This is a genomic window from Chryseobacterium sp. MYb264 (genome assembly GCF_035974275.1).
Taxonomy (GTDB): Bacteria; Bacteroidota; Bacteroidia; order Flavobacteriales; family Weeksellaceae; genus Chryseobacterium.
Map to the genome: position 1 here is coordinate 1 of NZ_CP142422.1, position 230,686 is coordinate 230,686.

Consider the following 230,686-nt stretch of genomic DNA (forward strand, 5'->3'; position numbering starts at 1 on the left):
ATGGATGAAAATTTAATGTTGATATGGCAGAAGTGTCTGCAGTTTATGCGTGATAATTTAAACGCGGCTGAGGATAATTCTGATTTAAAAAAGCTTGAAAAATCTTTCGACCTTCTGTTTGATAAAGTTCAGCCAATTTCTTTGGTTCAGAACAATCTTACCTTGATGGTTCCGAGCGATTTTTACAAGGAATATATTGAGGATAATTATCTATCCTTACTTTCAGCTGCCCTGAAGAAAAATATTGGAAAAGGAGTAAAATTATGGTATTCTGTAATGGAAAACAAGCCTAGCGGTTTGGAAAAACCAGTTACAATGAATATGAAGGGGAAAACAGTTCCTCCTCCAAAAATGCAGGAAACGATGCCTCAAGGGTTTTCGTCGAACATCGTTAATCCGTTTGTGGTTCCGGGAATCAGAAAAGTAAATATTGATTCCAACTTAAAGCCAGATTTCTCTTTTGATAATTATATAGAAGGAGAAAGCAACAAATTTGCTGCTACGGTAGCAAGATCTATCGCTAAAAGACCGGGGGCAACCGCTTTTAACCCATTATTTTTATATGGAGGTTATGGAGTTGGTAAAACGCACTTAGGACAGGCTGTAGGTTTAGAAGTGAAAAGTCAGTTTCCGGATAAAGTAGTTTTGTATTTGTCTTCTGAGAAATTCATCCAGCAGTTTATTTCAGCTGCAAAAGCTCATAAGCAGACAGAATTTGCGAATTTCTATCAGATGGTTGATGTTTTGATTATCGATGATATTCAGTTCCTTTCAGGGAAATCGGCAACTCAGGATAGCTTCTTCCACATTTTTGATTATTTACATCAGAATGGAAAACAGATCATCTTGACATCGGATAAAGCTCCGGCGGATATTATGGATATTCAGGACAGGATTGTTTCCCGTTTCAAGTGGGGACTTTCTGCGGAAATTAAATCACCGGATTTGCCGACACGTAGGCAAATTATCGTTGACAGATTAAGCCGTGACGGAATCGTTCTTCCGGATGACGTGCTTGATTTCTTGGCTACCGAAACAAAGACAAATGTAAGAGAACTTATTGGGGTAATTAACTCAGTAATTGCTTATTCTACCATATATAAGAAAGATCTGAGCCTTGAATTATTGAAAGATACGATCAATAAAATTGCTGCGAATCAGAAGAAGATTGTTAATATTCCTTATATTCAGGAGGTTGTTTGCGATTATTTCGGAATCAAAAAAGAGCAGCTTTTATCTAAAACAAGAAAAAGAGAAATTGCACTTCCAAGACAATTGGCGATGTATTTTTCAAAAGAATATACCAACTCCACATTCAGCAAAATTGGTGAAGAAATGGGAGGAAAAGATCACTCTACAGTAATGTATGCCTGCGATACGATCAAAGATGTTTCTAAAATTGATAAAGAGATCAAGAAGTACGTGAAAGACTTAACTGAGAAGATCAAACAATAGAAATAATTTAATTAAAAATATATAAAATGGAGAATAGAATTTATTCTTCATTTTTTGTTTAATACAATAATTTTTTAATCATTAAATCTTTTAATTTTTAAATAAAGTAGTATGAAAATAGTAATGGTTTGTCTGGGAAATATTTACAGAAGTCCTTTAGCGGAAGGGATTATGAAAGCAAAAGTTCCTTCTCATTTTATGATTGATTCTGCGGGAACGATTTCCATGCATGAAGGTAAACATCCTGATAAAAGATCGATAAAAACAGCGGCAAATCATCAGATTGATATTTCAAAACAAAGATCAAGACCCATTAACAATGCAGATTTTGATATATTTGATAAAATTTACTGCATGGATATTGATGTGATGGCAGATGTGATCTCAAAGGCTAAAAATGAAGAGCAAAGACAAAAAGTTTCTTTATTTTTGGAGTCTTTAGGAGATCATGAAAATGCAGAAGTTCCCGATCCTTACTGGGGAGATATGAAGGAATTTGAAGAGGTATTTCAGCTTATTAATCGAGGATGTGATGCCATTGTACAACAACTTAACAGTAACAACTAAAACGAAATTATGCTTTTTTTATTACCTGCTTACCTTTCCGAAAATACTTCTATCACTCATTTTTCACCTGTGATTAAAGAGTATATTATGCAAACGGATTACTTCTTTGTTGAAAATGAAAAAACGGCCAGAAAGGTGGTGAAATTCTTCGCTCCTGAGAAAAAACAGGCAGATTTAAAGCTTTTCTTGCTGGATAAATATACCGAAAATGCTGACATTAAAGAAGCCCAGGACAGAATGCTGAATGGTCAGGATTTCGGACTGCTTTCCGAAGCCGGACTTCCGTGTATCGCTGATCCCGGAAATTTAATGGTAAAATGGTGCCACGAAAAAAATATTCAAGTAGTGCCTATCTCAGGGCCTTCATCCATTATTTTAGCCTTGATCTCAAGCGGTTTTAACGGTCAGGAATTTACTTTTAACGGCTATCTTCCGATTGATAAAAGTGAGAAGAAAAAACAGATTTTGCAGTTAGAAAGTCTGGTTCAGAAAACGGGCTATTCTCAGATTTTCATGGAAACACCGTATAGAAATAATGCGCTTTTTGAAGATCTTACTAAATTTTTATCACCCAATACCAAGCTCTGTATCGCTGCCAATATCAACGATCCTGAACTGGAATTCATTAAAACAAAAACGATAAAAGAATGGCAGAAACAAAAACCGGAATTGCATAAAATTCCAGCTGTTTTTGTGTTGGGAAAATAGCCATTGTGAGGAATGAGATAATATTTTTATAATTTCTCGCAGATATAGCAGAATACGCAGATTATAATTTATACAGTTTATAAAAAAGATTTGTGTAATCTGCTATATCTGCGAGGGAAATAATTAACATTACTTTCTCTTCCTGTTTCTCCACTTTTTCCAAAGATAAACAATAGCAGGAATCAGCAGAAAGAAAGGCCATAGCGAAGTTAATCCGAGAAAGAAAGCAATAAAACTATTCCAGCCCTCTGTGAAAGAATCTCCAAAGCGGCTTCCAAAACCGATTTTTGAAGTCGTTGAACTTCTTACTTTTTCTTTGTGTAGAGTTAGATTTAATGTACTGTAATTCACGCGGTCATCGATAAACCGAAGCCTGCCTTCCGAGACATCAATTTCATCTTCTAATTCTCGGATATTTTCCTGAATTTCCAGCATATCTTTCGTAGTAGCCGCACTTTTCAGCATATCGCGATATTTTTCAAGATAGATTTTCTTGTTCGCGAGTTTGATGGTAACATCAGTGTATTCTTCCGTAACGTCGTTTGATGAAATGTTTTTAGATAAAACAGAACCCATTCCGTCTGAAAACGAATTGATTAACGAGTCAAAATTCTTGTGCGGAACTCTTATTATTAAGTTAAGATTTTCATCGGTATCTGTATTTCGAAACTCTTCTTTCTGAATGTAGCCATTACTCTTTTTTACGATTTCATTCACTTGATTCTGAGCTTTTTTAGTGTCGCCAACCTGAATCGTCATTTCACCATTTTTAATGATTTTTTTAGAAATTGTATCATTTGTATTCAAATACTGATTTTTATTTAGTCATTCCTTAAAAACCAAGTAATATTTTGATTATCAGTTTTATGCACTTATATTTCGTAAAAAATCGTTGTAAAAAATTGCAATAAATTGTATTTTTAGGATATAAAAAGTGGCAAAATGTTAGGCAAAATAAGAGAGGATTTACAGCAGAATTTATTCAAGACCAGGCTTACGGAGCTTATTAATATGGAGCATCCGGTGGTAAAATTAGCTGGGGAGATTTCCTGGGATAAAATGGAGTCAGAGTTTGAGAAATTATTTTCAGAAAACGGAAGACCTTCTATTGCTATCCGTAAAATAGCAGGAATGCTTTTGCTCAAGGAAATGTTTAAAGAAAGTGATGAAAGTGTAATAGAGAGATGGATTGAGAATGCGTATTGGCAATATTTTACCGGAGAAACCTTTTTCCAGACAGAGCAGCCTTTCGATCCGAGCAATTTTGTACACTTCAGAAAAAGAATTGGAGATAAGGGTTTGGAATTTCTTTTGGGACAAAGCGTTTCTCTCCATCCCAAAGCCAAAACAGAAGATGAAGTTCAGGTAGATACGACGGTTCAGGAGAAGAACATTACCTTTCCTACCGATGCCAAATTAGCAAAAAAAGTAATCGACAATTGTAGAAAAATAGCAGAAAAAGAGAGCGTTGTACAAAGACAAAGCTACAGAAGAGTGAGCAAACAATTATTGCGGGACGCTTTTTTTGGACATCATCCCAGAAGACAGAAGAAGGCAAAAATGGCGAGGAAAAAGCTCAGGACGATTGGTAAAAGAGTTCTTCGGGAATTGGAAAGAAAACTTCCTAAAGATGTTTTGAAAGGCTACGAAGACGTTTTTAAAATTTACCTTAAAGCACTCACCCAAGAACGTACCACGAAAGATAAAATTTACAGTCTTCACGAGCCACAAGTTGCGTGTATTGCGAAAGGAAAATCGGGAAAAGCATACGAGTTTGGGACAAAAGTAGCAGTAGTAAGAGGTCGGAAAACAGGGATCATCAGCTCGGTAAAGAGATTTTCTGGCAATCCTCACGATAGTAAAACTCTTGAAGAATCATTGGCACAGAGTGAGAGGGTAAGAAAATCCGTTGGCGGAACAAGACCTACGAAAGCCACTACAGACAGAGGATTTAAAGGAATCAAAGAAGTGGAAGGAACAGCAATTTTGCTTCCCGCAAAAAAAGAAAAAACAAAATATGGGCAACAAGTAGCCAGATTAAGATTCCGGGCAAGAGCAGCCATAGAACCTTGTATCTCTCATTTAAAAAGAAACCACTCCTTAGGATTAAACTTCCTGAAAGGAGTGGCTGGAGATATTAATAATGCATTATTAGCAGGGATTGGATACAATTTGAAGATGAGATTGAATCAAATCAAACAACAAATTCTTCTTTGGCTCGAACTTGTTCTCCGAATCTTTTTAGGCAAATATAATTTTCAAAGTCAAAAAACAGCTTTTTAAGGAGCGACTATTTACACTGGCTGATTTTTCTGAAATGGCAGCAGGTGAATAATTTGCTACTTTATCTTCCTGAACAACATCCACTAAACTGGCATGTAAAGCCTGTGTTTCATTCTTTTTGCAATGGATAAGTAGAATACAAAATGAAAGTGATACTAATGATTTTTTCATAATTTATTTCTTTTGGGTACTTTCAAAAGTAGGGGTAAAAACTGAAAAAGATTAAATTTTTAAAGAACATTTGAATTTTAGGGGAATGAATTTATAAATCTATTCTTTAAATTGATCTAACCATGGGATACTTGAATTTATTTTATATTTTTATTGAATGAAAAAGAGTCTTTTAGCCATCCTATTTTTACCGTTTTCGATGTTTGCTCAGGAAGTTCCGAAACTGACGGATGAAATGGCAATCAAATTATCCGAAAAACCACTTCACTGCATCAATCAGGAATATCCGAACAAAACGGCGCATATTATTAATAATGCGGATGAAGTTCCGTTAACACCGAAAGATCTACATCCCAGTTTTTATGGCTGTTTCGATTGGCATAGCTCTGTTCATGGACATTGGATGTTGGTTCGTTTACTAAAAACAAAGCCGAACTTGTCGATTGCAAGAGACATAGAAAATATTCTGGATAATTCATTTAAAAAAGAAAATCTTCAGACAGAAGCAGATTATTTTACCAAATATCAACTGACAGGAACTTTTGAAAGAACCTACGGCTGGGCTTGGCTATTGAAACTGGATGAAGAATTAGCAACTTGGGACCATCCAAAAGCGAAAGTTTGGCATCAGAATCTGAAACCTTTGACGGATAAAATTTTAGCTTCCTGGAAGAGTTTTTTACCAAAACAAACGTATCCAAACAGAACGGGAGTGCATCCTAATACAGCCTTCGCAATGGTTTTTGCATTAGATTGGGCAAGAGCGACAGGTGATAAAGCGTTTGAGAATCAATTGATTGAAAAGGCTAAATATTTTTATTTAAATAATACAAAAACGCCTGCTTATCTTGAGCCGGACGGTTCAGATTTCTTTTCGCCGAGTTTAGAAATTGCAGATTTAATGAGAAGAGTTTTACCTCAAAAAGAATTTGTTTCCTGGTTAAATAATTTCTACGAAAAACGAAGTCTGGAGAATATCGAGAAAATTCCTGTTGTGAGTGATTTGTCTGATTATCAAACTGTTCATTTGGTTGGTTTATCCTTCACAAAAGCTTGGTGTATGAAAGGAATTGCAAAATCTCTTCCCAATGATCATCCATTAAAAAAAGAATTCCAGAAAACGGCAACTGTATTTTTAAACAACGGACTTCCCTTATTATTCCAAGGGAATTACGGTGGTGATCACTGGTTGGCGAGTTTTGCAGTGTACGCTTTAGAAGATTAATTGGGCTGGAAACTTGAAGCTGGAAGAGGGAAGTTGATGAGTTGTATAGAGCAACTTCCAGCCTCCATCTTCCAACTTCCTAACCTAATATTTAATTCCCAATTTTTTAAGAATAAAACTTAATAGCCAGATCGGTCCTACTAAAAGAAACTGTACATCTTTTAGGAAAGATGGTTTTTTGCCTTCAATTTTATGTCCTACGAATTGTAAAATCCATGTGATGATGAAAACAGCGAGGTAAACAATCCAGGAATTTTCTTTGAATCGAATATTGATTCCGTAAGCGAAACTTTCCATTAAAGTCATCACAATAATCATGAGTAAACCTACCAAAAAGGAAAGCCGCATATAAAAAATAGTGACCAAAGCCATTGCGACGAGGCTTATATAACTAATTTCACCAATATAAATAAAACCAATTGATTTGGACGGAATGAGTGAAATAAATCCTAAAATCGTCCAGAAAATCAAGGGAACACAGAGCCAGTGAATCAGTTTGTTGGTCGAATTTCTGTGACTTTCACCGTATTCAGCAAATAGTAAATCAATCTTTCTCATAATAGGAATTTGGAAAATACTAAAATAATAAATTTTTGTAATCGCTCAAGAGATTGCTTACATTTGTGTTATGTCTGCCTTAGAAAAATTTGGGGTTGAGATCTTTACTCAACATAATATTTTCCAGAGAATCGCTGTCGATAAGCCTTTTCGACCGGATAATCCTGCATTTATATTCATTAAAAGCGGGACCATAAAGCTTAAACAACACTTCCGCGATCTCGAACTTTCTGCCAATATGTTTATGGTAACCGATCCGCAGACGATCTATGAAATGGTGTCCGTAAGTGACGATTTTCAGTCGAGAATGGTTTCTTATAAACGTGAATTTATTTCAACGTTGTCACTGAAATTCAATAGGTTAATTACGTATCGTTACTTTAGGCAACAGATGAATATCGGCGTTCCTTTTCATCAGGATGAAATGGATGTGGTTTGGAAAAGTGTGAATTTTCTTAAATATATTTTAGATTCAGAAACGGAAATGACCTATAAAAAAGAGATCGTTGAGCATCTTTTTTCTGTTTTTTGTTATCAGATGGCAGGGATTATTGCTCAGGAAGACAGCAATTCTATGAGCCAGATGTCGAGACAGGAGGAAATTGTTTTTGTTTTTCTGAACGACCTTGCCGAACATCATCTTACCGAGCGTGGAGTAGAGTTCTATGCCGAGCGGCAGTCAATTACAACCAGACATCTTTCTTCTGTTATTAAAGAGATTACCGGCAAGTCGGCAAGTCAAATCATTGCTTTAATAGTAATCAATGAGGCTAAAGTGCTATTAAATGCTTCCAGTAAACCTATATCAGAGATTTCATCAATTCTTGGATTTAGCGATCAATACTCATTTTCACATTTTTTTAAGAAACATTTAGGCGAAAGTCCATCACAATACAGAAATCAGTTCGAAAATTAAAATCCTACGTTTGAACATCTTTTTCCAATTCTCAAACATTTGTTTGAGTTTGTATTCACCCTAACTTTGTACTCGTAAAACAAGGTAAAATGGTAAAGAATATAAAAACAGCACTATCATTAATGATAGCGGTCTTTCCTGCGCTGTTTTTTTCACAGGAAATAAAACAGATGACAGCGAATGAGGTGGCCGAACTCGCCGTACAAAATCATCAGCAGTTGAAGGTTTCGGCGCAGAATATCGACATCGCAAAACAAAATACGAGCGTTACTAAACTTCAAAAATTGCCGACAATTACGGCTTCTACCAGTCAATTCTATTTAGGAAACGTATTAGCAATTGATAAGGATTTTTCAAATTCTACGGCTATCCCGATGCCTCATTACGGAAGTTCTTACGCGGTTCAGGCGACTCAACTCATCTTCAAAGGAGGATTGGTCAATAAGTCGATTGAATTGGCAGGGCTTCGTGAGCAACTTTCAGAATTAGATTTAGAAAAGAATAAGCAGGATGTGAAATTTTTGGTTATTTCCAATTATTTGGATATTTATAAAATCATTAATCAACAGGAAGTTTTTCAAAATAACAAAAAACTGGCTCAGGAGAGGCTGAAAAATATTCAGAAGTTTTATCAGCAGGGAATGGTGACGAGAAATGAGGTGATTCGTGGTGAGCTGGCCATCAAAAACTTAGATCAGGGAATTTTAACATTAGTGAATAATAAAAAGATTCTTAATTATAATTTAAGCATCGCTTTGGGTTTGCCTTCTGATACTGAGATTGTTCCTGTTGAAAATGTTGAGAGCAAAGATGCCGGAATTGGTATGGATTATTACGTAAATCTTGCCCACGACAGCAATCCTTTAATGAAATCTGCTAAAACAAATATTGATGTTGCAGATAAAAATATTGAGATTATAAAAACTGATAAAATGCCTACCATTGCAGGTTTCGGTGGATATACCTTACAAAGACCGATCACGACGAGAAATCCTGTGTTGGATATGTATTCGGGAGGTTGGCAAACAGGTGTTTCATTAAGCTATAATATTGATAATCTGTATAAAACGAAGGAAAGAGTGAAGTTGGGTGAGATTCAGAAAAATCAGGCGAATGATGCGATGACGTTGACTCAGCAAAATATTGATATGGCGGTGAATGCGGCTTATGTTAAATATCAGGAGTCGATTCAACAGGCTGATATTCTGAATGATGCTAAAAGTTTAGCGGAAGAAAATTATAAGATTACAGAAGCTAAGTATCTGAATCAGTTGGCGGTACAGGCAGAAATGATTGATGCACAAAATCAAAAACTGCAATCAGAATTAGATTATGCCAATGCAGAAATCAATGTGTTGTATCAATATTACAATCTTTTGAAATCTACGGGAACGCTGTAAATAAATTCTCTGAGGTCTTTTTTAAGTGAAACGCCTTTGAGAGCTTAAAAACATTTAGTAGTCAAAAAATCTTAGCGCCCTTTGCGTTTAAAATAAATAACACAAGGAAAAAAATTTAAAACTGAAAATCAAAACAATGGAAAACAAGGAACAAAATACTCAAAATACCGCGCCGGCACCCGTACAATCTAGTGCTGTGGCGAAAAAGAAAGAAAATAAAAAGAATAAAATCAGAGCCATTATCTCTAACATTATCGTGTTTTTGGTGATTGGCTTCGGGTTATTCTGGCTGGTACGTGAATATTTTCACGTGGGCGACAAAACATATACGGAAGCGGCTCAGGTTGAGGAGTTTATTAATCCGATCAATACGAGAGTTTCAGCATATATCAAAGAAATTAAGTTCATTGAACATCAGCAGGTTAAAAAAGGAGATACATTAGTGATCCTTGACGACCGCGAGATTTTAACACAATTAGGTCAGGCAGAAGCGGCTTATCAGAATGCTTTAGCTCAGAAAACAGCAACAAGTTCATCGGTAAATACCGTTTCCAACAACGTTAGCGTAATGGAATCCAATATTGCGGGAGCAAAAGCCAGACTTTGGAACGCGGAACAAAATTTAACCAGATATAAAAATCTGTTGGCTTCAGAAGCAGTAACAAGACAGCAGTACGATCAGGTAAAAACCGAATATGATGCACAGAAAGCGGCGTATGAAACATTGGTAAATCAAAAGCAATCTGCGAATCTATCGACAACGGAGGTAAGAAGCAAATTAGGGATTAAAGATGCCGAAATTAAAAGAACAAAGTCAGCATTGGATATGGCAAAAATTAATCTGTCTTACACCGTGATCACCGCGCCTTATGACGGAGTAATGGGAAGAAGAACGATTTCTGAAGGACAATTGATTCAACCCGGACAACAAGTGGCAACAATCGTTCTAAATGGACAAAAATGGGTAACCGCCAATTTCCTGGAAAGTCAGATGCCAAATATCAAAATTGGTGAAAAAATGATGATGACAGCCGATGCGTTAGGCGGACAAAAATTTGAAGGAATTGTAACGGCCATTTCAGCGGCAACGGGTTCAAGATATTCAAGTGTTCCGACGGATAACTCTACCGGAAACTTCATCAAAGTTCAGCAGAGAATTCCTGTGAGAATAGAGTTTACAGCTTCTAATAAAAAAGAAGATCTGGCTAAACTGAGTGCGGGAATGAACGTGAATGTGAACATTAATTCAAAAGATTAATACATATAAGATGTCAGATTACAGACCTTGAAGAGGAATTAATGCAGAAAGCTGTAAGTCAGATGTCTATTATCTGAAATCTTATTATCTAACAAAAAATCATGTACAATAAAGGATTATACAACGACTGGGTTCCGAAACCCGTGCAGCTTTTGCTGATCGTATTGCTTCTTGCGGTGGTGATGCCATTGGGAGGCGTGTATACGGGAAACATCAGCTATGTGGTGAGCGGAACCGGGGCGATGACAGAATATTTCATGTGGGCGAATTATGCGACTACCATTGGGATGGGCGCATGTATGCCGATTGTGATGAGAATGAAAATGAGATACAAAGTTCGTGATAAAATGACACTTTTATTGGTACTTTTAGGTTTGCTGAGTTATTTGAATTCAACGACTTTTGAGCCGATGATCTTTGTATTTTCCGCTTTACTGATCGGGTTTTTAAAAATGATGGTAACAATTGAATTATTCTTACCGTTAATGGCCATGATCGGGAACAGAGGAATGTTCTACGGCGGATTTTATACCTTCGTTTTAGCCATGAATCAGGTTTCTGCTTATTATGCGGTGGAAGTTTCTATTCAATACAACTGGCAGCATTTTTATGTGATTATGGCAGTAGGATGCTTCATTTTGGCTTTGCTGCATTGGGTTTTTATGCACGATAAATATTTTGCATTAAAAGTTCCGTTGCATTATATCGATTGGTTGAGTATTCTACTTTTCGTTTCCACGTTTATGTTTTCGGCGTATGTTTTTTCGTTTGGAAAACAGCAGGATTGGCTCAATTCAAGAAATATTATCAATGCGAGTATCGCAGCTTTTGTGAGTTTTGCTTTGTTGGCGATTCGTCAGTTTACGTTGAAAAGACCTTATATATCATTTAAAATCTTCACTAAAAACAATGTTCAGCACGGGTTATTTATGCTTTTCATGCTCGGAATGTTTTTAGGAACAACCTCTATTCAGAACACTTTTGCAGTCGGCGTTTTGGGATATGACCAATTAACCAATGCAAGATTGAATTTATTAATGATTCCCGGACTGGTTTTAGCCGGAGTTGTTGCTATTATTTGGTTTAAAAAAGAAATTCCATTGAAGATGTTTATTTTTTCAGGATTTTCAGCAATGGTGGGCTATGCTATGGTGATGTACTTTTCTATGGTGCTCGAATTCAGTTATGACAATTGGTATTTACCGATGTTCTTAAAAGGTTACGGAATGGGCGCCTTATTCATTTCGGTTTGGTTTTATACGCTTGATAAGCTGGAATTGGATGAAATGCTCGCAGCTATCGGATTGGTATTAGTTTGGAGAACGTTTTTATCGGTTGGAGTTTTCTCTGCAATTTACGCTTGGTTTCAATATCATTTTCAGGTTGTTGCGATTGGAGATCTCGCTGTTTATATGGATGGAATGACGATAACTCCACAAAGTGTATCTGCCAATATGAAGACTATTCAGTTGAATGCCATTATTATAGCTAATAAAAAAATATTCGGATATATTATTTTGATGGGCTTGGGAGTGTTGGTTTATGTTTTCACGCATCACTTCGGAAAAGAACGTTTCGAATACGCTAGATTTGTTAAAATATTAAACGGAAAATCTGCATTGGCGAGAAAAAGACTTCGCGAAAGAAAAAGATTAGTGAACGAAATAAAAGACGCAGCAGGTCCTGCTATATAAAGATACCTTGTTTTTCATTTGCAAAACTCCATTTTCATTGTCAAGTGGGGTTTTGCTTTTTTTAGGAGCTGTTTCCCGCTTTCCACTGTATCTTTTTTGTTACGGGCTCCGCTTCGCTGCGCCCGCAACAAAAAAGGATGCCGTTTCAATCGGGGCTAAAAAAGTTTGTAGGCTCAGAAAAAGCTTTCTGAGCCAATAAGGTTAAGTTTAAAAATGGGCAAACCTCACAGGTTTCGAAAACCTGTGAGGTTTAGAATAATCGCGCAATTTGGAAATGTTTTAAAGTTTAAAGCAAAAAAAACGCGGATCTAAAATCCGCGTTATCATTTTATGGTATATTTATTTTTTAATTCCTAAAAAGCTGTCTCACATCTGCAGAATCAAAAGTAAAAGTAGCCTGATTTTCAGACTTGTCTAACTTTTTGCTAATCGTTAATGCCCATAAAACCAATTCTTTGCAGAAGTTTTTGTCTTCTGGGCTAAATTCAGCTGCATTTTCTTCTACTAAGGTATTAAGAGGTTCTACCGCACTTAGTTTTTTGTAAAACTCTTCGTCTGTATCAGCATAATTTAATTCCAGCTGATTTTTATTGAACCATTGAATTAAATCAGTGTATGGCGTTTTGATGCCTTCTTTTTCCAGTTTTGAAACTCTTGGGAAAATACTTTCGAACTGTAACATCACGGCCTTATCGATCAATATTTTAGCCACATAATCTGCACCTTCCTGTTCGCCTTCATACACCAATTCAATTTTTCCGGTAATGGAAGGAATAATCGACATAAAATCAAGCAAACGAACCGTTGTTTTTTCAGCACCAGTTTCTATTAAACGCAACTTTGCGGCTGCAAAAAGATTTTCCATAGCGCTGATCGTTAATCTTGCACTTACCCCGCTTTTCGCATCTACATATTCACTGTCCCGCGCTTCGAAAGCCACTTCTTCCAACAAATCTTTCGCAAGTCCCGGAATTTGTATCTGAGATCTGTCTTCGCTTGAGATCGCTGCTTCCTGTTCGGTAATTTGTCTTGCCAACGCAATGGTTGTAGGATAATGCGTAAAGATCTGCGAACCGATTCTGTCTTTCAACGGGGTTACAATACTTCCTCTGTTGGTGTAATCTTCCGGATTGGCCGTAAACACAAACTGAATATCCAAAGGCATTCTCAATTGAAATCCACGGATCTGAATATCACCTTCCTGTAAAATATTAAACAATGAAACCTGAATTCTCGCCTGTAAATCGGGCAATTCATTCAATACAAATATCGAACGGTTAGCACGCGGAATCATTCCGTAATGTAGAACACGCTCGTCGGAATACGGAAGTTTCAAAGTAGCTGCTTTAATGGGATCAATGTCACCAATTAAATCGGCAACATTCACATCCGGTGTTGCCAGTTTTTCAAAGAAACGATCGGACCGGTGAACCCACGAGATCGGAGTTTCATCACCTAGCTCTTCAAGAAGGTCTTTCGCAAATTTTGAAATCGGCTGAAACGGACTGTCATTAATCTCAGAACCTTTTACAATCGGCATATATTCATCCAAAAGATTGACCATGCTTCGGGCAATTCTCGTTTTTGCCTGTCCGCGCAATCCCAAAAGGTTGATGTGATGTCCTGCCAGAATTGCCTTTTTTAATTGAGGAACTACCGTGTCTTCATATCCCCAAAGTCCTTCAAAAACCGGCTCTTTTGCTTTAATTTTTGCAATTAAATTAGCCTGAATTTCCTGATTGATGGTTTTATCTGTATATCCTGAATTTTTTAATTCCTTAAATGTAATATCGTTTTTCATTTGTTGTAATAATCTGATTATTTTTTTATTGAATTCGATTTGAAATATTTTTAACGTAAAATTACTTTTGCCCTTTTACTTTTAACTTTTTCCTTGCCCCTTTTAAATCCTTTTAATCCTATTTTTCTCGTAATCTTCAAAAATCATCTGTCCTAATCCGGAAAGACCTGTTAAGAAAGCTTTTCCTTTATTCTGAGCTGTAAATTCCTTCACAAACTGTCGCAAATAAGGATCTTGTGCGATCATAAAAGTCGTGATTGGGATTTTCAGTTTTCTGGCTTGTGCTGCTTTGTTGAGACATTGTGAAACAATCATTTCATCCAGACCGACGCTGTTTTTGTAAAATTCACCGTTGGGAAGTCGAAGACAGCTTGGTTTTCCATCGGTAATCATAAAGATCTGTTTATTGGTATTTCTTTTTCGGCGGAGAATATCCATCGCCAGTTCCAGTCCGGCAACCGTATTCGTGTGGAAAGGTCCGACCTGTAAATAAGGGAGATCTTTCACTTTAATCGGCCAGGCTTCATTTCCAAAAACGATAATATCGATCGAGTCTTTCGGATATTTTCTCTTGATTAATTCAACCAAAGCCATCGCCACTTTTTTGGCCGGAGTGATTCGGTCTTCTCCATATAAAATCATGGAATGGCTGATGTCGATCATTAAAACCGTGCTCATCTGCGCTTTATGTTTCGTTTCCTCCACAATCAGGTCGTCTTCCGTCATGCGAAGGTCTGAAATTCCATTATTGATCTGGGCATTTTTCAGACTTTCAGTCATATTAACTAATGAAAGATCATCACCATATTGAAACGAACGGTTCTCACCATCTTTTTCATCGCCAACGCCTGTTTTAGTCGTTCTGTGATTACCGATTCCTGTTTTTTTAAGCTTACCAAAAATCTGGTCCAAAGCAAATTCGCGCAAGGCAGCTTCCAGTTTTGGAGTCAGGATATTTTTACCTTTTCCTGTTCCCGAATTTCCGTCTTCAGGATCTTCTTCTTTTATATAACCTCTCTTTTTAAGGTCTTCTTCAAAGTCTTCCAAAGAATATTCATCATTAAAAATATCATATTCCTTGTCCAGCATATCCAGCCACTCGAAGGCTTCTTCAATATCCCCGGAAGTGTGCGTCAAAAGGTCTTTGAAAACATCAAAAACCCTGTCAAAATGCGAAATTTCCTCCGGAATATGTTTGCTGAAAGTGAAGCCTTTATGAAAATTAAATTCTTTATTTGTCATAAAATAATGATGCTATATTTTCTTTTCTTCGATTTTTAAATTAGACAAGTTAGGAAATAATTGCAAGAATAAAGCCGATTAAAAAATAGAAAATGTTAATCGTGATGATGGTAATATTATTTGGATGAAAAATTTAATGCTTAATTTCTTCATCAGGTACCCTCGGAATATTATCTTTGTGAACAATAAAAAATTAGATGATGAAAAAAGTAATCTTGTTGGCTTCGACTGTTTTGGTATTAAATTCCTGTGTAGTTTCTACAGCTGCAAAAGTGGTAAAAGGTGCAGTGAACGTAAGCTATAAGGCGGTGAAAGGAACGGTAAACGGCATCAGCTGGGCAGTTCGGAAGGCTAATGGAAAAATAGATGAAGACCGTTTAGACGGAACCTGGAAAATCGTTGGCGTGTATCGCGGTTCTTTTGAAGATTTTACGAAAGATCAAAATCCTGAAAGTTCTTTTACTTCGGAATGTGGAGATAGCTTTGAGCAGATTATTTTTAAGGCTAAAAGATCAAAATTTCAGCCGGTACACTGCAGTTCGGAAAAAGAAGACTGGGTGAAATATTCTCTGGAATTCGGTAAAAATCCTGTAACGAAAGAAAAGGAAAATTATATTGAATACAATTCCAATAATTATATTTCGGTGATTGATGTCAATAATAAAACAATGGTTCTGGAAGGAAATGTGATGCCCAAATTAGCTTTTTCAGGGGCAAAACTTTATCTTTTAGAAAAAGTAAAATAGTGCGTATTCAATATGAAAAAAAATAGCTTTTTATCTGCAAAGGGAGTTTTATTTGCAGCGGTTCTGTCTTTTAATACGGTAGTTTATGCTCAAAAAACAGCCGATATTTCCACGATTTCTGAGAAAACATTAAGTACTATTCTCGAAAAAAACAGAGCGTATTATTCACAAGGTAAAGTGGCCGATTATATTCCTGAATTAGGGAAAATGGACGCGAAATCGATTGCCTTTTCGGTGGTAGGAAAAGATGGCAAAGTGTTGAATACCGGAGATGTGAAGCAGAAATTTACGATGCAGAGCATTTCGAAAATTATTTCGTTGATGGTAGCGGTGACTGAAAGGGGAGAAGCCAATGTTTTTGATAAGATGGGCTATTTTGGATCTGATAAACCGTTTAATCATTTTTCGAATCTTGAAACTACAGGAAAACCTCTTAATCCGATGATGAATGCAGGGGCGATTTTAACCACTTCTCTGATTTCGGGTGATGGTGAAAAGCCGTTCCTGAAAATTTTGGATATGGTAAGATATATTACCAAAAATCCTTCGATTGAGTACAGCAAATCGGTATATGAATCTGAAAAATCAACCGGACACCGTAACCGCGGAATGTTTTATCTGATGAAAAATAACGGATTGATTTCCGGAAATGAAGATCAGCTGGATAATTATTTTAAGCAATGTTCTATTGAATTAACGACAGAAGATCTTGCCAAAATAGGTTATTTCTTCGCCAATGAATGTGTTCGTTTTGATGGAGATTCTAAATACAAAAATAAAGACATCGCCAGATTGGTAGAATCTCAGATGCTGACGGCGGGAATGTATGAATTCAGCGGTGAATATTCCAGAACGGTTGGTTTACCGAGTAAATCGGGAGTTGGAGGCGGAATTACGGTAAGTGTTCCGGGGAAAATAGGAATTGGGGTTTTCAGTCCGGCATTGGACGGGCATGGAAATTCTTTAGCGGGTTATCACATGATTTTAGACTTGGTAAAACAATATGATTTAAGTGTATTCTAAATTTTTTGAAGTTTGTTCTCTTGTGGAGATTTAGGATCAGAAATCTTTTATATTGAGTGTTGATTATAGTTTTAAGGGATGACAAACTAAGTATATATTTTAGTCTTTGAATTAAAGACTGAATTCCTAGCCGCGATTGAGCGGTATGTTTGAGCTCTTTTCTAGACTTGGCTCGGCGGCGAAGCCGCCGAGCCAAGTCTAGAAAAAGCGAGTAGCGAAAGCGGGAAATAGCTCCTAGAAAAAATAATTACAGGAAGTCAAAAAATAAAAAAGCTCGTTTATTTTCAATATCCAAAACCTTATCTTTGCGGCTTTAAAATAAGATATGAAAGATTTAATGGGCAAAGCGATTTGGGATTTCTATCATGATGAAAATCCTGAAGATCTGCAGACTGAAACTTCAATTTCTGAGCTGGATGAGCTTCCGGTGGATTATCTTTTCCGCGATTTTGAAGATATGAATGATATTGAACAAAAAGCTTTGGAACTATCTCAAGGAAAAACACTGGATATCGGAGCGGGAGCGGGTTCACATTCTTTGTATCTCCAAAATGAAAGGAATTTGGATGTTACTGCATTGGATATTTCACCAAAATCAATTGAAGTTTGTCAACTGCGCGGAATCAAACAAGCTGTTTCTCAAAATATGCTTGAATTTTCAGGAGAAACTTTCGACACCATTTTATTATTAATGAACGGAACCGGAATTTTCGAAAGTCTTGGAAGTATTGATATCTATCTTGAAAAGCTTCATTCTTTATTAAATAAAAACGGACAAATCCTTATTGACAGCACAGATATTCTGTATATGTTTGATAAAGATTACGATGGTGGAGTGTATATTCCCGCTGGCGGATATTATGGTGAATTAGATTATATTGTGCATTACAAAGGTGAATCGGAAGAGCCGATCAAATGGCTATATCTTGACTTTTATACATTGAAAAATGCTGCGGAAAATAATGGTTTCAATATTGAAAAAGTTTTGCAGGATGAGGATTCTTATTTGGCAAGATTGACTAAGAAATAATTGGTTTAGAAATGCTTCGACAGGTTCAGCATGACATTTCTAATACTAACTGTTTTTATTAGCGATTCATTTTTAGCGTTGTCATGCTGAGCGGAGTCGAAGCATTTGTTAAAGTATAAAAAAATCCACATGAAGCTCATGTGGATTTTTTGTTTTATAGTGTAAGGAATTTCTTAATTAGTCGCTCCTTAAAAAGCTGTTTTTTGACTTTGAAAATTATATTTGCCTAAAAAGATTCGGAGAACAAGTTCGAGCCAAAGAAGAATTTGTTGTTTGATTTGATTCAATCTCATCTTCAAATTGTATCCAATCCCTGCTAATAATGCATTATTAATATCTCCAGCCACTCCTTTCAGGAAGTTTAATCCTAAGGAGTGGTTTCTTTTTAAATGAGAGATACAAGGTTCTATGGCTGCTCTTGCCCGGAATCTTAATCTGGCTACTTGTTGCCCATATTTTGTTTTTTCTTTTTTTGCGGGAAGCAAAATTGCTGTTCCTTCCACTTCTTTGATTCCTTTAAATCCTCTGTCTGTAGTGGCTTTCGTAGGTCTTGTTCCGCCAACGGATTTTCTTACCCTCTCACTCTGTGCCAATGATTCTTCAAGAGTTTTACTATCGTGAGGATTGCCAGAAAATCTCTTTACCGAGCTGATGATCCCTGTTTTCCGACCTTTACTACTACTGCTACTTTTGTCCCAAACTCGTATGCTTTTCCCGATTTTCCTTTCGCAATACACGCAACTTGTGGCTCGTGAAGACTGTAAATTTTATCTTTCGTGGTACGTTCTTGGGTGAGTGCTTTAAGGTAAATTTTAAAAACGTCTTCGTAGCCTTTCAAAACATCTTTAGGAAGTTTTCTTTCCAATTCCCGAAGAACTCTTTTACCAATCGTCCTGAGCTTTTTCCTCGCCATTTTTGCCTTCTTCTGTCTTCTGGGATGATGTCCAAAAAAAGCGTCCCGCAATAATTGTTTGCTCACTCTTCTGTAGCTTTGTCTTTGTACAACGCTCTCTTTTTCTGCTATTTTTCTACAATTGTCGATTACTTTTTTTGCTATTTGGCATCGGTAGGAAAGGTAATGTTCTTCTCCTGAACCGTCGTATCTACCTGAACTTCATCTTCTGTTTTGGCTTTGGGATGGAGAGAAACGCTTTGTCCCAAAAGAAAATTCCAAACCCTTATCTCCAATTCTTTTTCTGAAGTGTACAAAATTGCTCGGATCGAAAGGCTGCTCTGTCTGGAAAAAGGTTTCTCCGGTAAAATATTGCCAATACGCATTCTCAATCCATCTCTCTATTACACTTTCATCACTTTCTTTAAACATTTCCTTGAGCAAAAGCATTCCTGCTATTTTACGGATAGCAATAGAAGGTCTTCCGTTTTCTGAAAATAATTTCTCAAACTCTGACTCCATTTTATCCCAGGAAATCTCCCCAGCTAATTTTACCACCGGATGCTCCATATTAATAAGCTCCGTAAGCCTGGTCTTGAATAAATTCTGCTGTAAATCCTCTCTTATTTTGCCTAACATTTTGCCACTTTTTATATCCTAAAAATACAATTTATTGCAATTTTTCACAACGATTTTTTACGAAATATAAGTACATAAAACTGATAATCAAAATATTACTTGGTTTTTAAGGAATGACTAATTAACTAAAATTATCTTTATTATACTAAAAGTCCTTGGAATCAGATAATTTGAAAAAAGCCCTTGTTCATCAAAATACATTAAAGCAAGCATAACCATGGCTAAAATGATAGGAAAGATAAATGAGGCTGATTTATAAATGAGTTTTTTTGGTAAAACGGCTACAGAAATAATCATCAGACTAATGCTTCCCAAACCAATTATCAAAATTCTTGGATCATATCTTGAACGGTCTTGAGGAAGGTCAAGAGCGGATATTACATAATTTTGAATGAAAAAATATAAAATTCCAAAGGCTAAAGTAAGAATAGCCGGAATATATTTTTTTATTTTGATGAAATTTAAAAAAAGCAATATACTTCCGGGAATTGTTCCAAATAAAAAACTAATCACTAAAATTGTACTTCTCGAATAAAGAGCAACAGCAGCCGGATCATCTGTCAAGTGTTCCTGCCAAAGTTCCTGTTCTTCTTGTAATTTTGTTTGTTCAACGTTCTTTCTGTTTTGAATAATTTCCGCAATATCTTTCTTTTCCTGTTGGGAAAAAATATTTCCTCTCTCCTGAAGAATTTCGAAGGCTATTTGAATGGCTTCCGGAGTAAATTGACTGTCTTTTTGTATATATTTTTGTAATTCCCTGTCGGAAAGTTTATCTAAAACACTTTTCTTAACCATAATTCAGAAAAAAAGAGCATTGAAAAATGCTCTTTTCGTATTGTTATTGATTTCAAAAATTACCCAATCTCAATACCATTCTCAACATTACTGTCGTCTGGTGTTACGAAAGATAATTTTCCGTCTGGTTTTGTTGTTAATAATAACATTCCCTGAGATTCAATTCCTCTGATTTTTCTTGGTGCAAGATTTAATAAAATCATTACTTGTTTTCCAATAACTTCTTCAGGAGTGAAGCTTTCAGCGATCCCTGAAACTACAGTTCTCACATCAACTCCTGTATCGACAGTCAGTTTTAGTAATTTATCTGCTTTTTCAACTTTTTCAGCTTCTGTAATAGTCGCTGTTCTTAAGTCAATTTTCGTAAAATCATCAAAAGTGATTTCGTCTTTCATAGGGTTTGCGTTAGGGTTTGTTTTTTTATTGTTTTGTTTCGTGTCTTCCAGCTTTTGGATTTGAGCTTCGATGACGTCGTCCGCGATTTGAGAGAATAATAAAGGAGCAACATTTATTTTATGCCCACCTTTAATTAAAACTTTTGAAGTTTCAACATCTTCCCAATTCATCTGTTCAACATTGAAAATATCGTAAATCTTCTGTGCTGTAAAAGGTAAGAATGGCTCTGCTAAATTCCCTAATGCAACAGCAATTTGAGATCCAATAAACAAAATTTCTTTTGTCTTTTCTAAATCTGTTTTAACTGTTTTCCAAGGTTCTTCATCAGCTAAATATTTATTTCCAAATCTTGCTAAATTCATGAAAGCTGTTAATGCATTTCTGAACTCATATTTTTCAAGATAGTTTCTAATTTCTTTTGCTTTTTCTCCAATTTCAGCAAGTTCTGGAGCATCAATATTACCTTCAGGAATAATTCCGTCAAAGTTCTTATTAATTAAAACAGCAACTCTATTGATAAAGTTTCCGAAAATTCCAACTAATTCAGAATTATTTTTCGTCTGAAAATCCTTCCAGGTAAAATTATTATCTTTTGTTTCCGGAGCTGATGACAGAAGAGCGTATCTCAATACATCTTCCTGTCCAGGGAAATCTTCAACATATTCATGTGCCCAAACTGCCCAGTTTCTTGAGGTTGAAATTTTATCGTTTTCAAGATTCAGGAATTCAAAAGCAGGAACATTGGTCGGCATAATATAATCGCCATGAGCCTTCATCATCGAAGGGAAGATAATACAGTGGAATACAATATTATCTTTTCCGATAAAGTGAACTAAATCAGAATCTTCGCTTTGCCAATAATCTTTCCAGTCTTTTCCGTTTTTCTCTGCCCATTCTTTGGTGAAAGAAATATATCCGATCGGCGCATCAAACCATACATACAATACTTTTCCTTCTGCACCCGGAAGTGGAACAGGAACACCCCAGTTCAAATCTCTGGTCATCGCACGAGGTTTCAACCCGTCATTTAACCAAGATTTAACCTGTCCGTAAACGTTAGGTTTCCAGTCGTCTTTATGACCTTCAATAATCCATTCGTTAAGGAAATCTTCGTATTCATTTAATGGTAAATACCAGTTTTTTGTTTCTTTTAAAATAGGAACATTTCCGCTTAACATTGATTTTGGGTTAATCAACTCAGATGGTGAAAGGGTAGAACCACATTTTTCACACTGATCTCCGTAAGCATTTTCGTTTCCACAATTCGGACAAGTTCCAACGATGTATCTATCAGCTAAAAATTCTCCGGCTTGTTCGTCGAAGTACTGCTCAGACATTTCTTCCGTGAATTTCCCTTTTTCATACAAAACCTTAAAGAAATCCTGACTGGTTTCGTAATGGTTTTTAGAAGTTGTTCTCGAATATTCATCAAATGAAATCCCTAAATCTGAAAAAGATTTTTTAATGATCTCATGGTATTTGTCGACGATATCCTGAGGGGTTACTCCTTCTTTTTTAGCTCTGATGGTGATAGGAATCCCATGCTCATCTGAACCACAGATAAACGCTACATCTTTTCCTAATCTTCGCTGAAATCTTGCGTAAACATCCGCAGGAATATACACACCTGCCAAATGTCCTATATGAACCGGTCCGTTTGCATAAGGCAAAGCTGCCGTAATCATCTTTCTGTTTGACATTTATAGTTAAATTTTGATTGCAAAGATACGCATTCTCTGTGAAAATTGTAGGAATTACCCTTTTTAAAAGCTTTTATCAGGATATGGCAGGGTGAAATGTTACATTTAGTTAAACAAATGTTTAACTTTTTGTTAAAATTAAATTAATATTATGTTTTGCATATTTCAATGTAAATGAATGAAAAACAGATTTTTAGCTTAAAAACATGCTATAATCTACATGATTTTAACCAAAATTTTAATAAAATTAACATAATTATATTTTTTTTTTAAATTGCGAGACTGAGATTCAGTCTTTATTCTTAAAAAAAAACGAAACTATATAAAAATAATATTGTGAGAAATTTTACAACGGTATTAAAAATAGCGCCCGCATTTCTATTGGCAAGTTCAATGATGCATGCGCAAACCAAAGACTCCATCACCAAGGAGAAAAAAATCGAGGAGGTGGTATTGATTGGGTATGGAGCGAAGAAAAAGTCGGATCTTACGGGATCTGTGACTGCTATTTCTGCAAAAGATTTCAATGAAGGGAGTATCAATTCACCCGAACAATTAATTCAAGGTAAAGCTTCGGGAATCCAGATTACCAATAATGGTGGTGCTCCGGGTGCGGGATCTACAATAAGAATTCGGGGAGGTGCTTCTCTGAATGCCAGCAATGATCCTTTGATTGTTATCGATGGGGTTCCTGTAGACGCTGTGGGTATTAATGGTGCTGCAAACCCTCTTGCATTAATCAATCCTAATGATATTGAAAGTTTTAATATTCTGAAAGATGCATCTGCAACAGCTATTTATGGTAGTAGAGCGTCTAATGGGGTTATTATTATTACAACAAAAAAAGGAACTTCGGGTAAATTAAAGTTGAATTATACCACAACTACTTCTGTTTATGAGAAAATGGGAAACATTAAAATGTTATCTACTAATCAATTCAGAGATGTAGTAATGAACAATGCAGAACCTGCATTTCAACAATTATTAGGAAATTCCAGTACCAATTGGCAAAATGAAATTTATCAGACTGCATTAGGATTTGATAATTCAGTATCTCTTGCAGGAGGAATCAAAAACCTTCCTTATCGTTTGTCATTAGGATATTTAAACCAAGATGGTATTATCAAGACAAATAATATTGAAAGAACTACAGTTTCATTAAATCTAAATCCTAAGTTTTTTGATAAACATCTTGAAATTAATTTTAATGTAAAGGGAACTTATGCTGAAAATAGATTTAAAGATGATGGCTCAATAGGTGCTGCTGTAGTGTTTGACCCTACAAAACCAGTTTATGATCCTAGTTTTACAAAGTATGGCGGATATTGGGAGTGGCTTCAGGCGAACGGTGATCCTAATACAAATGCTACAAAAAATCCAGTTTCAATGTTGGAGCAAAGATGGGATCTTTCTTATGTAAGGAGAGTATTAGGAAATGTTCAGTTTGATTATAAGTTTCATTTTTTGCCTGAACTAAGAGCTAACTTGAATTTAGGGTATGATTATAGTGATTCTAATGGAAGTCAGAGGGTTCTTCCATCTGCTGCCATGAATTATTATGAGAAAGGCACTTATAGAAGATATACGCAGGAGAAGAAAAATAAACTTCTGGATTTTTATTTGAATTATCTTAAAACAGTGGAATCTATTAAGTCTACTTTTGATTTAACATTGGGGTATTCTTATCAGGATTGGCAGAGATCAGAACCTTTTGCACCAACCATCTACGGAACGGGATTAAGTAATCCAAAAAGCGGAAGGGATCTTTTTACTCAAAATACACTTCTTTCTTACTTTGGACGTTTTAATTATACTTTCAATAATAAATATCTTTTAACTGCAACTTTGAGAAGAGATGCTTCTTCCAGATTTAGTGAGGATAACAGAGTGGGATATTTCCCATCGGTAGCTTTGGCATGGAAAATAGATCAGGAAAATTTTCTTAAAGATTCTAAAGTTCTCTCCAGTTTAAAACTGAGATTGGGTTGGGGACAAACAGGGCAGCAAGATATTCAAAATAATGATTATCCATACCTAGCCAGATATATTATTTCAGATGCAGGAGCAGCTTATCAAATTGGTGATGATTTTTATAATACCTTAAGAGCACAGGGTTATGATAAAAATATTAAGTGGGAAACAACAACGACTAAAAATATAGGATTAGATTTTGGATTCTTAAAAGACAGAATTAATGGTTCTATCGAGGTTTATGAAAAAGAATCTAAAGACCTGTTAAGTATTGTACCTGTTCCTGCTGGAGCCAATCTTACCAACTTACTTCTTACTAATATTGGTGATATGAGAAACAGGGGGATTGAGGCAAATGTTAATGTAAGAGCTATTGAAAAAGATAATTTTAGTTGGGAATTTAATGTAAATGCTACACACTACAAATCTGAAATTACGAATCTTGCTTCAACAGAGGTTCTTACAGGTGGAATAAGTGGTGGTACAGGTACCATGATTCAGGTGCATTCTCAAGGATATCAACCCAATGCTTTTTATGTTTATCAGCAAATCTATGATACTGCCGGAAAACCTATTGAAGGTGCCTATGTAGACAGGAATGGAGACGGAGTGATCAATAATTCTGATTTATATAAATACAAATCTCCAGCACCGGATGTTTTAATAGGTTTTTCTACAAAGTTTACCTATAAGAACTTGGATGTAGGATTTACCATGAGAGCTAGTATTGGAAATTATGTATACAACAATGTGGCTTCCCAATATGGAAATTTACAGGGAATAAAGAATAACGGATACCTTCAAAATATTCATACCAGCTACTTTGATACAGGTTTTAACAGAGCTGAATATCAGTCAGATTACTATGTGGAAAACGCATCATTTATCAGAATGGATAATATCAATTTAGGGTATAATTTCCCTAGTTTTATTAGTAATAGTTCTAAAATAAGAGTTTTTGGATCTGTTCAAAATGCATTTGTTATCACTAAATACAGTGGTTTAGATCCGGAAGTTTTTAATGGTATTGATAATAATTTATACCAAAGACCAAGAATTTATTCTCTAGGACTTAATTTTCAATTTTAATTAGAATATCATGACATTTAGATATATTAATAAAACAATATTTACTGCAGGAATTGCTGCAGTTTTATTCCTTACTTCTTGTGAAAGTGATTTGAACAGAATGCCTGAATCAGAAGTAACATCAGCATCTGTATACGCAGATTTTGCAAATTATAAATTGGTTTTAGCTAAAATATATGCCGGTTTGGCTGTCAGCGGACAAAATGGTGGCGATGGCGAACCTGATATTGGTGGTATTGATGGTGGAACTTCCAATTATCTTAGACAATATTTTCAGTTGCAGGAGCTTCCAACGGATGAAGCAGTTGTAGCATGGAATGATCCTTCTTTACCAGATCTTCATAATATGAATTGGTCTGCCAGTAATGACTTTATTCGTGCTTTATATTACAGAATCTATTATCAGATTGCTGTTTCAAATGAATTTATAAGAGAAACCTCAGATGATAAATTAGCTTCAAGAAATATTACGGGAGTAAATGCAGAAGAATCAAAATTATTCAGAAACGAAGCAAGATTTATGAGGGCTCTGAGTTATTTTCATGCAATAGACTTGTTTGGAAATGGACCTTTTGTGACAGAAGCTACGGAAGTAGGAATTGCACCACCACCAAGAATTGAGAGAGCAGCTCTTTTTACTTATATAGAAACTGAATTGAAAGATTTAGAAAATCTTTTAAAAGACCCAAGAACAAACGAATATGGTCGTGCTGATAAGGCTGCAGTTTGGATGCTTTTATCAAAACTATATCTTAATGCTGAAGTGTATACAGGTCAGGCAAGATATTCTGATGCGCGAGTATATGCTGAAAAAGTGATTAATGCAGGTTATTCTTTAAAAACCAATTATGACGAGTTATTCTTAGCAGATAATAATGTTGCTAATAATGAAGTTATCTTCTCGGTAAATTTTGATGGAATAAATACACGAACATATGGAGGAACAACATATATTATTCATGCTGGTGTTGGTGGAAGTATGCCTCCTGAGCAGTTTGGCATTAATAGTGGATGGGGTGGACTGCGTTCAACGAAAAATATTGTCAATCTTTTTCCAGATACTAATGGCTCTCTTGATAAAAGAGGAAGATTTTATACAGACGGACAAAATCTTGAAATTAACAGCCAGGTAGTGTTTACGGATGGTTATCCTTTAATTAAATTTAAAAATTTAAAGAAAGATGGAACTAAAGGTTCTGATGATACCGGATTATATGTAGATACAGATTTTCCACTTTTCAGGCTTGGGGAAGCTTATTTAATTTATGCTGAAGCTGTTTTAAGAGGCGGAGGCGGCTCCAATGCGACTGCAGTGCAATATATAAACTTATTAAGACAGCGTGCATATGGAAATAATGCAGGAAATGTAACGTCTATTAATTTAGATTTTATTTTAGATGAAAGAGCCCGAGAGCTTACCTGGGAAGCAACAAGAAGAACAGATTTGATTAGATTTGATAAGTTTACTTCAGGATCTTATTTATGGCCATTCAAAGGAGGAGTTAAAGACGGAAAAGCGGTTGAAGATTTCAGAAAACTTTATCCGATTCCAAATACAGATTTGACAGCAAATCCTAATTTACAGCAAAATCCTGGTTATTAATTCTAAAAGTATTCAAAATGAAACAAATTTTAAACATATTTGCTTTTGCACTTTTATCTTTCATGATTATTTCGTGTGAAAAAGATGAAGATCAGGCAGTTATTCATGAAACAACTCAAGGGAAGATTTCTTCAGATAAGACATCAATCGTTCTTGATAAAGATAATCCTGGAGATCAGGCTTTAAGCTTAGCTTGGACAAAATCGACATTTGATCTTTCTGTAGTTTACACTCAACAAGTACAATTTGCCATCAAAGGAAAATCATTCGAAGGGGCAACGAGTATAGATGCAGTGAGTTCTCCAATCAATTATACCAATAAAGAACTAAATGCAATTGCGTTAGGTCTAGGAGCTGCGCCGGATGTGGCTGTGGAAATTGAAGTAAGATTAAAAACATTAGTAGGACAGGGGGCTTTTTACTCAAATGTACTAACTCTGAATGTGAAACCTTATTTCTTAGGACCAGTATACAATTTTACAGATTTATATTTAATTGGTAATGCAACAGCTGCAGGATGGACGAATGAGGTTACAAATACTAAATTTCTTCCTTTACAAAAGTCAGCTACAGCTGGTGTGTACAGTTATTCAGGATATTTTGCTGAAGGTGAATTTAAAATAATTAAAACTCCAGGAAGCTGGGATGTTCAATATGGTTTAGGGGCTTCTGCTGGAACTTTAAGTACAGATGGTGGATCAGGAAATATTAATGTGGCTACAGCAGGATATTATAAACTGACCATCAATACAACTGCTTTAACGTATTCTTTAGTTCCTATAACGCCTCCTACAAGTGCTTTTACATCTGTTTCTATGATAGGATCTGCATCTGGAGATTGGACTACTGATGTTGATTTACAAAAAAACACATTTGATGCGCACATTTGGGTGAAGAAAAATGTAGAGCTTAAAGCTGGAGAGTTTAAGTTTAGAGCCAACCACGATTGGGGAACCAACTGGGGAACGGCTCAGGAGTTTTTCGGAGTAGGTGATATTGGAGGAGGAAATATTCCTGTAAGTACACAATTCAATTATGATGTCTATTTTAATGATATCACAGGAGAATTCTCCTTTATTCCTTTATTCTAAATCTCTGAAAAAATTAACCTTAATTTAATCTGAACAACATAGCAAAGTGCTGCTTTACAACAGCACTTTCTTTATTTTTAAAGTTTATATAAATAGTCATTATGAAGAAAATTACAGTTGGAGCGTTTTTGCTCTCAATGATGTTTGCGGGTGTTAATGCACAGTCTTTAAAATCGCCGGACGGAAAATTCGAAATGGATTTCCAGTTGAAAGCAGGCGTTCCTTACTACAACCTTAAATACAACGGTAAAACAGTTGTTGAGGATTCTAAATTGGGATTGAGATTATTTAAAGATACTTCTATAAAATTTGCGTCAGAAATCGCGAAGCCGGAAGATGCGAAATTCGATCTGAACAGCGGTTTCACTAAAACAGACGAAAAAAGAGATTCTAAAAATGAAACCTGGCAGCCGGTTTTAGGTGAAAAGAAAAACTATATCAACAATTACAACGAATTGGCAGTTACGCTGAATCAGGCAACTACTGAAAGAAGTATTGTTGTAAAATTCAGATTGTTCAATGATGGTTTAGGTTTCAGATATGAATTTCCTCAACAGAAAAATCTGAACTATTTCGTGATCAGAGAAGAAGATTCTGAATTCGATTTCCCTACAGATATGAAATCTTGGTGGATTGTGGCAGATTACGATTCTCAGGAGTACCAATATCAGGAAACAAAAGTTTCTGAAATTCCTGCAAGATGGCCAAAAGCAGCAGATGCTAATGCATCTCAAACATTGATCAAAAATGCAGTTCAGTCTCCTTTAATGCTTAAAAAAGAAGGAAAAGAGCCTTTATATATCAATGTTGCGGAAGCGGCTGTTTTAGATTACCCGGCCTCTCATCTTGAAGTAGATGCTACGAATTTTAAGCTTAAAACTCACCTTACTGCCGACAGACAGGGAGCAAAAGGATATATCCAGACACCTTCTGTGACACCTTGGAGAACGATTATCGTTGCACCAAAAGCAGAAGATGTAATGGATTCTAAGATGATCTTCAACCTCAACGAGCCTACGAAATATACAGATACTTCTTATATTCACCCAACAAAATACATGGGCGTTTGGTGGGAAATGATTATCGGAAAATCTCAGTGGGCATACGGTCAGCCGGAATCTAATGTGCGTCTTGGCGTAACCGATTTCTCTAAATTAACACCTAACGGAAAACACGCTGCCAACAATACAAAAGTTAAGGAATATATCGATTTCGCATCTGAAAACGGTTTCCAGGGATTATTGATTGAAGGTTGGAATGTGGGTTGGGAAGACTGGTTCGGTCACTCAAAAGAATATGTATTCGATTTTATCACGCCATATCCAGATTTCGACATTAAAATGTTAAATGAATATGCGCATTCAAAAGGAATTAAATTAATCATGCACCACGAAACTTCAGGTTCGGCTACGAATTATGAAAGATGGTCTGATAAAGCATTCCAGTTGATGAATAAATACGGCTATGATGCCGTGAAAACGGGTTATGTTGGAGACATCATTCCACGAGGAGAGCACCATTATTCTCAATGGACGATCAACCATTTCTACCGAATTGCTGAGAAAGCCAATGAGTATAAAATTATGGTAAATTCTCACGAATCGGTACGTCCGACAGGAGAAAGCCGTACGTATCCAAACTACATCTCTGCTGAAGCAGCTCGTGGAACGGAATACGAAGCTTTCGGAGGTAACAATCCGGATCACCAGACTATTCTTCCTTTTACAAGATGGATGGGAGGTTCTATGGACTATACACCGGGAATTTTCCAGACCAAATTAGATTATTATTTCCCTGGAGACACCCGTTTCGTGAAAACAACGTTGGCTAAGCAGTTGGCTCTTTATGTAACGATGTATATGCCACTTCAGATGGCAGCCGATCTTCCTGAAAACTACAAAAAGCATATGGATGCTTTCCAGTTTATTAAAGATGTGGCAGCAGATTGGGATGATACGAAGATTTTATCTGCAGAACCGGGAGATTATGTGGTAACAGCTAGAAAAGCAAAAGGTACCGATAACTGGTTTGTAGGAGGAATTACTGATGAAAATAAACGTGAGTACACGGTAGATTTCTCTTTCCTGGATAAAGGGCAGAAGTATGAAGCAACAATCTATGAAGATGGAAAAGATGCAGATTACATCAACAATCCTCAAAGCTATAATATCTATAAAAAGCAGATTACGAGCAAATCTAAGATCAACTTTAAAATGGTAAGAAGTGGAGGGTTTGCGATAACGATTAAGAAAATTAATAAGTAAATTTTTAATTAAGAATGTTTTTTCTTGTGAATTTATTTATCTATATTTGGTGAGATAAGTAGATTGATAACCCATTTAACTCATCTTTATGAAAAAGAAATTCAAAATCACAAGCAATCTTGAGCAAAAAGAAATTCTTAAGAAATCAATTCAAAATTCTGAAAATGAAAATGTAGATCTTTACAAGTCTATTTTCGGGGGAATCAATAATTTAGGCATTACTCCAGGAATAGGTGGTGGTGGCGGAGTTATCATTGCGCCTCCGGGAGATAGTTGCGATGTAGTATCTATTTCAGGTGCATCTGCTGCATATGATAGACATGAAACATTTTTAAGAGCTTAATTTGCTGATTTTTTAAAACTTTAGTTCTTCGCTAGTTAAATAGCGAAGAACTTTATTTATTGATAGAGATATGGTTACTTCATTTGTTCTGAAGGTTGCAAGCAGATGCAACCTCAACTGTTCGTATTGTTACATGTATAATTTAGGGGATAAGACTTATCTGAAACAGCCTAAATTCATGTCAATGGATACAATGACAATATTCGCAGAAAAACTATCACGTTACAGTGATGAACATGGCCTGAAATCCTTCCAGATTGTTTTTCACGGTGGTGAGCCCTTATTATATCCAAAAGAATTTTACAGGGAAAGCATAAAAATATTCAGAAAAAAACTCAATGATTCTTATTTTGACTTTGTTCTTCAAACTAACGGCGTAGGCCTGGATGAAGATTGGTACAGTCTTTTTAATGAATTAAATATTCGAGTGGGAGTGAGCATAGACGGCCCCAAAGAATACCACGATAAATACCGCGTTTTTCATAACGGGAAGGGATCTTATGATGAAGTCCGGACTGCCATACAGCTCGGCTTGGATAAAGGAATGCATGGTGTACTATCCGTTGCCAACCTTAATATCAGCCCGCAGGAACTCTATCAGGAATTTAAAGATCTCAACGTTCTAAGTTTTAATCTTCTACTGCCTGACGGACATTTCGACAAATTGCCCGATGGTATTATCAAGGAAAAAGTTAATACCAATGATTATACACCGTATGCCGATTGGCTGATCGAACTCTTTGCCATCTGGAAAAATGATCCAGACCGCCCAAATATGAGATTCTTTAAAACATTGATCCAGCTTATCGCAGGTGAAGAGGTCGGAGATCAAGCGCTCGGACTCAGAAAAAACGGGGTAGCTATCCTGGAGACCAACGGAAATCTGGAAGTGGCAGATTCTATAAGAGCATGCTACGAAGGAATCACCAGAAATGATATTAACATCCATACCCACGAAATAGATTCTGTACTGGAAGATCCCTTATTTGACATCTACCTCAATTCTCACCAGATGGTTAACGAAAAATGCCTTAACTGCCCAATCTACGAAATATGTGGCGGTGGCTTCCTTCTCAACAGGTATTCGAACGAAAATGGATTTGATAATCCTACAATCTATTGTCACGATATGATAAAACTGGTAAGTTATATCCAGAATGATTTGATAAACAGTCTGTCTGATGAAGTTTGTAAAGAAATGGATCTTACAAGAGTTTCATATCATGAAATTGTTGAAGAACTCGAAAATAAAGGAGCTGTTTCTATTCAGAAAGACATTAAAGATAAACTATTAGCCTACAGTTTAGCATGAGTTTAAGAAAAGGAATTAAAGTATATCATCGCGATATTCAGGACATCAAAGATCAGATCAGTATCAATTCGGGAGTAAGTTCTGTTAAAAATACAAATGCTGAAATCGAATATTACAACAATGCTTATCTGCCTAATATGGATTGGCGCAGTCTTACAGATTCTGAATATAGGAAGATTTCTACAGCTGATGTCGACAGTAAAATATTTAATACGCTAGGTGTTGGTGTCATTCCGGAAGAGTTACAGGATTTATTTAAAAAATTAGATCTCAATGAGTGTGAATCTCTTTTTGATGTTCCGAAGAAATTTCAGGAAAATGAAACACTCACTAAACAGATTAATGAGTTAACAAATGTTTTTCTGGATGAGAAATCTTTACAAAGAAATTATAAGTTTCACCGGATTGCCAGGTCTCTTCCCGATATGCAGAGCACAACCTTCCATCATTTGGGTCATAATACCTTTAAGTATACAGGTCTGCACATTGATAAAAGCAGTTTTTTTACCCCTCATACTGCCTATAAGTCTGGAAACAGGATTTCGATCAATATCAGTAAAGAATCCAGATATCTGTATTTCGTTAACTTAACGCTTAGGCAGATTTATGGTGAGGTGCAGAAAAAATATTCTGAGAAAATAACGTCTGACAATATTGTTGAACAGTTTTTTAATCACTATCCCGGATACCCCGTTCTGAGACTGGAAATAAAACCTTACCAATACTATATTGCTCCTACAGATAATTTTATCCATGATGGTACCACGCTCGGAAATAAAGACTTTGATGTCACCATGGTCTACGTAGGAATATTTGACAAATACTGAATCTCATGAAAAAACTAAAATCCGGAATTAAAATATATTCAGATCATAATGGCGGAACTCTTCAGATCAATTCAGGAGTTATTCATCATACCCAACAGATGCCCAACGAATTTATTTTCAGAGGTGAAAAGTTTTTACAGCAGTACGAGCCTGAAGCCCATCTGCCAAAACGAGACTGGCGTACACTCAATCCGCAGGAATATAAAATCATCAACGGAGATCATAAAAACAAGAAAGATTACAATTCTGTATTTACAGGGGAACTGCCTGAAAATATCCGTCGCCTTTTTAATGAGCTGGATCTTGGAACAGCAACTTCTGAAGAAGAAGTGTTTGATAAATTCAGGCAGAATAAGGAAATGGTAGACGAGATTAATATCAGTGTCAATGAGTTTTTACAGCATATTTCACTCGCTCCATTCAGGTTTATGAGTCTTGCTACCAACTTTGCCAATAGCGAAATCGTATCCTTGGACAGAAGAAAATTGTCTGAAGGACAATCTATTGCCGATCTTCAATTTATAGGAGTTCATAAAGATAGTTCAAAAGATATGACCCTGCACACCGCCCATAGATTTGGGAACAGAATAACATTTAATTTAGGAAAAGAATCACGTTATTTACTGGTCATGAATCTTTCGATGCGGCAAGCCTATAATATGATAAGAAAAGAAATAGATCTGAAAGAAAATGAGGTGACTAACAAAAACATAACCTCATATTTCCTGAAGCTTTTTCCGGATTATCCTATGCTGAAGATAGAGCATAAACCTCATCATTTTTATATTGCGCCAACCGATAACTGCTTCCATGACGGATCAACTCTTGGAAGCCGATCCCTGGATATTGTCATGATTTATCTCGGTAAGTTTCTCATTTAATATTATTTTCCTATGAAATACACTTTCACGTTTTTATTTTTAACTATATGCTACCTCCAGATTATGGCTCAACAAAAGCTGCCTGTGGTAAAGGCTAATTCGTCTAAAGCAATCTTTCTTGAAGAAGATAATGGTCTGAAAACAGACTGGAATATTGATCCGTCTATAAAACCGGATATTTATACAGTTTCCAAAATAAGTAAAGGGTCTAAAACGGTAAAGATAAAAACAGATATTGATTCCATTAGAATTACCGTGAAAAAAGGAGAGAAAAAAGATTTTATTATTCTTCTCAAGGATAAAGATTCATGTCTAACAAGAATCGAAAGTGCTGTCCCTAAAGATTTCAGTACTGTACGTCCTGCTTTTCATGACAGTATTCGTCTAGCGATCAATGAGCAGAATACCATGTTTGTAAAAACACTCCTAAATAAAACAGATTCTCTTGTTCTTAATTTTGATACTGGAAGCAACAATCTCTCCCTGACAACGGAAACACTGAAGGATAAAATTAAAGAACAACTGAAAGGAAGAGTGAATGTTTTATCCATAGGAAACAGAAAATATGATGGCTTCAGAATTTATCAGGTTGAGCTATCCGGACACGGAACTGACGGAAGATTCGGCTGGGACCTGTTTGACGGAATGGTAGTAGAGTTGAACTATGACCAAGGAATAATGGTCGTGCACTCAGAATTACCAGCGTCTGTAAAAAAAGATAAGGCCTATCAACCATTGAATATCATCTATTTTGACAAACTTTTTTTCGTTGAAACGACTATAAAACAGGGAACAAAAACTCTGAAAGATTGGTTTTTGTTTGATACCGGATATCAGAGAACTGTCATGCTGGATGGTCCTCTGCTGAAGGAACAGCAATTTCCGACCGATCAGATGAAAATAATAAAAAAAGTCATTATGAAAGGTGGTCAGGGAAATGAAATTCCGGTTATTACTGCCAATCTGGAATCTCTTAGTCTGGGGAAGTATCAGCTTAAAAATATTCCTTCTCAGCTTCTTTCCGAGAGCAGACCAATCATTGATAAAAAGATGAATATTTTAGGTAATGAAATTTTGAAAAGATTTAATGTCTTTCTGGATTTTCAGAATAATATAGTCTATATAAAACCTAATAAACTCTTCAATGATGAGTATGTTGAAAAAAAGTAAGACTGACTGTAAAATAAATATTTCTTAACTTTAGAATCCTTAAAGACAGAAACTTTAAGGATTTTTTATTTTTAAAACAATTTTACTTTACCTAATGGCGTTGACGGCTAAAATTTTTAACAAGCAGAACCTATTTCTTCTCCTGTTAATCGTAATGGTCTTTATGGCAAAACTGATCCCTTTTAAGGCATCTTATAATGAATTTTTCAATCTTTCGGCTTTTATAGATTGGGGAATTGCGGGGATCTTCCTTTTTTACGGATTAAAACTTAATTTAAAAGAAGTAGTAAAAGATATTTCCAATTGGAAGCTGCATTTAATCATCCAGTCCGGAACTTTCATTCTTTTTCCGCTGCTGGTTTTACTGTTTTACCCATGGGTAAAAAGCTCAGAATTTGAAAACATCTGGCTTTCTATATTTTTTCTCGCCTGTTTGCCTTCAACGGTTTCATCATCTGTGGTCATGGTTTCCATTGCCAAAGGAAATGTGACTTCCGCGATATTCAACGCGTCTATGTCAGGGTTAATCGGAATTATCATGACGCCGTTATTGATGAGCTTTTTTCTTGAGCCCGCTTCCGGTTCCGAAAATCATGGCGAAGTTATTCAGCAGCTATTAATTAAAGTTTTATTACCCATTATTTTAGGAATTTTACTAAATCCTGTGTTCAAAAAATGGATAACCAAATATTCAACGATCATCGCAGAATTCGACAGGCTGATTATTTTATTAATTGTGTATGAAAGTTTCTCCACTGCATTTATTGAAAATATTTTCGGCTCAGTCCCTCCAATTGTATTTTTAATTCTGGCATTCAGTGTGTTTTTTTTATTTTTTATGGTTTACCATATTTTACAATTCATTGCCAAAAAGATGAAGTTCAATGCTCAGGATATCATTACAGTGTCGTTTTGTGGATCAAAGAAATCTTTGGTACACGGAAGTCTCTTTCTTTTGGTATTGGGGGTTACTGATGATCAGAAGGTTTTATTTCTGCTTCCGGTGATGGTTTATCATAGTTTTCAGCTGTTCTATGTGAGTTGGCTGGCGAGTAAAATAGCACAAAGAAAATCAGTCGTTTAAAAATTATTTGATTATCTTTAATTCTATGAAAATTATGAAGAAAGCGACATTGTTATCATTAGCAATAATGAGTTCATGGGGTAATGCACAAAAGATTAGTCAAATCCTCGAACAAAAAGGTTCATTTAGAAAAGATACCGTTTTTAGTATTAAAAGTGAGGCAAAAGAAACTTATCTTCCCGTTTCTATTATTAAAGGGAAGGGAAAAGGACCGGTTTTCAGCATCGTGGCAGGAATTCACGGGTATGAATATCCGCCGATTGTTGCCGTTCAGGAAATATTGAAGGAAATAGATCCCAATCAGATCAAAGGAACGATTATTATTGTTCCGATTGCTAATGTTGAATCTTTTCAAAAAAGAACGCCTTTCATCAATCCTTTAGATCAAAAAAATTTAAACAATGCTTTTCCGGGTTCTGCAAATGGAACGCCGACAGATCAAATTGCAAATATTATCACCAAAGAAATTATTTCAAATTCTACAATATTTCTAGATATTCACGGAGGTGATGCCAACGAAGATTTGCTACCATTTGTATGCTATTACAACAGAAAAGATACTCCCGAAAATACAAAGTTTGCTCACGATTTATCAGTTCAGTCGCAAATTGATCACATTGTTTCATATCCATATAATCTAACATCAACAGAACCCGCAAAATACGCTTTCAAACAAGCAACCCAACAAGGAATTACTGCGTTAAGTATCGAAGCTGGAAAATTAGGAACTGTTCAGAAAGAAAATGTTGACCTGATTAAAACGGCGGTGTATAATATGCTTGAATATTCCGGAAATTATGTAAGAAGAAAATCGAAATTCATCAACAAAAAAACAGCAACTCTGTTCAACCAGCAAGACTACATCAAAGTTCCCGAAAACGGAATTTTCTACAGCGATTTGAAAAGCGGAGATCAGGTAAAAAAGAACCAAATTTTAGGCTATATCGCCGATGAATTCGGAAATAAAAAACAGGATATTCTTTCCAATTCTGAAGGAATTATTTTATACAAAGTCGGAACGCCACCTGTCAACAAAGGCGAAACCTTATTTTGCATCGGCTATACCGAAAAAGATAAAATTTAAAACAATATCAAAAACACAGTTATCATTCGCTGAGTGAAACGCCTTTGCGAACGAAAAAAGTATAATAGTCAAAAAAACTTAGCGTCCTTTGCGTTAAAAAAATAGTTTAAAATATTAAAAATGAAAAAAATATACACCATCATTGCTTTATCAACAGCAGTCATTGCTTTTTCACAAAAACCATTAGACAAAGTAGAACCAGCATTTTGGTGGAAAGGAATGAAAAATCCCGAACTTCAGATCATGGTCTACGGAAAAGACATTGCTAATAGCGAAATTGAGCTGTCAAATGGTGTTCAGGCAAAAGATATTCAGAAAACTGAAAATCCAAACTATGTTTTCATAACGGTAAATACCAATGAGATCAATGTCCCTAAGTTTAACATCAATATTAAAAAAGGTAAAAAAAATATAGGGTCTTATCCGTATGAGTTAAAGGAAAGGAAGCCAAATTCAGCAGAAAGAGAATCATTTACCTCAAAAGATGTAATGTATCTTATTATGCCGGATCGTTTTGCCAACGGTGATGAAAAAAATGATTCTCAACCATACTTAACCGAAAGAGCAAACAGAAGTCTTCCCAACGGACGTCATGGTGGAGATTTGCGGGGAATCATCAATAATTTAGATTATATTCAAAATCTGGGTGCCACGGCGGTTTGGCTAACTCCTGTGAATGAAGACAACGAAAAAGTATATTCGTATCACGGCTACGCACAGACTGATTTATACAAAATCGACGGTCGCTACGGAACCAATGAAGAATACAAAGAACTTTCCCAAAAATTAAACAAAAGGAAAATGATGCTGGTGATGGATTATGTCACCAATCATTGGGGAATTTCGCATTGGATGATCAAAGATTTACCTACCAAAGATTGGATCCACTGGTTCAATGATGGCGAAAATGGTTTCAAACGTTCAAATTACAAAACGACAACTCAGTTTGATACAAACGCTTCTGAAGTTGATAAAAAGCTGGCGTTAGACGGCTGGTTTGATACTACAATGCCGGATATTAATCAGAAAAATCCTTTGGTTTTAAAATATTTAACGCAAAATGCAATTTGGTGGATAGAATACGCTGAATTAGGTGGTTTTCGTGTAGATACCTATCCTTACAATGATAAGGAAGCAATGGCGAAATGGGCAAAAGCGATTACCGATGAATATCCGAAATTCAATATTGTCGGAGAAACCTGGCTGAATACGGCTGGTCATATTTCTGCGTGGCAAAAGGATTCTAAAACGGGAGAGGCAGCGAATTATAATTCTAATCTTCCATCTGTGATGGATTTTATGCTGTACGGAGATTTGCCGAAAGCGTTGAAGGAAAAAGAAGGCTGGGAAAGCGGAATGAACCGTATTTACAACAGTTTGTCGAGTGATTTCCTGTATCCGGATATCAATAATGTAATGGTGTTCTTCGAAAATCACGATACCGAAAGATGGAATGAGATTTTTAATGATGATCCGAAAGCATATAAATTAGGATTGACTTTAATTTCAACCGTTCGTGGAATTCCGCAGATTTATTATGGCTCCGAAGTTGGAATGCGTGGCGACAAAAACAAGGGCGGTGATGCCGATATCCGGAGAGATTTTCCGGGTGGCTGGAAATCGGATAAGGTGAATGCTTTCCATCCATCAAATCAAACACCTGATCAGAAGGGATTTTACCAGTTTACACAGAAATTACTGAACTGGAGAAAAGGAAAAGAAGTGATCCACACCGGAAAAACTAAAAATTTCGTTCCTCAGAATAATGTTTTTGTGTATTTTAGATATAACGAAAAAGAAAGTGTCATGGTCGTTTTGAATAACAATGAAAAAGACGAAGCTTTGGATCTGAAACATTTTGCAGAATCTTTAAACGGATTTACAAAAGGGAAAGACATCCTTTCCGACAAAGAAGTTTCATTACAAAACAACTTAACAATACCTGCGAAAACTTCGATGGTTATTGAATTGAATTAAATACGAATAGCACTAATAATAGCAGAAATCTCACAATTAAAATCCTTTTGATCTTAGTTAAGTGAAATGCCTTTGCAAACTTAGAAGCAGTTAGTAGTTATAAGAAAAACTTTGTAACCTTCGTCAAAAATAGGGTTAAAAAAACAGAAAATAATCTCAAACCTCACAGGTTTTAAAAACCTGTGAGGTTTATTGAAAAAAATATTTAGAAAATATATATATTAAACATGAAAAAAATAACAATATTCTTCACATTCATCCTGTTTGTATTGAGTTTTACAACCCTTTCAGCTCAGTCAAAATTTGATAAAGACAAAAAAGAAATCGGGATTATGCTCGATGACTTTAACCTAGCCGCTGCAAAAGCTGATTTCATAACCTATTTCAATTATTTTGCCGCCGAATCGACATTTATAGGAACCGACGCCACCGAAGTCTGGGATAAAAAAGCATTCATGGTGTGGGCAAAACCCTATTTCGACAAAAAGACAACCTGGAATTTCACTTCCTTGAAAAGAAATATTTATTTCAGCAAAGATGGAAAACTGGCTTGGTTTGACGAATTGCTGAATACTCAAATGAAAATCTGCCGTGGTTCAGGAGTGGTCGAAAAAATCAACGGACAGTGGAAAGTGAAGCAGTATGTACTTTCTGTGACAGTTCCAAACGAGATTGTCGATAAAATAGTGGCAGAAAAAGCACCGATTGAGGATGTTTTAATTCAACAGTTAAAAACGAAATAAGTCGATGGCAAAAAAAATAAAACCGAATTTATCCATGCTCCAAATCATCAATATGAGCATGGGATTTTTGGGAATTCAGATGGCCTTTGGCTTACAAAACGGAAATGCAAGTAGAATTTTGGCCAACTTTGGGGCAGATGTTCATGAATTGTCCTGGTTTTGGCTGGTTGCACCGGTTACAGGATTAATTGTACAGCCGATTATCGGGCACATGGGAGACAATACCTGGAGTCCTTTGGGAAGAAGAAAGCCTTACTTTTTAATTGGAGCGATTCTTTGTGCAATCGGCTTGGTCATGCTTCCAAATGCAGCATCAGCAACGCAAATGATGGCGGCAAATGTTTTGTTATTGGCTGTTATTTTCTTAGCAATGATGGATGCTTCCATCAACGTGGCGATGGAACCTTTCCGAGCGTTGGTAGGAGATATGTTGCCAAAACATCAGGGAACGGTAGGGTTTTCTGTTCAGACAATTTTAATTGGAATTGGCGCTGTGATTGGGTCTTACTTACCCGACTGGCTTACAAAATTAGGCGTGTCAAATGTCGCAGAGGCAGGATTTGTAGCGAATAACGTAATTTATTCCTTTTATGTAGGTGCAGGATTTTTGATACTAACAATTTTATATACTATTATTACCACCAAAGAATATTCGCCGCAGGAATTTGCTGAGTTTGACGGTGGCAAGGAAGTGATTGAAGAGCCTTCAAAATTTACAGATATTTTCAAAGATTTCTCAAATATTCCTTCGCAGATGAAAAGACTGGGAATTGTTCAGTTCTTCTCTTGGTTTGCTCTGTTTACGATGTGGGTTTTTACAACAAGTGCATTGGCGACCCATCATTTCGGACTTTCGCCTGATGATACGCATTCTAAAGCATTCAACGATGCCGGAGATTTAACAGGAAAATTATTCGGAATGTACAACCTTTGGGCGATTCCGTTCGCGTTTTTATTAACTCCAATTGCAAAATGGATTGGCAAGAAACAAACCCACGCATTAGCCTTAGCTTTTGGCGGAGTAGGTTTAATTTTAATGTATTTCATCAAAGATGTTAATCTTCTTTGGATCTCAATGGTCGGTTTAGGATTTGCTTGGGCGAGTATTTTAGCCATGCCATATGCGATGTTAATTGAGGTGATTCCACAAAAGAAAATGGGCGTTTACATGGGGATTTTCAACTTTTTTATTGTTATTCCGCAAATTATTAATGGGATTTTCGGAGGTCCGATTGTAAGTGGTGTTTTCGGAAAGCAAGCCATTGATTATGTTATCGTTGGCGGCGTTTGTATGTTGTTGGGAGCAGTTTTAACCTTGTTTTTCATTAAATCAGAAGATGAAACGCCAAAAGAAATTGAAGAAGAAATTCAACAGGTACATTTTTAAAATAAAATTTTAATAATGATAAAACGGACTTCGGTTCGTTTTTATATTTTTAAGTTTGTTTAAACTAATTTTAAATTTAACCGCAAAAGAAGCAAAAGATCTTATTGGATTTATTTAAAGTATTTCAAAAGTCTGCAAAAAGAAAAAATCTTTGATTTTTTAACTTATGTGATCTTTTTTTTATTTAGGTGTTAAACTTAAAATAACTAAAGTGTTAAAATCTTTTGTTTCTTTTGTGGTAAAAAAGTTTAAACAAATTTTTATTTAAAAGTTAAGCATCAAAATAACCAAAATACACTTTATTTATGAGCATGATAGGAAATTTACTTCGGGTAACTAAAACGGAACTTGAAGAATATCTAAATGACAGTTCTTTATTGGAGGCCAGATTGTACGATGAGAATGAAGAGCCTGATTATCTGAACCCTGATGATATTGATAAGGCCTGGGAAGGAATTTTGTTTTTATTGACGGGAAATGGTATTTCTGCAATGGATCATCCACTGACAAAAGTGTTGTTCAGCGGGCAGCTGATTGATGAAAATCAGGATTTGGGATATGGCCCGGCTCATTATTTAACACCGGAAGAGGTTGTTGATTTGAATAATCAGATTGCTGAAATTACAATTACTGATCTTAAAGCGAAATTCAATCCTGAAAAAATGACTGAATTAGGAATTTATCCCGAAATCTGGGCAGAAGGCGACGATGCTTTTGATTATCTGGCGGATAATTTTTTGGCCATTCAAAAAATGTACACTGAAGCAGTGAGAAATGGAGAAGGAATGATCACTTATTTAAATTGATGATTCAAAAAAAAGGATATTAATGACTGGATGCTATTTTGATTAAATAAGGTTGAATCTTTTATTGAAACATAATTAACATTAGACTTATAAGTTCAATATAAAAACAAGAACTTACACTACATCATACAACAGTAATCCATCTATAAACATACCTTGATTATTGGAAAATTATGCCAATAAAGTCGAATGCTGTACTGTATAACCAACAGAACTTCCAACCTCCATCATCCTGCTTCCAACCTAAAAACCCTTTCTTACCTTACATCAACATTTTCCCGATTTGCACGCCGTACATTTGTACCATAAATAGTCATTCCTTAAAAACCAAGTAATATTTTGATTATCAGTTTTTATGCACTTATATTTCGTAAAAAATCGTTGTAAAAAATTGCAATAAATTGTATTTTTAGGATATAAAAAGTGGCAAAATGTTAGGCAAAATAAGAGAGGATTTACAGCAGAATTTATTCAAGACCAGGCTTACGGAGCTTATTAATATGGAGCATCCGGTGGTAAAATTAGCTGGGGAGATTTCCTGGGATAAAATGGAGTCAGAGTTTGAGAAATTATTTTCAGAAAACGGAAGACCTTCTATTGCTATCCGTAAAATAGCAGGAATGCTTTTGCTCAAGGAAATGTTTAAAGAAAGTGATGAAAGTGTAATAGAGAGATGGATTGAGAATGCGTATTGGCAATATTTTACCGGAGAAACCTTTTTCCAGACAGAGCAGCCTTTCGATCCGAGCAATTTTGTACACTTCAGAAAAAGAATTGGAGATAAGGGTTTGGAATTTCTTTTGGGACAAAGCGTTTCTCTCCATCCCAAAGCCAAAACAGAAGATGAAGTTCAGGTAGATACGACGGTTCAGGAGAAGAACATTACCTTTCCTACCGATGCCAAATTAGCAAAAAAAGTAATCGACAATTGTAGAAAAATAGCAGAAAAAGAGAGCGTTGTACAAAGACAAAGCTACAGAAGAGTGAGCAAACAATTATTGCGGGACGCTTTTTTTGGACATCATCCCAGAAGACAGAAGAAGGCAAAAATGGCGAGGAAAAAGCTCAGGACGATTGGTAAAAGAGTTCTTCGGGAATTGGAAAGAAAACTTCCTAAAGATGTTTTGAAAGGCTACGAAGACGTTTTTAAAATTTACCTTAAAGCACTCACCCAAGAACGTACCACGAAAGATAAAATTTACAGTCTTCACGAGCCACAAGTTGCGTGTATTGCGAAAGGAAAATCGGGAAAAGCATACGAGTTTGGGACAAAAGTAGCAGTAGTAAGAGGTCGGAAAACAGGGATCATCAGCTCGGTAAAGAGATTTTCTGGCAATCCTCACGATAGTAAAACTCTTGAAGAATCATTGGCACAGAGTGAGAGGGTAAGAAAATCCGTTGGCGGAACAAGACCTACGAAAGCCACTACAGACAGAGGATTTAAAGGAATCAAAGAAGTGGAAGGAACAGCAATTTTGCTTCCCGCAAAAAAAGAAAAAACAAAATATGGGCAACAAGTAGCCAGATTAAGATTCCGGGCAAGAGCAGCCATAGAACCTTGTATCTCTCATTTAAAAAGAAACCACTCCTTAGGATTAAACTTCCTGAAAGGAGTGGCTGGAGATATTAATAATGCATTATTAGCAGGGATTGGATACAATTTGAAGATGAGATTGAATCAAATCAAACAACAAATTCTTCTTTGGCTCGAACTTGTTCTCCGAATCTTTTTAGGCAAATATAATTTTCAAAGTCAAAAAACAGCTTTTTAAGGAGCGACTAAATAATCACAATATGAAGACAGTATATCATAAAGCAGATTCAAGAGGCCACGCCAATCATGGTTGGTTAAATTCTTATCATACATTCAGTTTTGCCAATTATCAAAACAACGACAGAACACATTTCGGAGTTTTGAGAGTGTTAAATGATGACACCGTTTCAGAAGGAATGGGCTTCGGAACGCATCCGCACAGAAACATGGAAATCATTTCGATCCCTTTGGAAGGCGATTTGGAACATAAAGATTCGATGGGAACAACAGCAGTGATCAAAAAAGGAGAAATTCAGGTGATGAGTGCCGGAACAGGAGTTCAGCACAGCGAATACAACAAAAATAAAGATGAAGCGGTAAAATTTCTTCAGATTTGGGTTTTCCCCAGAGAAGAGGATGTTGAACCAAGATATGATCAAAAAAGTATTAAAGAAGGCGAAAAAATCAATGGTTTTCAACAGATTTTATCACCGAATAAAAATGATGACGGAGTTTGGATTCATCAGGATGCATGGTTTAATTTAGCTAATTTCACAAAAGGAAACGGCAAAAATTATATGTTAAATAAAAAAGGAAACGGCGTTTATGCTTTTGTATTGAAAGGAAGTGCAAAAGTAGGCGACAGAATTCTGAACGAAAGAGACGGTTTAGGAATCTGGGATACTCAAAGTTTCAACATCGAAGCCGAAGAAGACACAGAAATCCTATTAATGGAAGTTCCAATGGAATTACCATCATATTTAAAATAATTAAAACAAGATATTTTCGCATAGTAAAAATTCCCCTCCTTTGGAGGGGTGGCGAAAATTCAAAGAATTTTTGACGGGGTGGTTTTAAAACACGACCTTTGCGTCACAATAAAAAAATAACTTTACTTTAAAACAGATAAAAATATAATGAAAATTTTAGCAATAGCTGGAAGTAATTCCGAGACGTCAATCAATAAATTATTAGTTTCTTACGCAACTTCATTAGTTGGAAATGCAGAAGTGGAAATTGTAGATATGAACGATTTTGAAATGCCAATCTACAAACACCAAAGAGAAGTAGAAAGCGGAGTTCCACAACAGGCGGTAGATTTTGCTGCAAAAATAGATGCTGCGGATTTACTTTTGGTTTCTTTGTCTGAGCATAACGGAACATACTCAACAGCATTCAAAAATGTGTTCGACTGGACTTCAAGAATTAAAAACAGAGCGGTTTGGAATGAAGTTCCAATGTTGCTAATGGCTACAGCTCCTGGTGGAAGAGGTGGTTTAGGTGTTTTAGAGGCGGCAGCAAAACGTTTTCCATTACACGGAGGAAATGTTGTAGATACGTTCACGCTTCCTTTCTTTAATGATAATTTTGATAAAGAAGCGAATAAGATTTCTAACGAAGAGAAAGACAGTGAGTTAAAAGAGAAAATTCAGAAAATTTCGGCTATTGAATCTATCCTTGAAAAATAGATTTGAAAATTAATATAAAATTAATATCTTTGCAAAAAGAAAAAGTAATGAAAATTCAGACCACTTTTAAAGAATATTCCTCCAAGAAAGGGAATATTGTGGGCTCTGAAATTCTCAGATAAAATAACGGCCGATAATCTACTAAGATTGTCGGCTTTTTTATTTAGCTTATGAGTATGAAATTTAACTATAATTTAAATCTTGATGATTATTTGAATTACCAGTTGTTTAATGCATCACAAACTAAAAGTATTATTAAGAAAAGGAAGAGAAATCGGTTTATTCCAGCAATTTTTTTTGTTGTTTTAGGAATCGTACCAAGATTTGACTTTACGGAAACTTTTACTCTTATTTATATCTTTATAGGTATTTTATGGATATTTGTTTATCCAATTTGGGATAAAAGATGGTATTTTAATTATTATAAAAAGTATATTAAAGAAAATTACGTATATAATTTTGATAAAGATACTGAAGTCATCATAACAATGGATGAAATTTTGATGAAGAATGAAAATTCAGAATCAAGAATTAGTTTGGCTGAATTGAAAGAAATTAATGAAATTCCGCTAGCTTTTTATCTTAAATTAAAATCTTCACAATCAATTATTTTACCTAAAAATAAAATGAGTGATTTAAAAGAATTTAGAGAAATTTTAGATACAATAAAAAATAAATATTCAATTAATTATAATGAATTTCCTCAATGGAAATGGCAATAATTTAAATTAAAAATAAAAAGTGTTTTAGTTATTTAAATAATCAAATTATTGCTGGATTGTTAAACTGATACACTGTTACATTAAATACTATGAGCAACACGTACAAATCTGCAGGAGTAGACAAAGAGGAGGGATACAAAACCGTTGATAAAATTAAAAAAGCGGTGGGCGAAACTCACAATTCCAATGTATTGAATCATTTGGGAAGTTTTGGAGCTTTCTACGAAATCGGAGGCTACAAAAATCCTGTATTGGTTTCAGGAACTGATGGGGTCGGAACGAAGCTTAAAGTAGCTTTAGACTCCAAAAAATACGATTCTATCGGGGTAGACTGTTTTGCCATGTGTGCCAATGATATCCTTTGTCACGGTGCAAAACCGCTATTTTTCCTTGATTATTTAGCGTGCGGAAAACTGGATTCAGAAATCGCTGCTGAAATCGTTTTAGGAATGGTAGAAGCTTGTAAAGATAACAACTGTGCATTAATTGGTGGTGAAACTGCTGAAATGCCGGGAATGTATCAGCCTGGAGATTATGATGTTGCAGGATTCTGCGTAGGAATCGTGGAGAAAGACCAGATTATTGACGGATCTAAAATCAAAACAGGTGATAAAATCATTGCTCTTCCAAGTTCAGGTTTCCATTCAAACGGATTCTCTTTGGTAAGAAAAGTGTTCCCTGATTTCAACGAAGAATTTGAAGGGAAACCTTTGTACGAGACCCTTTTGGTTCCTACAAGATTATATTATAAAGATATTCACAAAGTTATTGCTGATGTTGAAGTGGCAGGTATTGCTCACATCACGGGTGGTGGTTTATACGAAAACATCCCGAGAATTATCGGTGACGGATTGTGTGCTTCTATCGATGCTTCAAAAATTCAGATTCCAAGCATTATGCTGGAGCTTGAAAAAAGAGGGGGCGTAGCTCGTGAAGAAATGTTCGGAACATTCAATATGGGAGTTGGGATGATCATCGTGGTAGATGCTGAAAAAGCTGAAAAAGTTCTAAGTCTTCTTGATGATGCATACGAAATCGGAGAGATTACTGAAGAAAACGAGAAAATTAATTTATCATTTTAATGTACCAATATAACAATGTAAAAGTGTACCAGTTTTAGGCATTGCTACATTGATAAACTGATACATTGTTACATTAATTTATGAAAAATATTGTCATTTTAGTTTCAGGTTCGGGAACCAATCTTCAGAGAATCATTGATACCATTGATAGTGGAGAAATCCGCAATGCAAAAGTATCTTTAGTGATTGCCGATAGAGAATGCTACGGACTGGAAAGAGCTAAAAATCATAACATAGAAAACGTTCTGATTCCGAGAGGAAAAAACTTCAGCAGCGAATTGAGTAAAGTCATTCCTGAAAATACAGACTTAATCGTATTGGCAGGATTCTTATCCATTCTAAAACCTGAGTTTTGTGAGAATTGGGTGGGAAAAATTATCAATATTCATCCGGCATTGCTTCCGAAATTCGGAGGGAAAGGAATGTGGGGACATCACGTTCATAACGCGGTGATTGAAGCAAAAGAAAAGGAAAGCGGGGCAACCGTTCATTTTGTAACTCCGGGAATTGACGAAGGAGAAGCTATTCTTCAGAAATCATTCGAAGTCACAGAAAACGATACTCCAGAAACGGTTGCAGAAAAAGTTCATTTAATTGAATATGAAATTTTTCCAATCGCAATTGATAAAGTATTGAATAATAATTAAACACTAATTATTAACAATACAGAAAATTCCCCTTCCTCGGAGGGGTGTCAAAAATTCTTTGAATTTTTGACGGGGTGGTTAAAGACGCTCAATCTTTACTGAATCACACGCCTTTACGGCCGGAAAATATTCAGCAAAAGATTAGATAAAGAAGAATCTAAGTAAAAGTAAATAATACAGGAGGTGAAAGAACCTGTATGACAGTTTGAAATAGCTGTAAAAAGTAAAAATTGAAAGTAAGAAGTCCCGAAGGGACGATTTGAACAAGCATAGGATAAAATCCTATGGAAAAAATCGAAAGTAAAATGAGCAAAAAAAGAGTTTTAATCAGTGTTTCTGACAAGAGCGGATTGATCGAATTCGCACAGTTTTTGGAAGCCCAAAATTATGAATTGATTTCTACAGGAGGGACGTTCAAACATTTGAAAGACGCTGGTTTAAATCCAATTCAGATTGATGAGGTTACCAATTTCCCTGAGATGTTGGACGGAAGAGTGAAAACATTACACCCGAAAGTTCATGGTGGATTGTTGGCGGTTCGTTCAAACGAAGAGCACATGAAAACAGTTCAGGAGCACGGAATTGACCTGATTGACATGGTGATCGTAAATCTTTACCCTTTCTTCGAAAATGTAAACAAAGACATTTCTCTTCACGAAAAGGTAGAATTCATCGATATCGGAGGACCTTCAATGCTTCGTTCTGCTGCCAAAAACTTTGATTCTGTAACGGTAATTACGGATGTTGAAGATTATTCAACCGTAAAAATCGAAATGGAGCAAAACGGAGATACATATATTGAAACTCGTAAAAAGTTAGCAGGAAAAGTATTCAACCTGACTTCTGCTTATGATGCAGCGATTTCAAGAATGCTTTTAGATGAAGAATATCCTACATATTTAAGTGCTTCTTACAAAAAAGTAGCGGATCTTAGATATGGTGAAAACCCTCATCAGACAGCAGCTTATTACGCTTCAACTTTCGAAAACGGAGCGATGAAAGATTTCGAACAATTGGGAGGTAAGGAATTGTCTTTCAATAATCTTCGTGATATGGATCTTTGCTGGAAAGTGGTTACTGAATTCAAGGAAGAAATGGCTTGTTGTGCGGTAAAACACTCTACCCCTTGTGGAGTTGCAATCGGAACTTCTGCTTTGGAGACTTATGCAAAAACTTTCGAGTGTGATCCTGTTTCTATCTTTGGTGGAATTGTTGCAATGAACTACAAAATCGACGCGGCAACAGCGGAAGAATTAAACAAAACATTCCTTGAAATTGTAATGGCTCCTGAATTTGATGTGGAAGCTTTAGAAATTTTAAGAAAGAAAAAGAATTTAAGAATTATAAAAATCGTAAACCCTGTTTCTGATAAACAGACTTGGGTGAAGGTTGATGGCGGAATATTAGTTCAGGACAACGACAGTATCTTCTCGGATGATATCAAAGTAGTAACTGAAACTCAGCCTACAGAAGAGCAGAAAAAAGCATTATTATTCTCTCAAAGAGTAGTAAAATATGTAAAATCTAATGCAATTGTAGTTTCTAACGGAATTCAGGCTTTCGGAATCGGAGGTGGACAGGTGAACAGAATCTGGGCAACTCAACAGGCGATCGAAAGAGCAAAAGAAAAATTTACAGGAGATTTAGTATTGGCTTCTGACGCATTTTTCCCTTTCCGAGATGTGGTAGATTTCTGCGCTCAGGAAGGTATCACAGCGATTATTCAGCCTGGAGGAAGTGTAAAAGACCAGGACAGCATCGAGGCGGCAAATGAGCATGGCATTCCGATGATGTTCACTGGCGTTAGACATTTTTTCCATTAATTAAAATAGAATTAAATTATATATTGTGATTGTATTTATACCATCCAAAATTATATATTTGTAATATTATAGACGAGTAATTAAATAAAGTATGAGAATATTAATCATAGGTGAAGGTGGAAGAGAATCTGCTTTAGCATCAAAACTACAGAATGACCCAAGAATTTCTAAGATGTTCTTTGCTAACGGAAATGCGACTACCGATGTTATTGGAAAAAATGTTCATTTATCAGAGATTAAAGAACTTAGAGATTTTGCTATTAAAGAAAAAGTAGATCTTACGATCGTAGGTCCGGAAGCACCGCTTGTGGCTGGTTTGAAGGATGAATTTAAAAAGCATGATCTTAAAGTTTTTGGTCCTAATCAAAAAGTAGCAAGCTTAGAAGGAAGTAAGGCTTTCTCTAAAAAGTTTATGCAGACCTATGATATCAAAACGGCAAAAGCAGTAGTTTTTGATGCTTATAATGATGCAAAAGAATACATCCAGACTCAGGAATATCCTTTAGTGATTAAAGCTAGCGGACTTGCTGGTGGAAAAGGGGTGGTTATTTGCGAAACATTAGAAGAGGCAGAAGCGACGGTTCACGATTTTATGATCAGAAGAATCTTTGGTGATGCAGGAATCCGTATCGTAGTAGAGGAATATTTAGAAGGTTTTGAAGCTTCAATTATTGCTTTCTCAAACGGTGAAAAATTATTCCCATGTATTGCAGCTAAGGATTATAAAAAAGCTGGAAACGGAGATACTGGTCCCAACACAGGTGGTATGGGTACGGTAGCACCAAGTCCTGAATTTACTGCTGAACATTATGCTGATTTTGAAAAAAATATTCTTGAAACTACTTTAAAAGGTCTTAAAGCAGAAGGTTTCAGCTTTAAAGGAATTATTTTCTTCGGATTAATGATTACTAAAAAAGGAACTTACCTTCTTGAATATAACATGAGATTCGGAGATCCTGAAACTCAGGTACTAATGGCGTTAATGGAGAATAATCTTCTTGACGTTATTCAGGACTGTATGGATGGAAAAGAGATCGAATTGAAGTTTAAAGACGAAAAAGCAGTTTGTCTGGTAATGTGTTCAGGAGGATATCCAAGAAACATCGAAACTGGTTTTGAGATCACTGGTGAAGATAAAGTTCAGCACAGTAGCCTTTTCTATGCAGGAGCAATCAGACAGGCAGACAAAGTGGTTTCCAACGGTGGTAGAGTTCTAAACATCGTAGCTACGGGAGCAACGTATGACGATGCCCGCAAGAAAGTTTACGAAGACGCAAGTCATGTACATTTCGATTATGGTTTCTACAGAGACGACATCGGAAAGTTTTAAAATAAAATCATGAAAAAAGATTTGGAGCAATCCAGGTCTTTTTTTGTAAAGAAGTTGAAATTTAGATTTCAGATATAAGATTTCAGATATGAGGCTAAAAGTCTGATGTCTGATATCTAGAATCTGATGTCATTCAAAACAAATTAATTATAAAAATGAATAACGGTATTATCATATTAGATTTCGGATCACAGTACAACCAGCTTATCGGAAGAAGAATCCGTGAGATGGGTGTATATTCTGAAATTTTGCCTTTCAATACACCATTAGAAACTATTTTAGAAAAACAGCCGAGAGGGATTATCCTTTCCGGAGGACCAAGTTCTGTAAACGCAGAAAATGCGCATTTAGTTCAGAAAGAACTTTATGAGCAGGGAATTCCTGTTTTAGGAATTTGCTACGGAATGCAGTTAACGGCACACCTTTTAGGCGGAAAAGTTCATAAAGGAGTAAAAGGTGAATACGGAAAAGCACATTTGGAAATCGTAAAAGAATCTTCTTTATTGAAAGGGGTTACCAACAATTCTGTTGTTTGGATGAGCCACTTTGATGAAGTTGGAGATTTACCTGCAGGTTTTGAATTAAATGCAAAATCCGGTGTTATTGCTTCAATTTCAAATGAAGAGAAGAAAATTTTCTGTGTACAGTTCCACCCGGAAGTTTCTCACACTGAGGAAGGAGGGAAAATGTTAGAAAATTTCGTTTTTGCAATCTGTGATGCAGAGAAAAACTGGAAACTGACCAATTATATCGATAAAACAGTAGAAGAAATTCGTGAAAGAGTAGGTGATCAGAAAGTGATCCTTGGACTTTCAGGAGGTGTAGATTCTTCTGTTGCAGCAGTTTTGATCCATAAAGCAATCGGTGATCAATTGACTTGTATCTTCGTAGATACAGGATTATTGAGAAAAGACGAAGGCAAAAAAGTAATGGATAACTATGGTGAGCATTTCCACATGAATATCAAATTGGTAGATGCTAAAGAAAGATTCCTTTCAAAGCTTGCCGGAGTTGATGATCCAGAAGCGAAAAGAAAAATCATCGGAAACGAATTTATTCATGTTTTTGATGAAGAATCTCATAAAATTGAAGGTGCTAAATTCTTAGCTCAAGGAACAATTTATCCAGATGTGATTGAAAGTCAGTCGGTAAATGGTCCTTCGGCGGTTATCAAGTCTCACCACAATGTTGGTGGACTTCCTGAAGATATGGAGTTTGAATTGCTGGAGCCTTTGAGAGAATTATTCAAGGATGAAGTAAGAAAAGTGGGTGAAGAATTGGGAATTCCTCATCATTTGGTTCACAGACATCCTTTCCCTGGTCCTGGTTTGGGAATCAGAATTTTAGGTGCTGTTGACGAAGAAAAAGTAAGAATTTTACAAGAAGCTGATGATATTTTCATAGAAGAATTGTATAAAAACGATTTGTATGAGAAAGTTTCTCAGGCTTTCGTGGTACTTCTTCCGGTAAAATCTGTTGGAGTTATGGGTGATGAAAGAACGTATGAATACACTGCTGTAGTTCGTTCTGCAAATACCATCGACTTTATGACGGCAACGTGGAGCAGACTTCCTTACGAGTTCTTAGATACTGTTTCAAGCAGAATTATCAACGAAGTAAGAGGAATCAACAGAGTAGCTTATGATATTTCAAGCAAACCACCTGCAACCATCGAGTGGGAATAATTTTTGACTTGAATTTTACATATAAATCCTGCCTTTGGGCGGGATTTTTTTGTTTGTAAATTAATTTTTTTGAAGCTGTTTCCTGCTTTCCGCTGTATCTTTTTGGTTACGGTTTCCGCTTCGCTCCAACCGCAACCAAAAAGGATGTCGCTTCAATCAGGGCTATGGTTTTTGTCGTAGTTCAATATTTGAAAAATATTTGCAACGTTTGTCATTCCGTAGGAATCTAAACTCTCATTTATTATTCTTAGATTGATGAATTTCTTCCAAAAATAGTAATGCTTCTTTTCCTAATTCGGTTCTTTCCAAGCAAGAACGATGAACTGCCTCATCATTAAATATATAAAACTTATTATTTTCATCTGAAGTAAAGGCAGGAAATAAAACAAACTTTTGTCCTTCGTTTAAAGTTTTTTTACAAACAGTACATTCACTTTGATTCAGAAATAGTATTGCCATTTCTAAATGATATTTTGGTTAATGTTTTGTATAGTAATTGTCTATTAAAACAAATTTTCACTAAATTTAAGTAAAAATACATCAAATGCAAATAGAAACAAGACCGCTCTCCGTTCAGGATTATGATGAATTGGTAATCACAATGAAACGCGCTTATCCTCAAATGTCGGAGTCGATATGGTCAAAAAGAAGCATAGAAAAACTCACCAAAATGTTCCCGAAAGGGCAAATTTGTATCACGGTTGACGGTAAATTGGCGGCTGTAGCCCTTTCCATTATCGTGAATTATGAAGAATTTGGTGATGATCATACCTACAGCGATATCACGGGGAATTATACTTTCAACACGCATTCAGACACAGGAAACGTTCTTTACGGAATCGAGGTTTTTGTAGATCCCGAATTCCGCGAACTTCGTTTGGGAAGAAGGTTGTATGATGCCAGAAAAGAACTTTGTGAATTGTTAAATTTAAAATCTATTGTCTTAGGCGGAAGAATTCCCAACTACCATAAACATAGCGATGAACTCTCTCCAAGAGAGTATATCAGAAGGGTGAGAGATAAGGAAATCTATGATCCTGTGCTGTCTTTTCAGCTTTCCAATAATTTTCTGCCGATTAGGGTTATGAAAAAATATCTGCCTGAGGATGAATCTTCCAAAGAAAATGCCGTGCTTCTTCAATGGAATAACATCTATTACAGCAAAAAACCAAACACGATGCAGGACAGCATTATCCGCTTGGGATTGGTGCAGTGGCAGATGAGGCATTTTAAAGATATTCATGCTTTTTATGAGCAGGTAGAATTTTTCGTGAACGTAATGGGAGATTATAAATCTGATTTTGTTCTGTTCCCGGAATTGTTCAATACGCCATTATTAGCGCCTTTCAACAAGCTTTCTGAACGCGATAGTATGATTGAACTCGCTAAACTAACAGAAGAAATCAAAGATAAGATTTCAAGTCTGGCGATCAGTTATAACGTCAATATTATTTCCGGAAGTATGCCTGTTTTTGAAAATAACGAACTGTATAATGTAAGTTATCTTCTTCATCGTGACGGTAGGATTGATGAATACCGAAAAATTCACATCACTCCAAATGAAAGAAAATACTACGGAATGAAAGGCGGAAACGAGATCAGAGTTTTTGATACCGATTGCGGAAAAATCGGATTGGTGATCTGTTACGATGTCGAATTCCCTGAACTGCCAAGGATTTTAGCCGATCAGGGCATGAAAATTTTATTCGTTCCTTATTTAACGGATACTCAAAATGCTTATATGAGGGTTCGCCATTGCGCCGCTGCAAGAGCTATTGAAAACGAATGTTATGTTGCGATTGCCGGTTGTGTAGGAAATCTTCCGGGAGTTAATAATATGGATATCCAGTTTGGTCAGGCTGCGGTTTTCACTCCATCAGATTTTGCGTTTCCATCCAATGCAGTGAAAGGGGAGGCCACTCCAAATACGGAAATGACACTTATTGTAGATGTCGATTTGAATTTACTGAAAGATCTTCATTACAATGGCTCGGTTCAGGTAATGAAAGACCGAAGAAAGGACCTTTACGAAACCTATCTCAGATAAAACAAAAACCGGAATCAACTTGTATTCCGGTTTTTTTATTTTATTTCAGTTTGAATTAAACTTGCGGACAAAGAACATCCAGACAATAAATTCCCGGACAGGTTGGTTTGCCGTCATCAGGGCAACAAAAGTTAGAACAGTTAGGCACGATTACACTTCCTGTTATTTTTTTAAGATCTTCTCTTGAAATTGATTTTTTGTTTGAGTTTTTCATGGTTTAGTTAATTTGTTGGTTAAAGGTAATTGTTTTTCACGAAAATTTGAATTAAATTTCGTTTTTAGATTTTTCCTAATTTTTTGAAGCTATTTCCCGCTTTTCGTTACAATTCCTCATTACGCGGCTCCACTTCGTTCCGCCGCTTCACTGCGGGATTTTCACTGCAATAGGGGCTAGGATTTCGGTTATAAATTTAAATATTGGTAAAGAATCTTCCACTTTTGTCATGCCGTAGGAATGTAAGTTCTAATATTTCTATTAAAGTGTTAAATATTATGTTTAGATTCCTACGGAATGACAAATTAAACGGAAAAAATATCGAAAATATAGCTTTTCAAAATATAAAATTAAAATCTTCAAAAGGAATAATTTTTGGAGTAATTTGCATTCACATTTATAGAGTATGTTTGATAAGCAACAAAGAAAGCTGAAAAGGTCTGCCAGATTGATTTCCGTATTGAGCAAATATGGTTTTAAAGATATGCTGGCGAGAATGAACGGCGGAAATAAGCAGGAACAGATGGTTTCCGAAAATTCTGATGAAATTGTTTCTAAAGGAACGGTTTATGAACGCATCAGATTGGTTTTGGAAGAACTCGGACCTACTTTTGTAAAGCTCGGTCAGACATTTAGCAACAGGGAAGATTTACTTCCTGCAGAGCTTATTCAGGAGTTACAAAAACTTCAGGATAAGGTAGAAACCGTTGATATGAATGTAGAAGAAATTCTCGAAAATGAATTAAACATTTCGGTGAAAGAACATTTTGCAGAAATTCAGGCAAAACCTTTGGCAACTGCTTCTATCGCTCAGGTTTATAAAGGAACTTTGCTTGATGGAAGCGAAGTGATTCTGAAATTAAAAAAACCTGATGTTCAGTCAGTCATTGAAGATGATTTGTTGCTGATCAAGGATTTGGAAAAGCTGGTTTCTTCCTATTCCGAAATAGGCGAAAAGCTGAACCTGAAACAGGCCATTTCTACTTTTGAAAGATCTTTGTTGGAAGAAGTTTCATTAATTAATGAAAAGGAAAATATTCTTCAGTTTAAACGAAATTTTAAAAATAATAAAGAAACGTACGTTCCGAAAGTATACGAAGAATTTTCTAACAATAATGTTCTTTGTATGGAATTTATTGATGGAATAAAAGTAACGGATAAATCGGTTCTTTTAGCCAATAATATTGATCCTGTGAAAGTTTCTGAAGTTGGATTACGACTTTTTGTAACCCAAATCATGGATTTTGGTTTCTTTCATGCCGATCCTCACGCCGGAAATATTTTAGTTAAAAAAGATGGGAAGGTTGTTTTTATAGATTTTGGTGCGGTAGGAAAAATTCCGCCAAATGATAAGGATGTGCTGGAAAATCTTATAGTAAGTTTCGTAGCTAAAAATCCGCATAAAATTGTTCGGTATTTGAAAAAAATGTCCATAAGCTATGAAATTCCGGACGAAAGAAGGTTTGAAAATGATGTGGAAGATATTCTGAATTTCGTTCACAGTACGTCTTTAAAAGAGATCAATGCCCAGGAGATCATTAATAAAATGAAAGATGTTCTTACGGATAACCGACTTCAGATGCCTGATTATTTCTATCTTTTATTTAAAGGAATTACTTTAATAGAGGGAGTTGGACGAAATATAAATCCGGATTTGGATGTGGTAAAAAGTTTAAGTCCGTTCACTAAAAAAATCTTTGCACGAAAGATCAGTCCGCAGAATCTTTTTAAAACGGGAGTCGACAGGGTAATGAATTTTACAGATAATGTAGATGAAATTCCCAGAGAGCTCCGTTCTGTTCTGCAGAAATTAGACGAAAATAAATTCACCGTTTCCAGCGAAATAAAGAATATTGAAAAAACGAATCAATTGATAAAATCAAGTATTGTTAATTTGATTTTAGCGATGATTTTAGGAGCTAATATTATTGCGACAGCCATCGTTTTTGTTTCAGAAACGGGGCCGAGAATCGGAGAGATGTCGCTTGTGGCAGTTCTTGGTTTTGTTTTTTCAGTTTTGTTGGTGATAATTATTTTATTAAGAATTACGAGGAAATAGATTTACAAAAATAACCTTATGAAAGTACTTATTTTATCCATATTTGCATTTTGTTCTTCCTTATTATCTGCTCAGTCTGAAAAATCAGATGGCCTCTCGGGAGACTTCAATGGCGACGGAAAAAAAGAATTTGCTTACGTAAAAGTGAGTGATTGTAATGATGATTGCGACGGAGTTTGCGAAACAACGATTTATTTCAGTGATAAAAGTATTCCGTCATTCAAAATTTCGCCTGCCAACAGCGGAACTTTATACGCTGTGGGAGACTTAAATAATGACGGCAAAGACGAAATTGCTTTTTATCCCGGCTGGTGCACAAGCTGCTGGCATCCGTTGTATGTGTATACCTATAAAAAGAATGCATGGGAACCTTTAGTTTCACCAATTTCCACGCATTGTTCTCAATGGGAAGAAGATAAATTTCCGATTAAAAAAGATCCTAAGAAGAAAGGATACGTAATTATAACGTCAAGTGTGTGGAAAGATGATGATATTAAAATTATTAGCAAAAGTGTGAAAATTAATTAAAAATATTTGAAATGCTTTCATTCGTCAAGCTCAAGATAAACTCTAGCCTCAGCATGACAACGCTAGTACTAATCGCTATTTTATATTGTATGATTTACATTAATTTGTATATATAAATAATATGAAATATACTCTGCTGAAGGTTGTCGAAGCATTTTATTTTCAAACATAAAAGCTTCCATTATCCATCTTCAAAATTCCTGTTAAAGTTTAAAAAATTAATTACCTATCTTTGCAAAATGGAAAAACTCACTTTTGCAGATTTTGACCTTCCGGTTAAAATTCTTGATGTTTTAGCGGATCTTAATTTGTTTGAACCAACACCCATTCAGGAAAAAAGTATCAAACCGATACTTTCAGGAAGAGATGTGATGGGAATTGCACAAACAGGAACCGGAAAAACATTAGCTTATCTTTTACCTGTTTTAAAGACGTGGAAATATAATAAAACCGGAAATCCAACGGTTTTGGTATTGGTTCCTACGAGAGAATTGGTAGTGCAGGTAACGGAAATTGTTGAGAAATTAACTGAAAATATTACTGCAAGAGTTATCGGAATTTATGGTGGAAAAAATATCAATACACAGAAATTGTTATTTAACGATGGCTGTGATATTTTGGTAGGAACACCAGGAAGGGTGATGGATTTGGCGATTGATAATGCGATCTCTTTAAAAGAAGTTCAGAAATTGATTATTGATGAGTTTGATGAAATGCTGAACTTAGGTTTCAGACCGCAATTAACGCACATCTTCGAAATGATGAAGGAGAAGAGACAAAATATTTTGTTCTCTGCAACCATGACGGAAGCGGTAGATGATATGCTGGATGAATATTTCGCGGCTCCGGTGGAAATTTCTTTGGCAAAATCTGGAACTCCACTTGAAAAGATTGAGCAAACCGCTTATAAAGTAGAAAATTTTAATACTAAAATTAATTTACTTGAAAATTTATTGAAGAACAATGAGGATATGTCCAAAGTATTGATCTTCAATAATAATAAAAAGCATGCTGATCTTTTGTTTACCAAAATTGATGAGCTTTTTCCTGAACAGTTTGATGTAATCCACTCGAATAAATCTCAAAACTACAGATTAAAAGCAATGAAAAGCTTTGAAAATGAAGAACTAAGAGGTTTAATTACAACCGATGTAATGGCGAGAGGTTTGGATATTTCTAATATTACGCACGTAATCAACTTTGAAACTCCTGATATTCCTGAGCAATATATCCACAGAATCGGTAGAACGGGTAGAGCAGATAAAGATGGAAAGGCGATTACTTTTGTAACCAAAAAAGAAGAACCTTTGGTTCTTGATATTGAGGTATTGATGGATAAAGATTTAAAATTCATCGATTTCCCTGAAGAAGTGAAAATTAATCCTAAAAAGATTGCCTCTGAAGAAGATCAGGTGGTGATGAAAAATCCTGCACAGGTGAAGTTGAATGATGGTGGAGGTGCTTTCCACGAAAAGAAAGCAAAGAACACCAAAGAAAACTGGGGTGGACCGTCAAAAAGAAAAGCTCCGAAAAAGTTTGGAGCCAACAGAGCGCAACAAAAAGCAATTTCGAAATCGAAAAAAAAGAAATAAAAAAATCCCTCAATTTGAGGGATTTTTTGCTATAGGTCAGTATTATTCTTCATTTTCTTCTTCATCCAGAAAATTCAGTTCATCATCCCGCTGAACATAATCCGGTGCTATTCCGGGAGGATTAAATAGTCATTCCTTAAAAACCAAGTAATATTTTGATTATCAGTTTTTATGCACTTATATTTCGTAAAAAATCGTTGTAAAAAATTGCAATAAATTGTATTTTTAGGATATAAAAAGTGGCAAAATGTTAGGCAAAATAAGAGAGGATTTACAGCAGAATTTATTCAAGACCAGGCTTACGGAGCTTATTAATATGGAGCATCCGGTGGTAAAATTAGCTGGGGAGATTTCCTGGGATAAAATGGAGTCAGAGTTTGAGAAATTATTTTCAGAAAACGGAAGACCTTCTATTGCTATCCGTAAAATAGCAGGAATGCTTTTGCTCAAGGAAATGTTTAAAGAAAGTGATGAAAGTGTAATAGAGAGATGGATTGAGAATGCGTATTGGCAATATTTTACCGGAGAAACCTTTTTCCAGACAGAGCAGCCTTTCGATCCGAGCAATTTTGTACACTTCAGAAAAAGAATTGGAGATAAGGGTTTGGAATTTCTTTTGGGACAAAGCGTTTCTCTCCATCCCAAAGCCAAAACAGAAGATGAAGTTCAGGTAGATACGACGGTTCAGGAGAAGAACATTACCTTTCCTACCGATGCCAAATTAGCAAAAAAAGTAATCGACAATTGTAGAAAAATAGCAGAAAAAGAGAGCGTTGTACAAAGACAAAGCTACAGAAGAGTGAGCAAACAATTATTGCGGGACGCTTTTTTTGGACATCATCCCAGAAGACAGAAGAAGGCAAAAATGGCGAGGAAAAAGCTCAGGACGATTGGTAAAAGAGTTCTTCGGGAATTGGAAAGAAAACTTCCTAAAGATGTTTTGAAAGGCTACGAAGACGTTTTTAAAATTTACCTTAAAGCACTCACCCAAGAACGTACCACGAAAGATAAAATTTACAGTCTTCACGAGCCACAAGTTGCGTGTATTGCGAAAGGAAAATCGGGAAAAGCATACGAGTTTGGGACAAAAGTAGCAGTAGTAAGAGGTCGGAAAACAGGGATCATCAGCTCGGTAAAGAGATTTTCTGGCAATCCTCACGATAGTAAAACTCTTGAAGAATCATTGGCACAGAGTGAGAGGGTAAGAAAATCCGTTGGCGGAACAAGACCTACGAAAGCCACTACAGACAGAGGATTTAAAGGAATCAAAGAAGTGGAAGGAACAGCAATTTTGCTTCCCGCAAAAAAAGAAAAAACAAAATATGGGCAACAAGTAGCCAGATTAAGATTCCGGGCAAGAGCAGCCATAGAACCTTGTATCTCTCATTTAAAAAGAAACCACTCCTTAGGATTAAACTTCCTGAAAGGAGTGGCTGGAGATATTAATAATGCATTATTAGCAGGGATTGGATACAATTTGAAGATGAGATTGAATCAAATCAAACAACAAATTCTTCTTTGGCTCGAACTTGTTCTCCGAATCTTTTTAGGCAAATATAATTTTCAAAGTCAAAAAACAGCTTTTTAAGGAGCGACTAAATAATCCCCAATTATCCGTAATAAAATGTCTCGGATTAAAGGCAGCGACCCATTTTATGAATAAAAGACGGAAATCTTCGATCTGATTTCTGATGAGTTTGTAATATGCGGCATCAGAAAAGCCAAACATCTCAAGAACATTTCCCCCCACCATAATGTCGCGGGCAGCTTTTCGGATAATTGCTGCATTTTCCATCTTAATGTCATACAGTTTTACCGCTTCTGCACCTGAAATCTTGGACTGAATAACCATGATATCTTCCAGAAGATGGCGTTTTATGCTTTGCAGATATTCGTTATCTTCCGGAAAAAGATCAGTGATGGTTCTTAAAGTATTATCAATTTCTTCAGCTTTCTGAAAAAGTGGGAGGTCTTCAGCAAATCGTCTCATATTCTATTATTTAATCTGGTTTAATCTAATAAGTAAGAGCCTGTCTAAAATTTAAATATTTCAATAAAATTTTAAACAGACTCTACGTCTTTTTTTTAACTTATTTTAAATGTAAACGCAAAAAAGAGATATTAACTTTATTGGATGTATTTACGGGAGTGTAAAGTCCGCTAAAATTAAAAATTCTCGATTTTTTTTACCTTTCTGCTCTTTTTTGCATTAAAAAGGTGACTTCCCGCTTTTCATAAATCTTGTTATTTCATATAAGGCTTCATAGCATTAGCCCAAATTTCATATCCTGCCGGAGTCATATGAAGCATATCTTCCACAAAAAGATCCTTTCTCACATTTCCGTTAGCATCTTCCATTCCTTTAGTGATATCAATATATCCAGATTTTGGTTGCTTTTTCATGAAGGCGGCGATTTGCTTATTTGCTTCTTTCATTTGAGGCCAAAGCTTTTCGCGGCTCGGAGAAAATTTGATAGAGATATAATCTACTTCAATATTCGGGAATTTTGTACGGATTTTTTTATAAAATGTTTTGAAACGGTCTACTACTACTTTTGCTTTTAATTTTTCATTGTCTGCAAAATCGTTGTCACCACAATAAATAATGATTTGTTTTGGCTGATAATTTAAAAGATCATCTGCATAATAATTAAGATCAATTAATCTTGATCCTCCAAAACCTCTGTTAATAATCGTCTTGTCGGGAAAATAACTGGCTACATCTGTCCATTTGGTAAAAGATGAGCTTCCTATTAAAAGGATGGCATCTTTTGGTGGTACCGTTTCCTGATCTAATTTTTTAAACTCCTGAATGTCTTGCCAGTACATCGGTTTTTTTTCCTGTGAAAAGAAAAGGGCAAAAGTCAGCAGTAAAAATGCTGAAAGAATCTTCTTCATTGTTAATATATTAAATTAATACGTTCTCATAAAAAACTCCCGAAAGCTTCGGGAGTTTTATTTGTTATCTTATATAATCTACATAGATATAATCGGGAGTTCCGTCTCCATCATAATCTTGCATATCGTCTTTATCTTGCAATTCCATCATTCTTAGCTCTTTGCTTGTAAGAACGGTAACTCTGTATTTGTCATCTCCTTCATTCTTGAATTTCAATGTCAAATCTTTTGTTTCTTCATTATAAGTATATGTACCTTCGCTGGTTGCATTTACCTGGCAATCTGCTCCGGTTCCTGTGTAGGCAGTATATTTTGTATAAAAATCTGTTCTGAAAGTAATAAAACTTTTAGCCTCACATCCTGTAGGTACATCTGTATTAATTACTGTTTTATTGTCTTTTCCTGAAACATACTCTATTTTGCTTACCTTCCAGTCGCCTTTCATGATGTCTAGTTCATAAGCTTTAGTATCATCATCTTCACAAGAAGTAAGCGCTAGCGCTGAAAAGGCAAATAAAAGTAGTTGTTTTTTCATTTTTACAAATTTAAGAATATGCTAAAATATAAATAAATTTGAAATATCTATAATGAAATTCAGGTTTTTTAAACGAATGTTTGTAAAAAATATAATCTGGGTAGCAGGTTTTAGGATTTAGGTTTTAAAAAAATCTCTAAAGCAGCATGATTTCTCATTTATTCGAAAAATATAACAGTCTATTTTTTTTAACTAAATCCTAAGTCCTAATATCTACTACCTGAATATTAATAACTCATTTCCACAATCTTATAAGCATCTTGTGGCGTAAGGTTTTTATGTTCTCCTAGACCTAACCAGTTTCTTTCTGTAAATGCTTTTTCCACTCGTTCAGCTGTTCCGTTGAAGTCTTCAGTATATTCTGAAAGTTTGGTCTGGATATGCAGGCTGTGGAAAAATTCTTCTAATTTTTGAATTCCCAATTCTGCTTTTTCTTCCACTGAACCTTCTTTAATACCCCAAACTCTTTCCGCGTATTGCGCTAATTTTCCTTTTTTAGCTTCAAAATTATAACGGTAATGAGAAGGGGCAATGATTGCCAATGTTCTTGCGTGATCGATTCCGAAATAAGCCGTCAATTCGTGTCCCATTGCGTGAACTGCCCAGTCGGTAATCACACCTTTCTGAATCAGTCCGTTCAGAGCCATTGTGCAGCACCACATAAAGTTTCCTGCCGCATCATAATTAAAATCATCTGCCAATACTTTGGGAGCAGTTTCCTGTAAGCTGATCAAAATGCTTTCAGCAATTCTCTCCTGAAGATCTGCCGAAGAAGGAGCTGTCATGTACTGTTCCAAAACGTGAGTATACGCATCTGTAAGTCCGTTTACCACTTGGTTTTTAGGAATAGTTCTTACCACTTCAGGATCTAACACAGAAAATTCAGGGAAAAGTCCCGGACCACCCGAAGATAGTTTTTCATTAGTTTCTCTTCTTGAAATTACATATCCCGAATTCATTTCAGAACCCGTTGCTGGCAATGTTAAAATACTTCCGAAAGGCATTCCTTCACCTTCAAAAGTACGTACGGGTTTTGTAAGGATTTCCCAAGGTTCACCATTGTAATTGGCAGCTGCAGAAAGAAATTTCGTTCCGTCGATCACAGAACCGCCACCTACAGCCAGAAGATAGGTAATATTATTTTCTTTAATGAAGTTTAAAGCATTAATCAATACTTCATATTCAGGATTGGCAGGAACTCCGCCGAATTCATATAGAGTGTGATCTTTCAAAGCTTCTTTTACCTGATCGTAAACACCATTATTTTTGATACTTCCGCCACCGTAGATCATTAAAATTCTTGCATCTTGAGGGATTTCTTTTGAAATTTTAGCAATTTCACCTTTCCCGAAAAGTATTTTTGTTGGATTTTTAAATTCGAAATTAAGCATTGTTCTTAAATTTATAATAATTCAAATTTACGGAAAGCATCGTGAAATTTAAGTTAAGAAAGTTTTAAAATTAAAGTTACTATGATCGACTTTAAGAATGAAAGACGTGAAAGTATTTTAGATTAAATTTTGTATAAAAAATAACCACAAAAGAGAGACAAAATATCACTTCTTTTGTGGTTATTGAATTATAAAATGAGCTCTTATTTTTTTGGAAGTAAATATTGAACAGCTTCAGGACCTTTGATATAAGCATAAATACTGAGTCCGATTACTATAAGAATAAGCATGATGAAATAAGCAACGACGATCAACCCAAAAATTCCAATTACCCTTAGAATAATTGTTTTCCATGATCGCTCACTGTAAAATCCTTTATAGAACCAGATGAGCATAAAGAAACTGCCGACAAAAAGGACGAGCGTCGTGAAAATGGCAAAAAGCTGAATGTCATCCCGGATAAAATAGAGGATAGGATATACAAAAATAATATTGAGAATATTATAATAAGAAAGGACGAAAGCATTCATTACCACATGTTCATAGTAATTCTGCCCCCATTTCATAAATACTGTTTTCGATAATAAGGCAAAAAACGGAACCAACAAAAGCATAAAAATAGAATTGTAGCTGTTCATTGTCGCCATCAAGTCTGTTAATATCGATGAATTGGGAGTATATTTTTCGTAAAATAGCTTAAGAACCTTTTCAAAATGAATGACTTTGTAAGAAAGAAAAGCGGAAATACCACTTAACAAAAACGCAAGCAGAATAGGTTTATAATGATTGACCCTGTTGCCGTCAATAAAATCTTTCGCTGTTTTGCCAGGGTTTTTAAGAATTTTTTTTACCGAATACAGGAAACCTTTATTGGTGTGAAGAAAAGTATACTGAACTTCATCAATCACATATTTTCTGTTGATTCTTTTGTATTTTTTCTGCCCGCAGTTTCCGCAGAAATTAGCCGTAATTATTTCATTACAGTTGAGACAAATGTTTTCCATCGTTAATTGTTTTTTTGTGAAATTATTTTGAATCTCTGCTTTTTATTTCGTCTTTTATCTGCTTTAAAACAGCAAGACTCGGTAATAACGATCCGAAGCATGCAACGGAAATAGCCGCCAATGCAGGTTTTTTAGAGGTAATGGAAACATACAGAAGAATGCAGCAGGTGAGAACCATAAAACTTCCCAAAACAATAACGATTATTTGACTGTTTTTCTCTTTTGCTTTAAGTTCATCTAAACTCAGTTCGTTTAATTTTTTAGTTTTCATAGTTTTCGAAGGTTATTGAAAACGAAACTACAAAAAAATCCTTAAAGTATAAACTTATATGATCTGATTGGATAATTTGTAACTCTAAATTCATAAATTGTAGTATAATTTACCTTTTTACGATGAATTTTTCATTTTTGCAATCCAGGATCAGGGTTGAATGAAGAAAAATTTTATTTCCAAGCATTCCTTTCATTCCCGAACTTTTCATCAGGAAGTTTTGCATTTTCGATGTTCCTTCAATATGAGTGACCTCGGATAGTGGCAAAAAGGAATTCGCAATCTTCAGTTTTTGACGGGCAAAAGATGTTTTTATGGTTAATGAATTTCCCCACGAATTTCCTTTTTCATATTTTGTTTTACTGTTGGGGGAACCTGTATTTTGCATACTGCTCAGCATGGGTAATCAATTCATATCCGCTGGTTCCGGAATCATACATCAGTTTTAAATGCTCATTTCCGATGGTAGCCGGAATTAAAATTTTTCGCTTTTTAAATTCAAAATTGCAAAATCCTTTTTCATCAATTGTTTTAATGAACGAACAAAGATGATGCTTAAAATTTAAGACAATAATTCTCTTCTCAAGCAAATCGCTTCCAATAGTTCCAATGATAGAAATAGCTTTTGGATTGTTAAAATTAATTTCATTTCCATAGGGAATGAATGAGAAATAGGGAGAAGAAACTTGCATTTGATCTATATTAAAACTTAAAATCAACTCTTTAAAATTTCCTTTGGGAAGAAACTTTTTTTGAATAGACTTTAAAGGGTTTTGATAAAATGTAGTGGTTGGGGACCCGGTATCAAGCTGCATATAAAATGTCTGATTGATATTTTTTAATCTGACGGGAAGCAAAAGGGCAGAATGAAGATTGTCTCCGTCTGCGATCCATGTTATCTTACTATTTTCCGAAATGCCAGAGATGATAAGCCGATTAGGCGGTGGCGTAAATTTTTGGTTAAAATAAATATAGCCTACAATCAATAACAGGCTGAAAATAATAAATGTACCTACTGCAATTTTCTTGAAAGTTTTCATTTTCGTTTTTTCTGCAAGATTCGCATTTCTAAAATCAAATTCCTGCAAAAATGATATGACAATTTTACGACAATTGAATGACTGTTTTTATAAGAAGTTGATTTTTAGATTTCTATATAAATCGTTTTTCTTGTTTAAACTTAATCCATTCATAATGATAATGATCAGTTTTAAAACTAAAAATAAAAGTAAAGGGATGAGAAAGACGGGAAATCTCAGCGAAAATAGTTTTTGAATAAACGGAGTGACAATCATTACAACAGAAGTAATAAGCGCCAAAATAATCTGAATACTTACTATATTTTTACCCAATTCTTTGTTATCATGATCTTTCGTTTTGTAAGTCAAAATCATTGGAAAAATAATACCCCCAAAGGGAATAATGAGTCCGGCTAATGCGGAGAGATTAATCAGTTTTGCTCTGGAAAGATCAATAATTTTTTCTTTCACAGAAAGATTTTCAGAATCTGTATTCAAAGCGTTGGCTAAAGCCTTTAAAGTATATCCTTTTGGGATGTTTCCGGCTTCAATCCTTTGAACGGTTCTTAAAGAAATTTCTGCTTTTTCCGCAAGCTCAGTTTGAGTTAAGTTTTTACTTTCTCTCAATAATTGAACTTGGTTTTTCATGGCAAAAATTATCAGTGGTTAAAAGACAAAAATAGTGAATGAAGTGGAAATTTTCAGGTCTAATCTAAATCTTCAATTTAAATTTTTTTGGAGCTTCCATAATCAAACGTCAGCTCGAGTGATTTTTCGTAACAAAGTGAAGAAAAATTGTATCGAGAGCTTTTAGTAATTTATGGATTTAAACAATCTTCACTTTTAAAATAAACCCCATTGCTTTTACTTTCAAGTTTGCCTGTTTTTCTGTTGATTTTAATGAAAAAAGATTCTTTAGTCTGAGGACAGTTTTTGGTCTTTGACAAATACAGAGAAATATTTTGATTGTCCATTTTATAAGAACCTCCCGTTTTATCACCGGAATCAAAAGTAAAACCATACGTTTTCGCAATCAGAAGTGCTTCCGGAAGATTATCAATCGAGCCAATAAATGTTCTCAGCTGTTGTTCATCAGAAAAATATCTTGACTGGCTGTTTTCACAGGCAATGATATAGGAAAAACATCTGTTGCCCACGCATTCCTGAAAGAAACCTTTTTCAGGTGCCGGATCATTGATCGTCATCAGCATAGGCATCTGACTTTCATAAATGATAGATTTATCGGGATCCGGATCGCTGTCGTTACGAAGAACCGACCAATAATCGAATTTTTTGTCAGGCACAATAAAAGGGTAGAGCAGATCTGTATTGTCGAGAATTTCCGGAATTTTTTTGAAATCAGAAGGAACCGTTTTCTGGCTGAAAACGAAACCGGATAATAACAAGGCCATCGGAAAAAATAATTTCATTCTGTAGTTTTTGCAAATTTAGGAATGTCAAATCTTATTCCAATATAATTTTATAATGTCCTTTTTCGTCTTTTACATCAATGCCTACGCCGGTAAATGTTAATTTATCAATTTGATAGCCGTCACAACCGCCTTTAAATTCAGAAGATTGGATGGAAAATTTAAAAACTTTCAAAGAAGAATAAAAAGTATAATTTTTTGTTCCGTTATAAGCACCCACATTTTCTAAAACAACTTTATCATCGGATGTTGTCGTTAATGGTACACTCACATTATTCTCGTCCTGAATAGAATAAGGTTTCAATGTTCCATTCGTGATCAGATTTTCATTATTGGAATCCACGAATTCAAAAACAATTGGGAAAGGTGCATTGTAGCAAGTTTCGCCACAAGCGGTGAAGAGGAATGTGAGAGTAAAAAGTAGGAATATTTTTTTCATGGAATTGTAGATTAATTAAATAAAATTAATCATTAAACCTTAGGTAAGCAAAATTATAATATATTTGAATTATAACGAGTTCTGAATATTTTTAAAGCCTGAGCAAGTTGACGATCTGTAATATCAAAATCATCTATATTGAGCTCTATTTTATCTTTATCGTGAAAGAAGTACAGATAATTAGTCATTCCTTAAAAACCAAGTAATATTTTGATTATCAGTTTTATGCACTTATATTTCGTAAAAAATCGTTGTAAAAAATTGCAATAAATTGTATTTTTAGGATATAAAAAGTGGCAAAATGTTAGGCAAAATAAGAGAGGATTTACAGCAGAATTTATTCAAGACCAGGCTTACGGAGCTTATTAATATGGAGCATCCGGTGGTAAAATTAGCTGGGGAGATTTCCTGGGATAAAATGGAGTCAGAGTTTGAGAAATTATTTTCAGAAAACGGAAGACCTTCTATTGCTATCCGTAAAATAGCAGGAATGCTTTTGCTCAAGGAAATGTTTAAAGAAAGTGATGAAAGTGTAATAGAGAGATGGATTGAGAATGCGTATTGGCAATATTTTACCGGAGAAACCTTTTTCCAGACAGAGCAGCCTTTCGATCCGAGCAATTTTGTACACTTCAGAAAAAGAATTGGAGATAAGGGTTTGGAATTTCTTTTGGGACAAAGCGTTTCTCTCCATCCCAAAGCCAAAACAGAAGATGAAGTTCAGGTAGATACGACGGTTCAGGAGAAGAACATTACCTTTCCTACCGATGCCAAATTAGCAAAAAAAGTAATCGACAATTGTAGAAAAATAGCAGAAAAAGAGAGCGTTGTACAAAGACAAAGCTACAGAAGAGTGAGCAAACAATTATTGCGGGACGCTTTTTTTGGACATCATCCCAGAAGACAGAAGAAGGCAAAAATGGCGAGGAAAAAGCTCAGGACGATTGGTAAAAGAGTTCTTCGGGAATTGGAAAGAAAACTTCCTAAAGATGTTTTGAAAGGCTACGAAGACGTTTTTAAAATTTACCTTAAAGCACTCACCCAAGAACGTACCACGAAAGATAAAATTTACAGTCTTCACGAGCCACAAGTTGCGTGTATTGCGAAAGGAAAATCGGGAAAAGCATACGAGTTTGGGACAAAAGTAGCAGTAGTAAGAGGTCGGAAAACAGGGATCATCAGCTCGGTAAAGAGATTTTCTGGCAATCCTCACGATAGTAAAACTCTTGAAGAATCATTGGCACAGAGTGAGAGGGTAAGAAAATCCGTTGGCGGAACAAGACCTACGAAAGCCACTACAGACAGAGGATTTAAAGGAATCAAAGAAGTGGAAGGAACAGCAATTTTGCTTCCCGCAAAAAAAGAAAAAACAAAATATGGGCAACAAGTAGCCAGATTAAGATTCCGGGCAAGAGCAGCCATAGAACCTTGTATCTCTCATTTAAAAAGAAACCACTCCTTAGGATTAAACTTCCTGAAAGGAGTGGCTGGAGATATTAATAATGCATTATTAGCAGGGATTGGATACAATTTGAAGATGAGATTGAATCAAATCAAACAACAAATTCTTCTTTGGCTCGAACTTGTTCTCCGAATCTTTTTAGGCAAATATAATTTTCAAAGTCAAAAAACAGCTTTTTAAGGAGCGACTAATTAATTTCCGGTCGGTAATCATTTTTTGACTCTCGACTCACAAGATGCTTTACAATAATTTTTTCCAGTTGTATTTCATTCCATAAATATTTTGGTCGATTTTCTATTTGAATTCCTTTGCCATCAATGGAAATCATGATTTTGGATATTTTTTTAATCTCCAAAATGATTTTAAAAACAAAATAACCAATAAATCCGGTTAGTACAAGTAATATAAATATCACAGTACCATTAAATTGGAATTTAAAAACTGAAAGAAAAAATAATCCTAAAATAACGAAAATACTATAAGCCGCAATTGCGATGATTCGTCCTGATTGAGAATACTTAACGATCACTTCATCAGGAATAGTTTTTTCATCATATTCAATAGCATCTTTTTTATGAATATTATATTCTTTATGAATAAAAACTCCATTAATAAAGGCTCCTATAAAAAAGATTATTGAAAGAATGAAAAAATATTGAAGTAAATAAATACCTGTGAAGAGTGCTAAAAGCCCTAATACAGCATAAAAAATAATTCCGAATTTCATGGATTGTTAATGTTTTTTACTAAGATACAGCTTTCACTTAACTCGCATTGATTTTAAGAGAATATTTTTTACGTTTAATTGATTATATCCTGCAAAAATATTGATAAATTTTCATTATTTTTAAACTTAAGTTCATTTGAATTCAAAATAAAATCTCCTACATTTGTTATATGATACACGACCAACGCGCAGAAAAATTCAGGCAGATTGTGGAAAATAAGTTCCAAATCTACAATTCATTATTTATGAGCCTGCCTTATGATAAAATGACGAATATAGGGATGCTTCTCCCGTTTCTTTGTGAGGAAAGTAAACTCGGTTACGATGCTGGAAAAACGCCCGAAGAAATCGTAGAAGAATTCTTTAAAAACCATACCGATTTGCAGACTGAAGAGCAGAAACTCGAACTGCTTTTTAAAATTATACAATATATTGAAAGACAGGTTGTTTTGTTCGATAGTATTGAAGATGCTGCATTTCCAAACCTTCATTCTGAAAGTGATAACGGAACGGTGACCAATCTTTTCGAGCGCTCACAGCAGGATCATAAGATTGAAAAAGTTCGTGAAAAGCTGAAAGATTTTGCCATCAAGATTGTTTTCACGGCGCACCCGACTCAGTTTTATCCGAATTCTGTACAGAGAATTCTTCATGATCTGAGAAATGCGATTACCACAGATTCCATCACAAATATTGATACGCTGTTGCAGCAATTGGGAAAAACACCGTTTGTGAACAAAGAAAAACCGACTCCGATTGATGAAGCGTTGAGCATCATTTATTATTTGAGATATGTGTATTATGATACGATTGGCGAATTGTTTACCAAAATAAAAACAACGTTTGGAAACGACCATTTTCATTTGCATGAAGATGTCATCCAGCTGGGCTTCTGGCCGGGAGGTGACCGCGACGGGAATCCTTTTGTAACGGCAGATGTTACGAAAAGGGTTGCCGAAGAACTGCATTCTGCGATTTTAAAAGCCTATTACAACAATCTGAAAACGGTAAGAAGAAGATTGAGTTTCAGAGGGGTTTCTGATGTTTTGAAAAAGCTCAGCGACGAATTGTATGGCGCTATTTTCAGAAGTGAAAGAATTACGGCGGAAGAGATCATTAAAAGAATTGATGAAGCAGAAAAAATTCTTGTGGAAGAGCACAATTCTTTGTTCATCGATACATTGGTCAATTTCAGAGATCGTGTGAAGATCTTCGGAACCCATTTTGCGACATTGGATGTTCGTCAGGACAGCAGAATTCATCAGAAAGTGATTGATGATGTTTTTGCTAAAGTTTATGGAAATATTGAAGCTACTAACGAAGAAAAGTTTAATCAATTAATTCAAATCTCAGAAAAAGTAAATGCTGATGATTTTGAAGATATTGTAAAAGATACTTTATTAACGGTTTCTCAAATCACCGAAATCCAGCAATTGAACGGATTAAGAGGTATGAACCGTTATATTATTTCCAATTCGGATGCCGTAAAAGATGTGATGAATGTGTATGCTTTTTTCAAAGTTTGTGGCTATCAGGATGAAGAAATTAATATGGATATTGTTCCGCTTTTCGAGACGATGGAAGGTCTTGCCAACGCCGAAAATGTGATGAATGAACTGTATCAGAACCCTATTTACAAAAAACATCTGGAGAAAAGAGGAAATCAGCAGACGATCATGCTTGGTTTCTCGGACGGAACCAAAGACGGAGGTTACCTGAAAGCCAACTGGGAAATTTATAAAGCAAAAGAAGTATTAACTCAACTTTCAGAGCAAAACGGAATTAAAGTCGTATTCTTCGACGGAAGAGGCGGACCTCCAGCAAGAGGAGGCGGTAAAACCCACGATTTCTACGCTTCTCAGGGGAAAACAATTGCCAATAATAAGATTGAATTAACGATTCAGGGGCAAACGATCACCAGTATTTTCGGAAATAAAGAACAGGCAAAACATAACTTTGAACAGTTGTTGACCGCAGGAGTGGAGAATGATGTGTTCAAAAATGCCAAAAAAGATTTAACGGAAAAAGAAAGAGCTTTAATTATTGAACTGGCAGAAATCAGTTATCAGAAATATTCAGATTTAAAGGCGCATCCAATGTTTGTTCCTTACCTTCAGGAAATGAGCACGCTGGAATATTATGGAAAAACAAATATCGGAAGCCGGCCATCAAAAAGAGGAGGCGACAGCGAATTGAAATTTGAAGATCTGAGAGCCATTCCGTTTGTGGGTTCCTGGGCGCAGCTGAAGCAGAACGTTCCCGGATTTTTTGGCTTCGGATATGCGATGGAACAGCTGAAAGCTCAGGGAAGATTTGAGGAAGTGAGAGAATTATACAAAGGTTCAGATTTCTTCAAAACTTTGGTGTTGAACTCTATGATGAGTATGAATAAAACATATTTCCCTTTAACTTATTACATTAAAAATAACCCTAAATTCGGCGAATTCTGGAATGTTTTGTTCGATGAATATACACTTTCAAAGAATATTATGCTTGAACTGACAGGCTTTAAAATGCTTCAGGAAGAAGATGCACTTTCCCGAAAATCGGTGAAAATTCGTGAAAAGATTGTATTGCCACTGTTGAGTATTCAGCAATATGCTTTAATGAAAATTCAGAAAGGGGAAGGCGATCTGGAGGCGTATGGAAAATTGGTGACACGTTCGCTGTTTGGAAATATTAATGCGAGTAGGAATTCGGCATAAAATAAATTGTAAAGATGAAAAATTTATCATTAATTATAACATTAATTTTACGTTTTCAATAAACGCACAAAAATTAAAGCTAAAAAACTTTATTCTTACTGATTATGAAATAGAACAAAATGATAATATTTATATTAAATCATTTTCTATTATAGATCAAAAAGGTAATTTAAAAGTATATTCTGATAGTTATGATGGGAAAAATTATTTTGAATATAAATTGTCAACTGCTGAAATTGAAGAAATAAACTTATTAGCAAAACAAAGTTTAGAAAGCTGGATTAAACAAAAGCAACTAAAGAAAAATCAATTTTTTGCAGGGAGCAGAAGAATGATTCGATTCGAAAACAACAGAAAATTAGAATCTTTATGTTTTATTGAGCCTTTTATGAGTGAAGAGTTCATGAATATTTTAAAAATATTAAATGATAAAATTTACAAGCATGATTCATTAGCTAAAATTGAAAGCTTTACAGTTGATTTTGAAAAAATAAAAAAAGAAATCTTGAAAAGAAATAAAATTGATAGCTATCTTCCAGATAAAGCAGTTATTACACAAGTTAGATAAAAAAAACCTCTCGGCTCGAGAGGTTTTTTTCATTTATTCTTTGATAAATTTTTCATAATAAACTTTATCCTTAGTCTGAACTTTTAGATAATACACTCCATTTTGGAAATAGTCAACTTTAATCGATTTTTCGTTTTTACTTTTCTTAACTAATCTTCCCAAGTTATCGTAAATTTCAAGAGAAATGATATCACCTTCTGAAGCAATATTTAGCATATTTTTAACAGGATTCGGGAATAGAGTTAATTTATCCTTTTTAACCAATTCAGAAGTATTTAAAACGGCATTGTAAAAATTACCGAAATTGAGGATTCCGTATCCCATCTGATCGGTATGATTAGGGTAAAGCGATGAGGTCTCATGGAGTCTGTTTCTCATCTGGTCTCTGTTCATCGAAGAAAAAGCCTGAATCAGGCAGGCAACGCCACCAGTGGCAATAGGTGAAGCGATGGAAGTTCCGCTTACTGATGCCTGACTGTTATTATTGACGGTAGCTGCCGCAGAACCTCTCACACTTCCGTCAGGTTTTATCACACCCAAGGAATTAGGTCCGAAAGAGGAAAAGTTAGAAGAATTCCCGCTTGAATCTACAGAACCGATTGAAAAAACTTTCATATTATCGGCAGGCGTATTGATATAATGCCAAGGCTGAGCGCCTGAGTTTCCGGCAGCAACTAGGACGAAAATTCCTTTATTAACCGCAATTTCGGCAGCTCTGGCGATGAAAGATTTTGTACCATTCATATCCGAATAGGTATAATCATATCTCGAATCGTCGAAAGTAGTGTAGCCTAAAGAAGTATTGATCACATCAACTCCTTTTCTATCAGCTTCTTCTGCCGCTTCAATCCAGTATAATTCCTCTTCAGGGATTTCAACCGCGGCATTTTCGCTTCGGTAAAGGTAAAAATCAGCATCTGGTGCAGAGCCCACAAAGGAATTTTCAATATATCCGCCAATGGCTCCTAAGACCACGGTTCCGTGATCAAGTAACGAAGGATTATAAATATCTGTTGATTTCGCAACAAAATCATAGCCTCCTTTTATCTGATTGTTATTTCTGATCCTTGCAAATGCGGAACCTGTATTTACGGTAGGAAAACCCGCATCAATCACTGCAATGGAAACACCTGTTCCTGTGTAACCCGCCAGATGGAGTGGTCGCAAATTGATCTGATCGATCTGTGCAGAGCCGTTTCCGTAATCAAAAAGAGTTTGTGTTTTATTTGTATTTGAGGTCTCCTGCCATTTATTGTGATGTGCAATTTTAGTTCCGGTATTGGAGTTTTTAGCAAAACTTTCAACACTCTGAACGTAAGGCTGAGACTGAAGCGTTATTATTTGATTAGGATTTGCATTGACAGCAACTCCGTTTAGCCATTTAGAATAATCGGTTACGGTAAATCCCAGATTCTGAATGTTCTGAATGTAGGATTGTTCGATAGGAGCGTCCTGATCATTCAGTGAAATTCCCAATGCAGAACGTCTGTTGAGAGATTTTTGAGACAGTTCGGAAAGCGGGTTGGCATAGAACGCAGCCTTGTTGGGTTTATCATTAAAATAAACGAAAACCAGCTGTGTCTGTGCAAAAGAAGTGGAATAACCTGCTAAAAGACAAAAGAGTAAAAGTTTTTTCATATTTTTCTTTTGTATAAAGATAAAACAAAATCAATAAAATTTTTAAAAGGATTTTAAATTCCCTATTTTTACACAAATATTTATTTATGAAAAAAATTCAGATGGTTGACTTACAAAGTCAGTATTACAAAATAAAGAATGATGTAGATAATGCAGTTTTAAATGTAATGGATTCAGCGGCTTTTATCAACGGCCCTGAAGTAAAGTCTTTCCAGAATGAATTGGAGTCTTATTTAGACGTAAAGCACGTTATTCCTTGCGCGAACGGTACAGATGCGCTTCAAATTGCCTTGATGGCATTGGATCTGCAGGAAGGTGATGAGGTAATTACCGCAGATTTTACTTTTGCTGCAACAGTAGAAGTTATTCATTTACTGAAGCTTAAATCCGTTTTGGTGGATGTAGATTATGATACCTTTACAATTTCCACAGAGGCTATTAAAAAAGCAATTACTCCAAAAACAAAGGCAATTATTCCTGTTCATATCTTCGGACAATGTGCGAATATGGAGGAAATATTAAAAATTGCTGAAGAAAATAATCTGTATGTAATTGAAGATAACGCACAGGCCATTGGGGCTGATTATACTTTCGCAGACGGAACAGTGAAAAAATCTGGAACAATGTCTACGGTAGGAACTACGTCGTTCTTTCCTTCTAAAAACTTAGGTTGTTACGGAGATGGTGGTGCGATTTTTACAAATAATGATGAGCTTGCTCACCGTTTGAGAGGAATTGTAAATCACGGAATGTATGAAAGATATTATCATGATGAAGTGGGGGTCAATTCTCGTTTGGACAGTGTTCAGGCGGCGGTTTTAAGAAAGAAACTTCCACATTTGGATACCTATAACGAATCGAGAGGAAAGGCTGCTGATTTTTATGATGAAGCTTTTGCTAATCATCCGGATATTTTAACACCAAAAAGAGATGAAAATTCATCGCACGTTTTTCACCAGTACACCTTGAGAATTGTGAATGGAAAACGCAATGAGTTACAAAAGTTCTTAGCTGAAAAAGATATTCCTGCAATGATTTACTATCCGGTGGCATTGAGAAAGCAAAAAGCCTATTATCAGGAAAGCAATGATGCCGATTTTGTGAATACAGATAAGCTTTTAGGAGAGGTAATTTCTCTTCCGATGCATACTGAGCTTGATGAAGAGCAGTTGAAGTATATTACGGATGCTGTATTGGAGTTTATGGGGTAAACCCGAATACTTTGTCAAAGTTGAAAATCTTTGACAAAGTTTATATATAAAAAAACACACATGAAGATAAGAGAAAGTAATTTAGAGGTAGATCAGTTTTACCATATTTTCAATCGGGGAGTTAATTCCAAATTGGTTTTTTTGAATAATGAAAATTATAAATATTTTCTTCAGAAAATCAAATTGTTCATGATCCCTTATTTTGATATATATATGCTTATTGCTTAATGCCGAATCACTTTCATTTTCTTCTTAAAACTAAACCGAAAGTTGAGAGCTCTTCACATTTTAAAAAGGAAGGATTGCATTCCAAAGATTGTTTTTTTTAGTAAAGCAATTGCAAAATTGATGAGTAGCTACACTCAGTCTTTTAATAAGGTATATCAGCGAAGCGGACCTCTTTTCGAATCACCTTTTAAAAGAATACTGGTTGAATCGGATGATTATTTGAAAAATTTGATCATCTATATACATCAGAATCCTGAGGGCTTTCAGAACTATCGGTTTTCATCTTATTCGGCAGTCATTTCCGGAGCAGAAACAAATGTGAGGCGTGATTTTGTGCTGGATTTATTTGATGGTCGTGAAAATTTTATTAAATCACATCAAAAAGAAGTGAATATCAACTTTGTCAAAGACTTAAAGCTTTGACAAAGTCCTAAAAAAACATAAAAATGGCAATATTAGTCACAGGAGGACTTGGATATATTGGTTCTCACACAGTTGTAGAACTTTTGAATAACAATTTTGAAGTTGTTATTGTAGATGATTTATCGAATTCAGAAAAATTCATCTTAAAAAATGTTGAGGAAGTTACAGGAAAAAAACCAGCTTTTTATCCTTTTGATTTAAAGAGAAGAGATTTACTGACTCAGGTTTTTGATGCTTATGAAATTGAAGGTTGTATTAATTTTGCGGCTTCAAAAGCAGTGGGAGAGAGCCAGATAAAGCCGGTAGATTATTATGAGAATAATTTATTTTCACTGATTAATATTCTTCAGGAATTTAAAGAAAGAAATATTTCTAACTTTATTTTCAGTTCATCTTGTACGGTTTACGGGCAGGCAGATACAATGCCTATCGACGAAAATACACCGCTGAAAATGCCGGAAAGTGTTTATGGTAAAACAAAACAGATGGGCGAAGAGATTTTAATTGATTTTGCTAAAGCGTATCAACGTAAAATTTCGTTATTAAGATATTTTAATCCTATTGGTGCGCATCCTTCTGCAAAATTAGGGGAATTACCGATCGGAATTCCAAATAATTTAGTACCTTACGTTATGCAAACTGCGGCGGGCATCAGAGAAAAGCTAAGTATTTGGGGTGATGATTACCCGACTGTGGATGGAACTGCAGTTCGTGATTATATTTATGTGGTTGATTTGGCTAAAGCGCACGTTGCCGCTTTAAAAAGATTAATGGACGATAGATCTGAAGAAGAAACCATTGATATTTACAACTTGGGAACAGGAAAAGGTTCTTCTGTTTTGGAAGTTGTAAAAGCTTTTGAAGTAGCGAATAATGTTGATGTTCCTTATCAGATTTGTCCGAGAAGAGAAGGTGATATTACAGTAGCTTACGCCAATGCAGACAAGGCGGCAAAAGAACTGAACTGGAAATCTGAAACGAGCTTAGAAAATGCTTTAAAGACTACTTGGGAGTGGCAAAAGTATTTGGAATCGAGAAATGCTTAAATTATTAAAGCTTCGGATAAGATTAGCTTCAGAAAAACTAGAATTGTTACACTAAGATTTTTGAAGTGATAACAGAAAAAATTAATACATTTATAAAAACAAATTAAAAATATTTTTCCCCTAATCGCTGTTTTATTAGATTGAAATAATATTAATATCGGCGAAATTTTAAAAATACTTATATGAAAACAGAAAGAATAGGCATTACGTTTTCCTCGTTCGATTTATTACACGCAGGGCACATTAAGATGTTGGAAGAAGCAAAAACGATATGTGATTATCTGATTGTAGGTCTTCAGATAGATCCTTCTCATGACCGCCCGACAAAAAATAAACCGACTCAGACTATTGTTGAGAGATATATTCAGTTGAAAGCGGTAAATGCGGTAGACGAGATTATTCCTTATTATACGGAAGAGGATTTAGAGGATATTTTGAAGTCTTTTGTGATTGATGTAAGAATCATTGGAGATGATTATTTAGACAGAGATTTTACAGGTAAAAAATACTGTGAAGAGAAAGGTATCGAGATCTATTATAACAAAAGAGATCATAGGTTTTCTTCAAGCGACCTGAGAAAAAGAATTTTTGAAGCAGAAAGCAGAAAATTATCTCAGGAGTCTGTAAAGTAAGCTTTAAAGCATAAAAAAAATCCCGAAACACATATTTCGGGATTTTTTGTTTTATTACATTGGGCCTCCTTGCTGATCGTCTCCTGTAGCATTGGAGTTGATGTCTTTCTTTCTTTTTGGCTGATCAATCTTTTCTCCCTGCTTAAATCGATAAGTAAGAGAAACCGAAAACTGTCTTGGTTGCCATTGCATATAAGAGTCTCTCACACTGTTTTCAGTGTACGTTGTAGATCTCATAGCTCTTGTATTAAATATATCCTGAACATTGAAAGCAATGGTTCCGTCTCCTTTCCAGATTGTTTTAGATGCTCCGAAGTTCACCGCATACATATCTTTTCTTTCCTGATATGCTGTTTTCTGACCTCCTCTATAGAATCCCTGAAGCTGGAAACTAAATGTTTTGTCTACTTTAATGGTAGAAGAAAGTCTGGCTCTCGTAGAGAAACCTTTACCATTGAAGTTGGCTGTAGCTTGGATAGGGTTTTTGTCTTTATCAAATGTATCATACAAAGTACTTCCTTTTGTGTTATATCCGAATAAATCTACATTTCCTAAGAATTTTAACCAGCTTGTTGCGTCCCAGTTAAAGTTTAAATCTAAACCAAAACGGTCATCTGTTCCTAAATTAATAGGTTTTGTGTGAGATTCAATACGTTTAGGATCTACAAAGGTACCATCAGTATTGGTTGCTAATTTATTATAAACCAGCATTTTTGTATCATCAGTTTGATGTCTGTAATACAATGTCGGGTTGATCGTAAATTTCTTTTTAGCAATACTGTAACCGAATTCATATGAATCAACATAAGAAGGGTTAAGGTTAATGTTTCCGTCAAAGATATTCTGGTTATCATTATAATTCGGATTAGGAATCATAAAGAACGATCTTGGGCGGTCTATTCTTCTGGTATAATTTACCAATAGCTGATTGTCTTTGGCAAACTCATAGCTTAAATAAACACTAGGGAATAGATTGTTATAATTTTTGGTTGTTATAAGTTTATCTACATTAGGATTCAGACTTTGATAATTGATATCTACATTGGACAATTCATCCCTTACACCTACTTGGTATCCTAACTTTCCTATTTTACTTTTAAACTGTAAATAAAAAGCATTGAACGTTTCTTTATAAGTTGCGTCATAAGTGTAGGGTGTAAGAAAATCTAAAACAGGCTTTGTAGAAGTACTTTCTTTAACATCATTGCTGTAGTCATTAGAGTTTATGTCAACTCTGTATCCTGCTTCTAATTTTGAATTTTCACCGATTGGCAATTCATAATCAATTTTACCGATTACAGATTTGTTGATGGTATTTTGATTAATAACATTTTTTAAATCATCAATAGTATCATCAATATTCGTGTCATTGTAAGATCGGCTTCTTTGTAAGCTTAATGATAATGATAAATTTTGCCCTTTATCGTCAAACTTATGATCTAACCCAAAGTCACCCTGAAAAGCAAGATTATTATTGCTACCTAGCGTACGTCTGTTCGATGTATAAAAAGGATCTGTTAAAGGAGTATAATTATAAGCGATATTGCCAATATTTTCACTGTCAAAAGTTCTTACAGTACCCGATGCATTTACCGATGTTTTTTCATTAATGTCGTATACTATTCCAGCAGAAGCATTATAGTTATTATTTTTATTTTTAGTTTCAGAATTAGTATTTCTTTGAACTAAATCGTCCGGTAATGAAGCATTGTTAAAATAGTCATTATTCCTATTGGTGTTTTTAGATTCTCTGTAGCCACCGCCACCATTTAAAAACCAAGTGAAATTTCCTTTTCTCCAGTTCAGGTTTGCATTTAAATTAGTCTGAGGAAGATATCCTAAAGTACCAATAACACTGCCGTTAAAACCTGTTTTCTTGCTTTTCTTTAAAATAATATTTAAAATACCCGCAGTTCCCGAAGCTTCAAATTTTGAAGAAGGATTGGTAATTACTTCAATCCTCTCAATCTGATCAGCAGGAATACTTTGTAACGCATTCGCACCATCATCAATTCCCAATAAAGCAGAAGGTTTTCCGTTGATTAAAAATCTTACATTGCTGCTTCCTCTCATCGAAACAGTACCATCTGTATCCACAGAAACCGATGGAACGTTTGTTAAAACATCCTGAAGATTTCCTCCTTTACTTACAATATCTTGAGACGGATCGTATGTTTTTTTATCGAGCTCTACTTTATAAGGCTTCGTTGCCTGAACCGTAATGGTAACTCCCTGGATGTCCTGAGTTTTTACATTAGTGGCACCGCTTGCCTCAGGTTCAATAGATAGAGCACCGATGTTTCCTGCAGCCGTAATTTGTTTGTTGATGAGGCTTTTCTTGTAATCGATTGCTTCTACTGTAATATCATAATTGCCTGGTGCAAGATCCAGTTTATATTGTCCCTTTTCGTCGGTTAGCGTAGCATCACTGAAAAGCTTGTTTTCTTTATTGCTGAATGTCACAGATGCGTAAGGCACAGGCTGGTTGCTCTTATTGACAACCGATCCCGATACACCCACTTTCTCCTGACCAAAAGCAAATGCCGCCGCCGATAGAACAAAGGTAAGCCCGAGAGTTTTCTTTGTAAAAAGGTTAATAATTTCCGTCTGATTCATAGATTTGTTTTTGTGTAAAATCGTGAAAGTAATATTCCTAGTATTGTGAATTTAATAAATGCTTAAATTTTAAAATACTAGGGTAGTTTATGTATTTGTAATGTATATGTCGTCTTTTAGGACTAAATGTTAATTATTATATTGTTAAATTAAAGTTAATTTTTTCTTCTATTTAATATTTTTTGAATTCAGCCAGTCCTGATACGCTTTTGCATTAATAGCATGCTGTTCGGCACTTGCCGTAAATTTGTGATAACCGAATCTCGCTGGATCAGCACACATAAAAATGTAATCGTTGCTTTCTGCATTCAAAACAGCATCTACAGAGTTTTTATCAACGATGCAGATTGGCCCCGGGGGAATTCCTTTATTAGCATACGTATTATAAGGCGACGGAGTAGACAGATGCTTATAAAAAACTCTTTTTATCGATTCTTTAAAATTCGTTTGCTGGTTGATTGCATAAATTACCGTTGGGTCAGACTGAAGTTTCATGCCTTTTCTGTAACGGTTTAAATATAATCCCGCAATAGTTCTCATTTCATCCTTCTTTCCTCCCGATTCTTTATAAACGATGGATGCCAAAGCATAAACCTGATCTCTCGTTAAACCTGATTGTTGCTCTTTCGCTTTTCTTTCGCTGTTCCAAAAATCATTGTACTGATCTTCGAATTTTTTGAAAAACTCTTTCGGAGTAACCGTCCAGAAAAAATTATAGGTATCGATGAAGAAATATTTTTTCAGATCTTCAGCATTTTTATAGCCTTTTTCGGTGGCGATACTGTTCAGATTATCTACAAATTTTAAAGAATCCAGCTCTGTTTTTTTGGTTACTTTACCCACCATCTGGTAGATGTCTCCAAAATCACCAATTCTAAAACTGTTCTCGCTTTGGTTTCCGGCTTTGATCATATTCACCAAATTGGTATTCCCCAATCCTTTCTGAAAATGATAACGTCCCGGTTTGAAACTTTGTTCCAGCCCTTTCATTTTAGCAACGGTTTCGAAAGATTCTTTGTCTTTTACATATTTTCCGACCGAGTCTAATATTTGTTTAAAGCTCGCCTGATGCGGAATCAAAACATAACCGTCATTTTCTACATTGTTGCCGTAATATTTATTATAAAATCTCAAACCAAAAAATCCACCTACTACCACAACAAGTAGGATAATGATGAAAATTGCTTTTTTCATAAATGTTGATTAAAAGTTGACTGAATTTTTATAAAAGGTCTACCTTTCCTTTAAAAACCTGCTTTGCCGGGCCTTCAAGCCAAATATTCTGGAAATAATCTCCGTTTTTTTCGGCATATACTTTAAGATTTCCGCCCAGCGTTTTAACTTTTACAGAAATTAGATTGTTATTTTGCAGAAAAGTTAAAGCCGAAGCCGTAACTCCCGTTCCGCAACTGAAGGTTTCGTCCTCAACGCCTCGTTCATAGGTTCTTACAAAAATCTCTTCTTCAGAAATTTTTTCAACAAAGTTCACGTTAATCCCTTTTTCTTTATAATTTTCAGAATTTCTGATTCCGTTCCCATGGGCAAAGACGTTGTAATTCACAATATCTTCAACATATTTTACATAATGGGGCGATCCGGTGTCCATCACTGTATCGTCACCGTCATTTGAAATCAGATCCACATCTTTCATTTTAAGTTTAATAATTCCGTTATGAATTTCCGCATCATGCTCACCATCGATGGCGATAAACTTACATTTACCTTCAAAAATATCTAAGAAAAAAGCAAACGCCACCGAACAACGCGCTCCGTTTCCACAGAAACTTTTAGAACCGTCAGAATTATAGTAATCCACTTCGAAATCATAGCCTTCCGCATGATTTATTTTGATAAGTCCGTCCGCGCCAATTCCGAAACGGCGGTCGCAGAGTTTCTGGATATTTTCTATTGATAAATCATTCCACTCTCCGGAACGATTATCAAGCATTACAAAATCGTTGCCTGTCCCCTGATATTTATAAAATTCCATATTTTTTCTCTTATTTGTCTAAAGAATTAACTTACAAAATTACTAAATATTTAAAACAAAAACGAACAGTGTTAGCTGCTCGTTTTCTTATTTAGAATGATTATATTATCTTCTGAAACCTCCTGATCCTGATGAGGAAGAAGAGCTGTTCTGCTGTGTAGTTGGCGAACTGTTTCTAAATCCTCCTGAATTTGAATTATTCTGCTGCTGTTGCGGCTGAGGAGTTGTATTTCTGAAACCGCCACTGTTGTTATTCTGTTGTGGCTGTGTATTATACTGCTGCTGATTCCTGAAACCGCTGTTGTTCTGTCTCTGGCTGTTGTTTTGCTGCTGGTTTCTGAATCCTCCCTGATTACTGTTCGAGTTTGAATTTCTGAAACCCCCACTGTTGTTATTCCCCTGAGAATTAGAATTTCTGAATCCTCCTGAATTATTTCTTCCGCTGTTATTGTTAGAGTTGGAGTTTCCGAAACTTCCCTGATACGTATTCTGTCCCTGACCGCTGGATCTTCTTTCTACATATACTTTTCTTCTTGAATTATTATAATTGTAGTAATAGTAAGGAGCGCCGTTATCATAGTAATAATTAACATCATTTCTGTAATAATATCCATCGTTACCCCAATATCCTCCGTTTCCATAATATCCTGAAGGTGCATAGTAATACCCATTATTGTAATAAGGATCACCATATCCTCCTGTACTCGCATAGCCGTCTGAATAGGCGATACAAGATGATAAGCTGGCTATAGCGAAAATACTTAATGTTATTTTTAATAAATTTTTCATGACTTTACTGTACTTTTTTTGCTTTAAAACTTTTTTCCCAATTGACGTATCCTGAGATCGCCATTATAGTAAATACCAAATATTGCACCGAAGTGATGCCGAGACCTTTATAAATCATCATAGGAATGCAAATGATATCTCCGATGATCCAGAAAATCCAACTGTCTATGCGTCTTTTCGCCATCAGCCACATGCCGAGTAAAAAGGTGGAAGTGGTGACTACATCCAGCCAGTTGGCCCAATCCAGATGGTAAAGACCAAGATTTACCTTTTCCATTGAAAATTGATTGTCGATATAGGGTTTAAAATAATATACTATAGTTACTAAGATTAAACTTATAATGAAAAGTAAAATCCCATATATCCATTCTTTTTTTTCTGCCCATTTTACATCTACATGAATATTATCCTCTGAATTTTTAGACCATAAGATCCAGCCATAGATGCTGATGGCGGTATAATATACATTAATCATGCAATCACCAAGCAACCCGAAATTGAAAAGAATGTAAACGTAAATCAGGGTAGAAATGATTCCCGTGGGATAAACCCAGATATTTTTTTTAATTGAAAAATATACGCTTAGAATTCCGAAAAAAGCAGCTGAGCCTTCAAGGAATATATCTAAATAACTGTAGGCTTTGTAAGGGCTTACGAAAAGATCGTATAAATTCATGTGTTCAAAAATACGCAAAAAACAGCAGGTTTTAAAATAATTTAAATAATATGCAATTTTAGTTTTTAACCATTTGTATCTAAATTAATTAATGAAAGTTTATCAATAAACCTTATGATTTCCAAAATTTTTATATTTTCGTAAATCTTTAATAAATAAAAAATATGTCTAAAATTTGGATTAAGAAGCCGCTAAGTGCCTATGAGGCAGATATGCAAAAGAGCGAGCTGAAAAAAGTCCTTGGTAAATGGAGTTTAACCGCAATTGGAGTAGGAGCGATTATTGGTGGAGGAATTTTTGTACTTACCGGTACAGGTGCTTATTATCACGCGGGGCCGGCATTGGCAATCTCTTTCATCGTTGCTGGTATTGCCTGTGTTTTTGCTGCTTTATGTTATGCTGAATTTGCGTCCATTATTCCGGTAGAGGGGTCGGCTTATGCATACGCTTACGGTACAGTAGGTGAAATTTTTGCCTGGGCAATGGGCTGGTGTCTCATTTTAGAATACGCAATGGCCAGTATGGCGGTATCGGTGAGCTGGTCCGGATATTTTACGAAATTTCTCAAGATCTTTGGTGTTCATCTCCCGTCTTATCTGACTTCCGATCCGGCAAGTTATACCGGAGAAGGATTTTCAATGAATTTACCGGCTTTTATTTTGGTGCTTTTGATTACCGGACTGTTGGTAAAAGGGACAAAGGAAGCTGCAGGAGCCAATAATTTAATTGTACTGCTAAAAACAACAGCAGTGGTGTTTGTGGTGATTGCAGGAGCCTCTATCATATTTTCAAGCCCGGAAATGTATACCGCAGCGGAAGGTGTGAAAAATTGGAATCCTTTTATTCCGGATCAGACTTTGATTAAAAATTCTGAAGGTGAAATGGTTTCAGCGTATGGTATCAAAGGAATTATTTCAGGAGCAGCGGCAATTTTCTTTGCCTATATCGGTTTTGATGCGGTGTCCACGCAGGCTGGAGAAGCGATTAATCCTAAGAAGGACGTTCCTTTCGCGATCATCACTTCATTATTGATCTGTACTGCTTTATATATTTGTGTATCTCTTGTTTTAACAGGAATGATGCACTATACAGACTTTAATCCTGAAGGTAAATTTCCTGATGCGATTAAGGCGCCTGTGGCTTATGCTTTCGAAATTGCAGGGAAACACTGGGCAAGTAATATTGTAACGATTGCAGCTACCGTAGGTTTAATTTCTGTGGTAATGGTCATGATGATGGGACAGTCCAGAATTTTCATCGGAATGGCGAAAGACGGCTTGATTCCTAAATTCTTCGGGGAACTTCACCCAAAAACAAGAACGCCTTACAAAGGAATTATCCTGTTGGGAGTTGTAGTTGCATTTATCGCAGCATTTACTCCAATTTCCACATTGGCTGATATGACGAGTTTCGGAACCCTGTTTGCATTTACACTGGTATGTGTCGCGGTTTGGGTCATGAGAAAAAGACAGCCAGATCTTGTAAGACCTTTCAAAGTGCCTGCTTACAAAATAGTGGTAGCATTAGGAGTAATCATCAATGTATATTTGATTTTCAACCTAAGTGCTCATGCATTGGAGCTTTCTGCATGTTGGTTATTCCTTGGAGGTTTGGTATACTTCCTGTACGGAAAATCGCACAGTAAGCTAAACAATCCGGAAAAATATAAGAATATTGACTAATATACTCACCCGCTTCGGCGGGTTTTTTTATTTTTGTTATCTATGAAAAAATTACTTTTAGTTTTATTTGCCTTTGTGGGAATATTTGCCTTTTCTCAACAAGTTGAAAGTTTTATCACTATTTTTAATGATAAAATAAGCATCCGTGCCATTGAGTTATATGACAATAAAGTCTGGTACAGCGGAACAGATTCTAAATTTGGCTTTGTAGACTTAAAAAATCCGAACAATCAAAAACAGATTCAGCTTTCAAAAAAGAATCTTCAATTCAGAACGTTGGCTCAGGATAAAAAATACTTTTACACCATTAATGTAGAAAGTCCTGCAGAGTTTTTTAAAATCGAAAAAAAAAGCTTAAAATCCGAAGTGATATTTAAGGATACCGCGAAAGCTGCTTTTTATGATGCATTAATCTCTCATAAACGAAAATTCTACACCTATAGTGATCCTGATAAGAATCTTAAACTTAAATTTATTAAATTTGATTACAATAAAAAACAATTTAGTTCTGAATTGTATGATAAACTTCTCTTAAGAAAAGGGGAAGGTGCTTTTGCGGGAAGTAATACCAATATTAGTGCTTTTGAAAATTGGATTTGGATTGCTACCTCATGGAAAATTTTAAAATTAAATACAAAAGACAATACAATTGAGCAGTTTTACACGGGTATGGAAACCGGATTTTCAACCGGCATTTTTTCAATTGATTTTTCAGATGAAAACTTTGGTGTTGCTGTAGGCGGAAATTATATGGCTCCTGAAGATAACGAAAACAACATTGCCACAACCAATAACGGTGGTAAAGATTGGAAAATACAAGCTTCCGGTAAGAATGGAGGTTATAAATCTTGCGTAAAAATTAGACCTCACAGTAATGGAAAAGATATGATTACGATTGGATCGAAAAATATTGAATTTTCCAGCGACTACGGCAAGACTTGGACAAAAATATCCGAAGAAAAGAGTCTTTTTACATGCGAATGGGTTGATGAGAGTACAGTCGTTGTAGCAGGAAAAGATAGAATTTCTATTTTGAAATTAAAGTTTTAATTCTTTATTTGAATTTAAAGATGCGCTCCGTCAGTTCGAGTGTTTTTCGCAGCAAAGCGAAGAAAAATGTATCGAGAACTTTATTTTAAGATTAAATAAAAAGCATTTCATCAAACAGTTCTCGATATGCTGCGCTACTCGAACTGACGGAATTCTCGTTTAATAGTCAAGAAATAAAGATTCTTCTTAAATTAATTTTCACTAAATTTTCCCCATGAAAAACTTAAAAATATTCTTTCTTTTATTAATTCCTACTTTATATTATTCTCAAAAAGTTAGGGTTTTTATTTTGGCGGGTCAATCGAATATGAACGGTTTTGGCTATAATAAAGACCTTCCGAATGATTTAAAAACCTTTAAAGATGTTTATATTTTTCAGGGAAATTCCGTTCCGGATGGTGAAACGAATGGCGGAGTCGGAAAATGGGATGTTCTCAAGCCCGGACACGGAACGGGTTTTAAGTCCGATGGAAAAACAAATTCGCTTTCAGACCGATTCGGGCTGGAATTGTCTTTCGCTAAAAAAATGAAAGAACTTTTCCCCAATGATAAAATTGCCCTGATAAAATATGCCAGAGAAGGCACTTCTATTGATAGTTTGGCTGCCGCGGGTTTTGGTTGCTGGGATGCCGATTTTAACGGAAAAAACGGAATCAATCAATATGATAACTTTTTAAAAACCGTAAAAAATGCTTTAGCTGAAACGGATATTGACGGAAATGGCAAAAAAGACGAGATTATTCCTTCCGGTATTCTGTGGATGCAGGGAGAAGGGGATGCGAGCTATAATGAAGAAATAGCCAATCGTTATTATGAACATGTAAAAGTGTTGATGAATCAGATGAGAGCTACTTTATTGGCTGATGATTTGCCGGTGGTGATTGGGAAAATTTCAGATTCAGGGAAAAATGAAGCCGGAAAAGTATGGCCGATGGGAGAACTGGTGCAATACGCTCAGGAAAAGTTTGTTAAAAATGATAAAAAAGCAGCGATCGTCCGTTCAACAAAGAAATACAATTACGGAAACGATCCCTGGCATTATGATAGCGCAGGATATATCGATTTGGGTAAAAATTTTGCGGAAGAGGTATTTAGATTGATTATAAAATAAACATGATAGATAAAGCCTAATATATTTCATGATTTAAAATTGGGAAGTTATAGTTAATTTTGCATGGTGAAATTCACTTTAGGATTTCCCTGAAAATTTAAAATTGTAATGAATTCTTTAATCGATAAATATAATATTCCGGGACCTCGTTACACGTCTTATCCTACCGTTCCTTACTGGGACGAAAGTAGTTTTTCTCCTGAAAGATGGAAAGAAAGCGTGATCAGGTCTTTTAATGAAAGTAATGCAGAAGAAGGAATTTCTATTTATATTCACTTACCTTTCTGTGAGGCATTGTGTACATTTTGTGCCTGCCACAAGCGTATTACAAAACAGCATAGCGTTGAAATACCTTATCTGGAGAGCGTTTTGAAAGAATGGCAATTGTATCTTCAGCTTTTTGAGGAAAAACCAAAGTTGAAAGAACTGCATTTAGGAGGCGGAACACCCACGTTTTTCTCTCCTGAAAATCTTAAAAAAATGCTGTCGGGTATTTTTGAAACGGTTGAGATTGCCGAACATCCGGAATTTTCTTTTGAAGGTCACCCGAATAATACAACAAGAGAGCATCTTGAGACTTTGTATGATCTTGGTTTCAGAAGAGTGAGCTTTGGTGTTCAGGATTATGACCCGAAAGTTCAGAAAGCCATCAACAGAATTCAGCCTTTTGAAAATGTACAAAGAGTGACGGAATGGGCGAAAGAGATTGGTTACAGAGGAATCAGCCATGATCTTGTTTTCGGGCTTCCGCATCAGACTTGGGAAGCAATGGAATATACCATTCGTAAAACAATGGAATTGAAACCGGACAGATTAGCCTTTTATTCTTACGCTCACGTACCTTGGGTAAAAGGGGTTGGGCAAAGAGGTTTTGATGAAAATGACCTTCCGAGTGGTGAAGAGAAACGGCGTCTGTATGAAGATGGTAAAAAATTACTGGAAGATTTAGGATATATTGAAGTTGGAATGGATCATTTTTCTCTGGAACATGATGATCTGTATCAATCTTTAATTCAAAAAAAACTCCACCGAAATTTCATGGGGTATACTTCAAGCAATACTCAGTTGATGGTTGGTTTGGGAATGTCAGCAATTTCAGATTCTTGGTATGCTTTTGCGCAAAACGTAAAAACGGTAGAAGAATATCAGAAAATGGTAGAAGAAGGTGAAATTCCGGTGGTGAAAGGTCATATTCTGAATAATGAAGATTTAACGGTGAGAAGACATATCTTAAATTTAATGTGTCAGCTTGAAACCTCTTTTGAGGTAGAAAATTCTTTCCCTGAGCTTGAAAATGCATTTGAAATGCTTCAGGAAATGGAAAAAGATGAATTGGTAGAAATAAACGGTCACCAAATAAAAATTACAGAAAAAGGAAGAGCGTTTACGAGAAACGTAGCCATGGTTTTTGATTTGAGAATGTTGAGAAATAAGCCTGAAACAAGGATTTTCTCCATGACGATATAAAAGAAAAGCGATTCAATGTTGAATCGCTTTTTATTTAACGTAAATTCCATGAACAAAACAGCCTCTCTCTTCCAGCCTAAAATGTATTACTTAACAATCAACTTTTGGCTATAAGAATTCATTTCACCTGATTTCAGATTGATATAGTAAACACCCGCAGGGACATCCGTAATATCCACACTCTGCCCATCTTTTACCTTATCATTTTCCCAAACTTTCCTGCCTTCAGTAGTGTAAATTTCTGCGGTTACTTTTTTATTTGGAATTCCATCAATAAAAATTTCCTCAGAAGCAGGATTCGGATAAATTCTGATATTCCCCAAATTATTAACGTCCTGAGTTCCCAACGTACTTGTCGTGATTTTGTAAATTTTTCCATTATTCACGGCAGCAACATATAATTCTTTCTGAAAATCCTGTCCAAAGGTTGAAAAATTATTTCCGGAATAGGCAGGTGTCCATACCACAGAATTGTCAGTACTCATGATTCCTATTTGGGTAGAACAGTAATCGGCAAAGAAATATTTTCCGACTAAATCCGGATTTTGCGTCCCCCTATAAACATAACCTCCTGTTACGGAGCATTTCCCTCCCGAATGATCATAGACTGCGACAGGAAAAGTCATCGTAGACTGAGCCGCGCAATCCGTTGTATTATAATCGCTGTTTCCTTCGTAGCATCGCCATCCGTAATTAATTCCGCCTTGGGTAAGCGGCATTCTGTTGATTTCTTCAATTTGCCCTTGTCCAACATCGGCAATCATCGCATTGCCTGTTGTTAGGTCAAACGACCATTTCCAGGCATTTCGAAGTCCATATGCCCAAACTTCATCTGCGCCGTCGGTTCCTACAAAAGGATTGCCTGTAGGAATATTATAAGGTGCAGTTTCTGTATTCACATCAATTCTCAACATTTTTCCGAGCAGAGAATTTTTGTTTTGAGCATTGTTATTCGGATCTCCGCCGCTTCCACCATCACCGGTAACTATCCAGAGATTGCCGTCCGGAGCAAAATGAATGCTTCCGCCGTTGTGATTGTCAAAAGGTTTGGGAATGTTCAGCAAGATCTTTTCAGAATTGGGATCCGCCACATTCGGATCGGTTCCGCTTACCGTGTATCTTGCCACAATAATATTTCCTGCGGTATTGTTATAATACACAAAAAAATACCCATTGGTAGAGTATTGCGGATGAAACGTCAGTCCTAAAAGTCCTCTTTCACCTCCATAGGTGATTTTAGAACTGATATTTAAAAAATTAGCGGAATTAATCGATCCGTCGGGCTGAATAATTTTGATCATTCCATTCTGTTGTACAACAAACAATCGGCTGTCGTTGGCGTTCGTGATTTCAACGGGTGCGGTAAGCCCGGTAGCAAATTCTTCCAAATTAATGCTTTGTGCATTAACGATAAAAGAAGAAAAAATACCTACGCAAAAAAGTAGTTTTTTCATAATATTTTGATAGTTAGTGGGTTGAATTTACTAATGAAAATTTTATACCAATCCCTATTGAATTATTAATTAAAATTTATAACAATCGTTAGTAAATGTTTAATGTAAATGAGAGAGCCGATATATCTGAAAATAAACGATTTCTGTTGTTAATAATTCATAAAATTCAATAAAATGATTATATTTGCCGACTTAATTTAACGTAGTTATAACAAAATGCAAGGAAAAGGACTTATTACAATTGTTGCTATTGTACTAGGGTTAATTTGCTTAAATGAGCTATTACCAACATGGTACGCCAGCAAAATTGAAAAGCAGGCGACTGCTATTGCAGGAGACAATCCGGAGAAGTACCAGAAAGAAATCTTAAAGCTTTCTAAGGATACTTTGAATTTAGGATTTACTAAACTTTATTACTCTAAAGCCAAAGACAAGGAAATGAAACTTGGTTTGGACTTGAAAGGGGGAATCAACGTTCTTTTGGAGATCAACCAGAGAGACTTGGTGAATGATTTAACAAATTATTCTACCAACCCGATCTTGATCGAAGCTTTGAACAAGACCGATGAAGTTCAGAAAAATTCTACAAAATCTTACATCGATAATTTCTTTGATCAATTCGATGCGATCAACAAAGCGAAAGGTACCAACCTGAAACTTGCTGATCCTGAGCTTTTCGGAAACACAAATCTTTCAGAGATCAAGTATAATACTTCAGACGAGCAGGTAAAAAGCATCGTAAAAAGAAGAATTGATCTTTCTGTAGGTACAGCTTTCGAGGTGATCAGAACGAGAATCGATAAAATGGGGGCGGTGCAGCCAAACGTTCAGAGAGTACCGGGTACTGCAAGAATTTCTGTGGAAATGCCGGGTATGAAAGATATCGATAAAGTGAAAAAAATGCTTCAGACTTCCGCAAAACTTCAGTTCTGGGAAGTACAGCAGGTTCCTGAAATCGCTCCTTATTTCCAGTCATTAACTACAATGGTTTCTGCAAAAGGTGATTCTATGGGAGTTGCGAAGAATACAAACTTCATGAATCTTCTACACCTTGACAAATTAAGAACAAGCGGTGTTGCCAACGTAAAATTATCTGATACAGCTGCTGTTAACAAAATCTTGAACAGCAAAATTGCTCAGTCTTTGCGTCCTGCAAACATTAAATATACCCAGTTTATGTGGGGTTACAAGCCTGAGTCTACAGATACTGAAAGTTTGGTATTGTACGCAATCAGAGGTAACATTAACCAAAAAGCTCCTGTAGATGGTTCTGTAGAAACTGCAAACATCAGCTATGATGAGTTGAGCAGAGTAGTGGTAGACATGCAGATGGACTCTAAAGGTGCTAAAGAGTGGAAAACATTAACGGAGAAAAACGTTGGAAAACCAGTGGCTGTAACACTTGATAACAGAGTGTACACAGCACCAAACGTTGTGGGGGCCATCCCTAACGGTAGAACTCAGATCTCTGGTAACTTCTCTCAGGAAGAAGCTAAAGAATTAGTAGACGTTTTAGGAGCTGGTAAATTACCTGCAGGTGCAAAAGTAGTTCAGGCTACGCAGGTAGGTCCGTCATTAGGACAGGAATCTATTGATGCGGGTATGCTTTCATTCGGCATTGCATTCTTAATTATTATTGTTTATATCATTTTCTATTACGGTGGTGCAGGGGTGTACGCTGTAATTGCAATGATCATCAACTTATTCTATATTTTCGGAATCATGGATTCCGGAGACTTTACATTGACACTTCCAGGTATCGCTGGTATCGTTCTTACAATGGCTATGGCGGTCGATACAAACGTAATTATCTACGAGAGAACCAAGGAAGAGCTATTTGCAGGAAAGAGTATTTTAGAGGCCTATAAAGATGGTTTCAAACATGCATTGAGTGCAATTGTTGACGGTCACTTAACAACATTATTAACATCCGGTGTACTTTTCCTATTCGGAACAGGTCCTATCAAAGGATTCGCTTTGACTTTAGGAATCGGTATCCTGATGACATTCTTTACTTCGGTATTGCTTTCAAGAGTAATGATCTTCCACAGACTTGGAAAAGGAAAAGGGCTTTCTGTTTGGACGGCTCCAACAAAAAACCTATTCAGAAATACGTGGATCGATTTTATCGGGAAAAGAAAATATGCATATATCATTTCTGCAGTTCTTACAGTGGTATGTATTGCGTCAATTGCTATTCATGGATTCAAATATGGGATCGATTTTACAGGAGGTAGAAACTACGTAGTAAGATTTGATAAACCGGTAAATGCTGAAGACGTTGAAACTAATTTGGTTAAAATGTTCCAGACTGCTGATGGTAAAAACTCATCTGTTGAAGCCAAAACTTTCGGAAACGACCAGCAGCTGAAGATCTCTACGGATTACCTTATTGATGATGAATCTTTAAAAGCGGATCAAACTGTTGAACAAAAACTATTTGATGGTTTAAAATCTCATTTACCGGCAGGCATCACAATGCATGATTTCAAATCTGCAGATAAAGAGCATGCAGGAATTATCTCTTCTGAAAAAGTAGGTCCTACCGTTGCTGATGACATCCAATTGCACGGTACCTTGGCAGTAGTTGCTGCCTTGGCAGGTATCTTTATCTATATTTTGGTGAGATTTAGAAAATGGCAGTTCTCTCTTGGTGCGGTTGCGGCATTGTTCCACGATGCGGTAATCATTTTGGGAGCATATTCACTGCTTCACAAGTATATGCCATTCAATATGGAGATCAACCAAGATTTCATCGCGGCAATCCTTACCGTATTAGGATATTCAATCAACGATACGGTAATTATCTTCGACAGAATTAGAGAATATTTGAGAGAGAAAAAATCATTAACATTAGCTGGTTTATTCGATGACTCTATTTCAAGTACACTAGGTAGAACATTCAACACTTCATTTACTACGATTTTAGTAATTTTGGCGATCTTCATTTTTGGTGGAGATAACCTGAGAGGATTTATGTTTGCTCTATTGGTAGGTATCGGTTTCGGTACATATTCATCCATCTTCATTGCATCGGCAATTGCCTATGACTTCCTGAAGACCGGAAAAGAGGACGAAGTTCACGGTAAAACAACTTCAAACAAAGAAGTACTTGCTTCAAAATAATTTATACTACAATAAATAAGAAAAAGCCTTTCAATTTGAAAGGCTTTTTTCGTGCGTAAAAGTTGTTAACTTCTGGTTTGATAGTTGATAAAGTTTATGGTAATAGAAAGATATGTTTTTAGAAGCTATTTCCAGCTTTCCGCTCATACTCCTCACCCCGAAGCTTGCCAACGCTCTCCACCCCTAAAACCCTCCTTCTCTAAAACGCTCCACTCAGTTCCGGGGTAACCGCTGCAATCTGGGCTAGGGGAGTTGTCATTCATTTAAAAAATTGAAAAAAAAATAGTTTCAACCTAATACCGTTTTCTTTTTGAATTAACCTTAATAAACCCCGAAAGGGGTAAATATCAGTAGCGTCGGATGAAATCCGATGAACTAGTATTTAATGATGGTATAACCCCGCAGGGGTTGAATAATGTACAGGAAATTTCAAAGATAAAATGGTAAAACAAAAATCCTTCGACTGCTTCGCGCTCAGGATGACAGTGTCTAAAAATAAAAGTCTGAATTAAAGAAATTTTATACACATCAATCAATCTATAAACTAAAAACAAGAAACCATCAACCATCAACTAAAAACTAAAACTAATTTAGAATCATTATTTTTCCCGATTTGATTATTTTTGCAGCATTATGGAAAACTCGAAGAAGAAAGCTGCGATGAGCTTCATTTTTATTACGTTACTGATTGACATTACGGGATGGGGAATCATCATTCCGGTGGTTCCGAAACTTATTGAGGAATTGATTCATGCGGACATAAGTGAAGCTGCAAAATATGGCGGCTGGCTGGGATTTGCCTATGCATTTACACAGTTTATCTTCTCTCCTGTAGTTGGGAACCTGAGCGATAAATACGGACGAAGACCCATTATTCTGATCTCACTGTTCGGTTTTGCCATTGATTATATTTTGCTTGCACTGGCGCCCACTATTCTTTGGCTGTTTCTAGGGAGAGTTATTGCCGGAATTACAGGGGCAAGTGTTACCACAGCGAGTGCTTATATTGCTGATATTTCCACGGATGAAGATCGTGCAAAGAATTTTGGTCTTATCGGAGCAGCGTTCGGGTTGGGATTTATAATAGGCCCTGTTTTAGGTGGCATTTTAGGACACTACGGCGCGCGGGTACCTTTTTATGCGGCAGCAGTTTTATGCTTATTAAATTTCCTGTACGGATATTTTATCCTGCCTGAAAGTTTAGATAAAGATAAAAGAAGAGAATTCAACTGGAAAAGAGCCAATCCCATCGGTTCTTTTAAGTTTTTAGGAAAGCACCCTGAAATTTCAGGCCTTATCGTTTCATTAATATTAATCTACATTGCGGGACACGCCGTTCAAAGCAACTGGAGCTTTTTTACCATGTACGAGTTCAAATGGGATGAAAGAATGGTCGGAATTTCACTAGGAGTGGTAGGTTTACTCGTCGGTCTGGTGCAAGGTGGATTAATTCGTTGGACAACTCCGAAATTCGGGGAAGAAAAAAGTATTTATTACGGGTTGACCTTATACGCCATCGGGATGTTATTATTCGCTTTTGCGACCCAGGGCTGGATGATGTTTGCTTTCCTTATTCCTTACTGCCTGGGGGGAATTTGTGGTCCCGCACTTCAGTCGGTGATCACGAAAAGTGTACCTTCGAATGAACAGGGAGAGCTACAGGGGGCATTAACGAGTTTAATGAGTGCTACCTCCATTATCGGGCCTCCGATGATGACAAATTTATTTTACTTTTTCACCCATGATGAAGCACCGTTCAAATTCTCTGGAGCACCGTTCTTCCTTGCATTTATCTTGATGGCAGTAAGTGTTGTGATTACTTACCTGGCTTTTCAGAAAAAAGCAATTAAAAAGCAGCAGAAAAATTAATGAGTCTGCTGGGGTTGACATATTAATAACCTGATTTCGATTAAAATTAATAATTTAAAATATTAATTTTCTAAAGATTCTTAGAGTAAGTCTAGACATATTCTCCTGATGGTCATATACTGAAAATGGGAGTGCTTCATCCATGAAATTGGTGAGTCTTCTTTTTTCTCTTAGAAAACACACTTTTAGGATACATCCTGATAGGGATTCGCGAGACACCGCATATACACAGAAATTGGAATAAAGTTCCTGAAAAATAGCTGGCCAACAGCAATCAACCAATAACAAGAAACCGGCTCCCTCTCTTCACATATCTTAAAATTTGTTTAAAATATCCCCGTTGTGTAATATATATGTATAATGTTTCGTAATTTTACGGCATGGAATTAAGTATTGGAGAAATGGCACTGATTGCTGTGGCAATTGTTGTATTATTCGGACCGGATAAGCTTCCGCAGATTGCACGTGACCTAGGAGCAGGTGTGAGAAAAATGCGTGGTGCCGTAGAAGATATTAAAACGGAAATTATGAAGGAAACGGATAATCCTGTTTCTGAGATAAAACGTGAAATCGAGAAGGTTAAAGATGCTGCAAAAGATTTCAATCCGATGAAAGATATCCAAAAAGATATTCTTACAGAGCCACAACAGACTTCTAATGAACCTCCGAAACCAAAACCTGAAGACGATGATTCGTATGAAGGCCCTGTAAGCAGATAAGATGGAGGAAATTATTCAGGAAGATAAAAAGGTCTTTTTGTTTCTCAACAATTTGGGGGACTCTTCATTCGACCAGTTTTGGATGCTTATTTCAAGTACCTGGATCTGGGTTCCGTTATACATTATCTTCTGTTATTTTTTATTTAAAAATTATAAACTAAGATCACTGGTATTTATCCTGATCTTCATAGGAATTGGTGTTGCTGTTTCGGATCAGCTTTCTGGTGTTTTCAAATACGGAGTGGCAAGATTAAGGCCCTGCCATGATCCCACATTGGAACATCGGATGAGGATTGTAAAATGTGGCGGCCAATACGGTTTTTATTCTGCACATGCATCCAATACATTTTTACTCGCAACCTATTTAACTATTTTATTGAGAAAAAAGCTCAGATGGTTTCCTTATGCTGTATTTGCCTGGGCTACGATGGTGGCGTACAGCCGCATCTATTTAGGGGTTCATTTTCCAATTGATATTTTGGTAGGAGCGTTTGCAGGAATTTTGATCGGACTGATCTTTGGAGCACTTGCCAAGAAAGTCATCCGGAAGCAGGAAGAGAAAAATCCTCAGAATACAATCAATTAGAAAAAATAAGATGCTGAATATTGTTTTGGTAGAACCCGAAATTCCCAATAATACTGGAAATATCGGCAGACTCTGTGTCGGAACAGAAAGTAAATTACATCTGGTTCATCCTTTTGGTTTTGTCATTAATGATAAAAATTTAAAACGTTCAGGACTCGATTACTGGGTGCATCTTGACGTGACGGAATATGCTAATGTTGAGGAATGGATTCACCAGATTCCTGATCTCTCCAGGGTTTTTCTAATGAGTTCGCATGCGGAAAAATCTTACCTCGAAACAGAATTCAGAGATGGTGACTGGCTTGTGTTCGGAAAAGAAAGCATGGGATTGAGTAAAGAGGTTTTAGATCGATTCGAGAATCATTTAACCATTCCGATGTCAAAATTAATACGGAGTTTTAATATTGCCAATTCTGTTGCTTTTGTGGTGGGCGAGGCGAAAAGACAGATTGGGCTGAGCGCCGGAAAACTGTAAACAAGCTCCTGAAGTCATTCAATAAAAAAATAAACCAATGTTAGGACTAAATCTGCGGATTTCATTGCATCCGCTTTTAGTCGTTATGGTATGGTTTTCCCTGTAAAATCTGGTCAGCACGATACAATTGCTCAACAATAAACAACCGAATCATCTGATGGGTAAAAGTCATTTTAGACAGCGACATTTTTTCATTAGCCCTGAGATAAATTTCTTCTGAAAATCCATAAGCGCCACCAATCAGGATATGAATTTTTTTTACTGAGGAATTCATCCACGTATCTATTTTCTGTGAAAATTCTCGGCTGGTGAATTGCTTACCTTTTTCATCCAAAATAACAACCCAGTCGTTTTTATCAATATGGTTGGAAAATAATTTGGCCTCCTCTTTCTTGAGCAGCTCTGCGGTATAGTTCTTCGCATTTTTTACATCAGGAATTTCCACGATATCAAAATTCCAGTGCTTGGGAAGTCTTTTCAAATAGTAACCGATTAACGATGTGATTTCCTTATCATCCGTTTTACCGATACAAAGCAAGTTAATCTGCATATTGATGCTTTAAAATAAATTCGGACCCAAAGGTATTCATAAAGTGATAAACTCGATCATATATTCGGTAAAATTTTATAGCAAGCTCTATTTATCTGATAATTTAAAAAAAATACCGAAATTTAAAAATTTCAGTACTTTTGTAGTCAGCACCAATCGGATGAATACAAAATTACTTTCCATCATATTTATAATTTTTTCAATATGGTCTTACAGTCAGGACATTGTTCGCGATTCGGTGACCGTTAAGAAATACGTGGAAGATGATAAAAATAAAATTTCCTTGATCGCAGGACTAAGCTATATTGATGATTCATTTGGGCTTTTGTATGAGGATAAAGTATTTCGGCTGAGGCCTAATGATGCCTTCTATACAGAGTTTTTTTTGCGCTATCGCTGGATTGATATTACCTTTTCCTTTGCTCCGAAGCTGACCAAAATTAACAGAGACGATGCTGAAAAAGGGAAAACCAAATATTTTAATCTCGGATTTTCTTTTTTTGTGGCTCCAAAAGTGAGACAATTTCTTTATTACAGTGAAGTCAGAGGATTGTACTTTCAGGATACCCAGGATTTCATGAGGCTTCTCAACGGACCTGATTATAGCGGAGAAGGGTATCTGCAGTTTCCAGACGCCAAATACCGTTCCTATAGAGGAGAGACAAGCTATCTTTGGCTGGGAAATAAAGTGGACTACAGAAGTTTCACCAATATGACCTATAAACCACTGAAAGATGTATTTGTGTTAAGTACTGGATTGTTTTATCAGTATAATATACTCAGTGATACCAACCGAACGATTTATCAGGGAGAAGATTTTACCGATTCAGAAGATATTGACTCTAAGCTTAAAGACTTTCGGATAGCGGTGAGGACGGGTGGTGGTGTCCAGAAAACGTTTAAAGACAAATGGTACATTATTGCAGAGGCTTATCCCGAAGTGTATTACTCAAAACTCGTGGATGAGGATAATCTTCATGAGTTTAATATCGGTTTTTATTCTAATGCAAGGATAGGCTATGATAACGGAAACTGGTTTTTTGGCGGGGGCGCTCAGCTCAATTGGGTAAACAGTACCAATGATAACTTCTATTCAAGTAAACAATGGCTTTTTAGAATTGGGTTGGGTTTCCGATGGGGTGCTCCCAAATTTGTGAACAAAAATTTTAATAAATTAGATAAAGCTTTAAATTTTTAAAAGAATAAGTATGCGCATAAAAATACCGGGTTTTGTCAGAAAAATTCAGCAATTCTTTGATGATATTCATATTCCGGTTCTGGGAATATCACTTTGGCAAATGTTTCAGATCTATGTCTCCGGAATTTTCAAAGGAAAAATAGGACGAAAAGCGGGGAGTATCTCGTGGAGCTTCACGCTGAGCTTATTTCCCTTCTTACTGTTTTTGCTTTCTGTGTTGCCCTATATGCCGCATTATGATAAACTTCAGTTCTATATTTTTGAAGTTCTCATCCACAATGTTTTTCCTGCTAATATGGAAACCGAAGTCAGGGGATATATTCAGAATAATATTATTCCTAATATGAAGGGAATCAGTAATCTGACTATTCTTATTGCCCTCGTATTTGCTACTAACGGAACATTTTCTTTAATCAATGGGTTTAATGAAAACTCTGAAGAGAAATTAAGTGATGTTAAAGAATTTATTCTTTCTTTTTTTATTACCATCGGATTTATTACCATTGTTTTTTTAGCCCTTTTCGGAGTCTATTATTCGGAAGTCGTACTAAAGCTTTTTACACCGAATTATAATATTACCTGGCTGGTAAATAACCTTTCAAAAATTATTGGATTTGTCTCTTTCCCACTGTTTTATTTTATACTTTTAACCCTCTTTTACTGGCTTGGAACCGTAAAGATCATAAGATTCAGACAAGCAATTCCGGGGGCTATTCTTACTACCGTATTATTTGTGGTCACAACATACGGCTTTGCTATTTATGTGAAAAATATTGCCAGATACAACGTATTATACGGTTCTATAGGAAGTATGATCCTGCTTATGGTCTGGGTGAATGTAAATGTATATCTGCTTCTCTTTGGAAATGAGCTGAACATGGCGATCAGGAAACTAAGAATCGAAAAGCTCTTATCTGACGAGATTGAAAAAGCAGAGTCGGAGGAGAGCTCAGATCCTGTTGTTGATCACTAAAAATTAACGGATCATGAGAAAGGTTGGTAAACTATCGACTCCAAGCTCAGCATATTCTTAATCCAGATCGAACTCCTGAAACCTCAAACCTTCAACTTATTTTATATTTTTACTGACGAATATTGGGAATGGTGGCCACCTTACTTATCCGCAATAAGAGATTTCCGGTTCAGACTATCCAACGGGGCTAATCGCTATTAACGTCATTTTTTACAATATCTGATTTTTTAGTGCTTATCCGAAGGATGAAATAACCTGATAGCGCAGCAATGAAAGATGCAATTAAGATCGCAAATTTTGCTTCATCCTGTATTTCATGCCGACCTTTAAAAGAAAGTAAAGCGATGAAAATAGACATCGTAAAACCTATACCGGCAAGTAAACCTACCCCGATCATTTGAAACCAGGAGCTGTTTTGAGGCAGTGAACTGATTTTTAATCGTATCGCGATCAACGAAAACAGATTAATCCCTACCAGCTTGCCAACAACAAGACCCAGGATTATCCCTAGACCTAATGTACTCGTAAGCCCTTCAGCCATAGAGCTGTTAAAGGTAATATTGGTATTGGCCAGAGCAAAAATTGGCATTATCAGAAAGCTCACCGGGAAATGAAGACTATGCTCAAGCTTCTCCAGTGGTGATATTTCTACGGTCGAGGCATTGGTTGGTATAGAGAGGGCAAGTAATACCCCCGCAATGGTTGCGTGAATTCCGGAATGATGAAGAAAATACCACAGAAAAAGGCCGGGAATTATATAAAAAACAAGACTTGTCACCTTGAGGACATTCAATAAAAATAAAAATAGAGTAATTCCCAAAGCGAGAAGCAAATACATCCAGTGAATCTGTTCTGTATAAAAAATTGCAATGACTAAAATCGCTCCAAGGTCGTCTACAATGGCCAGGGCAGCGAGAAAAATCTTGACAGAACTCGGAACTTTTGATCCCACCATGGCGATGATTGCTAAAGAAAAAGCAATATCGGTGGCCATTGGGATACCCCAGCCGTGACTATACTCAGTACCCGAGTTAAAAACAGTGAAAACAGCGGCCGGAACAAGCATTCCTCCCACAGCTGCAAAGATGGGAAGCGAGGCATTTTTAAATGAAGAAAGCTCTCCTTCTAATAGTTCTCTTTTGATCTCAAGTCCCACCAACAGAAAGAAAATAGCCATTAACCCGTCATTGATCCATATACTTACAGGGTAATTAAGCCCAAAAAGGCGGGTGCCGACCTCCCGATCCAGCAGGCTCTGGTACGATTCCCCAACCGAAGAGTTGGCGACTAAAAGTGAAATGAGAACGCAAATTATTAAAATAACCCCCGATGATTGGCTGTTATTAAAAAAATTCTTAAAATAAATCGTTAATTTCATATTGTGCTTTCTTTTACTATACTCGCCTTACTCTTGATACGCCGTTTATTTCTTTTAATTTTTTAAATGTCTGCTCAAGCTGACTTTTATTTTTTACCTCCAAATTGATATTTCCGGTAAAAACTCCGTTATTGGACTCGATGGACATACTTTTCATATCCATTCCCATAGCTCCACTGATAACGGTGGTGATATCATTAATCATTCCCATTCTGTCAAGCCCTTCAATCTCTATTTTCACACGGTTTTTAAAGCTTTCAGCATTTACCCATTTTGCGGGAATCACACGGTAGTCATATTGTGCACGAAGATTAATCGCATTCGGACAGTTATCACTGTGGACTTTAATACCTTCAGAAATGGTGATAAATCCAAAAATTTTGTCTCCCGGAATTACATTACAGCATTTCGCGAAAGTATAATTGAGTTTTTCTTCATCTTTACCGAAAACAATCATGTCTAAATTCTGATGTTTTGGTTCATCAAAAACACCAGTGCTGTTTTTTGACGGAGATTTTCGGAATCTGGAAAGTAAATTATTGAAAACGTTTTTACTTTCAATATATTTTCTCAGGCTACTTGCATCCAGTTCGTTAGTTTGGAATTTTAAGAAGAGTTCCTGAGAGGTTTTCAGATTAAAGAACTTCTGAAGCTTGTTGACTTCATCTTCGCTGAATGTAATTTTAGCATGGCGAAGTTTTCGCTGAAGGATTTCTTTTCCTTCTTCAACAATCTGATTTTTTTGTGAGTTTAGGTAGCTCTTAATCTTCGATTTGGCTTTTGAGGTAACCACAAATTCCAGCCAGTCGGATTTCGGCTTTTGATTTTGGGAAGAGAGAATATCAACCTGATCTCCGTTTTGGAGAACATAAGAAATAGGAACCAGTTTACCGTTGATCTTGGCACCCAGGCATTTCATGCCTAAGTCAGAGTGAACGGAAAATGCAAAATCTAAAGCAGTAGCATTCGTTGGCAAAATTTTAATCTCTCCCTTTGGTGTAAATACAAAAACTTCTTTCGAATAAAGATTAAGTTTAATATTATCCAAAAGTTCAGAGGTAGATAAATTCTGTTGCTGCTCTAACACTTCACGGATTTCTGTCACCCATCTTTCAAAATTTCGGTCATCGGAGCTCTGTTTATAACCTTCTTTATATTTATAATGGGCAGCAACCCCTTTTTCGGCGATTTCGTCCATTCTCTCAGAGCGAATCTGAACTTCGATCCATTTTTTATCAGGACCAAGAACTGTTAAGTGTAAACTTTCATACCCCGTAGAACGTGGCTGAGTAATCCAGTCCCGCATTCGGGAAGGATTGCTGTGGTACACATCAGTGACAATAGAATAGATCTTCCAGGCGAGAAATTTTTCGTTTTTAGCATCCGATTTATAAATAATTCTGATGGCGTAATTATCAAATACTTCTTCAAAAGAAACGCCTTGTTTCAGCATTTTTCTGTAAATAGAAGAAATAGCCTTCGCCCGACCTTTTATCGTGAAATTTAGACCTTCTTCTTTAATTCTCTCTGAAACTTCATTTTTAAACTCCTCTATATAACGCTCCCTGCTTTCTTTCTCCAACTCCAGCTTCTCGGTAATCTCCGTATAAACTTCTGGATTATTGTATTTTAAAGAAAGGTCTTCCAACTCAGATTTAATATTGTATAAACCTAAGCGGTGCGCCAATGGAGCATAAATATAAACTGTTTCCGAAGCAATTTTTTTCTGCTTATCCGGCGTCATGCTTTCCAGTGTCCGCATATTATGGAGACGGTCCGCAATTTTTATTAAAATAACCCTAAAATCTTCAGATAGCGTAAGCAGTAACTTTCTGTAGTTTTCAGACTGAACTGAAATATTCTGATGATTCATGATCGAAATCTTTGTCAAGCCATTGACAATGTTGGCGATTTTTTCCCCGAAGATCTTTTTAAGATCCTCGTAGGTATAATCAGAATCTTCAATTACATCGTGTAAAAGGGCACAGGCAATAGAAGTCGCACCCAAACCGATTTCTGTCGCTACAATTTTTGCAACGGCAATGGGATGGTAGATGTAGGGTTCGCCCGTTTTTCTTCTCTGGTCTTTATGGGCATCCAGCGCAATATCGAAAGCCTTTCGGATAAGTTTATTATTTTCCTCATCCAATGTTCTGTAGGTATTCGAAATCAGATCCTTATATCTTGCAAGGATCTCCTTGTTCTCTAGTTCTAAGTCGTAACTCATTTGTGTAAAAAGCCTATATTGAACGAAAATACGAATTTTTTTCCGTTTTTCAAATACAAAAAATCCGCAGAAGGGTACTCTGCGGATTTCCGGTTATTAATTTTGTAGCTTTAAAATTTTACTTCAGAATCCATCCCATTCGTTGAACCTTTAATTCTTACGTCTGGTGAATTATGAATGTCTGCTCTGTTTCTGGCGTCAATTAATTTTTTGATGTTTTGATAATCAGCCTGATCGATACTGATATTGTCAAAAGAATAGGTTTTAAGTACCTTATTCTGACTGAAAACACCATGAGCTCTATCACCCTGATCGCTGTCTTTTACAGCAACACTTGCGAGATATTTGGAACTGCTGTGGGAATCGTCAATGTAGATAATATACTCTGAGTCTGCAAAACCGCTATTTTCGAGATCTGCTTCAAGCTTTTTGTAATCGTTATTGGAATCAAATAGTCCGGCTAATATTTTTGACATGATACTGTGTTTTAAAATTATACACTAAAGATAGTAAATAATTCAAAACAGATTGTTAATTATTTAATTAAGTTTGTTATTAGTTATTTTATCTATAAAAATAATGGGTGTTTAATGCGTGTATCTATTGAACGGGTGTTTAATTATTGTCAATAAAAAAGCGGGACTATTTAAGCCCCGCTTCCCTGATTACTCAGTCTTCATATAGTTTAATTAATTCGTTCATTTTTAATTTCCTCCACTATTTCAGGATTTAATAAAGTAGAAATATCACCAAAATTACTGAAATCACCTTCTGCAATTTTTCTCAGAATTCTACGCATAATTTTCCCTGAACGCGTTTTCGGAAGTCCGGAAACAAACTGAATTTTATCCAGCTTAGCAATAGGGCCTATCTGATCTGAAATTAACTGATTAATCTCTTTTACAAGATTTTCCTGCTTTCTGTCCGCTCCCGTATCTTTTAAAATAACGAAACCGTAGAGAGCACTGCCTTTAATGTCGTGAGGGAAACCTACGATCGCAGATTCTGCTACTGCAGGATGCTCATTAATACTGTCCTCTATAGGGGCAGTACCCAGGTTGTGACCCGAAACAATAACGACATCATCCACGCGGCCCGTAATTCGATAATAGCCGACTTCATCCCGCAGTGCGCCGTCCCCTGTGAAATATTTGCCCGGAAAAGCTGAAAAATAGGTCTCTTTATATCGTTGATGATCGCCCCATATCGTTCTTGCAATGCCTGGCCATGGAAAACGGATACATAGGTTCCCTGTCACCTGGTTTCCCGAAATTTCATTCCTTTTATCATCCATCAGAACAGGCTGAATTCCAGGTAACGGAAGAGTAGCATATGTTGGTTTCGTTGGGGTTACGAATGGAAGTGGTGAGATCATAATTCCTCCTGTTTCCGTCTGCCACCATGTATCAACAATCGGGCATTTTTTCTTTCCGACATGATCATTGAACCAGTGCCATGCTTCATCATTGATCGGCTCACCAACCGAACCAATTACTTTTAATGAACTTAAATCATGCTTATCTACCCATTCGGTACTTTCTTTAGCCAAAGAACGAATCGCGGTCGGAGCGGTATAGAATTGCGTTACTTTATGTTTTTCAATAACTTCCCAGAATCTGTCCGGTTCAGGATACGTCGGAACACCTTCAAAAATTACGGTAGTTGCTCCATTTAAAAGCGGTCCGTAAAGAATATATGAATGTCCGGTAATCCATCCAATATCGGCGGTACACCAATATATATCGTTTTCTTTATAATTGAATACGTTTTTGAAGGTATAAGCCGTATACACCATATACCCGGCGGACGTGTGAAGCATTCCTTTAGGTTTTCCTGTAGATCCGGAAGTGTACAAAATGAAAAGCGGATCTTCTGCATCCATAATAATAGTTACAAAGTCAGCGGATGCTTTTTCATACAGATCAGCCATCCAGTGATCTCTTCCATCTTTCATTTTGATCTGGTTGTGCGTTCTTTTCACGACCAAAACAGATTCTACGGTCGGTGTTTTCTCTAAAGCCTCATCAACGATACTTTTCAGATCTAAAACTTTACTTCCGCGATAACTTCCGTCTGAGGTAATCACCATTTTAGCACCACAGTCATTCACTCTGGAAGAAACGGCAGAAGCGGAGAATCCTGCGAAAATAACGGAATGAACAGCCCCTAATTTAGCACAGGCCAACATGGTAACCGCCAGTTCAGGGATCATCGGAAGATAGATGCAGACTCTATCGCCTTTTTCGATGCCCATATCTTTTAAAACATTCGCTGTCTTGTTCACCCTCGTATATAGTTCGTGATAAGAAATATGCTGTGCCTCCTCTTTCGGATCGTTCGGTTCCCAAATGATTGCCGTTTTATCTCCTCTTATAGAAAGGTGCCTGTCTAAACAGTTTTTTGTGATATTAAGTTTGGCATTTTTAAACCATGTGATCTTCGCCTCATTCATATCATATTTTACAACCTTGCTCCATCTTTGATACCATACAAAGTTCTGATCGGCAATCTTATCCCAGAATTTTTTAGGGTTTTTAATTGATTTTTTATACTCTTCAAAATAATGTGGTAAATCTTCTATCAGGTAATTTCTCATATCCCTTTCTTTTTTTGAAATTTGAATTTTTGTTATTTAAATTTATGTTTAATTTCTCGGTTAAGCTCTATATTCCACGATTTTTTCCTGAATTTCTTCAATGATTTTTTCATCATCAATCGTTGATGGAATCTGAAATTCTTTTCCGTCTAATAAAGTTCGTATTAATTTTCTTAAAATTTTTCCTGAACGTGTTTTTGGTAATCGTTTAACGATCATCACATTTTTAAGACAGGCAACGGCTCCTATTTTTTCACGAACAGTTTTTACAATTTCTTTTTCAACATTTTCTTCAGAGATTGTTGAACCATTTTTTAAAACAACAGAAGCAAAGGGAATCTGACCTTTGAGCTCATCATCGATTCCCACAACGGCACATTCTGCAACGTCTGGATGCGACGAGACAACTTCCTCCATTTCCGAAGTCGAAAGTCGGTGTCCGGCAACATTGATGACATCATCAACTCTTCCTGTAATGAAAATATAGCCGTCCTCATCTCTTATTGCGCCGTCTCCGGAGAAATAATAGTCTTTGTATTGTGATAAATAACTGTCTTGAAAACGATCGTTGTCATTCCAAATTCCCAGTAAAGCACCTGGCGGAAGCGGAAGTTTGATAATTAAATATCCTTCCTGATGCGCATCCAGTTCATAACCATTTTCATCAAAAATTTTAATATCATAACCGGGGATTGGTTTTCCGGCAGAAGCTCTTTTAATTTTATATTGATCATTAAAAGTCATTAATCCCAACATTGGCCATCCGGACTCCGTTTGCCACCAATGGTCGATCGCAGGAACTCCGATGTGCTCTGCAAACCAGTCTAACGTCGACACATCGCATCTTTCACCAGCCAGAAATTGTTTTTTGAAGTGGCTTAAATCATACTTTTTCACCAAATCCCCATTCGGATCTTCTTTTTTAATCGCCCGAATCGCTGTGGGAGCGGTAAACATCACCGAAACTTTATATTCAGAAATAATTCTCCAAAATGTACCTGCATCGGGGGTCATAATGGGTTTTCCTTCAAAAATTATCGTTGTGTTTCTGTTGATTAAAGGTCCGTAAACTGAAAAGCTATGACCAACCGCCCAGCCAAAATCGGAAGCCGCCCAATAGGTTTCCTCCTGTTCAACGCCATAAATGTATTTCATTGAAAATTTTAAAGCAGTCGCATAACCACCTGTATCACGCGTGATACCTTTGGGTTTTCCGGTCGTTCCTGAAGTGTACAATAAATAGAGTGGGTGAGTGGATTTCACCGAAATGCAGTCCGCAGGCTCTGATTTTTGAACCAGTTCTTGATAATCAATCAATCCCTCAAACATTTCATGTTGATTATTTACTAATTTTCTATTGTAAACAATAATGTTTTCCACTTTATCCTGCGCCAATTCAATTGCTTTTTCAACCAGAGGTAAATACGGAATTCTCTTGGCTATTTCCACTCCCGCTGTGGCCGTAATTAATGCTTTGGGTTTGCAGTCATCAATTCTCACGACTAATTCATTTGGGGCAAAACCTCCAAAAACAACGTTATGAATTACCCCGATTCTCGCACATGCCAACATCGCAAATAAAGTCTGCGGAATCATCGGCATATAAATAACGGCTGTATCTCCTTTTTTTAATCCCAGAGAAACCAAACCGCCCGCCAGTTTTGAAATTTCCTCCTTCGCCTGGCTGTAAGTATATTTCCTCTTTTGATTTGTAACCGGAGAATCGTAAACTATCGCTATCTGCTCTCCAAAACCATCCTCAATATGCTTGTCGATACACAAATAGCACATATTAAGCTCTCCATCGGAAAACCATTGGGCATATTCATTTTCGTCTTTTGAAAGAATCTTGTTTGGAAATTCAAACCAGTCGATTTCCTGGGCCCTTTCTTTCCAGAAATTCTCTTTGTCTTCAATGCTTTGTTTAAATAAATCGTCTGTGTTCATATTAATTTTTGTGTGTTGAGCCATTGCGAGGAGCGAAGCTTTAAAGCGATCTTTTTTTATTATGCTTGAGATTGTTTCACTTCGTTCAAAATGACGGTGCGTAAAAGTCTATTGTCTTTTCTCTATTATCTCAAAGTCTATAAAAACATTTCTTCAATCTGCTGCATCAGTTTTTTAATCGAATAAGGTTTTGTTACGTACGCATCAGCTCCCATTTCTAACCCTTTTTCAATATCTTTCGAGTTGTTTTTCGCGCTCAGAAAAATGACCTTGGTGTCTTTTAATTTTTCGTCTTGCTTAATGATTTCCAATGTGCTGTAACCGTCCAGATTCGGCATCATAATATCCAACAAAATCACATCTGGAACCATTGTTTTTAAAAATTCCAACACTTCAGTTCCGTCTCTGGCTATAAAAACATCATATCCGTTTTTCTTGAAACTGTATTCTAATGACATTAATATTTTGTGTTCGTCATCGGCGATAATTATTTTTTTCATTGTGTATTTTTTGCTGTGTTCAACTTCATTGTTTTTAGTTATTTTTAGAGAATCCGTAGGATTCAATTTTAATAGCCGTAGGTGAAACCTATGGACATAATGATTATTCGCATCAAGCCAACCCGTAAGGGTTGAATTTAATTAAATTAATTTTTATTCCGGTTCGATTCCGTGTTCTGCTAAAAGCCTTTTAAATTCATCTTCAAATGTCTCCTTTTTATGATGTTCTTTTTGATTTTTTATATAATTTATTATTCTTTCCTTCTCTTTTATTGAATTGGTGAATGCTCCATAACCTTCCTGCCATTCTGAAAATTCAGGAAATAATCCTGATTCTTTCATCCATAAATTTGTTGCAATTTTAATATCTTTTACCAAATTACTGAGATTTATGTTTGGATGCAGATCACAAAAAATATGAATGTGATCAGGCATTCCGCTAATTCTATGTAGTTTACATTTTTTATTTTTTTAAATACCCCAGATGTATTTGTATAACTCTGCTTCGTTCTTTTCATTTATCGTGGGTTTTCGATATTTTGTTCCGAAGATAATATGATAAAATATTTGTCTGTAGGTTCCCATTTTTCATTTGTGTTTTATTGAACCCTATCGGGTTCGGGGGTTGTGTTTATCTTCTGCTTTCCATAGGTTTCACCTACGGTTACTGTTGTTGGACCCTATCGGGTTCGGATTGGTCTTTGTATTTTTTTTCATAGGTTTCACTTTTGGTCACTTTCTGCTGAACCTTGTCGGTTTCTTTATATTTTGTGTTTTGCATTAGTAATAACTATTTTTTCATTGTTTATTTCTTTGTCACTCAACAGTATTTTTTTTATAGGTATTTAAAATCCGTAGGATTCAATTTTAATAGCCGTAGGTGAAACCTATGGACATAATGATTATTCGCATCAAGCCAACCCGTAAGGGTTGAATTCAACCAATATAAATTTTATTGAGCCCTATCGGGTTCGGATCGTTTTTTTTTCATAGGTTTCACCTACGATTGCTGTTATTGATCCCTGTCGGGTTACCCATCATTAATAATATGTGCTCTTGGTAGCATAATCGTAAAAGTCACGCCCAGTCCGCTATTTTCTGCTTTTATGATCCCGCCTTGCGCCTGAACGATTTTTTTGCAGATCGCCAGTCCAAGTCCGCTTCCGGTCGGTTTTAAAATATTCTGATTTTTCGACTGATAAAATTTATCGAAAATCATTTCAAGATCTTCTTCAGGGATTGTTTTTCCGGTATTGAAAATTTTAATGACCAATTGATCGTCCTTTTCAGATAATTTAGCCTGAATAGTTCCTTGCTCATCGGTAAATTTTAAAGCATTTCCTAAAATATTCTGAAATAATTGAATCATTCTCGCTTCATCATAATCAAACAAAAATTGATTCAGAAGATTTACTTCACTTAAATGAATATTTTTCTGCTGAATTAAGTGTAGAAGCGGATTTAATGCTTTTTTATAGGTTTCAATAATATTGTTTTCCTGAATATTTAAAACAATTTCACCGTGTTGAAGTTTATCGAGATACAGAATATCATTGATGATTTCGCTTAATCGGTCTGATTCTGTGATAATATTATTTAAAAATTCTCTTTTGATATCTAAAGGGATATCGTCGTCATCCGCTAAAATCTCTCCCGCCGAACGAATCGCGGTAATCGGAGTTCTTAATTCGTGGGCAACTGAATCTAGAAAGTCATCTTTCTGATGGTCTTTGATGATTAAACTTTCATTGGCTTTTCGTAGATCATCGGACAGTTTTTGAAGCTCTTCAGATTGTTCCGTCAGTTTTTTATTGAGTGTAATATTTTCTTTAGATTCTTCTAAAATGTTTAAAACTTCCTTTAAGGATATTTTATCTTCTTTGGTGACGCCTTCAATTAAAATCTTTGCAGAAGCTGTTCCAATTCGCCCTGCTAGAAGATTTTCTGAAAATTTGATGAATCTGGAATCGGCAGTTTCGGTTTGAGAATCAATATTATATTTTAAATTGAAGATTCTTAAAGCCTGTTCTGTTTTATTTTTACCTAAAAATCTTTCCAAAATATTCTTAATATCCGAAACATAAGCTGTTCCTCGCCAGATAAAGGCATTTTCGTGATTTTGAATGTATTTGTCAATGTCGACATACAGTTCAGCGAAATTTCTTTCGCGGTAATTTCCTTTTACACTTACGGAAATGATGCTGAAAAAAGCTGTGTTTACCAAAATCGACCAAAAGAAAATCTGCGGAATTCTGCCTAAAAAAGATATTTTAAAGAAATCAAAAGCATTGTACATATCTCTCAAGGCTCCTTTAAGTTCTTGATTGTAGGAAAAATAGTATTGAGGAATTATTAATCCGAAATAGCAAATCGCTAATCCCGCTAACAGGCCAATGACAGCGCCTTTATAAGTTCCTCTTCGCCAGAAAATAGCTCCGAAAAAGGCCGGAGCCAATTGGGCAATGACAACAAACGAAATCAAACCAACCGAATCGAGCGATGTTTTTAGAATAAAATATTTATAAAAGGCAAATGCCATGATGATCAGAGCGAAAATGCTGAATTTTCTGATGTTGGTAATGCTTCTTGTGTTCTGAATTTCGTTTTCAGATTTAAATTTTCCCAACAAACCATACGGGATAATTAAGTTGTTGGAAAGCATGATGGATAAGGTGATCGCCGAGATAATAATCATCGAAATACATGAACTTAGCCCTCCCAGAAAAACAAAAACTGTAATTAAGGTATTGTCAAAATGCTGGGGAATCAAAATAGAGTAGAACTCAGGATTTACGTTTTGTCCTTGGAAAATCAGTCTTCCGGCCCAAGCAATCGGGAATATAAATACCGTGAAAATCAATAAATAAAGCGGGAAAAACCAAATGGCTGTTTTGATGTGTTTTTCCTGTCGATTTTCTACGATAGCCGTGTGAAACTGTCTCGGAAGAATGCAGATCGCAGTTCCTGAAATTAGACAGAGAACCATCCAGTTCATTGCACCTTCAACACCATTAAATGTATTTTTTGCCTTAAAATCTTTAAACTGACTCGCCTTCTGGTAGATGTCTGAAAATCCGTCAAATACAAAATAAATAACAAAAAATCCTAAAATAATGATGAAGAATAATTTAAGAAAACTTTCCAACGCAATTGCTGAAATAATTCCCAGACGTTTTTCTGAGGCGTCCACATATTTGGTTCCGTAATAAGATGAAAACAAGGCAATTAAAATCACCACAAATGTTGCGTTATCTGTTAAAATATTTTTCGACATCGGCGTTTCTGTCACCAGATGAAAAGTTTCAGAAATCGCTTTTATCTGTAATCCGATATAGGGGACAATTGCCAAAAGACAGACAATTGTAATGATGGCACTAAAACTTCTGCTGTTTCCGTACCTTAATGAAATAAAATCTGCTAAACTGCTGATTTTATTGACTCTTGAAATCCTTACTATTCGGGTGTTAATGTAGATCCATGCCGGAATGACCATAATGGGGCCAATATAAATGGGAAGGTAATTGAGTCCGCTTGTTGCCGCAACTCCGATGCTTCCGTAATACGTCCAAGCCGTGCAGTACACTGCCAGAGAAAGCGCGTAGATATAAGGATTGTTGATCCAAAGCTTACTCTTTTTCTTCTCCGCCAAATGGGCGACTAAGAACAAAAGCGCCAGATAAAACAAAACCACGGTAAACAACGCGAAACTACTCATCATACTTTTTTACGATTACAAAAGAAATAATGATGGAAACCATCCAGACAGCGAAAATATAAATCAACATCATTGGATACCCAAAAACTTCACTATCACTGTTGAATAACAATGAAACAGGAATGCTGAAGGCAATCAGAAGTCCGATGCTCAGGATGATTAGCTTTTGTTCGTGTCTTTTTTTCATACATAATAATTGATAAAAGATAATTGATGAATAGATGCAGAATCATTCATCAATTATCATTCATCGTTTATAAATTAAACTTTATCGTCAGAGTATTCTCCTGTCAGCGAATAGTATCCGAAAATCGCCATTCCGCCTGATATAATTGGCATTAAAACAAAGAGAATAATGATTCCGAAAACCAGATCTTCCTGTTTTCCTGATGATATTTTAGGGATTCCCATTACGGTAATTCCGAAATATCCCACCACCAGCGCGATGGCTATCCAAAGTATACCTAATATTTTTTTTAGTCCGTTCATTTTCGTAGTTTTAAAATTAATAAAAAATTAAGTGATTTCGTGCTTAATCATGAATATTATTGTTCTTATTTTTAAGATAAAATAATCCGATCAATAAGCAGACGGCGGCAACTCCAATCGGGTACCAAAGTCCTTCCAGATACCATGTTGCGTGTCCTGCTTCTTTTCCCGTTGTTACCAAATAAGTAGCAACTGCCGGAAGTAATCCTCCAAATACCCCATTTCCAATATGATAAGGTAGAGACATGGAGGTATAACGAATTCTCACCGGGAACATTTCCACTAAAAATGCCGCTATCGGGCCGTAAACCATTGTCACAAAAATCACCTGAATGAAGACTAAAAATACGAGATACCATTTTGTATCGTCCGCTAATTTTACTGTTTGAGAAACTTTTGCTTCTTCAGCTTTTCCGTCTTTCATTATTGGACCTGCTGCAGACCAATGAATAATACTGTCTTTTTTAATCAAAGTTCCGTCGGTGAAAAGGGTTTCTTTATGGAATGTTACCAAGCTGTCGGTTGCAATGTCTTTATGGATTTTGGCTGTTCTTTTTTCTGTAATTCCGTTGGCGGCAACGGTTTTGGTTTCGAGGTTGACACTTTTAAACATGGCATCATAAATCGGTCGGTACGCTAAAATTGCCACCAGCATTCCGGTCATCATGATGGCTTTTCGCCCGATTTTATCAGAAAGCCATCCGAAAAATACGAAGAATGGAGTTCCTAGAAGTAAAGCCGTTGCCATTAATGAGTCAACTTGTGCGGATTCTACATTCATTACTTTTTGAAGGAAGCTCATCGCGTAGAATTGCCCTGTATACCAGATAACTCCTTGTCCCATCGCGGCTCCGAATAATGCCAATAAGACAAATTTGAAATTGAATTTATTTCCGAAACTTTCTTTTAAAGGATTTTTGGATGTTTTTCCTTCGCTTTTAGCCTTGGCAAAAAGCGGTGATTCTTTCATGTTTTTTCTAATGACATAAGAAACTCCCACCATTAAAATCGAGATCCAAAACGGAACTCTCCATCCCCAACCGTCAAATTCTTCGGCAGAAAGTGTGTTTTTTGTAATTAAGATCACAATTAATGAAATGAAAAGCCCAGCGGTTGCTGTTGTCTGAATCCATGATGTCCAGTAACCTCTTCTGTGTGGCTGTGCGTATTCGGCAACATAGGTCGCAGCCCCTCCGTATTCACCTCCTAAAGCCAATCCTTGTAGTAGTCTTAAAATTAAAACTAAAACCGGCGCCATAAATCCTATGGTTTCATAACTTGGAATACATCCGATCAGGAATGTTGAGAATCCCATGATTAATAAAGTAACCAAAAAGGTATATTTTCTTCCGATGATATCTCCCAATCTTCCGAAAAATAAGGCTCCGAAAGGTCTTACCACAAATCCTGCTGCAAAAGTAGCAAGCGTAGATAAAAATGCTGCGGTCGGGTTATCTGCCGGGAAAAATTTCGTTGCTAAAACAATAGCCAAACTTCCGAAAATGTAGAAGTCATACCATTCTATCAATGTGCCGAGTGATGATGCAGTAATAACGCTCCATATCGTGCGGTTTTTCTGCTTATCGGTCATATTTTCGTAGGCGTCGTGATGATTTTCGCTCATATTGTTGGATTTAATGTTAGTTTAAATTGATATTGAGTTTTTTTGAATATTATAAAAAATAATTTTGTTGTTGGTTCTCGCAAAGGCGCAAGAGAGGTTTTATCTGATTTAATTTATAAGGCGCAAAGATTTTATCTTCGATAAAATTTGAACGTTATATTTTTTTTATATTCTCCTTTCACACTGAGCTTGTCGAAGTGTTTTTAAATTTGAAAATTTTTACGTGTAAAAAAATGTCTTGTTATTATGAAAATTTAGTTGAATAATGTTTTTATAAATAAATATGGAACTGCACAATAAATTCTCCTTTAGATTTCGGACTTTCCGTCGGGCTTGTATAAACCGGTCTTGTGGAATATTGTGTTGTAATTTTTGCGTGATGTCCATCTATGAGCCAGTTAGCGCCAACGTCAAATTGTGATGAAGATTTATCAAACGCTTCAAAGCTTTTATGCGTATACGCTGCAAATGGCTGAATTCTGATTTTCGGTTTCTCAGATTGACTTGGTAACAGTAAACCCGCCTGTGCATAGATAATATTACCTGTTCCTATCATAGGTTGTAGGTTTCCGGGGCCTGCAATAGCTTTATCGCCAATAAAATTAGGATCTGAAGAGGCAATATTCATGGTGCCTAGATTTCTCATATAATTCGGACCGAATTGATAGTTGTAATAACCTGCATACGCCGAAACCGCCATTTTGTTTTTAGCATTTCCCAAAGGAATATCTGCAAAAGCATCCACTGCAACGAGTGTAATGTCGTGTTTTTCAATATTAGAGTTTACAGAGGTTCTCGTTCCATCTTTTTGATGATAAAAACCTGCACCAACATTGAAAACTTTTTTCGTTCCTAAATAAGAACCTACTTTGAAAGGCAATAGATTAGATTCTTCATCCAAAAATTGATATTCAATATATCCTGCTTTTGAAAAATTGGGATTTCCGTTATTATCAACGGCTACGGCTTTCGATGGATCGGTAACGTTTGCAGGCGTTAAATCTGTTGCAAATGGTTTGTTTAAGCTAAAACGATATTCAAATTTACCATATTTTCCTTTCGCGAACATTCCTAATTGTCTTGCGAACTGATCGGAATTGTCAATCAAAGGCCATGAAAAAATAGGAGAATCAAGAGTCAGGAAATTCAGTGTTGAAGCCATGGTCATTCGGGAAAGTCCCATGTAGTAATGCAATCCGGCTCCTAAGGTTAAACTGAATTTGCCAGCTTCTCCGGGCATAATAACCGCATATTCATTCCAGGCATCGTGAAAAAACAGTTGTGTTTTTTTACCGTTTCCGTTTCCTCCTGTTCCGGTAGTTCCTGGTGCGCCGCCATTGATAAAGGTTTGATTATTGATCCCGAAATGTCCCAAAATCATATATCTTTTGGTGATTTGGGCGTAGGCTAAAAGACGTAATCTGCGGTTTCCTAAGCTCCATGAATTGTCAGTTGCTTCACCGCCAACCATACTTCCGGGGTTCATTTGGGTGTTTCTCAACCAAAACTGATCCCATAAAATAAATCTGACGTATTTATCGCCCTCTTGGTTGAGGTTAATTTTTAAGCCGCTACCATAATCAGGAGAACCTTGAGCATATAAAGAATTACTGATTAAAGCTAATCCAATAAAAGTGAGTAGTTTCTTCATAAATTATCAATTTTTGGCGTTGTTTTTTATGAAAGCCAAATTGTAATTAATAATTTAGTTACAGAAATTTAATATATATTAATGGTAATAGTATACGTAGTTTTGGATTTAATATTTTTTTGTTCAATATTTACAGTTTTGAGATTTTATTTAAAAATTATACAATATGCTTATTTGTAGGTGTTTGTGTTAATTATTTTTTAAATCGTTCCCATTTTATCAACATATATTTATCAGCAAATTGGGTGATAATTAATCCTGAATTTTTAATATTTTCCTCCTTGCTCATGTATTCGATGAGTTCGTTTTGCTTTAAAATTTTATATACCGGATGAAACTCAGAATGGGGTGGTCTTGTGATATTGTATTTCTTAATCCATGAGCTGATAGTAACGTGAGAAACGCCGATAATTCTTTCAATTTCCCGAAAGCTTAAGCCTTCAAGATATAGCTGTAAAGCCTTTGTTACGTAATAATCATCAATTTGCTTTCCTAATTTTTTAACGGTAAAATAGTACTTGCAGTCTTTGCAAAGGAAGCGTTGTTTTTCATTAACGATTCCGCTTTTTACCACTTTGGTACTGTTGCATTTCGGACATTGATTTTCCATATCTATACCTTTTTAGCAAATATATAATAATTTAGCAAAATATTAAATTAACTTAAAGATAATTTTACCTGTGTATTTATTTTAAACAAAAATATTATCTTTTTTATTTGGTTATTAAAGTTATTATGTTTTAAATTTGCCAAAAAATTCAGATAAATAAATGGAAATAGAAATTTCCTCATCCATACATCTAATGTATGTGAGTGAAATACAGCAGGAAATGTACGATTCTGCACAGCGTAGAGGAACGGGTATAGCCAAACGTTCTATAGAATATTTAAGTAAAAAGATTTCAGATGGGAATGCTGTGGTTGCTACTGAAAATGGAGAGTGGGTAGGTTTCTGTTATATAGAAACCTGGTCGCATGGTCAGTTTGTGGCTAACTCGGGGTTGATTGTTTCGCCAAAATATAGGGAAAGAGGAGCAGCAACTTTAATTAAGCATAAAGTTTTCCAATTATCTAGAGATAAATATCCGAATGCGAAGGTTTTCGGACTTACCACGGGACTTGCCGTGATGAAGATTAACAGTGATTTAGGCTATAAGCCAGTTATTTATTCTGAACTGACTCAGGATGAAGAATTTTGGAACGGCTGTAAGAACTGTGTGAACTACGAAATTTTAATGAAAAAAGAACGTAAAAACTGCCTTTGTACGGCTATGCTTTTCGTTCCTGAAAATATAACAAAAAACGGAGCTGCCCATACGCAGCCGGAAATTAAATATAGCAATGAAATGAGCCAAACCGATATTGAGTATTCTGTACAAAATTCTCTTGGCGAATTCCAGATGACCATTAAAAACAATAAAAAGAGTCCAGATGAAAAAGAAAGTCATCTTAGCGTTTAGCGGAGGTTTGGATACCTCTTACTGTGCTAAATATCTTAGTGAAACATTAGGATATGATGTATATGCAGTTACTGTAAATACCGGAGGTTTTTCTAAAGAAGAAGAAAAAGAGCTGGAGAAAAAAGCCTTCAATCTTGGGGTAAAAGAGTACAGGTGCGTAGATGCTCAGGAAGATTATTACAATTCTTGCGTGAAGTATTTGATTTTTGGAAATGTACTGAAAAACAATACCTATCCATTATCTGTAAGTGCGGAACGTACGATTCAGGCTCAGGAAATTGCAAAATTTGCGATTGAAGTTGGAGCTGATGCGATCGCTCACGGAAGTACGGGAGCTGGGAATGATCAAGTTCGTTTTGATTTGATTTTTCAGGTGATGTGCCCGAATGTAGAAATCATTACGCCGATTCGAGATATGGCTTTGTCCCGTGAAGAAGAAATCGAGTTTTTGAAAAGTCATGGTTACGAAATGGAATTCCATAAAGCACAATATTCTGTAAATAAAGGACTTTGGGGAACTTCAGTGGGTGGGAAAGAAACTTTGACTTCAAGAAATTATCTTCCCGAAGAAGCTTTTCCTTCCCAAATTAAAGAAACTCAGCCTTCCGAACTGGAAATTGAGTTTAAAAATGGAGAAGTTGTAGCGGTAAATGGTGAAAATTTTGAACATTCCGTTTATGCGATTCAAAAAATTGAAGAATTAGCTTCTGCTTATGGAATCGGTAGAGATATTCACGTTGGAGATACGATTGTTGGGATTAAGGGAAGAGTTGGTTTTGAAGCGGCGGCGGCATCTGTGATTATCAAAGCGCACCATTTATTGGAAAAACATACGCTTTCAAAATATCAGCAGATGATGAAGTCTCAATTGTCAGATTGGTATGGAAACTGGCTTCATGAAGCGCTTTTCTTAGATCCTGTGATGAGAAATATCGAGTCTTTCTTGGTTGATTCTCAAAAAACGGTCAGCGGAAAAGTTTTTGTAACCCTACATCCTTACCGATTTATTTTGAATGGAATTGAATCTCAACATGATTTAATGTCTGATAAATTCGGAAGCTACGGCGAAGCTAATAGAGCATGGACTGGTGATGACGTGAAAGGTTACACGAAAATTGTAAGTAATTCTTTAAATATATATCATCAGATTAATCAAAATATAAACTAAAATGAAGTCCTGATGGGACGACTTAATTCAGGATAGGATGAAAATCCTATTAAATTCAGAAATAATAAAAATGATTAATCAACAAGAAATAAAAACAGCAGGAATTATCGGAGCCAACGGTTATACGGGAAGCGAACTGGTTCGTCTGCTGGCTTTTCATCCTCATGTGTCTTTGAGTTTTTTATATAGTCGTTCGAATTCGGGTATAAAAAATTCAGATTTATACCCGGATTTAGCGACAGTTTGTGAGATGGTTTTAACGGATCAGCCTGAAGAAGTCGATATTTTATTTTTATGTCTTCCTCACAAAGAAAGCCAGAATTGGCTGACTCAAAATCCTGTAAAAGATTCAACGCTGGTCATTGATTTAGGAAATGATTTTCGTTTAGACGGCAATTTAGGAGAAAGAAATTTCATCTACGGTTTGCCTGAAATCAACAAAAAACAACTTTCAGGAGCAAAAAGTATTGCTAATCCGGGATGTTTTGCAACAGCAATTCAACTGGCTTTGCTTCCTTTAGCTCAAAAAGGTTTGTTGAATGAAGTGTATACAACGGGAATTACGGGATCAACAGGTGCTGGACAGTCTTTACAAGCGACAACGCATTTTACCTGGAGGAATGATAATATTTCGGCGTATAAAACTTTGACACATCAGCATGTGGATGAGATTTTACAGCAATTAATTTCTTTTAATCATAATGAAATCAGTCTCAATTTTGTTCCATGGAGAGGGGATTTTGCGAGAGGAATTTTTACGAGTTCCACGGTGAAAACAGATGTAGGAATTTCAGATATTGAGCAATTGTTTAAGGATTTTTATGCAGGTGAGCCTTTTGTAAAGGTAAGCGACAAAGCAATTGATATGAAGCAGGTTGTCAACACGAATCGCTGCGTGATTCATATAGAAAAGAGTGGAAATGTTGCGGTTATTCACTCAGCGATTGACAATTTGTTGAAAGGAGCTTCCGGACAGGCGGTTCAAAATATGAATATCGCCATGAACTGGGAAGAAAATTCAGGATTAAACTTAAAACCGATCGCTTTTTAAACGTGAATGGCCAATAAGTTAATAGTAAATTTTTAATGGGAGTTTCCAAGTCTTGAACTTTTGTTTCTTTTGTTTGACTGCTTCGAATCTTCGATTTCAAGACACAAAGAAATTAATAAAAGATAGTTATTAGAAAAACCAACAACTATCAACCAAAAACAATCAACTAAGATGAATTTATTCAACGTATATCCATTATTCAACATAAATCCGGTAAAAGCTCAGGGGTCATTTCTTTGGGACAATAAAGGAGAAAAATATCTTGATTTTTACGGAGGTCACGCTGTGATTTCTATTGGGCACAACCATCCGCATTATCAGACTCAATTAAAAAACCAGTTAGATAAAATATCTTTCTATTCCAACTCGGTTCAGAATGAATTGCAAACTGAATTGGCTGAGAAATTAGGAAAACTTTCAGGATTGGAAGATTATAATCTGTTTTTATGTAATTCAGGAGCTGAAGCGAACGAAAATGCTTTAAAACTGGCTTCTTTCCATAACGGAAAAAATAAAGTGCTGTATTTTTCAGGTTCATTCCACGGAAGAACTTCAGCGGCAGTTTCGGTGACGGATAATCCTAAAATTGTAGCTCCGGTAAATTATGATGAAAGATTTATTAAATCTGAATGGAATAATATCGAACAGCTTGAAGAAGTTTTTGAAAAACAAGGAAGTGAAATTTCATCCGTTATTATTGAAGGGATTCAGGGCGTTGGCGGAATTATGATTCCGACCATTGAATTTTTAACTAAAATCAAAGAATTGTGTGAAAAACATGATGTCGTTTTGATTTTGGATGAAGTTCAGTCAGGCTACGGAAGAAGCGGTTATTTCTTTGCTCATCAGGAATTCGGAATTGAAGCTGATATCATCACAACGGCAAAAGGAATGGGAAATGGCTTCCCGATTGGTGGCGTTTTGATTCATCCGAAATTTCAGGCAAGTAACGGTTTGTTAGGAACAACTTTTGGCGGAAATCACTTAGCTTGTGTTGCGGCGATTGCGGTGCTGGACGTGATGAAAGATGAAAATCTCATCGAAAATGCTCAGGAAATGGGAGCTTATATTGAAAATGAATTGAAAGATTTTCCACATATTAAAACGATCCGAAGGAAAGGATTGATGATTGGGATCGAACTCGACAGGGATTGCTCAGAAGTGAGGAACAGCCTGTTGTACAATCATCATATTTTCACGGGAAATTCTAATGATAAGGCTGTGTTGAGGATTCTTCCGGCGCTTAACATTAAAAAAGAAGAAACTGATTTGTTCATCAGTGCTTTAAAAACTGTTTTAGAAAATCTTTAAAATCAATTCAAAATGAAAAAATTCACCTCTGTAAGTGATGTTGAAAACTTACAGGATATTATAAAGAAAGCGTTACAAATTAAAGAAAATCCTCTTTCGGAAACCGAGAAAGGAAAAGGAAAAACGATCGGACTTGTATTTTTAAATTCAAGTTTGAGAACCCGTTTAAGCAGTCAGATTGCAGCGCAAAATTTAGGCTTAAATGTTTTAACATTAAATGCCGCTCAGGAAGCATGGAATTTAGAATTTGCAGACGGTGCGGTGATGAACGGCGATACAGTTGAGCATATCAAAGATGCGATTGAGGTATTAAATCAATATTGTGACATCATTGCGGTTCGTTGTTTTGCAGGAATGAAAAGTAAGGAAGATGATGTGAACGAAAGCATTTTAAGCCAGTTCGAGCAACATGCAAAAGTTCCGGTTATTTCCTTGGAATCTGCAACGCGCCACCCTTTACAGAGTTTGGCAGATTGCATTACGATCACTGAAAATTGGAAAGAAGAACGTAAACCTAAAGTGGTTTTAACCTGGGCGCCTCACATCAAACCAATCGCTCATGCGGTTGGAAATTCTTTTGCAGAATGGATGCAGGAAATGGATGTTGAGTTGGTAATTACTAATCCTGAAGGTTATGATTTGGATAAAAACTTTACAAAAGACGTACAAGTAATCCATGATCAGGATGAAGCGTTAAAAGATGCCGATTTTATCTATGTTAAAAACTGGTCGTCTTTTGATGATTATGCAGCGATGCCAGAAGTAAAAGAAAGCTGGATGTTGACGAATGAAAAACTGGAAAATACCAATCAGGCAAAGGTAATGCACTGTCTTCCGGTTCGTCGAAATGTAGAATTGAGCGATGAGGTGATGGATGGTGAAAATTCGATCATTTATCAGCAGGCAAAAAACCGAATTTTCTCCGCACAAGCTGTTTTCTCTGAAATCTTGGACGAATTGAATTCTTAACAATTAAAGATCACGCAAACCTTGTCAAGGTTTTAAACCTTGACAAGGTTCTCACAAAATTGAAGATTCTCAAAAAAGGTTTGTATGAAAGAAAAATTATACATCATAAAAATTGGCGGAGCATTAATTGATGACGAAGAGTTATTAGAGCAATTCTTAGAGCAGTTTGCAGAAATTCAGGACAAGAAAATTCTTGTTCATGGTGGTGGAAAATTGGCGACAACTTTAGCAGATAAACTAGGGGTTGAACAGAAAATGATCAATGGACGAAGAATCACCGATAAAGAGACTCTGGATATTGTGGCGATGGTGTATGCAGGAGGGATTAATAAAAATATTGTCGCGAAGCTTCAGTATAAAAAATGCAAGGCAATGGGTTTTTCCGGAGCAGATGCGAATTTAATTAAAGCTAAAAAAAGAGAACACGCAGAAATCGATTTCGGATTTGTGGGAGATATTACTGAAAAAAGCGTCAATAAAAAGCTGATTTCAAAATTGTTAAAACTGGAACTGGTTCCCGTATTTTCAGCAATTACCCACGATAAAAAAGGACATCTTTTTAATACAAACGCAGATACGATTGCGTCGGTTATCGCTCAGTCTTTGTCGGAGAAGTATGATGTTGAATTGTTGTATTGTTTCGATAAAGAAGGCGTTTTGGAAGATGTAAACGATCCTGAATCTGTTATAAAAAATATTTCCGAAGAAGAATTTTCAACCTTAAAAGAGGAAGGGAAACTTCATAAAGGAATTCTTCCCAAGTTAGAAAACGCTTTGGGGGCAGTGAAAAATAATGTAAATAAGGTATTCTTAATTAAAGAAACCGAACTAAAAAACCATATAGAGTATCATCATGCAGGAACTGAAATCTGTTTATAGTAAAGAAGAATTACTGAATAATGCAGTAGAATTGTTGAAAAAACTGATTGAAATTCCGTCATTCAGCAAAGATGAATTTAATACGTCCGTGGAGATTGAAAATTTTTTCAAAAAACATCAGATTCCGACAAAACGTTTTAAAAATAACATCTGGGCAGTGAATAAAAATTTTGATGTTTTCAAACCATCGATTTTACTGAACACCCATCACGACACTGTAAAACCGAATAAGGCTTACACGTTGGATCCGTTTTTACCTATTGAGAAAGATGGTAAATTATTCGGATTGGGAAGTAACGATGCTGGCGCTTCTTTGGTTTCGATGGCGCAGGTTTTTTTACATTTTTTTGATAAAGAAGATTTAAAATATAATTTAGTTATTGCTTTGACGGCCGAGGAGGAGATTTCAGGGTTTGACGGGATCGAAGCTTTATTTCCGCAGCTTCCGAATGTGGAGCTCGCCATTGTAGGAGAACCCACGCAGATGAATCTGGCGATTGCGGAAAAGGGACTTTTGGTCATTGACGGGGAAATGAAAGGTACTCCTTCTCACGCCGCTCATCCGAATAACGATAACTCGATTATCAAATGTATGGAAGATCTTCAGAATATTCTGAACTTCAAATTTCCTAAAATTTCAGATTATTTGGGTGAAGTTAAAGTTACGCTATCAGGAATTCATGCCGGAGTTCAGCATAATGTGGTTCCGGAATCTTGTGCTTTTACTTTAGATGTAAGAGTTACGGACGAATATTCTAATAAAGAAGCTTTCGAAATCATCCAATCTCAGATGAAATCAACTTTGACGGCAAGATCGTTCAGATTAAATTCTTCAAAAATTGAAATGGATCACCCTTTTGTTCAGGCCGGTCTGGAAATCGGAAGGTCAACTTATGGTTCACCAACATCCTCAGATCAGGCGATTATTCCTTGTACTTCTGTAAAGCTTGGACCTGGCGATAGTAGGCGCTCTCACACAGCGGATGAATTTATTGTCATCGAGGAAATTGCGGAAGGAATTGAGATTTACATCAAGATTTTAGAGAAAGTTTTATAGGCTGGAAGCGGGGAGATGGATGATGGAAGTCTATGAAGTGTAAAGGTATTGACCTAGGAAAATGGAGCGTTAAGAAAAATAATTTTATAAGCGTTAATAAAATCCCACTTTTTGAGTGCGACATAAATTTAGAATCGAAGAACCAGTATTCAATTCGCACGAGTTTTGGGATTTTTAGAGAATAAAAATATTTTTTAGTGGAAGTTTCCAGTCTTGAAATAACATTCGCCGACTTTACGGAGGCAATTTTTGTTTCTTTTGTTTGACTACGTCGAATCTTCGATTTTAAGACAAAAGAAATTTATAAAAAAATAATTAATTTTTTACTGTTTTGACCGTACTCAGCAGGCGATGAAGTTGGGCTGTTTTTAATAGGGATTTATGCAAAAATTAAAATTAAAAATGAAAGGCTTTACCATGTGGAAATGTTTATTGCTTGTACAAAATAATAAGGGAGTTCTGCTGAGTTGTCAAAACAAACAAAATTTTTAAAGAAAAAAATATGAAAAAGATATGGCAGAAAGATGATAATGCCACCAATATATTAGTTAATAAGTTCACGGTCGGAAAGGATCTTGATTTTGATGAGCGTTTGGCAAAATACGATGTCAAAGGTTCCATGGCGCACTGTAAAATGTTGGCAGAAGTTGGAATTATTACCCACGAAGAATCAAAGCAGATGTTATCTGTTTTAGCAGAAATTTTAGAAGATATCGAAAACGGAACGTTTGAGATTGATAAAAATGCGGAAGATATTCATTCGCAGGTTGAATCTATTTTAATTGAAAAATTAGGAGATACCGGAAAGAAAATTCATACGGCGCGTTCAAGAAATGATCAGGTTTTACTGGATATCAAATTATATTTGGTTGATGAAATTCGTGAAATTACCGCTTTAACAGACGAATTCTTTCAAATATTAATCCAATTGGCAGAGCAGCATAAAAACGTGTTGCTTCCAGGATATACGCATTTGCAGATTGCGATGCCTTCGTCCTTCGGATTATGGTTTGGAGCGTACGCAGAAGCTTTGTTGGATGATGTTGAAATGTTATTTTCAGTGAAAAATATCATTAATAAAAATCCGCTAGGTTCGGCGGCGGGCTATGGTTCGTCTTTCCCGATTGATCGTGAGAGTACGACCTATAATTTAGGCTTTCAGTCGATGAATTATAATTCTGTTTATGCTCAAATGACGCGTGGAAAATCGGAGAAAATGTTATCGATGGCAATGGCGACTTTGGCAGGAACTTTAGGTAAGTTTTCTTATGATGTTTGCCTGTATTTAAGTCAGAATTTTGATTTTATCAGTTTCCCTAAAGAGTTTACGACGGGAAGCAGTATCATGCCACATAAAAAAAATCCGGATATTTTCGAATTGGTTCGGGCGCGTTGCAACAGAATTCAATCGTTGCCAAATGAGTTTATTTTGTTGACGAATAATCTTCCTTCGGGTTATCACAGAGATATGCAGCTGACGAAAGAAATCCTTTTCCCTGCAATAGATTCATTAAAAGAATGTCTGGAAATTTTAAATTATACATTACCAAATATTCAGGTGAAAGATGGGATTCTGGAAGATGAAAAGTATAAATATCTTTTCAGCGTTGAGAAAATCAATGAAGAAGTAAAAAATGGAAGTTCATTCCGGGATGCGTATGTAAAAGTAGGGCAGGAAATTGAAAATAATGAGTTTGATTTTGAAATCGGAAATCTAAACCATACCCATCAGGGAAGCATCGGAAATCTTTGTCTCGATAAGATAGAATATCAGTTTAATAAGCTGAAAAATAAATTATTGGGTTGATCGTTTTAAACGAAAAACTTTAGGTGCTCCGGCACGCTCAGCATGACATCTCTAATACAAACTGCTTTATTAGCGATTTATTTGAAGCGTTGTCATGATGAGCGAAGTCGAAGCATCTTTAATTTATTAAGAAGATGATTGGATACAATTTAAATTTTAATCCAGATCAATTTTAAATTTAGTTGATTTTTTAACCTCGTGAAGTACAATAGAACTGTGATATTGTCCTATGTTAGGAATGTTTGAAATGATATTCACGGCAAATTCATTATAAGAGTTAATATCTTTTGCAATGATTTTCAACATATAATCATATTCTCCGGAAAGACTGATGATTTCCTGAACTTCATCGTGTTTTCCAATGTTTTTCTCGAATGTTTCCAAAACTTTTTGGGATTGTTCTTTCAGACGAACATTACAGTAGACAACAATATTCAGACCGAGTTTTTCACGATTCAAAAGACCTACATATTTCTCAATAATTCCGTTTTTTTCCAGTTGTTTGATACGTTCATAGGTGGGAGTAAAGGTAAGTCCTATTTTTTCAGAAATTTCTTTCACCGAATAGGTTGAGTCTTCCTGAATTATACTGAGAATCATTCTGTCTTTTAAATCCATATCATAAGGTTGAGTGGTAACAAAAATAATATTTATAAATGAAAATAACGAGAGATTAAGTTTTTTTAATCCAAATCAAAATTTGATTTTGGTGGTTTGTGAAATTTTTGTATCTTTGCACCTAATGAATAACACAGTATTTATATCATTAGAATTACCGGGCGTAGACGCCCTTTACGATATTTATTTATAGTAAGCGAAGATATTTTCTTCGCTTTTTTTTTGTAAAAAATTTAAGATATTATGTTTACAATTACAGAACTAAGCACCGAGAGAATCAATAGTATAGTAGAAGAAGCACTGGCTTTTGCCAATGGGAAAACCGCTAAAATAGAAGGAGAAGTTTTTTGTTCCAATCTTTTCTTTGAAGACAGTACGAGAACGAAAACAAGTTTTGATATTGCCGAAAGAAAATTAGGATTACAGGTGGTTCCCTTTGATGCCTCTCACAGTTCGGTAAACAAAGGTGAAAGTCTATATGACACGGTAAAAACAATTGAGAGTGTTGGGGTCAACCTTGTTGTAATCAGAGATAAGAAAGACCGATATTTTGAAGAATTAAAAAATATAAAGATTCCTGTGATCAACGGAGGAGACGGAACGGGGAACCACCCATCTCAATGTATGCTGGATCTAATGACGATCTATCAGGAATTCGGAAAGTTTGAAGGTTTAAAAATAGGAATCGTTGGAGATGTAAAACACAGCCGAGTTGCCAATTCAAATGCTGAAGCTTTAAGAAGATTAGGAGCTAAAGTATACTTCTCAGGACCGGAACAATGGTTTGATGAAGGCGCTTTAATCAACGGAACATATTTAAGTGTTGATGAGTTAATCGCTGAAGTGGATGTTTTAATGTTATTAAGAATCCAACATGAAAGGCACGATTCACAAATGAGTTTCTCGGCTTCAGATTACCACAGAAAATATGGGTTGACGAAAGAAAGAGAAAAAGCAATGAAAAAGGAAGCGATCATCATGCATCCAGCTCCAATCAACAGAGGAGTAGAAATTGATACAGATTTGGTAGAATGCGAACGTTCAAGAGTTTTCAAACAAATGCAGAACGGTGTTTTCGCAAGAATGGCGATTTTAAAAGAAGCCTTAGAAAAAGAAGGATATACTTTTAAGTAAGAATCAAGGAAAAAGTAAAACACTCACAATTCCCCTCCTCTGGAGGGGTGTCAAAAATTCAAAGAATTTTTGACGGGGTGGTTAAAAGAAAAATAGAAAGTAAAAAAGAAAATCTAAATAAAGAAAATGAAGAAAAAGTTAATACTGGAGTCCGGTGAAGTGTTTCATGGAGAAGGTTTCGGAGCAGAATTGGAAACTGCAGGAGAAGTGGTTTTCAATACCGGAATGACAGGGTATCAGGAACTGATTTCTGACCCATCTTATTGCGGTCAGATTGTGTGTATGACCTATCCATTAATCGGAAACTATGGGATTAATAGAGATGATTATGAGAGTATAGAACCGGCAATTAAAGGTCTTATCGTAAAAGAACTTTGTGATTTACCATCGAATTTCCGTACTCAGATTACTTTAGATGAATTATTTAAAAAGAAAAACCTTTCAGGAATTTCAGGAATCGACACCAGAAGACTGACAAGAATTCTTCGTAACTACGGAGTGGTAAAAGGGAAGATTGTAAACGCTGATGCTGATGAAAATACAGTCGTTTCAGAATTAAAATCAACAAACTTTCCAACCAACCAAGTGGAAATGGTTTCTACAAAAACGCCTTACGCAAATCCGGGAAGAGGTTTGAAAGTAGTATTGGTAGATTTTGGTTCTAAATTAGGGATTATCAGAGAATTATCTCAAAGAAACTGCGATATCACAGTGGTTTCTCAGGATGTAACCGCAGAAGAAATTTTGTTGATGAATCCGGACGGAGTAATGTTGTCAAACGGTCCTGGAGATCCTGAAGATAACCAGCAAGCTCTTGAAATGATTAACGGAATCTTAGGAAAAGTTCCAATTTTCGGAATCTGTTTAGGTCACCAATTGATCGGTTTGGCTTGTGGCGCAAAAACTTTCAAATTAAAATTCGGACACAGAGGAGGAAATCACCCGGTGTTGGATTTAGAGAAAAATACGGTAGCGATCACTTCTCAAAACCACGGTTATGCCGTCGATCAGGAAAGTTTGAAAAATACAGATTTAATTGAAACACACATCGCATTGAACGACAGAACAAACGAAGGTCTGAAACACAAAATTCACCCTTGTTTCTCAGTTCAGTATCACCCGGAAGCAAGTCCAGGTCCAGAAGATGCGAACTACTTATTTGATGAGTTCATTGAATTAATGGAAAACTTCAAAAAGTAATACGGTAAGTTTGTCATTCTGAACGAAATGAAAGCGAAGTGAAGAATCTTTACAAATAAAGTTTAGATTCCTACGGAATGACAATGTGTGAAAAAATTAAGTCAAATCAAAAACGCTGGAAAGTCTGAAATCTGACATCTGGCATCTCATATCTAAAATAAAAAATGGCAAAACGTACAGATATAAAAACAATTTTAGTAATCGGTTCAGGCCCAATCATCATCGGTCAGGCGGCGGAATTTGATTACGCAGGAACGCAGGCTTGTCTGTCTTTGAAGGAAGAAGGCTACAAGGTAATTTTGATCAACTCAAACCCTGCAACGATTATGACGGATGTTGAAATCGCAGATAAAGTATACATCGAGCCGATTTCACTACAGTTTGTAAGTCATATCATCAGAAAAGAGCGTCCAGATGCGCTTTTACCAACTTTGGGAGGACAAACAGGTCTTAACATGGCGGTAGAATTAGAAAAATCAGGAATTCTTGAAGAATGTAAAGTTGAGGTTTTAGGAACAAAACTTTCAGCGATCAACAGAGCGGAAGACAGAGATTTGTTCCGTGAATTGATGAGAGAATTGAACGAGCCTGTTCCAGAATCAGACATCGTAAATACGGTAGAAGGAGCATTAAATTTTGCTGATAATATCGGGTATCCTGTAATTGTTCGTCCAGCCTTCACCATGGGTGGAACAGGAGGTGGTATCGCTTCCAACGAGGTTGAATTGAAAGAAATCGCTGAATTAGGATTGAAACATAGCCCGGTAACTCAGTGTCTGATTGAAAAATCAATCGCAGGTTTCAAAGAAATTGAATATGAAGTAATGCGTGATGCAAACGACAACGCGATTGTGGTTTGTAACATGGAAAATATAGATCCTGTTGGAGTTCACACAGGAGATTCAATCGTTGTGGCGCCTTCTCAGACACTTTCAGACAGAGAGTATCAGTTGTTGAGAAACGCTTCACTAAAAATCATCAGAGCTTTAGGAATAGAAGGAGGATGTAACGTACAGTTGGCGTTAGACCCACATTCATTCGACTATTATATCATCGAAGTTAACCCAAGAGTTTCCCGTTCATCAGCTTTAGCATCAAAAGCAACAGGGTACCCGATTGCTAAGATCGCTGCCAAAATCGCAGTAGGATTAACTTTAGATGAAATCATGAATCCGGTTACAGGTAAGACTTATGCTTGTTTCGAACCGGCTTTGGATTATGTGGTAACTAAATTCCCAAGATTCCCATTCGATAAGTTTGAAACTGCGGACAGAAGACTTTCTACCCAAATGAAAGCTACAGGAGAAGTAATGGCTATCGGAAGAAACCTTGAAGAATCTTTACAGAAAGCCATCCGTTCATTAGAAACAGGGATCAAGCATTTAGGATTAAAAACTAAACAGGCTGCAGCTTTAACAGCAGAAGAAATCGAAAGAAGAATCAGAGTTTGTGATGACGAAAGATTGTTCATCATCGGTGATGCTTTAAGAAGAGGTTACGATTGGGAACAAATTGTAGAATGGAGCAAAATAGATAAATTTTTCATTTGGAAATTAAAGAAATTAGTTGATTTCGAGAAAGTTATCGCTGAAAATAAATTTGACAAAGAAACTTTAATTGAAGCTAAAAGATTAGGTTTTGCAGATGTAAATATCGCTGTTCTTTGGGATGTAACAGAGCGTGAAGTTTTCAATTTCAGAAAAGAAAACGGAGTAATGCCGGTTTACAAAATGGTAGATACTTGCGCCGCAGAATTCGAGTCTGAAACGCCATATTTCTATGGAACTTACGAAGAAGAAAACGAAAGCGTTGTTTCGGATAAAGAAAAAATCATCGTTTTAGGTTCAGGACCCATCAGAATCGGACAGGGAGTTGAGTTTGATTACGCAACCGTTCACTCGGTTTGGGCGATCAAAGAAATGGGTTACGAAGCGATTATCATCAACAATAACCCTGAAACGGTTTCTACAGACTTCTCGATTTCAGATAAATTATACTTCGAGCCTTTAACGGAAGAAGATGTAATGAACATCATCGAACTGGAAAAACCAAAAGGTGTTGTAGTACAATTCGGAGGTCAGACAGCGATCAACTTAGCTGATAAATTGGCTTCTCATGGAGTTCAAATTTTAGGAACTTCTCTGGAAGACTTAGACAGAGCTGAAAACAGAGATAAATTCGAAAAAGCCCTTCAGGAAATGGGAATTCCGCAACCCTTAGGAAAAACTTCAACTTCGAAAGAGGAAGCGATAAAAATTGCCAACGAAATCGGTTATCCGGTATTGGTTCGTCCAAGTTATGTTTTGGGAGGTAGAGCAATGGAAATTGTGTACACAGAATCAGAATTAGCTCACTATATGGAATTTGCGGTAGAAGCAAGCCCGGATCAGCCAATCTTGGTTGATAAATATATGGTCGGAAAAGAAGTGGAAGTGGATGCAATTTGCGATGGCGAAACGGTGGTAATTCCTGGAATTATGGAGCATATCGAAAGAGCGGGAGTTCACTCCGGAGACTCAATTGCGGTGTATCCTCCACAAAATATTTCACAAAGTGAGATCGATACTTTGGTTGATTATACCAAAAGATTGGCAAAAGGATTAAACGTAATCGGATTAATGAACATCCAATACGTTCTTTTCGATGGAAATGTATATGTAATCGAGGTAAATCCACGTTCATCGAGAACGGTTCCTTTCTTGTCAAAAATCACGGAAGTGCCGATGGCAAATTTGGCTACAAAAGCAATTTTAGGTAAGAAACTGAAAGATCTAGGCTACGAAAGCGGATTGGTTCCGAATAAAGAAGGTGTTTATGTAAAAGTTCCTGTGTTCTCTTTCTCAAAACTTACGAAAGTTGACATCTCTTTAGGCCCAGAAATGAAGTCTACAGGAGAGGTTATGGGGAAAGATACAACGCTGGAAAAAGCGCTTTACAAAGGTTTGGTTGCTGCAGGAATGAAACTTCCTACTCACGGTTCGATCTTGTTTACAGTTGCAGATAAGCACAAGCAGGAAGCAGCTGATTTGGCAGCAAGATTCCATGAAGTTGGTTTCAGAATCTGGGCAACGGAAGGAACTGCTAAATTCTTCGAAGAAAAAGGAATTCCTTGTAAAATCGGATATAAAATTGATGAGGATAACGTAAATCTTATCGATTTGATTCAGAAAGGAAAAGTTCAATACGTTGTAAACACGACTACGAAAGGGAAGCAAGCCGAAAGAGATGGTTTCCAGATCAGAAGAATGAGTGTTGAAAACGGTGTTCCATGTTTAACATCAATGGATACAGTTGAAGCAATTCTTAAAGTTCTTGAAAGCATGAGCTTTAAAATGGAAACGATGTAGTTTTCAGTTTAAGATAAAATAAAAGCGGGAGATTTTTTCTTCCGCTTTTTTTATAGATATTTATCAGGATTTTGTGAGGTATGAAAAACACGGTAAATTCTGATAATATTTTCTTCTTTTTCCACTTTGTAAATGATGAGATAAGGAAAAATTTTAAGTGGTAACCGATGAAAATCGGTGTGCGTTTTCTGGAAATATGGTGTTTTTACTAAAATTTTTTCTGCATTGATCAGATTTTTATAAAAAGACTTTGCAATTTTACGGGATGCAATCTCATGATAATAGTCGATCGCATTGATGATATCGTTTTCAGCTTGAGAAGTGTATTCAATCTTAAAAACCATATTTTTCTTCTATTTTTCTATGAAGTTCTTCCAACGGCATAAAATCATCATCCGTTAAATTCTCCATCGCATCCAGTTCACGTTTTTGTTGTTCTGTTAACTGGTAATTCATATTATGCTCATACCAGTCTTTTTCAGGATTTTTTTCAAGAATTCCATCTAAATAACCCAAAACCTGTTTAAGGATTTCTTCGGGTTTATCTTTTAATTTTTGGTTGATGATATGTAATGTATTAGAATTCATTGCCTTTATTTTTATCAAAGTTAGTAAATTTAAACATTAGATAAAGTTTAAAATCTTCAAATTAGTCATCAGTGATAATTCCAAATAGTAAATATTTGTTGCATAAATGAGAAAAATTCTTCCCAAACTTCTGATCAATGCACATAAAGCCGCGCCGTATTAATAAGTTGTTCTATTTTAGTGAAAATTTTACTTTTTACGTTAATGCATTCTTTTTCGAAAGTTTCGAAATAAATATATGATCTTTTGTAATTTTAAGGATGTTTTTCAGGATTTTGTGAAGTATGAAACCCCCTTACAATAACAATTATCATCGCATTTTTATCTACAGTATAAAATAGTAAAAATGGGAGTTTTTTTCATAAGTTTTCCATGAAAATCTTCAAACCAAATTTTAAAATATGGATTTCTGGAAATTTTTCCTAAAGTGAATCTGAAATCTTTGAAAAATTGATCGGCGACTTTTTTATTGACTTTAGTTTTGTAATAAAGATAAGAATGCTCAATATCTGCTTTTACTTCATCAGAAATGATAATTTTAAATACCGTACTTGGAATTCATTTCATTAAGAAAAGTATCAATTTCAGTATGTTGCTCGTAAGATCTTTCTTTTATTTTTTGAAGACTTTCTTTTTGCTCTTCCGAAAGTTTAAAATTGGTGCTTTCGTCTTCTAAAATACCTTCAATATAGCCCAAAACTCTTTCCAAAATAACTTCTTCTCGAGCATCTTTTAGGATATTGTTGATGTTTTTTAAAGTAGCAGATTCCATCTTTTTGTTTTAGACAAATTTATAAATTTATTTTAACTTAATAAAATCCAGCTTATTACCCCAAACTCCTGTCCAAATGTACATATCCACCATCTACATGAATCAACTGTCCCGTGGTATGCGATGATTTTTCAGATAACAGAAACGCTGCCATATTCGCAATTTCTTCCGAGGTTGTCATTCTGTTTTCCAAAGGAATTTTTGAGGTAATACTTTTCAATTTTTCTTCTGGATTTTCAAACGTAGAAATCCAGGATTGGTAAAGTGGGGTCCAGGCTTCGGCAACAATAATGGCATTTACACGGATGCTGTAGGGTAAAAGTTCAACTGCCCATTCTCTTGTCAGCGCATTTCTGGCTCCGTTCGCAGCGGCATAACCAGAAGTTCCGCCTTGTCCGGTTTCTGCGGTTTTACTTCCGATATTTAGAATTGAACCTTTGCTTTCCTTGAGATAGGGAAGTGCATGATGTACCAAAAGATAATAATGCACCACATTTTTATGATAAGATTCTAAGAATTTTTCATAGGAACCGTTTTCTAAACCAACGCCATCATTTACCCCAGCATTATTGACGATACCATCAATCTTTCCATATTTTTTTACGACTTCATCAATGGCTTTTTTACATTCTTCAGGTTGAGAAAGTTCGGCCGTCACAAAGTCGGCTTTTCCACCGTTATCTATGATTTCCTGAACGGCTTTTTTATTATCATTTTCGTTTCTCCCAATGATGATGGGGAATGCTTTTTCTTCAGCTAAGGTTTTTGCAATGGCATTTCCGATGCCTTTGGCACCGCCACTGATAATGATTATTTTATGATCTAAATTTAAATTCATGATTGATTATTTTATTTTTAACGCAAGGCACGCAAAGTTTTTTTATTTTGCTCTGCATATTTTCTGTTCGCAAAACGAAGTTTCGCTGATTCTAATGAGTTAACTATTAAATTATTGAAGCAAAGGCGTTTGATTTCTTCGAATCTTCGATTTCACTCAGCAAAGGTTAGTTTTTTAGATTAATCATATTTCCACAATAAAAATCTTTGATTTTTAAAACTTACATGCTCTCAATATTCTCAAAGCATTCTACTAAAATCTTTTGTGACTTTTGTGGTTAAAATTTTAGTTATAATCTGTAATACTTCACAGCATTTCCGCAGAAAAAAAGTTCCTGCTCTTCTTTTGAAAACTGACTGACATATTTTGAAATTAATTTCAACCACAAAGCATAATTTCCTCCCAATAACATTACCGGCCAATCACTTCCAAAAACCACACGCTTGATTCCGAAATTTAGGAAGATAAAATCCAAAATTTCAAAAATTGATTTTTCATCAATGGAATTCCAATCTCCTTGGGTTAAAAGCCCGGAAACTTTACAATAAATATTCGGATTTTTGGCAAGTTCTTCAATGTTTGATTTCCAGTCTTTTACATTATTTGTTTTTAAATCCGGCTTTCCGCAATGATCTAAAATAAAACGTTGATTTGGCAACTTCTCTGAAAGTTTTACCGCATCCGAAAGTTGATGCTGTCTTAATAAAATATCAAAAGTATAATTGTATTGATGAAGTTTAGAGATTCCGTTCCATACATTTTCTTTAAGTAAAAATCCCATTTTTTCGCCTTCTGCAATGTGCCGAAAACCTTTAATTAATTTTTCTGATCGATAATTTTGAAGTTTTTCATCAAGCTTTTCAGAAGTCAGATCAATCCAGCCGACAATGCCTTTGATGAATGAATTTTCTGTAGCCAGATCAACCAAAAAAGCAGTTTCTTCATCACTTTGATCGGCCTGAACGGCAATGCAACCATTAACTTGATTTTTATTTAGATATAATGAAAAATCCTCCGGAAGAAAATCTCTCCGGATGGCCATCATATTTTCCGTAATCCAAGCATCCCGAACCGGATCAAATTTCCAAAAATGGACGTGAGAATCTATAATCATCTGATTAATTTTTGCTGAATATATTGACCGCAAAAGAACCAAAAGATTTCTGATGTTTTAGAAAGTTAAAAGTTGAGAAACAACTGATAAATAATTTGTTACATTTTGTTAGCTTTTGAACTTCTATCTTCTCAACTATGATCTTTTCAATCTTTTGCGGTTTAAAAAATAAATTACAATGAAAATACCTTATCCATCAACTGCCACTTTTCTCCGGGTTTAGAATGGGGCAGCTGCTGTTGGAATTTCCACATCAACTCTTCCCATTCACGAACCTTCGGGTTGTTTTTATCGGCTTTATTTTTAGCGTCAAAAGAAAAACTTTCCTCAGCTTCAATCATCATAAAAAGCCGATTTTGAACCCGATAAATTTCCATGCTCTTAATTCCTGAATCTAAAATGCTTTGCTTGATTTCAGGCCAGATATTTTCATGATACTTTTCGTATTCAGCAATCAATTCAGATTCGTCAATCAAGTCAAGCGCGAGGCAGAATTTTTTCATGCTCCGTAAGCTTTTACATGTTGCTTGCTGCTTCCCAAACCATCGATTCCCAATTCAACCACATCGCCCGGTTTCAGATACCACGGCTCCGGTTTTTGTCCCAAACCAACGCCGGCAGGCGTTCCCGTACTGATAATATCTCCCGGAAGCAGGGTCATGAACTGACTGATATAGCTTATCATAAAAGGAACATCAAAAATCAGATTAGAAGTGCTCCCATCCTGCAATATTTCTCCATTTACTTTCAGCCATAAACGAAGGTTATGAACGTCTTCAATTTCGTCAGGCGTTGCAATAAAAGGTCCAATTGGGGCAAATGTATCGCAACTTTTTCCTTTTACCCATTGCCCGTTTCTTTCCAGCTGAAATTCTCTTTCGCTGTAATCGTTATGCAAAACGTAACCCGCAACATGGTCGAGCGCATTTTCTTCGGAAACATAGCTCGCTTTTTTACCGATCACAATCGCTAATTCTACTTCCCAGTCCGTTTTTACGCTATTTTTCGGGATTGTCAGATCATCATTCGGACCAACAATTGCGGTCGTTGCTTTAAAAAACAGAATAGGCTCCGTAGGAATTGGCGCATTGGTTTCTGCTGCGTGATCTTTATAATTTAATCCGACACAGATAATTTTAGATGGTCTCGCCAAAGGAGATCCTAATCTTTCATCCTGAGAAATTTCGGGAAGATTGTGGGTATTTATTTCAGATTTTAATCTCTCTATAGCATCGCCGGAAAAGAAGTTTTCATCATAATCTTTTACCAGATGAGAGACGTCGTATCTTTTATCATTAATGATAATCCCCGGTTTTTCCTGTCCCGGTTTTCCGAATTTTATTAATTTCATTTTTAATTTTTATTATTTTAATTTTTTTTAGGAGCTTAATCCCGCTATCCACTCTATCTTTTGGGTTACGGCTTCCGCTTTGCTCCAGCCGCAACCCAAAAGGATGCCGCTTCTATCGGGGCTAGGGGAGTCGTAATCTAATCAGAAGGGATGATTTATTTACAAAATTTTAATTATTTAAAGTCGTGAAACCACCATCAATAGGATAATCTACTCCCGTTATGAATGAAGCTTCGTCGCTGCATAAATAAAGCGCCAAAGAAGCCACTTCCTGAGGTTGTGCCATTCTTCCTATCGGCTGGGTTTTCGATAATTTATCAAACATTTCATCGATATTATCAGGATAATTTTTCTGTAAAAATCCATCAACGAAAGGCGTATGAACACGCGCCGGAGAAATAGAATTACATCTGATATTTTCATTGATATAATCCTTCGCAACGCTCATCGTCATTGCTTTTACGGCTCCTTTTGCAGTACTGTACGCAAAACGATCAGGAATTCCGACCAAAGCGGCAATTGAAGCCATATTAATAATCACACCGCCCCCTGATTTTCTGATTTGAGGAATTCCGGCAAACAAACAGTTGTAAACGCCTTTAATATTCACGTTGTAAATCTTGTCAAAATCTTCCTCCGAAGTCGTGTCTGCTTTGCCGATGTGAGCGATTCCGGCATTATTGACGAGGATATTAATCGCTCCAATCTGCTCAAAAACAGCCACCACATCTTTCTGTTTTGAAACATCGCAGGCATAAACCTTCCCATTTCCGCCAGAAAACTGTATTTTTTCAAGTGTTTCCTGTCCGTTTTGTTCGGTAATTTCAAGGATATGAACTTCTGCGCCATTGGTGGCAAGCTGAACAGCAATGGCTTGTCCGATTCCGCTTCCTCCGCCTGTTATAACAGCTTTTTTATTTTTTAATGAAAACATTTTATATTTAATTAAAAGATTAAAAGATTAAAAGATTAAAAGATTAAAAGATTAAAAGATTAAAAGATTAACTTTTTAAAGACTTACACCTCTTTTCCAAGGGATAAAATCATCCTGATTCAATGCGACTGCTTTTGGAATAATATTTCCACTGGCTACTTCGATGCAGAAATCCAAAATATCTTCGCCCATTTCCTGAATGGTTTTTTCACCACGAACAATCGCACCTGTATCAATATCAATAATATCAGACATTTTTGTTGCTAAAGCCGTATTGGTTGCTACTTTTATGACCGGACAAACCGGATTTCCAGTCGGTGTTCCCAAACCTGTTGTGAACAAAATTAAAGTGGCTCCGGAAGCGGCTTTTCCCGTGGTAGCTTCCACATCATTTCCCGGAGTACAAACTAAGCTTAAACCTGGTTTTGTGGCTGGTTCTGTATAATCTAATACATCAACGACTGGAGAAGAACCTCCTTTCTTCGCGGCTCCGGCAGATTTTATTGCATCGGTGATTAGTCCGTCCTTAATATTTCCTGGAGATGGATTCATAAAGAAACCTGAACCGACGGCATGCGCCAATTCATCATATTCTGTCATGAGTTTAATGAACTTTTCAGCAGTTTCTTTATTGATAGATCGGTCGATTAATTCCTGCTCAGCTCCGCATAATTCGGGAAATTCAGCAAGCAAAACTTTCGCACCTAGAACTGAAAGGATGTCCGCGAGATGTCCTACTGACGGATTAGCCGAAATTCCGCTGAAACCGTCGCTTCCGCCACATTTTACGCCTACACAGAGTTTGCTTAAAGGGGCCTCTTCACGTTCTATTTTATTGATTTCCAAAAGTCCTTTCAAGGTTTCAAATAGGGCTTTTTTAATCATAATTTCTTCACTTTCCGCTTTTTGCTGTTCAAAAACGAGTAAGGGTTTATTGAAATCAGGGTTTCGGTTATAGAGATCTTTTTTGAAATTGTCGATTTGAAGATGTTGGCAACCTAAACTTAACAAAGTAACTCCCGCAACATTGGGATGATCTGCATAAGAAGCCAACAGTTTGCTGAGTGTATCGGCATCCTGTCTCGTTCCGCCGCAACCACCGGTATGATTCAGAAATTTGATTCCATCAACATTTTTAAAAACTCTTTCTTTATTAGGAATATTGGAAGGCGAAAAATCAATATCATCCAGATTTTTTCCTTTGGAAATGGCTTCTACCAATTGATGGGTGTAATTTTTATACTTTGCATCAACGGCATATCCCAATTCATTGTAAAGCGATTCTTTAATAATATCCAGATTACGGTTTTCACAAAAAACGGTCGGGATAAAAAGCCAGTAATTAGCCGTTCCCACATCGCCATTGGAGCGATGATATCCTTTAAATGTTTTATGTAAAAATTTTGAGACATCAGGTTTTGTCCATTGATAATCAACTTCGCGGTAATAATAGGGATCTGCAGCGTGTTTTGTATTTTCTGTCGTCATTCTCGTTCCTGAAGCCAGATCGTACTGAACTTTCCCTACCAAAACTCCGTACATGAAGATCTCGTCGCCCTGCTTCATGTCGTTCATGAAGAATTTATGTTTGGCAGGAATTGCTTCTAAAGATGTATAAGTTACTCCTTCAAAAATAATTTCAGTTTCTGCAGGAATGTCTTGCAAAGCGACTAAAACATTGTCTTTTTGATTTATTTTTAAAATTAAATTGCTCATTTTTACTTTTTTGGTTCTTTTTTGAACACAAAGGGCATTAAGATTTTTTTACTACTGATTGTTTTTAAGTTCGCAAAGGCGTTTGACTACGTCGAAATATTATTCATCGACTGAAAGGAGATAGTCTTCGATTTCACTTGACAAAGACTAAAAACCTTTTATTTATAGTAATTCAATTACGTCGAGAGTTTTTTATTTCTAAATCTTAATGAAAATAAAAATACAACGATGAAACATATTAAAGGAACAATGTATGAAAAATGGATATTTCCTGAAATATCTGTGATTTTACTAGCAATCGGTGGAATTATTGCACCTCCTACAATTGACATAATCAATAAGCTTGAAGCCGATTTTGTTTCGGAACCGGCTCCTTCAATTCCCAAAGCGAAAATCGTCGGAAACATGATGGACATGAAAAATGTTAGGACAACAAGTGCATATAACGTTGAAATCCCAGATCCGACGATCACCCAAATACTAAGAATGACACTGATAATACTGTAGATTCTCAACAGTTTTTGTGGAGAAACAAATCTCATGAAAAAAGTTCCTGCGAATCGTCCGATCATAAATAAAAATCCAGCTAAACCTGCGTAATATTTTGCTTCTTGTCCAGCCATATTAATTGCATCTTCTGCAAAAACCAATAGAAAACTGAAAATGTAAATTTGTGCTCCGATGTAAAAGAACTGTGCTAATACGCCCCAACCCACATTTTTCACGCTTAAAACCTGTAGAAAATTTTTGGTTGATTTTTCTTTGCTTTCAGTTACTTCAGGTAATTTTATAAATAAAAATAAGATCATAACCAAAAGCAAAATCAATCCTAAAACGATATAAGGTCCTTTTACCAAAGAGGTTTCGGCTTGAATGTAAGCTAATTTTGCGGCTTCACTTAAAGTCGCAAGTTCTTCCTGAGATTTCGGTTCTTCTCCTAAAATGAAAATTCCACCAATGATTGGAGCAATGGAAGCCGCTAACCCGTTGAAAGACTGTGCGAAATTTAATCGTTGCGTTGCTTTTTCCGGATCACCTAAAATCGTGATATAAGGATTTGCTGCGGTTTCCAAAATGGCAAGACCACATGACAAAACAAAAAGAGCCGCAAGAAAAAAGGGATAGCTAACCGTATTCGCAGCCGGTACAAAGAGGAAACAGCCCGCCGCGAAAAAAAATAAACCCGCCAGAATTCCAGTTTTATATCCGTATTTCTGAATAATCATTCCTGCCGGGATGGCCAATAAAAAATAGGCTGCAAAAACCGCGGAATCCACCAGTGAGGCCTGAAAATGATTCAGCTGAAAAGCACTTCTTAAATGTTTAATCAAAATGGGATCCAGATTATGGATAAATCCCCAAAAGAAAAACAAACTCGTGATAAGAATCAGAGGAAGTCCGTAATTTCTCTTTTTTGATGTAGAAGAAATCGAACTTTCGGAATACGCATTATTCATGGATCTGGTTGATATTATAAATTACTATCTGTTCTTTAATTAAATTGAAAAGATAAACCCGATTACTTCATGAATATTTTTAGATCAATCTGCTTCTGATTTTCCTTTAAAACTTAGCTATTTCTGATTTTTTAAATGTATAAAAAAATTATAAAATAAAAATTGATAGAGCAGGATAGTACAAGATAGTTTAATTATTATTAAATTTTTGTGAGAATTTATTATTGTATTTTTCTATTTTTAAGAATGCTCACAAATTGATTTTAAGAATATTTGAAAAATTTTCTAATTCATTTTATAGTAAGGAGCATTAAAATACATGCTTTTCTGATATACACTTTCCTTCGGTCTGCATCAAAGATCCAATTGAATCTCCGCATCACATCTGCAGCAATATAATTGGTTTTCTGATTTTTGATTTCTCCTGTGAAAAATGCTGCGGTTACATCTTTTAAAACAAAATTTCCAATTTTGAAAAAAGGCAGAATTCCCTGTTTGGTATATAAAACTTTCCCAGAAGAATTGGTCACTTTTTTCTCACCGATAATTTTTAAATTTTCATTTAAATGATGATCTTCCGCAAATTGATCGCTGTACAATAAACCTCCGGAATATCCCGACTGTAATAGGAAATACGCTTCCTGTTGCTTGTCTTTAATGATATTGTCGGCGCCCACAAAAAACTGTCCGTTCTCGAATAGAAGGTCTATTTCTTCATAATCTTTGAGATCAGGCTTTTGATTATAAACAACAAACTGGCTGTTATCATAATCGATCTTGAAATACTGATCTTTAAAAATCCCTGTTCCTATTTTTCCGTCAGATTCATGTCCTGTAAATTCGTTGTCGAAAAATCTGATATTTTTATATTCTTTGGTTCCAATTTTTACTGTATTCCCATCGCTTATTTCATTTTTAAAAACAATATGATCGGTTTTTCTGGTTCTTTCGGGTGAAACGGAACATTCTTCCATAGCAATCTGGAACATAAGATGCAATGAATCTTTCTGATTAACCAGCGTTTTTACAATGATGTTATTATGTTTGGTCAGGCGAAACGGGATGGTTTCCTGCGCCTTTAAAACGGTAGATAAAAGGAGTAGAAATGATAAAAGGATGAATTTCTTGAACATTTTATAGTGGCGTATTAGTTTATGAAATTTAAATATAAAAAATTATCATCTATTTTTTAATTAATTTTAACGATCCATGATCAGAAATATGATTGAAATATTATTGAATAGCGGTATTTTTTCCGAAGAAAGAAAACTGAAGAGGAATGAATATCTGAAAATTTCAGGAAGCATTGATACCCAAATCTATTTTATAAAAAATGGAAGTGTCAGGATTTTTATTACAGATCAAAATGAAGAACGCATTATCAGATTCGGATATAGCGGAAATATTGTTGTTTCTCTCGATTCTTTTTTGTCGGGTAAACCATCAGAGTTTTTTATTCAAGCAATAAAGAAGACAGATGTTTTGGTGGCTTCAAAAAAAGATTTTTACCGATTTATTAAGTCAAATGATGAGAATTTAAAGTTATGGACTCTTATTTTAGAAGATTTGGTATTGCAACAAATTGAGAGAGAAAAAGATTTATTGATGAATTCACCAAAAGAGCGTTTGGAGAGGGTTTTGAAAAGAAGTCCGGGGCTATTTCAGGAAATCCCCAGTAAATATATCGCCAATTACCTGAGAATGTCACCGGAAACTTTATCCAGATTGCAAAAATCTTGAGTTGAATCAATGTTTGGTAAAAATCAGATAAGGACATTTGCAAAAAAACAGTAATGAAAATTTCTTCTTCTCAACTTTTATCGGAATTAAAAAGTATCACATCAGATAATATTGTATTTGTCGAAGAGCTCTTACCCAGATCTGAAGGTGATTTAAATTATAGAATATCTGATGATAGTTGGAGTATTATGGAATGTATTGAGCATCTCAATAGGTATGGAAATTTCTATATCCCTGAAATTAATCAAAGGATTTTATTGTCTCGTAGCATTTCAGATTCTGTTTTTATTTCTGGTCTATTGGGTAATTATTTTGCAAAGAGTATGTATCCGAAAATAAAAGTGAATAAGATGAAGACTTTTAAAAATATGAATCCCATTCACAGCCGTCTTAATAAAGATGTTTTGACGGAATTCATTAAACAACAAAATCATCTCTTCAAATTATTAGATCATGCTCAAAATGTAAGTTTAAATAAAATAAAAACCAGCATTAGCATTTCAACACTTATAAAATTACGCTTGGGGGATACTTTTCGGTTTGTCATTTACCATAATTTGAGGCATATTGAACAGGCAAAAAGAGTTTTAAATAGCATTAATGGAATTTAAAACCTAAGCATATTTCGGGCTAAAGTTTTAATAATCAAACATGAATTGTTCTGAAAAATACTTGTCCATTTTTCGGTTGTATAAAGAGACCTTATCAACTAGTTTTGTCAAAAAAGAAATATGACAAATGTTCAGGCTTTCAGAGAGCTTCATCAAAATGACGAGCCATTGGTATTGGGAAATGTGTGGAATCCGCAAAGTGCTAAAGTGTATGAGAAATTAGGCTATGAAGCGTTGGCTACCTCGAGTTCGGCAGTGGCGCATAGTTTAGGATACGAAGACGGTGAAAATATGACCTTTAGTGAGTATCTTTATATTGTTGATCGAATTTTAAAAACCATATCAATTCCGTTAACGGTAGATTTGGAAGGCGGTTACGGAAAAAATACGGATGAAATAGTTTTAAATATTTCAAAACTCGCTGAGATCGGAGTGGTAGGAATTAATATTGAAGACAGCTTTGTAGTTGATGGAATCAGACAAATTGAAGATAAGGAAGTTTTTACCGAAAAGCTAAAATCAATTATTTTAGAATTAAGAGAAAAGGATATTGATATTTTCATCAATCTTAGAACAGATCCATTTTTATTAGGTTTGGAAAATCCTGTGGAAGAGACGTTAGAAAGAATTAAATTATTTGAAGAAACTGGAATCGACGGTATTTTCGTACCATGTATCACCGCTGAAAATGATATTGAAATCATCGTAAAATCAACGAAACTTCCGGTGAATGTTATGGCGATGCCAGAACTTCCAGATTTCAATATTTTGAGAAATTTAGACGTAAAAAGAATTTCTTCAGGTAACTTTGCCAATGGATATATTTATCAGAAATTAGAAGAAAAAGGTAAAGAAATTATCAATAGTAAAAGTTTTTCAACCCTATTTGTATCGTAATGAAACTGACAGAGGACAGAATGTATCAGGCATCGCTCGACAAAGATTCTTCGTTTGAAGGCATCTATTGGATGGCGGTAAAAACGACAGGGATTTTTTGTCGGCCAACCTGTACTGCCCGAAAGCCTAAAAAAGAAAATGTAGAATTTTTTTTAAGCACTGAAGAAGCCATGGAGAATGGATACCGTGCGTGTAAAGTATGTCGGCCTCTGAAAAAATTAAATGAAACGCCTCAATATATTCAGGAATTATTGAGTGAATTAGCACAAAATGTGTCATTAAAAATAAAGGATGCAGAGCTGTTGGAAAGAAAGATTGATCCTGTGACGCTTCGCCGTTGGTTTTTAAAAAATCATGGGATGACGTTTCAGGCTTTTCAGAGAGCATTTCGGATGAATATAGCTTTTAAGAAAATCAAAAATGGTGAAAGCATTATGGAAACAGCTTTAGATGCAGGCTACGAAAGTCTGAGCGGATTTAATGAAAGCTTTAAAAATATTCTCGGAATTTTACCCAAAAATAGTAGAATACAAATGATTATTGATCTTAAAAGAATTGAAACTCCGCTGGGAACCATGTACGCCTGTGCCATTGATGAGGGAGTTTGTCTGCTTGAATTTACAGATCGTAAAAATATAGAGAAACAATTCACTTCATTATCCAAAGCGTTGAATGCAGAAATTGTACAGGGTGAAAACAAGCATTTCCAACAGCTGGAAGATGAGTTAAAAGAATACTTTGACGGAAGCAGAACAACGTTTGATGTTCCTTTATATATTATCGGCACAGAATTCCAGAAGAGTGTTTGGCAGTTATTAAGAGAGATTCCAATCGGAGAGGTGAGAACGTATAAGCAACAATCTGAATTTTTAGGAAATCCAAAAGCAATCCGTGCTGTCGGAACCGCCAACGGAATCAATAAAATAGCGATTTTAATTCCCTGCCACCGCGTGATTGGCTCAAACGGAGAACTGGTGGGCTACGCCGGAGGAATCTGGAGGAAACAAAAATTATTGGAATTGGAGAAGGCTATTTTGTTTTGATTTCGTAATTTTAGGCAAAAATTTACACGTGAAAAAGTTACTATTTGCAGTTTGCCTATCAGCTTCAGTTTTCAGTTTTGCTCAGGATTATTCGGTGCCGGCAGCGAGTCCGCGTCAAAAAGTTGAGCAGCAGTTTTCAATGTCTAAAGTCTCCGTCGACTACGGAAGACCTGGCGTAAAAGGGCGTAAGATCTTCGGAGAACTGGTTCCTTACGGACAGGTTTGGAGAGCAGGAGCGAACTCATCTACAAAAATCACTTTCGGACAGTCTGTTAATTTCGGTGGAAAAGTGGTTCCTGCAGGAACTTACGGTTTATTCATCGTTCCGACAGAGAAAGAATGGAAGGTGATCTTAAATAAAGATTTCCAGCAGTGGGGAGCGTATACTTATGATCCAAAGCAGGATGTAGTAGACGTTACTGTGCCTGTGAATACATTAGCAGATAAGCAGGAGTGGTTTGAAATCACATTGAACCCAACTGGTGAAAATACAGGAAATTTAGTGATCAAATGGGATATGGCTCAGGCTGAGGTGGCTTTAAAACCATCAAGCCCGGATGCTGTAACCAAAATTGCAGATAAATTGAAGGAAATCAAGAAAATTGAGTCCGACGCTGCAAAATCAAAAGGCTAAGCAATGAATTTTTCTATTCAAACGATTTTAGAAAATCAGGAATATCAATTAATCCCCTTACAGCAAGGGGATTTTGAGTCTTTGTATGAAGTGGCTTCCGATCCTAAAGTCTGGGAACAGCACCCGAATAAAGACCGCTATCAGCGAGAGGTTTTTGAAAACTTTTTTAAAGGCGCTATTGAAAGCCAAGGTGCTTTTAAAATTGTTGACAAAGCGACCGGTGATATTTTAGGAAGCACCCGTTTTTATGATTTTGATGAAAATAAAAACAGTATTTTCATAGGATATACGTTTTACGGAACAAAATCCTGGGGAAAAGGAATTAATCCTCAGGTTAAAAAAATAATGCTTGACTATATTTTCCAATTTGTAGATACGGTTCATTTCCATATTGGAAAAGAGAATTTCCGTTCTCAAACCGCTTTGGAAAGATTAGGCGGAAAAAAAATTGCGGAAGAAGAGGTTGCTTATTTCGGTGAGCCTTCGAGAACGAATTTTGTCTACGAAATCAAGAAGGAAGATCATTGAAAATATCTCGCAGATTATTCTGATTTTGCAGATTTAAAAATTAATTCATCATAATTAAAAAACTTGAGAGCTTTTATAAGTGAAACGTCTTTGTGAAACTAAAGGGAGTTAACAGTTAAAAAAATTCCGTGAACTTTGTGTTCAAAAAAATCATTAATATGAAAAAATATAAAATCCAGACCTCTCCATTCGTAGTTCCAACAACAGATGGGAAATTAATCGAAGAGCATTGGGGAAACTCAACCGGAAATTCTAATGTCTCAATTGCGCACATGATAGCTCCGCCAGATTGGAGCGAACCACACCAGACCCCCGAATTTGATGAATTTACATTAATAATTTCGGGAAAAAAGCAGTTTGAGATTGATGGGGAAATAGTGACTTTAGAGCAAGGTCAGAGTATTTTAATAGAAAAAGGAGCGAGGGTTCGTTACAGCAATCCGTTTTCGGAAGCATGCCGCTATGTGGCGATCTGTCTTCCTGCGTTTTCTATGGAATTGGTGAATAGAGAAGAATAAATAATTTAAATATGGCGTTACAAATTTGCCCCAAGTGCAAAGACAGTTCATTTACCTGGTTTATGAACGGGAAATCTCCTTTAACAAGCTGGAGTTGTTTTAATTGTGATTATGAAGCTAAGGAAAATGAAAATGACAGATCTACCTGTGAAAGCTGTGAGGAAAGTACAAAGACCAAGTTGAAAGATAAAGAAGGAGAATATTGGTGGTGTTCTAACTGTAATGAGAGCAATCCGATCGAAATGTAATTTATAAGTGTTGGGAGACGGATAGAGGATAGACAGATAGATAATAGACAGATAGATAATAGACGGATAGAAAATAGACGGGAAGAAGATAAAAATCCATCGTATCTCCATCTATTATCTGTTAGTCTATCCTCTATTCGTCTATCCTCTATCTGTCTTTCTTCCTATAACCCAATAGTCTATCCTCTATCCATCTATTATCTTTTCATCTCTTACCGCCCTAAACAGGTATTTCCTAAGTTTCCAAATCGGCAGATACGTAAAGAGTACAGAAAGCAATCCGGCCAATACGCCTACCAAGATAGCCATTGCCGTGGCATCCAGTTTATAATATTTAGATAAGTTAAATTGCCCTAAGATCAGCATAGAAAAGACAAGTAGTCCTGTAACGACGCCATGAAGAATACTCAGCTTGGTCATTAATTTTTTTATATTCAGTTGGTCATCCACTTTAAATTCAATGGCTTCCTGACCAGCGGCATCAGCGACTCTTTTGATGATATCAATGGTGAGAACAACGGGTAAAAATATAGCCATTGGTAAGGTTAGGCGTGCTAAACTTTGGGTACAGGCAAAGAAATGGGTGTATCCTAATTCACTGAAACTCGCATAGGCAATAATGAAATTGAAAATTATATTCGGAAGCGCATAAATGATCATCCGTTTTCTCAGAAAGCGGCTCAGGGTTGTTTTTTTCAGCAGTTTCGGTTGAGCTTTTTTTATTTTAAATTTCATGAAATCAACAGCTCAATAGCTTTATCTTTTATTTTTTTTGCCTCTTCTTTCGGAAGAAAATTTTCATTAGACATGAAGGTAAAATCCATTTGTTGGTTGTATGTGGTGGTGAGCAGGGTGTTTGAATTTAACCATGGAAATGCAACGGTAGGACTGAAAATAGTTTCCAGCTTAAAGTTTTTATACTCAGCCGGAATATCAATTTTCCCCATATTCGACAGGGTAATGTCGTGGCTTCCTTTACTGAGTTTTAATAATGAAATCATTCGGTCTACCACAGGATGCATATTTTCACCCATCCAAAGCAACTCTCTGGCTTTTGTTTTTTCTATTTTTTCAAGGAGATCTTTTTTTATATGTTTCGCATTTTCTAATAAATTCAGGTCTTTTTTTATTGATAATTCAACAGTGGGGGCAAATGCAAAAATATGATCCTGCTTAATTTCCGGGATAAAATGACGAACATCCACCGGGCTGATTACCTTACCTCTGGCTTTTTTACCCTGCGTTTCCCGGAAAGCTTGCATGAATGCCGAACAGAGTAAAGCATGAACGGAGATTCCGTGGGTCTTACATGTAGTCACTATCTTTTTTGAAATATCCGCGTCGAGTTTGCGATGAAGGGCGTAGTTGTTGCCAAGGTTTCTGTTTTTACTTTTGAGCTGGGTAAAAAAGAAAAGTTTAGCCATGACTAAGTAAAGGCGGGCTTTCCTTTTCTGCTTTTTAAGATTGAAATCATCAGGTAGAAACTCATCAACGGATCTAAATGCATCATAGGTATCCATTTCCAGCAAAGGATTATCCAGCAAAGTAATGAGTTCACGAATCAAAGTAATGCCTGTTGTTCCGTCACATAGGCAATGGGGCATTACCCAAAGGATTTCAGACACCGTTTCGCCTTTTACCCAGACAAGCTGGGCCATTGGTTTTTTTTGGTCTTCAAAAATTCTGTACCATTCATTTTCAGATTCAGCCAACCAGTCATCATCAGTTCTTCTTTCAACAACACGCAAAGGAATCTGTGAGATTTCTTTTTCTTCTGTAAAAAAGGGAAATTTTGCACTTTTATGATCGATGGAGACCCTCAATAAAGGGTGCTTACGCTGAATTTTATCTAACGCAATTCTCAGATGATCTTCGGAAATAGTACCGTTTATTCTTGCGGTATAAATAACATTTAAAGGGGTTTGAGAATCAACATACATGATTCTTTCCACCATCATTAGTTTTCGTTTAATCATCATACTGCCAGAGATTTCAGTTGTTGTGTTACAATGTTTACCATTTCGTCACGGATAGCCAAAGCTTCGGATTGTTTTAAATAGCCTTCGCTGCCCATAAATGCAAAATCCATTTCTCCTCGGAAAGTAGAGGTTACCATCGTTGTTGTATTTCCTAAAGGTCCGATTACAGACGGACTGAAAACATTTTCTAAAGTAAATTCTTTATATTCAGAAGCTATGGGAATACGTCCAAGATTCGAAAACATGCAGTCATTGGATGATTTTCCGTTTTTCAATAATTTAGTGAAATTCGTCAAGGCATCATGCGCAGATTCCATCACCATCATTGTGATATAGGGATTCAGTTTGGATGTTTTTTTCTCAACGGCGGCTTGCATTAGTTTTAAATTTTCTTCAAAACCGAATTTTTTATTCAGCGAAACCACGATCATTAATCCAAAAGCAAAAATATGATCTGTCTTAATCTGATGGGCAAAACGTCTGATATCCACCGGGCACGAAACTTTGTTGAAGGCTTTTTCTTTTCTGATCTTTTGAAAGGCTTCTAAAAGCGCAGCACAAAGTAGAGTATTTACGGTTACCTTTTGAGATTTACAATAGGAGATCAGTTCCTTACTCGTTTCTTTGTCGAACCTCCAATTGATCAAATAATCGCTTTGTCGGTCTGTATTTTTTTTATTGACAGGAATATATTTAATCGCTGTTGCTGCCAGCCTTCCGATCATTTTAGCCTTGAATTTCTGGCCACGGCTGTTAAGAATTTCTCCCGGAACAACGTCGTGAATTCCCCGGATCGGGTTTTCGGTTCCGATATCACTTTTCGGATTATCCAATAATTTTAAAAACTCCTCCAAAACCGCCATGGCAGAACCTCCGTCACATAGGCAATGATGAAATACAAACATCATTTCCGAAGTTTCTTCACCTTTTATCCAGACAAAACGCATCAAAGGCTGCTCTTTATAATTGAATAATTTATACCATTCTTTTTTCGATTCTTCCAGCCAGTCATTTTCTCCTTTTTGGGCTAAAATTCGGATTGGGATTTTTGCTTTTTCCGAAACTTCAAACCACGGAACATTTTTTTCATCGTATTTGATGACAGCCTTTAACCATGGATGTTTTTCCTGAAGTTTTTCAAAAGCATACTGAATATCCTTCAATATAAATGTTCCCTTTAATCTAAAAGGAATGACCGTATTGAAAGGCTCTGTACCGTCTCCCAACAGCATTCTTTCGCCAAATAATAATCTTCTTTTCATCAGTAATTGTTTATTTTTTTTTAAAGGTCAGATGGAATCGCCTTTCATTATTAGTCATTATTTGTATAATAATCGATTGCGATTTCATCGGCTAAATCTCAACCAATGATTCCTGTTGAACAAAATTTTCAAGCAATTCTACAGCGCGATCGTTTCCGCCAGCGTTCAATAAACTTGACTGAACTTCTTTGGCTGCATTTCTGTATGTTGGATTTTCAAGCAATTCAAAAACTGTCTGTCGAAGCGCATCAACACGTAATCTTTTATATCTGATACTGATTCCGCAACCTGCCTTTTCGATAAGTTTAGCTATATGAAAATGATCGTAAGCAATTGGCGTAATCAACATAGGTAAGCCGTTAGTAAACGTATCGTTTACCGTATTAAAACCACCATGACAAATCACTGCATCCATGTGAGGCATCAAAGCCGATTGAGGAACGAAGCTGCTCACAATAAAATTGGACGGCCATTCTTCAAAAATTTCGGGTGGAGTAGCCGCAATAACTGTTACAGGCTGATCTGCAAATGCCGCAATTACTTTTTCAAAAAATGCTTTTCGGATATCCACTAAAAGCGTTCCCAGTGAAACAAAAATCTTCGGTGTTGTCGAAGCGTCTAATTTGTCCCAATTAAAAGGTGCAGGATTCGGTCGACCTTTTACAGGACCAACAAATTCCATGTGAGAAGGAACGGTTTCAAAATCAGCGAATTTTTGAGAAGTAAATACCAAATTCAAATCATGAGAATGAATGAAAATTCCATCTTCCTCGATGCCGACTTCTTTTTGAAGGTCTTTAATTAAATTTTGCTGCCATTCAAAAATTTTCGGTGCGCTGTTGGCGGTATCACCCATTACATCGGGGGGAACAGGTGTTGTCGTTACGCAAGGGATATTATTTTTGTGAGCAAAAAGGGCTCCACCGAAAGTAATACAATCATTTACGATAACATCAGGTTGCCATTCTTTGGTCAATGTTTCCAAACCTGGCATCATCATTTTAGCGAAAGGAACATAGGTTTCTTCCAATGCGAGCTTCATCACTTCAGGACCAGAACAAGCGGGGCCATCATCCTGTCTTTTTAAAATTCTTGCAATTTCATCCTGATATGGAATTAAATCCTGTTCAGGATAAAAATAACTTCCTCCTTCCGGAATATGTTTTTGATCTAAAGGCGTAATTCCAAACCATTTTACTTCATGACCACGGGCAATTAAGCTCGCACCAACGCTCAAAGTCGGACTGATATGTCCGAAAAACGGAGGAATAACGAATAGAAATTTAGATTTTGGATTTTCCATATTTGAAATGGGATTTATAGCATTTTCCAACAAATTGGCTGCGGTTGAACTTCCACCAGCTTTAGCAAAAGATTGCTGAACAACTTCTGCAGCATCACGATAACTTGGATGGGTTAAAATTGTTTTTACGGCTTCATTTAAATGGATGGCTTTGAATCGATTAAAATTCAAACGTTCACCTGCTCCGGTACGCACAACGCGACCAGCAACGTGCGATTGATCATACGCAATCGGAATCACCACCAAAGGCAATCCGTTGGAAAGCGCTTCTGAAACCGTATTGTGACCGCCATGAGAAACAACGCCATCGAGATGTGGCAGTAAATCCAACTGTGGAACCTGCTGATACACCATGAAATTCTCCGGCCATTCCTCAAAAAGCTGAGGATCTGAAACCACAACAACCGTCAAATCTTCCTCTTTAAAAGCATCAATCACTTTTTGGAAGAATGCTTTTTTATGATCGTGATCGAAGGTTGTTCCGATGCTGACCAGAATTTTTTTCTTTGAACTTTGATGAAATTTTTCCCAATCAAATTCGCAGGAAATACGACGCTCGGTGAGAACAGGACCCGTAAACTTGAAATGGGTCGGAAGATCCATTTCGCCAAAAAAATATCTTGAAGTAAGGACCAAAGTCAGTAAATCTGAGCAATCTAATGCTTTATCGCCATCAACACCTAATTCTTTTTGAAGAGCGACGATTTGTTTTTCTTCCCATTCGTGAACTTTTGGCAATTCATCCATAATTTTAATGGCAGCCGGAGCCGTCACTGTTGTAGAATAGGGAAGTCCCAGATTTTTTGCAGCGACAGCCGCAGCAAACAACTGATGATCACCGATCACCATATCGGGTTGGTAAAGCTCAAGTAATTTTACAATACCGTTATAGCAATGTCTGTTGAGAGGAATCAAGACTTCTTCGTAAAGAAATTTGATGCTGTCGATTCCGTAGACTACTTTTTTAGAAATAATATCGAGATAGTTTTCGCTTTCTCTTTTTTCCTCGTCGGTTTGATCGTATTCAATCAACAATAATTCTCCTCCGACAGGAAGTTTTGCACTTAAATTTTTGTCAAGGCTGATCCAGGCTACTTCATGCCCTCTTTCCAGAAGAGTAGCACCGATGCTTAACGTGGGATTGACGTGACCCGTCAAAGGTGGAACAACAAATACAAATTTAGCCATGGTTTTGTGTCAAATTTTCTGTTAAGGTTTTAGATAAAAAATCAACAATCGTTTCTGCGATCAAAGCTGGTTCCTGAATCGGGATGTTATGATCCCCTGAAATTAATTCCAATTGAGAATCAGGAATTTGATCATTCAACGATTCTCCTGTTGGTCTGCAATTGGAATCTGAACCGTACAATAATAAAGTTGGGATATTTAATTCAGACAAATTAACCTCACTCAGAAAATCTTTTTCCCTGATCATATCCGCTTTGATGCTGGTTTTATTGAAAAGAAACTCATACATACGATGGTTTTTTTCCATCTGTCTTTTGCCCATCTGTACTTTCGTGGTGTCCGTAAAATTAGCCACATAATGCTCCAGAAATTCCTTACTGTACTGCTCGATAATTCCTCTGGCTTTTTCGTCCTGCGGATCGGGAGCTTCCATCACAACTAGTTGATTGATGCGGTTTTGATAGTCTAAAGCTGTTTTTAAAGCAATTAACCCCCCGAAACTGTAGCCTACAAGATGTACTTTTTCAAGCTGTAATCCATTCATCAAAGCGATGAGATCGGAAGACATATTTCCCAAATCATAACCGTCTTCAAAACGTTCGCTCATGCCGTGGCTTTTCAGATCGTACATCACGACATGGAATTTTTTTGCTAAAACCGGAGCAATATTAAAATAATAAATGGACAGGTTGCTGAACATTCCGTGGATCAAAACCACGGTTTGTTCAGCACCTTTATTGAGTTCCTGAATATGAACTTTTTTATGATTGATTTCGATTATTGGCATTCGTAGATATAATTGATGATCATACTTAAATCAAGGTTGATCAGTTCGTCAAGATCCATTGAAGACAACCATCCCGTAAAATCGATCTGGTCACCAAAATACGCCTTGATTTTCTCTGAAAAAGACACAATTTCGATACTGTCCATTTCAAGATCTTTTGTGAATGAACTTTCAGGGCTAATATCCATTTCTTCCGCGAATTCTTCACCGATAACTTCAGTGATAAATCCTTTTAAAAGCGTGAATAATTCTTCGTGATTTAATTTTTCTGTTGTATTTAAAGTGTCCATCCTATGATATAATTTTTATGTTTAATGGTTTTGATTTCTGTTTGATTGATCCATAAAGAATCCTCTGTTATTTTCTCGACTTCGAACCGTTTCGGGTTTCCTTTCAGTCCGGTTCCCAAAAACTTTCCGTAGGCTTCTTTGGCTACCCAGAATTTGGTCGTCCATTCTGCCTGATCTTTGTCTTTTAATAAGGTTAATTCGTGATCTGTAAAGACTAAATCGTAAAATCCGGAGCTTCGTTCTTCAATAATTTCCATATCGATTCCGACCTGCTTTCCGTTTTTTGCAATTCCGACGGCATCTTTTCCTTTATGAGCTAAAGAAATATGAATATTTTCCGTGGAGTCACCAATCAGATAAGGTTTTCCGACGTCATCTTTCCCTATTTCAAAAGTAATCGGATAACAAGGGTGATTTTTTTCCTTTTTAAGAAGATTTCGAACGGCATCTTTCACCGCAACGCGGCTTACCATCCAGCTTTTTCTCTTGTTGGGTAAAAGTGTTTGGTGATGCTTTTTTTCGGTTTGATTAAAATATCTTTTCAGGATAAAATCCCAAGACGCAACTCTCGAATAGGCCTGATGGAAGAAAAATACTTCGGGCGCAATTTCTTCTGAAAGACGGTTGTGCAAAGGCGACATCGAAACGTTCCACAACGCGGCATCGATTTCCAGACGGCGGTTTTGCCATCCTGAGATCATGCACCATACTTTTCCGTCTTTTTTAAGAACAATATCTCCAATCGCAAATTCATCGTTCATTTCAGTCAGGCTGCAGGTACATTCAAAAATGCCATCCTGATCTTGAAGATCTCCGAAGAATTCAATGTCTTTGATTTTTACAGGAAATGCGATTCTGTCTTTCGTTAAAGTTAATTGAAGCCAAAGTCCGAACAATTGTCCTGCGTTATCCAGCAAAGAGCCTTTTCCACCGTTTCCTTTGATTTTTCCGACAATTCCTTTCGTTCCAACCTTTGAAACTTCCGTAATTCCCTGATATTTTTCTCCGTGAAACATATGCATTTCGTAGATTTCTTCAGGCGTCCTTTCAATCGGCAATACATCTCCAACTGAAAGATTGATGTTTGGAATCTGGCGATCCGTTGAGGTTAATAAAACTTCTGCATTCACGAAATTTTCAATATCTAAATAGGCGTGATTCGTTGATCTCCATTCGCCTTTTACGGTTTTTTCGAAAGGTTTTGCCACATTCATCCATTGGAAAACACTTACATTCATTATTTTATGAACTTTACTTCCAGCGATTTCTGCCTGAGCAATTTCCGCCAGTTGTTCAAAGATCATCGTCATCGGAATTACCGGTTCCATATCAGCCACTGTCGACCAACCTTTTGGCTGTCTCAATAAACTGTGATCGATTAAGTAAGGATGATTTTCCAGGTCAACATACAACGTTTTTGAAAAATCTTTACTTCTCGGAACTGTTATTTGAGGAACAATTGGCGTAGCTTTGGAAGCTTTAATTTCCGGACGGTTCTGGAATAATGTTAATACTTCTTCCTGCATGCTGATCATTTCAGCCATATTTTCCTGAAACGCCTGAACAAGCGGATGCCCCGTTTTTGCCACCGAAATATTTTTCTGCTTCGGAACTTCAACGCTTTTAGCTAAATTTTTAATTGCTGCAAAATCACGGATAATTGGCGAACCTAATTCTAGTTTAATACCTTTTCCTGATGCTGTTTTTGAAGAACTTTGAATATCTAAAAAGTCTAAAGCAATTGTTTTTCCTTCCACGAATAAAGCAGCAACCACACGTTGTAACTGCGCCAATGCAGATCGAACGGGCGTGCTTGAAGCAATCGTGCTGAATGCTTTTCCTTTCAATGTATCATCAATAAATCCGATCAATCCTCCGGTTCCGACCTGAATAAAAAATCTTGCGCCTTCTTCGTACAGTTTATCTGTTAATTCACGGAAACGTACAGGTTCTACAAGATGTTCCGCACTCAGTTTTCGGATAGATTCCTGATCTGCAGGATACGGCTCTAAAGTCGTTGCCGACCATAATGGAATTTTCGTCTTTTGAAACTGTGCTTTTTCCATTCCGGCTAAGATCACATCTAATTTATCAGCGATAAAAGGCGAGTGAAATCCTGATTGAAACGGTAGAATCTGATGAAAAATCTGTTTTGATTTTAAGATCGGAACCAATTCATCCAAAGCAGCGTTACTTCCACAAAGAATCACCTGATTTGGGCAATTGTCATTGGAAATATACACGTTCGGAATTTCTTCAATAATTGGTTTTATCGTTTCAATTCCGGATCCGATTGCGATGAATTTTGAATCTTTTAATTCAAAAGTTTCAGGATTTAAAACATCAATTAATGCTTTTACGGAATTTACTTCCGCTAATTCTGAAGAGTACCCTGCAAGCCATTCTCCCAAGCTGTGTCCCGCATTCATATCGGGAATAATTCCTAGTTTTTTAAGGGAATTATCTAAGATGCTGCAGTTGTTGAAAATATTCAACGCATCATTTAATAAACCTTCACCCTCAGTTTCTATCGGAGCGGTGAGGTTAAAATAACGGCTTACACTTTCAATTTCGCCTTTCGCCAACCCGTCTAATCCGGGAAATACGAAGGCTACTTTTTCTCCGTTTTGAAGCAAAGGCGTATTGGTATACCAAATATCCTGTTTGTTTCGCCACGGATTATTTTTAGCAACAATTTTCGTCGCTTTTTCTATTCTTTCTTTGGTGGGTTCAAAAACCGCAACACGGAAATTTCCTTCACCAATCGTTGTTTCATTATTTTGTAAAGCCGAAAGCAATTCTTCATGCGTAGATCTTGCCAGAATTAAAACTTTGTCTTTTTTAGGCATATCGTATCCTTCCAAAACCACATGCGCATTAATTCCTCCAAATCCGAAAGCATTCACTGCAGCTACTTTTGGCAATCCTGTTTTTGACCAGCTTTTCGCTTCCTGAACGGGTTCGAATCTGGTATTCTGCATATCCGAAGTCGGGGTTTCACAATATAAAGTCGGTGGCAAAATATCGTGATGCAAAGCCAGACACGTTTTAATCAGCCCTGCAATTCCCGCAGCGGGCATCGCATGACCTATATTTGATTTCACAGAACCGATTCCTGCCATTTTAGCATCTTCTTCTTTTCCGAAAAACTGAGCTAAGGTTTGCAATTCGGTTTTATCTCCAAGCGGAGTTCCTGTTCCGTGAGCTTCGATATAACCAATTTGTTTTTCATCCAAATCTGCGTTTGTCCAGGCTTGTTGTAACGCTTTCAACTGACCTTTTACAGACGGACTCATCACGCTCGTTCCGTTTCCGTCACTGCTGATTCCGACGCCTTTAATCACGGCATAGATTTTATCCTGATCTTTAACAGCGTCTTCCAATCTTTTCAACACGACAAATCCGCAACCTTCACCAATCAATAATCCATCGGCATCATTGCTGAAAGGTTTGATCTGCTGTTGTTTTGAAAGAGCTCCCAATTGAGAGAAAATACTCCAGAACGCAGCGTTTTGTCCGGTATGAACACCACCTGCGATCATAATATCGGAGCGACCTCTTTGAAGTTCCTGAACGGCATGATCAACCGCCAGTAAAGCACTTGCACAAGCGGCATCAACGGTGAACGCAACACCTCCCAAATTGAACCGGTTGGCAACCAAAGAAGCAACCAAATTAGGAATTAATCCCATTGCAGTATCGGCTGCAAAACGTCCTTTTTTTTCCTGAAAAGCATGTTTTACTTTTTCAATATCGGCGGAAGAAACTTCGGGTAACAATTCTTTTAATAAAGAAGAAATTTGTTCGCCCGTTCTTACTATTTCGATGGCTCTTGTTGCGCCGGGACCTGTATAATTTCCTTTTCCGATGATGATTCCGGTTTTTTCTAAGGAAATATTTTTCTTGAAAATTCCGGCATCGTCTAAAGCTTTTTGAACCAAATCCAAGGTTAATAAATGATCAGGTTCCGTTCCTTCAACGGCCAACGGTAAAATACCGAAAGCGGTTGGGTCGAACTCATAATCAGGGATAAATCCACCACGTTGGCAATAAAAACGGTCGACCGAACCTGAATAATCACTGAAGTGAACAGGATCAATACGATCAGCTGGAGCCAATTGGGTAGAATCTACTTTATTGACAATATTCTGCCAAAAAGTTTGGGCATCCTGCGCCCCCGGAAAGACGCAGGATAAACCAACTATTGCAACATCTGTTTTTTTCATACATTTAATTTAAAACAGAGATTACCAGTTATTTCCGGACATGATCAATACCTGACTTTCTGTTCCGTATTTTATTTCATTCATGAAAATTTCCTTTCCTTGATCTAATGGAATGAGAGATATTCCTCTTCTTTCGTATTCAGATTCCAAAGAGGATGAAACCATTCCTGCGCCTTTCCACGGACCCCAGTTGATGGAAATTACTTTTCCTTTTAATTTTTTATTTAAAGCATTGGCGTAATCATCCAAAACGCTGTTGGCTGCGGCATAATCCGTTTGTCCTTTATTTCCGTATACCGAAGCAATACTTGAAAATAATACCACAAACTGACAATCGGTACGAAGTTTTTCAGCCAAAACACGAAGTGGTTTTACTTTGGTATCGAAAACACGTCCGAAAGAAGTGGTTGTTTTTTGTTTGAATAATTTATCTTCCAACAATCCGGCTCCGTGAATCACACCGTCTAAACGGTTGTATTTTTCGTAGATATTATTAATTAAATCTGATAATCCATCCTCATCGCAAAGGTCTAAAGATTGGTAAACAATGGTATTACCCAACTTTTCCATATCACGAATCGTAGCTAAAATCTGATTGTTTTTAAACGTTCTTACCGTTTCTTTTTCAATATCAGAAGGCGAAGTGAATTTTCCTGTTTTAATAAGGAAAGCTCTGATTTCTTCCTTCGTTTTCAGCATTTCAAGCTCTTTAAATTCAGAAACTTCATTTCTCGGATCTTTTGAACGACCTACCAAAATATAGTTACATGGATAAGCGTGTGACATGTGTTTCGTTAATTCCGATGTAATTCCCTGAGCGCCACCTAAAACCAGCACCACAGATTCTTTATCTAAATTAATATGTGCCTCCTGAAGACTGTTCGATAATGGCGACGGAATAATGTCTATCTTATGCCTTTTGTTATTTTTATAAATGATCTCAGCGGGTTTGTCGGTTGATAAAATTTCCTTTAAAACAATATCAGTGATCTGATCTGTTTCCTGCGGAGTGCTCAAGCTGATTAACCGACAAGTTGTCTTTTCAAATTCGCGGGCAAGACTTTTGAAAAGTCCCGGGTGACCTTTGTAATGACGCAATAGAGTAGTGTCCGTCAATTCCTGAATATGAGCCGGAATATCTGAAATTAAATAGACCCATTTTGCCTTATCAAGATCCATTTTTTTAATCAAATCGACATGATCGATAATGCTTTGTTTTTCCGCTGAAGAGAATAAATCAAGGATGATTAATCCATCAAAATTGGTTAAATCTTTATCTGTTTCTACCAATTCTGCAATCGCGCCGTGCTTTTCAAGTTCAGCTTTAATGGCAGCGGTTTGTACGTTGTTATCCTGAGTGATGGCGAAACGTTTTCCCTGTAAAATATCTGTGTTTTGAGGCAGGGAAATTTCAGTTGGCGTTAAGTCAAAACGAAGACGTGATAAATTATTCGCTGCAACATTCACAACAGTTTCAGGAGTGCTTGCGCCGCTCATTTCGTGAATCCAGCTTGCCAATCCGTTCAGTGTTTTGATGGCTGCTAATTTTTCCATTAAATCATCAGCCTGTTCCAAGTCCTGACCGAAACCTATTTTTGATTTTAAATCACCGATAATTTCCATTCTTTTGATGGAATCGATGCTTAAATCTGCTTCCATATCAAGATCCAATCCTAACATTTCTTTTGGATAGCCTGTTTTTTCACTTACAATATTTAAAATTGCCGTTTGAAGCTCTTCTAATGAAAATGAATGGGACTGATTTTGAGTTATTTGAGTTGAGGTTTCTGTTGATGCTTTCGCTTCTGATGCAACAGAATTTCCGCTGTATTCTGTTAACCAAGAAACCAATCCGCTTAATGTTTTAATCGAAGCTAATTGTTCCATAATCGTGTCTTCGTTCACGTTATTTCCTGAGAATGAACCCAATTCGCTTTTCAATGTTCCTATAATCTCCACTCTTTTGATGGAATCGATACTTAAATCGGCTTCAAGATCCATTTCCATACCTAACATTTCGTGAGGATAGCCTGTTTTTTCGCTGACAACATTTAATAATAATGTTTTAATATCTTTTACAGGAGCCTGTTTTGTGGCAACGATCACCGCTTTTTCAGCACCATCATTGATTGGTGAAGAAATAGCAGGAGCCTGAGTATTGACAGGAATCTGAACGGGTTGGGTATAAATTGGCGCCTGATTTACCTGTGGATTTTGTCCCAAAAAGGAAAGCATTACATCACGTTGCGCCTGAATCATCATTTTCATACTGTTTAAATATTCCTGAAGCATACGTTCTGCAGCAGGTTGATTTTCAACAGGAGTCGGGTTATTGGTAAAGTTGTTCATTTGAAGTGGATTTATAATTGGTAAAGCCCCGTTAGCCGGAAGATTGCCCGTCGTAGGATGAGCGGTTTGTCCGTTTACACGCCAGATGGCAGGGTTTTTCTTATAAAGATCGGGTTGATCGAGTTGGATGATTTGTGTATGACGACCTTCGAAAAGTTTTTCAATATTAAAATTGCGTCCAGTTCCCAGATATTGCGCCAACATACAAAGCAGGTGCGTGATTTTGTTGCGGTTGCTGTCTTCTGCGAAAAGGGTTAGTTGATCTTTGTCTAAACAAGAATTCGTTAATCCGGTCAGTACTTTTCCGGGACCAACTTCGATGAAAATTCTAGCTCCGTCATTATACATTGCCTGAATTTCTTCAACATATTTTACAGGCTGAACCAAATGATCGGTTAATCTTTCTTTTATTTCTGAAGCTTTTGTAGGATAAATTTCAGCTGTCGTATTCGACCAAACCGGAACCTGCATTTCCTCAAAAGTCACATCTTCTAAAACTTCACGATAAAGATCTTTCGATTTTGCTACCAACGGACTGTGGAATGCGCAGGCAACTTCAAGCTTTTTAGCAGAAATTCCGTTTTGTTTCAGAACCTCCATTAGTTTAGTGATCGCTTCAGTGCTTCCTGCTACCACACATTGAGTTGGTGCATTGTAATTTACTGGATAACAACCTTCTACCTGAGTTAAAATAGGTTGTATTCTTTCAAAATTTCCGCTTACGGCAACCATGGTTCCCGGATCTCCGTTTTCAACAGAATCCAAGATAGAATGGGCTCTTTTGATACTTAAATCAACCAGTTTTTCTTCCTCAAAAACGCCTGCAAAACAAAGCGCCGGTAATTCTCCGTAGCTGTGCCCCGCCAACATATCAGGGTTGATGCCGATTGACTGTAAAAATTTAGCCAAAGCAAGATCAACAATTCCTAATAAAGGTTGTGCCAACCGGGTATCTTTGATGGTTTCTTTTTGTTGTTTTAGATCTTTTTCGTTAAAAGTTGCGGAAGGGAAAACCACTTTTTCAAGTTCAGGATAATTTTTCAGAAGCTTTCTCATTTCAGGGAAAACCACGAAAAGATCACGAGCCATATTGATTCTCTGGCTGCCTTGTCCAGGGAATAAAAACGCTACTTTTCCGTCTTTTTTATTTACGGTGAAAGTATCTTTTGTTTCAATTCCTACAAGAACCAATTCAATTTTATTAATTAAATCTTCCGTAGAATCGGCAACGATGCTTACCTGAACCTGTTTTTCTGAATGAATAGCTAAACTGTAAGCAATATCTTTTAATGCAATCGTATCATTTATTTCAAGTAAAGATTTAATCTGATTGATTTGATTTTTCGCTTCATCATACGTATCTCCACGGAACACAAATAATTCCGACGGCCACGACTGCATTGCCGCTACAGATTCGTCCTGTTGAGGGTGATTTGCAATAACCGTGTGGAAATTTGTTCCACCAAAACCAAACGCACTGATTCCTGCATAACGGTTTTTCTCACTCCATAAGCCACTTTCCGCATAAAAAGCAAACGGACTGGTTTGAGAATTATAATAAGCATTCGGTTGTTTTAAGTGAAGGGTAGGAGGTTTTACACCATGAAAAACTGCCAGAGAAGCTTTAATCAATCCAGCCAATCCAGCTGCACATTTGGTGTGCCCGATCTGAGTTTTTACCGAACCTAAATGCGTTTGTCCCGGCAAAGCTCCCGAACGACTGAATAAATTCGTCAAAGCGCTCAGTTCCGTCTTGTCACCAACGACCGTTCCGGTTCCGTGAGCTTCAACCAATCCAACCGATGCAGGACTGATTCCGGCTTGTGTATACGCACGTTCCAAAGCACGAACCTGACCGATTTTTCGAGGTGCGGTAAGACCTAAAGCTTTACCATCACTCGATCCTCCAACTCCTTTAATGACAGAGTAGATACGATCGCCGTCACGAACAGCGTCTTCATATCTTTTTAATACCAAAATAGCGATTCCTTCGCCAAGGGCAATTCCGTCGGCGTCACTGTCGAAAGTTGCGCATCTTCCTTTTCTGGAAAGCGCGTGTGTGCTCGAAAACATCAGATAATCATTAACTCCGTTATGCAAATCTGCACCTCCGGCAAGTACCATATCTGATTTTCCTAAAGCGAGTTCCTGACAAGCCAGATCAATTGCCGCCAAAGACGAAGCACAAGCTGCATCTACGGTGAAATTTCTTCCGCCTAAATCCAGACGGTTGGTGATTCTTCCTGCGATAACATTCGCTAAAATCCCTGGGAAAGAATCTTCTGTTGTATGTGGGAAGGCTTCTTTTACTTCTTCATGAAGTTCTCCGAAAACCTGTTTGTAAAATCCTCTGAAGCTGTAACTGTTCGCCAAATCATTACCGCCTTCCGCTCCGATAATGACGGAAATATTTTCTCTGTTAACGTGTTTTTCGGCATAACCGGCATCGTCCATTGCGCGTTTTGCTACCAATAAAGTCAATAACTGAGTGGGTTCAATAGCAGCAAGAGATTGTGGCGGAATTCCGAATGCTAAAGGATCGAAATCAATTTTAGGGATAAATCCGCCCCATTTTGAGTGGGAAACATCGGCTTCATTGGAATCCGGTTTGTAATACAAATCTTTATTCCATCTTTCGTCCGGAACTTCTGTTACGCTGTCTTTTCCTAAAATAATATTTTTCCAATATTCCTCTAAATTTTTTGCGCCCGGGAAAATACATTCCATCCCGATAATGGCAACATCAAGAGGTTTTTCTGTGGAAACCGGTTCTTCCGGTAAGCTAGCATTTTGAATATAATTAAAATTTTCAACGGCAACATTTTTATGAAGATCAGCCATTGAAATCACCTTGTCATGCATTGTAGCAACCTGTCCGATCATATACATTCCTAAATCCAACTGATCTTCTTTAGGAATCGTAACTAAATGATCACCTTGACGTTCCACGCCTTTTGCGGCAATTCTTAAACGACCGACATTTAATTTTTCAAGCTTTTCCCAAACTTCTTTTTTATCGGTTCCTGCTTCTAATAATTTTGCTTTTTCATTATTAAAATGTTGAGCAAAAGCAGTATCTAAACAACGTGTTTCGTGTCCGGGAGCCGTTTCCAGCAACACCGTTTCTTTTGCCTGCATCGCCTGTAACTGGAATTCTTTCTGAATAGCTCCGCATTCTACAGCTTCCTGAGTGTACAAATAGGCTGTTCCCATCAAAACTCCGACTTTCACGCCTCTTGCAGCTAATGGAGCCGCCATGATGGAAACAAATGCCGTAGAAAAATCATTATGAATTCCACCTGCGAAAAATACGCTGATGTTTTCAGGATGGTCTTCTTTTAAAATTCTTTCAATTTGTTTTTCCCAAAGAACCATGCTCGACAGCGGGCCCACATGACCGCCACATTCGCGTCCTTCGAAGATGAAATTTTTAGCACCTTCTTTCAGGAAAATATCCAAAAGAGCGGGAGACGGCACGTGTAAAAACGTGGTGATTCCGGCTTTTTCGAAGATTTTTGCCTGAGCAGGTCTTCCTCCGGCGATTAATACAACGGGAGGTTTTGCTTCTAAAATATAAGAGGTTTGTTCTTCTCTTAATTCCTGTGGTGCGAATCCTAAAATACCGACACCCCAAGGTTTGTTTTTGGCAAGTTTTTTGGTATCCATTACCAAAGATTTTGCCTGTTGCCCTTTTAACAGAGATAGAGCAACGAAAGGCAATGCTCCGGCTTCTGCAACAGAATTAGCAAAGGAAGGTACATCGCTTACACGGGTCATCGGGCCTTGTGCAATAGGATATTTTAATCCCAGTTCTTTCGCTAAAATATTTTCCTGATCAATTACCTGAAGAGCTTTTGCCTGCTTCAGGTGACCGTACATGGCTTCTTTAAAACCAAAGATCAATTTTTTTAAGGTTTTGAAATCTTCATACAAATCAATCGCTAAAGAAATATCTTGTCCCATAGGGATATAGCTGCTAACGATATCAAGAGTCGTAAAGTATGTTTTGAGCTCTTTTGCGGTTATATTTTCGGGTAGAGCAGGAGAGTTTGGTCTTACCAGTACACGGTGGCTGGCAATAATTTTGGTTTCTGTTCCGTTTAATTTTGAACAGAGATCTTTTAATTCTTTTGGAACGGAGCTTTCCGGGAATAAAGCCAGTTGGCTGTCCAGGATAATTCCTGCTGCCCCTAAACCGGTTGCAGCAGCAGCTGTATGAAGCCCGATTCCACCCTGAATCCAGACAGGAATGGATTGTATTTCTTTAATAATCCTTTGAAATAATATAAAGGTTGACTCGTATCCTACGTATCCCCCGGATTCGTTTCCTTTTATGATGATGCCCGCGGCTCCTGATTGTTCCGCTTGTAAAGCGTCTTCAAAGCTGGTTATCTGGTAGATAATCGGTAAGTTTTCCGGAGTGGCCATAGAAAAACCAAACGGTGCAATCGCGAACTGTACTTTTTTAGAGATCTGAACTGAAGCCAGACTTTCACAGGTAAGGGAGATACCATAAGAAGGGATGTCGGTCTGATCAAGTTGACTCAGTGCTTCCTGTGCAATTTTTAATTCATGTCCTAAGCTTAAGACCGGAAAGGCTCCTGCCTTATGCAATTTTTGAGTTAGATCAACATCTGTTTTTTCAAACGGAGTTAACCCGATAATGGTCAAGTTTTTCATTACATTTGATATTGAAAATGTTAGTAAAATATCATAACAACACACGGCAGTGATTACTCATGCCAATGGTCTGAAATCAGAATAAAAATAATTATTTTACATAATTTAAATTCATAAATAATATTTTGTAATGATTATTTAATAAATATTATTTATTGTTAAAATAGTGTTAAAATAAAAAGCTTATTTTTTATTCCTGAAAAAAAAGCGGGTACAATCTCGGTAATTATAATTATAAAGGATTATAATTAATTAATGTTAAGCAAATATATAAATAAAAATAAAATACTTCAATGATAAGAGGTTTATTTTTCAATATTACAAAAATATAATATTTCAATAACAAGGGGTGTTTGTTGTAAATAAAACATTATCAGTGTGATAAAAAACATTAACACATTTTAAGACTTTAAATAAAATTTTTAATTTTAATTCAATATAAAGTGAGGTATGGTTTTTGCTGTGTTATTTCACAGTGAAGTAGAGATAAAAATGGCTTCAGATGGGGTCAGTTTCAAAACTTGGGGAGAAATTGTTTAGATGTATTTTTTGCCACGAATGCACGAATATTCTTATTTCTCACAGATTTCTCATATTTAGAGCCCATCGTTAGAAAATCAAAGATTTTCAAAGACTTAGGTGCACTTCTATGAGGCTTAACATTAAGCTTAAATAACTAAAGTGTTAAAAAAAACTTTTGTGGTTAAATTTTTGTCACGAATGCGCGAATATTTTTATTTCCCACAGATCGCAAAGATTTTCACAGATGATATCGTTGATTTTCTTTGTTTAATTTATGAGTAGAACGGTTTGGAGAGACTTAAAGCGGGAGTTGTCAAAAAAAATGGGTTGGCTTTGTGTTCAATATGTAAAGTGTAAGGAAAAGAATCTGCATGATTTGAAAAATCTACGAGAGCAAAAAATTTCACCTTACATGATCTAAACTTTTTTGCTTAGTCCCCAACTTTTGTATTTGATCCGTGATGGTATGCTTTTGCAGTTCATATGTTATCACGAAAGATAAAGAAAGGGTACCGGCCGAATGTCCATTACAATAAAATAAAAGAGTGAACCCCATACAGATTCACTCTTTTGCTCCTTCATTAAAATCCAACGATTTTTTAAGACTGGATAAATTCCAGGATATCTTTATTAATTGTTGCTGCTTCCGTAGTCGGCATTCCGTGTGGAAAACCAGGATAGGTGATTAGTTTTCCGTTTTTCAATAATTTAGCAGATTTTACACCAGCATTTTCGTAAGGAACAATCTGGTCATCTTCACCGTGCAACACCAATACAGGAATATCAACTGCCTGTAGATCTTCTCTGAAATCAGTCTCAGAAAATGCTTTAATTCCTTCATAATGAGCCACGATTCCACCCATCATTCCCTGTCTCCACCAGTTTCTCTGGATGCCTTCTTTTACGTTCGCACCTTCTCTGTTATACCCATAGAAAGGAAAAGTAAGGTCAATATAAAACTGCTGTCTGTTGTTTAACGTCTGATCTCTGATGTTGTCGAAAACTTCAATTGGAACTCCATCAGGATTGCTTTCATTTTTTACCATAATCGGCGGAACTGCGCTGATTAAAACTGCTTTTTTAGCTCTGCCTTTAGAATATTTGTTTACATAGCGAATCACTTCTCCACCTCCTGTTGAGTGACCGATGTGAATAACATCTTTCAGATCAAGAAATTCTACCAATTCTGCTGCATCAGAAGCATATTGCTCGATGTTGTGACCATAAATATTCTGGCTGGATCTCCCGTGACCTCTTCTGTCATGGGTGATCACTCTGTAACCTTTCTGTAAAAAGAAAATTACCTGTGCATCCCAATCGTCAGATGATAAAGGCCATCCGTGGTGAAACATCAATACTGGTCCTTCTCCTTGATCTTTGTAGAAAATTTCTGTTCCGTCTTTTAATGTAAGTGTACTCATTGCTGTAAATTTTTAATGTTTGTGATTAATTTATTTTAATAATGTTTTTCGTTGTCTTAATTCTTTAGCAAATGTAGGAAGGTTTAGTATACCAGAAATTAATCTAGTTTAATTTCCATTCATATTGATAAAAAAATATATAATTTATTTTAGGGGCAGCTTTTTCCGTCTTCCACTCCCGCTTTTTTATCTTCCTTTTCAAGTCAGATAAAAAGAGCTCCGTTCAAGCCGGGCTGCAAGTAGTTGTTATCTTTAGAATATCAGTTTTAATTACTTCTTCACCCAGCATTTTCGCTTACCAGTTGAAGTAAATCGGTTGCACTGCCGTTGAAATGATTACCGTTGATATAAAAAGTAGGCGTCCCATTTACTCCGCTCAATACTCCGCTTTGGAAATCTGAATCTATTTTATCCGATAATTCTGGGTTTTGAATATCTTTTTTAAATTGAAGCATATCTAAATTTAATTGTTCCGCCAATTCATAAAGGAAATTTTCATTTAAATATTCCTGATTCTCATAAATAGCATCGTGCATTTCCCAGAATTTTCCCTGTAAAGCCGCGGCTTCTGCTGCCAAAGCGGCAGGTCTGGCGTATTGATGCATTTCAGAAAGCGGAAAATTTCTGAAAACAAATCGGATCTGTGTTCCGAATGTTCTCATCATCTCTTTTAATATAGGATAGGCCGCTCCACAGTAAGGACATTGATAATCCCCGTATTCCACAATGGTAAGATCCGCATCGGGATTGCCCTGAATATGGTCAGTTGAACTGACAGATGGTTTTAGTGACATATTATTTGTTTTTTTAGTGTTGATTTAAAGTATAATCTTTGAATTTTTAATCCATACCGCGCTGATAAGCAGTAATGAAGCAGGAAATATCAAAATCCAGTTTCCAAAAGGAGATATTACGATCGTCAGTACAATAGCTCCGGACACAAAACCTGTCCATAAAAGCAATAAATGAATGGCATTGTCTCTATATACTTTTCTTTCTTCTTTATCGTTGCTCATGCTGAATAAAGCTGCATTTTTTGCTAAACTGTTAAGCGTTCCGGTTACAAAATCGGTATTCACTTTTAGATTGCCGACGGAGGTCACGATCGTATTCATGATTCCCATAGAAAACCCCATGATGCCGATAGAAAGCAGGCTGGTAATTTCATAAAAATAAGAACCGACTGAATAAACCATCAAGATACCTGCAACAATAAAAAAAGATAAAGTTTTAATCCGGATTTTTTTCCATAACGCTAAACAGGTTCCGGAATAAATTCCCAATAAAAAACAACTGATGACCGTTGCTGAAGTTATTATAATTCCCCATTTTTCCGAATAAATCGATGTGCCCAACTGCGTCGTATTTCCGCTCATAAAAGACACATACGTTTTCCATTTTATAATTCCTGTGGCATCCATATATCCCGCCACGAAGGCGAGTAGGATAGCCAGTCTTTCATGCAGCTCAATTTGCTCAGGCGACATGGAAGCCTTTGTTTCGGGAGACAAAACCCTTATTTTTTAGGTTGAATAAATACTTTCTGACTAGGGAATTTCTCAATTTCCCCTTCTTTAAGTGCAAAATTGGTTTCCACCACATCTTTTGGATTTCCTGCTAACCACTCGCTTAGATCAATAGATTCATAATGTCCGCTGTTAAAGCCAATTAAGACTTTACAAACGCTATCTCCCGTATTTTTAATATAATGTCCGGCTCCCATCGGCACGTATCCGACATCTCCCGCATTGAATTGCTCTGTAACTACCGTTCCTTCTGCTAAAAATACCGACATTTCAGCCTGTCCGGAGATAAAATACTGCCATTCGTCGGCGTTGGGATGCCAGTGCATTTCTCTTAATGCTCCGGGTTGCAGTTCTAAAACAGAACCCGCCATTGTGGTGCTGATCGGAAATTCTTTACTCGTTACCAGTCTTTGCAAACCTCCTCCGGGAATAATTCTCGGTTGTTGAGAATGAAGCGGATAACGGTGAAGGCTTGTCAGCTCAATATCAGATTCTTCAGGACGTGCTGTTGCTAAAGAAGATAATTCGTCTGGAACCGGGCCGGCGGCGAAATAGGCTTCTTTTTGAGGTAAAGCAGCTACTTCTTCAAGGCTTAATCCTAAATTCTGGGCAACAATTTCAGGAGGCATACACGAAACAAAATCCGTCACGCTGAAGGTATGATCTTCTGAAAAATTACCATTGTCAAAAATTAAAATGAAGTGGCATTCTTCCGTCCCTGTAGCCTGAATAGAGTGCCCATATCCTTTTGGAAAATACCACACATCTCCCGGTTCAAAATTATCAGTATAGCTGTGTCCGTCTGGATGGATGATCGTTGTACGTACCGTTCCGGAAATTACATACGCCCATTCTGCAGCGTTGGCATGCCAGTGCAATTCTCTCATGCTTCCCGGCTGCAATCTCATAGATACTCCTGCAATGCCTATTGATGCTGGAAAATCTTTTACAGAGGCTCCTCTTGTGGTTCCGCCATCATTGGTACGCGGTTCTTTTTTCTCTAACTCGTATCTGAAGCTTAATTTTTCGGTGTTCATAATAATATTTTTTAGTGATGATTAATTTGTTGTTGTTTTTAATTTCTATTGTAAAACTACACAAGATAATAGCAGGTTGCCAGTGTATTTCGATGAACAGGCAAAATGACTCGGTGAGATTTGAAATTTATTAGATGTTGGTCTTTTAAGGGGTGAAATATTAAGCAAAGAAGCTTTTAGACGAATGTTTTTAAGGATGGGTTAAATATGATTTTTTAGGGACACGGATGCGTGAATATTTTTTATTTCCCACAGAATACGCAGATTTGCCAGATTATACCGTAGATTTTTTTATTGCTTACTATTTGTGGTCTCTCATAAGTAGAACGGCTTGGCGAGACTTAAAGCGGATCGTTATCGAAAAATTTAGTGAGCTTTTGTGTTCTATATTTAGAGTTTAAGGAAAAAAAATCTGTATCATTTGAAAAATCTGCGAGAATCTAAAAAATATCAAAATTCTCCTTCGGATTAGTTGGAATTTTGTTTTAAAATCAATCTAATATTGTCGGATATTTCCATTGCGACTAAAATAAAGAAAGCAATAAAAAAATCCGTCTCACTTTACGAGAGACGGATAAATAGATAGATGAAATTTATAATGATAAATACTGAATTTACTATTTATAGAGCCATTTTTTGATGAGTTGGGTATAATTTGGCATAACGAGATAAATCATCAGGAAGACAAGGCAGCCGGTGCTCACTAGGCCATCAAAATAACGGTTGACCGGTATGCTGAACATTCTTAAAACCGGGAGCACCATCATCGGCATAAGTAAAGATAAAGGATAAATAGCCGACCATGTGGCGAGATACTGTTTCCATCGAACAGGGACTTTAGTTTCTTTTTCGCCGTAAAAAAGAAAATCGAGACCTGTTTTTATCTGATAATTGTCTTCTTTGGTAAACAGAGGATGTGCTTTATCGATGAGCTTTTTACGGTCAGAAGATTCCATCCAGTTTCTAAGATGATCAATGGTATCAAAACGGATAATCACCGTATAGGAAAAAGTGAGCGTAGGAATCGGACGTACAATCTGAAGGTCTATAAAACCTGTTGCGCCTTTGGAAAGTGGCAGAATTTCGTTCAGCCATTGTTCGTATTCTTTCTGTTTGCCATCTACCACGTGATGGGTAATAACCACAGATGCACCCTGATTTTCCATAACTGATATTTTTAACTGAATTAAAAAGCTCTCTTATACTGCCACGGAATCTCTGTTTCCAGACCGAGTTTTTTCGCCGCATGAATGGCGAAATAGGGATCCCTTAAATGTTCTCTGGCGATGAGTACCAGATCTGCGTGCCCGTTTTCTATAATTTCATTGGCCTGACTGGCTTCTGTGATCAAACCTACCGCTCCGGTTAAAATTCCAATCTGCTTTTTTATCGCTTCTGCAAAAGGGACCTGGTAGCCGGGATGTACCTTATCTTTGCTCACGTTGGTAAATCCGCCACCGGAAGCGGTGATAAAATCTACACCATTATCTTTTAAAATTTTTGAAAGGGCGATGCTGTCTTCAAGTTTCCAGGCTTCTTCAGAATCAATATAATCAACTGCCGAAATCCTTACCAATAAAGGCATTCCTTCGGGAATTACTTTTCGGACTTCCTGAACGGTTTCTACCAGAAATCGTATTCTGTTGTCGAAGCTTCCGCCATATTCATCTTCACGTTTATTAATGACTGATGAATAAAACTGATGAAACAGATAACCGTGCCCTGCATGGAGTTCGATCGTATCAAAACCCGCATCTACAGCACGAAGAGCGGCATCCGTAAATTTTACTTTTAATTCCTGAATTTCAGCAATCGTCAGTTCTTCAGGAGTAACGCCATTTATTTCTGTTGCAGAAGATGATTTTACTTTCCATGCACCTTCTTCGTCGGTTAAGGGTTTCATGCGTTCGTTAGGATGTTTAAGGCTTCCTTTTGCTCCCGAATGCCACAGTTGAATTCCGATTTTAGTGTCCTGTTCGTGAACGAAATCAACAATATTTTTCCATGCTATTTTTTGTTCGTCATTCCAGATTCCGGTATCGTGCAAAGTGGCTAAACCTTCAGGAGAGACTGCTGTACATTCGGTAAGAATAAGTCCGGCACCACCCACGGCACGGCTTCCAAGATGTACCATGTGCCAGTTTCCGGGAACTCCCTTTGTAGCGCTGTATTGCTGCATGGGAGAGAGCGCAATCCTGTTTTTTAATGTGAGATTGCGTAGTTGTATGGGGGTAAATAAGTTCATATTTTTATTTTTTAGTAAGTGATTTAGAAAATATCTCAGCTTCAGACAGTGCTGACTGAATGATGCTTTTCACATCGTTTATGTATTGTTCTGTCAAAGGGTTTTCTTCGGTGGTTGTTTCCAACAGATTCAGTTTTTCCTGTAATAGAGGGAGAAGTCCCATGATGGCAACACTGGATTTTAAATCGTGTGCTCTTAATTTTACGATGGTAAAATCTTTTTTCTGATAGGCTGATGTCAGCTGATCAAGATGCTGGGGAATGTTATCAATAAACTGTTGGGTGATAATTTGTTCAAATTCCTGATCGCCTCCGCTGATCGATTTCATATAAGAAAGATCAATGTATTGAAATACAGGTTCTTTTTCTTCTTGTATATCTGATGCAATGGAACTGTTTAACCCAAAACTGGAAATCAGTTTAAATAATTCTTCTTCTTTAATGGGTTTAGAGATATATTCATTCATTCCACGGCTCAGGCATCGTTCTCTTTCTCCGGCAAGTGCGTGGGCCGTCATTGCGATAATCGGGATATCCAGTTGTAAAACTTCACGGATTTCCTGTGTCGCAGCATAGCCGTCCATTTGTGGCATCTGGATGTCCATTAATACAAGATCTGAACTTTTTTCTTTAAGATAACTGACTGCCTCCAAACCATTGGAAACAATATCAAAATCAATATTCCACTGCAAAAGCAAATGTTTCATTAAACTTTGGTTGATGACATTATCATCTACCACAAGCGCACGCAATGGGGTATTTGATTTATCTTTAAAATAATGGGTGTCCACAACAGGAATTGTATTTAATTGCTCTTTGGAAATACCGTAAGGAATATAGAAATGAAAAGTCGTTCCTTTTCCCTGTTCGCTGGTCACTTCAATATCTCCGTTTTGCAACAGGATCAGTTTCTGAACGATGGATAAGCCGAGCCCTGTTCCCCCATAATTACGGGTTGTAGAGTCTTCACCCTGATTAAATCTTTCAAACACTTCATTCAGTTTATCTTTATCGATTCCAATTCCGGTATCCGAAATTTTAAAACCGACAACCACTTCGTTTTCGGATAATTGTTTATTATAAATCTCAATGCTGATGCTTCCCTGATGGGTAAATTTGATGGCATTTCCAATTAAATTAACCAAAATCTGTGTCAGTCGGGTAGCATCACCAATTAACGTATCAGGAATGGTAGCATCTACTTTGCTGGAAATAGCCAGTTTTTTTTCTTTTGCTCTTTCCAGAAAAAGTGTTTCCACAGAATTTACCAATCCATTGATGCTAAAGGTTCCCGGAGTAATCCGCATCATTCCGGCTTCAATTTTTGAGAGATCTAAAATATCATTAATGATCGTCATTAAATTCTCTCCCGAACTTTGAATAGAAGATACAAATTCCGAAGAAGTCTGATCTAATGGTCTTTTTTGCAGCAAATTGGTAAATCCCAAAATTCCGCTTAAAGGGGTTCTGATCTCATGACTCATATTCGCCAGAAAGTTTTCTTTGGTTTGAGCCGCCACGGATGCTTTTTTCTCTGCAATATCCAGTTCATTAATCAATAAACGTTGTCTCTTGAACTGACGAAGAATGTGAAATCCTACAAATGACCCGCTTAAAATCAATAATACAAGCAAAGAGATATCGTATATTCTGGCTTTTCTGCCCATTTCCTCGCTGTGTTTGCTGAGTTCCACCATGTGCTTTTGTCGGCTTTCATAGATTTTTGCAGTGATCGTGGTGATTTCGTTTGAGATCTCCCTTGCTCTCGGATTGGCGATGGAGGTGTTGTCGTCCATATTTCCTAATCTCAGGTAACGGTTCAGAAGAGTTTCCTTTGTCGTTTTCTTCTCCATGGCAAGAATACTGAGCCTGTGGATCAGTCGCTCTTCTTCAGCATCAGAATTGTCTTTAGATAAAGAGTCCAGAAAGTTTTCGATCTGATTGATCTTTTGGTTAATTCCTTCCAGATGCGTGGTGTCATTCGTGGCAATCGAAGCTCGTATTCTGCTTTCCACACCCAGAATATCGCGGTCTATTTCGCGTAAATGATTGCTGGAACGAAGTTCGTTCAGTAAAGTATTATTATTATGAATCAGTTCCTTCGTATTTCTGGCTGAATTGATCTGAACAGCGATCAGCAATAGAGTCCCTACAATAAATGTAAGAATGATGAAATAACTAAACCGTTTGTTTCCCATGACAGAAATATTTAGCATAAATAATGATAAAATTGATGATTGCTCTTACCTCAATCCGTTAAACAGTAATAAAGTTTTAAAAAAAATCAATGAAAGTAAAGAATTGAATGATTTAAAAAACATTCATTCTTGTATTCAGAACTTTTCTGTAGGCATCGGCGATCGGAATGAATTTTCCGTTGATCATAATGCCTCCGTCCTGTAGGGTATCAATTTTATTTAGTGAGATAATGTAAGAACGGTGCACGCGGATAAAATCTTCTTTGGGCAAACGTTCTTCTGCGGCTTTCATCGTTCCGTGGATGACGAAATTTTTTTCTTTTGTATAAAATTTTACATAATCGCCCATGGCCTCTGCATAATAGATATCATCCATTTTCAGACGTCTCGTGATATTGGAATCCCGAACGAATAAAAATTCTTCTTTACTCACCTGAATGTTTTCTTTACGGCTTTCCGCAATGGCCTGCGCCTTGCTCATAGCCTGTAGAAACCTTGCTGGCGTCACCGGCTTGAGTAGATAATCCGCAATATTGAGCTCAAATGCTTCCAGCGCGTATTCCGGTTTGGATGAGGTAAAGACGATGATGATATCTCGTCCTGAAAGGTTTCTCGTTAATTCAATTCCGGTCATTTCCGGCATTTCAATATCAAGAAAGATAAGATCTATCTGCTCCTTCAGCAAATGATGATAGGCTTCTATGGCATTGGAATATTGGCTGATAATGGTAAGACCCGGGATTTGCTTTGCCAGATGGGCCAGCGTGGTTCTTGCAATTTCATTATCATCAACGATTAAGGCTTTCATGGTGGGTATATTTACGAATTTATACAAATATACTTATTACTTTTCTTTTTTTTATTTCAAACCTGCCTGTTATCTGAAGTAAGAACGGATCATCCATGCCATTTCTTCGTGTGTTTCCATCAATCCTGTGATGTAGTCACTCGTTCCGAAATCTTTATATTGTTCTGCAAACGGAGTGATATTTTCACGTAAAAAATCAATGATGCTTTCATGATCGCTTAGCAAATCTTTCATATATCCCAAACCATCGTTGGTTCGGTCGCTGTATTCTGTAAGGTGGGTCAGTTCAAGATAAATTTTCATAGTGGCGGGGGCAAAATGTCCTATTTTACGCATACGTTCAGCAACGCTGTCTATCATTTCATCCAGTTGTTTGTACTGGTTTTCAAAAAAGATGTGCATGGCGTGGAAATTATCCCCTGTTACGTTCCAGTGTGCATTTCTTGTTTTGGTGTACAATAAAAATTCGTCTGCTAATAATTTAGCCAATTGATCTGCTACTGCTTGAGTATTTGCTTCTGTAATACCGATTTTTGCTTTCATGATATTGATGATTTAATTGTTTTAAACAGTTGTTTTCTCTGTTTTTCTGATGTAAAGTTCGTAGGAAACATTGGGGAATGGTCACAAATTTCGATGAACGGGCAAAATGAATCGGTGAAATAATAGGGAAGGATCGTTGAAAATTTATTTACTGACTGGAAAATGTAGAAAAAGTAATAAATCAATAATGAAATTTTAGCGTAACCTGCTTATCATATTTTATATAATATCCGTAATAGCTTCATAAAAATACGGTATTTCGTAAAATTTATCTTGTGGTATTTTTCTTTAAGTGTTTGAGGTTGAGTGTTTCTACTGTTTTGGGTCATTTTTTGGCATTATGGTAATGAATTCAATTATTAATTTAAACTAAAATATATTGCAACAATGAGCACTTTAACATTAAAAGACGGAACAGAAATTTTCTACAAAGACCAAGGAGAAGGACCAGTATTAATGTTCCACCACGGATGGCCATTATCTTCCGATGATTGGGATGCACAGGTAATTTTCTTCTTACAGAAAGGATATAGAGTAATCGCTCACGACAGAAGAGGACACGGAAGATCTAGCCAAAATGTTTATGGTCATAATATCGAACAATATGCTTCTGACGCAGCGGAATTGGTAGAATTTCTTGATTTGAAAGATGTTATCCATATCGGTCACTCAACAGGAGGTGGAGAAGTAATTCGCTATGTAAACAAATATTCTAAAGGCAGAGCTAAAAAAGCAGTTTTAATCAGCGCAGTTCCGCCGATTATGGTAAAAAATGAAAGCAATCCTGATGGAGTTCCAATTGAAGTTTTCGACAATATCAGAGATCAGACGTTAAACAACAGACAGCAGTTTTATATTGATTTAACGATCCCTTTCTACGGATATAACAGAGAAGGAGCGGTAATTAAAGAAGGGGTACAGAGAAACTGGTGGAGACAGGGAATGATGGGTGGAATCGTGGCTCATTATGAAGGAATTAAAGCATTTTCTGAGACTGATTTTAGAGAAGATTTGCAAGCTGTTGAAATTCCTGTTTTATTGTTACACGGAGAGGACGACCAGATTGTTCCTATTGAAAATGCAGCCATCAAAGCCGCAAAATTATTGAAGAACGGAACATTGATTACATATCCAGGCTTCCCTCACGGAATGCCGACTACAGAGCATGAAACAATCAATAATGACATTCTGAAATTCATCACAGAATAATCATAATAATGTTAAGGAATGAATACGATGCAGCCAGCTTTTGATACGCTTACCGAAGCTGTTCAATGGCTTACTCAAAACGGATATACAGAAGATTTTAACCTTGAAAATGATTGCGTCAGGCTTAATAATTTTCTGGATGTATCTCCTGAAGATTTCAAAATAAAATATACGTTTCGTTTTGAAGGGGATACCGATCAGGGAGATGAAGATGTCGTCTACGGAATTGCTTCTGATAAATATTCCGTCAAAGGAATTCTCACCAGTGCCTACGGAATTTACGCTGATGAAACAAGCACAGAACTGATTAAAAAACTGTCTGTAAACTAATTGATTTTTTGATGAGAAAACCCTCGTCAGTTCGAGTGTTTTTCGAAATGAAATGAAGAAAAATGTATCGAGAACTTTAATTATAACAAAAACTTCTCGATACGATTTTTTCTCAAAAATCTACTCCAAGTGACGGAGCGGAGCTTATAAAGAAACTCAATCAAATCAAAAAATAAAAGGTTCAGAATTTTATCACAGATGAAATCCCTGCGCCTTAAAAACAAAACAATTTTAAAATCATTTTGCGATCAACCAACAAAGCCAATCAATTAAAATTAACAAACAACTAAAATAAATTTATGAAACCATCATCAAAACTACTTTCCCCGGAAAATCACGCTTTAGTATTAATCGATTTTGAAGGTCAGATGGCATTTGCCACGAAAAGTATCTCTATGAATGAACTGCGTAACAATGTTGCGGTAGTTTGTGGAGCCTCAAAAATCTTCAATGTTCCGACCATCGTTACAACGGTTGCTGAAGAAAGCTTTGCAGGCCCTGTTTTCCCGGAAATTGAAGAAGCATATCCAATGGCAACTTCGGGATATATCGACAGAACCAGCATGAACACTTGGGAAGATGAAGCGGCTTACAAAGCCATCACCGGAACTCAGAAACAAAAATTGGTTTTTGCAGGATTGTGGACTGGTGTTTGCATCGTGGGACCAGCTTTGTCGGCGCTTGAGGAAGGATATGATGTCTATGTAATCACGGATGCTTGCGGAGATATTACCGATGAAGCTCACGAAAGAGCGGTGCAGAGAATGATCCACGCGGGAGTGAAGCCTGTGACTTCAGTTCAGTATGCTCTTGAATTACAGAGAGACTGGGCACGTCAGGAAACGTATGTTGCCGTAACAGATTTGATGAAAAAGTACGGCGGTTCTTATGGGCTGGGAGTTCATTATGCTCACAATATGCTGAAACATTAATATGTATACACCATTTTCAATGTTGAAATCCACTTCCATATCGTTTTTTAAAATAACCATTGTTTTGATTCTTTTGTGTTCAGAAACACTGTCGGCTCAAAGCTTTAAGCTCCTGCGCTACGATGAGAATTATGAATATTTAAAAGACTCAGCAGATAGTTTTTATAATAAGGTTAAATTTCTTCCGCTCAATGAAAAGAAGGATATCTATCTGTCTTTCGGTGGCGAAGCACGGTATGAGTATGTAGATTTCAACAACGAAGATTGGGGCAGGCTGAATATTGGGCACAACAACTTTTTTCTGCAACGGTATGATCTTCACGCAGATTTGCATCTCGGAAAAAATATCAGAATATTTTCACAAGTCCGAAGCGCTTTACAGAACGGAAGAAAAAATGGTTCCAGAGGAATTGATGAAGATCAGTTAAGTATTCAGAATCTATTTATTGATGCTGATTTGATTCATAAAAATAATCATAAACTAACATTCAGAGTGGGGCGACAGGAACTGGATTACGGTTCGGGAAGATTAATTTCCGTAAGAGAAGGTCCCAATGCAAGACTTTCTTTTACCGGAGCTAAAGTGATGTATTCCCACAAAAATGTTTCTGTAGATGCATTTGCGATGATGGCAGACAGCATCAACACAGGAGTTTTTGATAATAAAGTCTCAAAACAGCTCAATCTTTGGGGTACTTATTCGAAAATCATTATTCCGAAAGCCGGAAACCTCGATCTGTACTATATCGGAATTCGAAGAGACGAATCTGTTTTTGAAGTAGGAACAGCCAAAGAAAAACGCCATACCATTGGCGGAAGATTTTGGAAATATGGCGGCGGATTCATTTATAATCTGGAAGCAGCGTATCAGTTCGGAACTTTTGGAAACGAAGATATCAGCGCGTGGACGGGCTCTGTCGACATCGGATATCTCTTTGAAAATGTAAAATTCAAACCAAGCATCAACTTGCGAAACGATTATATTTCCGGTGATAAATCCAAAGAAGACGGAAAGCTGAATACGTTCAATCCTCTCTATCCAAAAGGCGGTTATTTTGGCTTCAGTCCGCAGGTTGGGCCGGTCAATTTAATTGATATTCATCCGTATGCGACATTGGATTTAACGTCAAAGCTAAAAATGCAGGTCGATATCGTTTTTAACTGGCGATATTCCCTGAACGACGGGGTTTACCGACCAAGCGGAGTCTTGAATCGTCCTGGAAGCAGCTCAGACAAAAGATATATCGGAACAGCTTATTTAACCAATTTCACCTACAGTTTTAATAGATATTTTTCTTTGGTGAGCGGACTTCAGTATTTTCAGAAAGGATCTTTTATCGAAGATATTATTCCGAATGCGAAGAGCGGTATCTTCTACAATATTCGCGTAGGATTCAAATTTTAATGATAAAAAATCAACTCTAAAACCCTAAAACACTCTTACTCTAAAACTTTTTAAGAAGCTTAATCCCGCTTTCCACTGTATCTTTTTCGCCAGCGCTTTTTTTCAAAGCCCATTCAGAAAAAGGATGCCGTTGCAATCGGGGCTAGGGTTGTAGTCAGTGAATTTAAAACATAAAAATAACCACAAAGTTTGCCATCCGTAGTAAAAAAACCTCATAGGTTTTTAAAACCTATGAGGTTTACATCCGAAAATAAAAAAATTATCACAGATAAAAGCCTTGCGCCTTAAAAACGCAGCGAATGTAAAATCATTTTGCGTCTTTGCGAATTTCCAACATATAAACAATTTAATTATGCAAAAAACAATTTCAAAATACATCAGCTGGTCTAAAACAATGTTCACCGCATTGATTTTAACCACTTCAACAACAACATTCATTTCAGCACAAACTGCTGAAACAAAAACAGCCATCGGAACCTCCAAAATTTGGGGAACCGTCGACGGAGTTTCCGTTGTCGGTCTTGTTCAGGGACCTTCAGCAGCAGTCGCAGACTTGCAGATTGCCTGCGTTTTCGAATACACGGACGGTGATATTTTCAATCCGCCTGCGCTTCCAAAAGAACTTAACGGAATAGTTCATTTGGATGAAGCGCTAAAAGGAGCCGTTACCGAAGTCAGAAAAACCGGAAAATTCAAAGGTCATGCGCTAGAAACCCTGCTTATTGCGCCGCCAAAAGGAAGCTTGTCTTCTAAAAAATTATTACTGATCGGTTTAGGAAACAGAAACTCTTTCGATGCCGAATTAATGAAAGAAATCGGAAGTGTAGCAATGAGAGAAGCGTTAAAATTACAGGTGAAAACTGTTTCTTTCGCCAGCGACATCAAAGATGCGGGTATCGATTCTCCAACAGCTCTGGTGGCAGAAAATGTCGTTTTGGGAGCTTTTGATGCGTACAGAACGCAGACGTATTTAAATACTCAGCATTTATCAGATAAAATTAAGTTGCAGAAGCTGATCTTACTGGCCGGACCATCATTTTTTACCGTTGCCGGAGGAGGAATTCAGGAAGCTATTTCAAAATTAAACACCAAATAAAAGAAGATGAAAGCAGACCTAATTTTATACAACGGAAAAGTCCACAGTTTTAATAAAGAAACCCCTGAAATTTCCGCAGTAGCCATTAAAGAAGGTAAAATTATTGCCGTGGGAAAAGACAATTTAGTAGACCAGTTTGCAGATGATTCTACGAAAATTGTTGATCTGAAAAAGAAAAGAGTCGTTCCCGGAATTAATGATTCCCACATTCACCTGATTCGTGGCGGATTAAATTACAACCTTGAACTAAGATGGGATGGCGTTCCTTCTCTAGCCGATGCCTTGAGAATGCTGAAAGATCAGGTCGACCGTACACCTTCTCCGCAATGGGTTCGTGTGGTTGGTGGCTGGTCAGAATTTCAGTTTGCAGAAAGAAGAATGCCGACTTTGGAGGAAATCAACGCGATTGCTCCCGAAACTCCGGTTTTTATTCTGCATTTGTACGACAGAGCTTTGATGAACAGAGCGGCTTTGAAAGCAGTTGGATTCAACAAAAATACACCGGCTCCGGCGGGCGGACAGATCGAAAGAGATGCGAACGGTGAACCGACAGGATTGATTATCGCAACACCAAACGCCATGATTCTATATTCCACACTAGCGCAGGGTCCGAAATTATCTTATGAACATCAATTGAATTCAACGAGACATTTTATGACGGAATTAAACCGTTTCGGAATTACGAGTGTCATTGATGCAGGAGGAGGTTTTCAGAATTTCCCGGATGATTATCAGGTCGTGAATGAACTGAACGAAAAAAAGCAGTTAACAGTAAGGATTGCTTATAATTTATTCACCCAAAAGCCTAAGCACGAATTTGAAGATTTCAGCGATTGGATCGATACGGTAAAATTGTATCAGGGTGATGATATGTACCGTCACAACGGGGCAGGAGAGATGTTGGTATTTTCGGCGGCAGATTTTGAAGATTTTCTTCAGCCAAGACCCGATTTGCCGGAAAACATGGAAGCCGATCTTGAAAAAGTGGTTCGTTTACTGGTAGAAAACCGCTGGCCTTTCAGACTTCATGCTACATACAATGAGAGTATTACTAGATTTTTAAATGTTTTTGAAAAAGTAAATCAGGACATTCCTTTCAACGGATTGCCATGGATTTTTGATCATGCTGAAACCATAGACGAAAAAAATATCGAAAGAGTAAAAATGTTAGGCGGAGGAATCGCAATCCAAAGCAGAATGGCTTACCAAGGTGAATATTTTACCGATCAATATGGTTCTGCTGCTGCGGAAAGTACGCCTCCAATTAAAAAAATGCTGGAAATGGAAGTTCCCGTCGGCGGTGGTTCGGATGCAACGAGAGTGAGCAGTTATAATCCTTGGGTTTCTATGTATTGGTTAACGGTTGGGAAAACGGTTGGCGGACTTCAATTGTATCATGAAACGAGGTTAGAACGAGCAACCGCATTGGAGTTATACACCAAAGGAAGCGCGTGGTTTTCTCAGGAACAGCAGAAGAAAGGGGATATTCAGGTAGGAATGTTTGCTGATTTGGCCATTTTAGATAAAGATTATTTTACGGTTGACGACGAAGAAATTAAAAATATAGAATCTGAAATGACGATCGTAGACGGAAAAATTGTCTACGCAAAAGGAGAGTTTTCAAGCTTTGCACCGCCGTCAATTCCAATTCTGCCGGATTGGTCACCAACAAAAATATACAACGGATATTATTCTGAAGATCAGAGCCGTCAGATGGAAATCGTTAAAAATGCGAAAAAAGAGTCAAAACCATTGTTAAGCTCACAGATTCACAGTTGTGCAGGAAGTTGTGATGTACACAATCACAATCATGACCATGCGAGAATGAGTAATCTTCCGGTTAATAATTATCACGCATTTTGGGGCGCTTTAGGGTGTTCATGCTTTGCTTTTTAAATTTAAAAATATGGAAATTTTAAAACAGATCCTTAGCTCAGATTTAGGATCGTCATTTAATGATATCGCTTTTCTTGTTTTCCGTGTGCTTCTGGCAATTCAGCTGTTTAGAGTTCATGGTTTAAAGAAATTCAGACTGGAAAACGGACAGAAAGAAATTATTCCGAATCCGCTTGGGCTTCCTGATAAAATGAATGCTCTGGTGGCCTCATTTGCCGATTTGGTGGTTCCTTTTTTAATTATTTTAGGATTAGGAACGAGATTAGCCGTTTTGCCAACCATTGGCGTAACTGCAATCGGATATTTCGTGGTTCACCGAAAAGATTCTCTGGAAGTTCGAGATGTTCCGTTTATGTACACTTTATCCTTATTACTCATTCTTGCCTTGGGAGCAGGAAAATATTCACTCGATTATTACTTATTAAATATACTTTAGAATGAAAACATCAATTGGAATTAAAGAAGAAAATTTAGCAAAAGTTGCTGAAATATTGGTTGAAACGTTAGCCGACGAATTTGTATTGTATACCAAAACAAAAAAAGCCCACTGGAACGTAGAAGGACAGGATTTTTATAATAAACATCTGTTTTTTGAAGCGCAATATGAGCAATTAGATGAGATCATCGATAATCTTGCCGAAAGAATCAGAACATTAGGGCATTACGCACCGGCAACGTTGAGAGAATATCTGGCTTTAACGCATCTGTCAGAGCATCATTTAGAAGCCAATGACAGCTTAACATACATCAAAGAATTGCTTTCTGATCACGAAAGTATTTTAATTCATCTTCGTGAAAATATAGAAAATTTTGCTGTTGAATTCCGTGATGCCGGAACAAGTGATTATATCACCGGATTATTAGAAACTCACGAAAAAATGGCGTGGATGCTGCGCTCACATTTAAAATAAAAATATGGAAATTAAACATAATATTGGTTTTGTAACCTTACTTCTGGCGTTGATTGCGGGCTATTGTGATACGGTAACTTTCGTGGCGGCAGATTCTATCTTTTCGGCGCACGTTACGGGTAACTTTATCGTTTTTGCTTACCAGTTTGTGAAAGGTTCAGATATTCATGCCTGGGTAAAATTATTAACGTTTCCTGTGTTTATTTTAGCAGTTATCGCTGGAGGAAGAATTGCGGGAAAAGTGCTTAATCATTATACCATTTTATTCTGGGAAGGATTTTTACTCTTACTCGCGGGAATTATCGTTGCTGTTCTCAATTATAACGGGCTTTTTGATGACGTGATGATGTATACCGTAGTGATGATCACGGTTTTTGCCATGGGACTTCAGAACGCTTTTGGAAAATTATATGCTAAAGAAACGCACGGGCCAACAACGATGATGACGGGAAATGTAACCCAAGCCTCATTGGATTTCGGAACGTTGATCAAAAATGGTTTTAAAGATGCAGATGCTTTGATAAGTCTAAAGAAACAGCTGGTGACTATTTTAGGATTTTTGGTCGGGTGTTTTTTAGGCGCTTTTGCAGGGAAGCAATTGGGGTTGGTAACCTTGGTTTTCCCAGGATTGGCAATGATTATCTGCTATCTCTATCACCGCGAAAAATAGTTGATAAAACGGGAAAATAACAGGAGAATAGATTATCTTTAAAAAATGAATAAGAGCCCTTATTTTATTACTGTAAATCCACTAAAGATATATTGTTTTTCATTGGTTTTGATGTTTTTAAGTATATCATTAAAAGCTCAGACCAAAGAAAATCCTGCACTGTTGAGAAAACAAATTGCCGCTTCTAAAGAAAGTCCTCAGAAAATTGCTTTACTGCAAAAGCTGAGCGATTTTTATATTAACAAAAGAGGCGAGGCAAAAAAGGATCTCGACAGTGCAGTGATTTTAAACAACGAAGCAATGAAGCTTAGCCTGAAAATCAAAGACGATTTAGGCAGAGGGAAATCGATGCTTTTGGATGCAAAAATAAATAAGGAAAGAGGGAATAAAGAGGCTGCATTTTCCAAGGTGAAAAATTCCATTACTTATTTTGAAAATCATAAAATGACGGAGCAAACCGGAGAAGGATACGAAGAACTTTCCTTCCTATACGATAATGATCCTAAGAATTTCGATGCTAAAATAAAGCTTAAAGAAAAGGCATTGGCATTGTTTAAAAGTTCGGGATCGAAGCTGAAACAGGCCTCTGTTTTAAAGGATTTGGGCGAACTTTATATGATAAAAGGAGATTCTGATAAATCCATAGAAATGCTGAAACAGTCGCTGGCAATTTATCAGTCGCTAAAGTATCAGGAAACGCAGGGTGTTTATAATTTCCTCACACAGGCTGAAATTCAGAAAGCCAATTACGAAGAAGCTTTAAAATACGGAATTGCAGCAGAGAAAGCGGCAATAAATACCAACGACAATACTTTGCAGCTAAGTTCAATTTACAGCAATGTCGGAATGGTATACTATTACCTTCGTCAGAACGATGACGCCATGAGATATTGGGAAAAAGCGCTGGATGTTGCCAAAAAAAATAAAGATAACGGTTATGTAAGAACGGTTGCCAATAATATGTCTACAATGCTCATCAGACAAAGGAAATTTGATCAGGCTATTGCAATGATTAAAGAATATAAAGCCAAATATCCTATTGATGACAAGCAGTTTGAGATGACGGAAGATTATATTCTTTTCAGCACTTATACGATCAAGAAGCAATTCAGGAATGCTGAGATTTATTATAAAAAACTGGTCAGTTATTATGGTGAAAATGCAGAAAGACATAATAATCAGACTTCGTTGTTGAGGAGCTTTGTTTTTTACCATTATCAGACGAAAAACTATCCTGCCATGTATCGGGAAGCCACTTTGTTTGATTCTTTGGCGAAGAAAAACGGGAATGATATGTTACGCTCTGAAAATCACTTGATTTGGTTTAAAGCAGATTCTACACAAGGGAAATATTTAGACGCAATAGAACATTATCAGTTGTATAAAAAGTTTTCGGATTCTGTTTTTAATGGAGAAAAAAGCAAACAGATCAGCAGCCTGAAAATTCAGTTTGAAACCGATCAGAAAGATAAAAACATTGAATTGCTCACCCAAAAAGGTAAACTTCAGGAAATACAGATCACCAATGATACGTTTATTAAATATGTTTTTATAGGAAGTATTGTTGTTTTGATTTTATTTATCTTATTGATTTACAATCGTTCGAGGCTTAAAACCAACGCCAATAAAAAATTAGAACTAAAACGTAAGCAGATCGATGAGCAAAATGATCAACTTAAAAAACTTCTTGCCGAAAAAGAATGGCTGGTAAAGGAAATTCACCATCGTGTAAAGAATAATTTACAGATTGTCATTAGTTTACTGAATACACAATCGGCTTATCTCGATAATGAAGATGCGTTAATGGCCATTCAGAACAGTCAGCACAGAATGCATGCGATGTCATTGATTCACCAGAAATTATATCAGACTGATAATCTTTCGACAATCGATATGTCCTGGTATATTTATGAATTGGTGAATTATATCAGAGAATGTTATTCATCAGAAAATAAAATTAAGTTCACGGTACGGGCTGAAAAAGTTTTTCTGGATGTAGCTCAGGCGGTTCCGATGGGGCTTATCATCAATGAAGCAGTGATTAATACAACAAAATATGCTTTTCCTGATGATAAAATAGGAGAAGTTGTGATTTCCTTTAAAAATATTGGAAATGGTGATTATGAATTAATGGTTTCCGACAATGGAGTAGGTCTTCCTGATGATTTTGATATTGAAGAAACAGAATCTTTGGGAATGAATTTGATGCGTGGATTAACCGATCAGCTTGATGGAAATTTTTCTCTCGAAAATAAAAACGGATTGAAAATTACCATTATATTTAGAAAAAATACAGAAATTGAAGCCCACGAAAAGTAAGCGGATCACATAAAAAAAATGAAAGAAAAAATCTTAATTGTAGAAGATGAATTTATTGTAGCCAACGACCTCAAAATCATTTTGATTAAGGCGGGTTATCAGGTTACGGGAATTGCTTCTTCGGTTGTTCAGGCAAGAAAATCGATTGAAGAAAAAAAGCCCGACTGGGTACTGTTGGATATTATGCTGAAAGGCGACTTAACGGGTATTGATCTTGCGTGGGAACTGCGTGAGATCAATTTGCCGTTTCTCTATATTTCTGCCAATACCAACCAGACTACGTTGGAAGCAGTGAAGGAAACCCAGCCTTACGGATTTATGGTTAAACCTTTTCGTGAGCGCGATTTAATCGTGATGTTAGACATCGCTAAATATCGTTTTGATGTCGAAAGAGGTTGCGATTTTATTAAAAATACAGATAATGACGTTATTGAAGGCATTGTCGGGAAAAGCAAAGTTCTTAAGGATGTTGTTGAAAAAGTAAGGATTGTTGCCCCAACCGATACTTCCGTTCTGGTGATCGGTGAAAGTGGAACCGGAAAAGAAAAGGTAGCACATTCCGTGCATGAACTTTCAGATCGAAAAGATAAACCGATTGTGGTTGTAAACTGCGCTGCTTTGCCTCATTCTTTAATTGAATCTGAACTTTTTGGTCATGAAAAAGGAAGCTTTACAGGGGCGAATACTTTGAGGATCGGAAAATTTGAACAGGCAGATGGCGGAACAATATTTTTGGATGAAATAGGAGAATTACCTTTGGATTCCCAGGTGAAATTACTCCGTGTTTTACAGGAAAAAGAAATCGAAAGATTAGGCGGAAATAAAACACTAAAAGTGAATGTAAGAATTGTCGCAGCAACCAATCGATCTCTGGAAAAAGAAGTGGCAGAAGGCAGATTCAGGCTTGATTTATATTACCGACTGAATGTTTTCCCAATCGAATTGCCACCGTTGAGAGAAAGAAAAGAAGACATCGAGCTGCTGGCTAATTTTTTCTTAAATAAATATTCTACAGCCTCAAGAAGAAATATAACTTTGATCAGTAAAGATGCTTTAGAACAATTATTAAACTACCGTTGGCCCGGAAATATTCGTGAATTGGAACATTTGATGGAAAGAAGTGTTCTTTTAGCAAAAAACACTGAAATCGAAAATTTTGAACTTCCGAAATCAGTTGAACAACCTTCGGAACCATCTCACGGACAGTTAAAATCAATGGAAGAAATGGAAAGAGATCACATTATGAATGCGCTGCAAAGCTGCAACGGAAAAGTTTCCGGAATCGGTGGAGCGGCAGAATTATTGAAAATCCAGCCTCAGACTTTATATTCCAAAATGAAGAAACTGGGCATTGATAAAGGGTATAAATAGAAACTTTTATTCAACAAAAATCCATTCAATAGAGGCGGACTTTAGTCCGCTTTCAAAAAAATAAAATAAAGGCTTTAGCCAAAATTTATTAAAATTTTAAAATCACTTATTAGATTAAGTGAAAGCATTTGTTTTTTCGTAAACAATCCGTCAGTTCGAGTGATTTTTTGAAACAAAGTGGAGAAAAATTGTATCGAGAACATATTGAAATCATCGTATACAGCTTTATATTAAAATAAATTCTCGATATAAAATTCTTTCAGAATTTCACTCGAATTGACGCTAACAATCTCAATAATAAAAAAATCATGGAAAAAGAAACTGGCCGTATAGAAGGCTTCAGCGACGGCGTTTTTGCCATTGCAATCACCCTTTTGGTACTCGATCTTCACGTACCTGAAGCAGACAGCATCAGGAACGGAAACGATATATTAATTTTTATGAAAAACCAATGGCCAACGTTTTTAGCGTTTATCCTTTCGTTTTTCAGTATTTTCATCATGTGGGTCAATCACCACAAAATTTTCAAACAAATTTATAGTCGAAATTCAGGAATTATGTTTGCTAATGGATTGATTCTCTTTCTCGTTTCGGCAGTTTCCTATCCAACGGCTTTGTTGGCTAAATATTTCAACGGAGAAGCGGCTTCTGTGGTCGTGGCCATCTATACGGGAATTTTTGTACTGATTAATCTGGCGTATAATCTACTGTGGTATCTGGCGAGTAAAAACAAAAAATTACTGCGTCCGGGAATTACCGATCTGGCGATTAAAAAAATACACAATAATTACCTTTACGGACTTCCTATTTATATTATTGCGCTGACTTTTTCCTTCTGGATTCCTGTTGTTTCATTGATTATTATTCTGGGATTGTGGATCTTTTGGGCGCTTTCGTCAGGAAAAATTGAAATGAGTATGAAATAATTTTATCCGCAAAAGAGGCAAAAGTTATTTTAAAAGCTTTGAGTTAAAGTATATCAAAGCAAACAAAAAATCAAAGATTTTTAAAAGCTAATGTGGTTTTTTGTAAGTAAAAATTTAAGCTTAAAATTATTAAGTGCTAAAAACTTTTGTGACTTTTGTGGTTGAAATTCGCCCAAAAAGATATCTTTCAATGTGCTATTCACCCGTTTTAAAGTGATGTTCTTTCTTTATTCCCAGCTTTTGCATTTTAGAAATCAACGTAGTAGAAGGTAATCCCAGCAAAACAGCAGCCCCATTTTTACCGGAAATTCTGCCATTACATTTTTCCACGACTTTTAAAATATATTCTTTTTCAAATTCATGAAGAGTCTTGATTTGAAAGTGGTTTTCTGTATGTTCAGGATTGATAATTTTCGGAAATTCCATTTCTGTAATAGTCGCTGTTTTGGTGGTTAGAATACTCCTTTCCACCATGTTTTCAAGCTCACGAATATTGCCGGGCCATGAATTTTCAATCATGGAATCTATTACTTTTTTAGAAAAACCTTTAACTTTCCGGCCTGCTTTTTCAGAATGTTTTTCAAGAAAATAAAGAGCTAATAACTCAATGTCCTCTTTTCTTTCTCGCAGAGCCGGAAGATAAATTGGAAAAACATTCAGTCGGTAAAAAAGATCACTTCTGAAATCACCTTTTTCAACTTCTTTGGCCAAATTTCTGTTGGTTGCCGCAATCACTCTCGCATTCACCTTTATCCTTTGAGTTCCACCAATTCTTTCCACTTCTTTTTCCTGCAAAACTCTCAATAAACGACCTTGAAGTTCCAACGGCAATTCTCCAATTTCATCTAAAAAAATCGTGCTGTTATGCGCTTGTTCAAATTTTCCTTTGCGTTGCTCAGTGGCTCCGGTAAAGCTTCCTTTTTCATGACCAAAAAGTTCAGATTCAATAAGATTCGCGGGAATTGCTGCACAATTAATTCTGATCATTTGTTGATTTGAAGCCTCTGAAAGTTCATGGATAGCCTGCGCAATCAGCTCTTTTCCCGTTCCTGTTTCTCCATAAATAATGACATTAGACAGGGAAGGAGCAACCTGTGAAATCTGTTCATATATTTCCTGCATTAAATTGCTGTCGCCAATAATTCCGTGAAATCCTTTTTTAGCTTGCTGTTTTTCAGTATTGATTTCCGTTGCAGAAAAAATTTGATTGTTCTGAAGAAATTTTAATTGTTCCTGAATAGAAATATTCCTAATCGTAATTGAAAGTTGAGTCGAAATGCCTTCTAAAATTCTTTCGCGAATATCGTCTGCTGAAATGAAACTCTTATAAAATAAAAAAACGACATGTTGACTTTCCTGAATGACAGGCAATGAAAAACCTACAGCTATTCGTATTCCCGAATTTTTTGCTGTTAAGAAATAAGATGGAGTGGTGTTTTTCTTTTCCGAAAGTTCTTTTAAATTAAATAAAACAGGCTCGGCAGAATCAAGGCACTGTTCAAAATAAGGATCTGTTGGTTTTTCATTATCTTCTCCATTTGAAAAACTGCTGTAAAAAGTTTGAACAACAGCATTATCAGCTTTAAGAATAATCATTTCATTAAACTTCAATTCCTGTTTCGCATTTTGATTCAAAATAAAATGAAGCTCTTTTTTGTCTAAAACTTTGGCGAATGAAGTGTTTAAAGCAGATATCGTCAGTTGTTCTCTTTGCATTTCCTGAAGCCGTTTCATGAGAAGAAGGTGCTGATCTGACTGTTTATCCATAATTGATTAAAAGAAAGTTTAAAGGTAATCAATCAAAACGAGTTTTTGCAATTAGAGCTTTTTAATTTTCTGAGTTTATATTTTATCGGAATTTTTGATGTTAATTTTTACTTATTAATAAAATTCTAACGCTAAGTATAAAAATTGGGTAAAATAATTTCTTTAATTCTGATCATTTTATACTAAAATTGATGTTTTTTACGATTATTTTGAAAAAAATATTAAAATATTTTAGGTTTTTTCTTATCATAAATTTAATGAAAAGAATAATTTTTTTTTAATTTGCTTTTTTTTGAGTTAAAGTTTTATTTTTTAATCAATTATAAAAATTATATCATAATTTTTACGATAACCTTATCATTAAATTGATGGTATAGTTATCATCGAAAATCGATATGTAAATTATTGATAAACAGTAGATAGTTTGTAAATTATTTTTTTTATTCAACTGAATTTTTATATTTGTCATGTTACGTAAATGTTAACATCTCCATGAGCCCAAATTTTATACATACCTATGTTTCTGTTGACTGTGTCGTTTTTGGATTCGACCACGAAAACCGATTGAATATCTTATTGGTGGAACGTCATCTCGATGCCGAAAAGCAAATTAAGCTTCCCGGAAGTTTGATTTTAAGCGATGAAGATGTTGACGATGCTGCCGAAAGAGTACTTCATGAACTGACAGGAATTAAGAAGATGGTTTTGAAGCAGTTTAAATGTTTCGCAGATCCGCAACGTGCAAGCAGTCAGGATGATATTCAATGGATGGGGATAGAATATAAGCATCATATAGACCGGATTATTACGGTGGCGTATCTTTCGTTGTGCAAGATCGATCATAAGATCAACAGTTCAAAATATGATACGGTAGACTGGCATCCGGTGGATAAAGTTCCGTCTTTGCCTTTTGATCATAATAAAATCATCAGTGAGTCTTTGGTAGAGATCAGAAAATGGATAGAATCTGACTTTTCAATTATTTTTGAATTGTTGCCCAAAAGATTTACGATCAGGCAGTTGTATCAATTGTACAGTGCATTGAGTGAAAAGCATATAGATATTAAAAATTTTCACAAAAAGATTTCGTCATTCAGTTATATTGTACCACTGGATGAGATTGAAACCAATGTTTCGCATCGTGCAGCAAGGTATTATAAATTTGATGCCAAGATTTACAAGAAAAACCATACTAAACTTATAAAATAAGAACATTTTTAGCTTTTAAAGCGCTGAAATGTAAACCATCAACTAAAAAACGATCAACAATTTATGTATTTACTAGGCTATGATATCGGCAGTTCTTCTGTAAAAGTTTGTCTCATCGAGGCATCCAGCGGAAAAGTGATCGCTTCTGAATTTTCTCCTAAAAAAGAAATGAAAATCACGGCGATTCATCCCGGTTGGGCAGAACAGAATCCTGCAGATTGGTGGACGAATCTGAAGTTGGCGCATGAAGCGGTAATGCACGAATCAGGCATTAATGCTGAGGATATCAAAGGTATTGGAATCACATGGCAGATGCATGGTTTGATTTTGGTGGATAAAGATCAGCATTTATTGAGACCTTCAATTATCTGGTGCGACAGCCGTGCAGTGCCTTATGGTGAAAAGGCTTTCAAGGAAATTGGAGAAGAGAAATGTCTATCTCATTTATTGAATTCTCCGGGAAATTTTACGGCTTCAAAATTAGCTTGGGTGAAAGAACATGAACCGGAAATTTTCGAAAAAATAGATAAAATAATGCTTCCGGGAGATTATATTGCCATGAGACTTTCGGGCGAAATAGGAATGACGATTGAAGGTTTGTCTGAAGGAATTTTCTGGGATTTTAAAAATAACTGTATCTCGGAAGATGTGATTAATTATTACGGAATTCCAAAAAGTTTTTTCCCTGAAATTATCCCGACTTTCGGAATTCAGGCAACGGTTTCTGCATCCGCAGCTCAGGAATTAGGTTTAAAAGAAGGAACACCGATTTCTTACAGAGCAGGAGATCAGCCGAATAATGCCTTGTCTTTAAACGTTTTCAACCCGGGAGAAATTGCTTCCACAGCAGGAACTTCAGGTGTAGTTTACGGTGTTTTAGATAAGCTGGAATATGATAAGTTATCAAGAGTAAATACTTTTGCCCATGTCAATTATACTCAGGAATTAACGAGATTAGGCGTTTTGCTTTGCATCAACGGAACCGGAATTTTAAACTCATGGTTAAAGCACAATTTCGCCACTTCATTATCTTCTTATGGAGATATGAATGATCTGGCTTCACTTTCACCGATAGGTTCTAAAGGGTTAAGTATTATTCCGTTTGGAAACGGTGCTGAAAGAGTGTTGGAAAATAAAGATACAAGCTGTTCGATCCACGGAATTAATTTTAACATCCATTCAAAAGGAGATATTTTGCGTGCGGCGCAGGAGGGAATTGTGTTTTCCTACGAATATGGAATGAATATCATGCGAAATATCGGGATGGATATTCAGGTGGTTCGTGCGGGAAATGCTAATATGTTTTTAAGTTCAATTTTTCGCCAGTCGCTTGCGAGCGTGAGCAATGCGGTGATCGAACTTTACGATACAGACGGAGCAGTAGGTGCTGCGAGAGCTGCAGGAATGGGAATCGGCTTTTATGCAGATTCTAAGGAAGCTTTTTCATCACTTGAAAAAATAGCGGTGATAGAGCCTGAACATGAGAAACGCGAACAATACTTAGAAGCCTATGAGAGATGGAAAAATCATCTTAGCGAAATAATCTAAACCCACCTTACAACGGAAATTTTCCATTGCACTTATTGACTCTTTCGAATCAATGAGCAGGAAATTTCTACGCCAAATTTTAAAATTTAACTAAAAAATTAAAACAGAATATATGAACACTTTAACAGGTACAAAAGAGTTTTTTACAGGAATCGATACCATTAAATTCGAAGGAAAAGAGAGCAGAAATCCTTTGGCATTCAGATATTATGATGCGGAAAGGATCGTCATGGGAAAACCGATGAAAGACTGGACGAAATTTGCCATGGCTTGGTGGCATACTTTATGTGCAAACGGAAGCGATCCATTCGGAGGAGCAACGATTCACCATCCTTGGGATTCTTCTAGGGACGCGGTAACGAGAGCCAAGCATAAAATGGATGCCGGTTTCGAATTTATGTCTAAAATGGGTTTCAATTATTACTGTTTCCACGATATCGATTTGGTAGATCCGGCAGATAACTGGAGAGATTATGAAAAAAATCTTCAGACAGTGGTAGAATATGCCAAAGAAAAGCAGGCTGAAACGGGAATTAAGCTTTTATGGGGAACCGCCAACGTTTTCACGCACGAAAGATACATGAACGGAGCCTCTACCAACCCGAATTTTGACGTAGTTGCCTGTGCAGGAACTCAGGTTAAAAATTCTATTGATGCGACAATTGCTTTAGGCGGAGATAATTACGTTTTCTGGGGCGGAAGAGAAGGATATATGAGCCTTCTGAATACCGATATGAAGCGCGAAAAAGACCATTTGGCACAGTTCCTTTCGATGTCGAGAGATTATGCGCGTCAACAAGGTTTTAAAGGAACGTTCCTGATTGAGCCTAAACCGATGGAGCCTACAAAACATCAGTACGACTACGATTCTGAAACGGTAATCGGATTTTTAAGACATTACGGATTAGATAAAGATTTTAAACTAAATATCGAAGTCAACCACGCGACTTTAGCAGGTCATACTTTTGAACATGAACTTCAGGCTGCTGTTGATGCCGGACTTTTAGGAAGCATTGATGCCAACAGAGGAGATTATCAGAATGGCTGGGATACCGATCAGTTCCCGGTAGATTATCATGATCTGGCTCAGGCTTGGTTGGTTCTTTTGCAGGCGGGAGGCTTAGGAAATGGTGGAATTAATTTCGATGCGAAGATCAGAAGAAATTCTATTGATGCCGAAGATCTGTTTATTTCTCATGTTTCGGGGATGGATGTTTTTGCTAAAGGCTTGCTGGTTGCAGCAGATATTCTTGAAAATTCAGATTATACGAAACTTCGTACAGAAAGATATTCTTCATTCGATGCCGGAAACGGAAAAGCGTTTGAAAACGGAACACTTACTTTAGAAGACCTTCAGAGAATTGCTCACGAAATTGGCGAACCACAGCCAAAAAGCGGAAAACAGGAGTTGTTTGAAGCTATCGTGAACATGTACATCTAAAAAATAGAAGAGACTGTTAAACACTAAGGATTTACGAATGTCAATTTTTTAACAGTCTTTTTTCTCAACCCAATATTTAAATTAAAACTTATGAACCGATTTTATTTTGGCGGTAATAAGGCAGCATTATTCTTTGCTATGGCCTTGTTACCATCAGGAATGGTATATTCCCAGGTTAAAAAAGATACTGTTGAAAAAGAGAAGAAGATAGATGAGGTTGTTATAATTGGATACGGAAAACAAAGAAAAGAAGCTGTAACAGGTTCGGTGGTTTCTGTAAAAGGTGATGTAGTGAGAGAAGTGCCTTCTGCGAATGTGAGTCAGGCATTACAAGGAAGGGTAGCCGGTGTGGATATCGCACAGACTTCCAGTAAACCCGGAGCTCCGATGCAGATCAGGATCAGGGGAACACGGTCGTTAACGGCTGAAAATGATCCATTGATCGTATTGGACGGTATTCCTTTCCCGGGATCACTGGCTGATATAAGCCCCAATGATATTCAGAGCATGGATATCCTGAAAGATGCTTCTGCAACGGCAATTTATGGTTCGAGAGGAGCGAATGGAGTTATTCTCATCACCTCAAAAACAGGTAGGAAACGTCAGAAAGCTACGTTTACTTATAATACGTATACCGGGATTACGAGCATATTTTCAAAATATCCCATGATGAGTGCTGAAAAGTTTATCAAACTGAGGGACGATGCAGGGCTTTTTACCCAATACGGAGCAGACGAGTCCAGAGAGGTCAATACAGACTGGCAGGATCTGATGTATAAAAACGGAATTCTCACCAATCACGATGTAGGTATTACGGGAGGGACAGAAAAAGGATCGTATAACTTTGGATTCAGTTACTATAATGAGCAGTCAGTTCTTCCGGGGCAGAACTTTGAAAGATTCAATGTCAGAGGAAGTCTGGATCAGGAACTTGGGAAATATTTCAGAATCGGACTTACAACCAATAATGCTTATACCGTGAATAACGGAAGCAATTTGGGATTGTATAATACGCTGAGCAATACTCCGGTTGCGAATCCTTATAATGCGGACGGAAGCTGGAAAGAAAGGGTAGTGATGTCGGCTGATACTCAATATGTTTATTCGAGAGATGTCATCAATAATCTTGGAGATGCATGGGTGGATAAAGCTCTTGCATTCAGTTCTTATAATAATTTCTTTGGAGAATTTAAATTGCCCTGGATTGACGGTTTAACCTTCAGAACCAATGTCGGATTAAATTTTAAAACCACCAATACGGGAAGTTATACCGGAGAAGGAGTGTTCAGCTCGGAGCCCAACAATTTATCAACTGCAGCTATCGGAAACTCTTTATTAACCCATTGGGTAAATGAAAATATTTTAACCTATGATAAGACTTTTGCAGGAAAACATAAAGTAAATGTAGTGGCTTTACAGTCTCAGGAACAGAGAAAATTCAACAGTTCTTACATTTCAGCAAGAGATATTCCGGCGGACGCTTTCCAGTTTTATAATTTGGGACAGGCTCAGGGAGAGATTACCATTAATCCTGATAATCAGGGATATTATAAAAGAGGGCTAAGATCCTGGATGGGGCGTGTAATGTACGAATATGACGGACGTTATATGTTTACAGCTACCATCAGAGGAGATGGTTCTTCGGTATTGGCTCCGGGACATCAGTGGAATATTTACAATGCCTTCTCTGTTGGATGGAATATTTCAAAAGAAAAATTCCTGAGAGATTCTAAGGTGATTAATAACTTAAAGCTGCGTTTCGGATATGGTGAAACTTCCAATCAGGCGGTACAGCCGTATTCTACATTAGGGCTTTTATCTACCTCGCCATATAATTTCGGAAACGCTAATGCCATCGGGTATTATGTTTCACGTTCGCCAAACCCTACTTTGGGATGGGAGTTTTCGGAAACACTGAATTATGGTTTAGATTTCGGATTATTTAATAACAGATTAACGGGTACTGTAGAATATTATACCACGAATACAAAAAATTTATTATTAGATGTGACACTGCCTGCAACTTCCGGAGTGAATGTATTTACAGGGAATGTAGGTTCTACAACCAATAAAGGGATTGAGGTTTCTTTAAATGGTTCAATTATCAATAATCAGGATTTCTCCTGGGATTTGGGCGTGAATTTTTATGCGAATAGAAATAAAATTACATCATTGGCTTCCGGTGAAACAAGAAATGCTTCCAACTGGTGGTTTGTTGGGCATTCTATCAATTCGATCTACGATTATCAGTATGTAGGATTGTGGCAGCCGGGAGATCCTTATATGAGTATTCTTGAACCTGGAGATCCAAAACTGATCGAAGGATCCATTAAAGTTTTATATACAGGAGGATATAATGCAGACGGCAGTCCCGTACGAGCTATTAATGCAGATGACAGACAAATTATGAATGCAGATCCTGATTTTCAGGGAGGTTTCAATACCCGACTGGCATATAAAAACTTTGATTTAAGTATTGTCGGCGCATTTAAAAGCGGAGGAATTTTGATCAGTACCTTATACGGAACCACCGGATATCTGAACATGATGAACGGAAGACGTAATAACGTGGATGTAGACTACTGGACTACCGAAAATACGGATGCTTATTATCCTAGGCCGGGAAGTATTCAGAGTAATAATAATCCTAAATACGGAAATACACTGGGATATTTCGATGCTTCATATCTGAAGATCAGAACCATCACCGTTGGATACAATTTTAACCAGGGTGTTTTCAAAAAAGCAGGCATCAATAAAATGAGACTGTATGCTACCGTGACCAACCCTTTTGTCTTTTTCTCACCTTATCATAAAGCATCAGGAATGGATCCGGAAACCAACTCGTTCGGAAATCAAAATCAGGCTGTTTCCGATGTGTACCCGTCCAGATTTTTAACTATCGGAACCAATACGCCTTCGCTTAGAAATTATATGATTGGTTTAAACTTAACATTCTAAAATTGAGTCATATGAAAAAGTTCAGAATAAATACAGCAGCCAAAATTTTACTGTGCACCGTAGTACTGTCAAGTTGTTCAGACTTACTGGAAGAGGAGCCACGCGGCATCTATACACCGGAATACTTTGAGACTGAAGCCGGAGTTTTAGGAGGAATCACATCCATGTATGCTCATTTACGATATATATATGGCAACGGGTATTGGCTTAATGCCTGCGAAACAGGAACAGATGAATATACCTATGGTCATGCCGGAGATGGGAATTTCAAGGATATGGATATGTCCGGAGCCGGAAATCTTACCCCTTCATCAAGCCGAGCCGATGTTCTTTGGAATAACGCGTTCAGAAATATCAACACCGCTAACGGAGTGATTCAAAAGGGTTCTGGAGTAGGTGTTTCAGAAGCCATTATTGCAGAAGCAAGATTCTTCAGGGCATTTGATTATTTTATGCTGGCGCAGACTTTCGGAGGAGTTCCTTTGGATCTGGGTTCAGGGGAATTGCAGTTTAATATCAGTACTTCAAGATTTTCAAAAAGAAATACAGTTCCTGAAGTTTATACGAAAGTCATTTTTCCTGATTTGATTAAAGCAATTGCAGATTTACCCGCTGCTCCACGTGTTACCGGAGGAGTGACGAAAAATGTAGCTCGTCTTTATCTGGCAAAAGCCTATTTAACTTTCGGTTGGTGGCTTCAGAACCCGAACGGCATTCCAACCTATCCTCAGGCGGATAGAGTAGATCCGAACGGTCAGAATGCACAGTGGTATTTTCAGCAGGCTTACAACCTTGCTTTAGACGGAATTACCAACCCCGGAAATTATGGTTTACAGGCCACTTTTTATGATGTTAATTTAGCACAAAACGACAGAAATAAAGAAATGATGCTGTATGCAGATCATACGGAATCCAGTGAATATTATGACGGATCTAGCCATTCGTATAATACAGGTTCTTCTCCTGGCAATTTTGCGGTATGGATGACGACCTGGGATTATACTTTCCTTGAAAGTTCTGCTACTCCTTCGTGGACGGGAACTCCCATAAGATCTGTTCAGAGAGAGGCTGCACAGGCATATGGCCGTCCGTGGAAAACCATGGCACCAACGATTGATGTCGTAAAAAATACTTTTGCCAATAAAATACAGGATTCCAGATACGATGGAACTTTTGTGACCACTTTCAGAGGAAACTGGAACAAAGCGGGAATTTCAAATGCAACTTTATATAATGCGAATGGTTTAGCAGTGCAGCCGGGAAGTGCCATTCTAACTTTCCTGAATGATGATCCTGCTCAGACCATCGATTATTCAAATACTGTTTACAAAAGCAACGTGGGGGCGGGAGTGCTTCCTGGAAGAGCAGATTACGTAATTGCTCCAAGCGGAATCAGCAGATATGCCTACCCGAATCTTTGGAAAATAGGAACTTACAGAACCGATAACGGTACAGGTTTGGGGCAGCCCAACGGAGGAATTACCCGTCCGTTTCCTGTAGCCAAGTTCTCTGAATTCTATTTTGTTGCAGCAGAAGCGGCAGTAAAAGGAGCTTCAGGAACCATGACGGCAAGAGATTTAATCAATGTGATAAGAGCCAGAGCCGGAAAATGGCGTTGGGATAATAATGGAAATGTAGCTAAAACTGAAGATAACAGCGCGGCTATGATCGCTGCAACACCTGCTGCGATCACTATAGATTATATTTTAGCAGAAAGATCCCGCGAATATTACGGTGAAGGATACAGATGGCATGACTTGGTAAGAACTCAAAAATGGGGTGATCTTGCTAAAACCTATACGATTGGAGGAACCGCTGTTGGAGATCATACCCCACAGACGTTCACCCGAAATATTCCGAACTATTTATATTTAAGACCTATTCCACAGTCGCAGATGGATGCCATGTCGGAAAATGCGGGTTACCAAAATCCGGGATATTAGTTTAATTAAAAATTTCTACATTCATATTATTAAAAACAAAGTGGGAGATTTGCCCCTCCTGCTTTGTTTAATGAAATTTAAAATCAAAAGAATTATGGAAAAAACATGGCGTTGGTTTGGCAAAAAAGATAAGATTCAATTAAATATGCTTCGTCAGATTGGTGTGGAAGGCATTGTTTCTGCCCTTCACGACATTTCGAATGGGGAGATTTGGCCTTTGGAGGCTATTAACGAGTATAAAGGGTATATCGAAAGTTTCGGACTTCGCTGGTCGGTTGTAGAAAGTCTTCCGGTAAGTGAAGCCATCAAATATGGTGGTGGAAACCGAGATCATTTAATTGAAAATTATATTAAAAGTCTCGAAAATTTAGGAAAGGCAGGCATTACAACGGTCTGTTATAATTTCATGCCTGTGCTGGATTGGGCGAGAACGGATCTGTATTTTCAATGGGCAGACGGTTCTTCATCTTTATATTTTGATAAAGCTAAATTTGCCTATTTTGAAATCCATATTTTGGAAAGAAAGGGTGCTGAAAGCGATTATACTCCTGAAGTTTTAGCTAAAGTTGATGAACTAAAAAAGACGATCACCGAAGAAGAGAAAAATGATTTAATTGATTCTATTATCGTTAAAACACAGGGCTTTGTGAATGGAAACATCAAAGAAGACGATCAAAATCCTGTTTCTATTTTCAAAAGCCTGTTGGCTTTGTATGATGGAATTGATAAACATCAGCTTCGTCAGAATATGAAATATTTCCTCGAACAAATAATACCTGTTTGCGAAGAATATGGCATTCAGATGTGTGTTCACCCAGATGATCCGCCGTTTTCATTATTAGGCTTGCCGAGAATTGTGACGAACGAAGAGGATATTGACTGGTTTTTAAATGAAGTCGATAACCCGCATAACGGATTGACATTCTGTACAGGTTCTCTAAGTGCAGGATTACAGAATGATGTTCCCAAGCTGGCTCAAAAATATGCCCACCGAACCAAATTCGTTCATTTAAGAAGCACCAATGTGTTTGAAAACGGAGATTTTATCGAAGCACATCATTTGGAAGGCCGCGGAAAATTAATAGAGGTGATTCGCATTTTTGAAAAGGAGAACCCAAGTTTACCCATGCGAATTGACCACGGAAGATTACTGACCGATGATATCGATAAAGGCTACAATCCCGGATATTCCTTTTTAGGAAGAATGCTCGCTTTAGGACAAATCGAAGGCGTTATCGCAACCGTCCAAAATGAATTATCCAACAAATAATTCAATCATTTTAAATAAATATTAAAAAGAATATGGAAGTCCCGAAGGGACGACTTAAATCAGGATAGGATGCAATCCTATCAAATTTACCATCAACCATCAAGCAGTAAATAAAATGAACGAAATATTCAGCATAAAAGATAAAGTAGCCGTCATTACAGGTGCATCCGGCGTTTTAGGCGGAAGTTTAGCCAAAAGTTTCATCGAAGCAGGCGCAAAAGTGGTGGCATTGGGAAGAAACCAGCAGATATTAGATGCCCGTGTAAAAGAACTTACGAAATCTGGCGGCGATGCATTTGCTGTGGAAGCCAATGTTATGAATGTCGAAAGTCTGGAATCTGCTTCTGAAAAGATCATTGAAAAATATGGTAAAATTGATATTTTGCTCAATATCGCGGGTGGAAATATACCTACGGCAACGCTCTCTCCTGAGCAGTCATTTCTCGATATGAATTTGGATGGATGGGATGAGGTGACGAATCTCAACATCAATGGAACTGTTTATCCAAGTTATGTTTTCGGAAAAGTGATGGCAGAGCAGGGAAGCGGAAGCATTGTTAATATTTCCTCCATGGCAGCTTACTCAGCGATCACAAGAGTGGCGGGATATTCGGCGGCGAAATCTGCGATTACAAACTTTACGCAATGGCTGGCGTCGGATTTAGCCTTAAAATATGGAGATAAAATTCGTGTTAATGCGATTGCTCCCGGATTTTTTATCGGAGATCAAAACCGGGCGATCTTATTAAATCCGGATGGTTCATTGACCGACAGAAGCAAAAAAGTAATTGCCAAAACCCCCATGGGGAGGTTCGGAGATGCAGAAGAACTCAACGGAGCCGTACAGTTCCTCTGTTCGGAAGCAGCAAGTTTTATTACAGGTGCTTTACTTCCTATTGATGGAGGTTTCAGCGCATTTAGTGGAGTGTAAAAAGATACAATCAGTTTTATATAGTTAGCAAACAGGGTCTTTCATTTTTATGTTTGACGAGACCTTGTTTTTTTAATGATTATTGTAATCTGCAAATATTTACTGATTATACTCTATGAAATAAGGAGAAAACGTTCTATAAGATAGGTTTAAATGGCACTCTTTATTTACAGGGAAACCATTTGAATCTATTTTTAATCTTCTGAACGACAATAGAAGAAATAAAAAATTACAGAATATGAATCAATCATTGAGCATCAGGAAATTTATTTCACTGGCTGTCATGGCTTTATTTTTTTTTGAAAGCCTTCATGCACAGGTTTTTTCAGATTTCACCTACAAAGGAAATGATAAGATCTACGCAGAAAACCGTTTAGAAGAAGATGAATTTTATTCACCCATTTTGCAGGGTTGCTATCCTGATCCGAGCATTACAAGAAAAGGAAACGATTATTATTTGGTGAATTCCTCTTTTGCGATGTTTCCCGGTGTGCCGATTTTTCATTCCAATGATCTGGTGAATTGGACACAAATCGGTCATGTTCTCGACAGGCCTTCTCAGCTAAAATTAGAAAATGCAGGATTTTCGGAGGGAATTTATGCTCCCGATATTCAATACAATAGATTCAACGATACTTTTTACATGGTGACGACGCAGATTGCAGGCGGAATCGGAAATATGGTGGTGAAAACCAAAGATCCTAAAAAAGGTTGGGGAGAAGTTCAGAAATTGAATTTCGACGGTATCGATCCGTCTATTTTCTTTGATGATAACGGTAAAGCATACATCGTTCACAATGACGCTCCTCCCAAAGGAACCGAACAATACAGCGGTCATCGCGTGATTAAAATCTGGGATTACGATCTCGAAAAAGATCAGGTGATTGCCGGAACAGATAAAATCATCGTCAATGGAGGTGTTGATATTACCCAAAAACCGATTTGGATTGAAGGTCCCCATTTGTATAAGAAAAACGAAAAATATTTTCTGATGTGTGCGGAAGGCGGAACAGGTGGTAATCATAGTGAAGTTATTTTCATTGCTGATTCTCCGAAAGGACCATTTATTCCGGCGGGAAATAACCCAATTTTAACCCAGAGATATTTTCCTAAAGACCGAAAAGATAAGGTGGATTGGGCTGGGCACGCCGATTTGGTGGAAACATCTGACGGAAATTATTACGGGGTATTTCTGGCGGTTCGTCCGAATGAGAAAAACCGCGTGAATACAGGTCGTGAAACCTTTATTCTTCCCGTTGACTGGAGCGGAACGTATCCTGTTTTTCAAAACGGACTGGTTCCGATGAAAACCAAAGTAAAGATGCCGAAAGGAATTAAAAATCAGACAGGACAAAACGGATTTTTTCCCAATGGAAATTTTATGTTTAATGATGATTTGAAGAGTGTTAAACTCGATGATCGTTGGATCGCGATGCGTGGAGCCCGTGAAAAATTTACCGTTCAGACAAAAAACGGGGTTAAAATTAATCCGTTCAATGTCAACAGTAAAGCAAAAGCTCCGGTTTCGGCTTTATTTCACAGACAGCAGCATGCGAGTTTTGAAGCCACCGTTTCTTTAGATTTTAAGCCGAAATCAGAAAAAGAATTGGCAGGAATTACCTGTTATCAAAGCGAAAACTCACAGTATGTTTTCGGAGTTACAAAGAAAGAGAAAGATTTTTACATTGTTTTGGAAAGAACAGAAAAGGGAAATTCAACTACCATCTCAAGTGAAAAAATTTCACTTTCAAAAAATATAAAGCTTCAGGTGATTGCAGAGGGAGATGATTACCAGTTTAATTATTCCCTTGATGAAAAAAAATATAAAAATTTAGGCGGAAAAGTGTCCGGAGATATTTTGTCCACGGACGTCGCCGGCGGATTTACTGGAAGTTTGATTGGCTTATACAGCACTTTTGCGAATGATATTAAATTGTAAATAAATTGAAAATGAATTTCCTTTTTAAATCGATTGTTGTGATCATTTTTACCTTCAGCTTTGGACTCAAGGGGCAATCTGTACAGCCATTTATCACGACTGAAAATAGTTCTGATGTCTTGATGATTAAAGAGAAATCAGAAAAACTATCATTGTTTACAGATCAATCGATGGATAAAGGGATTTTAAGAGCAGTCATTAATCTTCAGTCTGATTTTCAGAAAGTAACGGGTGATATTCCGAATCTCTTACATACCATTTCAAATAACGGATCTCCATTAATAATCATCGGAACAATCGGCACAAATTCGGTCATTGATGATCTAATTAAACAGAAAAAAATTAACGAAAAAGACTTAAAAGGTAAAAAAGAAAAATTTATCATTCAGAATGTAAAAGAATACAACGGTATTGCTGAAGCTATTGTTATCGCAGGAAGTGATAAACGCGGAACGATCTACGGAATTTATGAGTTTTCGAAACAGATGGGTATCTCGCCCTGGTATTATTGGGCAGATGTTCCTGTTCAGAAAAAAGAAAATCTCTACTTCAAAAAAGGAATGTATACCGATAACGAACCGGCTGTCGAATACAGGGGAATTTTCCTGAATGATGAAGAACCTTCTTTGGGAAGCTGGGCAAGAGCGACTTTTGGAGGAATTAATTCTCAGTTTTACGAAAAAGTATTTGAATTGATTCTTCGTTTGAAGGGTAATTATATCTGGCCTGCGATGTGGGGAAAAGCTTTCTATGACGACGATCCTCAAAATGGAGTATTGGCAGATGAAATGGGAATTATCATGGGAACCTCTCATCATGAACCTATGGCTTTGGCACAAACCGATTGGCATCGATATATTAAAAAGAATAATTTACCGAATATTTGGGATTACACTAAAAATGCTAAAGTCTTGCAGCAATTCTGGAAATCCGGGATAGAAAGAAGTAAAAACTGGGAAAAGCTTGTGACAGTCGGGATGCGTGGCGATGGAGATGAAGCGATGGGTGAAAAAACCAATATTGCTTTGCTGGAAAATATAGTGAAAGATCAGCGAAAAATTATAAAGGAAGTTTCAGGTAAAAAGGCGGAGAAAACACCGCAAATCTGGGCTTTGTATAAAGAAGTTCAGGATTATTATGACGAAGGAATGCAGGTTCCTGATGATGTCATTCTGCTGTTCTGTGATGACAATTGGGGCAATGTCCGCAAGCTTCCGGATTTGTCTAAACCTGTTCACAAAGGAGGTTACGGAATGTACTATCATTTCGATTATGTGGGCGGACCGCGGAATTCAAAATGGATCAATATCAGTCCGATCCAGAGGATTTGGGAACAGATGAATCTGACCTATGAACATGGTGTTGATAAAGTGTGGGTTGTGAATGTCGGTGATCTCAAGCCTATGGAATTTCCTATTAGTTTTTTCATGGAAATGGCATGGAATCCGAAACAATTTAATGCTAATAATTTATTAAGCTACACAGAAAAATGGGCTGCGGCACAATTTGGTTTAAAATATTCAAAGGAAATCGCGAGGATGATCAACCTGTATGCAAAATATAATCGTAGAGTCACTCCGGAAACGCTGAACAGTAAAACCTACAGTTTAGAAAACTACAACGAATTTGAAACCGTTAGTAATGATTACCAAAAGTTAGCACTCGATGCCAACAGGCTTTACAACGAAATTCCTAAGGAATATAAGGATGCATATTTCCAGTTGGTTTTGTACCCGATCGATGCATGCAGTAATTTGTATGAAATGTATTTTAATATAGCTAAAAATCAACAGTCAGCTGCTAAAAAAGATATAAAGGCCAACGGTTTTGCCGATAAAGCTAAGCAAAATTTTGAATATGATGCTTTGTTGCAAAATAGATACAATAATGAAATTTCGGGCGGAAAGTGGAAGCACATGATGGATCAGACGAGAATAGGCTACGATAACTGGCAGCAGCCGGAAAAAAATACAATGCCTGAACTGATCTATATCTCAAAAGAGGAAAGTGTAAAAAATAAAGTATTTAAGGAAAAAGACGGATATATTTCCATTGAGGCAGAACATTTTTCACGTCAGAATAATTCGGATAGAATTCACTGGCAGATTATTCCCGATTTTGGTAGAACGTTATCAGGATTAACTACTTTTCCTCAAAATATTTCACCTCTGAAAAATGAAAATATCTCTGTTGAATATGATGTTGAATTGACTTCAACAGGTGAGTTTGACGTTCAGTTATTACTGGCTCCAACCCTGAACTTCAATTCAAATAAAGGGTTGCGATATGAAATTTATTTTGATGATGAAAAGCCGCAGATGGTGAATTTTAACGGTAACTATCGCGGAGAATTAGGGCAGTGGCAATCCGAGCATATGATAAAATCAATAACAAAGCATAGGATGTCAACGGCAGGAAAACATACGCTGCACTTCCGAATTTTAGATGCAGGAATTGTATTGGAAAAAATTCTGATCGATACTGGCAGACTAAAGCCCTCGTATTTGGGAGCGCCGAAAAGTGATTTTTAAAATAAATTTACCCTTATATTTAATTATAATTAAAGATATTCTAAGGCAAATGGGAGGTATTCAGATTTCAGATTTCGGAGTGACGAAAGATGGTGACAATATTAAAAAATATACGCTGAGCAATGCCAACGGGATGATGATCGAAATTATCAACTACGGTGGAATTGTAACGTCCCTGACGGCTCCGGACAGAAATGGAAATTATGAAGATGTGGTCTTGGGATTTGCAAACAAAGAAAATTATTTTAATGCAAATACTTCATTTTATGGAGCCATCATCGGAAGATATGCCAATAGAATTGCGGATGGAAAATTTACTCTTAACGGGAAAGAATTTTATGTGAATAAAAATAATGGTGAAAATAATTTACATGGTGGTGATGGTGGCTTTCACACAAAAGTATGGACTGCTGAGCCTTCAGAAAACAGTCAGACACTTAAGTTGTCTTACACAAGTAAAGACGGCGACGAAGGTTTTCCTGCAGAGGTTTTGGTGAATGTATTCTATACATTAACAGATGAAAATGCATTAGAAATACAATATGAAGCGACAGCAGATCAGGATACGATTATCAACTTGAGTCAACATTCGTATTTTAATCTGTCAGGTGATTTTAATGAAAAAATTACAGATCATGAGTTACAGCTGAATGCTACACAATTTATTCCGATCGATCATCGGTCGATTCCGCTGGGGAATCTCGAAAATGTGGAAAATACGCCATTTGATTTCAGGGTTTCAAAGCAGTTGGGAAGGGATATTGATAACGATCATGAACAGTTAAAAATTGCCCAGGGATATGATCACTGCATGGTTCCGGAGGGAGAAGGATTACGATTTATCGGAGAATTATATCACCCAAAAAGTGGCAGAAATATGGAAGTCATTACCGATCAGGTGGGCGTTCAGTTGTATACAGGTAATTTTTTAGATGCACAGTCTGAAGGAAAATCGGGTGGGAAAAATCATCCGCGAACAGGAATTTGTCTGGAAACCCAGCATTTTCCGGATTCACCAAACCGGAAAAATTTTCCGTCGGTTGTTTTAAAAGCGGGAGAAAAATATTCAACAAAAACGATTTATAAGTTTACTGATAAATAAGATAAATCATCAGTTAACACGAATATTGATTATCATTTAATTTAAACTGAAAAATAACAAAATCAAATAACCTCATTATGAATATACATAAAGTTTGGCTTCTACCAGGACTATTCTTCTCACTTGGGATTCAGGCGCAGGAAATTTCTCGCTTACAGAAAAAAGGAACGGCAACGCAGCTTATAGTTGACAGCCAGCCGTTTTTGATTTTGGGTGGTGAGCTGGGCAACTCTTCAGCGTCGTCTTTTCAGGATATTGAAAGGGATTTTCCGAAGCTTGAGCAAATGAAACTGAATACAGTTTTGGTACCAGCTTATTGGGACTTAATAGAATCTGAAGAGGGTAGATTTGATTTCAGCTTAATTGATAAAAGTATTGATCAGGCCAGAAAAAATAATCTGAAAGTGGTGTTTTTATGGTTTGGAGCATGGAAAAATTCAATGACCTGCTATGCACCGCTTTGGTTTAAAAAAGACTATAAAAAATATCCGAGAGCCTATTCAAAAGCAGGAAAACCTTTAGAAATTGCGAGTTCGTTTTCTGAAAATGTGCTGCATGCTGATAATAAAGCGTTTAATGAGTTCATGAAACATATTGCTGCCGTGGATAAAGCACAGGGAACCGTTATTATGGTTCAGGTTGAAAATGAAATCGGAATGCTGGAAGGGGCTCGGGATTATTCTAAAGAAGCTGACAAAGTATTTAATTCGCAGGTTTCGGATCATTTAATAAAATTTTTAACTAAGAATAAAAAGGAACTCCATCCTTCACTTGCTGAAAAATGGGGAAAGCAAGGCTTTAAAACAAAGGGAAACTGGCAGGAAATTTTCGGAAATGATCTCTATACGGATGAATTGTTTACTGCTTATTCCTACGCTCAGTATGTTGAAAAACTGGCGAAGACGGCGCGTTCCATTCATAATATTCCTTTATATGTCAATGCGGCAATGAACAGCAGAAACCGACAGCCTGGAGAATATCCGGCGGGTGGACCTTTGGCGCATCTGATCGATATCTGGCATGCGGGAGCTCCAAGCATCGATATGTTGTCACCGGATTTGTATGACGGGGATTTTATAAGCTGGTCGGCGAAATACAGGCTCCATAACAATCCGTTGTTTGTTCCTGAAATAAAAATGACTCAGAATAACGGGGTGCAGGCTTTTTATGCTTTCGGGGAGCATGATGCGATCGGTTACAGTCCGTTTTCTATTGAAAATAATTCTGAAACAGGAAGTAAAAGGTTAGCGGATGCCTATTCAAAATTGAAGCAGCTGATGCCTGTTTTAACGAAGTATCAAGGGCAAAACCAGTCAAAAGGCTTGTTATTTGACCAGAAAAATACGGAAAGAATCATCAGTTTCGATGATCTGAAAATTACCGCAAGGCATTTCTTTTCGTTGCCTTGGGATCCCCGGGCAAAAGATGGCAGCGTTTGGCCTGAGGGTGGCGGATTGATCTTACGTTTAGCAAAAAACGAATACATTATTGCAGGAAGCGGAATTGTTGTAGAGTTTGAAAAGGAAAATGAGAAGAAAGAAGTTCTTGCAAAAGATTTGGGGGAAGATGGTTTTGCTGCTCAGGGAGGAAATTCGCAGGCTCAGAATACGTGGAACGGCGGGATGAGAGCAGGAATTGGTCCTGTGGATGAAATAAATATTGATGAAAAGGGAAAATTCATTTATGTAAGAAGATTAAACGGAGATCAGACCCATCAGGGAAGACACGTTCGAATTGGGGTTGATGACTTCCAGATTCTCCATGTTAAATTGTATGAATATCAATAAGAATAGGATAAAATCCTATTAAAAATATAAAGCAATGAATAGAATTAAATTGTTTACCGTCCTATTATTTTTCATCAGTATATCCTTTATTAATGCAAAAATTAAGCTTCCCCGTCTGGTTTCAGACGGAATGGTTTTGCAGCGCGATCAGAAAATAAAAATCTGGGGAACTGCTGATCGTGGAGAAAAAATCGAACTTCAGTTTCAGGATAAAAAATATAAAACAGTTGCCGACAATTCCGGGAATTGGAAAATTGATCTTCCTAAAATGAATGCAGGCGGACCTTTTACGATGACTGTTAATGAAATTACCTTAAAAAATATTATGATTGGTGATGTGTATGTCTGTTCAGGACAGTCGAATATGGAGCTTCCCATGCGCAGGGTTAAAACGCTTTATTCTGATGAGCTGAAAACTGCTGATAATAGTAATATCCGATTTTTTACCGTTCGTCAGAAATATAATTTTAAAGAAATTAAGAACGATTTTGATGCGGGTTATTGGGAGGAAACCAATCCTCAGACGATATCCAATTTTTCTGCGGTAGCATACTTTTTTGCCAAAGAAATGTATCAGTATAATAAAATTCCGGTGGGAATTCTTCATGCGAGTTTGGGCGGTTCACCGATTCAGGCCTGGATGGATGAAAATTCACTTAAAAAATTCCCCGAATATATTACCGAAGCTCACAAATGGCGAAATGATGAATTAATTTCAAAAACTGAGTCTTCGGATAATGCTCTGAACAGTGCGTGGTATTCAGAGTTGGATAAATTGGATAAAGGAATTGAAAGTCATTGGGAAAAGTTTGATTTAAATGACGCTGACTGGAAAAAAATGAATATTCCAGGTTCCTGGGAAGATATAGAAAAACCATTTGACGGAAGTATCTGGTTCAGAAAAGAAATTTTTCTTCCCAAAGGAGCTGAAAAAAATACAGCATTTCTCAATTTAGGAAGAATAAAAGACGCTGATGTAACCTATATCAATGGACAAAAAGTAGGAAATACCACTTATGAATATCCTCCGCGCTGGTATGATATTCCGGCTGGAATTTTAAAAGAAGGCAAAAATGTCATTGCGGTCAGAATCACCAATGGAAGCGGAAAAGGTGAGTTTATCAAGGATAAAGACTATTTTCTGCAAATCGGTTCTGATAAAATAGATTTAAAAGGAGAGTGGAAATATAAGATCGGAGGAATGATGAATCGACCTGTTCCAGGGCAAAAATTCATCCGATGGCAGCCAACAGGTTTGTACAATGCCATGCTCAATCCTCTGACTCAATATCCTGTAAAAGCGATCCTTTGGTATCAAGGCGAAAGCAATACGGCAAAACCTAAAGAATATCAGGAATTACTATCGACTATGATCCTGGATTGGCGAAATAAATGGAACCGAAAAGACCTGCCGTTTTTTATTGTTCAGCTGGCGAATTTCATGGAATCAAAACCGCAGCCTGTGGAAAGCAATTGGGCACAATTGAGAGACCAGGAGAGAAAAGTTTCCGAAACGATTCCCAATACCGGACTTGCCGTAACCATAGACGTTGGCGAATGGAATGACATTCACCCTTTAAATAAAAAAGAAGTCGGAAAAAGGCTGTCGCTACAGGTCGAAAAAATGCTTTTCGATAAAAATATTCAGGCGGACGGACCTGTTTATCAATCCATGAAAACGCAGGGAAATAAAATCATTCTTTCATTTAAAAAAGGAACTGATGATTTTGCCAACGTTTCAGAATTAAAAGGTTTTGCCATTAAAGGAAAAGACGGCATTTTTAAATGGGCGAAAGCAAAAGTTGAAGGAAATAAGATTCTGGTCTGGAATGACGAAATACAAGATCCGATTGCCGTTCGTTATGCATGGGCAGATAATCCCGAAGGAGCCAATCTAAAAAGCAAAAACGGAATTCCCGCATCACCATTCACCACAGAATAATCATGTAAGTAAAATATAAACCAAAGAGAAATGAACTATAATCTATCATCTATCCGTCTATTCTCTATCCGTCTATTCTCAATTTACCCATTATCCGCAATCCATCACAATTAAAAATTAAAAACTATATGAATACTCAAAAAATATCAGTCGTTGAAAAAGTAGGCTACAGCTTGGGAGATCTTGCTGCGAACCTTGTTTTTCAGACTTTGGTTACCTATCTGTCGTATTTTTATACGGATATTTACGGACTAAAAGCGGAGGATGCTTCTCTCATTACGCTGATTGTCGGTTTGATTGCCGGTTTCGGTTTCAATCCATTATTGGGAGCGTTGGCAGACCGTACCAATACGAAGTGGGGAAAATTCCGTCCGTGGATCCTGTTTACGGCTGTTCCTTTGGGCGTAGCGGCTTTGCTGGCGTTTAGTACACCCGATTTTTCGTATAAAGGAAAGGTGATTTATGCTGCAATAACCTATTCATTTTTACTATTGCTGTATGCTTCTAATAATCTGCCTTATTCTGCATTAAGTGGCGTGATTACAGGTGATATGGGCGAAAGAAACAGTATTTCGTCTTATCGGTTTGTAGCCGTGATGTTCTCGCAGTTTTTCGTTCAGGTTTTTATGTTACCGATTATTTTATCCGTTGGAAACGGCGATAAAGCGGTAGGAATTGAAATCGTAATGACCTGGCTTGCCATCATCGGTTCTGTCATGTTGCTGATTACTTTTTTCACGACTAAAGAAAGAATTATCTCAAAACCTGATCAGCAATCGAGTGTAAAGGATGATCTGAAAGATTTGTTTAAAAATAAACCCTGGGTCATTATGCTTTCGGTGACAGCTTTGATTTTCATTACTTTAGCCATGAAGGGTGGTTCCTATGTTTATTATTTTAACAATTATGTGGATGAAGCATCTTTAAAAAGCTTTATTTCTCCGATTACCGCTTTTTTTGATTCCATCGGAATGAATTTCTTTGGTCAGGATGCTAAATCTGCAGGTTTCGGATTGTTCAATGCAGGAGGAATTATTATGATGATCATCGGAATTACTTTTTCTAAAAGATTTGCCGATCGGTACGGAAAAAGAGACGTGTTCATGACCTCCCTTTTCATCTCAACCTTATTTATCATTCTGTTTATTTTCTATCCTCCGAAATCGGTGGGGTTGATGTTTTTATCTCAGATCTGTCACGGCTTTTTCTATGGAATCAGTACCCCGATTTTATGGGCAATGATTGCTGATGTTGCTGATTATTCCGAATGGAAGAATAACCGTAGAGCGACGGCTATTATTTTCTCAGCGATGATGGTCGGTTTAAAGGTTGGATTAAGTATCGGAAGTGCTTTGGTGGCGTGGATTATCGGTAAATACGGATATATCTCTTCGGGTGAAATTCAAAATGCCGTTCAGCCGGAAACCGTGTCGACAGGAGCAAAGATGCTTGTGAGTATTTTTCCTGCCATTCCGTTTATTGTCGCGTGCGGATTGCTGTATTTCTATGAAATCAATAAAAAAATGGAAGTGCAGATTGAGAGTGATCTTGCGGAAAGAAGAAAATAAGCGAATCTGAAGCTCATAGGTTTTCAAAACCTATGAGTTTTAAATAATAACACAAAAAGTAAAAATTCAATGAAACATATTTTATTTGGTTTAATGATTTTAGCGGTTTCAAACATAAACGCTCAAAACTCTGATCATTCTTTAAAACAGGCTTTTCAGGATAAATTTTATATAGGAACAGCCATGAATTTAGAACAGATTCACGGAAAAGATAAAAAGTCGGTGGATATTATAAAAAAACAATTTAGTTCTGTTGTAGCGGAAAACTGTATGAAATCGATGTATCTCCAACCTAAAGAAGGTCAGTTTTTCTTTGACGATGCCGATCGGTTTGTTGATTTTGGGGAGAAAAATAAAATGTTCATTATCGGGCATACTTTAATCTGGCATTCTCAGGCCCCCGATTGGTTTTTTATTGATAAAAATGGAAAAAATGTTTCGTCTGAAGTCTTAAAACAGAGAATGAAAGATCACATCACCACTGTGGTTTCAAGGTATAAAGGCAGAGTAAAAGGCTGGGATGTGGTGAATGAAGCGATTATGGAAGACGGAACGTACCGTAAGTCTAAATTTTATGAAATTCTAGGTGAAGAATTTTTGACTCTGGCCTTTCAATATGCTCAGGAAGCAGATCCAAATGCGGAATTATACTATAATGATTATAATGAATGGCATCCCGGAAAAGTAAAAGCGGTGACGGAACTGGTGAAAAAGTTGAAAGCAAAAGGAATCAGGATCGATGGAATTGGAATGCAGGCGCACGTTGGGTTGGAAACCCCTTCTATTGACGAATATGAAAAAGCGATCATCGCGTATGTTGAAAGTGGAGTTAAAGTAAATATCACGGAGTTGGAAATCTCTGCACTTCCTTCGCCTTGGGGAACTTCCGCCAATATTTCGGATAAAATTGAATATGCCGAAAAAATGAATCCTTATAAAAAAGGGTTGCCGAAAAAGGTTCAAACCCAATGGGAAAACCGGTATCAGGATTTCTTTCAACTGTTTTTAAAACATCAGGCTCATGTTAAAAGAGTCACTTTATGGGGCGTTACCGACAATCAATCCTGGAAAAACGACTTTCCGATCAAAGGAAGAACCGATTATCCGTTATTGTTTGACCGCCAGTTTAAAGCAAAACCGATTGTAGGAAAACTCATTAAACTCGCTGAAACAAAATAAAAAAACTTATCGCTGTTGGCATTAAAAAATTCTCGCCGATTTTGCAGATGACGCAGATTTTTAACCTCAATCATCTGCAAAATCGGCTCAATCTGCGAGAGATAAAAAAATTAATAAATTAAAAATATACTATAATGAACAAATCAAAATATCTATTTCCAAAAGACTTTATGGCAGATCCATCGGTTCATGTTTTTGAAGGTAAACTGTACATCTATCCGTCTCATGACCGAGAAAGTGGCATCGAGGAAAACGATAACGGTGACCATTTCGATATGAACGATTATCATGTTTTTTCTTTGGGTGATGTTGAAAACGGAGAAATTACAGATCATGGGGTTGTTCTTTCTGTAAAAGATATTCCGTGGTCGGGAAGGCAGCTTTGGGATTGTGATGTAGCCCATAAAAACGGGAAGTATTATATGTATTTTCCTTTGAAAGATAAAAATGATATTTTCAGAATCGGGGTGGCGGTGAGCGAGAAACCTTACGGGCCTTTTATTCCAGAAAAACATCCGATGATGGGAAGTTACAGCATCGATCCCTGTATTTTCGAGGAAAACGGAAAACATTATATGTACTTTGGCGGAATTTGGGGCGGACAATTACAACGTTACAGAAACAATAAAGCGTTGGAATCAGCGGTTATTCCGGAAAATAATGAATCTGCAATTCCTTCAAAAGTAGTCCTGCTAAGCGATGATATGTTAGAATTTGCTGAGGAGCCAAAAGATGTCCTGATTCTTGATGAAAATGGAACTCCTTTGCTTCATGGCGATGAACACCGGTTTTTTGAAGCTTCTTGGATGCATACCTACAATGGCAAATACTATTTCTCTTATTCCACAGGTGATACCCATCTTTTATGTTATGCGATCGGCGATAATCCTTACGGACCGTTCACTTACCAAGGGGTGATTTTGACTCCGGTCGTGGGATGGACAACCCATCACAGTATTGTTGAATTTAAAGGAAAATGGTATTTATTTTTCCATGATTCTGTTCCAAGTGACGGAAAAACATGGCTTCGAAGTATGAAAGTGGTTGAGCTAGAATATAATGAGGACGGCACTTTCAAAACAATTGAAGGCTTAGATAGAGAATAAGAAAGAGTCCTGAAAGGACGATTTAAAGCAGGATAGGATGAAAATCCTATCAGCCTGTGGAATACATATCAATTAACGTAGAAAAAAATGTTCAAATGCGAAATTTCCGAGTTTATATTCTGATATTTTTATTAATGCCATTCATCATTTTCGCAGAAGATGGAAGCAAGCTTTGGCTTCGATTTCCTAATGTGAAAAATGGAATATCATCAGAAAAAATTATTTCAAAAGGTAAAAATCCGACTCTTGAAATTGCCAAAAAGGAGCTGATGAGTTATTGGCAAGGTCAGACAATTGAATTGCGGACAGATAAATCATTGAAAAATTTAAAAGACGGCTATGTCATCAAGTCGAATTCAGGTAAGATCATTATTTCTGCGGCAAAGGAAAGCGGTCTGCTGTATGGGGTGTATCATATTTTAAGGCTGCAGCAAACGAAATCTGACTTTAGCCATTTAAACATAACCGAAAAACCTTCTTACGATATCCGGATCCTGAATCATTGGGATAATCTGGATGGAACGATTGAAAGAGGCTATGCAGGACATTCTCTGTGGAAGTGGGAAGATTTGCCGAATAAAATTTCGCCGAGATATGAAGAATATGCGCGTGTCAATGCTTCCATCGGAATTAATTCTGTGGTATTAAATAATGTCAATGCTTCGCCGAATATGCTCAGAACAGATTATCTTCAAAAGGTAAAAGTGCTGGCGGATGTATTCAGAGCCTATGGAATTAAAGTCTATTTATCGGTTAATTTTTCATCTCCAAAAGTGATTGGCGGACTCGAAAATTCGGATCCTTTACATAAAAATGTTCAGCAATGGTGGAAGGAGAAAGCTTCGGAAATTTATAATCTTATTCCTGATTTTGGAGGATTTTTGGTTAAAGCCAATTCGGAAGGGCAGCCGGGACCTCAGGATTATGGAAGAACCCATGCAGATGGAGCCAATATGATGGCAGATATATTGAAACCCCATGGCGGAATCGTGATGTGGCGCGCCTTTGTATACAGCCCTAGCAAGGAAGACCGAGCCAAACAGGCACATTTGGAATTTGTTCCTCTGGATGGAAAATTCAGGGATAATGTGATCATCCAGATTAAAAACGGGCCTGTTGATTTTCAGCCTCGTGAAGCATTTAATCCATTGTTTGGAGCTTTGAAAAAGACTTCGGAAATGGTAGAATTTCAGATTACTCAGGAATACTTAGGTTTTTCTAATCATTTGGTGTATCTGGCGCCTTTATTCAAAGAGACTTTGGACAGTGACACGTACTCGGATGGAAAAGGTTCTACCATTGCAAAAATTACGGATGGCACTTTACGACCTGCTCAACTGACTGCCATTTCTGCGGTAGCCAATATTGGTGAAGATACTAACTGGACGGGCCATCATTTTGCACAAGCGAATTGGTATGCCTTTGGGAGGTTAGCGTGGAATCATGAATTGAGCGCTGAAAATATTGCTGATGAATGGATTAAAATGACCTTTACCGATAAAGCAGCATTTGTAAATCCTGTCAAAAAGATCATGCTTTCTTCACGCGAAACGGCGGTTGATTATATGATGCCTTTAGGGTTACACCATATTTTTGCATCGGGACATCATTACGGACCTGAACCTTGGGGAGATTATAAAGGCGGAAGACCCGACTGGTCGCCGGTTTATTATCATCAGGCTAATGCTCAGGGAATTGGTTTTGACCGTACAAAAACCGGAAGTGATGCGGTATCTCAATACTTTTCTCCTTTAAATACAATCTATGGTGATATCGAAACCTGTCCGGAAAATCTTATTTTATGGTTTCATCATGTGCCATGGAATTATAAAATGAAAGATGGAAAAACGCTGTGGGAAGAACTGGCTTTCAAATATGATTCCGGTGTTCAGAATGTCCGTGAGTACCAGAAAGTGTGGGATCAGATGGAAGCGTATGTAGACCCTGAAAGGTTTACTCAAGTTCAGTCAAAATTGAAAATTCAGGCGAAGGATGCTGTATGGTGGAAAGATGCCTGTCTATTATATTTTCAGACGTTTTCAAAGATGCCGATTCCTTATGATATTGAAAGACCTGTTCATGAATTGGAGGACTTGAAAAAGATTAAGTTGGATCTTAAGCATCATAATTAAGTAGCTCTTAGCAATTAACGTTTTGCTATAGGCTTTATAATCATAATTATGAGTTTTTAATAATTGATTAATCAATTATTTCAAAAACTTGATATTTAAATTTTTCACAGTTTTTTAGATTTTACGGTTTATTTTTAAACTCTCGCAGATTTAGCGGATTAAGCGGATTGATTTTGAGGAGAAATAAAAAAATATTGAACTTTCGTGGCTTATTTTTAACGCTATCGAGCGCTAGGTCTATTATTTTATGATGTCGAAAATTTTTCGATCGCAAGGGCGTTCTACTCAGCAAATGATAGCAACGCATGATATGAACTTATAAATTGAACACCAAGGTCTCGAAGATTTTATATTACTAAATGTTTTAAGTTTCACAAAGCCGTTCTACTTATAAAAGCTCACCAAGATGTATCAAAGGCAAAGGCTTATCAAAAAAATTAACGGCATCATCTGCGAAAATCTGGCAATCTGCGGGAAATAAAATTCGTGCATTCGTGGCCACAATATGCAGCCCTCAATTTTATCAAAGATAAAATCCTTGCGTCTTAAAAACATCAGGCATTAAAAATATCTTTGCGGCCTTTGCGATCAACCAACATACAAAGGATTATCTGTAAAAATCTATGTGAAATAAAAAATTCGGGCATTCGTGGCAATATCATAAAAAAAATTAAGGCAACTCATTCTTCGTGATTTAAAGAAAGAAGAGTTGCCTCAATACTAACTGTACGTAAAATTTTAGTTCCGATATAAATACGGAAATATATGAATCTCTTAATTTTAGTTAAGAGTAACTATTTTGTTAAAAACATTCCCCATTTCTTCGACGCTGATGATGTATTTGTCGGCAGTTTTAGGGTTCAGATCAAAACTCATTTCCAACTCGCCTTTTTCCGGAGTCTTTGTTGCGTTGTAATAAGAGTTTCCTGCAAAATCATATATTGAAATCGTAGCCTTGTTTTTCAGATTGGAAAGGTGAAGTTTGGCTACATTTCCTGAAACCGTATATTCCGGTTTATTAATTTCTGAAAAAGGAGTCTTTTCTATTTCCAGCGTATTGTTATTGCTGATTTTTATTTTATATTTTTCAATTTTCTGATCAGATTCTGCTACCAGATAATACGTTCCGGTATTCAGGTCTTTCAGATCATAAGATTTGGCAACATGATTTTCAGTTTCTACTTTTTCAGAAAATAATTCTCCATATGTATCGTTATATACAACCAGGGAAATATTTTTTGCATTAAGTACTTCAAAGTTTACCGTTTTTTCATTTGCCGTTCCGAAAGAAAGAGAAAAATCTTTGTCTTTGCTCATGGCACTTGCTGAGATGCTTAAAAATCCTATAAGGAAAGCTGATTTTACTATTTTATTCATAATGACAATTTTTATTTGTTATTGATACTGCAAATTTAGACCAGCCAATAATGGTAGGCTACAATACAATTTTCATATTTATGTTCTATTTTACCCTAACAGTTGTTTTATTTTGAATTAATTGTTAATTTTGTGCATGAATTTATTTCTTTAGTTATGAAACATTCCAATCCGGCCTTTGAAGCGATAAAACCTAATATCGGAAGCAGTTTCACCAGTCTGAAATTTCTTAAAAATGACAATATAAAATCTCACGTCTGGCATTATCATCCGGAAGTGGAACTTATTTTCGTATGCGGAGGTTCGGGAAAAAGGCAAATCGGGAGTAATATTTCCTATTTTACGGAAGGCGATCTGGTGATGATGGGAAGCAACCTCCCACATTGCGGAATGACGAATGAAAATACCAATAACGATTACGAAATGGTGATCCAGTTCAAACCTGATTTTTTAGGTGAAGGTATTTGGGAACTTCCTGAAATGCACAGAATTGCCAATTTGTTGGAAAAAGCAAAAGCGGGAATTGTTTTCAGTGAAAACATCAAAAAATCTATCGGAAAAAAAATCGTAGAAATGCACGAATCTTCCTCGTTGGACCGACTCGTGAAATTTATTGAAATACTTGATGCATTAGCTACCACACAGGATTATAGAATTCTAAATGCCGGAAAATATTATCTCCAAACGCAGGTGGAAGATAATGACAGGATTAACCTGATCTTTAATTATGTTAAAGACCATTTTAAAGAGCAGATCACACTGGATGAGGTGGCAGATCTGGCGAATATGAAAGTGCCGTCTTTTTGTCGGTATTTCAAAAAGATCACCAATAAAACGTTCACTCAGTTCGTCAATGAATACCGTATCACGCACTCCCTGAAACTCCTTGCTGAAAAGCCTTTGAGCATCACCGAGGTCAGTTTTGAATCCGGGTTTAATAATTTCAGTTATTTCAATAAAACATTTAAGGAATACATGAAGAAAAGCCCTTCGCAGTACAGAAAAGAGTTTAATTTTTTCATTGAATAACTTTTTTAAGCATAAGGCGTAAAGGAACCTATATGGATAGCATAACTAATTCTTTTTTCAGCGGGTATTTTGTTTACGATTTCAAATCCCTTTTTATTGATGCTTTGTGATTTATTCTCCTGGCAGTTAATTAATAAAACTATTAAGAGTAAATAAAATCTATTTTTTCTCATAGGTGTTTTTTGAAGATTACTTTCTGATGATTTCAAAATCTTTAGAACCCTTTGGTTTGTGGATTTTTATACCCCAAGCACTCATCTTTCCTTTATCATTTTTACTCATTAAAGCTGACCATCTTCGATATTTTCCATCAGGTATTTCTAAAGAAACCAATCTACCATAAGCGTATAATACCATTTCAAAATTTTCTAAGGGTAACATATGATCTTTTGCTCTTAATAAATTATCTTTTCTTTCTTGAGACGTATAATATTCTAAATCTTCACCATAGGTAGCAACAATTACTTCTTCATCTTTTTTTAGTCCTAATTTTAGATAATCATCAACTTTTCCTTCATTCAATAAATTTCTCTGTTGTTCGAAAAAAGCAACAACCTCTTTTTTTAATTTATCTTTATCCTTTTTAGATAAATCTTCACTTTCACTCCATCCTTTTAATTTATACGGTAAATCTTTTATGTCTAATTCCCATTCCTGTTCCCAATAAGGAACTTGTGAAGGTGGTGGGATGATTTTAAGTTCACTGCCTCCATAATCGATTTCATTAGTATATCCCAAAGGAACATTTGGATCTTTATTTAATTTTACAAAAAAAACATGCCAGCGACTGTCTTCCCTTGTATAGATATCTCTTGGATCTAGCAACCCTTTTTTAGAAAAAATATCATCTACAGTAGGCAGATATCTTATTTTCAGTTTGTGCTTTCCATTTTCTAAGAGATAAGGATTAAGCTCTGTTGTATTATTCATATTATCCTCATAAAAGAAATCGATCAATATATCATCTAAATAAAGTTCATATGGGGTTAGTGCATTTACATGCACTGCGTAGCTGATTCTTTTTTCAGCGGGTATTTTGTTTACGATTTCAAATGCCTTTTTATTGACACTTTGTGATTTATTCTCCTGACAGTTAATTAATAAAACTAATAAGAGTAAATAAAATCTAATTTTTCTCATTGGTGTTTTTTGAAGATTACTTTCTGATGATTTCAAAATCTTTAGAACCTTTTGGTTTGTGAAGTTTTATTGGCCAATCACTCATTCCTCCTTTATCACTTTTACTCATTAAAGCTGACCATCTTCGATATTTTCCATCAGGTATTTCTAAAGAAACCAATCTACCATCAGCGTATAATACCATTTCAAAATTTTCTAAGGGTAACATATGATCTTTTGCTCTTAATAAGTTATCTTTTCTTTCTTGAGACGTATAATATTCTAAATCTTCACCATAGGTAGCAACAATTATTTCTTCATCTTTTTTTAGTCCTAATTTTAGATAATCATCAACTTTTCCTTCATTCAATAAATTTCTCTGTTGTTCGAAAAAAGCAACAACCTCTTTTTTTAATTGATCTTTATCCATTTTAGATAAATCTTCACTTTCGCTCCATCCTTTTAATTTATAAGGTAAATCTTTTATTTCTAAATCCCACTCTTGTTCCCAGTATGGAACTTGTGAGGGGGGAGGGACAATTTTTAACTCACTGCTTCCATAATCAATTTCATTAGTGTAACCCAAAGGAACATTTGGATCTTTATTTAATTTTACAAAAAAAACATGCCAGCGACTGTCTTCCCTTGTGTAAATATCTCTTGGATCTAATAGTCCTTTCTTAGAAAACATATCTTTTACTGTAGGCAGATATCTTATTTTCAGTTTGTGTTTTCCGTTTTCTAACAGATAAGGATTAAGCTCTGTTGTATTGTTCATATTATCCTCATAAAAAAAATCGATCAATATATCATCTAAATAAAGTTCATAAGGCGTTAAGGCATTTACATGTACTGCGTAACTGATTCTTTTTTCAGCGGGTATTTTGTTTACTATTTCCATTGCTTTTGTGTTTTTCGTTTGTTCTTTTTCTTGACAATTAACTAATGAAGCGAACAGTAATAAATAATATGTAATCTTTCTCATAAGTATTTTTTGAAGATTACTTTCTGATGATTTCAAAATCTTTAGAACCTTTTGGTTTGTGGAGTTTTATACCCCAACCACTCATTCCTCCCTTATCACTTTTACTCATTAAAGCTGACCAGCTTCGATACTTTCCGTCAGAAATTTCTAAAGAAACCAATTTTCCATTTGCGTACAATGACACTTTATACTTTTCTAAGGGCAACATATGATCTTTTGCTCTTAATAAATTATCTTTTCTTTTTTGAGATGTATAGTATTCTAAATCTTCACCATAGGTAGCAACAATTACTTCTTCATCTTTTTTTAGTCCTAATTTTAGATAATCATCAACTTTTCCTTCATTCAATAAATTTCTCTGTTGTTCGAAAAAAGCAACAACCTCTTTTTTTAATTGATCTTTATCCATTTTAGATAAATCTTCACTTTCGCTCCATCCTTTTAATTTATAAGGTAAATCTTTTATTTCTAAATCCCACTCTTGTTCCCAGTATGGAACTTGTGAGGGGGGAGGGACAATTTTTAACTCACTGCTTCCATAATCAATTTCATTAGTGTAACCCAAAGGAACATTTGGATCTTTATTTAATTTTACAAAAAAAAACATGCCAGCGACTGTCTTCCCTTGTGTAAATATCTCTTGGATCAAGCAAGCCTTTCTTAGAGAACATATCTTTTACCGTAGGCAAATATCTTATTTTCAGTTTGTGTTTTCCGTTTTCTAAGAGATAAGGATTAAGCTCTGTTGTATTGTTCATATTATCCTCATAAAAAAAATCGATCAATATATCATCTAAATAAAGTTCATAAGGGGTTAGTGCATTTACATGTACAGCGTAACTAATTCTTTTTTCAGCGGGTATTTTGTTTACGATTTCAAATGCCTTTTTATTGACACTTTGTGATTTATTCTCCTGGCAGTTAATTAATAAAACTAATAAGAGTAAATAAAATCTATTTTTTCTCATAGGTGTTTTTTGAAGATTACTTTCTGATGATTTCAAAATCTTTAGAACCTTTGGGTTTATGGAGTAAAATACGGTAGTAATTTTTTCTACCTTTTGGGGTTATACTCATTAAAGCTGACCAATTTTTTAATTTTCCACTTGGGATTAGCAAAGTAACTAGTTTACCATTAGCAAACAATCTCATTTCATAATTATTAATTGGTTGCATGTTATTGGGACAAAGTTTTGACATAAGCTCTATATTTTCTTGATAATCAATTTTAGATTGTTCAGCAGTTATATATGTACAGATATCCAACTCTTCATTTTTAGTTTTAGTGAGATTAAGATATTCTTCAATTTTATCGGTATTTAGTAAATTTCTTTGCTGTTCGAAAAAAGCAACCACCTCCTTTTTTAATTGATCTTTATCCACTTTAGATAAATCTTCGCTTTCACTCCATCCTTTTAATTTATACGGTAAATCTTTTATGTCTAATTCCCATTCCTGTTCCCAATAAGGAACTTGTGAAGGTGGTGGGATGATTTTAAGTTCACTACCTCCATAATCAATTTCATTAGTATATCCCAAAACAGCATTTGGATCTTTATTTAATTTTACAAAAAATACGTGCCAACGACTGTCTTCTCTTGTGTAAATATCTCTTGGATCTAATAGTCCTTTCTTAGAAAACATATCTTTTACTGTAGGCAGATATCTTATTTTAAGCTTATGTTTTCCATTTTCTAAGAGATAAGGATTAAGCTCTGTTGTATTATTCATATTATCCTCATAAAAAAAATCGATCAATATATCATCTAAATAAAGTTCATAAGGGGTTAGTGCATTTACATGTACAGCGTAACTAATTCTTTTTTCAGCGGGTATTTTGTTTACGATTTCAAATGCCTTTTTATTGACACTTTGTGATTTATTCTCCTGGCAGTTAATTAATAAAACTAATAAGAGTAAATAAAATCTATTTTTTCTCATAGGTGTTTTTTGAAGATTACTTTCTGATGATTTCAAAATCTTTAGAACCCTTTGGTTTGTGTAACTTTATTGACCACTCATTTACTCTTCCTTTTGGAGTTTTACTCATTAAGGCAGACCAACTTTTATATTTTCCATTAGGAATTTCTAACGATACTAACTTGCCATTTGCATATAATTTCATTGTATAATTATCCATCGGCTGCATATTATTAGGACAGAGTTTTGACATTAGCTCTACATTCTCATCATAATCAATTCGAGATTGTTCGGGAGTTGTATAAGTACAAATATCAAGTTCTTCATCTTGCTTACTACTTAATTTTAGAAATTCATTAATACTTCCATTATTTAATAAATTTCTTTGTTTTTCATAATAGGCAACAACCTCTTTTTTTAATTGATCTTTATCCATTTTAGATAAATCTTCGCTTTCACTCCAACCTTTTAGCTTATAGGGCAAATCTTTTATATCAAGTTCCCATTCCTGTTCCCAATAAGGAACTTGTGAAGGGGGAGGGATAATTTTTAACTCACTGCTTCCATAATCAATTTCATTAGTGTAACCCAAAGGTACATTAGGATCTTTATTCAGTTTAACAAAAAACACATGCCAGCGACTGTCTTCCCTTGTGTAAATATCTCTTGGATCAAGCAACCCTTTCTTAGAAAACATATCTTTTACTGTAGGCAGATATCTTATTTTCAGTTTGTGTTTTCCGTTTTCTAAGAGATAAGGATTAAGCTCTGTTGTATTGTTCATATTATCCTCATAAAAAAAATCGATCAATATATCATCTAAATAAAGTTCATAAGGGGTTAGTGCATTTACATGTACAGCGTAACTAATTCTTTTTTCAGCGGGTATTTTGTTTACGATTTCAAATGCCTTTTTATTGACACTTTGTGATTTATTCTCCTGGCAGTTAATTAATAAAACTAATAAGAGTAAATAAAATCTATTTTTTCTCATAGGTGTTTTTTGAAGATTAATTTATACAAGTTCATATACTCATTAATTTTTCCATCATTAATTAAATTATGAACAGTTTTATATTTTTCTACTATTTCTTCTAAAAGAATATATTTGATCTTCCTGAGATAAATTTTTTACATTGGCAAGAGTATTTAGCTCAAAAGGTACCTCTGCTTCAAATGTTCAAGTATATACTAAGGAATCCGTAGGTCGATTAATTGCAGGAAATGAACACCTCATAACCTTATGAACAGGAGCTGGCTCACCATTATCTGTATAAACAATATCGATATAATAATTTTTAACTTCATCAGGTGGGATTTTTCCCGATAAAGGTTTTAAAATCAGTGATATTGATTGTTTTCCGTATTTTTCGATGAATGGATTTAGATATTCTAGCCCATTAGAAACTCCCATACTTTTATTTCTTTTGAGAGAAAGACCGTTAAATATAATTTCAAAATCACCTTTGAAATTGAAATCAGCATAATAGGTTTTCTTCATCCCTGATTTATACTTATACTTTTCAAATCGTAATGTTTCTGTTTTGTTTTGTGCACAAGTAGATAAAAACATTACACTTAAGCCTATGAAAATTATCTGTTTAATCATTTTTCTAATTGAGTAAATGAACAGTTGTATCTGAAAATTTCAAACTTATCTGAACCTATTGGTTTATGTAAAATAATATAATTTATATTCATTGTGTGATTTGGAATATCCTCAGATGAAAGTATACCAAGACCTTGCATTTTTCCTGTTTTATATTCTAACGCGACAGCTCTACCATTACCCATAATCTTAATGTTAAAGTTTGTAATTGGATTCATTGTTCCTTTATGAGAATCAAAATGTTTCTCAAGATTATTTTTATATTCTGCTTGTTCATTCTCAGGCATATATTCGGTTTTAAAAATGACTTTTATTGGCTTTTCCATTTCATTTATAAAGGCTTTTCCATTTCCACTATTTAATAATGTTCTAAGTTGTTCATATTTTGCGAGAACTTCTTTTTGAAATTTTTCTTTATCAATTTTCGTTAGATCTTGAGAATTATCTAAATTATTTATGCCGTCTACCGCTTGTGCATCAAAATTCCATTCTTGCTCAACATAAGATCTTGTATCATTTAATATTGAAAAATTAATTTCTTTTATAATTGATATATTGTCGAAATTTTCATTTTCAAGTAATGAGATAAAAGTTTTACCTTTTAAATTTTCAATATCTTTATCTGATAGATGTTTTTTTTCCAGTTCTGCTGGAGCAGATAATTGAATGCGTATTTTTTGACTTCCTGATGAGAAAATGTAAGGATTAATTTCATACGGACCAGGTACACCATTACCTTTATTGGAATTACCAACTAATATGTCATTTACATATATTTCATAATTTAGATTTCCAAATTTGTGATTTAAGTAATACTCTTTGCTTGTAGATTTCATATTCTTGTTTTTTTTAATTTCATCATTTTTTTTATTATAACAACCTGTTAGTATTAAAAAAATTAAAAGACCTATATAAATAATTGTTTTCATAATAATTAAATTAAGTTTAAATTTATTTTATTTCAAATTTTCCTTTTAATACATCTATTGTTGCATCAATTTTTGGTATAATTTGTAATGGTTCTGGCTGCTTTTTTTCAATTCCCGCATTAAAAATTACCTTTAATGTAAATCCACTAAAGTAAAAATCTGAATCCCAGTTATCTTCTTCACCAAAGTTTTTTCCAATACTTAAAGTCACAAAGGATTTACCTTCTACACTTAATCCAAATTTTGCTGCTTTTTTTTTGTCCTCTTCATTTGAATATTGTGCTTCAAAACTTCTTCTATTTTTCTTTTTAACATAAATTTCTAAACTAATACTTGCTACAAAATCTCCTTCCAAAATGCCCTGTAAGGCTATATCTCCCTCATACTTCTTATCAGCAAAATTATAAGTGATATTGGCCGGCTTTGTTTCTCCATCCTTAGTACCTGTTCCTACTAGATTTATTTGAGCAGATAACTGAAAATAAAGATCATATTTCAATTCTACATCACCTCCGCTTATTACATTAGTAAGCCACGAGGCTATATTCAAGGCATCTATAATTGCTCCCCATGGTTTAAATTTACTTCCTAAAGCAAGAATATCAATTCTCACCTCTGCACCAATCAAAGGATCTGCAATTAGCCTTCCATCTAATTCGTAAGTAATAGTTCCATTTTTTGAACTTGCATATCCTATTCCGAGGCCTACTCCTAAACTCGGAGACTTCAGCTCAAAACTCCAAGGATATTTATTTAATCTTTCTAAAAAACCTCTGCTTGTTGATGGTGCTATCCTCTGATTATTTCGCTCAGTACGCGCCTCTGTAACTCCAAGTGCTCCGTCTAAAAAATTAATTACACGAAAAAAAGGCGATAACATCTGTCTGTATTTCTCGGCAAAATCTTTTCCAATATTGATTACATCATCTTGTCCGCTTACTTCACATTCTACTGAAAGTCCAAAGCTTGTCAGTCTTCCGGTATTTCGTTGTAGCATATTGGTGATATTGCTGTCGATAATTTCACCTCTTCTTGTACTGTTAGCTGTAACGATGGGGCGTTCATTTCCATCCGCATCACGAATAGTACCTTCATTATAACCGCTGTAGTAAGTTTCTAATGCCGTTGAAGCTTTGTAATAAATAGGAGTATCAATATTATAATTAAAGTTAAGCACCCATTTCATATCCGGAAATACTCGGATTTTTGCCATTTGATTGGGATATCTGCAGGTCGTCACAGGGACAAAATACGTCTGTTCCAATGGTTCACTTTTTACCCAACTTAGCAAATATCGTACGACCCAAAGGTTTTTAATATTGTCATTAAGAATACCTCCGGAAAGATAATTTTGTTCTTTTAAAAGATAACGTGCTATTTCGTTACTGTACGATTTATTATAATTATATTTTAAATTTAGGGTAATACTGTCCGAAGCTTCGTCAATTGTATAGTCAGCCGGGGTCAGTTTTTGTACTTGCGCCACTGTTACGGTTTCATATTTTTTTATTCCTAATTTTAGGTAATCATCAACTTTTCCTTCATTCAATAAATTTCTTTGTTGTTCAAAAAAGGTAACCACCTCTTTTTTTAATTGATCTTTATCCATTTTAGATAAATCTTCGCTTTCACTCCAACCTTTTAGCTTATAGGGCAAATCTTTTATATCAAGTTCCCATTCCTGTTCCCAATAAGGAACTTGTGAAGGGGGAGGGATAATTTTTAACTCACTGCTTCCATAATCAATTTCATTAGTGTAACCCAAAGGTACATTAGGATCTTTATTCAGTTTAACAAAAAACACATGCCAGCGACTGTCTTCCCTTGTGTAAATATCTCTTGGATCAAGCAACCCTTTCTTAGAAAACATATCTTTTAATGTAGGCAGATATCTTATTTTCAGTTTGTGTTTTCCGTTTTCTAACAGATAAGGATTAAGCTCTGTTGTATTGTTCATATTATCCTCATAAAAGTAATCGATCAATATATCATCCAGATATAATTCATAAGGCGTTAAGGCATTTACATGCACTGCGTAAGTAACTCTCTTTTCGGCGGGTATGTTGCTGACTATTCCAAATGCTTTTTTATTGATAATTTGTGATTTATTCTCCTGGTAGTTAATTAGTAAAACTATTAAGAGTAAATAAAATCTATTTTTTCTCATAGGTGTTTTTTGAAGATTACTTTCTAATGATTTCAAAATCTTTAGAACCTTTTGGTTTGTGGAGCTTTACTCCCCAACTTGTCACCCTTCCTTTTGGGGTTTTACTCATTAATGCAGACCAGCTTTTGTATTTTCCATCAGGAATTTCCAAAGAAACTAATCTTCCGTTTGCATACAATTTCATTACATAATTGTTAAACGGCTGCATATTATTAACACATAATTTTGACATCTTTGATTTATTTTCTTCGTAGTCAGTTTGAGATTGTTCAGCCGTTGTATATGTACAAATATCCAGTTCATAGTTTTTATTTTTGCCAAGATTTAAGTATTCGTCAATCTTTCCTTCATTTAACATCTTGCTGAATTCATTATATTTCGTTAAAACTTCTTTTTCTAAATTCTTTTTATCCATTTTAGATAAATCTTCGCTTTCACTCCATCCTTTTAATTTATACGGTAAATCTTTTATGTCTAATTCCCATTCCTGTTCCCAATAAGGAACTTGTGAAGGTGGTGGGATGATTTTAAGTTCACTGCCTCCATAATCGATTTCATTAGTATATCCCAAAGGAACATTTGGATCTTTATTTAATTTTACAAAAAAAACATGCCAGCGACTGTCTTCTCTTGTATAAATATCTCTTGGATCTAGCAACCCTTTTTTAGAAAAAATATCGTCTACTGTAGGCAGATATCTTATTTTCAGTTTGTGTTTTCCGTTTTCTAACAGATAAGGATTAAGCTCTGTTGTATTGTTCATATTATCCTCATAAAAGTAATCGATCAATATATCATCTAAATAAAGTTCATAGGGGGTTAATGCATTTACATGCACTGCGTAAGTAATTCTTTTTTCAGCAGGTATTTTCTTTACGATTTCAAATGCTTTTTTATTGATACTTTGTGATTTATTCTCCTGGTAGTTAATTAGTAAAACTATTAAGAGTAAATAAAATCTAATTTTTCTCATCAGTGTTTTTTGAAGATTATTTTCTGATGATTTCAAAATCTTTAGAGCCTTTTGGTTTGTGTAATTTTACTCCCCAAGCACTCATTCTTCCTTTATCACTTTTACTCATTAAAGCTGACCATCTTCGATATTTTCCATTAGGTACTTCTAAAGAAACCAATTTATCGCCAGCGTATAATACCATTTCATAATTTTCTAAGGGAAGCATATGACCTTTTGCTCTTAATAAATTATCTTTTCTTTCTTGAGATGTATAATATTCTAAATCTTCACCATACGTAGCAACAATTACTTCTTCATCTTTTTTTATTCCTAATTTTAGGTAATCATTAACTTTTCCTTCATTCAATAAATTTCTTTGTTGTTCAAAAAAGGTAACCACCTCTTTTCTTAATTGATCTTTATCCATTTTAGATAAATCTTCGCTTTCACTCCAACCTTTCAATTTATAAGGCAAATCTTTTATGTCTAATTCCCATTCCTGTTCCCAATATGGAACTTGTGAAGGTGGTGGGATGATTTTAAGTTCACTGCCTCCATAATCGATTTCATTAGTATATCCCAAAACAGCATTTGGATCTTTATTCAGTTTTACAAAAAATATATGCCAGCGACTGTCTTCTCTTGTATAAATATC

The 230,686-nt window shown here is 36.3% G+C and carries 193 protein-coding genes and 1 pseudogene (1 of these 194 cut by a window edge); 107 read left to right on the top strand and 87 right to left on the bottom strand.

The window, feature by feature from the left end; translation table 11 throughout:
* The 3 genes from dnaA (at nt 1) to VUJ46_RS00015 (ending at nt 2,730) form a co-directional block, all read left to right on the top strand.
* Nucleotides 1-1,455, top strand: a complete 1,455-nt coding sequence (gene dnaA / locus VUJ46_RS00005; protein ID WP_326982968.1) for a chromosomal replication initiator protein DnaA — start codon at nt 1-3, stop codon at nt 1,453-1,455.
* 111 nt (nt 1,456-1,566) lie between these two features.
* Nucleotides 1,567-2,022, top strand: coding sequence for a low molecular weight protein-tyrosine-phosphatase (locus VUJ46_RS00010; protein ID WP_326982969.1), 456 nt, complete (start codon nt 1,567-1,569; stop codon nt 2,020-2,022).
* 9 nt (nt 2,023-2,031) lie between these two features.
* A complete protein-coding gene (locus VUJ46_RS00015; RefSeq protein WP_326982970.1) occupies nt 2,032-2,730 on the top strand; it encodes an SAM-dependent methyltransferase in 699 nt (232 codons plus the stop codon).
* A 129-nt stretch (nt 2,731-2,859) separates the two neighbouring features.
* On the opposite strand, the gene VUJ46_RS00020 is transcribed toward VUJ46_RS00015, so the two are convergent.
* Nucleotides 2,860-3,537, bottom strand: coding sequence for a DUF4349 domain-containing protein (locus VUJ46_RS00020; protein WP_326982971.1), 678 nt, complete (start codon nt 3,535-3,537; stop codon nt 2,860-2,862).
* 135 nt (nt 3,538-3,672) lie between these two features.
* On the opposite strand from VUJ46_RS00020, the gene VUJ46_RS00025 reads away from it, so the two are divergent.
* Nucleotides 3,673-5,013 (top strand): IS5 family transposase, encoded by a 1,341-nt coding sequence (locus VUJ46_RS00025; protein WP_326981209.1) that lies wholly within the window; start codon nt 3,673-3,675, stop codon nt 5,011-5,013.
* Here the strand turns inward: VUJ46_RS00025 and VUJ46_RS00030 are convergent.
* Nucleotides 4,972-5,184 (bottom strand): hypothetical protein, encoded by a 213-nt coding sequence (locus tag VUJ46_RS00030; RefSeq protein WP_326982972.1) that lies wholly within the window; start codon nt 5,182-5,184, stop codon nt 4,972-4,974. The two genes, VUJ46_RS00025 and VUJ46_RS00030, sit on opposite strands and share 42 nt — an antisense overlap.
* A 157-nt stretch (nt 5,185-5,341) precedes the next feature.
* Here VUJ46_RS00030 and VUJ46_RS00035 point away from each other — a divergent pair, with 157 nt between their 5' ends.
* Nucleotides 5,342-6,409, top strand: a complete 1,068-nt coding sequence (locus VUJ46_RS00035; RefSeq protein ID WP_326982973.1) for a DUF2891 domain-containing protein — start codon at nt 5,342-5,344, stop codon at nt 6,407-6,409.
* Nucleotides 6,410-6,493: 84 nt separating this feature from the next.
* Here VUJ46_RS00035 and VUJ46_RS00040 read toward each other — a convergent pair whose 3' ends face one another.
* The gene (locus VUJ46_RS00040) at nt 6,494-6,967 is read right to left on the bottom strand and encodes an Mpo1 family 2-hydroxy fatty acid dioxygenase (protein WP_326982974.1); all 474 of its coding nucleotides are present in this window, start codon (nt 6,965-6,967) and stop codon (nt 6,494-6,496) included.
* Nucleotides 6,968-7,037: 70 nt separating this feature from the next.
* Here VUJ46_RS00040 and VUJ46_RS00045 point away from each other — a divergent pair, with 70 nt between their 5' ends.
* From VUJ46_RS00045 to VUJ46_RS00060, 4 genes are all read left to right on the top strand, one after another.
* Nucleotides 7,038-7,883: a helix-turn-helix domain-containing protein gene (locus tag VUJ46_RS00045; protein ID WP_326982975.1), complete on the top strand. Its 846-nt coding sequence runs from the start codon at nt 7,038-7,040 to the stop codon at nt 7,881-7,883.
* 89 nt (nt 7,884-7,972) lie between these two features.
* The gene (locus tag VUJ46_RS00050; protein WP_326982976.1) at nt 7,973-9,283 is read left to right on the top strand and encodes a TolC family protein; all 1,311 of its coding nucleotides are present in this window, start codon (nt 7,973-7,975) and stop codon (nt 9,281-9,283) included.
* A gap of 136 nt (nt 9,284-9,419) precedes the next feature.
* Nucleotides 9,420-10,541: an HlyD family secretion protein gene (locus VUJ46_RS00055; protein WP_326982977.1), complete on the top strand. Its 1,122-nt coding sequence runs from the start codon at nt 9,420-9,422 to the stop codon at nt 10,539-10,541.
* 101 nt (nt 10,542-10,642) lie between these two features.
* Nucleotides 10,643-12,235, top strand: coding sequence for an MFS transporter (locus VUJ46_RS00060; protein WP_326982978.1), 1,593 nt, complete (start codon nt 10,643-10,645; stop codon nt 12,233-12,235).
* Nucleotides 12,236-12,581: 346 nt separating this feature from the next.
* On the opposite strand, the gene VUJ46_RS00065 is transcribed toward VUJ46_RS00060, so the two are convergent.
* A complete protein-coding gene (locus VUJ46_RS00065) occupies nt 12,582-14,036 on the bottom strand; it encodes a sigma 54-interacting transcriptional regulator (protein ID WP_326982979.1) in 1,455 nt (484 codons plus the stop codon).
* A 102-nt stretch (nt 14,037-14,138) separates the two neighbouring features.
* Nucleotides 14,139-15,278 (bottom strand): vWA domain-containing protein, encoded by a 1,140-nt coding sequence (locus tag VUJ46_RS00070; protein ID WP_267405428.1) that lies wholly within the window; start codon nt 15,276-15,278, stop codon nt 14,139-14,141.
* A gap of 200 nt (nt 15,279-15,478) precedes the next feature.
* Here VUJ46_RS00070 and VUJ46_RS00075 point away from each other — a divergent pair, with 200 nt between their 5' ends.
* The 3 genes from VUJ46_RS00075 (at nt 15,479) to VUJ46_RS00085 (ending at nt 18,077) form a co-directional block, all read left to right on the top strand.
* Entirely contained in the window at nt 15,479-16,024 is a 546-nt protein-coding gene (locus VUJ46_RS00075) for a hypothetical protein (protein ID WP_326982980.1), read from the top strand.
* A 12-nt stretch (nt 16,025-16,036) separates the two neighbouring features.
* A complete protein-coding gene (gene glsA / locus VUJ46_RS00080; protein WP_326982981.1) occupies nt 16,037-17,047 on the top strand; it encodes a glutaminase A in 1,011 nt (336 codons plus the stop codon).
* Nucleotides 17,048-17,372: 325 nt separating this feature from the next.
* Complete coding sequence (locus VUJ46_RS00085) at nt 17,373-18,077, top strand: class I SAM-dependent methyltransferase (protein ID WP_326982982.1); 705 nt, start codon at nt 17,373-17,375, stop codon at nt 18,075-18,077.
* 188 nt (nt 18,078-18,265) lie between these two features.
* Here the strand turns inward: VUJ46_RS00085 and VUJ46_RS00090 are convergent, their stop codons facing one another.
* From VUJ46_RS00090 to metG, 5 genes are all read right to left on the bottom strand, one after another.
* Nucleotides 18,266-18,814, bottom strand: a complete 549-nt coding sequence (locus VUJ46_RS00090; protein WP_326982983.1) for a hypothetical protein — start codon at nt 18,812-18,814, stop codon at nt 18,266-18,268.
* Nucleotides 18,718-19,056, bottom strand: a complete 339-nt coding sequence (locus tag VUJ46_RS00095; protein WP_326982984.1) for a hypothetical protein — start codon at nt 19,054-19,056, stop codon at nt 18,718-18,720. Before VUJ46_RS00095 ends, VUJ46_RS00090 begins: the two co-directional genes overlap by 97 nt.
* A 135-nt stretch (nt 19,057-19,191) precedes the next feature.
* A complete protein-coding gene (locus tag VUJ46_RS00100) occupies nt 19,192-19,608 on the bottom strand; it encodes a transposase (RefSeq protein WP_326982985.1) in 417 nt (138 codons plus the stop codon).
* 117 nt (nt 19,609-19,725) lie between these two features.
* The gene (locus VUJ46_RS00105; protein WP_326982986.1) at nt 19,726-20,403 is read right to left on the bottom strand and encodes a hypothetical protein; all 678 of its coding nucleotides are present in this window, start codon (nt 20,401-20,403) and stop codon (nt 19,726-19,728) included.
* A 59-nt stretch (nt 20,404-20,462) separates the two neighbouring features.
* On the bottom strand, nt 20,463-22,499 hold the full coding sequence (gene metG / locus VUJ46_RS00110) for a methionine--tRNA ligase (protein WP_326982987.1): 2,037 nt from the start codon (nt 22,497-22,499) through the stop codon (nt 20,463-20,465).
* A gap of 336 nt (nt 22,500-22,835) precedes the next feature.
* Between metG and VUJ46_RS00115 the strand changes: the two genes are divergently transcribed.
* The 24 genes from VUJ46_RS00115 to guaA all read left to right on the top strand — a co-directional run bounded on the left by VUJ46_RS00115 (nt 22,836) and on the right by guaA (nt 52,642).
* The gene (locus tag VUJ46_RS00115; RefSeq protein WP_326982988.1) at nt 22,836-25,559 is read left to right on the top strand and encodes a SusC/RagA family TonB-linked outer membrane protein; all 2,724 of its coding nucleotides are present in this window, start codon (nt 22,836-22,838) and stop codon (nt 25,557-25,559) included.
* Nucleotides 25,560-25,569: 10 nt separating this feature from the next.
* On the top strand, nt 25,570-27,162 hold the full coding sequence (locus tag VUJ46_RS00120) for a RagB/SusD family nutrient uptake outer membrane protein (RefSeq protein WP_326982989.1): 1,593 nt from the start codon (nt 25,570-25,572) through the stop codon (nt 27,160-27,162).
* 17 nt (nt 27,163-27,179) lie between these two features.
* Nucleotides 27,180-28,253 carry a SusE domain-containing protein gene (locus VUJ46_RS00125; RefSeq protein ID WP_326982990.1) on the top strand — a complete coding sequence of 358 codons (1,074 nt, stop codon included), beginning with the start codon at nt 27,180-27,182 and terminating at the stop codon, nt 28,251-28,253.
* A gap of 101 nt (nt 28,254-28,354) precedes the next feature.
* Nucleotides 28,355-30,517: a glycoside hydrolase family 97 protein gene (locus VUJ46_RS00130; RefSeq protein ID WP_326982991.1), complete on the top strand. Its 2,163-nt coding sequence runs from the start codon at nt 28,355-28,357 to the stop codon at nt 30,515-30,517.
* Between the two features lie 88 nt (nt 30,518-30,605).
* Complete coding sequence (locus VUJ46_RS00135; RefSeq protein ID WP_326982992.1) at nt 30,606-30,860, top strand: hypothetical protein; 255 nt, start codon at nt 30,606-30,608, stop codon at nt 30,858-30,860.
* 70 nt (nt 30,861-30,930) lie between these two features.
* Nucleotides 30,931-32,172, top strand: coding sequence for a radical SAM protein (locus tag VUJ46_RS00140; RefSeq protein ID WP_326982993.1), 1,242 nt, complete (start codon nt 30,931-30,933; stop codon nt 32,170-32,172).
* A complete protein-coding gene (locus VUJ46_RS00145) occupies nt 32,169-32,999 on the top strand; it encodes a hypothetical protein (RefSeq protein ID WP_326982994.1) in 831 nt (276 codons plus the stop codon). The genes VUJ46_RS00140 and VUJ46_RS00145 overlap by 4 nt, the downstream gene beginning before the upstream one ends.
* A gap of 5 nt (nt 33,000-33,004) precedes the next feature.
* Nucleotides 33,005-33,880: a hypothetical protein gene (locus tag VUJ46_RS00150; protein WP_326982995.1), complete on the top strand. Its 876-nt coding sequence runs from the start codon at nt 33,005-33,007 to the stop codon at nt 33,878-33,880.
* Between the two features lie 63 nt (nt 33,881-33,943).
* Nucleotides 33,944-35,050 (top strand): hypothetical protein, encoded by a 1,107-nt coding sequence (locus VUJ46_RS00155; RefSeq protein WP_326982996.1) that lies wholly within the window; start codon nt 33,944-33,946, stop codon nt 35,048-35,050.
* Nucleotides 35,051-35,144: 94 nt separating this feature from the next.
* Nucleotides 35,145-36,134 carry a bile acid:sodium symporter family protein gene (locus VUJ46_RS00160; protein WP_326982997.1) on the top strand — a complete coding sequence of 330 codons (990 nt, stop codon included), beginning with the start codon at nt 35,145-35,147 and terminating at the stop codon, nt 36,132-36,134.
* Nucleotides 36,135-36,168: 34 nt separating this feature from the next.
* Nucleotides 36,169-37,218 carry a succinylglutamate desuccinylase/aspartoacylase family protein gene (locus VUJ46_RS00165; protein ID WP_326982998.1) on the top strand — a complete coding sequence of 350 codons (1,050 nt, stop codon included), beginning with the start codon at nt 36,169-36,171 and terminating at the stop codon, nt 37,216-37,218.
* A 120-nt stretch (nt 37,219-37,338) separates the two neighbouring features.
* Nucleotides 37,339-39,195, top strand: a complete 1,857-nt coding sequence (locus VUJ46_RS00170) for a glycoside hydrolase family 13 protein (protein ID WP_326982999.1) — start codon at nt 37,339-37,341, stop codon at nt 39,193-39,195.
* A gap of 227 nt (nt 39,196-39,422) precedes the next feature.
* Nucleotides 39,423-39,938: a nuclear transport factor 2 family protein gene (locus VUJ46_RS00175; RefSeq protein ID WP_326983000.1), complete on the top strand. Its 516-nt coding sequence runs from the start codon at nt 39,423-39,425 to the stop codon at nt 39,936-39,938.
* Between the two features lie 4 nt (nt 39,939-39,942).
* Complete coding sequence (locus VUJ46_RS00180) at nt 39,943-41,325, top strand: MFS transporter (RefSeq protein ID WP_326983001.1); 1,383 nt, start codon at nt 39,943-39,945, stop codon at nt 41,323-41,325.
* 305 nt (nt 41,326-41,630) lie between these two features.
* The gene (locus VUJ46_RS00185; RefSeq protein WP_326983002.1) at nt 41,631-42,131 is read left to right on the top strand and encodes a YfbM family protein; all 501 of its coding nucleotides are present in this window, start codon (nt 41,631-41,633) and stop codon (nt 42,129-42,131) included.
* A 431-nt stretch (nt 42,132-42,562) separates the two neighbouring features.
* Nucleotides 42,563-43,903, top strand: a complete 1,341-nt coding sequence (locus VUJ46_RS00190; RefSeq protein WP_326981209.1) for an IS5 family transposase — start codon at nt 42,563-42,565, stop codon at nt 43,901-43,903.
* A 22-nt stretch (nt 43,904-43,925) separates the two neighbouring features.
* Nucleotides 43,926-44,654, top strand: a complete 729-nt coding sequence (locus VUJ46_RS00195) for a pirin family protein (protein WP_326983003.1) — start codon at nt 43,926-43,928, stop codon at nt 44,652-44,654.
* A gap of 147 nt (nt 44,655-44,801) precedes the next feature.
* Nucleotides 44,802-45,353: an NADPH-dependent FMN reductase gene (locus tag VUJ46_RS00200; RefSeq protein WP_326983004.1), complete on the top strand. Its 552-nt coding sequence runs from the start codon at nt 44,802-44,804 to the stop codon at nt 45,351-45,353.
* Between the two features lie 176 nt (nt 45,354-45,529).
* Complete coding sequence (locus VUJ46_RS00205; protein WP_326983005.1) at nt 45,530-46,075, top strand: YcxB family protein; 546 nt, start codon at nt 45,530-45,532, stop codon at nt 46,073-46,075.
* Between the two features lie 89 nt (nt 46,076-46,164).
* Complete coding sequence (gene purM, locus VUJ46_RS00210; RefSeq protein ID WP_326983006.1) at nt 46,165-47,157, top strand: phosphoribosylformylglycinamidine cyclo-ligase; 993 nt, start codon at nt 46,165-46,167, stop codon at nt 47,155-47,157.
* An 80-nt stretch (nt 47,158-47,237) separates the two neighbouring features.
* On the top strand, nt 47,238-47,804 hold the full coding sequence (purN, locus tag VUJ46_RS00215) for a phosphoribosylglycinamide formyltransferase (RefSeq protein WP_326983007.1): 567 nt from the start codon (nt 47,238-47,240) through the stop codon (nt 47,802-47,804).
* Between the two features lie 305 nt (nt 47,805-48,109).
* Nucleotides 48,110-49,627: a bifunctional phosphoribosylaminoimidazolecarboxamide formyltransferase/IMP cyclohydrolase gene (gene purH / locus VUJ46_RS00220; RefSeq protein WP_326985129.1), complete on the top strand. Its 1,518-nt coding sequence runs from the start codon at nt 48,110-48,112 to the stop codon at nt 49,625-49,627.
* A 91-nt stretch (nt 49,628-49,718) separates the two neighbouring features.
* On the top strand, nt 49,719-50,957 hold the full coding sequence (purD, locus tag VUJ46_RS00225; protein WP_326983008.1) for a phosphoribosylamine--glycine ligase: 1,239 nt from the start codon (nt 49,719-49,721) through the stop codon (nt 50,955-50,957).
* Between the two features lie 155 nt (nt 50,958-51,112).
* Complete coding sequence (gene guaA, locus VUJ46_RS00230) at nt 51,113-52,642, top strand: glutamine-hydrolyzing GMP synthase (protein ID WP_326983009.1); 1,530 nt, start codon at nt 51,113-51,115, stop codon at nt 52,640-52,642.
* A 234-nt stretch (nt 52,643-52,876) separates the two neighbouring features.
* Here guaA and VUJ46_RS00235 read toward each other — a convergent pair whose 3' ends face one another.
* Nucleotides 52,877-53,101, bottom strand: a complete 225-nt coding sequence (locus VUJ46_RS00235; RefSeq protein ID WP_326983010.1) for a hypothetical protein — start codon at nt 53,099-53,101, stop codon at nt 52,877-52,879.
* 85 nt (nt 53,102-53,186) lie between these two features.
* Here VUJ46_RS00235 and VUJ46_RS00240 point away from each other — a divergent pair, with 85 nt between their 5' ends.
* The gene (locus VUJ46_RS00240; protein WP_326983011.1) at nt 53,187-54,689 is read left to right on the top strand and encodes a carbon-nitrogen hydrolase family protein; all 1,503 of its coding nucleotides are present in this window, start codon (nt 53,187-53,189) and stop codon (nt 54,687-54,689) included.
* 55 nt (nt 54,690-54,744) lie between these two features.
* Here VUJ46_RS00240 and VUJ46_RS00245 read toward each other — a convergent pair whose 3' ends face one another.
* On the bottom strand, nt 54,745-54,903 hold the full coding sequence (locus tag VUJ46_RS00245; RefSeq protein ID WP_267405399.1) for a hypothetical protein: 159 nt from the start codon (nt 54,901-54,903) through the stop codon (nt 54,745-54,747).
* 406 nt (nt 54,904-55,309) lie between these two features.
* Here VUJ46_RS00245 and VUJ46_RS00250 point away from each other — a divergent pair, with 406 nt between their 5' ends.
* The 4 genes from VUJ46_RS00250 to VUJ46_RS00265 all read left to right on the top strand — a co-directional run bounded on the left by VUJ46_RS00250 (nt 55,310) and on the right by VUJ46_RS00265 (nt 60,670).
* Nucleotides 55,310-56,962: an ABC1 kinase family protein gene (locus VUJ46_RS00250; RefSeq protein ID WP_326983012.1), complete on the top strand. Its 1,653-nt coding sequence runs from the start codon at nt 55,310-55,312 to the stop codon at nt 56,960-56,962.
* Nucleotides 56,963-56,980: 18 nt separating this feature from the next.
* Nucleotides 56,981-57,490, top strand: coding sequence for an FG-GAP repeat domain-containing protein (locus tag VUJ46_RS00255; protein ID WP_326983013.1), 510 nt, complete (start codon nt 56,981-56,983; stop codon nt 57,488-57,490).
* A gap of 239 nt (nt 57,491-57,729) precedes the next feature.
* Nucleotides 57,730-59,082: a DEAD/DEAH box helicase gene (locus VUJ46_RS00260; RefSeq protein ID WP_326983014.1), complete on the top strand. Its 1,353-nt coding sequence runs from the start codon at nt 57,730-57,732 to the stop codon at nt 59,080-59,082.
* A gap of 247 nt (nt 59,083-59,329) precedes the next feature.
* Nucleotides 59,330-60,670: an IS5 family transposase gene (locus VUJ46_RS00265; protein ID WP_326981209.1), complete on the top strand. Its 1,341-nt coding sequence runs from the start codon at nt 59,330-59,332 to the stop codon at nt 60,668-60,670.
* On the opposite strand, the gene VUJ46_RS00270 is transcribed toward VUJ46_RS00265, so the two are convergent.
* From VUJ46_RS00270 to VUJ46_RS00320, 11 genes are all read right to left on the bottom strand, one after another.
* Complete coding sequence (locus VUJ46_RS00270; protein ID WP_326983015.1) at nt 60,629-61,072, bottom strand: hypothetical protein; 444 nt, start codon at nt 61,070-61,072, stop codon at nt 60,629-60,631. The genes VUJ46_RS00265 and VUJ46_RS00270 overlap by 42 nt on opposite strands.
* 254 nt (nt 61,073-61,326) lie before the next feature.
* The gene (locus tag VUJ46_RS00275) at nt 61,327-61,980 is read right to left on the bottom strand and encodes a GDSL-type esterase/lipase family protein (protein WP_326983016.1); all 654 of its coding nucleotides are present in this window, start codon (nt 61,978-61,980) and stop codon (nt 61,327-61,329) included.
* 64 nt (nt 61,981-62,044) lie between these two features.
* On the bottom strand, nt 62,045-62,515 hold the full coding sequence (locus VUJ46_RS00280) for a lipocalin family protein (protein ID WP_326983017.1): 471 nt from the start codon (nt 62,513-62,515) through the stop codon (nt 62,045-62,047).
* A gap of 227 nt (nt 62,516-62,742) precedes the next feature.
* Nucleotides 62,743-63,906: an iron-containing alcohol dehydrogenase gene (locus VUJ46_RS00285; protein ID WP_326983018.1), complete on the bottom strand. Its 1,164-nt coding sequence runs from the start codon at nt 63,904-63,906 to the stop codon at nt 62,743-62,745.
* A 203-nt stretch (nt 63,907-64,109) separates the two neighbouring features.
* The gene (locus VUJ46_RS00290) at nt 64,110-64,910 is read right to left on the bottom strand and encodes a DUF3667 domain-containing protein (RefSeq protein WP_326983019.1); all 801 of its coding nucleotides are present in this window, start codon (nt 64,908-64,910) and stop codon (nt 64,110-64,112) included.
* 22 nt (nt 64,911-64,932) lie between these two features.
* Nucleotides 64,933-65,181 (bottom strand): hypothetical protein, encoded by a 249-nt coding sequence (locus VUJ46_RS00295; RefSeq protein WP_326983020.1) that lies wholly within the window; start codon nt 65,179-65,181, stop codon nt 64,933-64,935.
* A 109-nt stretch (nt 65,182-65,290) separates the two neighbouring features.
* Nucleotides 65,291-65,569: a hypothetical protein gene (locus tag VUJ46_RS00300; RefSeq protein ID WP_326983021.1), complete on the bottom strand. Its 279-nt coding sequence runs from the start codon at nt 65,567-65,569 to the stop codon at nt 65,291-65,293.
* Complete coding sequence (locus VUJ46_RS00305; protein WP_326983022.1) at nt 65,541-66,221, bottom strand: hypothetical protein; 681 nt, start codon at nt 66,219-66,221, stop codon at nt 65,541-65,543. Before VUJ46_RS00305 ends, VUJ46_RS00300 begins: the two co-directional genes overlap by 29 nt.
* An 87-nt stretch (nt 66,222-66,308) precedes the next feature.
* Nucleotides 66,309-66,848 (bottom strand): helix-turn-helix domain-containing protein, encoded by a 540-nt coding sequence (locus VUJ46_RS00310; protein ID WP_326983023.1) that lies wholly within the window; start codon nt 66,846-66,848, stop codon nt 66,309-66,311.
* Nucleotides 66,849-67,018: 170 nt separating this feature from the next.
* The gene (locus VUJ46_RS00315; RefSeq protein ID WP_326983024.1) at nt 67,019-67,630 is read right to left on the bottom strand and encodes a hypothetical protein; all 612 of its coding nucleotides are present in this window, start codon (nt 67,628-67,630) and stop codon (nt 67,019-67,021) included.
* A 34-nt stretch (nt 67,631-67,664) separates the two neighbouring features.
* The gene (locus VUJ46_RS00320) at nt 67,665-68,069 is read right to left on the bottom strand and encodes a hypothetical protein (protein ID WP_326983025.1); all 405 of its coding nucleotides are present in this window, start codon (nt 68,067-68,069) and stop codon (nt 67,665-67,667) included.
* A gap of 301 nt (nt 68,070-68,370) precedes the next feature.
* On the opposite strand from VUJ46_RS00320, the gene VUJ46_RS00325 reads away from it, so the two are divergent.
* Nucleotides 68,371-69,711, top strand: coding sequence for an IS5 family transposase (locus VUJ46_RS00325; RefSeq protein WP_326981209.1), 1,341 nt, complete (start codon nt 68,371-68,373; stop codon nt 69,709-69,711).
* Between the two features lie 7 nt (nt 69,712-69,718).
* Here the strand turns inward: VUJ46_RS00325 and VUJ46_RS00330 are convergent, their stop codons facing one another.
* Entirely contained in the window at nt 69,719-70,258 is a 540-nt protein-coding gene (locus VUJ46_RS00330; RefSeq protein ID WP_326983026.1) for a hypothetical protein, read from the bottom strand.
* Between the two features lie 170 nt (nt 70,259-70,428).
* Here VUJ46_RS00330 and VUJ46_RS00335 point away from each other — a divergent pair, with 170 nt between their 5' ends.
* On the top strand, nt 70,429-72,963 hold the full coding sequence (locus tag VUJ46_RS00335; RefSeq protein WP_326983027.1) for a phosphoenolpyruvate carboxylase: 2,535 nt from the start codon (nt 70,429-70,431) through the stop codon (nt 72,961-72,963).
* Nucleotides 72,929-73,531 (top strand): hypothetical protein, encoded by a 603-nt coding sequence (locus VUJ46_RS00340; RefSeq protein ID WP_326983028.1) that lies wholly within the window; start codon nt 72,929-72,931, stop codon nt 73,529-73,531. The genes VUJ46_RS00335 and VUJ46_RS00340 overlap by 35 nt, the downstream gene beginning before the upstream one ends.
* Before the next feature lie 33 nt (nt 73,532-73,564).
* On the opposite strand, the gene VUJ46_RS00345 is transcribed toward VUJ46_RS00340, so the two are convergent.
* Nucleotides 73,565-75,169: a S8 family peptidase gene (locus tag VUJ46_RS00345; RefSeq protein WP_326983029.1), complete on the bottom strand. Its 1,605-nt coding sequence runs from the start codon at nt 75,167-75,169 to the stop codon at nt 73,565-73,567.
* Nucleotides 75,170-75,255: 86 nt separating this feature from the next.
* Here VUJ46_RS00345 and VUJ46_RS00350 point away from each other — a divergent pair, with 86 nt between their 5' ends.
* The 4 genes from VUJ46_RS00350 (at nt 75,256) to VUJ46_RS00365 (ending at nt 78,709) form a co-directional block, all read left to right on the top strand.
* Nucleotides 75,256-76,380, top strand: coding sequence for a DegT/DnrJ/EryC1/StrS family aminotransferase (locus tag VUJ46_RS00350; RefSeq protein ID WP_326983030.1), 1,125 nt, complete (start codon nt 75,256-75,258; stop codon nt 76,378-76,380).
* A 348-nt stretch (nt 76,381-76,728) separates the two neighbouring features.
* Nucleotides 76,729-77,031, top strand: coding sequence for a hypothetical protein (locus VUJ46_RS00355; protein WP_326983031.1), 303 nt, complete (start codon nt 76,729-76,731; stop codon nt 77,029-77,031).
* Between the two features lie 23 nt (nt 77,032-77,054).
* Nucleotides 77,055-78,077, top strand: coding sequence for a UDP-glucose 4-epimerase GalE (galE, locus tag VUJ46_RS00360; protein WP_326983032.1), 1,023 nt, complete (start codon nt 77,055-77,057; stop codon nt 78,075-78,077).
* 182 nt (nt 78,078-78,259) lie between these two features.
* Nucleotides 78,260-78,709: an adenylyltransferase/cytidyltransferase family protein gene (locus tag VUJ46_RS00365; protein WP_326983033.1), complete on the top strand. Its 450-nt coding sequence runs from the start codon at nt 78,260-78,262 to the stop codon at nt 78,707-78,709.
* Between the two features lie 54 nt (nt 78,710-78,763).
* Here the strand turns inward: VUJ46_RS00365 and VUJ46_RS00370 are convergent, their stop codons facing one another.
* The 5 genes from VUJ46_RS00370 to pnuC all read right to left on the bottom strand — a co-directional run bounded on the left by VUJ46_RS00370 (nt 78,764) and on the right by pnuC (nt 84,780).
* On the bottom strand, nt 78,764-81,325 hold the full coding sequence (locus VUJ46_RS00370; protein WP_326983034.1) for a TonB-dependent receptor domain-containing protein: 2,562 nt from the start codon (nt 81,323-81,325) through the stop codon (nt 78,764-78,766).
* Nucleotides 81,326-81,493: 168 nt separating this feature from the next.
* On the bottom strand, nt 81,494-82,519 hold the full coding sequence (gene mltG, locus VUJ46_RS00375) for an endolytic transglycosylase MltG (RefSeq protein ID WP_326983035.1): 1,026 nt from the start codon (nt 82,517-82,519) through the stop codon (nt 81,494-81,496).
* 28 nt (nt 82,520-82,547) lie between these two features.
* Entirely contained in the window at nt 82,548-83,315 is a 768-nt protein-coding gene (gene dapF, locus VUJ46_RS00380) for a diaminopimelate epimerase (RefSeq protein WP_326983036.1), read from the bottom strand.
* 105 nt (nt 83,316-83,420) lie between these two features.
* Complete coding sequence (locus VUJ46_RS00385) at nt 83,421-84,104, bottom strand: hypothetical protein (RefSeq protein ID WP_326983037.1); 684 nt, start codon at nt 84,102-84,104, stop codon at nt 83,421-83,423.
* Between the two features lie 4 nt (nt 84,105-84,108).
* Entirely contained in the window at nt 84,109-84,780 is a 672-nt protein-coding gene (pnuC, locus tag VUJ46_RS00390) for a nicotinamide riboside transporter PnuC (RefSeq protein ID WP_326983038.1), read from the bottom strand.
* A gap of 164 nt (nt 84,781-84,944) precedes the next feature.
* On the opposite strand from pnuC, the gene VUJ46_RS00395 reads away from it, so the two are divergent.
* From VUJ46_RS00395 to hemN, 4 genes are all read left to right on the top strand, one after another.
* Nucleotides 84,945-86,462, top strand: coding sequence for an amino acid permease (locus VUJ46_RS00395; protein ID WP_326983039.1), 1,518 nt, complete (start codon nt 84,945-84,947; stop codon nt 86,460-86,462).
* Nucleotides 86,463-86,504: 42 nt separating this feature from the next.
* A complete protein-coding gene (locus VUJ46_RS00400; protein ID WP_326983040.1) occupies nt 86,505-87,512 on the top strand; it encodes a WD40/YVTN/BNR-like repeat-containing protein in 1,008 nt (335 codons plus the stop codon).
* Nucleotides 87,513-87,726: 214 nt separating this feature from the next.
* Nucleotides 87,727-88,623 (top strand): sialate O-acetylesterase, encoded by an 897-nt coding sequence (locus VUJ46_RS00405; protein ID WP_326983041.1) that lies wholly within the window; start codon nt 87,727-87,729, stop codon nt 88,621-88,623.
* Nucleotides 88,624-88,731: 108 nt separating this feature from the next.
* Nucleotides 88,732-90,090 (top strand): oxygen-independent coproporphyrinogen III oxidase, encoded by a 1,359-nt coding sequence (gene hemN, locus VUJ46_RS00410; protein WP_326983042.1) that lies wholly within the window; start codon nt 88,732-88,734, stop codon nt 90,088-90,090.
* Between the two features lie 86 nt (nt 90,091-90,176).
* On the opposite strand, the gene VUJ46_RS00415 is transcribed toward hemN, so the two are convergent.
* Nucleotides 90,177-91,544: a PQQ-dependent sugar dehydrogenase gene (locus VUJ46_RS00415; RefSeq protein WP_326983043.1), complete on the bottom strand. Its 1,368-nt coding sequence runs from the start codon at nt 91,542-91,544 to the stop codon at nt 90,177-90,179.
* A 216-nt stretch (nt 91,545-91,760) separates the two neighbouring features.
* On the opposite strand from VUJ46_RS00415, the gene secD reads away from it, so the two are divergent.
* The 5 genes from secD (at nt 91,761) to VUJ46_RS00440 (ending at nt 98,319) form a co-directional block, all read left to right on the top strand.
* Entirely contained in the window at nt 91,761-94,670 is a 2,910-nt protein-coding gene (secD, locus tag VUJ46_RS00420; RefSeq protein WP_326983044.1) for a protein translocase subunit SecD, read from the top strand.
* 633 nt (nt 94,671-95,303) lie between these two features.
* Nucleotides 95,304-96,539, top strand: coding sequence for a TCR/Tet family MFS transporter (locus VUJ46_RS00425; RefSeq protein ID WP_326983045.1), 1,236 nt, complete (start codon nt 95,304-95,306; stop codon nt 96,537-96,539).
* Nucleotides 96,540-96,919: 380 nt separating this feature from the next.
* A complete protein-coding gene (locus VUJ46_RS00430) occupies nt 96,920-97,258 on the top strand; it encodes a Sec-independent protein translocase subunit TatA/TatB (protein WP_326983046.1) in 339 nt (112 codons plus the stop codon).
* A 1-nt stretch (nt 97,259) separates the two neighbouring features.
* Nucleotides 97,260-97,844 (top strand): phosphatase PAP2 family protein, encoded by a 585-nt coding sequence (locus VUJ46_RS00435; protein ID WP_326983047.1) that lies wholly within the window; start codon nt 97,260-97,262, stop codon nt 97,842-97,844.
* A 10-nt stretch (nt 97,845-97,854) separates the two neighbouring features.
* Nucleotides 97,855-98,319 (top strand): tRNA (cytidine(34)-2'-O)-methyltransferase, encoded by a 465-nt coding sequence (locus VUJ46_RS00440; protein WP_326983048.1) that lies wholly within the window; start codon nt 97,855-97,857, stop codon nt 98,317-98,319.
* A 76-nt stretch (nt 98,320-98,395) separates the two neighbouring features.
* Here the strand turns inward: VUJ46_RS00440 and VUJ46_RS00445 are convergent, their stop codons facing one another.
* Entirely contained in the window at nt 98,396-98,869 is a 474-nt protein-coding gene (locus tag VUJ46_RS00445; protein ID WP_326983049.1) for a 23S rRNA (pseudouridine(1915)-N(3))-methyltransferase RlmH, read from the bottom strand.
* Between the two features lie 160 nt (nt 98,870-99,029).
* Here VUJ46_RS00445 and VUJ46_RS00450 point away from each other — a divergent pair, with 160 nt between their 5' ends.
* Together VUJ46_RS00450 and VUJ46_RS00455 are read left to right on the top strand one after the other, a co-directional pair.
* Complete coding sequence (locus VUJ46_RS00450; protein ID WP_326983050.1) at nt 99,030-100,067, top strand: DUF4421 family protein; 1,038 nt, start codon at nt 99,030-99,032, stop codon at nt 100,065-100,067.
* A 10-nt stretch (nt 100,068-100,077) separates the two neighbouring features.
* Nucleotides 100,078-101,040: a YihY/virulence factor BrkB family protein gene (locus VUJ46_RS00455; RefSeq protein ID WP_326983051.1), complete on the top strand. Its 963-nt coding sequence runs from the start codon at nt 100,078-100,080 to the stop codon at nt 101,038-101,040.
* Between the two features lie 187 nt (nt 101,041-101,227).
* Here the strand turns inward: VUJ46_RS00455 and nhaA are convergent, their stop codons facing one another.
* The 13 genes and pseudogenes from nhaA to VUJ46_RS00520 all read right to left on the bottom strand — a co-directional run bounded on the left by nhaA (nt 101,228) and on the right by VUJ46_RS00520 (nt 117,777).
* Nucleotides 101,228-102,418, bottom strand: coding sequence for a Na+/H+ antiporter NhaA (gene nhaA / locus VUJ46_RS00460; RefSeq protein WP_326983052.1), 1,191 nt, complete (start codon nt 102,416-102,418; stop codon nt 101,228-101,230).
* Nucleotides 102,419-102,434: 16 nt separating this feature from the next.
* The gene (locus VUJ46_RS00465) at nt 102,435-104,645 is read right to left on the bottom strand and encodes a RelA/SpoT family protein (protein ID WP_326983053.1); all 2,211 of its coding nucleotides are present in this window, start codon (nt 104,643-104,645) and stop codon (nt 102,435-102,437) included.
* Between the two features lie 110 nt (nt 104,646-104,755).
* Nucleotides 104,756-105,121 (bottom strand): hypothetical protein, encoded by a 366-nt coding sequence (locus tag VUJ46_RS00470; protein WP_326983054.1) that lies wholly within the window; start codon nt 105,119-105,121, stop codon nt 104,756-104,758.
* 209 nt (nt 105,122-105,330) lie between these two features.
* Nucleotides 105,331-107,241 carry an acetate--CoA ligase gene (gene acs, locus VUJ46_RS00475; protein WP_326983055.1) on the bottom strand — a complete coding sequence of 637 codons (1,911 nt, stop codon included), beginning with the start codon at nt 107,239-107,241 and terminating at the stop codon, nt 105,331-105,333.
* A 60-nt stretch (nt 107,242-107,301) separates the two neighbouring features.
* Nucleotides 107,302-109,248, bottom strand: coding sequence for an acetate--CoA ligase (locus tag VUJ46_RS00480; protein WP_326985130.1), 1,947 nt, complete (start codon nt 109,246-109,248; stop codon nt 107,302-107,304).
* Nucleotides 109,249-109,325: 77 nt separating this feature from the next.
* Nucleotides 109,326-109,688, bottom strand: a complete 363-nt coding sequence (locus VUJ46_RS00485) for a response regulator transcription factor (RefSeq protein ID WP_326983056.1) — start codon at nt 109,686-109,688, stop codon at nt 109,326-109,328.
* Nucleotides 109,689-109,841: 153 nt separating this feature from the next.
* Nucleotides 109,842-110,147, bottom strand: a pseudogene (locus tag VUJ46_RS00490) (transposase); the annotation flags it as partial.
* A gap of 571 nt (nt 110,148-110,718) precedes the next feature.
* Nucleotides 110,719-113,403 (bottom strand): ATP-binding protein, encoded by a 2,685-nt coding sequence (locus tag VUJ46_RS00495; protein ID WP_442784963.1) that lies wholly within the window; start codon nt 113,401-113,403, stop codon nt 110,719-110,721.
* Nucleotides 113,396-113,590 (bottom strand): hypothetical protein, encoded by a 195-nt coding sequence (locus VUJ46_RS00500; RefSeq protein ID WP_326983058.1) that lies wholly within the window; start codon nt 113,588-113,590, stop codon nt 113,396-113,398. The genes VUJ46_RS00495 and VUJ46_RS00500 overlap by 8 nt, the downstream gene beginning before the upstream one ends.
* A gap of 74 nt (nt 113,591-113,664) precedes the next feature.
* Entirely contained in the window at nt 113,665-113,892 is a 228-nt protein-coding gene (locus VUJ46_RS00505) for a DUF6814 family protein (RefSeq protein ID WP_326983059.1), read from the bottom strand.
* 43 nt (nt 113,893-113,935) lie between these two features.
* Nucleotides 113,936-115,516, bottom strand: coding sequence for an MFS transporter (locus VUJ46_RS00510; protein ID WP_326983060.1), 1,581 nt, complete (start codon nt 115,514-115,516; stop codon nt 113,936-113,938).
* 271 nt (nt 115,517-115,787) lie between these two features.
* Entirely contained in the window at nt 115,788-117,167 is a 1,380-nt protein-coding gene (locus VUJ46_RS00515; RefSeq protein ID WP_326983061.1) for a porin, read from the bottom strand.
* A 193-nt stretch (nt 117,168-117,360) separates the two neighbouring features.
* The gene (locus VUJ46_RS00520) at nt 117,361-117,777 is read right to left on the bottom strand and encodes an IS1/IS1595 family N-terminal zinc-binding domain-containing protein (RefSeq protein ID WP_326983062.1); all 417 of its coding nucleotides are present in this window, start codon (nt 117,775-117,777) and stop codon (nt 117,361-117,363) included.
* 160 nt (nt 117,778-117,937) lie between these two features.
* Between VUJ46_RS00520 and VUJ46_RS00525 the strand changes: the two genes are divergently transcribed.
* The 8 genes from VUJ46_RS00525 (at nt 117,938) to argH (ending at nt 126,869) form a co-directional block, all read left to right on the top strand.
* Nucleotides 117,938-118,627 (top strand): GNAT family N-acetyltransferase, encoded by a 690-nt coding sequence (locus VUJ46_RS00525; protein ID WP_326983063.1) that lies wholly within the window; start codon nt 117,938-117,940, stop codon nt 118,625-118,627.
* Nucleotides 118,599-119,795 (top strand): argininosuccinate synthase, encoded by a 1,197-nt coding sequence (argG, locus tag VUJ46_RS00530; RefSeq protein WP_326983064.1) that lies wholly within the window; start codon nt 118,599-118,601, stop codon nt 119,793-119,795. The genes VUJ46_RS00525 and argG overlap by 29 nt, the downstream gene beginning before the upstream one ends.
* A gap of 70 nt (nt 119,796-119,865) precedes the next feature.
* Nucleotides 119,866-120,846, top strand: coding sequence for an N-acetyl-gamma-glutamyl-phosphate reductase (gene argC, locus VUJ46_RS00535; RefSeq protein ID WP_326983065.1), 981 nt, complete (start codon nt 119,866-119,868; stop codon nt 120,844-120,846).
* Nucleotides 120,847-121,017: 171 nt separating this feature from the next.
* Complete coding sequence (locus VUJ46_RS00540; RefSeq protein ID WP_326983066.1) at nt 121,018-122,157, top strand: aspartate aminotransferase family protein; 1,140 nt, start codon at nt 121,018-121,020, stop codon at nt 122,155-122,157.
* A 12-nt stretch (nt 122,158-122,169) separates the two neighbouring features.
* Nucleotides 122,170-123,126, top strand: a complete 957-nt coding sequence (locus VUJ46_RS00545) for an N-acetylornithine carbamoyltransferase (RefSeq protein ID WP_326983067.1) — start codon at nt 122,170-122,172, stop codon at nt 123,124-123,126.
* 84 nt (nt 123,127-123,210) lie between these two features.
* Nucleotides 123,211-124,005, top strand: a complete 795-nt coding sequence (gene argB / locus VUJ46_RS00550) for an acetylglutamate kinase (RefSeq protein WP_326983068.1) — start codon at nt 123,211-123,213, stop codon at nt 124,003-124,005.
* Nucleotides 123,980-125,062, top strand: a complete 1,083-nt coding sequence (locus tag VUJ46_RS00555; protein ID WP_326983069.1) for a M20 family metallo-hydrolase — start codon at nt 123,980-123,982, stop codon at nt 125,060-125,062. Before argB ends, VUJ46_RS00555 begins: the two co-directional genes overlap by 26 nt.
* 502 nt (nt 125,063-125,564) lie before the next feature.
* Complete coding sequence (argH, locus tag VUJ46_RS00560) at nt 125,565-126,869, top strand: argininosuccinate lyase (protein ID WP_326983070.1); 1,305 nt, start codon at nt 125,565-125,567, stop codon at nt 126,867-126,869.
* A gap of 156 nt (nt 126,870-127,025) precedes the next feature.
* Here the strand turns inward: argH and VUJ46_RS00565 are convergent, their stop codons facing one another.
* Nucleotides 127,026-127,487, bottom strand: coding sequence for an Lrp/AsnC family transcriptional regulator (locus tag VUJ46_RS00565; protein WP_326983071.1), 462 nt, complete (start codon nt 127,485-127,487; stop codon nt 127,026-127,028).
* Between the two features lie 243 nt (nt 127,488-127,730).
* Between VUJ46_RS00565 and VUJ46_RS00570 the strand changes: the two genes are divergently transcribed.
* The 3 genes from VUJ46_RS00570 (at nt 127,731) to carB (ending at nt 133,168) form a co-directional block, all read left to right on the top strand.
* Complete coding sequence (locus VUJ46_RS00570; protein WP_326983072.1) at nt 127,731-128,621, top strand: aspartate carbamoyltransferase catalytic subunit; 891 nt, start codon at nt 127,731-127,733, stop codon at nt 128,619-128,621.
* A 126-nt stretch (nt 128,622-128,747) separates the two neighbouring features.
* On the top strand, nt 128,748-129,821 hold the full coding sequence (locus tag VUJ46_RS00575) for a carbamoyl phosphate synthase small subunit (protein WP_326983073.1): 1,074 nt from the start codon (nt 128,748-128,750) through the stop codon (nt 129,819-129,821).
* A 164-nt stretch (nt 129,822-129,985) separates the two neighbouring features.
* On the top strand, nt 129,986-133,168 hold the full coding sequence (carB, locus tag VUJ46_RS00580) for a carbamoyl-phosphate synthase large subunit (protein ID WP_326983074.1): 3,183 nt from the start codon (nt 129,986-129,988) through the stop codon (nt 133,166-133,168).
* A 50-nt stretch (nt 133,169-133,218) separates the two neighbouring features.
* On the opposite strand, the gene VUJ46_RS00585 is transcribed toward carB, so the two are convergent.
* From VUJ46_RS00585 to VUJ46_RS00635, 11 genes are all read right to left on the bottom strand, one after another.
* Nucleotides 133,219-133,512 carry a type II toxin-antitoxin system RelE/ParE family toxin gene (locus VUJ46_RS00585; RefSeq protein ID WP_326983075.1) on the bottom strand — a complete coding sequence of 98 codons (294 nt, stop codon included), beginning with the start codon at nt 133,510-133,512 and terminating at the stop codon, nt 133,219-133,221.
* Complete coding sequence (locus VUJ46_RS00590) at nt 133,502-133,756, bottom strand: hypothetical protein (RefSeq protein ID WP_326983076.1); 255 nt, start codon at nt 133,754-133,756, stop codon at nt 133,502-133,504. Before VUJ46_RS00590 ends, VUJ46_RS00585 begins: the two co-directional genes overlap by 11 nt.
* A gap of 538 nt (nt 133,757-134,294) precedes the next feature.
* On the bottom strand, nt 134,295-134,528 hold the full coding sequence (locus VUJ46_RS00595) for a hypothetical protein (RefSeq protein WP_326983077.1): 234 nt from the start codon (nt 134,526-134,528) through the stop codon (nt 134,295-134,297).
* A 55-nt stretch (nt 134,529-134,583) separates the two neighbouring features.
* A complete protein-coding gene (locus VUJ46_RS00600; protein ID WP_326983078.1) occupies nt 134,584-135,366 on the bottom strand; it encodes an SDR family oxidoreductase in 783 nt (260 codons plus the stop codon).
* A gap of 289 nt (nt 135,367-135,655) precedes the next feature.
* Nucleotides 135,656-136,480: an amidohydrolase family protein gene (locus VUJ46_RS00605; RefSeq protein WP_326983079.1), complete on the bottom strand. Its 825-nt coding sequence runs from the start codon at nt 136,478-136,480 to the stop codon at nt 135,656-135,658.
* Between the two features lie 173 nt (nt 136,481-136,653).
* On the bottom strand, nt 136,654-136,983 hold the full coding sequence (locus VUJ46_RS00610; RefSeq protein WP_326983080.1) for an L-rhamnose mutarotase: 330 nt from the start codon (nt 136,981-136,983) through the stop codon (nt 136,654-136,656).
* Nucleotides 136,980-137,831 (bottom strand): fumarylacetoacetate hydrolase family protein, encoded by an 852-nt coding sequence (locus VUJ46_RS00615; protein WP_326983081.1) that lies wholly within the window; start codon nt 137,829-137,831, stop codon nt 136,980-136,982. Before VUJ46_RS00615 ends, VUJ46_RS00610 begins: the two co-directional genes overlap by 4 nt.
* A gap of 169 nt (nt 137,832-138,000) precedes the next feature.
* Complete coding sequence (locus VUJ46_RS00620) at nt 138,001-138,765, bottom strand: SDR family NAD(P)-dependent oxidoreductase (protein WP_326983082.1); 765 nt, start codon at nt 138,763-138,765, stop codon at nt 138,001-138,003.
* A gap of 75 nt (nt 138,766-138,840) precedes the next feature.
* Nucleotides 138,841-140,481: a UxaA family hydrolase gene (locus VUJ46_RS00625; RefSeq protein WP_326983083.1), complete on the bottom strand. Its 1,641-nt coding sequence runs from the start codon at nt 140,479-140,481 to the stop codon at nt 138,841-138,843.
* Nucleotides 140,482-140,657: 176 nt separating this feature from the next.
* Nucleotides 140,658-141,938, bottom strand: coding sequence for an L-fucose:H+ symporter permease (gene fucP, locus VUJ46_RS00630; protein WP_326983084.1), 1,281 nt, complete (start codon nt 141,936-141,938; stop codon nt 140,658-140,660).
* A gap of 290 nt (nt 141,939-142,228) precedes the next feature.
* Nucleotides 142,229-143,071, bottom strand: a complete 843-nt coding sequence (locus VUJ46_RS00635) for a hypothetical protein (protein ID WP_326983085.1) — start codon at nt 143,069-143,071, stop codon at nt 142,229-142,231.
* A gap of 88 nt (nt 143,072-143,159) precedes the next feature.
* Here VUJ46_RS00635 and VUJ46_RS00640 point away from each other — a divergent pair, with 88 nt between their 5' ends.
* From VUJ46_RS00640 to VUJ46_RS00675, 8 genes are all read left to right on the top strand, one after another.
* Nucleotides 143,160-143,678, top strand: a complete 519-nt coding sequence (locus VUJ46_RS00640) for a Crp/Fnr family transcriptional regulator (RefSeq protein ID WP_326983086.1) — start codon at nt 143,160-143,162, stop codon at nt 143,676-143,678.
* A 53-nt stretch (nt 143,679-143,731) separates the two neighbouring features.
* Nucleotides 143,732-144,289 (top strand): DinB family protein, encoded by a 558-nt coding sequence (locus tag VUJ46_RS00645; RefSeq protein WP_326983087.1) that lies wholly within the window; start codon nt 143,732-143,734, stop codon nt 144,287-144,289.
* A gap of 120 nt (nt 144,290-144,409) precedes the next feature.
* Entirely contained in the window at nt 144,410-145,186 is a 777-nt protein-coding gene (locus VUJ46_RS00650) for an isocitrate lyase/PEP mutase family protein (protein WP_326983088.1), read from the top strand.
* Nucleotides 145,186-146,229: a bifunctional transcriptional activator/DNA repair enzyme AdaA gene (locus tag VUJ46_RS00655; RefSeq protein WP_326983089.1), complete on the top strand. Its 1,044-nt coding sequence runs from the start codon at nt 145,186-145,188 to the stop codon at nt 146,227-146,229. The genes VUJ46_RS00650 and VUJ46_RS00655 overlap by 1 nt, the downstream gene beginning before the upstream one ends.
* A gap of 28 nt (nt 146,230-146,257) precedes the next feature.
* Nucleotides 146,258-146,863, top strand: coding sequence for a DUF2911 domain-containing protein (locus VUJ46_RS00660; RefSeq protein ID WP_326983090.1), 606 nt, complete (start codon nt 146,258-146,260; stop codon nt 146,861-146,863).
* A gap of 3 nt (nt 146,864-146,866) precedes the next feature.
* The gene (locus VUJ46_RS00665; protein ID WP_326983091.1) at nt 146,867-147,391 is read left to right on the top strand and encodes a GNAT family N-acetyltransferase; all 525 of its coding nucleotides are present in this window, start codon (nt 146,867-146,869) and stop codon (nt 147,389-147,391) included.
* Between the two features lie 158 nt (nt 147,392-147,549).
* Nucleotides 147,550-147,909, top strand: a complete 360-nt coding sequence (locus VUJ46_RS00670; protein ID WP_326983092.1) for a cupin domain-containing protein — start codon at nt 147,550-147,552, stop codon at nt 147,907-147,909.
* 11 nt (nt 147,910-147,920) lie between these two features.
* Nucleotides 147,921-148,157: a hypothetical protein gene (locus VUJ46_RS00675; protein WP_326983093.1), complete on the top strand. Its 237-nt coding sequence runs from the start codon at nt 147,921-147,923 to the stop codon at nt 148,155-148,157.
* Nucleotides 148,158-148,343: 186 nt separating this feature from the next.
* On the opposite strand, the gene VUJ46_RS00680 is transcribed toward VUJ46_RS00675, so the two are convergent.
* The 17 genes from VUJ46_RS00680 to VUJ46_RS00760 form a co-directional block, all read right to left on the bottom strand.
* Nucleotides 148,344-148,892: a hypothetical protein gene (locus VUJ46_RS00680; protein ID WP_326983094.1), complete on the bottom strand. Its 549-nt coding sequence runs from the start codon at nt 148,890-148,892 to the stop codon at nt 148,344-148,346.
* Complete coding sequence (locus tag VUJ46_RS00685) at nt 148,889-150,136, bottom strand: condensation domain-containing protein (protein ID WP_326983095.1); 1,248 nt, start codon at nt 150,134-150,136, stop codon at nt 148,889-148,891. The genes VUJ46_RS00680 and VUJ46_RS00685 overlap by 4 nt, the downstream gene beginning before the upstream one ends.
* On the bottom strand, nt 150,133-151,398 hold the full coding sequence (locus VUJ46_RS00690) for a condensation domain-containing protein (RefSeq protein WP_326983096.1): 1,266 nt from the start codon (nt 151,396-151,398) through the stop codon (nt 150,133-150,135). The genes VUJ46_RS00685 and VUJ46_RS00690 overlap by 4 nt, the downstream gene beginning before the upstream one ends.
* 91 nt (nt 151,399-151,489) lie before the next feature.
* A complete protein-coding gene (locus VUJ46_RS00695) occupies nt 151,490-153,889 on the bottom strand; it encodes a glycosyltransferase (RefSeq protein WP_326983097.1) in 2,400 nt (799 codons plus the stop codon).
* Entirely contained in the window at nt 153,882-154,676 is a 795-nt protein-coding gene (locus VUJ46_RS00700; RefSeq protein ID WP_326983098.1) for an alpha/beta fold hydrolase, read from the bottom strand. The genes VUJ46_RS00695 and VUJ46_RS00700 overlap by 8 nt, the downstream gene beginning before the upstream one ends.
* The gene (locus VUJ46_RS00705) at nt 154,667-154,966 is read right to left on the bottom strand and encodes an acyl carrier protein (protein ID WP_326983099.1); all 300 of its coding nucleotides are present in this window, start codon (nt 154,964-154,966) and stop codon (nt 154,667-154,669) included. The genes VUJ46_RS00700 and VUJ46_RS00705 overlap by 10 nt, the downstream gene beginning before the upstream one ends.
* Nucleotides 154,954-159,192: a beta-ketoacyl synthase N-terminal-like domain-containing protein gene (locus VUJ46_RS00710; protein WP_326983100.1), complete on the bottom strand. Its 4,239-nt coding sequence runs from the start codon at nt 159,190-159,192 to the stop codon at nt 154,954-154,956. The genes VUJ46_RS00705 and VUJ46_RS00710 overlap by 13 nt, the downstream gene beginning before the upstream one ends.
* 21 nt (nt 159,193-159,213) lie before the next feature.
* Nucleotides 159,214-166,221, bottom strand: coding sequence for an SDR family NAD(P)-dependent oxidoreductase (locus VUJ46_RS00715; RefSeq protein ID WP_326983101.1), 7,008 nt, complete (start codon nt 166,219-166,221; stop codon nt 159,214-159,216).
* A 1,121-nt stretch (nt 166,222-167,342) separates the two neighbouring features.
* Nucleotides 167,343-168,164 carry an alpha/beta fold hydrolase gene (locus VUJ46_RS00720; protein ID WP_326983102.1) on the bottom strand — a complete coding sequence of 274 codons (822 nt, stop codon included), beginning with the start codon at nt 168,162-168,164 and terminating at the stop codon, nt 167,343-167,345.
* Nucleotides 168,165-168,442: 278 nt separating this feature from the next.
* Entirely contained in the window at nt 168,443-168,958 is a 516-nt protein-coding gene (locus VUJ46_RS00725) for a DsbA family protein (protein ID WP_326983103.1), read from the bottom strand.
* A 24-nt stretch (nt 168,959-168,982) separates the two neighbouring features.
* The gene (locus tag VUJ46_RS00730; protein WP_326983104.1) at nt 168,983-169,675 is read right to left on the bottom strand and encodes a YoaK family protein; all 693 of its coding nucleotides are present in this window, start codon (nt 169,673-169,675) and stop codon (nt 168,983-168,985) included.
* A gap of 5 nt (nt 169,676-169,680) precedes the next feature.
* On the bottom strand, nt 169,681-170,727 hold the full coding sequence (locus tag VUJ46_RS00735) for a cupin domain-containing protein (protein WP_326983105.1): 1,047 nt from the start codon (nt 170,725-170,727) through the stop codon (nt 169,681-169,683).
* A gap of 617 nt (nt 170,728-171,344) precedes the next feature.
* Nucleotides 171,345-171,893, bottom strand: coding sequence for an antibiotic biosynthesis monooxygenase (locus tag VUJ46_RS00740; protein ID WP_326983106.1), 549 nt, complete (start codon nt 171,891-171,893; stop codon nt 171,345-171,347).
* Nucleotides 171,894-171,913: 20 nt separating this feature from the next.
* On the bottom strand, nt 171,914-172,972 hold the full coding sequence (locus VUJ46_RS00745; protein ID WP_326983107.1) for an NADH:flavin oxidoreductase/NADH oxidase: 1,059 nt from the start codon (nt 172,970-172,972) through the stop codon (nt 171,914-171,916).
* Nucleotides 172,973-172,976: 4 nt separating this feature from the next.
* Nucleotides 172,977-175,169: a hybrid sensor histidine kinase/response regulator gene (locus tag VUJ46_RS00750; protein ID WP_326983108.1), complete on the bottom strand. Its 2,193-nt coding sequence runs from the start codon at nt 175,167-175,169 to the stop codon at nt 172,977-172,979.
* Nucleotides 175,170-175,281: 112 nt separating this feature from the next.
* On the bottom strand, nt 175,282-175,977 hold the full coding sequence (locus VUJ46_RS00755; RefSeq protein WP_326983109.1) for a LytR/AlgR family response regulator transcription factor: 696 nt from the start codon (nt 175,975-175,977) through the stop codon (nt 175,282-175,284).
* Between the two features lie 69 nt (nt 175,978-176,046).
* The gene (locus tag VUJ46_RS00760; RefSeq protein ID WP_326983110.1) at nt 176,047-176,520 is read right to left on the bottom strand and encodes a Dps family protein; all 474 of its coding nucleotides are present in this window, start codon (nt 176,518-176,520) and stop codon (nt 176,047-176,049) included.
* 387 nt (nt 176,521-176,907) lie between these two features.
* On the opposite strand from VUJ46_RS00760, the gene VUJ46_RS00765 reads away from it, so the two are divergent.
* The 12 genes from VUJ46_RS00765 to VUJ46_RS00820 all read left to right on the top strand — a co-directional run bounded on the left by VUJ46_RS00765 (nt 176,908) and on the right by VUJ46_RS00820 (nt 189,585).
* Nucleotides 176,908-177,729 (top strand): alpha/beta fold hydrolase, encoded by an 822-nt coding sequence (locus VUJ46_RS00765; protein WP_326983111.1) that lies wholly within the window; start codon nt 176,908-176,910, stop codon nt 177,727-177,729.
* Between the two features lie 18 nt (nt 177,730-177,747).
* Nucleotides 177,748-178,059 (top strand): phosphoribosylpyrophosphate synthetase, encoded by a 312-nt coding sequence (locus tag VUJ46_RS00770; protein ID WP_326983112.1) that lies wholly within the window; start codon nt 177,748-177,750, stop codon nt 178,057-178,059.
* Between the two features lie 299 nt (nt 178,060-178,358).
* Nucleotides 178,359-178,991, top strand: coding sequence for a hydrolase (locus tag VUJ46_RS00775; protein ID WP_326983113.1), 633 nt, complete (start codon nt 178,359-178,361; stop codon nt 178,989-178,991).
* 1 nt (nt 178,992) lies between these two features.
* Nucleotides 178,993-180,396, top strand: coding sequence for an alginate export family protein (locus tag VUJ46_RS00780; RefSeq protein ID WP_326983114.1), 1,404 nt, complete (start codon nt 178,993-178,995; stop codon nt 180,394-180,396).
* Nucleotides 180,397-180,748: 352 nt separating this feature from the next.
* A complete protein-coding gene (locus VUJ46_RS00785) occupies nt 180,749-181,492 on the top strand; it encodes a M17 family peptidase N-terminal domain-containing protein (protein ID WP_326983115.1) in 744 nt (247 codons plus the stop codon).
* Nucleotides 181,493-181,498: 6 nt separating this feature from the next.
* Complete coding sequence (locus tag VUJ46_RS00790) at nt 181,499-183,388, top strand: amidohydrolase (RefSeq protein ID WP_326983116.1); 1,890 nt, start codon at nt 181,499-181,501, stop codon at nt 183,386-183,388.
* A gap of 10 nt (nt 183,389-183,398) precedes the next feature.
* Nucleotides 183,399-183,824 carry a DoxX family protein gene (locus VUJ46_RS00795; protein ID WP_326983117.1) on the top strand — a complete coding sequence of 142 codons (426 nt, stop codon included), beginning with the start codon at nt 183,399-183,401 and terminating at the stop codon, nt 183,822-183,824.
* A 1-nt stretch (nt 183,825) separates the two neighbouring features.
* On the top strand, nt 183,826-184,299 hold the full coding sequence (locus VUJ46_RS00800) for a Dps family protein (protein WP_326983118.1): 474 nt from the start codon (nt 183,826-183,828) through the stop codon (nt 184,297-184,299).
* Nucleotides 184,300-184,303: 4 nt separating this feature from the next.
* The gene (locus VUJ46_RS00805; protein ID WP_326983119.1) at nt 184,304-184,969 is read left to right on the top strand and encodes a YoaK family protein; all 666 of its coding nucleotides are present in this window, start codon (nt 184,304-184,306) and stop codon (nt 184,967-184,969) included.
* 111 nt (nt 184,970-185,080) lie between these two features.
* Nucleotides 185,081-187,288 (top strand): tetratricopeptide repeat-containing sensor histidine kinase, encoded by a 2,208-nt coding sequence (locus VUJ46_RS00810; RefSeq protein WP_326983120.1) that lies wholly within the window; start codon nt 185,081-185,083, stop codon nt 187,286-187,288.
* Nucleotides 187,289-187,306: 18 nt separating this feature from the next.
* On the top strand, nt 187,307-188,659 hold the full coding sequence (locus VUJ46_RS00815; protein ID WP_326983121.1) for a sigma-54-dependent transcriptional regulator: 1,353 nt from the start codon (nt 187,307-187,309) through the stop codon (nt 188,657-188,659).
* A gap of 308 nt (nt 188,660-188,967) precedes the next feature.
* On the top strand, nt 188,968-189,585 hold the full coding sequence (locus VUJ46_RS00820) for a TMEM175 family protein (RefSeq protein WP_326983122.1): 618 nt from the start codon (nt 188,968-188,970) through the stop codon (nt 189,583-189,585).
* 195 nt (nt 189,586-189,780) lie between these two features.
* Here the strand turns inward: VUJ46_RS00820 and VUJ46_RS00825 are convergent, their stop codons facing one another.
* Nucleotides 189,781-191,352: a sigma-54 interaction domain-containing protein gene (locus VUJ46_RS00825; protein ID WP_326983123.1), complete on the bottom strand. Its 1,572-nt coding sequence runs from the start codon at nt 191,350-191,352 to the stop codon at nt 189,781-189,783.
* A gap of 492 nt (nt 191,353-191,844) precedes the next feature.
* Between VUJ46_RS00825 and VUJ46_RS00830 the strand changes: the two genes are divergently transcribed.
* From VUJ46_RS00830 to VUJ46_RS00905, 16 genes are all read left to right on the top strand, one after another.
* Nucleotides 191,845-192,561, top strand: a complete 717-nt coding sequence (locus VUJ46_RS00830; RefSeq protein WP_326983124.1) for an NUDIX hydrolase — start codon at nt 191,845-191,847, stop codon at nt 192,559-192,561.
* 63 nt (nt 192,562-192,624) lie between these two features.
* Nucleotides 192,625-194,109 carry a xylulokinase gene (locus tag VUJ46_RS00835; RefSeq protein ID WP_326983125.1) on the top strand — a complete coding sequence of 495 codons (1,485 nt, stop codon included), beginning with the start codon at nt 192,625-192,627 and terminating at the stop codon, nt 194,107-194,109.
* Between the two features lie 112 nt (nt 194,110-194,221).
* Nucleotides 194,222-195,550: a xylose isomerase gene (gene xylA, locus VUJ46_RS00840; protein ID WP_326983126.1), complete on the top strand. Its 1,329-nt coding sequence runs from the start codon at nt 194,222-194,224 to the stop codon at nt 195,548-195,550.
* 90 nt (nt 195,551-195,640) lie between these two features.
* Nucleotides 195,641-198,511: a SusC/RagA family TonB-linked outer membrane protein gene (locus VUJ46_RS00845; RefSeq protein WP_326983127.1), complete on the top strand. Its 2,871-nt coding sequence runs from the start codon at nt 195,641-195,643 to the stop codon at nt 198,509-198,511.
* An 11-nt stretch (nt 198,512-198,522) separates the two neighbouring features.
* Nucleotides 198,523-200,454 carry a RagB/SusD family nutrient uptake outer membrane protein gene (locus VUJ46_RS00850; RefSeq protein WP_326983128.1) on the top strand — a complete coding sequence of 644 codons (1,932 nt, stop codon included), beginning with the start codon at nt 198,523-198,525 and terminating at the stop codon, nt 200,452-200,454.
* A gap of 94 nt (nt 200,455-200,548) precedes the next feature.
* Nucleotides 200,549-201,724 (top strand): mannonate dehydratase, encoded by a 1,176-nt coding sequence (uxuA, locus tag VUJ46_RS00855; protein ID WP_326983129.1) that lies wholly within the window; start codon nt 200,549-200,551, stop codon nt 201,722-201,724.
* A gap of 115 nt (nt 201,725-201,839) precedes the next feature.
* Nucleotides 201,840-202,655, top strand: a complete 816-nt coding sequence (locus VUJ46_RS00860; RefSeq protein ID WP_326983130.1) for an SDR family oxidoreductase — start codon at nt 201,840-201,842, stop codon at nt 202,653-202,655.
* A 283-nt stretch (nt 202,656-202,938) separates the two neighbouring features.
* Nucleotides 202,939-204,594 carry a glycoside hydrolase family 43 protein gene (locus VUJ46_RS00865; protein WP_326985131.1) on the top strand — a complete coding sequence of 552 codons (1,656 nt, stop codon included), beginning with the start codon at nt 202,939-202,941 and terminating at the stop codon, nt 204,592-204,594.
* Nucleotides 204,595-204,605: 11 nt separating this feature from the next.
* Nucleotides 204,606-207,125, top strand: a complete 2,520-nt coding sequence (locus VUJ46_RS00870; protein WP_326983131.1) for a glycosyl hydrolase 115 family protein — start codon at nt 204,606-204,608, stop codon at nt 207,123-207,125.
* A gap of 49 nt (nt 207,126-207,174) precedes the next feature.
* Nucleotides 207,175-208,227 (top strand): aldose epimerase family protein, encoded by a 1,053-nt coding sequence (locus VUJ46_RS00875; protein ID WP_326983132.1) that lies wholly within the window; start codon nt 207,175-207,177, stop codon nt 208,225-208,227.
* Between the two features lie 77 nt (nt 208,228-208,304).
* Nucleotides 208,305-210,014: a GH35 family beta-galactosidase gene (locus tag VUJ46_RS00880; RefSeq protein ID WP_326983133.1), complete on the top strand. Its 1,710-nt coding sequence runs from the start codon at nt 208,305-208,307 to the stop codon at nt 210,012-210,014.
* 34 nt (nt 210,015-210,048) lie between these two features.
* Complete coding sequence (locus tag VUJ46_RS00885) at nt 210,049-211,956, top strand: sialate O-acetylesterase (protein WP_326983134.1); 1,908 nt, start codon at nt 210,049-210,051, stop codon at nt 211,954-211,956.
* Between the two features lie 128 nt (nt 211,957-212,084).
* Nucleotides 212,085-213,524, top strand: a complete 1,440-nt coding sequence (locus VUJ46_RS00890) for an MFS transporter (RefSeq protein WP_326983135.1) — start codon at nt 212,085-212,087, stop codon at nt 213,522-213,524.
* A gap of 69 nt (nt 213,525-213,593) precedes the next feature.
* Nucleotides 213,594-214,703 (top strand): endo-1,4-beta-xylanase, encoded by a 1,110-nt coding sequence (locus tag VUJ46_RS00895; protein WP_326983136.1) that lies wholly within the window; start codon nt 213,594-213,596, stop codon nt 214,701-214,703.
* A 134-nt stretch (nt 214,704-214,837) separates the two neighbouring features.
* Nucleotides 214,838-215,809 (top strand): glycoside hydrolase family 43 protein, encoded by a 972-nt coding sequence (locus VUJ46_RS00900; protein WP_326983137.1) that lies wholly within the window; start codon nt 214,838-214,840, stop codon nt 215,807-215,809.
* 95 nt (nt 215,810-215,904) lie between these two features.
* On the top strand, nt 215,905-217,941 hold the full coding sequence (locus tag VUJ46_RS00905; protein WP_326983138.1) for an alpha-glucuronidase: 2,037 nt from the start codon (nt 215,905-215,907) through the stop codon (nt 217,939-217,941).
* A 780-nt stretch (nt 217,942-218,721) separates the two neighbouring features.
* Here VUJ46_RS00905 and VUJ46_RS00910 read toward each other — a convergent pair.
* Entirely contained in the window at nt 218,722-219,318 is a 597-nt protein-coding gene (locus VUJ46_RS00910; protein ID WP_326983139.1) for a hypothetical protein, read from the bottom strand.
* Between the two features lie 156 nt (nt 219,319-219,474).
* On the opposite strand from VUJ46_RS00910, the gene VUJ46_RS00915 reads away from it, so the two are divergent.
* Complete coding sequence (locus VUJ46_RS00915) at nt 219,475-220,347, top strand: AraC family transcriptional regulator (RefSeq protein WP_326983140.1); 873 nt, start codon at nt 219,475-219,477, stop codon at nt 220,345-220,347.
* Nucleotides 220,348-220,536: 189 nt separating this feature from the next.
* Here VUJ46_RS00915 and VUJ46_RS00920 read toward each other — a convergent pair whose 3' ends face one another.
* The 11 genes from VUJ46_RS00920 to VUJ46_RS00970 form a co-directional block, all read right to left on the bottom strand.
* A complete protein-coding gene (locus VUJ46_RS00920; RefSeq protein WP_326983141.1) occupies nt 220,537-221,487 on the bottom strand; it encodes a hypothetical protein in 951 nt (316 codons plus the stop codon).
* A gap of 16 nt (nt 221,488-221,503) precedes the next feature.
* Complete coding sequence (locus tag VUJ46_RS00925; protein ID WP_326983142.1) at nt 221,504-222,451, bottom strand: hypothetical protein; 948 nt, start codon at nt 222,449-222,451, stop codon at nt 221,504-221,506.
* Nucleotides 222,452-222,467: 16 nt separating this feature from the next.
* Nucleotides 222,468-223,058: a hypothetical protein gene (locus tag VUJ46_RS00930; protein WP_326983143.1), complete on the bottom strand. Its 591-nt coding sequence runs from the start codon at nt 223,056-223,058 to the stop codon at nt 222,468-222,470.
* Nucleotides 223,033-223,419 carry a hypothetical protein gene (locus tag VUJ46_RS00935; RefSeq protein WP_326983144.1) on the bottom strand — a complete coding sequence of 129 codons (387 nt, stop codon included), beginning with the start codon at nt 223,417-223,419 and terminating at the stop codon, nt 223,033-223,035. The genes VUJ46_RS00930 and VUJ46_RS00935 overlap by 26 nt, the downstream gene beginning before the upstream one ends.
* A gap of 16 nt (nt 223,420-223,435) precedes the next feature.
* A complete protein-coding gene (locus VUJ46_RS00940; RefSeq protein ID WP_326983145.1) occupies nt 223,436-224,392 on the bottom strand; it encodes a hypothetical protein in 957 nt (318 codons plus the stop codon).
* A 16-nt stretch (nt 224,393-224,408) separates the two neighbouring features.
* Nucleotides 224,409-225,365, bottom strand: coding sequence for a hypothetical protein (locus VUJ46_RS00945; RefSeq protein WP_326983146.1), 957 nt, complete (start codon nt 225,363-225,365; stop codon nt 224,409-224,411).
* A 186-nt stretch (nt 225,366-225,551) separates the two neighbouring features.
* A complete protein-coding gene (locus tag VUJ46_RS00950; RefSeq protein ID WP_326983147.1) occupies nt 225,552-225,980 on the bottom strand; it encodes a hypothetical protein in 429 nt (142 codons plus the stop codon).
* Complete coding sequence (locus tag VUJ46_RS00955) at nt 225,977-226,909, bottom strand: hypothetical protein (protein ID WP_326983148.1); 933 nt, start codon at nt 226,907-226,909, stop codon at nt 225,977-225,979. Before VUJ46_RS00955 ends, VUJ46_RS00950 begins: the two co-directional genes overlap by 4 nt.
* A gap of 22 nt (nt 226,910-226,931) precedes the next feature.
* The gene (locus VUJ46_RS00960) at nt 226,932-229,076 is read right to left on the bottom strand and encodes a hypothetical protein (protein WP_326983149.1); all 2,145 of its coding nucleotides are present in this window, start codon (nt 229,074-229,076) and stop codon (nt 226,932-226,934) included.
* Nucleotides 229,077-229,092: 16 nt separating this feature from the next.
* Nucleotides 229,093-230,049: a hypothetical protein gene (locus VUJ46_RS00965; protein WP_326983150.1), complete on the bottom strand. Its 957-nt coding sequence runs from the start codon at nt 230,047-230,049 to the stop codon at nt 229,093-229,095.
* 16 nt (nt 230,050-230,065) lie between these two features.
* Nucleotides 230,066-230,686, bottom strand: the 3' portion of a protein-coding gene (locus VUJ46_RS00970; RefSeq protein WP_326983151.1) for a hypothetical protein. The gene runs 327 nt beyond the window's last position; only the last 621 of its 948 coding nucleotides appear in the window; the start codon falls outside the window, past its right edge; it ends in the stop codon at nt 230,066-230,068.

Bases quoted from the DNA above. Each gene is read 5' to 3' on its own strand.
- dnaA (WP_326982968.1), top strand. From the start codon at position 1: ATGGATGAAAATTTAATGTTGATATGGCAGAAGTGTCTGCAGTTTATG.
- VUJ46_RS00010 (WP_326982969.1), top strand. From the start codon at position 1,567: ATGAAAATAGTAATGGTTTGTCTGGGAAATATTTACAGAAGTCCTTTA.
- VUJ46_RS00015 (WP_326982970.1), top strand. From the start codon at position 2,032: ATGCTTTTTTTATTACCTGCTTACCTTTCCGAAAATACTTCTATCACT.
- VUJ46_RS00025 (WP_326981209.1), top strand. From the start codon at position 3,673: ATGTTAGGCAAAATAAGAGAGGATTTACAGCAGAATTTATTCAAGACC.
- VUJ46_RS00030 (WP_326982972.1), bottom strand. From the start codon at position 5,184: ATGAAAAAATCATTAGTATCACTTTCATTTTGTATTCTACTTATCCAT.
- VUJ46_RS00035 (WP_326982973.1), top strand. From the start codon at position 5,342: ATGAAAAAGAGTCTTTTAGCCATCCTATTTTTACCGTTTTCGATGTTT.
- VUJ46_RS00040 (WP_326982974.1), bottom strand. From the start codon at position 6,967: ATGAGAAAGATTGATTTACTATTTGCTGAATACGGTGAAAGTCACAGA.
- VUJ46_RS00045 (WP_326982975.1), top strand. From the start codon at position 7,038: ATGTCTGCCTTAGAAAAATTTGGGGTTGAGATCTTTACTCAACATAAT.
- VUJ46_RS00050 (WP_326982976.1), top strand. From the start codon at position 7,973: ATGGTAAAGAATATAAAAACAGCACTATCATTAATGATAGCGGTCTTT.
- VUJ46_RS00055 (WP_326982977.1), top strand. From the start codon at position 9,420: ATGGAAAACAAGGAACAAAATACTCAAAATACCGCGCCGGCACCCGTA.
- VUJ46_RS00060 (WP_326982978.1), top strand. From the start codon at position 10,643: ATGTACAATAAAGGATTATACAACGACTGGGTTCCGAAACCCGTGCAG.
- VUJ46_RS00065 (WP_326982979.1), bottom strand. From the start codon at position 14,036: ATGAAAAACGATATTACATTTAAGGAATTAAAAAATTCAGGATATACA.
- VUJ46_RS00070 (WP_267405428.1), bottom strand. From the start codon at position 15,278: ATGACAAATAAAGAATTTAATTTTCATAAAGGCTTCACTTTCAGCAAA.
- VUJ46_RS00075 (WP_326982980.1), top strand. From the start codon at position 15,479: ATGAAAAAAGTAATCTTGTTGGCTTCGACTGTTTTGGTATTAAATTCC.
- glsA (WP_326982981.1), top strand. From the start codon at position 16,037: ATGAAAAAAAATAGCTTTTTATCTGCAAAGGGAGTTTTATTTGCAGCG.
- VUJ46_RS00085 (WP_326982982.1), top strand. From the start codon at position 17,373: ATGAAAGATTTAATGGGCAAAGCGATTTGGGATTTCTATCATGATGAA.
- VUJ46_RS00100 (WP_326982985.1), bottom strand. From the start codon at position 19,608: ATGTTAGGCAAAATAAGAGAGGATTTACAGCAGAATTTATTCAAGACC.
- VUJ46_RS00105 (WP_326982986.1), bottom strand. From the start codon at position 20,403: ATGGTTAAGAAAAGTGTTTTAGATAAACTTTCCGACAGGGAATTACAA.
- metG (WP_326982987.1), bottom strand. From the start codon at position 22,499: ATGTCAAACAGAAAGATGATTACGGCAGCTTTGCCTTATGCAAACGGA.
- VUJ46_RS00120 (WP_326982989.1), top strand. From the start codon at position 25,570: ATGACATTTAGATATATTAATAAAACAATATTTACTGCAGGAATTGCT.
- VUJ46_RS00125 (WP_326982990.1), top strand. From the start codon at position 27,180: ATGAAACAAATTTTAAACATATTTGCTTTTGCACTTTTATCTTTCATG.
- VUJ46_RS00130 (WP_326982991.1), top strand. From the start codon at position 28,355: ATGAAGAAAATTACAGTTGGAGCGTTTTTGCTCTCAATGATGTTTGCG.
- VUJ46_RS00135 (WP_326982992.1), top strand. From the start codon at position 30,606: ATGAAAAAGAAATTCAAAATCACAAGCAATCTTGAGCAAAAAGAAATT.
- VUJ46_RS00140 (WP_326982993.1), top strand. From the start codon at position 30,931: ATGGTTACTTCATTTGTTCTGAAGGTTGCAAGCAGATGCAACCTCAAC.
- VUJ46_RS00145 (WP_326982994.1), top strand. From the start codon at position 32,169: ATGAGTTTAAGAAAAGGAATTAAAGTATATCATCGCGATATTCAGGAC.
- VUJ46_RS00150 (WP_326982995.1), top strand. From the start codon at position 33,005: ATGAAAAAACTAAAATCCGGAATTAAAATATATTCAGATCATAATGGC.
- VUJ46_RS00155 (WP_326982996.1), top strand. From the start codon at position 33,944: ATGGCTCAACAAAAGCTGCCTGTGGTAAAGGCTAATTCGTCTAAAGCA.
- VUJ46_RS00160 (WP_326982997.1), top strand. From the start codon at position 35,145: ATGGCGTTGACGGCTAAAATTTTTAACAAGCAGAACCTATTTCTTCTC.
- VUJ46_RS00165 (WP_326982998.1), top strand. From the start codon at position 36,169: ATGAAGAAAGCGACATTGTTATCATTAGCAATAATGAGTTCATGGGGT.
- VUJ46_RS00170 (WP_326982999.1), top strand. From the start codon at position 37,339: ATGAAAAAAATATACACCATCATTGCTTTATCAACAGCAGTCATTGCT.
- VUJ46_RS00175 (WP_326983000.1), top strand. From the start codon at position 39,423: ATGAAAAAAATAACAATATTCTTCACATTCATCCTGTTTGTATTGAGT.
- VUJ46_RS00180 (WP_326983001.1), top strand. From the start codon at position 39,943: ATGGCAAAAAAAATAAAACCGAATTTATCCATGCTCCAAATCATCAAT.
- VUJ46_RS00185 (WP_326983002.1), top strand. From the start codon at position 41,631: ATGAGCATGATAGGAAATTTACTTCGGGTAACTAAAACGGAACTTGAA.
- VUJ46_RS00190 (WP_326981209.1), top strand. From the start codon at position 42,563: ATGTTAGGCAAAATAAGAGAGGATTTACAGCAGAATTTATTCAAGACC.
- VUJ46_RS00195 (WP_326983003.1), top strand. From the start codon at position 43,926: ATGAAGACAGTATATCATAAAGCAGATTCAAGAGGCCACGCCAATCAT.
- VUJ46_RS00200 (WP_326983004.1), top strand. From the start codon at position 44,802: ATGAAAATTTTAGCAATAGCTGGAAGTAATTCCGAGACGTCAATCAAT.
- VUJ46_RS00205 (WP_326983005.1), top strand. From the start codon at position 45,530: ATGAAATTTAACTATAATTTAAATCTTGATGATTATTTGAATTACCAG.
- purM (WP_326983006.1), top strand. From the start codon at position 46,165: ATGAGCAACACGTACAAATCTGCAGGAGTAGACAAAGAGGAGGGATAC.
- purN (WP_326983007.1), top strand. From the start codon at position 47,238: ATGAAAAATATTGTCATTTTAGTTTCAGGTTCGGGAACCAATCTTCAG.
- purH (WP_326985129.1), top strand. From the start codon at position 48,110: ATGAGCAAAAAAAGAGTTTTAATCAGTGTTTCTGACAAGAGCGGATTG.
- purD (WP_326983008.1), top strand. From the start codon at position 49,719: ATGAGAATATTAATCATAGGTGAAGGTGGAAGAGAATCTGCTTTAGCA.
- guaA (WP_326983009.1), top strand. From the start codon at position 51,113: ATGAATAACGGTATTATCATATTAGATTTCGGATCACAGTACAACCAG.
- VUJ46_RS00235 (WP_326983010.1), bottom strand. From the start codon at position 53,101: ATGGCAATACTATTTCTGAATCAAAGTGAATGTACTGTTTGTAAAAAA.
- VUJ46_RS00240 (WP_326983011.1), top strand. From the start codon at position 53,187: ATGCAAATAGAAACAAGACCGCTCTCCGTTCAGGATTATGATGAATTG.
- VUJ46_RS00245 (WP_267405399.1), bottom strand. From the start codon at position 54,903: ATGAAAAACTCAAACAAAAAATCAATTTCAAGAGAAGATCTTAAAAAA.
- VUJ46_RS00250 (WP_326983012.1), top strand. From the start codon at position 55,310: ATGTTTGATAAGCAACAAAGAAAGCTGAAAAGGTCTGCCAGATTGATT.
- VUJ46_RS00255 (WP_326983013.1), top strand. From the start codon at position 56,981: ATGAAAGTACTTATTTTATCCATATTTGCATTTTGTTCTTCCTTATTA.
- VUJ46_RS00260 (WP_326983014.1), top strand. From the start codon at position 57,730: ATGGAAAAACTCACTTTTGCAGATTTTGACCTTCCGGTTAAAATTCTT.
- VUJ46_RS00265 (WP_326981209.1), top strand. From the start codon at position 59,330: ATGTTAGGCAAAATAAGAGAGGATTTACAGCAGAATTTATTCAAGACC.
- VUJ46_RS00270 (WP_326983015.1), bottom strand. From the start codon at position 61,072: ATGAGACGATTTGCTGAAGACCTCCCACTTTTTCAGAAAGCTGAAGAA.
- VUJ46_RS00275 (WP_326983016.1), bottom strand. From the start codon at position 61,980: ATGAAGAAGATTCTTTCAGCATTTTTACTGCTGACTTTTGCCCTTTTC.
- VUJ46_RS00280 (WP_326983017.1), bottom strand. From the start codon at position 62,515: ATGAAAAAACAACTACTTTTATTTGCCTTTTCAGCGCTAGCGCTTACT.
- VUJ46_RS00285 (WP_326983018.1), bottom strand. From the start codon at position 63,906: ATGCTTAATTTCGAATTTAAAAATCCAACAAAAATACTTTTCGGGAAA.
- VUJ46_RS00290 (WP_326983019.1), bottom strand. From the start codon at position 64,910: ATGGAAAACATTTGTCTCAACTGTAATGAAATAATTACGGCTAATTTC.
- VUJ46_RS00295 (WP_326983020.1), bottom strand. From the start codon at position 65,181: ATGAAAACTAAAAAATTAAACGAACTGAGTTTAGATGAACTTAAAGCA.
- VUJ46_RS00300 (WP_326983021.1), bottom strand. From the start codon at position 65,569: ATGCAAAATACAGGTTCCCCCAACAGTAAAACAAAATATGAAAAAGGA.
- VUJ46_RS00305 (WP_326983022.1), bottom strand. From the start codon at position 66,221: ATGAAAACTTTCAAGAAAATTGCAGTAGGTACATTTATTATTTTCAGC.
- VUJ46_RS00310 (WP_326983023.1), bottom strand. From the start codon at position 66,848: ATGAAAAACCAAGTTCAATTATTGAGAGAAAGTAAAAACTTAACTCAA.
- VUJ46_RS00315 (WP_326983024.1), bottom strand. From the start codon at position 67,630: ATGAAATTATTTTTTCCGATGGCCTTGTTATTATCCGGTTTCGTTTTC.
- VUJ46_RS00320 (WP_326983025.1), bottom strand. From the start codon at position 68,069: ATGAAAAAAATATTCCTACTTTTTACTCTCACATTCCTCTTCACCGCT.
- VUJ46_RS00325 (WP_326981209.1), top strand. From the start codon at position 68,371: ATGTTAGGCAAAATAAGAGAGGATTTACAGCAGAATTTATTCAAGACC.
- VUJ46_RS00330 (WP_326983026.1), bottom strand. From the start codon at position 70,258: ATGAAATTCGGAATTATTTTTTATGCTGTATTAGGGCTTTTAGCACTC.
- VUJ46_RS00335 (WP_326983027.1), top strand. From the start codon at position 70,429: ATGATACACGACCAACGCGCAGAAAAATTCAGGCAGATTGTGGAAAAT.
- VUJ46_RS00345 (WP_326983029.1), bottom strand. From the start codon at position 75,169: ATGAAAAAACTTTTACTCTTTTGTCTTTTAGCAGGTTATTCCACTTCT.
- VUJ46_RS00350 (WP_326983030.1), top strand. From the start codon at position 75,256: ATGAAAAAAATTCAGATGGTTGACTTACAAAGTCAGTATTACAAAATA.
- VUJ46_RS00355 (WP_326983031.1), top strand. From the start codon at position 76,729: ATGAGTAGCTACACTCAGTCTTTTAATAAGGTATATCAGCGAAGCGGA.
- galE (WP_326983032.1), top strand. From the start codon at position 77,055: ATGGCAATATTAGTCACAGGAGGACTTGGATATATTGGTTCTCACACA.
- VUJ46_RS00365 (WP_326983033.1), top strand. From the start codon at position 78,260: ATGAAAACAGAAAGAATAGGCATTACGTTTTCCTCGTTCGATTTATTA.
- VUJ46_RS00370 (WP_326983034.1), bottom strand. From the start codon at position 81,325: ATGAATCAGACGGAAATTATTAACCTTTTTACAAAGAAAACTCTCGGG.
- mltG (WP_326983035.1), bottom strand. From the start codon at position 82,519: ATGAAAAAAGCAATTTTCATCATTATCCTACTTGTTGTGGTAGTAGGT.
- dapF (WP_326983036.1), bottom strand. From the start codon at position 83,315: ATGGAATTTTATAAATATCAGGGGACAGGCAACGATTTTGTAATGCTT.
- VUJ46_RS00385 (WP_326983037.1), bottom strand. From the start codon at position 84,104: ATGAAAAATTTATTAAAAATAACATTAAGTATTTTCGCTATAGCCAGC.
- pnuC (WP_326983038.1), bottom strand. From the start codon at position 84,780: ATGAATTTATACGATCTTTTCGTAAGCCCTTACAAAGCCTACAGTTAT.
- VUJ46_RS00395 (WP_326983039.1), top strand. From the start codon at position 84,945: ATGTCTAAAATTTGGATTAAGAAGCCGCTAAGTGCCTATGAGGCAGAT.
- VUJ46_RS00400 (WP_326983040.1), top strand. From the start codon at position 86,505: ATGAAAAAATTACTTTTAGTTTTATTTGCCTTTGTGGGAATATTTGCC.
- VUJ46_RS00405 (WP_326983041.1), top strand. From the start codon at position 87,727: ATGAAAAACTTAAAAATATTCTTTCTTTTATTAATTCCTACTTTATAT.
- hemN (WP_326983042.1), top strand. From the start codon at position 88,732: ATGAATTCTTTAATCGATAAATATAATATTCCGGGACCTCGTTACACG.
- VUJ46_RS00415 (WP_326983043.1), bottom strand. From the start codon at position 91,544: ATGAAAAAACTACTTTTTTGCGTAGGTATTTTTTCTTCTTTTATCGTT.
- secD (WP_326983044.1), top strand. From the start codon at position 91,761: ATGCAAGGAAAAGGACTTATTACAATTGTTGCTATTGTACTAGGGTTA.
- VUJ46_RS00425 (WP_326983045.1), top strand. From the start codon at position 95,304: ATGGAAAACTCGAAGAAGAAAGCTGCGATGAGCTTCATTTTTATTACG.
- VUJ46_RS00430 (WP_326983046.1), top strand. From the start codon at position 96,920: ATGGAATTAAGTATTGGAGAAATGGCACTGATTGCTGTGGCAATTGTT.
- VUJ46_RS00435 (WP_326983047.1), top strand. From the start codon at position 97,260: ATGGAGGAAATTATTCAGGAAGATAAAAAGGTCTTTTTGTTTCTCAAC.
- VUJ46_RS00440 (WP_326983048.1), top strand. From the start codon at position 97,855: ATGCTGAATATTGTTTTGGTAGAACCCGAAATTCCCAATAATACTGGA.
- VUJ46_RS00445 (WP_326983049.1), bottom strand. From the start codon at position 98,869: ATGCAGATTAACTTGCTTTGTATCGGTAAAACGGATGATAAGGAAATC.
- VUJ46_RS00450 (WP_326983050.1), top strand. From the start codon at position 99,030: ATGAATACAAAATTACTTTCCATCATATTTATAATTTTTTCAATATGG.
- VUJ46_RS00455 (WP_326983051.1), top strand. From the start codon at position 100,078: ATGCGCATAAAAATACCGGGTTTTGTCAGAAAAATTCAGCAATTCTTT.
- nhaA (WP_326983052.1), bottom strand. From the start codon at position 102,418: ATGAAATTAACGATTTATTTTAAGAATTTTTTTAATAACAGCCAATCA.
- VUJ46_RS00465 (WP_326983053.1), bottom strand. From the start codon at position 104,645: ATGAGTTACGACTTAGAACTAGAGAACAAGGAGATCCTTGCAAGATAT.
- VUJ46_RS00470 (WP_326983054.1), bottom strand. From the start codon at position 105,121: ATGTCAAAAATATTAGCCGGACTATTTGATTCCAATAACGATTACAAA.
- acs (WP_326983055.1), bottom strand. From the start codon at position 107,241: ATGAGAAATTACCTGATAGAAGATTTACCACATTATTTTGAAGAGTAT.
- VUJ46_RS00485 (WP_326983056.1), bottom strand. From the start codon at position 109,688: ATGAAAAAAATAATTATCGCCGATGACGAACACAAAATATTAATGTCA.
- VUJ46_RS00495 (WP_442784963.1), bottom strand. From the start codon at position 113,403: ATGAGTAGTTTCGCGTTGTTTACCGTGGTTTTGTTTTATCTGGCGCTT.
- VUJ46_RS00500 (WP_326983058.1), bottom strand. From the start codon at position 113,590: ATGAAAAAAAGACACGAACAAAAGCTAATCATCCTGAGCATCGGACTT.
- VUJ46_RS00505 (WP_326983059.1), bottom strand. From the start codon at position 113,892: ATGAACGGACTAAAAAAAATATTAGGTATACTTTGGATAGCCATCGCG.
- VUJ46_RS00510 (WP_326983060.1), bottom strand. From the start codon at position 115,516: ATGAGCGAAAATCATCACGACGCCTACGAAAATATGACCGATAAGCAG.
- VUJ46_RS00515 (WP_326983061.1), bottom strand. From the start codon at position 117,167: ATGAAGAAACTACTCACTTTTATTGGATTAGCTTTAATCAGTAATTCT.
- VUJ46_RS00520 (WP_326983062.1), bottom strand. From the start codon at position 117,777: ATGGAAAATCAATGTCCGAAATGCAACAGTACCAAAGTGGTAAAAAGC.
- VUJ46_RS00525 (WP_326983063.1), top strand. From the start codon at position 117,938: ATGGAAATAGAAATTTCCTCATCCATACATCTAATGTATGTGAGTGAA.
- argG (WP_326983064.1), top strand. From the start codon at position 118,599: ATGAAAAAGAAAGTCATCTTAGCGTTTAGCGGAGGTTTGGATACCTCT.
- argC (WP_326983065.1), top strand. From the start codon at position 119,866: ATGATTAATCAACAAGAAATAAAAACAGCAGGAATTATCGGAGCCAAC.
- VUJ46_RS00540 (WP_326983066.1), top strand. From the start codon at position 121,018: ATGAATTTATTCAACGTATATCCATTATTCAACATAAATCCGGTAAAA.
- VUJ46_RS00545 (WP_326983067.1), top strand. From the start codon at position 122,170: ATGAAAAAATTCACCTCTGTAAGTGATGTTGAAAACTTACAGGATATT.
- argB (WP_326983068.1), top strand. From the start codon at position 123,211: ATGAAAGAAAAATTATACATCATAAAAATTGGCGGAGCATTAATTGAT.
- VUJ46_RS00555 (WP_326983069.1), top strand. From the start codon at position 123,980: ATGCAGGAACTGAAATCTGTTTATAGTAAAGAAGAATTACTGAATAAT.
- argH (WP_326983070.1), top strand. From the start codon at position 125,565: ATGAAAAAGATATGGCAGAAAGATGATAATGCCACCAATATATTAGTT.
- VUJ46_RS00565 (WP_326983071.1), bottom strand. From the start codon at position 127,487: ATGGATTTAAAAGACAGAATGATTCTCAGTATAATTCAGGAAGACTCA.
- VUJ46_RS00570 (WP_326983072.1), top strand. From the start codon at position 127,731: ATGTTTACAATTACAGAACTAAGCACCGAGAGAATCAATAGTATAGTA.
- VUJ46_RS00575 (WP_326983073.1), top strand. From the start codon at position 128,748: ATGAAGAAAAAGTTAATACTGGAGTCCGGTGAAGTGTTTCATGGAGAA.
- carB (WP_326983074.1), top strand. From the start codon at position 129,986: ATGGCAAAACGTACAGATATAAAAACAATTTTAGTAATCGGTTCAGGC.
- VUJ46_RS00585 (WP_326983075.1), bottom strand. From the start codon at position 133,512: ATGGTTTTTAAGATTGAATACACTTCTCAAGCTGAAAACGATATCATC.
- VUJ46_RS00590 (WP_326983076.1), bottom strand. From the start codon at position 133,756: ATGAATTCTAATACATTACATATCATCAACCAAAAATTAAAAGATAAA.
- VUJ46_RS00595 (WP_326983077.1), bottom strand. From the start codon at position 134,528: ATGGAATCTGCTACTTTAAAAAACATCAACAATATCCTAAAAGATGCT.
- VUJ46_RS00600 (WP_326983078.1), bottom strand. From the start codon at position 135,366: ATGAATTTAAATTTAGATCATAAAATAATCATTATCAGTGGCGGTGCC.
- VUJ46_RS00605 (WP_326983079.1), bottom strand. From the start codon at position 136,480: ATGATTATAGATTCTCACGTCCATTTTTGGAAATTTGATCCGGTTCGG.
- VUJ46_RS00610 (WP_326983080.1), bottom strand. From the start codon at position 136,983: ATGAAAAAATTCTGCCTCGCGCTTGACTTGATTGACGAATCTGAATTG.
- VUJ46_RS00615 (WP_326983081.1), bottom strand. From the start codon at position 137,831: ATGAAATTAATAAAATTCGGAAAACCGGGACAGGAAAAACCGGGGATT.
- VUJ46_RS00620 (WP_326983082.1), bottom strand. From the start codon at position 138,765: ATGTTTTCATTAAAAAATAAAAAAGCTGTTATAACAGGCGGAGGAAGC.
- VUJ46_RS00625 (WP_326983083.1), bottom strand. From the start codon at position 140,481: ATGAGCAATTTAATTTTAAAAATAAATCAAAAAGACAATGTTTTAGTC.
- fucP (WP_326983084.1), bottom strand. From the start codon at position 141,938: ATGAATAATGCGTATTCCGAAAGTTCGATTTCTTCTACATCAAAAAAG.
- VUJ46_RS00635 (WP_326983085.1), bottom strand. From the start codon at position 143,071: ATGTTCAAGAAATTCATCCTTTTATCATTTCTACTCCTTTTATCTACC.
- VUJ46_RS00640 (WP_326983086.1), top strand. From the start codon at position 143,160: ATGATTGAAATATTATTGAATAGCGGTATTTTTTCCGAAGAAAGAAAA.
- VUJ46_RS00645 (WP_326983087.1), top strand. From the start codon at position 143,732: ATGAAAATTTCTTCTTCTCAACTTTTATCGGAATTAAAAAGTATCACA.
- VUJ46_RS00650 (WP_326983088.1), top strand. From the start codon at position 144,410: ATGACAAATGTTCAGGCTTTCAGAGAGCTTCATCAAAATGACGAGCCA.
- VUJ46_RS00655 (WP_326983089.1), top strand. From the start codon at position 145,186: ATGAAACTGACAGAGGACAGAATGTATCAGGCATCGCTCGACAAAGAT.
- VUJ46_RS00665 (WP_326983091.1), top strand. From the start codon at position 146,867: ATGAATTTTTCTATTCAAACGATTTTAGAAAATCAGGAATATCAATTA.
- VUJ46_RS00670 (WP_326983092.1), top strand. From the start codon at position 147,550: ATGAAAAAATATAAAATCCAGACCTCTCCATTCGTAGTTCCAACAACA.
- VUJ46_RS00675 (WP_326983093.1), top strand. From the start codon at position 147,921: ATGGCGTTACAAATTTGCCCCAAGTGCAAAGACAGTTCATTTACCTGG.
- VUJ46_RS00680 (WP_326983094.1), bottom strand. From the start codon at position 148,892: ATGAAATTTAAAATAAAAAAAGCTCAACCGAAACTGCTGAAAAAAACA.
- VUJ46_RS00685 (WP_326983095.1), bottom strand. From the start codon at position 150,136: ATGATGATTAAACGAAAACTAATGATGGTGGAAAGAATCATGTATGTT.
- VUJ46_RS00690 (WP_326983096.1), bottom strand. From the start codon at position 151,398: ATGAAAAGAAGATTATTATTTGGCGAAAGAATGCTGTTGGGAGACGGT.
- VUJ46_RS00695 (WP_326983097.1), bottom strand. From the start codon at position 153,889: ATGGCTAAATTTGTATTTGTTGTTCCACCTTTGACGGGTCACGTCAAT.
- VUJ46_RS00700 (WP_326983098.1), bottom strand. From the start codon at position 154,676: ATGCCAATAATCGAAATCAATCATAAAAAAGTTCATATTCAGGAACTC.
- VUJ46_RS00705 (WP_326983099.1), bottom strand. From the start codon at position 154,966: ATGGACACTTTAAATACAACAGAAAAATTAAATCACGAAGAATTATTC.
- VUJ46_RS00710 (WP_326983100.1), bottom strand. From the start codon at position 159,192: ATGAAAAAAACAGATGTTGCAATAGTTGGTTTATCCTGCGTCTTTCCG.
- VUJ46_RS00715 (WP_326983101.1), bottom strand. From the start codon at position 166,221: ATGAAAAACTTGACCATTATCGGGTTAACTCCGTTTGAAAAAACAGAT.
- VUJ46_RS00720 (WP_326983102.1), bottom strand. From the start codon at position 168,164: ATGAGTACACTTACATTAAAAGACGGAACAGAAATTTTCTACAAAGAT.
- VUJ46_RS00725 (WP_326983103.1), bottom strand. From the start codon at position 168,958: ATGTCACTAAAACCATCTGTCAGTTCAACTGACCATATTCAGGGCAAT.
- VUJ46_RS00735 (WP_326983105.1), bottom strand. From the start codon at position 170,727: ATGAACACCGAAAAATTAAGCTTCAGATACGAGTTAGAGAAAAAAGAA.
- VUJ46_RS00740 (WP_326983106.1), bottom strand. From the start codon at position 171,893: ATGGAAAATCAGGGTGCATCTGTGGTTATTACCCATCACGTGGTAGAT.
- VUJ46_RS00745 (WP_326983107.1), bottom strand. From the start codon at position 172,972: ATGAACTTATTTACCCCCATACAACTACGCAATCTCACATTAAAAAAC.
- VUJ46_RS00750 (WP_326983108.1), bottom strand. From the start codon at position 175,169: ATGGGAAACAAACGGTTTAGTTATTTCATCATTCTTACATTTATTGTA.
- VUJ46_RS00755 (WP_326983109.1), bottom strand. From the start codon at position 175,977: ATGAAAGCCTTAATCGTTGATGATAATGAAATTGCAAGAACCACGCTG.
- VUJ46_RS00760 (WP_326983110.1), bottom strand. From the start codon at position 176,520: ATGAAAGCAAAAATCGGTATTACAGAAGCAAATACTCAAGCAGTAGCA.
- VUJ46_RS00765 (WP_326983111.1), top strand. From the start codon at position 176,908: ATGAGCACTTTAACATTAAAAGACGGAACAGAAATTTTCTACAAAGAC.
- VUJ46_RS00770 (WP_326983112.1), top strand. From the start codon at position 177,748: ATGAATACGATGCAGCCAGCTTTTGATACGCTTACCGAAGCTGTTCAA.
- VUJ46_RS00775 (WP_326983113.1), top strand. From the start codon at position 178,359: ATGAAACCATCATCAAAACTACTTTCCCCGGAAAATCACGCTTTAGTA.
- VUJ46_RS00780 (WP_326983114.1), top strand. From the start codon at position 178,993: ATGTATACACCATTTTCAATGTTGAAATCCACTTCCATATCGTTTTTT.
- VUJ46_RS00785 (WP_326983115.1), top strand. From the start codon at position 180,749: ATGCAAAAAACAATTTCAAAATACATCAGCTGGTCTAAAACAATGTTC.
- VUJ46_RS00790 (WP_326983116.1), top strand. From the start codon at position 181,499: ATGAAAGCAGACCTAATTTTATACAACGGAAAAGTCCACAGTTTTAAT.
- VUJ46_RS00795 (WP_326983117.1), top strand. From the start codon at position 183,399: ATGGAAATTTTAAAACAGATCCTTAGCTCAGATTTAGGATCGTCATTT.
- VUJ46_RS00800 (WP_326983118.1), top strand. From the start codon at position 183,826: ATGAAAACATCAATTGGAATTAAAGAAGAAAATTTAGCAAAAGTTGCT.
- VUJ46_RS00805 (WP_326983119.1), top strand. From the start codon at position 184,304: ATGGAAATTAAACATAATATTGGTTTTGTAACCTTACTTCTGGCGTTG.
- VUJ46_RS00810 (WP_326983120.1), top strand. From the start codon at position 185,081: ATGTTTTTAAGTATATCATTAAAAGCTCAGACCAAAGAAAATCCTGCA.
- VUJ46_RS00815 (WP_326983121.1), top strand. From the start codon at position 187,307: ATGAAAGAAAAAATCTTAATTGTAGAAGATGAATTTATTGTAGCCAAC.
- VUJ46_RS00820 (WP_326983122.1), top strand. From the start codon at position 188,968: ATGGAAAAAGAAACTGGCCGTATAGAAGGCTTCAGCGACGGCGTTTTT.
- VUJ46_RS00825 (WP_326983123.1), bottom strand. From the start codon at position 191,352: ATGGATAAACAGTCAGATCAGCACCTTCTTCTCATGAAACGGCTTCAG.
- VUJ46_RS00830 (WP_326983124.1), top strand. From the start codon at position 191,845: ATGAGCCCAAATTTTATACATACCTATGTTTCTGTTGACTGTGTCGTT.
- VUJ46_RS00835 (WP_326983125.1), top strand. From the start codon at position 192,625: ATGTATTTACTAGGCTATGATATCGGCAGTTCTTCTGTAAAAGTTTGT.
- xylA (WP_326983126.1), top strand. From the start codon at position 194,222: ATGAACACTTTAACAGGTACAAAAGAGTTTTTTACAGGAATCGATACC.
- VUJ46_RS00845 (WP_326983127.1), top strand. From the start codon at position 195,641: ATGAACCGATTTTATTTTGGCGGTAATAAGGCAGCATTATTCTTTGCT.
- VUJ46_RS00850 (WP_326983128.1), top strand. From the start codon at position 198,523: ATGAAAAAGTTCAGAATAAATACAGCAGCCAAAATTTTACTGTGCACC.
- uxuA (WP_326983129.1), top strand. From the start codon at position 200,549: ATGGAAAAAACATGGCGTTGGTTTGGCAAAAAAGATAAGATTCAATTA.
- VUJ46_RS00860 (WP_326983130.1), top strand. From the start codon at position 201,840: ATGAACGAAATATTCAGCATAAAAGATAAAGTAGCCGTCATTACAGGT.
- VUJ46_RS00865 (WP_326985131.1), top strand. From the start codon at position 202,939: ATGGCTTTATTTTTTTTTGAAAGCCTTCATGCACAGGTTTTTTCAGAT.
- VUJ46_RS00870 (WP_326983131.1), top strand. From the start codon at position 204,606: ATGAATTTCCTTTTTAAATCGATTGTTGTGATCATTTTTACCTTCAGC.
- VUJ46_RS00875 (WP_326983132.1), top strand. From the start codon at position 207,175: ATGGGAGGTATTCAGATTTCAGATTTCGGAGTGACGAAAGATGGTGAC.
- VUJ46_RS00880 (WP_326983133.1), top strand. From the start codon at position 208,305: ATGAATATACATAAAGTTTGGCTTCTACCAGGACTATTCTTCTCACTT.
- VUJ46_RS00885 (WP_326983134.1), top strand. From the start codon at position 210,049: ATGAATAGAATTAAATTGTTTACCGTCCTATTATTTTTCATCAGTATA.
- VUJ46_RS00890 (WP_326983135.1), top strand. From the start codon at position 212,085: ATGAATACTCAAAAAATATCAGTCGTTGAAAAAGTAGGCTACAGCTTG.
- VUJ46_RS00895 (WP_326983136.1), top strand. From the start codon at position 213,594: ATGAAACATATTTTATTTGGTTTAATGATTTTAGCGGTTTCAAACATA.
- VUJ46_RS00900 (WP_326983137.1), top strand. From the start codon at position 214,838: ATGAACAAATCAAAATATCTATTTCCAAAAGACTTTATGGCAGATCCA.
- VUJ46_RS00905 (WP_326983138.1), top strand. From the start codon at position 215,905: ATGCGAAATTTCCGAGTTTATATTCTGATATTTTTATTAATGCCATTC.
- VUJ46_RS00910 (WP_326983139.1), bottom strand. From the start codon at position 219,318: ATGAATAAAATAGTAAAATCAGCTTTCCTTATAGGATTTTTAAGCATC.
- VUJ46_RS00915 (WP_326983140.1), top strand. From the start codon at position 219,475: ATGAAACATTCCAATCCGGCCTTTGAAGCGATAAAACCTAATATCGGA.
- VUJ46_RS00920 (WP_326983141.1), bottom strand. From the start codon at position 221,487: ATGAGAAAAATTAGATTTTATTTACTCTTATTAGTTTTATTAATTAAC.
- VUJ46_RS00925 (WP_326983142.1), bottom strand. From the start codon at position 222,451: ATGAGAAAGATTACATATTATTTATTACTGTTCGCTTCATTAGTTAAT.
- VUJ46_RS00930 (WP_326983143.1), bottom strand. From the start codon at position 223,058: ATGTTTTTTTTTGTAAAATTAAATAAAGATCCAAATGTTCCTTTGGGT.
- VUJ46_RS00935 (WP_326983144.1), bottom strand. From the start codon at position 223,419: ATGAGAAAAAATAGATTTTATTTACTCTTATTAGTTTTATTAATTAAC.
- VUJ46_RS00940 (WP_326983145.1), bottom strand. From the start codon at position 224,392: ATGAGAAAAAATAGATTTTATTTACTCTTATTAGTTTTATTAATTAAC.
- VUJ46_RS00945 (WP_326983146.1), bottom strand. From the start codon at position 225,365: ATGAGAAAAAATAGATTTTATTTACTCTTATTAGTTTTATTAATTAAC.
- VUJ46_RS00950 (WP_326983147.1), bottom strand. From the start codon at position 225,980: ATGATTAAACAGATAATTTTCATAGGCTTAAGTGTAATGTTTTTATCT.
- VUJ46_RS00955 (WP_326983148.1), bottom strand. From the start codon at position 226,909: ATGAAAACAATTATTTATATAGGTCTTTTAATTTTTTTAATACTAACA.
- VUJ46_RS00960 (WP_326983149.1), bottom strand. From the start codon at position 229,076: ATGAGAAAAAATAGATTTTATTTACTCTTAATAGTTTTACTAATTAAC.
- VUJ46_RS00965 (WP_326983150.1), bottom strand. From the start codon at position 230,049: ATGAGAAAAATTAGATTTTATTTACTCTTAATAGTTTTACTAATTAAC.